The following is a 189704-nucleotide window of genomic DNA, read 5'->3' as shown; positions in this document are numbered from 1 at the left end:
TATGCCAGAATGCGCGGCCTCTCGAAGGCTCAAGAACAAAGTCTCCTCTGCGCAGCCTGCCAAAACATGAAGAAAATAGCGCTTATCCTAAGCGCTAGACGCATATTTTCTGATATTTTTAAAACTATTGCCTTCAAAGAGAGTTCCGTTCACTGTTTTGCTTCGAACTTGGGATTTGATCGACCAAATTTAAATTTTTCAAACTAAATCGAACAGAAATAGGGCGTAATAAAACCCCGCTTTTAAAAAAAACGGGGTTAGTCAGCAATCTGAAAACTCCTTCCTGTGCTTATAAAAACAGGAAGGAGTTTTAAAAATATTTTTTGCAGTGCTGTTACCAGCGTCTGGGAAGTGCGTGTCTGGCCCATTCGGTCAGCATGGGCTGCATTTCTTCACCAAGCAGATGCAGGGGAACTATTTTGCCTTCGATTATGATTCCCTGAGGGAATAAATTCAAGCCCTGATACTCCTTGGGTCCCTGAAAAGCAGTATTCTTGGCCAGCAGGACTGAAACATTCATTTCCTTGCAATAAGCAATCAGCCCCTCGGGGAAAAAGGCAGCGTCTTTTATGTTTCTACCAATGGTTTTAAACAGGGTTGTGCAGATGGAAACAAAATGCTCACGTCTTAAGGGCTGATGCATGGCCGAAACAGTTTCATTGGAGACAAAGGCTATTTCCTTGTCCATAAGATCTTCATAGGTCTTGCTCTCTCTGGCATCTCCCATAATAATTTCCCCAAGATCGAGAGTCTTAAAAAGCTTGTAAGTCTGAAGACCTACAATTTTATCGTACTCTATTCCGTAAAGGGAAATATCATCAAAACCGTTTCTATGAGCGTGTATATACTGGGAAATAAGCAGAATCCCGGTTCCGGTACCGATATCAAGACCGACATAACTATCAAGCTCTTTTAACTTCGGGGACATCTGCTGATTGATAATTGAGCGCAGTACATGGGCCGTTTTAGTGATGTCTCCCAGCATGCGTAATGAAAAGGACCACTGTCTCATATAATTCATCATCTCAATATCATCACCGGGTTCATTCAGGCTGCGGTGCCTGCTGAACATTTCACACAAACGGCTGACCTCGGCATGGGAGACCTTCTCATCAAAACCATCGTTATTTACATAACAATAAAAATATTTGAGCACGAAACTGAGAAGATCGGCATCACTTATGTTTGTTGCCGGGTCACAAAATTTAGCTAAATCGTGAAGAACTGAAGAATCATTATACAGTTCAGGCTGCAATACCTCTGTAGGGTAATGTTTGGGCAATGACGTTGAAACTGCTGTACTGTGCTCCCGCATCACAATATCTCCTTATATTTGTTCTTCTAAATTTATTTTATCTTAATATATGGCGGTCAATCTTTCCTGCATGGGATCAATGCACAGAACGTACCCAACAAATTTTCTGAGCCTAGAATTTTGACAAACAGTCGTGCTATTTCTTTGTAATAATTTAATAATTTTTATAAACATTTTTTAAAAACCCATAAAAAAAGCTGCTTCCAAGTTAATGAAAGCAGCCTGATAGGAATTTTTTGCTCTTGATGCTGAACGGACTTTAAAACCCGCCGTTATGTCTGGATAAAATTTTATCCACAACATCTCTATGCGCTTTATACGGATTTTCGGGAACAGCCCTCTGCTCAAGGGGGTCAAGCTCCCTGCAACATGGACCTTTTATGTGGAGGTTATAGGCTCTGACCATCAGATTTTCCAGATTAACACTATCCATCACGTTATAGGCTAGAAGCGTTTCCAGAGCCTTTTCATCAGCATACTTTTCATATTCGTTCCAGAGCAGGACAGCAAAAAAACCATCCAGCCCTTCCGCATCTCCACGGTTTATCCCGAAATGTTTTTCAATACCTTTCAACCCGCCGGTTATGCCCAGCGCTCTGAAAACAAATCGCAGATCAATATGGGCAGCATTAATCCTGATGCCGAAAAATTTCTCTATAAAAGGAATATCAAAACATTTACCATTAAAACTCACCAGCAAAGGAAATTCAGCAATGTCAGCAGCAAAGTCATCAAGATTGCGTCCGTTGATGTAAGTTTTAATTTCGCTGCCGGTCCACAAAGCGATTGTTGTAATTTCGCAATAGTCGAAATTTGTGCCGGTTGTTTCAATATCAATATAAGCAGCTTTATCCATAAAATAAGGAAACATGCGCCACTGAACCGCAGCAGGAAGATTTTTCCCGAACCATTCAACGTCACCATTTTCAAGATGTCTCAAAGAATCAGCACAGCCTTTCTGCATGGCCATAAGCTTTTTCACTGAAACAGGGGCTGAACGCCCTTCAATAATATCCGACCATTCAACAATGCCGGCTTTCCACAACTTCTCTTCAGTTGCTGCTCCCACTCCGGGAAGATGACAGAAAGTACTCTTCAACATTTTATATAAGCCTTTAAAAATGTACTTGATAAATCGATTAATAAATTATGTTCCCAATTAGTAACATTCTGTACGCCTGATTTAGTTATAGGTCCAGAGATGCTTTATTGACATCAGTCAGTGTCGGAAATAAAGAAAAAATGTTATCAGAGGTCATGATCGGGGAAGTTAATAAGCTTGACCAGAGCGCAGCCAAGGCGGTTATATTTTGGAAATGCCAGATATCCAGTCTGTGATCAGCAGAATAGATGAACATATTTTTATTCCTGCAAAAAAACTAATAGACCAGATGCCACCGGAGTATGTTCCCCTGATCATTGGAACCGCAACCGCTGTGGCATTTATTGTAACTCTGCTGGTAATTATTGTTTCCAGACCATCCAAGAAGAAATCTTCAAGCCCTTCAGTGCTGAAAAAACTTCATAAGGAAGGCGCCATAATAGATGTTGCTCTTCCCGGAAGTCCTACTGCTATCTGTGGCCGTGCGGTAATTACATCCATAAAAAAAGACCGTATAAAAATGGAGATGCTGGAAAATTCAGGAAGTGTAATTTTGAAACCTGAGCTGGAAGTCCTTTTCATGTTCAGACCGGAAAACACTTCTACTGATAAAATCAACAGCTTTACGGCAAGACTTCTTAAAACGGAAAAGAAGAACGGCCTCTGCACTTCCTTTTCGGCTGAAATGCCTGAAAAATTTTCCAATACTCCCAGAAGACAGCATCGCCGCAAGCGAGTTGTAGACCAGCAATTCATCAGGGTTAAAATCTGGGCCGGTGATATCAAAAACTCAAGGGATGATTTTTCGGATTCAGTGCCTGATCTTGCGGTTAACTCATACGACCCCCGTGCAGGCGGTCAGGAAGAAAACAGCATTATAAATATATCCAACGGGGGAATCGCCGTAAGCGCGATAAATGATCTTGTTGATGAGCGTTTTACAACTGACAGTGATGTGCTCTTGAATATTTTTATGTTCAATTTCCGCCAGAAAATATTCAAACCATACTGGTATGCCGGTAAAATCCGCTCCCTTGAAGAAAAGGGTCCGGACAAGACAAGATTAGGTATAGAATTTACCCATTCAGGAATAATTCAGGACGAAGATGAACAGCTGCTGCAATGGTATGAGCTGTAAGCGCAGAACTGTCTGACAAAAAAAGCGGATCAACTGCACAAAACTGTGAAGAATACCGCTTTTTTTGCGGCCAACGGACTTTTTTATAAGCCGGAAGATTATTTTAATCCTCCGGCTTTTATTTCGTCTCATGCCGCACGTCGTTGCCGGATATCCCCGGTCAACCTGTCTTATTTAAATATCGGTTCGCAAATTTTTTTCCACCGCGCAGAGAACCGCCATAAGCGGAAAAAACTTTGGTCTTTTTTTTAACACTTAAAATTTCAGTTTTAAGCTGAGAGTGCAGTTTACGGGCTTCCTCCGTAATCTGCTTCTGCAATTCCCTCAACCCGTCAACCCTCTCCAATTTCGCATCGAAATCTGTCCGGCCTTTATTCTGAAGAGCTTCGTTAGTCAGTCTATCTCTTTCAAAACACAGGACCTCGGCACTATCCACGTCACCAGTTTCAAGAGCCCTAAGTTCCTTGCGCCCGATTTCCAGAGCCTGATCAAGAAGTTTCAGAGTGTCAGCCATAAAAGCCTCTATTTTGAGCTTCTGATATCTTCACGAATATCGGAGACAACTTGTTTCCATTTGTTAACTGCTGGCAGAAATTCGAATTCAAGCAGGTCTGCAAGCAGAATCCAGTCTTCATTTTCAAGAACTTCACTCATTTCTGTGAAAAGGGAATTAAATTCTTCAACATTCTTTGTGAACTGAGGATGATCTTTAAGAGTGAAAGTATCTCTGAGTGATCCGATCATTCCAAGAAAATCACGGGTTACATCAAGAAGATCCTGATAAAGCTCCAGAGCTTCGGCATCATCAGCCTGACGGAAAAGTTCAGCGACCTGCTTACCGCCTCCGGCCATGATGTTTATAACCTTGTACATTTCAAGGGTGATATTTGAGGCCATTTCGGTGATACTGGCACTCTTTATTTCCAGACTTTCTATTTCACCGGTTTCGATATCTTCTGACTGATGCGGATAAATTTCACTGAAAGGTTCATTATTCAAAATAACATCAGTTACGATACGATCCTGCAGGTATCCTTCATTCATCACATTTTCAAAAACCTGCTCAAGATTTTCAAAATTACTGATATTCACATCACTTTTCTGTCCATCAATGACGACCATGTTAATTCTCCTCCTGGTATGCTACGAAATAATTTCCGATAAATAAGATTCAACTAGCATTATACAAAATTCATACCATTTTTCATAAACATCTTTTGAAAAAGGAAACCAGCGCAGAGTATTTTTTTAAAAGATTGACCAATCCTTCAAGGCCAAGCTGCTGCTGTGATTGAAAAATCCACAAAGAACCGAGTACGCTCAGCTCTGTTTTTTCAGACATTTTATCTTGTATTTTCTGTATATTAGCTAAGAATCCTGTTTTTAAAGATTCTGTGGGAGCTTTAGCCAGAAGTACGGCCTGCTTTATCATCAGAAACAGCAGGGCTGAAATTTCATCAAGGGTATTGCCAATTTCATTACAAAAAAGAACAGAGGGCTTCCGGTCCATTATAAAGGGTCTTTCGAAATCCTCCATGTCAAGAAATCGACGATACGCTTCACGCTGAATCCTGATCCACACTGCACGGTCAGATACCCCATGCCCTGAAAGAGATGCTAAATCCAGAAAACCTTTTTCATCCCGCACGGCAAGCCATGCTCTGGCTGCGCTGCGGTCAGTATCATCAAGCTGATTATTCTTCCATTTTCCGCAGTTAAGATAACTTTCAATATACCCGAAGACACTATCAGCTTTGATTTTATGACGACAGGCATGCTCCTGCTCACAGGGCACACCGAAAGAACACGGATGGCACACAATATCCGGCTCAAGAGAAAGAGAACCCTCCCTTGCCGGGCCAGTGTCAAAAGGCTGTGCGGTTGCCAGAAAAATAGAAACAAGAGGCACACCAAGCCCTGCTGCCAGATGCATGGTCCCGGTATCATTGGTAACCAGCAGTTTCATGCAGGATAGAGCCGCACCAAGGCCGGAAAGATCCGTTCGGCCCATAAGATTAACACAAGGAAAATCCTGCCCTGTCAATATTTGCTGCCCAACTTGCGACTCTGATTCAGTTCCGAAAAGAACCGGAACCAGATGCAATCTTTCCCACACCATTTTGCCTAGTTTACTGAAATAATCAGCAGGCCAGCGTCTGCGCTCCTCACTTGCTCCGGGTTGAAAACCTATGAATCCGGCAGCATTCAGCCCTGATTCATTTTTAAGCTTTTGAAGAGCTTTATTTTTTTCACCCTCCTCAACGTCGGACAATCTGAATGGGACAGCTTCATCAATCCCGGCAACTTTTCTGAACAGGTCGACAACATTAAAGGGACTGGCTCCCCTGTTTACCGAGGCAACCTGTAAAAACGCTGCCCAGGCTGAAGTATCCGCATTAAAACCGAATTCATCCAGAGCAAATCCTCTTACTTCGCGCCCTCTTCCAAGACGCATGGCCAGCAGCCTTGCCGGTATGGAAGGAGTTAAATTAACAACAATATCCGGCTTGAATTTTTTTTCAATTTCAAGACAGTAATTTTCAAAATGTCCAAGTGCTTCTTTCCAGTCACGCTCAGCAGCAGATAAAAAAGTGGCTCCGGGTAGAGGAAAAACAAAGTCCACATCACGCAGCAACGGGGCTGCACCGAAAAAATTTTTCAGACAAACGAGTGAAGTGGCGGCTTGCCGAGCAGCAAAGGAGCTTAGAACCGGCTGAGTCTGGAGAAGATCTCCGAATCTGGTCAGATTTATGACAAGTACATTCATTTTAGCGGACCCGGATTAAAAGTTTTTTTCAATTTTGCCAGTAAACACCGCCAGACCATGGCGTGCAAATCTTCATCCCATCTATTAACGGCTTCTGGTTCAGATAAACGGACGAATATGCCAGCTAAACGGAAACCACCTGAAAACAAGTAAAATCGTCCTGCCGTTCATCGAAAATCAGATGCACCGGCAGTCCTCCATAAGTATAAAGAAATTACCCGAACGATCAAACAGGAGTGATTGGCGGGCCTTAAATTTATTCAAGATCGGTACCATAAAAATCAGACACGGAGGATGCCTGTAATGAGTGACAGCAAAAAAATCAAAACTCTCTCAACGGAAAACCGCATATTCAACCCGCCTTCGGATGTGTCCTTTGCACATATCAAAAGCTTTGATGAATACAAAGCCGTTTATGACCGTTCCATAAACGATATGGAAGGTTTCTGGGCGGAACGTGCCGAAGAACTTCTGACATGGGAAAAAAAGTGGGATACAGTTCTTGAATATAATTTCGATACTCCGGAAATCAAATGGTTTGAGGGCGGAAAACTTAATGTTTCTGCCAACTGCCTTGACCGTCATCTCGAAAATGGACGCCGCAACAAAGCTGCACTCATCTGGCAGGGTGAGGAAGACGATGAAGTAAAAGTATATACTTATGACATGCTGCACCGTGAAGTATGCCGCTTTGCCAATGTTTTAAAAAAGATGGGCGTTAAAAAAGGTGACCGGGTTTCAATTTACCTTCCAATGATCCCGGAACTGGCAATAGCCATGCTGGCCTGTACCAGAATAGGAGCTCCGCACTCTATCATCTTTGCAGGATTCAGTTCCAACAGTCTGCGCGACCGCATCAAAGACTGCGGAGCCAAAATTCATATTACCGGAGACGGAGTTCTGCGTGGCGGAAGAACCATTCCACTCAAACCAAATTCCGATGAAGCTCTCAAGGACTGCCCCTGCGTTGAGCAGTGCGTAGTTGTTCCAAGAGCCAAAAACAAAATAGAAATGGTTGAAGGCCGGGATCACTTCTGGGGAGACCTCATGAGTGAGAGTGATATTTCAGACGATTGTCCCTATGAAATAATGGATGCAGAAGACCCGCTTTTCATCCTTTATACCTCAGGAAGCACCGGCGCTCCCAAGGGTGTTTACCATACCACCGGCGGATACCTGACCTATGCGGCTCACACCTGCCAGTGGGTATTTGACCTCGGTGAAGATGACATCCACTGGTGCACCGCTGACGTAGGCTGGGTAACAGGACATACTTATATAGTATATGGTCCGCTCGCTCTCGGCAGCACGAGCATTATGTTTGAATCTGTTCCGTCATATCCTGATCCTTCAAGATTCTGGCAGGTATGTGAAAAATTCAAGGTCAATACATTCTATACCGCACCTACGGCAATCCGCGCCCTGATGCGTGAAGGTGACAAGTGGACTGAAAAACACGACCTCTCTTCACTGCGGGTTCTCGGATCGGTTGGAGAACCGATAAACCCCGAAACATGGGTCTGGTTCCATGAAAAAATAGGTAAAGGAAAACTGCCTATCGTGGATACATGGTGGCAGACTGAAACAGGCGGACATATTCTTGCCCCGCTCCCCTATGCGACACCGCTCAAGCCCGGTTCAGCAACTTTGCCTTTGCCCGGAATTGACGCAGCAATTGTTGACAGACACGGCAAAGAAGTCGGTCCTGACGAAGGTGGATTTCTGGTTATAAGAAAACCATGGCCGGGTATGCTTCGCGGAGTATGGGGCAATCAGGAAAGATTCAAACAGCAGTATTTTGCAGGATTTCCCGGATGCTATGAATCCGGTGACGGAGCCAGAAAAGACAAAGACGGCTACTACTGGATAATGGGACGTGTTGATGACGTTATAAACGTATCAGGACACAGACTGGGAACAGCTGAAATTGAATCCGCACTGGTATCTCATCCGGCAGTAGCAGAAGCCGCCGTTGTTGGTAAGCCGCATGAAGTGAAAGGCCAGACTATTTATGCTTATGTAACCATCAAACCTGAGTTTGATGAAGACGATGAACTGGTAAAAGAACTCAGGATCCATGTCCGCAAGGAAATCGGGCCTCTGGCTACTCCGGAAATTATCCAGTTCACTCCGGGACTTCCTAAAACAAGAAGCGGAAAAATTATGAGAAGAATTCTCAGAAAAATTGTTGAAGAGGATACTTCCAACCTCGGAGACACTTCCACCCTTGCCGATCCTTCAATTGTTACCGATCTTATTGAAGGATACGAAGAAGTGGTAAACAGCTAAATCACTCATACGAAGTGCATCACTCCTCCCCCGTGAAGTCCCGGTCAGATCTGGCCGGGACTTCATTCATATAATGAAGTCAGACAGAAAAATTTTCTTTAACTATCCGTCAGCAATACTTTTTTTGAGATTTCCATTCATCAGGAAACCGTTTTGCGTTCGGTTGATTTTAAACCAGCCATCTTGACACATGCAATCGAGGTAACTAACTACATATAACCAAGAGAGCGTAGCAGCCCTGCTAAAATAAAACCGGAAAGGCTCGGCCTGTCCGGGATTTTTTTTCATGCTCGCAGAGTGTGATAAAAAAGCTGCATTAACAACGAAATAAAACAATGCGCTGATTTTGATCAGTGTTGAATTCAAGGAGTTTCTAATGGCTAAAGAAATAAAACTTTTCAAGCTCATCAACGGAGACATGGTTATCGGCAAGTGGGATGCAGAAAACAGCAAGATTGTTGATCCGGCTATTCTCCAGACCGTACCTTCACAGCAGGGTGTTCAAATGATGATCCTTCCCTTCGGTTATCCGTTCGACAACGATATTGACGGTGAAATCGATGGCAGACATATTATATATGAATACAAAAACTGCCCTGAAGAGATTGAAACCAAATACCTTGAAGCTTCCAGCAACCTGACCCTCTCAACCTCCGGCGGTCTCGGCGGAATGGGCGGCGGACTTGGTGGAGACATCTCCAACCTGATTAAATAAGATTCTTTACTGAAACTGATACAGGCGGTAAAAACAGGGAATAGGCGTTTCCTGTTTTTTCCGCCTCTTATTTCTTATATTACCAAATTTAGTTTTACGGATGACAATTTGAAAAGATTACTTCCTCTACTTCCACGTCCCACTCGCTATCTGGGTTCCGAATGGGGCACTGTCCACAAGGATATCAGCAAAGTCAGAGCGCATATTGCGCTTTGTTTTCCAGATCTCTATGAAGTGGGAATGTCCTATCTGGGACAAAAAATACTTTATGACATTGTAAACCGTCATCCGGATTTCTACGGTGAACGCGGATACGTTCCCTGTGAAGAAACTGCCGCAATTTTAAAAGAGCATGGTGAACTTCTTGCCACAATGGAAAGTGATACCCCGCTCAAAGATGTGGATGTCATCGGTGTAAGCATGACTCATGAGCTATGCTACACCAATGTGCTCTACATGCTCGAACTTTCCGGCATCCCCCTTAGATCGGCAGACCGTGGTGAAGAATTTCCGCTGGTCATAGCCGGCGGCGGGGCCTGCTTCAATGCGGAACCCATGGCAGATTTTCTTGATGCCATGATGCTTGGTGACGGTGAAGAATCAATTATAAGAGTGTTGGAGACAGTAGCCGACTGTAAAGAAAAAGGGCTGGACAGACAGGCTACACTTAAAGCTCTGTCAAAGCTTCCGGGACTTTATATTCCTGCTTTTTTTGATCCTGAGAATCCTGATGACACACTTATAGAAAAAGCAGTCGTGGATGATCTCAATCCAATTCCTTTTCCTCAGGGACAGGTTCTTTCATTCGGACAGGCTGTGCATGACCGTCTTACCCTCGAAATTGCTAGAGGCTGCACCAGAGGATGCCGCTTTTGTCAGGCTGGAATTATTTATCGCCCGGTCAGAGAGCGAACCCCTGAAAAGCTGCACAATATTCTCATGAACGGTTTAAAAGAAACCGGGTACGAAGAGACATCCTTTCTATCCCTTTCCACAGGAGACTACTCCGCTCTTGACGGACTGTTTGCCACAAGTTTTGACCACTGTGCGGCTGAACAGGTTTCTATTTCGCTGCCCTCCCTCAGAGTCGGTTCCATTTCCGACCATATAATGAAAAGAATTTCCTCCATCAGGCGAACCGGAGCAACGCTTGCTCCCGAGGCTGGAAGCCAGAGGATGAGGGATGTTATAAACAAGGGAATTACCGAACCTGAAATTCTCGACCATGTTCTAAAACTTTTCAATAATGGCTGGCAGTCGGTTAAGCTCTATTTTATGATAGGTCTGCCCACAGAAACTTTTGAAGATTTAGACGCAATTCTGGATCTCTGCCTCAAAGTAAGAGATGTTGCGGGCAAAAGCGTAAAACGTCTGAACATAACTGCCGCAGTATCACCGTTTGTACCAAAATCTCACACACCTTTTCAGTGGGACAGGCAGATTACAATTGATGAAATAAGTGAACGTCTTGATTATCTGAGAAGCATTTTCAAACCGAATAAAAGATTACAGCTGAAATTCCATCAGCCACAGATGAGTTTTCTTGAAGGTATATTTTCAAGAGGTGACCGCAGACTTGGTAATGTTCTTGAATCCGCCTATAAAAAAGGTGCCATTTTTTCCAGTTGGAAAGACCATCTTGATCTGAAACCTTACATACAGGCAATGGATGAATTCGGTCTTACAGCGGAAGAATTCCAAAGAGAAAGAAGTCATGATGAAAGGCTTCCCTGGGATCATCTCTCCTGCGGAGTCAGCAAAAAATTTCTGCTGACCGAACGCAGACGGAGCCTTGAGGAAAAAGTCACCCCCGACTGTCGCTATGACACATGCCGCAACTGTGGAATATGTCAGTTTAAAGGGCGCCACTCGCTGCTTGAAAAACAGGCTGAAGAAAAAGACATCCGCCCCAGAATGGTTTTCAAAACCAGAGATCAGGCAGATGAAAATGTGCCTGAATTTATCCCTGCTGAAAAACCGGAGCTTGGACTTAAAGGTTCCCATTTCAGATTATGGTTTGAAAAGATGGGGCCAACTGCCTACCTGAGTCAGCTTGATCTCCAGTCCGTGCTCGAAAGAGCTATGCGCAGAGCGGAGCTTCCACTTTCATTTTCTGAAGGTTTTCATCCCATGCCTAGAATCTCATTCGGCAAGGCTCTGCCTGTAGGCGTTGAAAGCAGCTGTGAATGGCTTAATATTATGCTGCGCACAGCAATAGACGCTGATGAACTCATAAAAAGACTCAACAGTCAGATGCCCATAGGCTTGAATATAGTCAAAGCGGATACTTTAACCCTTTCAAGGAAACATCCCCAACCTCAGGTTGAAGAATATACGATGACTTATTTCAACGACAATGAAACAGTCAGAAAGTGGATGGAAAACTGGCATGATTTTCTGGGGAAAGAGACTTTCCCGGTAGAGCGGAAAACGAAAAAAGGAACCAAAATCGTTGATATTAGAAAAACAGTCCGCTCAATCAGTTTCGATGGGGATCTCACGGTGAAAATTATGTTTGACTGGAGTGAACTTTATTTCAATCCCATAAAATTTATGGATGCGGTCTGCCCCGGTTCCAGTCTGCTTGATTTCAGGCTTGTAAAAACTCAGCAGAAATTTGAATAATACAAATATAATATAAATTAAATAAGGCCGGTGGTGACATTAACCCCCGGCCTTATTTAATAGAAAATTTAGTTAGCTGTGGAGATATGTTAAAGATATATGCTCCATTCACGAATACCGCTATCTGCAGCTCCAAGAGAATTTTTTCTGTAAACATCCTGACCGGTCTTGAACATACTCATAACTTTCTTCTTCCTCTCCTCCTCATCCTCTTCTTCCTTTTTCTTATCTTGCTTAGATGAGCGGAAGCCTTCTACGTCAAAAATATCTTCACCCTCTCCGGTATTGAAATTATCTTTATCAACTTCGCCATTGGCATAAACTTTATCGAGCTCATCACCGGTCTCAACCTTGGCAGAAATATCACCATAGGATTTAACTATATCTTCACCGTATGAGGTCACAACGTTTCCACTGCTCAACTTTCCGGCCTGAACTATATCGTCACCACGACCTGTGCTCATATACTTCCCGGAGTACTCTCCAAGAACCATGACATTATCTTCGTCAGCACCGGTAAAAAGCTCTCCATCAGTTATTTCATTGGACTGCACATAATCTTTTCCGGCACCTGTAAAAATTTCGCCACCAGTTATTTTATCAGCACGAAGTTCATCATCCCCACGCCCGGTCATGATGTATCCGGAATTAATCACTCCGGCTTTAATATAATCGTCTCCTGAACCAGTTTCTATAGTTTTGCCATTTTCAGGCTCACCAGTGCTGAGTAAACCTTCAACCAGAATTTTATCATTACCACGGCCGGTATCAAATTTTCCTGAAGCACTCCCTTTAACATTAATTTCATCCTCGCCGCCACCCATGACAAGGGAGCCATCAAATGACGAGGCTTCCACACTATCATTACCTTCTCCGGTATCGATATTACCACGAAGAGCGCTTGCTACAGATTTAATCTTGTCATTACCGTCACCAAGATCAGCCGAGAGAGTACTATCCTTGGATAAATTAATTTCATCATTTCCAATTCCGGCATCAATAAAAGAGGAACTGCTCATGGAACCTAAGGCATCAATCTTATCTTTGCCTCTTCCAGTGTTGACACGGCTGGTAATGTTATCACCTGCGAGAATAATATGATCGTCCCCGTCTCCTCCAGTGATATCATACAGCTCTTCTTTTTTGGGCATTCCATCAGCATCAAAACCGTGCCTTGTTGATTTAGGCAGACCGGAAACAGCATAAAGATCAACGATGGTGTCATCTCCGGCACCGCCGTCCACCTGATTTCCACTTACGGCAAGAATAATATCGTCCCCGGAGGTTTCACTGCCAAGGGTGTAATGTTCAATGCTGACTTCACCTTTATCATTCTGCTTGATAATCATATCATCTGCCAGCTCAGATTCAGACTGCAATTCCCCCTTGTTATCGTAAACAGACATTTTAAGTCCGCTTCCTTCGCCATTGTCGGCGATTTTCTCAATGACAATTTTACCGCCATCTTTGGTTTCCAAGGTGCTTATGACCTTTGATGAGGAGTTTTCGTCTTGAACGCCCTGCTGGGATTGGGAATTAGCTGCTTTCTCATTTTCGTACATAAGCATAGCAGCTTCAGAAATATCTATCTGGTCGGAACTCTTTGAGGAACGGCTGTAAGACCCGGAAGAATCAGCATTACTGCCGACCGGTCTATAATTATATGGGCTATGAATTTTATTATAGTATCCAGATACTTGCATAACTATAATTATTTCCTGTCACTGACTAATTAGGATATTTCTTATACTTCTGTCTCTTATGACATATTATATCGGATATAAATTATATTTCTTTAGGTTTATTTTTAAAAAAAATCCCGAATTTTAAAAAAAATTCGGGATTTTAATTTTATGCTTTTAATTCAAACTGTTATCAATACTTACCAGAGAATAAAAGGTTCACCGTCTTCGGTTATTTTAATCTGAGCTATTTTATAAGACTCTTTTATTTTTTCAAATGGACGTTTTATATTAATAGTTATGACATCATCTCCAATTTTAATTGCTTTAAATACAAAACGCCATCTTCCAAAATCACCTGACATGTTTGATTCCGGTTTTATGATGTGAAAATACTCCAGATTTAAAAGATCAGGATTAAAACTGGCTCCTGAAAACTCGTACCCACCTGAACCGGGGTTGCGCATATCAAGGATAAGTGACTCACCGGGTTTCATGGTCACATCAATCTGATATTTGTTGTCCAGATTATATTCCTTTTCGGAATCACCAAAGGGATTCATCCAGGCACAGCCGCTGAATGAACTGAGAATAAAAAACAGAATAAAAATATGGAAAAACTTTCTGAAGCCCGAGTACGTTGTCATCAAAACAATTAAACCCCTTATTTTTAAACAGCAGGTCATAATTACACACAATAAATCAAGTTGAACTGATAACCCTGCAGAAATACAAAGTATAAAAAATGAACACCACTATATATCAGACCGTGCATTTTGATATCCGGAGAACACTACCAAACAAATATTACGGATGTCACTTTAATACATTCAATAAAAATATTTATAAAAAGTGTTTATAATCAATATATTGCAACGATATTACCCATATCCAAGCATCATACCGGAGCAGTTATTATAAAAAAATATAATTATGGTCAAAATGCCAACCGACAGTTATAATTATGAATAAATTTTTAATAATACGAAAAGTGAAAAGTATAATATCCTAACACTTTTTTTTGGGGATAATTATTTCTCGTTAAGGAAAATATTAAATAGGAATTAATATAATTTTTTATATTATACTCCGAAATTCAGAATAACAGTTAAGTTCTCTTTTTTAGAAAACTGGCTCACGGTGTAAGGTTATGAATCACGTATTAGGAATATATTCTTATTGCGCCAAATCTCATACTGGTGTCGGAACCACTATGAAGCGGGGTGAAGCGCAGACGTATTATTATGTCACCCGAACAGATGTGGATGAATTTATACTGCAACCCCTTAATCAGTACGATATCCCCTCAGGAGTTATTATAAAACTCTCCAAAAAAGATTTTTTAACCAGCTACTCTCCTGAACCCGGATATTATGAAAAGAAATCATTCCCTGCCTTAAAATCCCTTGAGGCTAAAATATCAAAAGGCGAACAATTTTATGAAGACGGCTCCCTTGATGAGTCCGAAAAGGAATTTGCCAAAGCTCTTATAATGGACCCAGAAAATACAAGAGCCAATCTTGGTATGGGGTCAGTTCTCTCGGCAAAGGGAAATAGAAAAAAACTGGAAAATATTTTAGAAATACTCATAAACAAAGATGATACGTTTATGAATGAGCAGCGTCAGCAGTTTAATACCTTTGCAATTTCGCTAAGAAAACAGTCGTTATACGACCATGCACTACGATTTTATACCAAGGCAATCGAGTTGAACAGTGATGACGAAAACCTGTACTTTAACCTGTCCCGAGTTCATTATGATATGGGCAACAACGGGATGGCGTTGCAGCATATAGAAAAAGCACTGGAAATTCAGCCCGATATGGAATGGGCACAAAAATTCAAGTCATATATAGAAAAACGGATGCAAAATGCTTAGCCAGACATATAAATTAAAAATGGCCAGCACTCCGGGCCTCAAAGTTTCGATTGAACTTGCAGGACTAAATGATAAAGCTCCAACAGTTGTCCTTGGTGGTCTGCATGGCAAATACATAATGCTTCGCTATCCGGTGGTTCATCCAAATGACAAAAGCCTCTGGACTGAATATCTGTATTCCGGGAACACCGCCACTATCCGCTATATATTTGACGGCGTGGCTTCCGGATTTAAGACGGAGCTGGTAAAACTTATCAATTCCCCTGATAAAATTATTTTTCTGCGCTATCCGAAACGGGTTGAAACTTATAATCTCAGGCGGCATCAAAGAGTTAACTGTTATCTTGAAGCAACTATAGCGGTCAAAGATCAGACTTCAACGGCAATGATCGAAGATCTCAGTACCAGCGGATGCGCCCTCAGCTATCTTATTGAAGAAGGCAGCTTAATTCCTGAAATAGGTGACAAAGTGAAAGTTCACTGCCCTTATTTTACTGATAGTGAGGATGAGCTCATGCCCTGCAAAGTTCAAAGAACAACTAAAGACAGCCGCAGGGCCACACTGGGGCTTACTTTTCATAGACCTTCACCGGAAGTGCTTATGAAAATACAGGATTATGTATCCAACATAATTTCAATAGCCCATTGATTACAGACTATTCCACCACCAGAATCTCATTCTTTTAAAGCCGAATTCCTATTTTGGCAGTAATGCTTGATAACCTCTGCCACAATCAATACATTCTCAAAAAAACACTGATCAAGAGGATATCATGGGATATAAAAATACGGCGCAATGCCTCGAAGCTCTGCGGAAAAAAAATGAACTGCTTGAGATAGACACGGAAGTAGATGCAGCCATTGAAGCCGGAGCCATTCAAAGAAGGGTTTTCAATGCCGGAGGCCCTGCCCTGCTCTTTACCAACGTCAAGGGCTGTAAATTCCCGATGGCGGCTAATATTTACGGAACAAAAGAAAGACTTAATTATATTTTCAGAGATACAGTTAAAACTGTTGAACGCCTTATGAAGCTGAAACTCAGCCCCATGGAGGCTCTTAAAAAGCCTTGGCGCTACCTCGGCGCACCACGCACGGCATGGCACACTATCCCTAAGAGACTAAACGACGGCCCGGTTATCAAAAATGAATGCAAAATTTCTGACCTTCCGGGACTTGTTTCATGGCCGAATGACGGTGGAGCTTATGTCACTCTGCCGCAGGTTTACACTGAAAGCCCTGAAAATCCCGGTTATGGAAATTCAAACCTCGGTATGTACAGGGTTCAACTCAACGGAAATAATTTTGTCACTGATCAGGAAGTAGGACTCCACTATCAGATTCACCGCGGCATAGGTCACCACCATGCTCAGGCTCTGAAAAAAGGGGAACAGCTCAAAGTTAATATTTTTGTCGGCGGACCTCCTGCCATGACTATGGCCGCGGTTATGCCTCTGCCGGAAGGAATTGCAGAAATATTTTTCGCTGGAGCCATAGGCGGACACCGTATTCCTATGATCAAAAATCCCGGTGGACTACCACTGCTTTCCGAAGCTGACTTCTGCATCTGCGGAACAGTTTCAAGTGAGGAAAAGCCGGAGGGACCTTTCGGAGATCACCTTGGGTACTACAGCCTTGCACATGATTTTCCAGTTCTCAAAGTAGAAAAAGTATATCACCGGGAAAATGCGGTCTGGCCTTTTACAACTGTAGGCAGACCGCCGCAGGAAGATACTATGTTCGGAGAATTTATTCACGAACTGACCTCAGAGCTTGTTCCTTCTGTTTTCTCAGGTGTTCATGAAGTCCATGCTGTTGATGCAGCAGGAGTCCACCCTCTGCTTCTGGCTATAGGCAGTGAGCGTTATGTTCCTTATGCCAGCGAACGCCAGCCGCAGGAACTGCTTACAAACGCCCTTGCCCTGCTGGGCAATACCCAGACTTCACTTTCAAAATATGTATTCATCGCAGCTGAGGAAGACCTCCCGGAAGGGCTCTCATGCCATAATATACCTGACTTTTTCACCCATATGCTGGAACGGGTAGACCTGAACCGTGATCTGCATTTTATAACCCGCACAACAATTGATACCCTTGATTACTCCGGCATAAGCCTTAATCAGGGATCAAAATTGATCTGGGCCGCAGCAGGATCAAAAAAACGTACTCTCTCAAGCAGCATTCCAGAAGGATTCAAGCTTCCTGACGGATTCAGTAACCCTAAAGTCTTTGCACCGGGAATTATGGTGATTAACGGTTACAAGCATGATAAAAAACGGGATACTCAGGACCCCGGACTGGAAAAGCTTGGTAATTTCCTTAAGGAGATAAACGGCATCGAAGGTTTTCCGATGATCGTAGTTGCCGATGATGCGGAGTTTACCGCTAAAAACTGGGATAATTTCCTGTGGGTTACATTTACAAGGTCTGATCCTGCTACCGATATGTACGGTGTAGGTGCAGCAACTCACGCCAAGCACTGGGAAGCTGGAAAATCTGTAATAATTGATGGCAGATTAAAAACATATCACGCTCCGCCGCTTGAACCGGACCCGGAAATAGAGAAAAAAGTCGATGCTCTAGGAGCTCCCGGCGGACCTCTGCATGGAATTATCTAGCTGAATAATATCTATAAAATTAAAAAAGCTGTTTCGGAAAACCGGAACAGCTTTTTTAATTATTTCTATAAAAACTTACTTACACAAATCAGTTACGCTGCCTTGGGGTAAGTCCAAGATCTTCGAGCATCTGAATATCATCCTGTATTCCCTGACCATGAACCGTCAGAAAATCTCCGACCATAAGCCCGTTACATCCGGCGGGGAAAATAAAAGCCTGTAAATTTCTAAGCGAGGGTCTGCCTGCGGCCATTCGGACTTCCGCATGCGGATTGGTCAGTCTGAACATGGCAATTGCAAGCAAAATTTCAAGCGGCTTCATCGGCTGCATGTGCTCCAATGGAGTACCTGCAATGGGAATCAGAAAATTTAGCGGGATAGAATCAACATTGTGTTCGGCAAGCTCCATTGCAAGCTCGACACGCTGTGCTGGAGACTCGCCAAGTCCAAGTAAGCCACCACTACAGACTTCAAGCCCGGCTTTTTTGGCATCACGAATTGTCCTTATCCGCTCATCAAAGCTGTGTGTAGTGCAGACTTCCGGGAAATAACTGCGCGAAGTTTCAAGATTATGGTGATAGCGCACCATCCCCGATTCCTTGAGCCTGCAAAGATCTTCATAGCTTAAACACCCTAATGAAGCGCAGTGCGCCATTCCCGGATTCTTTGATTCTTCTTTTTCAAGCTCATGCACGGTTTCACAAAGCTTTGAAAGAGACTTCGGTCCCAAGGCCCGTCCACTGGTAACATAACTGAAAAACTCAATAGGAGCGGCTGATGCCTTGCGGGAACAGTCCTTCATCTCCTCATTACTCATGAGTGGATATATCTGGGCTGAAGCAACTTCGTAATAGCTGGACTGGGCGCAGAAGCGGCAATCCTCACTACAGTTTCCGCTGCGGACATTGGCAATTGAGCAGAGGCTGACCTCACGCCCGAAACTCCGCGAAGTCACGGTATGTGCCGCATGCAGAATTTCTGAAAGTTCACCATGCCCGGCTCCCAAAATTGAAACCGCTGTATGTTCATCAATCGCCGTGCCGGAGTGGACTGCTGCCCACATCTTATTCTTATCTTGTCTGTCCATTTTTACCGGTATGTAGTCTGGTTCTTACAGGCAACTATCCTGCAACCGCCAGTTTTATTAGAATTTATTTTTGAAGTTCAACAACTTTGCAGATAGCTGAAGTCAGTTTATCAAGATCGGCATCGGAAATTACGTAAGGAGGCATAATGTAAACAAGTCTGCCGAATGGGCGAACCCAGACACCATGCTCTACAAACTGACGCTGTATCTTTTCCATTTCTACTGCTTTCTTCAATTCAACAACGCCTATGGCCCCAAGAGTCCTTACGTCAGCCACATGTTCCATAGCCCTGCATGGAGCAAAGCCTTTGTCCATTCTTGCTGAAATTTCAGGAATGCGCTTTTCCCAGTCGCTTTCAAGAAGCAGCTTTAAAGAAGCATTGGCAACAGCACAGGCAAGCGGATTACCCATAAATGTCGGACCATGCATGAAAACTCCGCCGTCAGCAGAAATTCCACGGGCAACCTTTGAGCTGGCAAGGGTTGCTGCAAGGGTCATATAGCCACCTGTCAGCGATTTCCCAACGCACATAATATCAGGACTTATTCCGGCAATATTGCTGGCAAAAAGAGCACCGGTTCTTCCGAATCCGGTAGCAATTTCATCACAGATAAGCAGAACATTATTTTTATCACAGGCGGCACGGACCATCTTCAGGTACTGGGGAGAATAAAATCTCATCCCTCCGGCCCCCTGGACAATAGGCTCAAGAATTACGGCCGCAAGTTCATCGGCATGCCTTTCAATCTTATCAAGAAAATCTGTAAAACAATTTTCATCAAAGGGTTCATCGTAGCGACATGCGGGGATTTCAGCGAAAATATGCTTAGGAAGAACTGAAGTAAAAAGGGAATGCATGCCGTTTACCGGATCACAGACCGACATGGCTCCTAGAGTGTCACCGTGATACCCGCCCTTAATTGTCATCAGTCTGTTCTTTTCCGGCCTTCCGATAGCCTGCCAGTATTGAATCGCCATTTTTAAAGCGACTTCAACCGACACGGAACCAGAGTCGGCAAAAAAGACATGGTCAAGATTGGCGGGACTTATTTTTATCAGGGTTTCAGCTAGTTTTACAGCCGGTTCATGAGTCAGACCGCCGAACATCACATGAGCCATTTTAGAAGTCTGGTCCACAAGGGCCTTATTCAGAACAGGGTTGTTATACCCGTGAATAACACTCCACCAGGAGGCCATACCATCAATAAGTTCCCGTCCGTCACTTAAAAAAATTCTGACCCCTTCAGCATGGTCAACAGGATAGGCATTTAAAGGATGGGTCGCTGAGGTGTAGGGATGCCAGATATGCTCACGGTCGAATTCAAGAATAGATTTCGTCATTTTTTACTATACCGGTTCTTTTTTGCAGCAGATCCATATCAATAAGGTCAAAAATACGGTCAACTTCTTCCCACAGGCCGGGATTATCTATATTAAAATCAGGAATCCAGTTCAGCGAAGCCAGAACCGGAACATCACTGAATCGTTCTATGGTTTCAATATTATCCCGGTGCATTCCTGCCACATCTTCTTCTTTCACAGGCTCGGTTGTAATAATTCCGGCAATTGAAAGCCCTGCATGTTTAAGGACTTCCACAGTCATTAAAACATGGTTGATTGACCCCAGAATATTAGACCCGACAATTAAAACCGGATATCCAAGTTCCTTCATGAGATCGATCATGGTTTCCTTATCATTAAGAGGAACCATCGCTCCGCCGGCTCCTTCAACAAGCAGAAAGCCTTTTTCTTCAACCTCACGGACTTTCTCTGCAATTTCAGCGGCTTTTATTTCCAGACCCTCAAGGCTGGCGGCAAGATGCGGGGAACATGCTCCCCTGAACATGAAAGGGCATTGCAGAGCAGGGTCCCACGAACCTCCGGCTGTCTTGTAGACATGACCATCAGGAGAATCATATCCGCCTGCTTCATTTACAAAAGCACCGGACTGAACCGGCTTTACAGCCAGAGGTTCAAGACCGTTTCTCTGAAAGAAGCGGACCAGACCGGCCGTAACCAGAGTCTTTCCTACATCAGTTCCAGTCCCGGTAATAAAAAGCCCCTTAGTCATGCTACTTTGTCTCCTTACCGCCTTCTATTATTTCTAGCGGATCTATTTCAGAAGATTCAGCAAAGAAAAATTCTTTGTCATACGGTCCGAAATGTCCTTCATCTCCAACCAGCTCAAAAAATTTCAACCTTGAATAACGTTTCTGGCGTGAATCACTGACCCGGTATTTAAGGTAATAGTCAAACTTAGGCATTGAATGGGTTGAACGGGTCAGATCAATAACCCTGTCACCAAATTCACACCATGCGTGCGTTTTCCATATTCCGTCCTCAAAAATCCAGCCGTGAACAACTTCTGTTTCAATATTTTCACTGGCTGCCTCAAGACAAAACTCCCATGCGTTGGGCTTGCGGTCAAACATATTCTTACTCCGAATTTTACTACTTGGATTCTTTAAGAGCCATCATAACTGCTCCCAGAGCATTACCAACCTCGTGGTACTCCGGAAAAACGGCTTTTGTTTTGAGGCGTTCGGCAACATCAGGCAAAAGATATGAAGCTGGGGCGCCAATGCCGACAATGGGCAGATTTAGACTGGCCTCAAAGCTCACAAGCGGACTTGCCGACCTGCCGGCGATTATACCGGCCATATTTCCGCCGATCTCTTTGCGGACTATATGTTCCAGCATTGCATTTTCAATTTTTTCATAGACATTTTCAAGGACATTTTCGGCGAAGGTCTCAGCATCCTGACCGTAAACAGCACCAAGAACTGCTGCGCCTGAAACAGATTTGGAAGCATCCCCCAATTCTATTTTACCCTGAACATGCAGAGCATCTGTAGGGGTAAAACCTATTTCTTCCACAAGCTGTTCGCGAACCAGAAATTCAATCATTGAACCCAGACTGATATCCGGTATGCCGAGCTTTGTTATAAGCTCACCATAGGTCGCAGGGCCATCGGCAAAAAGAGTCTGCAAAATTTTATCATCACCGGGTTCATCAGCCGCAGGACCTTTACGGATCAGGCGGGAGTTATCTCCCTTGCCCATCCACTTGGAAGGATCAGGAATATCCCCTGCCATGCATAAAGGAATAACTCTTGCCGGACCGATATTCAGAATTCCGGAATCAGTTATCTTTACATAACTGTCCCCGCCAATACCAACGGTGAACATTTCAACAGCTTCAACATGGGTTTCCCATTTACCGATGATGCTCCCGTCTTCATTTATAGTCGGTCTGGAATTTTTAATCAGAGTAACATCAGTTGTCGTTCCGCCAACATCGACAATGAGGGAATTTTCTTCCGGGGTATAGAGACTGCCGTAATAAGCGGTTGAAGCAGGACCGCTTGCAAAAGTTTCAGCAGCACGGCTGACGGCATCTTCCATGCTCATGGGGGTTGCGTTACCTCTGATAACAACAACTGAGCCTCCGAGATGGCAACGGATAAGAGCGGAGCTTACTCCTTCCAGAAATTTTTTCATAACCGGCATAAGTCTGGCATTAAGGACCGCAGTGGCTGCGCGTTCAGCCTGTCCGGCTTTTGTGCTGATCTCATGGGAGCAGAAAACAGCTTTACCGGGATCAGCAAGACTTATGGCTTTGGCAGCAACAAGTTCATGGGCCGGATTCTTAAAACTCATGGCAGCACAAACAGCATAGGCGTCCACATATCCACGCATAGCGTTAATACCGTCAACCAGCTTTTCCACATCAAGAGGATCATCTTCGGCTCCGGAAAATTTATGTCCTCCGGTGATGTAGTTTACGGTAACAACAGGAAGTCTTACAGCTTTTACCGGGCCAATCATGAAAAGCCCTACTCTGGCACCTTTATCCTCAACAATGGCATTTGTAGCAAGAGTTGTGGAAACGGAAACAGTGCCGACCTCGGAAGGATCTATTCCGCTTTTTTCCATAACTGCTGTCAAAGACTTTTCAAGACCTACACTCAGCTTATAATGGGTCGTAGGAGACTTGGCGCTGGCTATAATCTCACCGCTTTCAGCATTTACAATAACAGAGTCAGTGTAAGTTCCCCCGGTATCAATTCCTATGGCGTACATATATCAGATCCTTTAAATTTATGACTATAAACGAAATGGCTCCACTTAAACGGAATGAAACGGACATATCCGCGTCTAAACCGATAAAAAGCGGTATTTTTATTTAATCGACTGGCTTGTAGATAATCCTCGAAAGGCATGTTGGCAACCTTGGCAAAGGCAGTAAAAATAAAACAAATTCCCCGAAATAGATCTCAGGGAATTTATTATGTCTTCACAACTGCTACCAAAGCAGCTTGAACAAAAACTTACCGAGGCACAATTTAAAACACAATCAAGATATAATTACCCCGGCATAAGCCACAACCTGACTGTTATCTCCGGTGACATTACCGGAGTTGGTATAGGAAATAAGTCTGCCGTTTAATGCTCCGGCACTGCGTGCGGCAAAGAGAGCCATTGTCATCGGCAGCACGCCGCACATGGAAATATCATTGGACTGGACAATGGAATAAAGCCCGGCAGGGTCAATCCTGACAATCTTTTCAAGAGCCATGCTGTCCTTCATTTTGGCTTCTTCGGCCGAAATATAATGACTCATATCTGAACTGACCAGTATAGTTACCGGCACCGAGCTGTTCGCAACAACTTCAGCCAGAGCATCCCCGGCAGTGTGCAGGTTTTCAATATTATTTTCAGAAACACACACAGGAACAATTTTAATATCCGGTTTCATGTGATGCAGAAAAGGAAGCACCACTTCAAGAGAATGTTCACGCAGATGGGCTGCTCGATCAAAGCTGAAACCACTTCCACTCTCAACAAGAGCCGAGGCGATGTCTTCATCAATTTCAAGGCTTCCACCGGGAAACAGCCATTTTTCATCAGCCGGCCACACGGAAAGCGGATCACCGGCCCCGGTATGGTTTGGTCCCAGCAGAATAACAGTCTGACCAAGACTGGATTGCGCAATAACCTGACCGCAGGCCCTTCCTGAGAAAACATATCCTGCGTGCGGAACCATTATGAGTTTATCGGCAGGACCTTTTTCCGCAGGCACCTTACCTATGAGAATTTCAAGGTCTGATTTCAACTTTTCAGGGCTGTCGGAATAAAACTGTCCTGCTACAATCGGCTGCCTGTCCACTTTCTACTCCTGTGTTATCCGGATACGAAATTAAATTGTTTTAATTTATGTATCCCATAAGCCGGATTAAAAAAAGAACTTCTCCACACCTAGGTGGCTATTTAAACTTTGAAGCCTCATTTTCGATTTTATGGCTTTCCAATGCGGAATTTGCAAGACGTCCATAAAGTCCATCGGGCCTTTTTTGGGCAACTTCCTCCATCAGTTTTTTCCACTCAGGGATAGCTCCGGCCTTTTCATAAAGCTGGGCCAGACGGAATCTTGACGAAGCCCATTCGGAATCGCTTTCCGGGATGTATTTATCATACTCGGCAGCCCATTTGAGAGCTTCACGGTAACGAGCTGAACTTTCCGCCGAATAGATGGTCATCAAAATACTGTCTTTAATCTTTTCGCGGTCGCCACCGGTCTCCAGCAACATGGACAAGGCTTCCTGTGAATAGACAAACAATTTCTTCAAATCTTTTTTCTTCATCGCCGACTTGGCCATATAATACATGGCGTATGCCCGTGAGGATGAAGGTAGAAGCAGATTGGAAGCCAGCCCGGCCCAGAGCGGGGTACTGCGCTCCGTCTCGCCGAGATTTTCATAAGCCATAGCTGTGGCATATTTCATCTGGGCCTGTTGTTTCTGCCCGACTTTCCAATTTTTATCGACCATATCAACAAGTGAGACAACGTCACTCCACGACTGGTCGTCAACGTAAATTCCCAGAGCCATATCCAGTGCCATTGTCGAATATTTGGGAACCTGCTTTTCCTGAAGGTATCTATCGACAAGTTTCAAAGCAACATCAGGCTGCCCTTTCTTCCAGTAACTGAGGGCTACACCCATTCTGGTATCATCATTAATTCCATCAGCCTTATCACCTTTGAGGCCGTAAGAATTCCAGAAACTGATAACCTTACTGTAGTTCTCATCTTTAACCAGCTCAGGAACAGCCCTGTCAAAGACCTTAAGTCCCAGCTCCTTGGCTTTTGGCAGCAATGAACTGCGCGGATATTTATCAATAAAATCTGAAACAGCTCCAAGGCATTCACCATACTTCTTATTCCAGTAGTACCACATTGCCAGCTTGAGCTGGGCAAGCGGAGCCAAGGGGCTGTCAGGATGATCTTCAACAATACTTGTATAAATTTTTTGCGGGCGCAGGTTATATGGCCTGTCAAAAACTTTATCCATCTGAGCCATACTGGGATCATCATAAATGCCCTCCTCAGCGAGGCGCATTTTTGAAATGAGTCCACCCTCTTTATCAGGATAGTTATCGACAGCTTTCTGGTAAATCTCTTTGGCTGCGCGTTTATCACCCTGCCGCAGATAAATATCACCGAGTCTGGCCAGAACAATATCATTTTCATCAGATTCAGGCAGCAGATTGTAATATGCCCAGTAATGATCTTTTGCGGCATCAAGCTTGCCCAAGGTATTTTCACTGTTGGCAGACATCAGCAGAAACTGGGGATACTCAATATAAAAACGGGGCCAGCGTTTATCTATATAGTCAAGAATCTGAGCGGCCTGTTCATTATATCCCAATTCATGCAATGCTTTTGAAAGACCTAATGCAGCCTCTCTTACCACTTTGCTGTCCGGGTATCTCTGTACGAGATACTGGAACTGGTCAGCGGCTTTGGTATAATCCTTTTTATCGAGATAATACTGTCCCCAATAATAACTGATATACGGTATATTAAGGTTATTGGGATACTGTGATTTGAGAAGATTGAAATATGCTTTGGCCTCGGGCATGTTCCCGACTTTCAGGTTGGCAAGGCCAAGGTTCAGTAATGCGTCCGGCACATCAGGCGAATTGGTATCGGCATTCATAGCCTCCATCCATGCACTGGTCACAGTATTAAAATTAGCCACCAGATCATCTTTATGGGTTTCCGTCACCGCTTCCGCTTTACCGTATAGTGCCCTCATTCTGATATCTTTAGGCATATCATGCATGGCGACAACTTCGGTAAAACCTGTGAGCGCAGCTTCAAGCTGTCCGGACTCAAGAGAACTTTCGGCGGCAAGCAGCAACCCTTTAGCAGTTGTTATCCGTTCTTCAAGTGTAGGGGGTGCTGCGGGCTGATCAGCATCGGCAGAACTTATCTGCTCTGCCGGATAAGCATCATTGTTATCCGACGGAGCTCCTGAATCAGTACCATTAATAAACGGCTCGGTTGTCTGACTTGCAGCAACGGTATTGTTGGCTTCAATGGATGCTGCCGGAAGCGGTTCTATTTGCTGAGTGGCACCTTCATCATTAAGGCCGGATATAGAACTGTCCGAGCTGGGACCGGAAATTTCACCACCGGCACTGGGACCGGAGATTTCCCCACCTGCGCTGGGACCGGAGATTGCCCCACCCGCGCTGGGACCGGAGATTGCTCCACCGGCGCTGGGACCGGAGATTTCACCACCGGCACTGGGACTGGGAATTGCCCCACCTGCGCTGGGACCGGAAATTTCACCACCGGCACTGGGACCAGAGATTTCACCACCGGCACTGGGACCGGGAATTTCACCACCGGCACTGGGACCGGAGATTTCATTACCGGCACTGGGACCGGAAATTGCTCCACCTGCACTGGGACCGGGAATTTCACCTCCGGCGCTGGGACCGGAAATTTCCCCACCTGCGCTGGGACCGGAGATTTCACCACCGGCACTGGGACCGGAGATTTCACCACCGGCACTGGGACCGGGAATTTCACCTCCGGCGCTGGGACCGGAGATTGCTCCGCCGGCGCTGGGACCGGAGATTTCACCACCGGCACTGGGACCGGAGATTTCACCACCGGCGCTGGGACCGGAAATTGCCCCACCTGCACTGGGACCGGAGATTTCACCACCTGCGCTGGGACCGGAGATTGCCCCACCTGCACTAGGACCAGAGATTTCACCACCGGCACTGGGACCGGAAATTTCGCCGCCTTCCTGAACAGATGGTTGGGCCGAATCACCCGAAGGAGGAGCTACGGAAGTACTGACAGCTTTAGCTTCACCGGGGCCAACCTTGGAAATTGGAGCCCTGTAGGCATAGGGTACAGAATAAAAAGGCCTGACATTTTTGCTTTGATTATTACCATCAGAGTTACCGCCAACGGGTGCCGCATTTTCATTGGCCTGCGGTGGTTCTGAAATATCTGCTTCATTGGCCACGGAACCGGAATTAACTCCGGGAACCGGAGCAACCTTAGCAGCCGGAGCGGTATCTTCCTTGGTGGGGACAGGTATCGAGCCTGCTGGAGCAGATTGAGGCGCCTGCTGCTTTTCCTGTGCTGGAACCGAGGAAGCCGGGATATTTTTAGGAGACGCTGGAATATTTTTTTTGGGTGGAACCCATCTTGCTCCAAATGGGTCCCTGAAAAACTGAATTTTAAGTTCTCCGTTACCAGCTGGAATCCTGATGTAGCCAAAAGCATTTGTTTTAGTATTGATAGTAATTGCCGAGCTTCCAACATCAATCGAATTTAAAATACGCATGGACGAAAGCGGCAAGGGTGTCGGTGCTTTTTCAGAATTTAAAGCTCCAGAGGGGAAAGAAAGTGTTATCTGCTGTTTTCCGGTTCTCCTGACTCTGGGATTCAATTTTTTGGAATCAAAAGTAAAACGCAAGGAATCCATGTCCGGCCCGGTATTTATAAAATATTCCATGGCCAGTACCGGCTGCGGGCAGACAAAACAGATCATAGCTGCCAAAATAAGAGTCCGGAACACTCCGGAATTGATAAACCGCATCACAATCCGGTATCTTTGCAAAATCCCTGCCTAAATTTAGACTTACATGTTGGAGGTCAGATATTTCAATCAGGATTCCAATTTTTTCTTTTTAATTTTTTCGATCAGGGTCGTCCGTTTCACTCCAAGCATCTCTGCTGCCTTGTTTTTGACTCCTGCTGATTTCTGAAGAGCTTCAAGAAGAAGTTTCGTCTCGATACGATCCAGAAATTCTTTAAGTTCTCCATCACCGTATTCACTCATATCATCAAGAGTAGGCCAGCTGAACCCCGCAGGACCCACAGCAATATCAACAGCCTTTTTCTTAGGCTCCAGACCCACACTTTTTAAGATCTTTTCAGGCAGATCATCTATGCCGACCTCGTCACCATCACAAAGGATGGAAAGCCGTTCCATAAAATTTTCCAATTCACGGACATTTCCCGGCCATGAATAAGACACAAGCATATCTCTGGTCTGATCGGCAAACTTCAAAACATCTCGGCTTTTATCCTGACAGAATCTTTTAAGAAAATGGCTTGCCAGCAAAAGGACATCTCCACCGCGCTCACGCAGTGGCGGGAGATGCAGAGGTATTACATTCAAACGGTAAAAAAGGTCTTCACGAAATCTGCCTGCGGCAACCTCGGCTTCGAGATCTCTGTTTGTGGCTGCTACAATCCTTACATCCACTTTCTTAATCTGCGTACCGCCGACTCTTTCGATTTCTTTTTCCTGCAAGACCCTTAAAATTTTAACCTGTAGACTGAAATCCATTTCTCCTATTTCATCAAGGAAAATGGTTCCACCATCAGCAAGTTCAAAACGTCCGGGTCTGGACCTTACCGCATGTGTAAAAGCACCCTTCTCATGTCCGAAAAGTTCGGACTCCAGCAATTCTTTTGGAATAGCTCCACAATTGACAGGCACAAAAGGCTGCGAACGCCTTTTACTGTTCCTGTGCAGGGCACGGACAAGCAGCTCCTTTCCTGTACCGGATTCCCCGGTGACAAGAACGGTGCTATCTGTCGGAGCAACTTTCTCAAGTATGGAAAACACATCCCTGAGAGTTGTGCTGTTTCCTATAATACCTTCAACATTGAGGCTCATTCATCCTCCAGAAATATAACGCTGCAGGGAGACACAGCAATCTTGCGGGATTAAAAATCATCAGGAATATCCCTTATAAAATGATAAGGCAGAACCAGGAAGAGTTGTAAACCATACACTTTCACTGTCAATGAAATGACACAAAGTCAACCACTCTATATATAAATATTGCAAAATATGAGTTAATTTTCAATTTTTTACCATTAAAAAAACAGCCCCACATAAAAAAAACGGGCATCGCCATAAGCAATGCCCGCAACCTGTTATAACATTCATCAGTTGTCAAAAACTATTTCAACAACAGTTACTGCTGGTAATCTTTTGAAATTATGAATTTCTTTCAGCTATTTTTTTAGCTGGAATAAGGCCTGTGGCTGAGGCGGAAACAATATTTCCGGCAACACCGGGACCATCACCGGCAACAAAAAGACCTTTTATCTGTGTTTCAAGCTGATTGTCAGTTTTTACCTGAGTAGCAAAAAACTTTATTTCAGGAGCATAAAGCAGGGTCTCTTCATTGGCTACACCGGGAACAACATCATTAAGTTTTTCCAGTCCCTCAATGAGATTGCGCACTATGCGTTCAGGCAGAGCCATGGCTATATCCCCGCAGGTCACATTTTTCATTGTCGGTTCCACAAAACTGTTATGAACCCTGTTCCATGTTGATCTACGTCCACGCTTAAGATCTCCGAACCTCTGAAGGATGGGTTTTCCTCCGCCGATAATGGTTGCAAGCCTTCCTATGGATTCACCATAAGCCTGATTATCGGTCACCGGTTCTTCCAGCACAACTTTGGAGAGGAAAGCAAAGTTGGTGTTGTCAGATTTCTTATCCATATAGGCATGTCCGTTGACGCATACAAAATCCTGATAATTTTCCAGAGCTACAAACCCGCCCTGATTGGTGCAGAATGTTCTGACCTGATCATCATAAGTATTCGTACGGATAAAAAACGTGGGATCGTAAACAACGCTGCACAGGTCGCGCATAATGTCACCATGCACTTCCACACGCACACCTACTTCTATACCACGCTGGGAAAGATCAAGGCCATGATTTCTGGCTACGGTTCCAACCCATTCCGCGCCGACACGTCCGGGAGCCAGAATCACGTTGTCAGCATAAAAATTGCCGTTATTTGTAGTGACACCTGTAACCCGGTCGTTATCAACAATAATATCCCCGACAGTTTCAGAGGTATGAATTGTAACACCCTTACCTTTCACATACTCGGCCATTGCCGCAATGTGTCCGGGAAGATTGTCGCTGCCGAGATGTTTCTGTCTGATAAGCAGGAGGTCTATACCGTTCTTCAATGCCTGCTTGCGAATTTCTCTTGCCGTATCCATATTGGTCGGAAAAACTTTTCCATCCATATTGAAACGGTTATATATTTCTTCGGTCTCATCAATCAGTTTTTTTGCCTTGGATGTCGGCATGAACTGCGTAAGATCTGTTTTACCTAATTTGTGAATGTAGTTAAGCTTGCCATCGGAAAAAAGGCCGGCTCCGCCAACACCTGAAAGGATATTGCAGGGCTTGCATTTAACGCATTCCTGATTCCCGGTTATCGGGCAGTGACGCTTGAGGGAGGGTTTCCCTTTTTCTATAAGAAGAACATCAAGATTTGTATGTTCGCCGAGGTAATAGGCTGAAAAAAGTCCGGCAGGGCCGCCGCCGACTATAATGACATCAAACTTTTTCTTCCCGTTTTCTTTCGGGCTCATAATTAAACTCCGGAATAGTAAAAATTAGCACGCATCATGTTGCGCACAAACATCCCAGTATCTCCTTGTATCAGCATTGAGTCTACTTTGCAACACCTGTATGCAAAACCGTATTCAGTGTATAATAGGTAAAAAAGAAATTCTCTTGACCCTGATACTTGAGTCCAATAATTGTTAAGGGAAAATGTTTCACAAGGATATAATATGAGATTAACTACCCGCAGCCGCTATGGAACCAGAATGGTTCTGGATATTGCTATGCATTGTTCGTCAGGCCCGGTCAGAATAGGTGATATTGCCAAGAGACAGGGGCTTTCAATAAAATATCTTGAAAAACTGATAAGAGAACTGAAAAAAGGCGGATTCATCACCAGCAAGAGAGGTCCCGGAGGCGGTCATACTCTTGCCATGGAGCCGGAAAAAATTTCAGTTGGAGCTGTGGTGCGTAGTCTGGAAGGCGAAGCCGGTCTTGTTGAATGTCTGGAAAACGATACTCAGTGCCAGCGTATTGAGCAATGCCCCACAAGGGAAGTCTGGGTCAAAGCAAGTCAGGCCATGTATGAAGCTCTTGATAAAATATCGATAGCCGATCTGCTCAAAGAAGGCTCATTCTGCACTAAGACAAATCCTCTTTTCAGTGAACAACTGCCGTAATAATTCTACGACCGCTATATACGCCACTGAACATTCATCACAACTGTAAATAGAGGATGAACTTCTGGACCTGCATTAAAAATATTATTCTATATGAAATAAAAAAGCCGTTATCGACATTATGAGAATGTGATAACGGCTGATTTAATCAGTATTTTAAACAAAATTTCAGGCTTAAATTAGTAACTTCAAGCTTTTTCAATACTTGCAAAAGCGCAATGGTTGTGAATGGATTCAAAACTTTCAACATCCACTTTATACCATTTAATTTTGGACATCTTCTCCAGGCCATCTGCGACATTGCGTACAACGTCTTCAACAAAAGTCGGTTTTGAAAAGGACTCCTCAGTCACATGTTTTTCATCTTCGCGTTTAAGCAGTGAATAAACAGGAGAAGATCCGGAAGCCTCGGCAATTTCAATAAGGTCTTCTATCCATACAAATCCTTTGAACATTGATTTTATATGAATAATAGCCCTCTGACTGTGCGCACCCTCGTCACTTATGGCTTTTGAGCATGGGCATACAGTCATTACAGGCACTTTCACTCCCAGAGTAAAACGCAGTTCTCCGTTTTCAAGCTCGCCCTCAACAGAGCATTCATAGCTCATTATCGAAGACCTTCCGCTCACCGGAGATGTTTTCCTGAGACAAAACGGGAATGACAGTTTTGCGTGCGCCCTGCGGGCCTCAAGCCTTACAATGATATCAGAAAGCAGATTTTTAAAGGCGTCGTAATCAAGTCCCTCGGACCAGTCACCGAGAGCTTCAATAAAACGGCTCATGTGGGTGCCTTTAAAATGGGCCGGCAGGTCAACCGAAAGTTCAACCCGCGCCATGGTATGTTGCGAACCTGCTTTACGGTCTCTGACAATCAGGGGAAGAGTCAGATCACGAACTCCGACTCTGTCGATGGGCATTGCCACTTTTGCGGCAGTATTTTGAATATCTTCCATTTCTCACCATTTCAGTTCCGGGCAATTTTCTAGAATATACACCGAAAACAGAAAAGATACAGGTGCCGATTAATAAGTCGACACCTGTAATAATTTAAAAAGCAGAATCAGGAGCTATACCAGCCCGTCACCGGTAGTGGTCAAACCCAGTTTACCGTGCTTGACTCCCTTTGTGGAAATCAATCTGTGAGCAAGTTCCTTGATATCTTTACCATTTCCTTTGAGGACCATAACTTCAAGACAGTTGTCGTGGTCCAGATGCACATGGAGTGTGGACATTATCAGGTGGTGAGCGTCGTGCTGCAGCTCCGTCAGGCGCTGGGACAGCCCGCTCTGGTGATGATCATAGACCAGAGAAAGTGTTCCGGCCATTTCACCATCTGATTCATCCCACTCTTTTTCAACCAGCATATTTCTGATCAGATCACGTATGGCCTCTGATCTTGTCTGGTAACTTTTTTCACCGCAAAGTTTATCGAACTTGTCCAGCAGTTCGGAGTCAAGGGATACTCCAAATCGAATCGTCTTTCCCATTTAAACCTCCGGGTCGAGTGTTTAATCCTTTGTCACTTCACGAATATTGACTGTCATCTCGGCACCGCAACAGGCAGCCTTGGCTGTCAGCGGCAGGGCTGTATTCCAGCCGAGAGATTCAAGCCTTCCCCAGACGGATGCCGAAACATCCCTTCTGGGCTCTGCCATCCAGATTTTACCACCGGGCTTTAAAGCATGGCGGAAAAGTCTTTCCAGCGGATCGAAAAATCTTTTTTCATATAATATATCCCCGCCCCATATAAAGTCTACGGATCCGGGTTTTAGCGCATGTTCACGCCAGTCCATCTGCATCCACAGCGGCTGGGGGACATTGTTTTTAAAAGCATTTCTTCTGGCAAAATGCAGCGGAGCAAATTCATAATCAAAAGCGACAACATCAGCTCCAAGCCCGGAAGCAATAACAGCCGTAAGCCCCAGTCCGCAGCCGAGGTCAAGGCATTTAGAGCCTTTCAGGTCTTCAGCCCGGGCAACAAGCCATTCTCCAAGCAGAACGCTTGCAGGCCATAATTCGGCCCAGTATGGAAGCCTCTCGTCTTCTCCAAAATCGTTCTCACCGATTTCATTCCATAAAGTTTCAAGATCGGAGGTACGCTCAAGTTTCCAGCTAACCCCGGCAACCTCAACAGCTAAAACTTCAATTGATCCTTGTAACGGGTCGAATGTCATCTCTTTTGCAGTCCCACACGGTCAAAATGGCTTCCAATTCAGTTTTCATACTAAATCACTTCCTAAAAATTAATCAATTGCGTATGCCTTTTTTCGCCAAAACACAACCCTGCGTAACACTCGCACAAAAGATCAAAAGGAGATAAAAAAATTTCATCATTTAAAATTTTCTGATAATCATAAAAAGTAATCAAAAAAGTGATGCTCTGAAGGCTTTTTTTTATTGTAAATGGATGCTATCAGGATGCAGCTTTTAAATACGATTTTTTACAAAAAAACAAAAAATTAATATCCTTTTTTGCACAGGAGGCGACATGATCCCTAAAGAACTTCTTTATGCGAAATCTCACGAATGGCTCAAACTGGACGGAGAAACCGCAACAATCGGCATCACACAGTTTGCTCAGGAACAGCTTGGCGACCTTACTTTTATCGAACTTCCTCAGGAAGGCGATACTTTTGAAGAAGGCGACGAATGCGGCTCTATCGAATCTGTTAAAGCTGCAAGTGAGCTTTACGCTCCGGTTGCAATGGAAGTTATCGAGGTTAACCCCGAGCTTGAAGATGCTCCTGAAAAAGTTAATGAAGATCCCTACAATGCAGGCTGGATGCTTAAAGTCAAAGTAACCGGAGATACCTCCGCTCTCCTTGACGCTGCAGCATACGAAAAGCTTGTTGAAGAGGAAGCTCACTAGAAGCTTTAATCAACAAATATAGTAAGATATAACCTTCCCCGCCCGCCTGATGGTAGACGGGGAAGTAGTGTTTCAGGGCTGCCACAATATTATAGAACAATATAAGCAGCATTTTTATCGAAGCAACTTTTACGGAGGACAAGAAATGCCTTACGTTCCTCATTCCCCGGAAGAAGTCCGGGAGATGCTTGAAGTAATCGGCGTGAGTACCGTGGAAGACCTCTTTGCTGAAATCCCGGCTGAATTCAGGCCAAAAAGTTTTGACCTGCCTGAAGGCAAAAGCGAAATGGAAGTCCTCGACAGACTTGAGCATCTCGCCGCAAAGAACACCACAAACATGACCAGCTTTCTCGGAGCAGGTTTTTACGATCACTTCATCCCTTCAGCCGTTGACGCTTTAAGCTCACGCGGTGAATTCTACACTGCCTACACACCATATCAGCCTGAAGCCGCTCAAGGTACTCTGCAGGCTATTTTCGAATATCAGACCGCCATGACCAGACTCATGGGCCTGCCTTATGCCAACGCTTCTGTTTATGATGGTGGAACAGCTCTCTATGAAGCAGCAATGATGGCTGTCAGAAAAACAAGACGCCGCAAAATCATTGTCAGTGAAGGACTCAACCCTATTTACAGGGTCATGCTTGATTCCTACACAACCAACCTGAATCTTGAGCTGGTTACAATTCCCCACAAAAACGGTGCAACCGACATTAAAGCCATCTCGGCAGCAATCGATAAAGAAACCGCCGCAGTTCTGGTGCAGAATCCGAACTTCTTCGGCAGTATCAACGATTTCACAGATCTTTTCAAAACTGTGCACGAGAACAAAGCAGTAGCTGTAATGTCGACCTACCCGGTTATGCAGTCAGTTCTTAAAACTCCCGGAGACATGGGTGCGGACATCGCTGTAGCCGATGGCCAGAGCCTTGGACAGCCCCTTTCATTCGGTGGACCTTACCTCGGAATAATGACCTGCAATAAAACTCTGGTCAGGCAGATGCCCGGACGTATGGCCGGACGCACAACCGATACCGAAGGACGCACAGGATATGTTCTGACACTTCAGGCCCGCGAACAGCATATCAGAAGGCATAAAGCCACTTCCAATATCTGCTCCAATCAGGCTCTCTGCGCTTTGCGTGCTCTCATCCATCTCTGCCTGCTGGGCGAAGAAGGACTGCGCCGCACCGCGGGTCTTTCCATTGAAAGAGCCCACTACGCAGCAGAACGACTGACAGCTATTGACGGAGTGGAGCTGTTCACCGAAGGACCTTTCGGAAACGAATTTGCAATTACACTTCCGGTAAATGCTTACGAAGTCATAGACGCCCTCACCGAGCGTTCAATAATTCCGGGCTTCCCCATAGGCCGCTATTACGAAGGTATGGAAAAAGGACTTCTGGTGGCCTGCACTGAAAAGACAACCGAAGAACAGATCGGAATCTTCGCTGAAATTCTGCGGGGTACACTCTCATGACAACAGTATTTAAAAAATCCGTTCCCGGCCGCGAAGGCGTCTGGCCTGCAAAGCCCAAAAAAGATGTATCTGAATTCATTCCTGCAGAACTTCTGAGAGACAGCGCAGGAATGCCTTCTCTTTCAGAACTGGATGTAGTCCGTCATTTCACCCGTCTTTCTCTCAAGAACTACGGTGTTGACGGCAATTTCTATCCTCTCGGTTCCTGCACAATGAAATACAATCCCAAGTTCACCGAAAAAGCTGCCGCACTGCCCGGTTTTGCAAGACTGCACCCGGTAATGCCACAGCTTAAAGGTGCCGGACGCCATTGTCAGGGTGCTCTTGAAGTTGTTTATGAAACCGAACAGCTTCTCAGCGAAATAACAGGTATGTCAGGATTCACACTCCAGCCTATGGCCGGTGCTCATGGAGAACTGACCGGAGCAATGCTTATTGCCGCTTATCATAAAGATAAAGGCAATAAAAAAACTAAAGTCATCTGCCCGGACTCCGCACATGGAACCAACCCGGCATCGGCAACAATTGCCGGTTTTGAAGTTATCAGCATTGAATCCAAAGACGGCATAATCTCACCTGAAGCTCTTGCAGAAGTCCTTGATGACGATGTTGCAGCTCTGATGATGACTTGCCCCAACACTCTCGGACTATTCGAGACCCATCTCCCCGAAATAGTAAAGATGCTTCATGAAAAGGACGCTCTGCTCTACTATGACGGCGCAAACCTCAATGCCATCATGGGTAAACTGAGAGTTGGAGATGCCGGATTTGATGTTGTTCACGTCAACCTGCATAAAACTTTTGCAACTCCGCACGGTGGAGGAGGTCCCGGTTCAGGTCCGGTTGGCGTAAGCGAAAAGCTGCTGCCCTATCTGCCTATCTCCCGGGTTAAAAAGCTGGAAGACGGTTCCTTCTATCTGGACTACAACTATCCAAAATCCATAGGATACATCGCTCCTTTCTACGGAAGCTTCGGTGTTTTCCTTAAAGCATACGCATACATTCTCCGTCTTGGACGTGAAGGCATTGTCAGAGCTTCTGAAAACGCGGTTCTTAACGCCAACTACATGCGCAAAAAACTCGAAGATTACTTTGAGATTCCTTACAACAAGCTCTGCATGCACGAGTTCGTCTCCTCTGCTGCAAAGCAGGCTGAAAACGGAGTTCGCGCTCTTGATATAGCCAAAGCTCTGCTCGACAAGGGCTACCATGCCCCGACCATCTACTTCCCGCTGATTGTCAAGGAATGCATGATGATCGAACCGACTGAGACAGAAAGCAAAGCCACCATGGATGCGTTCATTGACGATCTTATTGAGATTGCCCAGATAGCCGAGACTGATCCCGATGCATTGCATGCAGCCCCGATCTATCTTCCAGCTTCAAGACTCGATGAAACAGCAGCAGCCAGAAATATGGAGCTTACTGATGACATCGGCTGATTTCCCTACTGAAAACAGGAAATATCAGGTCGTTGTAATCGGTGCCGGCCCCGGTGGTTTTGATGCTGCTGTTGAAGCGGCTTCAAGCGGCCTTAAAGTTGCGCTTATCGAAAAAAATCTTCTTGGCGGAACCTGCCTCAATGCGGGATGTATTCCAACCAAGCTTTATATCGGTGCGACAGCTCCTGTTCATGATCTTGCAGCTCAGGCCAAGGTTAAAGTAGCTTCCGGTGAAATAAATGTGGATATGGGCAAACTGCTCACCCGCAAGGATAAATTCATCGGTGCCACACGCAAAGCCATGGCCCAGAAGCTGAAAGCTCTGGGTATTGATCTGTATCAGGGTACTGCTGAAATCATCGGCAATAACTCGGTTAAAATTGAATCACCCATTGATACGGCTGACCTTGAGTATGAAAACCTCATCATTGCCACCGGTACACACCCGACTTCATTTCCCGGCGTTGAGCCGGATGGTGAAGCCGTGCTGGACTCAACAGGTTTTCTGGAACTTGCCGAAATGCCTGAAAGCCTTCTGGTTATCGGTGCAGGATTCATCGGTCTTGAAATGGCTCAGATTGCCAGCCGCATGGGATCAAAAATAACAGTTGTTGATGCCATGGATCGGATTGCGGTTCAGGAAGACCCGGAAGTAGGCAAAACCCTGCATTCCATCTTCAAGCGCAGCAAATGGGATATCCGTACCGGAGTAAAAGTAGCTTCTGTTAAAACCGTTGACGGGCAGGCTGTGCTTGAAACCGCTGACGGTGAAACAATTACTGCCGGCAAAGCTCTGGTTGCTATCGGCAGAAGACCTAATTCCAAAGATATCGGCCTTGAGAAGGCAGGCATTGAAACAGCAGGACCGGGTTATATTAAGGTTGATGAAAACCTTGAAGCCGCTCCTTCAATTTATGCCATTGGCGATATAAACGGAATTACCCTCCTGGCTCATGCTGCCAGCCATCAGGCCGGTTATGTTGTCAGACGCATAACAGGAGAGGAAAAAGGCCCTTATGCCCCCGGACCGATGCCTTCCATCCTTTATGGAGCACCGGAAGCGATGCGCGTAGGATCAATGATCTCCGAACTTGAAGGCAAAGGTAAAGTGGAAGTCTCAAGCTCCCCTCTGGCAGCCAACCCGATAGCTCAGGCATACGCATCCACTCAGGGATTTGTAAAAGTTGTCTGGCTTGACGGAAAAGTTGCAGGGGTAACAGCTGTAGGGCATCACGTTTCCTCGCTGACAACCGCGGCAGCAATAATGGTTCAGGAAGAATGGAAGAAAGAAGATCTTAATAAGATAATCTTCCCCCATCCCACTCTCGATGAAGCGTTGCTCGCAGCCTTAAAAGCGGATCGCAAAGAAATATAATAAAGACTGCCTGAACCCGTTACAGGGTTCAGACAGTTTAGGAACCCAAACAGTTCCTTAAAATATAAAATCCCTTTTGGAATTTCTCCAGAAGGGATTTTATATTGCTGTGATATTTTTATGTGTTACAGCCGGAGCTATAATTAAAAGCCTGCCAATTGCTAATCGCAATCACCTGCGGCAAAACGCTCTATTTCATCCAGCCTGTTCAAATAATCCTGCTGATAAAGAGCTCCGTTGGCGGTAAAATTCAGCGCTGTTTTTCTATGCTCTTCACACCAGATGGTCAGTGCCGGATTACGATGGATTCTTCCATAAATTTTAATCATGTGCAGAGTATTATGACACACCGGGGTATATGCTCCGGTTTCAACTAAAAGATCTGTATAATCGGTATTTAAATCAATAAAAAATGCCCCTACAGCTCTGGCGCAAAGATAGTTTGCTCCGGAGCTCAGCATTTCGAGCATTCTGTTCCTTTCAGGAAATTCCGGTTTCCAAGGACTGGACCATTCTTCCGGTATTTGCTCAGCAGCTGTATAACTGATTTTTCCTGTTTTTTCGAAAGCCAATATTTTATCCGCCAGCACCGGCCACATGGAACCGATATGCTCAACATCCCTGCTGGCATGAAGGTCTGTAATGCGATCATTTTCCTCTTTAATTTCAAATTTTAAAAAGGGGCAATGTGATTCGATAATTTTTTCTGAGCCATTCCAGATTCCGGCAAATATTTTATCAAGCTCTATCACATGAAGATTCCTGAACTCAGCGCTCCACTCCGCAATGATTGCAGCAGCAGACTGCCAGAGACTGTCCCAGCCTTCGAGATATGAATACGGGGCAGGGCCAAAAGCGGGATAATGGGAAAGACGTTTGATCAGTATCAGCGGGACATCGTTGAAACGTTCCATGAATAATTTAAGCATATCGTGATAGCGTTTCAGATAGGTAGCAGGATTTACTCTGATCATTCCGAAACAACCCTTCATCCATGCTTCAATGTCAGGATATTTCTGCCAGATTTTAGGATCAGTAAAAAAGATATATTTATCTTTGTTGTGAATAAAAAGAGGACTGTTCTCATGAAAAAGGTTCATAACCACAAGTGAAGGATAGGCTTCAGAGTTACCAATCATTTCAAACTGGTTGCGAAAATTTCTGCCATAGCAGTAATCATCAAAAATGGAGTCTTTATCAACTTCAGCTAATTCATGGGGAATCGTACCGGGTGAACTGCAATAGGTAACAGGTGAGGCCAGAACCCGATAATCTCCACCGGCATCCCTATCAGCCATAGCACGATTGAGGAAATCCATTTGACAGTTGCCAAGAAAGTAACGCATTATTTTATCCGTGGTTAAGGCTTTAATATTTCATGATTTGAACCGATTGCAGGCATCTCGTCAAGCATCACCGCAATATGAATAAACTTACAGTTGAAACATTTATTTTAGGACCGCTGGATACAAACTCCTATCTGCTGACCTGCGGTGGTGAAAGTATTCTCATTGACTGTCCGCCCGCCCCGCAAAGACTTGCTGCGGCAGTTAAAGAAAGAGATATTAATCTGAAAGCCATTTACCTGACCCACTTGCACTTTGACCACATGGGAGGAGTCAAACAGCTATCAGAGCAGACCGGAGCCGACATCTATGCGAACATGGCCGACGCTTATCTGGCTGATGTTAAAGTTAAATTCGGTGGATCAAAGGAATTTAGGTCAGACACAGGATTTAAATATGAAAACATAGAACCGGGCAGGTATACTGTACTTGGTCTGCCCATGCTTGTTCTTGATACCCCCGGACATACTCCCGGCAGTGTTTCATATTTTTTCCCCGGCGCAGGGTGCGTTTTTACCGGGGATCTGATTTTTATGATTTCAGTAGGTCGCACGGACTTTCCCGGTGGGGATTCGCAAACTCTGCTTGATTCTATACAAAACAGGATATTTATTCTTCCTGATGAAACCAGAATTTATTCAGGCCATGGTCCTATGACAACCGTAGCTTTTGAAAAAGAAAACAATCCCATGTTTTTAAAGGATTAAACAGCTGACATTGAGGTTTTATTACCTTATAGTTATAAACTATCAAACGACATAACACCTCTTAAAATAATGTTAAAATATCTTAGCACTTTTCTTTTAATAATCATGACAGCTGTAACCTGCTTTGCCGGTAATATTAAAGTTACAGTATATTCAGATGAAGCTTATCCTCCATACTCTTATAAAGAAGATGGCAGGCCCGTTGGTATTTATACTGAGATCATGCAGAAAATATTCAGCGAAATGCATGGATATGACATAACAATAAAGCCTATGCCATGGAAGAGAGGACTTAAATATATTGAAAGTGGTAAAGGCTTTGCAATCTACCCACCATATAAATATCCGGACAAAAGACCTTATTTCGGTATTTATTCCGAACCAATACTCAATGAGCAAGTTGTCCTGATCTGCCGCAACCAGATACATACCAAAAAGCGGATAAGATGGCCTGAAGATTTTGAAGATGTGACCATCGGTATAAACAGAGGATTCGTAATGGGCGGCAAAAAATTTCTGGCCGCCAAAGCCAAAAACAGAATTAAAATAGACGAAGCTGACAGCAATAAAATGAATATTATAAAACTGTTGAGGGGCAGAATTGACTGTTATCTCAATGGCAATCTATCCGTGATATGGACAATGAATAAAATGATGGAATCAGGAGAACTTCCAGAGGATACCTCCAGCAGAATTCATTATTCGGATTATTCTACAACGGAGCATGGATATCTCGGAATAACAGGAAGAGATAACGGAGCTTATCCTTTTAAGGCTGATTTTATTAAACAGTTCAACAAAATCTTAAAAAGGCTCAAAGCAGACGGAACCATAAAAGAAATTGAAACGGAATTTATAATCAGAAAAGGGATACGTCCGATACTTCACATTCCGCACCACTCCAAAAATTTCAACATACAAAATTAGACGGATACAGCTCTAAACCAAATAAAAAAGGTCCGAGGTTTTCACCTTCGGACCTTTTCCTTTGCAAAACGAAAAAACTTACTAATCCAAGCCAAGTTCTTTTTTGATATAATCAAAATCCAGATGTGAAGCAACCAGTTCTGCTCCATGCTTAACTTTGGCAGAATCCCTGAGCTTATGCCGTGAAAGGATATCTTCCATCTTTTTGGCCACAGAAAAAGTATCGTCACGAACCATGATAATTGGAGTGCCGAGAACTTCAGAACGGGTTAAAATAATATCATTCGGATACAGGTTACCGGTCAGCACAAGACAAGGGCATTCACCTTCAAGCGCTACCAGTTGAACATCCGAACGGTCACCACCGACGATGACGGCAGAATTACGCTGTCTGCGGAAATGGGTCATAAAGTTTTCAACCTGCATTGTTCCGATAAGAAAACTTTCAACAGGGTGAGCGACTTTTCCATGTGCGGAGATAATTTTACCCCCGAGCCTGTCAGCAAGATCAGTCACTTTTATGGTTCCCATAAACGGATCTTTGGGAATTACCCCGAGGACTTTAACACCTTTGCTTTCCAGAAATGGTTTTATCAGGGTTGTGATCTCGTCCATAAAAGACGGCGGGATGTCGTTTAAAACCACACCGGCAAGATTATCACCCAGAGATTCTTTGAGGACAACAAGATAGTCATAATTAAGTTCTTTCTGAAACCTGTCGATAACAATGGACTTAACTCCGAGAGTTTTAACGAGATGAATTCCGTCAACTCCGCAGTATTTTCCTGAATACATCGAACCGGACCCGGCTATCAGCGTAAGATCCTTATTGGCACTGATATTTTCATAGCCTTCAACTATCGGTGCAACGTGGTCTTCAACTCTTCCGTTGAAAGCCTGAACCTTGAAATCATGGGTAACGACAACAGGAGTAACATCAGCCGGTTCTCCTGAAACTCCAAGAACCTGCTGCATGAAAAAAGCATCTTCATCACCAAGTTTTCCATTTAATTCAACGGGGATAGCGCCGACTGGCTTCATATATCCGAGTCTGAGACCTTCTTTCTGGAATCTCAGTCCAAGTCCCATGACGATCATATTTTTCCCGGAATACCCACTGGTAGACCCTATATAAAGACCGGGCATGATCATTCCTCCATTATGGTTGTAATTTATTTATCCTACAGTCATACGCATATTAGCGACAACTGCACCATCGGGACCCGCTATGACAGGATTAAATTCTGCTTCCTGAATTTCCGGAAGATCAGTCGCCATCTGGGATATCATCAGAAGAATATCTTCTATTGCTCCAAGATCGGCAGACTCACCGGAATCAACTCCCCGCAGGATGGGGTAGGCTTTGATTTCTCTGATCATTTCCTGAGCGTCATTTAAAGAGAGCGGTGCCAGCCTTGAGGATACATCACCAAGCATGTCAGCGTGAAGACCTGCGAGAGAAAATGTTATAACCGGACCGAATTGCGGGTCCCTGCGAAATTTAATTACAGCTTCCTGAGCATTTTCAGGCCCCATAGCCTGAACAAGACAACCATGAATATAGGCGTCCTTGCATCTTCTGGCTGCAAGTGAAGTTATATTTAAAAAAGCTTTACGCAACTCGGCAGGACTTTCAATACCAGTCATGATAAGCCCGAGTTCACCCTTGCGGCTTATCTGCGGAGAAGCGATTTTTAAAACAACCGGATAACCGATGCGTTTTGCGGCCTTAACAGCCTGATTGGAAGTTCTGGCTAGTATCGTCTCCGGAATAGGGAGTTCATAGGCGGAAGCCAGATTCTGGGCATCGAGTTCAACAAGTTCATTGAGTCCGATTCTTGTATAAGTTTCAACAACAGAGCGAGCTTTGGTTATATCACGCCTGAAGCAGACATCAATCGGGCATTCCCTGTTCTGCCAGCGATGGCACTGATACATGGCATCAAGACAGCGAACCGCTGTTTCAGGATATTCATAGCACGGAATTTTAGCTTCAAGAAGTTTTCTGCGGGCCTCAGCGACACTGTCGCGTCCCATAAGGCAGGCTATCACAGGCTTTCTCGTATTTCTGGAAGCCTTGATGATTTCATCGGCGATTCCATTTATCTGATCATGAATATTAGCGGCAGGAGTAAGGATAACGATAATAGCATTAAATCTGTCATCTTCAGCGACAACTTCCATTGTCCGTGCGTATGTCTCCGTTCCGGCTTCCCCGACCATATCCACCGGATTATAAAAAGATGCATACGAAGGCAGAAAGCTTCTCATCTTCTCTATGGATTCCGGTAAGGGGCGTGAAATGCTAAGATTTCCCTTTTCGCACATATCCGCCGCGATGATTCCCGGGCCTCCTGAATTGGTCACAATAGCTACACTCGGTCCCTCAGGCAGCGGCTGAAAAGAAAAGGCTCTGGCCATATTGAACATATCTTCAATATCCACAGCTTTTAATATCCCCGACTGTCTGAAGGCAGCGTCATAAGCCATTGCAGCTCCGGTAAGAGCCCCGGCATGAGCCGAAGCGGCCTGCGCGCCATCCGGAGTTTCACCGGCCCTGAGAAGAATAAACGGTTTTTTGGCCGTAGCATCCTGAGCGATTCTCACAAAATCCTGACCGTCTTCAAGATTTTCACAATATCCCAGAATAACTTTTGTTCCCGGATCAGAGGCCAGATAGCGAAGCATTCTTGATTCACTTAAAACAGCCTTATTGCCCAGACTCAAAAATTTCGAAAAACCTAAAAATTCAGAATTTGCCCAGTCCACAGCGGTACAGCATACTGCGCCTGAGTGAGCAAAAAAGGAAATATTTCCCTCACGGGCAAAACTTTCAAAAAGACTGGCGTTCATGGATAGCTCAGTATTCATCATCCCGTAGCAGTTCGGTCCAAGAACAGCCATATCACTGGCCTTGGCAATCCGGGCCAGCCTTCGTTCGAGCATATATCCTTCTTTACCGGTCTCGCCAAAGCCGGGAGAAGTAACTATAGCTGACCTGACAGGACGGTCTCCTAAAATTTCAAGAGCTTTGAGGGCCTCGGTTGGCGGAAGACAGATTATTGCCAGATCGGTGAATCTGGGTATATCACAGACCTCTTTGCAGGCCTTGAGCCCCAAAACTTCTTCACCTTTAGGATTGACGGGGAATATTTTACCTTTATATCCTGAAGCCAGAAGATTGGCTGTAACAGCATGTCCGGTCGTTCCCGGTTCGGGAGTTGCCCCGATAACGGCTATCGTATCAGGCTCAAAAAGAGCTTTAAGATGTAGATCAATTTGCATTTCTACCTAAAACCAAGTGGGTTTATTTCAATGGAAGACGAATATTTGCGCCTTCAGCAAGGTATTCACTATCGATTTTCTCAAGTCAAGCATTTAACCACGGCACTGACCCACAGTTCATGGGCCAACGAGCAGCAGAATACTGCTCAGGACAACGAACGCCTTGAATTTCTCGGCGACGCCGTTCTTGAATTATGCGTCACAGAAGAACTTTTCAAGCGTTTTCCTCAAGCGCATGAAGGTCAGTTAACCAAGATACGCTCTAATCTCGTTAAAGAAAAGAGTCTTGCCACCATAGCAAATGAACTGGGTCTTGACGAATTTCTTCTGCTCGGACGTGGAGAAGAGGCTCAGGGAGGACGTACAAGATCATCTCTTCTGGCGGATACCATGGAAGCAGTCCTCGGAGCAGTTTTTCTGGATAGCGACTATGCGACAGTAAAGGAATTAATTCTTAGACTTATGGAAGATAAATGGCCGGAACATGCCGATATAGAAAGTAGAAAAGACTATAAAAGCAATCTTCAGGAACAGACTCAGCTGCTGTTTAAAGAAAGACCGGTCTACCATCTCACAGGAACCGTAGGCCCTGAACACGGCAAAATTTTTCAGGTAAAAATAATACTTCCCGAAGGTGAAGAATTTGAAGCGGAAGGAACAAGCCTGAAAAAAGCAGAACAGAATGCGGCCAGAACAGCAATGGACTATCTTAAAGACCGCATGGATGAATTTAATGAAAACAAGGCCTGATTGCAGAACTCTCAGTTTTTTGCACTAAGAAAAGGACTGGGAGACGGTGATCAGCCGTCTCCGCAGTCCCTAATCATTAGCCTATATCCCATAGCGTTAACCGCTTATGAGCTGCATTGCCATCTTCGGCAGGGAGTTTGCCTGAGCAAGCATCGCTACTGAAGACTGTGTGAGAATCTGGTTTCTGACGAATTCTGTCATTTCAGTTGCTACGTCAACGTCAGAAATTCGTGATTCTGAGGCCTGAACGTTTTCAGCCTGAATAGAAAGGTTTGTGATTGTGTTTTCCAGCCTGTTCTGCATGGCACCGAGGTTAGCACGGATTTTATCCTTGGAGACAATCGCCGCCTGAATCTTATCAAGTGCCTGCTGTGCCAGTTCCTGGGTAGAGATGGCTGTCTGTACACCAAGAGCTGAAGCTGTGGATGTGCCGATTGAGATGTAGTAATAATCTTCAGCACTGTCGTTTCCGGTTCCGAAATGGACTTTCATAGGTCCTGTTGAATGGAGTCCGGAACCGTCATGGGTACCGGCTTCACCGGAAAGGTTACCATTAAGAAGATGAATTCCGTTGAAGTCAGTTGCGTTGGCTATTCGGGTAATTTCCGAGGCCATTGCCTGAAATTCTGAATCAATGATGAGACGCTGTGAAGAGTTGTAAGTACCGGTTGATGCCTGAGTTGCAAGCTCTTTCATTCTGATGAGCTTTTCGTCGACTACCTGCAGCGCACCGTCAGCTGTCTGGATCATTGAAATAGCATCATTAGCGTTTCTGATTCCCTGATGCAGAGATTTAACATCTGCACGCATGAGTTCGCGAATTGCGAGTCCTGCGGCGTCATCAGCAGCTGTTCCAACACGAAGACCTGATGAAAGTCTGCGGGTGGAAACTCCGAGTCTATCATAAGAACTCTGAAGGTTTCTGCTGGCATTCATTGCCATGAGGTTATGGTTAATGGCTAAGGACATAAAGTGAACCTCCTTGTTATTCACAAAAATCCGTTTTAATTAACGTTTCTTAAGCATTGGGCGTGCCAAACATAGTTTTATTAATTAAAACAAGTATTTATATATCTAAATATTTTCTAGACTTTTGAATATAACGCTTGAAAGTCATTTTTTTCCCGCTATTCCAGCCTCAGAGCGTCAAAATTTTCCTCATATAGCTTTTAATATCTTAATAACATTAAGTTTTATTAATAAAATCTACATTTCTAAACGCATTGATCCCCTATAAACAACCGCTATCCGGGGCATGTGGTCAAAAATTCCGCATCCCATTTTAAACGGCTTTCAGCCTGCAAAATGATCAGATTATCTCTGCATTCAAAACAGCAACCAGCTCCACTTTCAAAAGTTCAGACTCTGAAAAGTTATACAGTCAAAATTTCAACCAGATTAGTTTTCCGAAGTTCAGGCTTTAGAAAAATTTGCGACCAAAATTTAAGGCTGCTCGACTTTCTGGAGTTCAATTGCGGAAAATATTACGGGAGAACAAAGAGAAACCCCCTCTTTCGGATACGGCATTCCGAGAGAGGGGGTTCACCAATTACCGGAAGAGTCAGGTCCGGAAATTGAAAGTGATAACAAGGAGTTTCTGATCTATGGGTTCGCATCTTTATGATGCGTTAATCAGCTTATTTATATTTCCCGGACGGGTCAGGTCCGGGAAATATTCAAGACGTTATTTAATCAATTACCTCTTAAGCTGGATAAGGTCTCCAAGCATACTGTCAGTGGTAGTGATAACCTTGGAGTTTGCCTGGAATCCACGCTGAGTGGTAATCATATTAACAAATTCAACAGCCAGATCGACGTTTGACATTTCCAGCGAGTTGGAAGAGATGCTTCCCTTTCCACCAGTGTTTGGCAGCCCGGTAAGGGCATCGCCGGATTCTCTGGTTTCCGAGAAAAGGTTGCCTCCTTCTCTGCGCAGCCCCCACTGGTTATTGAAATCCGCAAGGGTCAGCACATAGAGTTCAAGAATCTGCCCGTTGGAATATCGACCAGTAAGAACCCCGTCTCTGCTCACAGAAACATTCTGCAGAAAACCTGCGGTATAACCGTCCTGAGACTGGAAAAGAGTTGTTGAACCTGTGCTGTAACTGGTTGTGGCCAGCGCACTTGTTTCTACTTCCCCAAAGTTCGGGATCCTGGTTATGTCGGTAATATCCGTTCCGATCATTCCGGCATTTGAAATACCCGAGGCTCCGATATCCCAGCCCTTTGTCACTCCACTTCCGGACAAATCCTTATTGGAAAGACCGAAATTCATTTCCATGCTCACGGCTTCCGTCTGGTTCGTGAAGTCCGCATTGGAAGTTGAAAGGAAGTTGGCTGTCAAAACCGGGAAACCATCCTGAGAAAAGTTTGCCAGACTCCAGTTGGAGAGATCCTTTACCCCTGTTGCGCTGGTTCCGCTCTTGAGTGTGAAGGCGGACATTCCGGTCATATCACCGGCAGCGTTGAAGGTCATAGTTCCAGTCATAAGAATACCGGCTGCGGAAGTACTGTTAAGGCGGGTACTGCCGTCACTGGCAATACGTCCGTCTTCTGAAGGATCTGAGGTTACCATGTATTCCCAGACCTTTTTTCCGCCGGCATTGCTCAATGTGACCTGATCAAAATAAACTGTCAGGTTATGAGCTGAACCGTTGGCGTCATAAGTTTTAATGGTGGACTGGTAACTGTAGGCATTATTCCCGAGAGGTGGCTCCTGATTACCATTCCATGCTTCAAAAAGTGAAAAATAGGGGTTGGTTGCACTTGTAGAACGGCTGGCTTCCTTGGAATCAAGGTTACTTATCATGTTAACCCTTGATGTCGCCATTGGAGGAGACTGGAAGTTTTCAAGCCTGATATCAGTGGGAACTCCAACGGTTCTGACCTGATTGGAAGTTGAAACACTGTCGCTGGTGGCAACCTGAGTACTTTCGTTCTGCACCTGCCATCCCTGAAGAACGTAGCCATGAGGGTCGGTAAGGTAACCGTCTTTATCAAAGCGGAAGTTACCGGCTCTGGTATAGTATGAGCTTTCCTCGTCCTTAGGTTTTACTATGAAAAAGCCGTCACCGCCGATGGCAAGGTCTGTTGATTCAGATGTGGTTTCAAAGGACCCCTGTGCAAAATCGGCGTAAATAGCACCGACCTGAACACCTCGTCCGACCTGTGCGATACCTGTTGCAGTGGACATATCCTGACTTATGGCATCTTCAAAGTGCATCTTGGCACTTTTGAATCCCACGGTATTGACGTTAGCGATGTTGTTACCAAGAACCGACATCTTGTCGCCGTGAGCCTGAAGCCCGGTTATTCCTGAGAACAATGATGCTGACAAACCCATAATTTTTCCTCCTTGTATTCTCTGATAAAATCCTGGCTATTCATCAGAGAGCGACCAATAAGCCTGTGCCGTCAGGCTTTTAACCCGGTGTTAATCCTAACTTTATGATTCATCGGTTGAAGAATCATCATCAGATGAATCATCAGAAGAATCATCATCTGAAGAATCGTCACCGGAGGTATCATCACCGGATGTATCATCACCGGTAGTACCGTCTCCGGTAGTATCGTTCGGATCGTCAACAACCGTTGGGTTTACGATCTCCTTAACATTCAGGAAGTTGATATAACGTCCGTCTTTAAGGTGCAGATACTGCCCGGTTTCATCCGAGACGACGCCTGAGACTTCACCACTGACTTCGGTTTTGATCATTACCGGGTTACCATCCGCATCTTCTGCGGCCATACCGATACTGTAAACTCCGTCAGGGCACTGCTTTCCTTCCCAGTTCTTTCCATCCCAGGCGTATTCAAATGTACCTTCTCCCTTGGAGCCGAGCTGTTCGGTCCGGACAAGGTTGTTATTTTTGTCGTAAATATTGATATAAGCATTGGCTACAGGCTCACCCAGTCCATAAAAGACCTTGCTGATCTTATCGCCGTCTATGCTTATGTTGTAACCTTCAGCCTGAACGCTCTTGCCGATAAAGTTAACCGCAGAAACCATCTGCTGCTGGTTGTTCTGTGCTGCCATGGATTCAAGGTTGTCGTTAACAGTAGTCAACTGTTCCAGACTGGAGAACTGAGCCATCTGAGCGATAAACTCTTTATCTTCCATCGGATTGACAGGATCCTGATTCTGCATCTGCGCCATAAGGAGCTTGAGAAAATCGTCCTTGTCGAGATCAGCTTTATGTTCAGGCTGGTTGCTTGCAGCCATTTCAGCTTCTGCCCGACCAAGTATGCTGTTGAATCCTACGTATGGCATCTTACACCTCTTAACTCTTATTTATCCGCACTTAAAAAAACTTAAGCGTTCTTAATGGAGAAAGTTCAAAAAAAATCAGCTTCTTTTCAGCAGTTCCTTTTGCCGGTCTCCGCGCTTAAAAAACTTAAGCCTTCTTAAGCGACAATATGCAGACCGCTCTGGGAAATTATTGCCTTTCCACTCATAGGTTGCATATCCTGGGCCAAAGAGCTTCCACCGGAGTTAACTGACCGCCAACGCTTAACAATTCCTAACATTGTATCATGATTTTGCTGGGCATTATTGTGCTGATCCGCACCCTGCCATGAAGACTGGGTCTGCCCGTCGGCAAGATTGGTCTGAACATCCAGTTTATCAACCTTCAGTCCCTGCTGCTCAAGGGCCGCACGGATTTTATCAACCTGATCTGAGATGAGTCTTGCCGAATCAGGATTATCTGCCCGAATAACAGCATTTACTTCTTTATTCTTAACCTGAAGCATGACGTTAACACTGCCAAGCTCCACAGGATTAAGCTTAAGAACCAGTTGTTTTGAACCGTTTCCTAAATTTCTGAAAATTCCGTTCTGTACCTGCTCAAGCACATTGGATCGGGCAGCTTTTTCCCACATAGGACTGGTTTTGGCACTATCAACCAATTTGGAAAGATTAGCGTTTGCATTATTAAGCCCGGCGCCCATCATTTTTTCGAGACCACCCATACCGGATTCAGAATCGGTACGGATTTTTCCGAAGAAATCGGACCATGCCTTTGAGTCTGATGAATCGTTTAAAAGATCATCCAGCCAGTGATTACCCTGACGGGAATCATCCTGATCCTGACCACCTGCGGCCTGCTGTCCGTTACTGTCCGGATTTTTCTGATTATTTTCCTGATTCTGCTGCTGCCCGTTGCCCTGAGCATCTTTGGCTAAGTCTTTAGCTGCTCCGAGGGAATCTTTTATAGTTGTGGCATCAGCCATTTTAACAATACTTGGAGACTGATCGCTCTCCCGGCTCATGGCATTATGAAGCTTTTCTCCCACAAGTTTGGAGAGATCGGCATCTTTGGATTTTTCCTGCTGAGCCAGCTTTTCGAGTTCGGTTTTCAAAGAGGAAAAAGCATTGCGCAGATCGGCCACATTTGTATCATTTTTAGTCAGAAGAGCTTTTATCTTTTTGGCATCTGAACCACTCAACTTGAAAAGTCTGGTAAGGGTATCAGCTTCTTCACTTGAAAAACTGATTTTCTCATCGCCAGAAAGCGATGACAGCTTCTGTGAAATAGCATTCATGAAGCTTTTATAGTTTCCATTGGTCAGGTCGGAAATAAGTTCTTTGCTTTCTTTCAGATTAAAACCAAGCTTGGAAAGCATGGAATCCACATTCTGTAAATCTGTCGGAGAAAGGTTAAGCCCCTTGACGCTTTGCAGCATTTCGGTAAGCCCCATAACGAGCTGTCCGTAAGTAAGACCTTCATCACTGTAGACCTTCTCTTCCAGTTCGTTGATATCTTTTTCCTTGAGGCCTCTCTTTTTCAGACCTTCCTTGATATCATTCCAATCTTCCCTGCTTACTTCCATATCCTGAGGAGGAGTATCAACATCACTTATGGAAACTTCACTGGCAGCCTCTTTTACATAATCAATAGATTCAACATTGATATTGCTTGAAAGACCTCCCATAACACTGCTGGTGTCATTCATGAGAGTGCTTGCAGCCCCGTCAAAGGAATGCATGAAATTATCGAACATTGCTGAACGATATGAACTTTCAAGATCCGGGCTGCTGTTAAGCAGTCCGCTATATTCCTGAATATCCTGATTGAGATGTGGAAGTATTTTCATATTATGGCTCCTCGCCTGTATTGTATTCACAAGGCGTGCCAAAAATAAAATACTTATATTTAAATATATTACATAAAAGACGAGCTTAAAAACAGGGCAAATTATTCCTTAATTTTTATCAAGAAGAAAAAATCAGCTACTTACTTGAACCAGCTTTTCAAGAATATTTAAGACCTCGGACCAACCCTTTTTAGAATAATCGCAGTTCTGGAGCAGAAGATGAACATAACCGGTAAAAGATCTTAAAATAAGAGGTGTTGAGTCCCAGAATTCATCAGCGAGAATCTGTCCTTTAAATAATCCTCGGCTGAATTGTTTACCAAGTAAGGGAAGGTGTTTTTTTAATTTTCCTGCGGGGAGTGGATATTTTTCCTGAAATTTGTTCCATGAAGCAGAAGCAGTCTCAACAGTAACAAGACCATGAATATACATAAAAAATGATGACCAGAATTCAGACAGGAAAAAATTGGCTGAAAATTTAGATTTGTTAAGACATGACAGACTATAAAGACCGTGGGAATTTCTGCCGGACCGATAAAGGTCCTGCCCGCAAAGATTCATTTTTTCAGCTGAGCTGTCTGTCCGGATGAGACTCCCGGCGATAAAAGCCACTTTTGCCGGGGTGAAAACGTCATGGCAGTAGAGCCTGTCTCTGGTACAGCTCCAGCAGCCTCTGGCACAGCTCATGTTTGAACGCAGGACATAATTTCCGGGTTGATAAGGACCTGTTTCATGAGGATTAACATTGCCCATGGAAAGATTGAGCACTTTAAGCCCTGTCCATGAAGCAAGATGCATGGGACCGGTATCAGGAGTTATGAGGATTTGCAGCGATTGTCCCACCGCAGCAAGTTCACCCAGATTAAGTCTGCCGGACATATCAAGCACAGGACCACCGAAAATGCGGGCAACTTCAGCTCCCATACCTTTCTCAAGCGGACCGCCGAAAAGCACTGGACGGAAACCCCTGTTCAAAAATTCTCTGCAAAGCCCGGCCCAGAATTCAACTGTAGGACGTTTGGAGATTTCACTTGCTCCAAGAAAAAGCCCCACCCTTTTCGAGCCCCTACTTAAAGTTCTGGGGACCGGCCATCCTGTTTTCTGCATCAACGAAAGAGGAATAATATCAAGGGCATTAAGATCAGCCCAGTGGAAAAGATTATGGCGGTTGTTCTGCACAATGGCCGCACGGTACAGCTGCCAGTTTCCCTTAATTCTCACTGAACCGTCGGCATCCATAAACGGCCCCAGCAGAGTTTCCGTATCAAGCGAATAAGCCAGTTGTGCGGCTTCATTGCGAATGCTCAGATTTATAACAGCCTCAAACTTTTCTTTCTTAACAACTGAGGCCCTGTTCCATGGGATATAAGTAGCTCGCGGGCTTATTGACATTAGGGGGCGGAAAAAATTTTCCTCGGCAACAACCCATACAGGATGCCCCGGAAAAATCCGTTCCAGCCACAAAAAAAGAGGAAATGAAAGTATCAGGTCTCCCATGCGCTGCATCTGGAGAATCAGAACAGGACGTTTACTCATACTGGCACTATATATAATTGTTCAGGGTAATTCCATCCATAATACATCATTATAAAAATTGCCCTTTTGCTCCTAAATTTCAAACAGCGGAGCTAGAAGGGCAATCTTGAATATCTGACTAAAAAAACAGTCTCTATCAGTTTTCTCTTATCTCTGATGGCTTTGAGGTATCTTCACCCTCTACACACCCTTCATCAGGATCTCTGTGCCCGAAAATTCTTCTGAATATGGAAATAAAATCTTCAAGAATCATATATAATGAAGGCACCAGTATAAGAGTGATTAAAGTAGCGAAGAGGATTCCGAATCCCAGTGAAATAGCCATTGGAATAAGAAAACGGGCCTGCCTTGAGGTTTCTGCTATCATTGGGGCCAGCCCGCCGAAAGTAGTTACAGTTGTAAGCATGATGGGCCTGAATCTTGATGCTCCGGCATTAAGCACCGCATCATGGGCGCAATGGCCCTTGCGTCTCAGGACGTTGGCCGTATCGATAAGAACCAGTGAATCGTTGACCACCACTCCACTCAGGGCAACAATTCCGAACATGGACATCAGGCTCAGACTATAGCCTAAAAGAGCATGCCCGATAACAGCTCCGACTATTCCAAAAGGAATACTGACCATAATAATCAGCGGCTGAAAATAGCTTTTAAATGGAATTGCCAGCAAAGCATATATAACCAGCATTGCCATAAACAGTCCTTGAATCAGACTGTTCACACTGTCTTTAAGGTCAGCCTGTTTGCCTTCAAAACTATAGGTCAACCCCGGATAGCGGGACACAAGCTCCGGCATTATATCTTTGGTGACGGAAGCCATAACCTGAGATGTTTCTTTTCTGGGAGTGACATCCCCGCTTACAGTAACAATCCTGCGCCCGTTACGCCTGTTTATTATGGTGTATGAACGGCCGTATTTAATTTTTACAACCTGCCGCAGCGGTACGAATCTGCCATCAGGAGTGCGGATCATCATTTCTTCAAGATTATACTCAAGAGCACGCTCTTTCTCAGGAAGGCGAACCATGACCTTGACCTCATTACGGCCACGCTGCTGGCGCAGAACTTCCGCACCGTAGTATGCGGCACGTACCTGTGACGCAACCATTTTAGGAGTAAGTCCCAGACTTAGTCCCTCAGGCAGAATTTCAAAATCAAGCTGCCTTTTTCCCGGTGTATATCCTGAATCAATATCCTTGACTTTTGGGTAGAAAGACAGGGCCGCAGCAAGTTCTTCCGCTGCTTCTTCTAAAGTTTTAACATCAGAATGGCTGAGTTCAATTTCCAATGAAGCGCCGTGTCCCGGACCGCCACGATCCGATTCAAAAAGCATGGTTTTAACGCCGGGTATATCACCAACCGCCCTGCGCCATTCACTGGTAAACTGATCCGTTGAAATGGGCCTTACATCAGATTTTGTAAGATAAACCTGAACACGCAGCACATGCGGTCCGCTGGTGCTGCCATCCGAACCCCCTATTCTGGTATATATTCCTGATACCAGCTTATCCCCGCCGTGTTTTTCAGCAACATCACGGGCGGCTTTGACTACGATATCATGTACTTTTTCAGTCTTTTCCACTGCTGTGCCGTAAGGCATGGTCAAAGTCAGATATGAGTAATCAGATTCTATTTTCGGAAAAAGGGTGAATCCCAGTCTTCCACTTGCTACATAAGCCCCTGAAAGAATAAGAATGGCAAGTCCGGCAGCAAAAGTTGTATATTTCCAGCTTACTGCACGATCAAGAAACGGCCTGTAAACTTTATTAATAAAAGTCAGCAGCCCGTTGGAAACATGATTCTGATATCTGATTATTCCGGACATGAGTCTGCCGGGTTTACGATTGCTGGTATGGCTCAGGTGTGCCGGAAGAATAAAAATACTCTCAATAAGGGAAACAGAAAAAACAGAAATAACAACTATGGGAATCATTTTAAAAATCTTACCCATAAATCCCGGAACAAAAAACAGCGGCATAAAAGCTACAATATTGGTGAGCACACTGAATACGACAGGCATACATATTTCTTTTGCACCGCGTATTGCAGCATCACTCCATGACATCCCCTTCTGCCGGTAGGTATAAACATTTTCTCCGACAACGATAGCATCATCAACCACGATACCAAGAGAAATAATAAAGGCGAACATTGTGATCATGTTGATGCTGGTATCAAAATAAGGAAGGATGACCATTGAACCCAGAAAAGAAATGGGAATACCCAGAGCAACCCAGAAAGCCAGCCGCGGATCAAGAAACAGAGCCAGAAAAATAAAAACAAGTCCCAGCCCCATATAGCCGTTTCTTAAAAGCAGATCGATGCGTTCCTTGAAAATATCGGATAAATCATTGCGGACATCCACATGCACGCCGGCAGGGAGCCTTTTATTAAATTCCAAAAGCTTTTTATGGGTAGCCTCAGATACCGTTATAGGAGTCTGGTCTCCAATTCTGTAGACATCAATTCTTACAGCCGGCTTCTTGTTAAACAGGGTTACCGAATCTTCATCCTGAAAATCCTCTTTTACATTGGCAATATCTTCCAGATAAAGCTCGGTTCCGTCATCACCGGTGATAACGGGGACCCTTGCAAAATCACGGGCGTAATCCTTGCGTTCCTTAATACGAACAAGAATTTCACCGGATGAAGATTTTACTCCGCCACCGGGCAGCTCCACTGCGGAATCAGCAAGCCTGTCCGCGACTTCATGGAGAGTAAGATTATACGCCCGCAGTTTTTCCTGAGGTATTTCAATAGAAATCTGAAGTCCGTTGGCGTCATGGAGTTCAACCTGAGTTATACCGGGATCGCTTATCAGCTCCTGACGCAATTCCTCAGCAACATTTCTCAGAACATGCAGATTTTCATTACCTGAAACAAGCAGCGACAAAACCTGACGTTTACGGGAAGAAACTTTGATTACCGGATCTTCCGAATCTTCAGGAAAAGAGGTTATCCGGTCAACTTCGTTCTGAATATCCTGTGAAAGCTGCTGAAGGTCAGCCCCTTCCACGGCTTCTACCATAACAGTACCGGAGCCTTCGTTGGCGGTTGAAGTAACTTCATCAACTCCGTCAAGACCCATGACAGCTTCTTCAACGGCAAGTACTATTCCCTGCTCCACTTCTTCCGGGCTTGAACCGGGATAAGCAACGGATATCGTGACTGTGTCAGTATCAAATTCAGGAAAAACCTCCTGCTTGATATTCAAAGCCATGATCAGTCCACCGACAAGAAAAACAATCATCAGCAGATTTGCGGCCACGGAATTACCGGCCATCCAGGCAATCGGCCCTCCGGAATATTTAGACTGATCAGCCATTATGGTTCCTCGCGGCAAGGCTTTCGGATTCCCGCAGTTTCATACCTTCGAGAGGTGCCGGAATATCGGTAAGGACAAGTCTTTCTCCGGGGGTGAGTCCTTTTTTGACATAGATATATTTGCTATCGCGCCATACGGAATCGACCCTGCGGACTTCCAGCGTGTTATCCGGTTTCATTATCCAGACAGTATTGTTATCCCTGAAAGCATCACGGGGGATGACATAGACATCCTCAAGTACACCGCTGTCAATTCTTACCCGGACATAGCTATCGAGCAAAAGTTTTGGAATATTCTTAACCCGGTCAAGATTAAAAGGGTCTGCAACAGAAATGATAACTCTGGACATCCGTCCCTTTTCTTCCAGCGAAGGCAGCAAACGCACAACCTCACCACGTTTGTCAGAAAATGTATTTTCACCATTTACCGCAATTTCGACATCCGAACCTTTCAGCCCGCTTTCATTATCGGGAAAGCTTATCCGGCGCAGACGGTCTACAGGAACAGTTGCCAGAATCCATGCTTCATCAGTTCCAACCAGATGGGCAAGGGTCTGCTGAGAGCTTACTATGGAGCCAAGATCAACCGAGCGGCTTACAACCTGAGCTGAAAATGGAGCTTTTATCCTTGTTCTGGAAAGATCAATGTTTGCAGCCCTTAACTTTGAGCGGGCTGATTCAAGATCAGCTCTGGCTTTTTCAAGATGGGGTTTTCTAAGAGCCAGATCAGAACTGCCGGAACCGGCCTTACCGGTACTTTCACCAAGAAGCTTCCATTCACGTCCGGCTACTTTCTGATGTCCGAGTTCTATTTTCAAATTATATTCAGCTTCTGTGACTACTGCCTGCTGCTGCTTTACCGCCAGCTCATAATCTATCGGATCGATACGCAGTATTTCCTGCCCTTTTTTGAATAAACCGCCCGGAATAAATGAACTGCTCACAGAAATAATCTTACCTGAAACCTGCGATCCAAGATTAATCTCGCGCGCCGGTTCTACAGTTCCCATGGCTTCCGTCCATATCCGGGAATTTTCCGGTTTTAGATAGGTAACTTCGACAACAGGGACCGGAACTTTCGGTGCCTTTTTATGAGCAACAGGCTTGGTCATTATCATGGTATAGGCCCCGACCGCGGCTATAGCCAGAATGACGAGCGGAATAACGGCCTTCAAACCTATATTGATAATTTCATTCATGCGGTGTTTAGCCATCACTTTTTATCCTTTGCTGATTCAGCCTTTTTCCCGGTTTCAGGAAGCGGATTTTTAAGACGTTCTGTCCAGCCTCCGCCAAGAGAGCGGTACAACTCAACCCGGTAAAGCAGAAGATCACCGCGATCTCCAGCCAGATTCAATTCAAGATCCTGAACACTGGAAAGACCGCTCAATACGGGCAGATAATCTTCAAGCCCCTGAAGGTAACGAGAACCGGCCTCATTGAAATTATTCCGGGCAGCTTTGAGCTGATCTTCTGTAGCTGTGATATATTTTTCCTGCCATGTTTCATTGATCATAGCGTTTTCAACTTCGTTCAAGGCCGTGTAAACAACGGACTTATAGTCTTCCAGACGTTCCTGAACCACCGCACGGGATTTATCCACTTCAGCCGAGCGGTATCCACCGTCAAAAATAGGTCCGGTAATAGAAGCCGCAAGACCTATAGCCCAGCCGTTGAAAAGCGTGGCCAGCTGTTCGCCGATAAAAGCGCTGTTGGCACTTATAGTGAAAGATGGCAGCCTGTTGGCGCGGGCTTCGGCAACGTCCCAATCCGATGAACGGACTCTGATCCCTGCGGCACGGACATCAGGCCGATATGCCAGCAGCTTTGAAGGGATTCCCGACTCCGGTTTCGGAGGAAGTTCCGGCAATTTTTCTTCCGCAACTTTAAGTGTTCCTGCCGGTCTGCCAAGAAGCAGGGCAAGCTCGTTGATTAAAGTTCTCTCCCGCGCTTCTATGGGAGGAATTTTAGCCTTTATCCGGGCGACCTGTTCACGCTGCTGAAAAACATCAAGAGCGGTGGCCAGAGAATTTCTGAAACGCAGCTCAAGCAGATCAAGATATGTTCTGTTTGTTTCAACCTGCTTAAGCAGAATTTTTATTTCTTCACGTCTGGTCTGTATCTCAATCCATCTGCTGACGACTTCAGCTGCAACTGTCATGGCCGCGGCGTTAACATCTTCCCGTGAAGCAAAAGCATTAAGTTCACCGGCTTTGGCCTGAGCCTCGACACGACCCCAGAAATCAAACTCATAAGCAGCGGTCAGCCCCAGCTCATGATTTTCTGTTTCAGTTATTTTTTTTGAGGCACTGTTTTCACTGCCCGTTTTACGGTAAGAATAATCAGCATTTCCATTAAGGCTCGGCAGTTTATCGGCTCCGGCCTGAACAGCGGCCGCATTAGCCTGCTTCAATCTTGCCCATGCTTTTCTGATATCGAAATTTTTTTCAAGAGCTTCTTTTACAAGTATATCAAGATCGGAACTGCCGAAGTTTTTCCACCACTCGTCCGAAGTTGTTCCGTTTTCTGAGTAAAGGCTGTATGTTTTCGGTAAATCAATCTTGGAAAGATCTCTGTTGTCCGGCCTGAAAGGTGAACAACCACAGATAAGCAGTGTCACCAGAGCTAGATAAAGAAATCTTTTTCCATTTTCCGGCATTGTTTGATTCTCCCTGACTTTTGTATATGTTATTTATACATGGAATGTTGCTCCATATTATTGAAGTGATGAAAAAAAATGTAAACAAATGTAAAATACGTTTAACCAATATTCCTCAGAATCGACTGACCTTATAATGGATAAATCATGGCAAACGATGAACGCGTACTGATTATTGATGACGACTCAAAACTAATTGAACTTATTACGGAATATCTTACAGGATACGGTTATAGCGTCAGCAGCCTCCCTAATGGTGACAACACTTTGGAAACCCTTAAGAATTCTGAACCGGATATCATTATTCTTGATGTTATGATGCCCGGAAAAGACGGGTTTGAAATTTTAAATGAAATTAGGCGTGAATTTCCCACGCCCATCATAATGCTGACCGCCAAGGGTGAAGAAACTGACAGGATTGTCGGCCTTGAAATGGGTGCTGACGATTATATCGCAAAACCGTTTAATCCAAGAGAACTGCTCGCAAGGATAAAAGCTGTTCTGCGGCGTTCAGGTGACAAAAATACCGGTGCGCAGAAAAAAATAAGCTCCGGCGGAATAACCCTCAATACAGGCAAACAGCTGCTGGAAATTGATGATGACCGCATAGAACTTTCCCACACAGAATTCAGACTTTTCAAAGCCCTGATGCAGAATGTAAATATAGCTCTGACCCGTGACGAGCTGATGACACTGGTCTGGGACAAAGATTTTACAGCTTTCGACCGCAGTATTGATGTGCACATAAGCAAGCTGCGCTCCCTGCTTAAACCTTATCCGGCCCATGAAAAGAGAATTAGAACAGTCTGGGGTACCGGCTACATGTTTGTGGAGGGAGAATGAAAGTCAGCCGTCTGTACATAAAAATTTTTATTGCTTTCGTAGCGGTGCTGATGGTTTCGGAATCCATTGTTATCTGGGTAGTTCACAGCGGTCTTACCGGTAATCCGCATGCCAACAGAATTGCAACCACACTGAACACGGTCAAGATTCTTTCAATTGATACCATGAAACCTTCCCCGGCAGAAATGCAGAGAATGTCCGACACGGAACTACCGAAAGTTCTGGATATAAATTCTTCAAAACTGGAGCATCTGCTCAGACTTCTGGCAACATCATTCAAGTCTGAAATATGGATTACCGACAGGGATGGCAAAGTTGTAGCCTCCTCTTTCAGAGGCAGCCCGCCGGAGACATCCAGACTGCTGCAAAAAGATCCATTGTGGGTAAAAGACAACATTCTGATTTATAAAGAACGCGAGGACGGAATGAAGTTTACCTACAGCATTCTTCCTCCGCTCCCGCTGGACAGAAATCAGTTCACCTACCACACCTTCAGCAAACGGTCACAGTTTGAAGATGAAGCATGGTTCCTGCGGGGACAGGTTTTGCTGACTCTGCTCGCAGCCCTGTTTCTTATCCCTGTATCAAGGCGTATAATACGGCCTATGAAAAAACTCACATCCATCGCTTCAAGATACGGTGAAGGTGATTTTTCCCAGAGAGTAAAAGTTAAAGGCAGGGATGAGGTTGCAGCCCTTGCCGCCTCATTCAACGATATGGCGGATAATCTCGAAAAACTTCTTAAAGGTGGTAAAGAACTTACTGCCCACATGTCACACGAAATCAGAAGTCCACTGACCAGAATGCGTATTTCCCTTGAAATGCTTAAAGAAAAATATAAAAGAGGGGATATTTTTTCATCGGATAAATATATCCATGATATGGAAGAGGAAATTGACAGGATGGATTTTCTGGTTGAAAAAATTCTCCAGTTTTCCAAAATGGATATGCGTACCAAGCCGCCCATGGAAGACCGTGTAAACATAGCAAATCTTATTCTGACAGCCATTGAAAGATACAAGACTACCGCCGAAAGATCCGGGCTGAAGATAAAACCTGAGCTGGATGAGATAATTCTGGAGAAATGCAATGTCTACGCAATAAGAACCCTTCTGGACAACCTTCTGGACAATGCATTCAAATACACTGAAAAAAATGGAACTATCAGTGTAAAATTGGCTGATCACCATGACAAAGCCTACATCGAAGTAACCAACACCCACCAACCGATACCGGAAAGTGAGCTTAGTAAACTGTTCAACCCTTTCCACAGACTAAAGGGAGAAGACACACCGGGTTCGGGACTGGGGCTTCCAACGGCTAAAAAAATAGTTGAAATACACGGTGGAAAATTATCAGCCCACAACACAAAAGAAGGCTTCACCATAAAAATGGAGCTTCCGCTTAAATAAAAAAGGCCCTCTGAATTTATCAGAGGGCCTTTACTTACTGAAAACTATTTCCAGATTTCCATAAATTCACGGCAGGATTTTCCTGCTTCAACGTGACGTATCAAAGCAGAACCGAAAACGGCTGCGTCAACCAGTCCATCCAGAGCGACAAGCTGCTCGGGGCGTTTGAGCCCGAATCCCAGAGCGACCGGAATATCAAACAGCTCCTGAGCCATTTCAAGACCTTTTTTTACATCTTCGGGCAGTGTGTCCCGATCTCCGGTAGTTCCAAGAACCGAGACAAAATATACAAATCCTGTAGCATCCTTGGCATAAAGTTTCATTCTCTCTCTGGAAGTATTAAGCCCGACCAGAGGAACGAGTGAAATATCATGCTCTGCCAGAATTTTCTTAATTTCAACGCCCTCTTCATAAGGCATATCAGCTATGATGAGTCCGTCAACTCCTGCCTCCTGAGCATCTTTTGCAAACTGCTCTATCCCGTATTGCAGGACAGGATTGAGATAGCCCATAAGCAGGACACCGGCATCTATTTTATCACGACACCCTTTAAGTCCGGAGATAATCCACTTGAGATTTACGCCGTTTTCAAGACTCTTCAGTGAAGCAGCTTCAACAACAGGACCATCTGCAACAGGATCAGAAAACGGCATACCGATTTCAATTACATCCGCTCCGTTCTTATCCAGTTCAATAATTTCATCCCAGAACTTATCAAGATCGGGATATCCTCCGGGAAGAAAGGGAACAAGAGCGGTGCGCCCTTTTGCATTAGACTCTTTTATTTTTTCTGTAAGTCTGGAAACTTTCATTTCAGCTCCATATATAGCTTTGTTTATCAATTAGTTGCCATATTCAGCGGTATATTTCTCAAAAATATCCATGTCCTTGTCGCCACGACCGGAAAGATTGACCAGCACATTGCTTCCGGCAGGGATGGAATCCTTGTTCTCAAGGGCCCATGCAACAGCATGAGAACTTTCAAGAGCAGGAAGAATTCCTTCTTTTCTGCACATGGTTTTAAAAGCATTTATGGCTTGACCATCATTAATAATGGCATACTCAACCCTTCCACTATCATGCAGATAGACATGCTCTGGTCCGACACCGGGGTAATCAAGACCGGCTGAAACTGAATGCGAAGGCAGAATCTGGCCTTCTTCAGTCTGTAGCAGCTTTGTATTCATTCCGTGCAGAACACCGGTTGTTCCAAGTGAAATAGGAGCTGAATTATAGCAGCCCGGTTCACCTGTTCCACCAGCCTCGACACCGATGATTTTAACAGACTCTTCGGGAACAAAATCATGAAACATTCCTATGGCATTGGAGCCGCCTCCGACACAGGCGACAACATAATCAGGAAGCTTTCCATTTTTTTCTACAAATTGAGCTTTTGCTTCACGCCCGATAATACTCTGCAGTTCACGCACCAGAAGTGGGAAAGGATGCGCTCCGGCGGCTGTTCCGAAACAATAATGAGTTGTTTCCTGATCTGCTATCCATTTACGCATAGCGGCATTGATCGCGTCCTTGAGGGTTTTGGTTCCGCTTTCAACGGGAACAACCTTGGCTCCGAATAATTCCATTCTTTTTACATTATGAGACTGACGCTCCACATCAACAGCACCCATGTAAATTTCGCAGTCCAGATCAAGCAGAGAAGCTGCGCAGGCGGTGGCAACGCCATGCTGTCCTGCGCCTGTTTCAGCAAGAAGTGTGGTTTTGCCCATCATTTGGGTCAGCAGGGCCTGACCGACAGTATTATTGATTTTATGGGCTCCGGTATGGGCCAGATCTTCACGTTTCAACCACAAGTTAAAACCAAGTTCACGGGACAGATTGCGGCAATGGGTCATTGCGGTCGGCCTGCCAATAAAATCCGTCAGCAGTCTTGTATATTCATCACAAAATTCTGCCGACTTCATGATGGTTTTCATAGCTTCTTCCAACTCCAGAAGAGGCGGCATCAACAACTCAGGCACAAACTGCCCGCCAAATTCACCGTAGTATCCTTTCTTCATTTTTTTATTCTCTCTTGAGTTTGTATTCCTGTTATTCAAATCAGTAAGCCCGAACGATAACCGAAATTTCCAACCGGGCCTTATGCGCATACCGGAATCAACAGCTTAAAACTTATCTCCGCAATCGAAGAGTTCCCGATAAGCGACTATCCGTTCAACAGCTCAAATACAGTTTGAAGTTTATTTTTATCTTTAATTCCGGGCTCAGCCTCAACCCCGGAATTAATATCAACCCCGTCAGGTTCAACAGCTTCAAGCACCTGACAGATATTATCAGGATTAATCCCGCCAGCTATAAACCATTCACAAGGAATATTTATTTTAGTAAAAATGTTAAGATCAAGTGAAGTTCCATGCCCCCCACCACTTTTTCCGGCATCGAAAAGCAGGTACCGGCAATGTGGTGCGAAACGGTCAATCTCAGTCTGCAACTGGATTACGGACTCATACTTCTGCGGCCAGAGAACTTTTATCACTCTGTCAGGGCCGATGGCCTTGCAGAATTCCACATTCTGTCCACCATGCAACTGGGCGTAATGAAGTCCGGCCATACTCATAATTTTCAAAACTTCACTGGCACTCTGCTTGACAAAAACACCTGTTTTCCGAGCAGTTGCAGTTTTTATGGATGCGGCAAAATCCACGCTGACATTGCGGGGACTGCCCGGATGAAAAATAAATCCGAGCAAAGACGCACCTAATGTCTCACACAAAGCAGCATCCTGCTCTCTGGTCATTCCGCAGACTTTGACTACAGGTTTCATTTGCTTCCTCCGCCAACCAGAGCCGCAAGCTTGGATTCCGGGTTAGGACTGGACATAATTGAAGTCCCGATCAAAACAGCATCATACCCGAGACCGGCCATCTTAGCGCAATCTTCGGGGGTATTAATTCCGCTGGCGCAGATCCAGATTTCATCTTTTTCTTTACGCCTGATGTATTCAATTGAACGGTTCATATCCATTGTCAGCGTATTCAAGTCGCGATTATTAACCTGAATAATTTTTGCGCCGACAGCTTTAGCCCGGTCCAGATCGCTTGAATCAAAAACTTCAACAACAGGGTCCAGACCCGCGGCGTAGGAATCAGCGATCATTTTTTTAAGCAGCGAGTCGCTTTCAAACATCCTGACTATTACCAGCAAAGCAGAAGCCGGAGTTGCAGCGGTTTCAACTACCTGCAGGGGATCAACTAGAAAATCCTTGCGCAGCATGGGAAGACCGCAGGATTTTATAATCTCCAGATAAGCTGTATCACCCTTGAAATAATCCCTTTCCGTCAACACTGAAATTGCTGAAGCCCCGCCAGAAGCATACATCCTGGCAACTTCATCGGCCTCAAGCCCGAGATTTATGTCACCTTTGGATGGGGATGCCCGCTTATACTCGGCAATAATTTTCATCCCCTTTTCATCAGCTTTAATGGCATCAGCAAAGGACGGCCTTTCACCGAGATAAGGCTCGGGAAGATTATCCTCTTTCTCAGCCAGCCGCAGAGCTTCAACTTCCGGAGCTTTCGCCCGGCGAAACTTTTCAAGCATACCTAAAACTCCCTGGAGGTGCCTTCGGCAACTTTAGCTTTAGCTTTCGCCATTCCTTCTGTCAGTGAAATGTCGTCAAGCAATGAAAGCGAAGCCCCGAGATTCATAGCAACCATATCCAGCATCGGGACAGGAGCCTTACCGGCAAGCACTTTTTTGAGAACTTCTACAGCCTCTTCACGGGTTTCAACAAAAACATCCTCCGGGTTGGCTGAGGCAAATCCGTATTCGGAAGGATCTATTTCAAGTTCAGTCAGTTTTCCGTTTTCAACAAGAACAGCCTGATTGATCCCGAAAGGAGTAAGCTCATCAAAATTACCGGCACCATGCACAACATAAGCTTTTTCCACATCTGTCAGTGCAAGGACTTCGGCAATAAGCTTCATTATTTCAGGTCTTCCCACACCAAGTACCTGATGTGTGGGGCGAGCAGGATTTAAAAGCGGTCCCATAAGGTTGAAAAGGGTTGGTATTCCGAGTTCTTTTCTAATTGGTGCAACTTTTCCGAATGCCGGGTGGTAATTCTGGGCGAAAAGGAACACAAAATGATCTTTGCGAAGAGCTTCGGCAACATCTTCAGGTTCTGTTCCCAGATTAACCCCAAGACCTTCAAGGACATCCGCACTTCCACTTGAAGAGGAAACAGCCCTGTTACCGTGTTTTACCACATCATACCCCATATCTGCCAGATAAAGGGCCACGGCTGTTGAACAGTTGAAGCTTTTTCTTCCGTCTCCGCCTGTTCCGCAAGTGTCTATGCGTTTGCCGGAAAGACCTGAAACCATTCTTGAATGTTCAAGTGCGGCCTTAACTCCTGAGGCAACCTCTTCAGCAGTTTCCCCCTTGGCCCGCAGCCCCATAAGCAAAGCTCCGGCCTGCGATCCGGCCAGATCACCATTAAATAACTTTCTGAAAACAGCATCTGCAACTTCAGATTCCAGATTTTTTCCGCAAGTAAGATCAGACAAAGCTTTTGCAACAATATCAGACATCATCATCTCCATGACTTGTTATATGCTTCCATCAAGGAAGTTTTTCAAAATTTTAGGACCTTCAGGAGTCAATATGGATTCGGGGTGAAACTGTACACCAACCCACGGACGATCCTTATATTTAAGCCCCATGACTTCGTCCTGATCCGTACGGGCTGTCTGCTCAAGCAGATCAGGAGCCTCATCAACATTAACCACAAGTGAATGGTAGCGGCAGACTTCAAACGGTTCAGGCAAGCCTTTAAAAAGGCCTTTGCCACCATGATGAACCATGGAAGTTTTACCGTGCATTATGCGACCTGCGCGGACAACAGAAGCTCCGGCAAAATGGCCTAAAGTCTGATGCCCCAGACAGACACCGAGAACTGGCACTTCTTTTGGCAGCAGCGATAAGAACTCAAGGCACAAACCGGCATTTTCAGGATTGCTAGGTCCGGGAGAGAGGCAGACTTTTGTAAGTTTACCGCTCTGGGCAAGCTCCAGAATCTCCTCGCGGTCGTTCCTGAGAACCAGAGGTTCAGCACCAAGCTGCTGAAAAGCCTGAACCAGATTAAAAGTAAAAGAGTCGAAATTATCCACGAGCAAAAACATCGCCGCCCTCCGATTGCAGAATTTCACGTAACACTCTGGCCTTATTATTACATTCCAGCCATTCTTTTTCGGGATCGGAATCGTAAACAAGTCCGGCCCCTGCCTGCCAGTGGCACTTTCCATCACGAATCCACATGGAGCGTATGGTTATTCCGGTATCGAGGTTGACACTGTCTTTATCCAGTCCAAGAAAACCTATACATCCGCCGTAAGGACCGCGCGGTATTGATTCCAGATCGGCAATGATTTCCATGGCCCTAATTTTAGGAGCACCGGAAAGAGTCCCTGCCGGGAAAGTTGACTGGAGAACATCAATATGATCGTGATCATCTCTAAGCTCTGCGGAAACGTAGGAAGTCAGGTGCATGACATGGCTGAACTGCTCAACCTGCATAAATTTCTGAACCTTGACAGTTCCGGCTTTGGCTATGCGTCCGAGATCATTTCTTCCCAGATCAACCAGCATGACATGTTCAGCCCTTTCCTTGGGATCAGAAAGAAGGTCCTCAGCCAATTTGATATCCTGAGCTTCATCCTTTCCGCGGGGACGCGTTCCGGCAATTGGTCTCACTTCAAGTTTACCCTGCTCACAGCGGGCCATGAGTTCCGGGGAAGAACCCAGCAGAATTTCTTCCCTGCTGAATTTCATGTAAAACATAAACGGTGAAGGATTGGCCTGACGAAGCCGGCGGTAGAGATCGAAGGAATTACCCGAAAAAGGAGCTGAGAATCTTGTGGAAAGAACAACCTGAATGCATTCACCTTCCGCAATCAATTCTTTTACTTTCTCAACATTTTTCTTGTATTCCTCACGTCCCGGAACAGCCACCGGCTCACCAACTTTTGTTGTGCCGCAACTGCCTTCGAATCCCTGGGGGGTAAACTCGACATCAGCATCTTTATCCAGCGACAGGAAACAGCAGCGATGTTTCAAATGATCAAAAAGCATCACCCTGCCCGGCAGAACCAGCCGAACTTCGGCATCTTCCGCAGGAATAAGATTTTTAAGCTTCGGTTCCAGCATTCCGGCAAGCCCGTATCCCATAGTGCCGTAAAGGCCGCGGGTCAGCGGAGGAAGATCGCCGACAGCTTTATCAGGGACTATATGCAGGGCTTTCATTACTGAACGCAGTCCTTCCAGAAAATCCATACCTGAAAATCTTGCAAGATCAGCCAGTCTGGAATCTGAACATTCCACTGAAAGTTTTCCTCTGACCGGGGTCAGTTCAAGGCGGAAATCCCAGGCAATGAGGCTGTATCTTCCAAGCCTGCCATCAACTTCAGCACTTTCGAGCATCAGCCCCGGAGCATCACCCACCAGTCCCAGATAAAGGCTGATAGGTGTCTGAACATCAGCCGGCAGCCATTTACCGTGCTGAGCTAATTCAATCTTCATTATGAACTCCTGTTAAAAAAGTAATTTTCGTAAATTTGTTTCACAGACCAAAAAAAAAGCCGCGTCCTCGGGAGGACGCGGCTCTGATTGCCAAATTTTAGATATACGTCTCCCTAGGTATTGTGTTCACGCCACCACCAGGAAGCACGTTCGGAAAGAAGATCCATATCGCCAGCAGCCGCAACACTAAGAAATGCGCGGAAAAGACGAATAGCTTCATGACTGTATTCATTGGCATCGGAAATAGTTACAAAAAGCTCACTATCCTGAGTCACCATCTTGCGTGCGGAATCAAGCCTGCGCCTGAATGAAGGCGTAACGAACTTCTCAATATTGGGAAGCTCGCGCGCACAGGCGAGGAACGCGATGGATGAACTGAAGTTTAGGCTTTGTATCATTGCCATTGCCCGGTCATGCTCTTCTTTTGTTGATTCAAAACCGCTGAATCCGACTCTTTCAAGGAGATCAGCGACTGCTTTAATTGCGGCACCGTCTTCCGGCCTTCCCGGAACAAGTGCCACTGTAGGATCAAAGTCTGATGGTATCACAGGCCCGAAAAGGGGATGAGTACCAACTATGGGGCCTTTCCATTTTCGTCTCATCTGACGAAGTGGACCGCCTTTTACAGATCCGACATCTGCCAATATTGTTTTTTCATTCATGTGCGGGATTATCAAATCCAGCACTTCTTCCATAACTGTAACTGGAACACAAAGCAAGACCATATCCACATTAAATAATCCGCGCTCAAGTTCTGCGGATTTAAGCGGCTGATCATATCTGGAAACCAGAATTCCCGCTTTTTCAAACTTAAGGGCCAGAAAATTACCCATCTGCCCTTTTGCGCCGATAACGGCAACACTGTGTATTCTGTTAAACGCTGGTTCCATTATATACATCCGTTGCCTTTAAGGACTTTTTTCCATTCGTCCCAGAACCCCGGGAAAGATTTAGCCACACATCCGGGATCTTCAGCCACGGCCTTTATTCCGGCCAGACCGTAAATAGCGGTACTCATAGCCAGTCTGTGATCATCATAAGTTGAAAAAACTATCTTTTCACCTTTTCTGAATTTACCGGGCATAACTTTTATAGAATCTTTATAAACTTCAGCTTTTCCACCGGCCCGGATAACTTCATTGGCACTGGCTTCAAGTCTGTCACATTCTTTTATACGCAAATGGGCCACATTTTTAATTACAGTAGGACCCTCGGCAAAAGCGGCAGTGGCGCATACTGTCGGCACCAGATCAGGGCACAAGCCCATATCGACTTCCACACCATGCAGCTTTGAAGGATGCACGGTTATACCGTGGTTGTCATACTCGATATAAGCACCCATTTTTTTCAGGATATCCAGAATAGCCCTGTCTCCCTGCATGGAATCAACAGAGACCCCTTTTATCATTACAGGCTTTCTTCCAACTGCTCCGGCAGCGGCGAAATACGAAGCGCTGCTCCAGTCGGCCTCAACCTTAAATTCCTCGCAATTATATTTTGAAGGCTGGACCCTGAAACGAATTTCTCCGGGCACGACTCTGGTTATTTTTTTCCAGTCAGCCTTTTCCCATTTTCCGTCTTTCAAAATTTCAACACTGAAAGGAACTCTGAAACCTTCCATGACTTCCAGAGTCAAAGCCACATAAGGCCATGAAACAGCTTTACGACCGATAACATTGATAACCATTTCTTCTCTTGCAAGAGGTGCTGCAAGCAGAAGTCCGGAAAGATACTGACTGCTGTCCTCCAGCGAAATATCAACTATACCGCCGGAAAAACCTCTGGTTTCAATAGTCATGGGCGGATACCCCTGCCTGCCGGCAAAAGTGACATTGATCCCCTGAGATCTGATGGCGGCGGTCAGAGCTGAAATAGGACGCTGATGCATGCGCGGAGTTCCCTGCACGCGGAAAAGACCTTTTCCGGCGGCAGCCACGGCCGTAATAAGACGGCATGTGGTTCCGGAATCACGCATTTCAAGAATTGCCGGTTCACTAAGTCCGCCTTTGGGACCAGAGGCAAATCCTTTTACCGTGGTGGCACTGCCGTTGATTTCTATTTCCGCCCCCATAGTGGTCAGGCAGTCCATGGTCCTGTTGATATCATTACTTTCCAGAGGCTCAAGAACCACAGTGGTATCCTGTGACATGGCCCCGGCTATCAAAGCTCTGTGTGAAAGTGATTTCGATGAAGGAACTTTTATCTGTATATGTTTATCGGAAGTCATCCGTTAGTCCTCTCAATATATATAGTACAAAATAGTGAAATTAAAAATTACTTCCCTGTGCGCCGGCTGGATAGCTTCCAAGAAAACGCATTGTCAGACACCTGTCTTTCAGGTCGTCTATCAATGACTTCTGCTTTTCCGCTCCCAGATCACCCTGCAGATCCACAAAAAACATATATTTCCATTTTTCACCAAGAAAAGGACGGGACTCCAGTTTGGTCATGTTTATATCTTTACCGGAAAGAACATTAAGAACACTGACCAGAGCACCGGGACGGTCCGGGGTAGTGAAAAGAAGCGAGGTTTTATCCCTTTTTCCTTCCTTGCCGGGCTTTGCCCCTATTATAAGGAAGCGTGTCCAGTTGTCGGGCATGTCTTCAATAGCTTCGGCCAGAATGTTAAGACCGAAAATATTAGCCAGCTTAACATTACCCACAGCAGCGCAATTATCCTCACCCTGAGAAACCATCTCGGCAGCTTTTGCTGTTGAATCAACAGAAATCTGTTCAGCCTTGGGCAGATTTGAGCGCAGCCACCCTGAGCACTGTTCCAGAGCTTTTGAGTGCGAATAAACATATTTTATTTTGGATAAATCAGCTGTCTGCCCCATGATACCATGACTGATGCGGCTATAAACCTCAGCCTGAATGAAAACAGGATAGCGCATAAAAAGGTCCACATTCTGGCCGACAGTACCTTTGAGTGAGTTTTCAAGGGGAACTATGCCCAGATCGGATTCACCTTTGGAAACAGATACAAAAATGTCTTCAAAATTATTACGGGGCTGAAGCTCAGCCTGTCTGCCAAGATATTCCAGTCCGGCGAAATATGAAAAAGTACCTTCGGGGCCTAAATATACGACCCTTTCAGGACGCTGAAGCCTGCGGGAAGAAGAAATAATTTCACGATATATTGCTTCCAGATGCTCGGCAGGGAGAGGTCCGCTGTTACGTTCGATAAGTCCTGTAAGAACTTCCTTCTCCCTGAACGGCTTAAATATCTGCTCTGATGATCCTGCTTTTATTTCACCAACGCAGATAGAGGCAGAGGCCCTCTGATTAAGCAGTTTTAAAATCTCGGTATCAAGTGAATCAATCTTTTCCCTGATTGAAGACATATCTTTCTGTTTATCACATTCCATTTTCTTAATCCTCTGTTATCTCTTCCTTAATGCGCATTCCGAAATGTCGTCCCGCGTCATCAAGACGGCAGAGAATTTCATCTCCGGGTTTAACATTCACAACACTGACAGGTTCTCCGGTGGAGCTTACAACTCTTATTGTCTCGGCGTTCTGAAGGAAAACCTTTCCTTCTACCGCTCCTTCGGCAGTTTCAACAACCGCGGTGATAAGAAGCATCGGTCTTACTTCGACTTTGGATCTTCCTACAACCGCAATAGAAGTTTCGCCATCGGCACCGACAATAAGCACTTCGCGCCCGGACGAAAGTTCTTCCAGATAACAGGTCTTATCTCCGGGCATTACAGCGTAAGCGTGAACAGCTCCGGCATTTATTCTGAAAGGCCGTGCGGCTACATATGGGTTGGATTCAGTTTCGGCATGAACCAGAAAGGTAAAGGCACTTGAATTACCAACAAGCATCCCCTGCCCTTTTTTAAGCAGTGAAATAGTGTCTACGCACACTCTGTGTCCCAGACCGACCGGATCAATTGATTTAACCACGGCTTTCTGCAATTCAATCTTTCCCTGACTTAATTTGAGTTCGGCCACAATCTGTTTAAGCTCTGCGGCTCCTTCGGGAACCACAACCAGAGTATCAGCTCCTCTTTCTAAAATTCCGGCAGCCAGTCTGGCCTTATCAAGCGACTCGACTTCCAGAGCTAAAACATCCACCTGAGCCAGAATGTTCTCAACCGGGATAATCTCCCAGCCTTTAGCTAAAATTGTTTCTTTTCCTGAAGCAGCGAATTTGACAGCCTCATCTTCATCGCTTTTTTCATTAATCGCCACTATCGGCATATCATCAGGGGTTACAACTTTCACCCTTCCCAGTGCTTCTACAGCTTTCTTGTTTTCCTGCTCGACAAGAACTGCATCAACCCCGGACTCCAGAGCCAGAGTCACAAGATTTTTTTCAAAGGGAATGGCTTTGAATACGATTTTTTTCATATCATTTTCCAATTTTGTTATTCACCGAGAATTTCAAGAGCGGAATCTACACTCTCGTCTTCATGAACGACCTTGCTGAGCACTTTTACAAGATTAACCCTGTTTTTGTGCTGGAAAACATTTCGACCTACTGAAAGCCCTGCGCCGCCGGCCTCAACTGAGTCTGAAACCATCTGGATGAAATCTCTTGTGGAATCAAGTTTGGGACCGCCTGCTATGACGACAGGAACACAGCAACTATCAACAACTCTTCTGAAACTTTCCTGATCTCCGGTGTATGGGACCTTGACAACATCAGCTCCAAGTTCTTCGCCGACCCTTGCGCAATGGGCCACAACTTCAGGTGCGAATTCATTTTCAACCTTTGGGCCGCGTCCGTAAACCATTGCCAGAACGGGCATACCCCATCCGGCCGCACATGATGCGACTTCACCCAGATCTTTAAGCATACGGGATTCTGTTTCATCGCCGAGATTGACATGCACGCTTACAGCATCGGCACCCATACGGATGGCGTCTTCAACTGTAGCGACTAAAACTTTTGCATTGGGGAAGGGGGAAAGGGAGGTACTTGCTGAGAGGTGAACTATAAGGCCTACATCGCCGCCTTCCATTCGGTGTCCGCAGCGCACAAGGCCTTTTTGCATAAGCACTGCATTGGCGCCGCCTTTGACCATATCTCCGACAGCTTCACGCATATCAACAAGGCCGTCTATCGGTCCTACACTTACACCATGATCCATTGGAACAATAACGGTTTTACCAGTGTTGCGATTGAAAATACGCTCAAGTCTGATACTTTTTCCCATCTGCATTTTGCTTCTCCTTTTTGTTTGCGAGCCGGAGAAAAGCTGCAGTCCCTTGTCCCGACGACCTAAAAAAAAAGGGCCGCCGGCGATCTATCGCCTGCGGCCCTTCTGTAGAGGCTCTGTATGCTTTACTTAGGCAAACCCCTACCCTGACCACAAGCGTGGTTGTACCAAAAGTAAAAAAAGTAAAAATAGGTACGGCTGATGCCAAGGGTAGAAATTTGTGTCATGGGAGATAAGTAAACGCCCGCAGAAACCATGTCAACTCTTTTTTATATTTTTTATACCTTCATATAAAGTGAAGTCTTTTAAAAAAGTTAAAAGAGATATAACATTATGCTGTAGACTAATTTTACCATTTTTGTAAAAACTACATTAAAAACGTTATCTGTTTTTGTAACTTTACACAAATTTGTAAAGACAAAAATAGCCCGTTTTTAAAAATATTCAATAATTACAGTATGTTATTTTTTTGGCACGCTAAATGCTTTAACACCAGCATATTCAACGTCACAATCCCACCAAGGAGGACCACATGACCTTTAAAATGACTTCTGTCCGCCGGAAAATACCGGCCCTGTTTACTCTTCTCATGCTGCTTGCCCCGACTGCGGCTTTTGCTGATGGGGAAGCTCTCAGCCAGACCCATGGTAACATTCTCTGGACACTGATAGCAGCTGTTCTCGTTATGTTCATGCAGGCCGGATTTGCTTGCGTCGAAGTCGGTTTCTGCCGCGCCAAAAACGCTGGTAACATCCTTATGAAGAACTTTCTTGATTTCGCTGTTGGCGCAATCATCTTCTTCCTTTTCGGTTTCGGACTCATGTTCGGACTTGATGCAGGCGGCTTTGTCGGAACTTCCGGCTTCGCTCTTGCTGGCAACACTTTTACTGATCCCGACTCACAGTGGACACTGTGTTTCTGGTTCTTCCAGTCCGTTTTTGCTGCCACTGCCGCAACAATCGTTTCCGGTGGTATCGCAGAACGTACCAAATTTAAAAGCTACATCCTTGTAACATTCCTCGTAACCGGACTCATCTATCCTATCTCCGGTCACTGGGCATGGGGCAGCCTCTGGCTCGGCGATTCCGGTGCCGGCTGGCTCGAAGGACTCGGCTTCATGGACTTTGCAGGCTCAACTGTTGTTCACTCCGTAGGCGGCTGGGTTGCCCTCGCAGGCGCTATGCTTCTCGGACCCCGTATCGGCAAATATACTGCTGACGGTAAAGCAAACGCAATCCCCGGTCACAACATTCCTCTTGCAGGACTCGGTGTATTCATCCTCTGGTTCGGCTGGTTCGGATTCAACCCCGGTTCCACAACAACTGCAGACGGTTCCATCGGCCTCATCGCTGTAACCACAAGCCTCGCTGCATGTGCAGGTACTCTCGGTGCAATGTTCACAGCATGGTCCAAGTTCGGTAAGCCCGACATTTCCATGACCTGTAACGGCTGCCTCGCAGGACTCGTAGGTATCACCGCAGGTTGTGCAACCGTATCTCCTATAGGCGCTATCTGCATCGGCCTCATCGCAGGTATCCTCGTAGTATTCGCAATCGAATTCATCGATAAGGTTCTCCGCATCGATGACCCGGTCGGCGCAGTATCCGTTCACGGTGTATGCGGTGCATGGGGAACAATAGCAACAGGTCTGTTCACAATTCCTGAACTGAACGACGGCGCAGCTGGCCTCCTCTACGGCGGCGGATTCAACCTCGTTATCCCTCAGGTAATCGGTGTAGTTGTAGTCTTCCTCTGGGCATTCGGTGCAGGTCTGGTAGCATTCAGCATCGCCAAGGCTCTCATGGGTATCAGAGCTTCCAGAGAAGAAGAACTTAAGGGTCTTGATATCGCTGAACACGGCAACGAAAGCTACAACGGATTCCAGATCTTCTCTAACGAATAAGTCAGGAATACAACAGAACTGAACCTAATTTAATAAGAGGTATAAAATGAAACTCATTACAGTATATATACGTCCCGAATGCCTGACAGCAGTCAAGCAGGCTCTTTACGCCAAGGGAATCTACACCATGTCAGTCACCAATATCCTGGGATCAGGACGCGGTGCAGGATTTACAGAAACATATCGCGGTGTACTCATGGAAGTTAACCTTCTTAAAAAACTCCGCATTGAAATAGGTATCGCTGAAGATAAAGTTGATACAGCAATTGAAGCCATCAAAACCGGAGCACAGACCGGTAAAGAAGGCGACGGAGTTATCTTCGTTTCAGATATCGCTAGATGTATGCGTATCAGAACAGGAGAAGAAACCCTTTAATAAAAAACTGCCTATACAGCCATCCATAGCCACTGGTCCGGGCAATCCACCGGCAGGATGCCCGGACCGGCCCTTTGCAGTTAAGGCCGGAAGGAGACCTCCACCTTCCGGCCTATTTTTTAACAAAATTTTATTATGAAGCCACAGAACGACCTGATCCACAAAATCATCGAAGAAGAAAGTCTCCTTACGATGTTCCAGCCTCTGATTTCCATGAAAAGAAAATCAGTTCTCGGTTACGAAGCATTAACAAGAGGACTGGACCCCGAGACCGGAGAAATAATCCCCCCTGATAAACTGTTCGGGCTTTGCCGGGACCGCGAGACTCTGCTTGATCTGGACAGGCTCTGCAGAAAAAAAGCTTTGGAAACTTTTGCTCCGATATCAAAGAAAAACAGGTCACTGCTGCTGTCTTTAAATATGGATGCTGCTGTTCTGAGCGATATCGTCGGTAAAATGGGTACCACACTGAAATTTGCAGAAAAAGCAGGTATGCCCCCCGGCAACATAATTATCGAAATTATTGAATCCAAAGCCGGTGATGAAAAGGTTCTGGAAACATTTGTTTCAACTTCACGCTGTCAGGGCTTTTTAATAGCTCTTGACGATGTCGGAACAGGACACTCGAATCTGGATAGAATACCACGGCTCAGACCGGACATCATAAAGATTGACCGTTCGCTGATAAGATCAATAGAAAACAGTTTTCACAATTATGAAATAACCGGTTCCCTGATAAGAATGGCTCAGAAAACCGGAACCCTGCCGCTGGCTGAAGGAGTTGAAACTATTGAAGAGGCTCTGACACTTATGCAGATGGATGTGGATGTTTTTCAGGGGTTTTACTTCGGCAAACCATGTCATAGAGACCGTATTTCAGCTTACGACTCTACTCCCATACTTTCTGCAGCTTCACGTTTCAAATCCCACATTGTTGAAAAGTATGCCGCTGAAAAATTAATGCGCACCCAGTATGAAGCTCTGGCCATGAAACTTCGCACCAGCCTTGAAAAATGCGCCTGTGACTGTGAAGCCTGCCAGAGCACCATAACTGAATTCATCGACAGCAATAAACACATAGAATGTGCCTATATTCTGGATGATCACGGAGTTCAGACAACGGATACAATCTGCAACCCCTACAGGCTGAAAGAACGCCGCAGATTAATTTACAACCCCGCACCCAAGGGAGCCGATCATTCTCTTAAGGATTATTACCTGTCACTTATTTCAGGAAGAAAATGGCACATAACCAGACCGTATATATCCCTTGCTTCAGGAAACCGCTGCCTCACAGTTTCAACGGTATTCCACAATCATGAACAGAGATTTGTGCTTTGTGTGGATATAGCTATAGATCATAAATAATCTTTGCAGGAAACATCACTTTAAAATATTGTCCGATCTTTGCTTCAGAGCTCTTGACACTTTTGCAAATCACGTTTTTTTCAAATCGGACATCTTAATGATCAACAGCAAATATCACGGTTTTCTCTATGCAGCCGGAGCCTTTCTGAGCTGGGGCCTGCTTACAATATACTGGAAACAGCTCAACAATGTTTCAGCTCTGGAACTTATCTGCCACCGCATAGTATGGTCATTTTTCTTTGTCGCGCTGGTCATTACTTTCAAAAAAAAATGGACGGAAGTAATGGCTGTGAAAGACGACAAAAAGACATCTCTACTTTTATGTCTGAGCAGCACTCTTGTTGGAACAAACTGGTTCATATTTATCTGGTCTGTTAATCACAATCATGTTGTCGAGGCCAGTCTGGGGTACTACATAAATCCGCTGGTAAATGCCCTGCTCGGTTTCATTTTTATGAAAGACAAGCTTAACAGACGCCAGATGTGGGCCATTGCTCTAGCCGCTATTGGAGTCTCATATTCCATAATTGATTATGGTAAATTCCCGTGGATAGCTCTGTCACTGGCTTTTTCATTCGGTTCCTACGGTCTGGTGCGCAAACTTATGAAAGTTGAATCTCTGCCGGGTCTACTAATTGAAACCACCATTTTAAGTCCACTTGCGGCAGCATATTTAATCTGGCTCTACATGCAGGGCACCCTGTCATTCGGGGCGATCGGAATGGATAAAAATATTCTTATCCTATTGGCCGGTGCAGCCACCTCAATCCCACTTATCTTTTTTGCCCACGCCGCGCGCAGACTTAAGCTGGCCACATTGGGAATATTTCAATACATCACCCCGACATGTCTGCTTCTGTTAGGTGTGTTTGTCTACGGTGAGCCTTTTCACCAATCAAGTCTGGTAACTTTCTCCTTCATCTGGGCCGGAATACTGCTTTATGCTTTTGACGGTTTGAGCGTGCAGAGAAAAATATATCGGCAGACATCAGGACAAGCGCAATAACTTCTATTTTACGCAAGTATTAAAGCCACGGCTGAGTCACTCAACCGTGGCTTTTTATTTTCAATAAGCCCCGGAAACAAAGCTTCGACCTTCTAATTACGGCATAATATTACCGCGCCTTTAATTATTTTAATTTTAACATGAATATATGTAAAAAATTAAATATATTGCCACACAAGTGTAAAAACTTTCTGGCTAAATGATACCACTACTGCTAATTGTTCAATAAATTATCTATTCGAATTTTACGGAGGGATTTATATGAAATGTCGTTTGGAACACGACTGCATTGGAGGCAGAGAAGTACCAGATGAGGCCATATACGGAGTACAGACTCTAAGGGCTTCAGAAAATTTCATGATTACCGGTATTCCCATTCACCATTATCCCCAGCTTATAAACTCTCTGGCATATATAAAAAAGGCGGCAGCTCTAACCAATAACGAACTCGGACACCTTGATGATGAAAAAACCGAGGCAATTGCCGCGGCCTGCGACCAGTTGCTGGAAGGCAAATTTCATGAAAACTTTATTGTGGACGTAATTCAGGGGGGAGCCGGAACTTCAACCAATATGAATGCCAATGAAGTTATTGCCAACCTTGGCCTAATGCACATGGGTGCAGAGAAAGGCGATTATGATAAACTCCATCCCAACATTCATGTAAATATGGCGCAGTCCACAAATGACGTATATCCAACAGCAATAAGACTGACCCTGCTCACAAAAATGGATCTGCTTATCGATGCTATGGAATATCTTAAAAATTCATTTGCCGAAAAAGGCAAAGAATTTTCATCCATAATCAAAATGGGCCGTACTCAGCTTCAGGACGCAGTTCCCATGACTCTGGGGCAGGAATTCACCTCTTATGCAGTTATGATCGGCGAAGATATTGAAAGAGTCCGTGAAGCAAAAGATCTGATCCGGGAAATTAATATGGGTGGAACAGCTATCGGCACAGGCCTGAACGCCCCGCCGGAATACGCTAGAATTGTAACCGAAAAGCTCTGCGATTTAAGCGGCTACCATCTTGAACTTGCTCCCGACCTTGTTGAAGCAACTCAGGATACAGGGGCTTATGTTCAACTTTCAGGAGTGCTCAAAAGAGTTGCCGTAAAAATATCTAAAATATGTAATGACCTGCGCCTGCTGTCATCAGGACCACGTTGCGGGATAAATGAAATTAATCTTCCTAAGATGGCTCCGGGTTCTTCGATTATGCCCGGAAAAGTCAATCCGATAATTCCTGAAGTTGTCAACCAGATAGCTTTCACCGTAATCGGCGGTGATATGACCGTAACCATGGCTGCAGAAGCCGGACAGCTGGAACTCAATGTAATGGAGCCCGCAATAGCTGCAAGTCTCTTCAATTCACTGGTAATAATGCGCCGTGGTTTTCGCACTCTGGCAGACAGGTGCATAAGCGGGATAACAGCAAATGAAGATCAGTGCAGACATTATGTGGAGAACAGCATTGGTCTGGTGACGGCTCTTAATCCATACATCGGTTATGAAAAATCAACAGAAGTTGCTAATCAGGCTCTTACTTCAGGACGTTCAGTTTACGAAATTGTTCTTAAAAAAGGATATATGTCCAAGCAGGACCTTGAAGAAGCCCTTTCTCCTGAAAAAATGACACATGTGCATCCGATAAGTCTTAGACCATAACAGCCTGTAGATAATTCAGAAGCAAAAAACAGCATTAAGCCTGTTCCCTGAACAGACTGATATACCTGAAAAGTATGCCCCCGGACTCAAAAATCCGGGGGCATGCTTAAAACTGAATAATTATCTATCTGAATTTTAAAATATATCACAAAAGAATTGGTTAGAAAGGGTTTTCAACTTTTTCAGCAACTTTCCATTTTCCATATTCCTTAACAAGGTAATACTTTGAATCTTCGGGAATCGTTGTCAGCTTCAAATCCAGTACAACATCGTAAAAGCCGGTAACCCTTAAATCAGCTTCACGCTTGCGCAGGCTCTCAATCTCAATTTTCAGATCACGGGTATCCACCAGAGCGTCCTGATAATACTTAAGGACACCACGATTTTTAAGCTGATATTTGAAACTGTCGAAAACTATGCTCTCCCGCATGTACTCTTTTTCAGCATACATGCGTGGATAGTCATCACTCATAGTTACAAAACTTGAATAAAGTTTATCAAAAAACTCAGCAAAAACTTTACGTGCTTCTTCCTTAGTCAGCAGTTTGTCAGCCGGATCACGTTTTTTGCCCCTTTTCAGCGCGGACGCACTGGACTTTGACCTGCCGGAAGATGATTTCTGTTTTTTCAGTTTCTCAGCTTTTTTTTCTGCCTGCTCTTCAAGTTTTTTCCGGACAGCTTCTTCAGCTGCTAAAATTGAGTTTCTCTCTTTTTCGTCCGGATGGTGATAGATGGCGTAGAATTCCGAAACAGCAGCCGTCTGATTGGATGTGCCTTGATAAACACTGTTCACCACAAGGCTGAGGCTTGTTGTGAGCGTGTGCAGAGGTTTCAAAGTCTGAACAGCTTCACTGTCGGCCAGAGTTGTATCAACCTGCCTGCGGTCAGAATATATGAAAGTGGCACTTTTAACCCTATTCAGATTTTTAAAAGCTTTTCCTGTGCCCTTACCGTTACGCACATAAATTGAATCAACAACAACTTCATCAGGGAAAAAAATTTCAATCCACTGTCCTTTGCCATTGCCATCTGAATTTTCTTCCCATGCGGTGTTGTAGTCACCATCATAAAGAGCATTACCATTAAACATCAGCTGATTGCTGTCGGTAAAAAATGATGACACGCGTATATGCATCGGTTGAATTTCAACCGTGGTGGCATTGACTGAGGCACCGGCGTAAACAGGAAACAACAGAATAAAGATTACAGCTGCCCAAAAAAATTTCATATAATACCTCTGCCGGATTATTTACCGATCCATATCATTACTTAAATATAAATTTAAAATTACAACAAATGAGCCTTCAATATGACAAATTGAAATTCCGCGAAAACATCTGCCTAAACCTTATCCGAAGGAAATGTACAGAAAAAACGGTATCAAGCATAATCGTATGGAAGTTATGAAGGCATGAAGTGACGTCAACTATACAATAAAATTAAGAGTTTAAAGTTATTCAGCAAAATAGCTATGCGCTATATGGGCAATTTCACCACTGTTTACAAGTTCTTTGAGCACCTTATTAATTTCATCCATTCTGTCAGCCAGATCTGATTTTCTGGAAACCCCAAGATAAAGATTCACTTTATCCTCTGGCTTGTAGGGCATTTTAACAATTCTTCCCTTAAAGCCCTTATGAACGATATCGTAGTCAACCTGACAGTCAGTCCCGATGATTAAATCAAGCCTTCTAGCATCAAGCATTTCAAGCAGCTGAATTTCCTTATCCTCAGCATACTTTTTTAGTCCCCGGTCATGATCAAACCGAAAAAAATAAGCTGAATCACGGGTATAACCGATGCTTTGCCCTTTGAGATCTTCATATTTTTTAACAACTTTACGGTGGTCGCATCTGGAATAAAAGGCAGGAGCACAACTGTAGTAAGGAATATCGCTAAATACCATGAACTTACTGCGTTCGTCCGTTTTGGCAACACCGGTCATCAAATCTTCTGCGCCGCGTTTCAGGTAATATAAACATCTTGCCCATGGGAGCCTGTCAATTTTGATATCGTCTCCCATTTTTTCAGCCAGCAATCTGAGCAGGTCAATATCAATACCGCGGACTGTTCCATTTGAACTTTTGATACGAAAAGGCGGCCAGTAATCAGTTGCAGCCTTTAAGGTCCGGCATTTAGCCGGAGCTGTGAAAACAAAGCATGCAGCCAATAAAACTATAAAAAATAATCCCTGTATAAACGTATGCTTATTCAAAAAAGTCAACCGCCATCAAAAGGTTATCAAATTACAAATATTTTTAAAAAGAGCACCGAAATTTAAATCCGTCAAGAAACAAAATTGTAACAGCACGACAACAATTCTTAAAAAGAACTAACCGTACAAGATGAACGTAGGGAAACGGTAGCAATGGCTACTCTATTTTAAAAAATATAAACTGATAACAAACCCATAAAATGCGAAGAGGGTGAAAGATAGTCATACTCGCGTACAACTTTCCTTCACCCTCGTTTATCAGCGGAGATATTACACTTGCCGAAGCGCTTATATCCCGCCTTTTAGCTGATTATGGAATGATGATTCCATAAAATTAATAGCGGTAGTGATCAGCCTTGAAAGGACCATCAACAGCAACACCTATGTAGTCTGCCTGTTCTTTGCTGAGAATATCAAGCTCTACTCCGAGACGCTCAAGGTGCAGACGGGCAACTTCCTCATCCAGCTTTTTGGGCAGAATCATAACAGACGGTTCATAATCATTCTGAGCAAGGTCAATCTGAGCAAGAGCCTGATTGGTGAAGCTGTTGCTCATTACAAAACTCGGGTGACCGGTTGCACAACCAAGGTTTACCAGGCGTCCCTCGGCAAGAATGATAATTGATTTACCTGAATCCATTACCCATTTATCAACCTGAGGTTTGATGCTGATTTTTTCAGCTTTGGGATTCTTTTCAAGGTAATCCATTTCTATTTCATTATCAAAGTGACCGATGTTGCAGACAATGGCTTCATTCTTCATCTGAGCCATATGCTCTCCTCTTACAACATGATAGTTGCCAGTACAAGTAACAAAAATATCACCTTCTGGTACGGCTTTATCCATTGTTGTAACTTCAAAGCCTTCCATAGCAGCCTGCAGGGCGCAGATAGGATCAATTTCGGTAACTATAACCCTGGCACCGAAACCACGCATGGACTGGGCGCAACCTTTACCAACATCACCATAACCGACAACAACTACAACTTTACCGGCGATCATGATATCGGTAGCGCGTTTGATGCCGTCAGCAAGTGATTCACGGCATCCGTAGAGGTTGTCAAATTTTGACTTGGTAACGGAATCATTAACATTGAATGCGGGGAAGAGAAGTTCTCCGGATTCCTGCATCTGATAAAGGCGATGAACACCTGTTGTGGTTTCTTCAGAAACACCACGAACTTTCTTTGAAATTTCAGTCCACTTGGAAGGATTTTCAGCAACTGAAGCTTTCAGACGGTCGATAACGCACTGAAATTCTTTATTGTCATATTCTTTTTCAAGAATTGAAGAATCCTTTTCAGCCTGAACACCTTTATGAATAAGCAGGGTTGCGTCGCCACCATCATCAACAATAAGATCCGGTCCTGAACCGTCAGGCCAAGTCAGAGCCTGCTCGGTGCACCACCAGTATTCTTCCAGTGATTCACCCTTCCATGCAAAAACTTTGGCTGTACCGTTTTTAACGATGGCAGCAGCAGCGTGATCCTGAGTAGAAAAAATATTGCATGAAGCCCAGCGAAGATCAGCACCAAGAGCATGCAGAGTCTCAATAAGCATGGCTGTCTGGATAGTCATGTGGAGGCTACCCATAACTTTGAGACCCTTAAGAGGTTTTTCTTTTCCGTATTTTTCGCGGATAGCCATAAGACCGGGCATTTCACGCTCGGAAAGCTGCATTTCTTTATTACCCCAGTCAGCCAGGCTCATATCAGCCACTTTGTACTCAAGAGAAGGATCTATCTTAAGCATTATTTCCTCCGTGTTTGGTTGCGCCATGCGCAGCTGTTAATTTTATTGAAACCCGGACACCGGGCTGCTCTACACTATTTAATCCCATGAACAAGAAGGACTGTCAGCCCTTTCTTCACAGGGAACTTACTTATTTCTACAGAATGGAAACCCGAATCATGCATCCACTGGAGCAGTTCCTTCTCGGTAAATCCGAGTCTTCGGTCTCCATACTCGGTGCGCATTGACTCGTTGGAATGCATTGCAAAATCGGCAATTATAAAATTTCCGCCCTTATCAAGGGTCCGGTAAGCTTCACTCACAGCCTGTTCAGGATGAGGCAGGTGATGCAGCACCATGGATATTACCGAAAAATCAGCTTCGCTGTCTTTTAAGGGCAGATGCGTAAGATCACCTATTCTCAGGCTGACACCGTCCCTGCCGCCGATACGCTTTTCAGCAAGTTCAAGCATACGCTTGGAGCTGTCCACGCCAATAACAGAAGAACATTTTTCCATCATCAATTGCAGCAGAGCACCATTTCCGCAGCCCAGATCAGCACAGAGGCCGCTCACAGGCGAATAGGACATAATCTGCTCATTCAAATCGAAATCACCAAAGACCTCACGTTGTAGATGTTCCCAGTCTTCAGCTATTTCATCAAAAAATTCACTGGTTTCACGACGACGCTCGGCCAGAACTTCCGAGACTTTAACACTATCACTTACAACGAGGGGATCTTTTTCAAAAATCCAGTCTATTGATTTTGCAAACCTTCTGCCTGAACCTTCAGAGGTTAATTTGTAAAAATTCCAAAGTCCTTCACGGCGTGATTCAAGCAGCCCGCTTTCATGCAGAATTTTAAGATGCCTTGAAATTCGGGGTTGAGACATACCTAAAATCTGTACGACCTCGCCCACATTCAATTCATTATCCCGCAACATAGCCAGCAGCCTGACTCTGATTTCATCTGAAAGAGCTTTGCTGTATTTAATAATATCCATAATTACCGCCGTTGAACTCATATAAAAACATCTTTATATAACCATATGAAATATGCTTTATATGGACCTGCTTCCGTAGTCAAGCTGAACAAAGCAGTATTTTTCATTTTTTTAAAAAAATGAAATTTAGGCCCTATAAAATTATTTAAAAAGAAAATTTTACCTGCTTTTTTGCTTATATCAAAATAGATGGTTCACTTGACCAACCATAAATTAAAACATTATTAATCATAGATGGCTCTAAAAAACAAATTCAACGGCCCGACAGGCCGAATATACCATCCCAGGCAACGCAGAATGCGAACTACTGGTGAGGCCATAGGTTCGGTAATCAGTGCTCTGGACGGTACCAATAATATGGCTATGCCCAAGCTCTGGAAAGCATGGCCTGAACTTATGGGACCGGACCTTTCCGAGATGGCAAAACCACTGGGACACCGCAAACGGACACTCATTCTTGCGGCCGATGATCCTGTGGTTGTTCAGGAGCTTTCATACTTTGCTCAGGAGATTGTTGAAAGAGTAAATTCATTTTTAGGTCAGGAAGTCTTTGACAAGATACTGTTTGAGCTGTTAAACGGCAGGGTTCCATTGGACGGGTACGAATTAAAGCGTCCTGAATTCAATGATCCCGAACTTAAAAAACCCCGCAAGTTAGGCGGGTTAAAAGATAAGTTCGATCCAGATCAGCCGGTTGGTCGGTGTTATCTTAAATACCTCCGGCTATTTGAAGAATCATAAATTTTCATTTTCGCGGCCGTACCCCGGCCCCAAGGAGAATAACATGAGCGAAGAAATCAGCTTCGACAGTCTCGGCCTTAAAAAGCCCCTGGACAAAATGACAACTAAGGAACTGCGCGAACTCTGCATCAACAAGCTGACCATGATTGTTGGTGTATCCGGAATGAGCAAAGAAGATATCGTTGCTAAAATCAAAGAAGTTTTCGGCTTCACTGAAGAAGGCGGAGTTTCTCCTTACAAAGATCAGATCTTTGCAATTAAAAAAGAAATCCGTGAACTGCGCGAAAAGAGAGCTGCTCTTGAATCACGTAATGATCGTGACATCATGCGCCGCAAAATCAACAAACTGAAAAAACGTACCCGCGCACTCGCAAGAGTTCAGTAGGTTTAAATTAAAAAAATTTTGAAAAGCTAAAAAAGATGTTGACAGTTTAGCTCTTTCAAAATAGTCATTTTTTCGCTGCTGGGACATCGTTCAATTGGCAGGACGACGGGTTCTGGCTCCGTTAATCAAGGTTCGAGTCCTTGTGTCCCAGCCAGCAAAAAATATAAGTCTCCATCGTCTAGCCCGGCCCAGGACATCGGCCTCTCACGCCGACGACAGGGGTTCAAATCCCCTTGGAGACGCCAAAAAAGTTTTTCAAAAGACTGAATTTTTCAATTCAGTCTTTTTTTTTGCCTGATTTTCATTAATGCCCCAGCCCCAAAAACGGCAAACCGGTTGATCATTCCTTCGAATCATCGTTTCCCGTACCTTTCACTCCCAGTCTATAAATTTTTACGGCTAAAAAATCGTATCCCAACACAAAAATAGTTTATATTGTAATAAGATATCAAATATACCTTTTGATTCTGATGGTATTAACTGTATTGACGACTTTTATCACAGCAGCCGGAGCTTTATGTAAATGCTATACGGCAAAACCATAATTATACATCCTTACACAACACATAAACTATAGAATTAACCAAGCTAGAGATGGACAATTAATAATATTATAATTAAAAAATAATCTGCGCATATAATGCCTCAACAATAAATAAAAGATTGGAACAGATGCTTAGCCCCAAAAATAAAATTTGCTTTATCGGCAATTGCCAAGCCCTTAATTTAAAAGAAATTGCGAATGAAGCCGGACTCGAAGCAAAATACTTTTTATCCATTCTTTCGGAACTTAATCATGTTGGGGGACTTCAAGAAGCAAAAAGCTACTTGAAACACTATTTACCAGAAGAAGAAATTTCAGGATTACTTTCTACGGGCAGTATAAAAATTAATCCCTCTGCGAAAGATTTTCATAAATTCAAGCCTGATACTATTGTATGTAACCTGTTTCATGAAAGTGAATTATGCTATCAGCACAAAAAATCGGGCTTCATTATTGAAGTAAACGAACAGTACTGGCCGGAAAATCTGGGGGTTGATTTTTGGAGCAGATTGCAGACTGATTTTGATCAGATTATTCCTGACAGCTCTTCATACCTCGCAAGATTCAAAAATTTTATATTCTCGCTCACCGAATCTTTTCCTGATGCCCAGATAATAATTATAGAAAGAATCAAAAATTTTTCTGATTCTGATAAATCAACTCTGAAAAACTGGAACATGATTCAGGCTGGAGCTGATCAATTTTATTCTGATATTGAAAAAATAAAAAATATCAAAGTTATAAAAATATCCCAGCCACTTGAAGATTATATTTATGAGTCCGGTTTCAAATACAGCTTCCCGGTACTCTTCGACAGCTTCCAGAAAAATGACCGCTATATTTTCACAAAACATTACGACCTTGAGCATCCCGGTAAACATTATTGGCAGCTGGTATTTAAAAAATTATATCCGAAATACTCTTTAGAATTCAGTCGAAGCCAGAATATTGATATTACAATAAACAATTTATTGAGTGACGCTATTGAAACCGGTGATAATAATCTTTTCGCAGAACTCCTTAGAAAGAATAAAAAAATTGAAATTCCGGTAGAGACACTTCATGCCGGAGCTTTTCTCTTTGATAATGACTTTTTTCATCACATCAGGGACTACCTTGAGCACAAAATGAGCCATGCTCATCCATTATACAGGGCAAAAGCTCTCAGACTTATGAGAATATGTTCTAATCAAAAAATATTTCAAAATATCCCTGAAAATAGCAAAATAGCCTTATGGGGAGCCGGAGGCAGATGTAGAACTTCTATAAAAATATTAAAAAACAAATTTAATATTCAATATATCTTTGACAGTGATCCTGAAAAACACGGTAAAAAAATTTCAGAAATACCAATCATTTTTTACAAAAATCTGCCTGAAAATTTAGAAATTGATGCCATAGTTATTACAACAGTCTTTTTCAGACAGGTCACAGATGCAATCCTGAAAAACGCAAAACTCAAACATCTAAAAATTTTAAACTCAAATGAATTGCTGGATAAAGCCTTATACCTGAACAATAGTTCAATTTTAAAAATTGTGGATGGTTAACAGCAAAACAGAATAACCAATCAAGATAATAATTAAAAAGCGGATTACCCTCTTATTAATTAAAGAGGATAACCCGCTTTCATGCATAGCTGTACTAATCATATTAAAATGACATGAATATTATTTCAGCTTCCTTTCTCTACAGGGTATTCATTATCGCCCTGCAACCATTGAAGTGGTCTTTCAAAACCATCAGTATTCCATCCGGCAAGCCCCCAGTCCAGACTGTAGGCTTCGTATCCCAACTGATTCAGAATAAGTGAGCCGATATTGGAATAATGCCCCATATAACAACCGACAATAATTTTTTTATCAAAGGGCAATTTAAGTAATTCAGGGCTTCCACTCAAAAATAATTCAACAGGAAGATTTGCAGCGCCATCAATATGACCAAAGGCGTAATCGGCTTCAGCCTGCATACTTATTGTAAAACTGTTCGACATGTTCAAAGCCTCTTCCGGGCTTATAATAGCTGGACGCCCCTGACTGGCGTAATCAACGGTACGTTTTAAAATCAATTCTTTGTCGCTTAATCCTGATGGAGCCGAATATGGAATGTCATTTACAGGCAAAGGAGTGGCAACATCTGAAACAGGCAGACCGACTCCTCCGCAATATGCTCCAGCGCCGGAATATTTTTTGTTCCACCCTTCCAGACCTACCAATAAATTTTTAGCATTAACGCCCATCTGACGAAGAAACGTAGTTATCCTGCAACTCAATTGCCCATTTGAATCTGTGACTACTATGGTCTTATCAGCAGGCAGACTCTTCAAGGCTTTTTCAGGGCGGGACAGATCTATTTGAAATCTGACAGCTCCGGGTATGTGTCCTTCATTAAATTCTTCTTCATTCTGAAGACTGATAATAAAAAAAGATGAATTCCCTTCCGTAAGCAGAGCTTCATAAAGACTGTCTGCAAAAAAAGTATGTGGAACTGAAAGGACTTCACGATTAATCCTCAAAAGTTGTTCCTGAGCCGTTTCTGAAGCCTGTGCGGCATTATTTTTAGTCATTGCTGAGTTTAAATCCTGATTTTAAGTTAATGAAAGGTAAAATCCGGTCTGTACGTCAGGAAACAATTTCCTGTTTCAATCTTTCCAATCTTTCACGCAGCCGCAATACAGCATATCTTTTACGAGATATGAGTGTACCTACAGGCACATCTGTCTCCTCAGAAATCTTTTTAAAAGATTCTCCATTGAGCTCAGTTCGTATAAAAATATCACGCTGCGCCTCTGGAAGGTCATTCATGGCAGATTCCAGCTCTTCCCAGAACAGTTTTCGCAGCATTTCATCTTCCGGGCGTTTATTATCCGGCAGCATTATCCCAAGAGTTTCATCATAAAGTTCATTCTGAAAATCTGATAATTCATCAGCAAAAGGGACAGGCTTCTTTTTACGCATAAGATCAATACTTTCATTTCGTACTACCCGGTAAAGCCAGGCCAGAATCCAGTCAGAAGAAAACACCAGCTGATCAGCCTTAACCAGCTTATATAATGCCGTCTGGATAACGTCTTCCACATCTTCCGGAGATAACTTCTTTCTAAGATAAGTCTGAAGCTGTTTGTATCTTTTCCAGAAAATATCTTTTTTAAATAAAGAAGGCGGCCCTCCCATATTTTAGTCCCTATGATCTGTTGCTGAAGAATCCGATCTGCGGGAGCGAACCCTCGCAAAACACTCAGCCCGCTGCTCCGGGGTCATGGAGTGCCAGCTTTCAAAGAGAGCTTCCCTTTCCCTGTGAGCAATAAAATGGCTCATTTCCCGTAATGAACTGAATCCTCCAAATAGAAGCCGGGACAAAATTAACAATCCCAAGGTCTGAAAATATGAAAGCTCCGGTAATCCAAAAATTTCCGGCATCAGCCAATTCCAAAAGACCATCGTTACCAGAGCAAAAAATCCAACAGCTATAAAAACTTTAAACAAGACCTTCATAAATCCTGCCCTCATTACCAACCTCCTGACTGATATTTATGTACAAAATGAAATGAACTTAAAAAGTCCTCTGACTATTTAACGTATGAGTTTCAAAAATATTGCAGTTTTTTTTAATTTTTTAACCAAGGTCGTAAAATAAATTAGCAACAGTTTAAAAAAACTTTGAAATATTAAAAAATCAAAATCACAACTCCGGGTAATTCAGGATAAAACACAACACAAAACGAAAAATATCTGCTATTCTCCAACAAGCGAGTTTTAAAAAATTCATTTTTTTTAAAACTCGATTTTGACAAAAATCAGACGGATAGACGATTTTTGGAGCATAGAATTTAAAATTTTACTGATTTTTATTGATTATTTTCGAGATAAATTTAAAAATTTAATTTTTTTATCTTAAAATCACTTTTTTCTGTTGACAGGAATCACGAATACACATAAACACTCTTCTCGTTGTTGGGACATCGTTCAATTGGCAGGACGGCGGATTCTGGTTCCGTTAATCAAGGTTCGAGTCCTTGTGTCCCAGCCAACAACAACTTTTTTAGAGATGCGTCCCCATCGTCTAGCCTGGCCCAGGACACCGGCCTTTCACGCCGGCGACAGGGGTTCAAATCCCCTTGGGGACGCCATTCTAAAAAAAAAGATGTTTTCAGGCCAGAAACATCTTGACACAACGCTCTGGAAACTTTAGACATTCCAGACTGTTTTTGACCAAATATCCTGCGTCCCCATCGTCTAGCCTGGCCCAGGACACCGGCCTTTCACGCCGGCGACAGGGGTTCAAATCCCCTTGGGGACGCCACCGAAATTACAAGGACTAAATCATCAGATTTAGTCCTTTTTTCGTTTCTATCTTCTGACAAGCTCCGGGCTTACATTCAGGACACATCCCCAAGCAAATTAGCAAAAAGAGGGGGTCTACACCAAACAAAGGGGCACAAGCCCGAATGATCAAATTTCCATGGGTCTACACCAAAGAAAGGGACGCAAGCCCGATTGATCAAATTTCCTGCCGTTGATTTTCTTCTCGACTACCCGCACAAAGCCCGTACACGCAGCCGATAATTTTCAAAATTTCTGAACCCGTATGCTCGCCTCTGGATGAGCTTCATCTTGCGATGAAATCCTTCGGTTGTTCCGTTGCTTTTACCGTAACGAAACATTCGGGCCACTTCCTCTTTCTTCTATTAGCACACCACCAAAACTATCATCCCATTTCAACTGATCGTAAATTATATGAACACACCACTGCTATTAACTGCCATTTATAGCAGAACGACAAAGTTCAGCCCTCAAAAGTAGACTATGCTATTTTTAAGGCCGCTATCCTGCAAATGAAAAGAAGACTCAATTATTCATAGCTGAAAGCTTTAGGGACCCCATAACGTTTTTTCTACATACAAAAAAAGGGAACCGTTAAAGCGGTTCCCTTACTTAATGATAAGATAGTTATGTGATGCTATTTTTTAGCCTTTCCCGGCCATCCTGTTATTATTGCAAATACGGATATCACAGCAAGTATTATACAATACCAGTTGTTTCCGGCAACTTCCACCGGAGAAATACCGGCAACGGACCCAGCGAGTAGCACCTGAGCGGCATAAGGAACGAGCCCCTGAATAATACATGAAAAAACATCAAGAAGGCTTGCGCTGCGTTTTGGGTCGACCCCGTTGTCAGTAGCTATTTCCTTAGCCAGTCTACCGCTCAAAATGATGGCAACGGTATTGTTGGCTGTGCAGGCATCGGCCAGAGAAACCAGTGAAGCAATTCCGAACTCTCCGGAAACACGTTTATTTCCTCTACCCACTCTGCGCGCAATGGAATTAACTTTTTCAAGCAGCCAGAGAAGCCCGCCATTAAAGCGTATAAGCTCACCCAGACCACCTATGAGCATTGAGAGAACCAAAATCTCATTCATACCGGCAAAACCGTTATAAATGCTCTGAGAAAAGCTGAGAAGAGTAAAATCGGGAATGGTGTACAGTCCTACAGCACCGGTCAAAACTATACCAGCAGAAAGAACCACAAATACGTTGATACCGGCTACGGCCAAGCCAAGAATCGCAAGATAAGGAATAACTTTTATAAATTCCCAACTTCCCGGAGTTGATGCCGCCCCGGATTCACCATTGAAGTACAGCAATGCGGCTGTCAAAACAGCTGCCGGCAATGCTATAAGCAAATTCATTTTGAATTTATCATTCATAGCGCAACCCTGAGTTCTGGTTGCGGCAATAGTGGTATCTGAAATCATCGAGAGGTTGTCACCGAACATGGCACCCCCGAGAACAGCTCCCATAAGAACGGCTGATGACATGCCTGTCTGGTCTGCAACACCTGCGGCAATTGGGGCTATTGCGGCAATAGTTCCCATGGATGTTCCCATTGCAGTGGATACAAATGAAGAGATAAGAAACAGCCCCGGCAGCACCAGTCTGGCAGGAATAAAAGCAAGCCCCATATTAACTGTTGCATCTACCCCGCCGATACTTTTTGCAACCGCAGCAAAACCACCGGCAAGCAGATATATCATGCACATGGTAACTATATTTATATCCCCTACACCGTATAGGAATATAGATATTTTCTTTTCAAGTTTTTCCCTGCCCATTATTAAGGCCAGTGCAATGGCCGGCAGAATAGCAACCGTCGCAGACAGCTGATAAAAAGCCATCTTTGTTCCATTGGCTGTTAGGGTTACGCCTGTTCCTATAAATAATAGCAGAAAAAGAACCAATGGAAGCAATGCTGTACCATGCGGCTCAATATTTGATGTTGAAGAATTTTTATTCTGATCCTGCAATGTAAAAACGCTCCGTTTAAGCTGTGCTTGTTCATATCTGGTTTCAGATTTTAAATATCCAAAACGGTCCTGCCGAAAAAAAAGTAATTTCATCCAATAAATTAGACGAAATTGGCAATATTTACATTCAATAAAGAAGAATAAGACGAATCATTGATTATCCATACAACGCAAAGCTGTCCAGCATTAAAAAAACGCCTTAATATTTATAAATCGATATTATTAAAAATTTATTGATTATTTTTATAGCTTAAACTATTAAAGATATCACTTTATACGGGGAATAAAAAGTGGGGTGGAAGTTTATGATAACCAATTATATTTATAAAAGTATTATCTGGTTTTTTGCTGTGCTCTTTTTAGCAACAATTGTAATTAACTTTAAAATCGCTATTTATAATACTTGGCCTACGCATTCCGAGCAGAAAGTAACTAATTCCCAAACTAAAACCGATGCAGAGGCTAAGACCGACACAAAGGTTACAAATGATGCTAAAGATAAAAACAGTAATATTGTTGAGATGTTCGTAAATCCTAATACAGCATTGGTAATGTCGATTTCATGTTATTTAATACAAATGCTAACAATGATAATGTTTTACTATAATTGCAGGTACCAATCAGGAAAATGTGATTATGAAAGCTTTATATCTCATTTATATATTTTTCATAAAGAAATTATTTCTTTATTATTCATTACCGTAATAGCTACTCTTATTTCACGCCCAATTGAAGAAATAAAAGGATTCGAATTATTTTTATTATTTTTATTGGTAGCATGTTCTTTCATTACTATTTCTAAAATTATTTCAAATAATAACATCAAGTTATCCGAGATTATAAAGTATAAAAATGATAAAAATATACTCTACCAACCATTAAAATTTATTAACAACAAAACTTTCATAATTTGTTTAATATTTTTAACTTGTTTTTTAGCAATAAAAGCATTTTCAAATTCAGATTTACCAATATTTAAAATAGATAAAACAGATGAAATAGATAAAATATATGAAATATTTTATAAATCTTTTATGTTCATAACAATTTCATCAATATTTATTTTTGCCCATCATACGGTTGCAAAATTAAAGAAACAATAGAAGGCTCAACGCCATTACAAACATTCCGGCAACCAGACCATATATACAAAGATGGTGTTCACCATAGGTTTCCGCGGCTGGTAACAACTCATCAAGTGAGATGAAAACCATGATCCCGGCAACAATCCCGAAAAGGACTCCAAATACCGCCTGGCTCATGAAAGGCATAAGGAGCAGAAAACCTATGCCGGCTCCAATCGGCTCGGCTAGCCCGGAAGACAGGGATAGCCAGAAAGCTTTGCTGCGGCTTCCTGTAGCATAAAAGACAGGAACGGAAACGGCTATACCTTCCGGAATATTATGTATGGCGATAGCTATAGCAATTGGAATTGCTAGCTCAGGGTCACTCATAGCAGCTGTAAAAGTTGCCAGTCCCTCAGGAAAATTGTGGATTGCGATTGCCAGAGCTGTAAAAACGCCCATGCGCATCAGATCATTTTTTTTGCGGGCCTCTGCTATAGCCTGAGAATCTTCCATATCTTCAACAAGCTGGACCTCATGAGGATTTTCCACATCCGGTACAAGCTTATCAATGATGGCTGAAATAGCTATTCCTGCAAAAAAAGCTGTAGTCGCCCCCCAGTTTCCTCCTGTTGTTCCCCATGCCGCAATAAGCGCTTCCCTCGCCTTAACAAAAATCTCTATGAATGAGACATAAAGCATGACTCCGGCTGAAAAGCCTAAAGCCAGTGCAAGAAATTTGGTATTCGTCCTGCTGGAGAAAAAAGCCAGCGCACTTCCTATTCCGGTTGACAATCCGGCAAAAAGTGTCAATGAAAACGCAAACAATAAATTATGATCCATATTAAATCCCTCTGCATTAGTGTTGATAACCAGGATTTAAGCCTCATAAATACATTGGTATTTTTTCTACAGTACAGTAACATATAAATGGTAAAAAACAATACATTTCAATTTAATACATTTGCTTTAATAAATACTGACTCCAGCCGCAGCAAAGCAGTAAGTCACCACGACAACAAATGTCTTTTGAGAACGATAAAGATCAATATTCCCTACAGACTTTCATTACCGTTTAAAAAAAACATAAAAAGCAGCACTCACGCCCGGCATATAGCATTTACAAAATAGATGTGGCGATAATGACCATACATGCATAAATTGCATTTTTTTAGCTGAAAATTTAAGAATTCAGTTTAATTTATAAATTAAATATGTTTATTATTATAAATAAAAATCATAGATTCAAACAGTTGGACATTCTTATAACACATCTAACAGTTTAGCAAAAAATTGATAGCATCATATTATTTTATATCAAATAATATGCATAAATAAATAAAATAGGAACCAAGACAAAATAAAAGGAGAGAGAGTCAAATGGTGATCGTCAACGCAATAATCAAACCTTCACAGGGGAATGAAAAAAAAGTCGAAAAAATTCTAAGATCCCTGATCCCCAAAGTGGAAAAAGAAGAACGGACACTTATCTACGATTTGTACCGCTCTAAATCTGAGCCATGCACTTTTTTCTTTTATGAATGCTACCCTGATCAACAGGCTCTTGATTCCCACTCTGCCCAGCCGTACCTTCAGGAGCTTGGAGGCAGACTTGAGGGACTGTTAAGGGAAGATAACTTTGTTGAAGTTTTTGAACTGCTGGATAGAATCCAGAAATAGAAAAACAGACAGAAATTAACTCATCCCCGAAGACATTTTAAAGCGGGACATTGTTCACAAAATTGAACAATGTCCCGCTATTTTTTTCCCGCAAGCCCCGCCAGTCAACGCTCTTTATAATTTTCCCTATAAAAAAATATTAAATATCAATATATTACACAAAAAAAGGTCCCAAAAGGACACAGTGATTCAATTTTGTTGCATTTTATCGCCTATTTTTTTTACCCCTCATTGACTTATTATGCCATGGTTGACATAAAAAATTTAAACAAGGCTTGAGACTAAATCTAATCAGCCTGTTTTTTACTGAAATTTAAGGATATTTTAAATTTAGTTTTCAAATATCCCTGAATATCAGAACGGAAGGTGAAAACATCTAAAAAAGGCTTTTTTGAGATGAAGAAATTCATACCTGTGGAAGAAGCGGTCGGCATGGTGCTCTGTCATGATATGACCAGAATAGTCCCCGGAGAATTCAAGGGAAGAGCATTTAAAAAGGGACATGTCATCACTAAGGAAGACGTTCCGCAACTCAAAGACATCGGCAAGGAACACATATACGTTTTAACTCTTGACGATGAACATGTGCATGAAAATGAAGCAGGAATAAGAATAGCCACAGCTGCTTCGGGAAAAGGCATCGAACTCTCCGAAGTCTGTGAGGGAAGGGTTAATTTTCATGCCAGTCATGACGGTCTTTTAAGAATCAATGTTGAGGCTCTGCACTCCATCAACAATATTGAAGACGTCGTTATTTCCACCCTGCATACCAACCAGTCCGTCAAAAAAGGACAGGCAGTAGCCGGAACAAGGATAATACCTCTTGCTACTGATGAAGGTAGAATAAAAAAAGTCGAAGAACTCTGTCTTCAGAGCTATCCCATTGTGGATGTGCTCCCATTCAAGCATTTCAATGTCGGAGTTGTTACTACGGGAACCGAAGTATACACCGGCAGAATCCAAGATAAATTTGGTCCAGTAATTCGCGAAAAATTTGAGGCCCTCGGCAGTACGGTCATACATCAGGAGTTTGTTTCCGACGATTCCGAAATGACAGTCGCCGCAATTCACAAACTTCTTGATTCCGGGGCGGACATGATTGTCTGTACCGGAGGGATGAGCGTTGATCCTGACGATCAGACTCCAGCTTCCATAAGAGCTGCCGGAGGAAAAGTTGTCACTTACGGATCCCCGACTTTCCCAGGTGCCATGTTCATGCTCGCATGGATTGGCAAAATACCGGTTCTCGGTCTTCCCGGCTGTGTAATGTACCACAGGGCGAGCATTTTCGACCTGGCGGTTCCGCGCATTCTGGCCGGATTAGAAGTCACGAGGGAAGATATCACATCCATGGGTCACGGCGGCTATTGCGCAACATGCAAGGTCTGTCGTTATCCGATCTGCCCGTTCGGAAAATAGGCCCGTGGACAAAGGAGTTGATTCTATCAACTCACCAACAACCAAAATCGGCTCAGGAGGATCTTAATGATCACCAAAAAACTCTACGTCAACGGTATTGAGCACAATGTTTTGACCGAAAACACTGAAACGCTCGCTAACGTTATTCGTAAAAATCTCGGGTTGACCGGAACAAAGGTCGGCTGTGGCGAAGGACAGTGCGGTGCTTGTAGTGTAATCATGAACGGCAAGCTCATCCGTTCCTGCGTTACCAAAATGAAACGTGTTCCCGATGGAGCTGCTATCTGCACAATTGAAGGTATCGGAACTCCTCTGAACCTTCATGCTATCCAGATGGCATGGATGCTCCACGGCGGCGCACAGTGCGGTTTCTGCACACCCGGATTCATCGTTTCCACAAAAGCTCTTCTGGAAGCAAACCCGGACCCCACCCGTGAAGAAATTCGCGACTGGTTCCAGAAATACCGCAACGTTTGCCGTTGTACCGGTTATCAGCACCTCGTAGACGCTGTTCGTGACGCAGCAGATGTTATCAACGGCAGAAAAGCCATTGAAGATCTTGCCTACCAGATGCCGAAAGACGGAAAAGTTTTCGGAACAAGACAGCCCCGCCCGAGCGCAGTCGCCAAGGTTACCGGAACCTGGGACTTCGGTGGTGATACCGGACTCAAAATGCCCGATGACACCCTGCAGTGCGCACTCGTACAGGCTGAAGTTTCTCACGCCAACGTTATTTCAGTTGACACAACCGAAGCTGAAAAAATGCCCGGCGTTTTCAAAGTTGTTACCGCTAAAGACGTTAAAGGTAAAAACCGCATCACCGGTCTGATCACCTTCCCCACCAACCTTGGTGATGGTTGGGAACGTCCTATCCTCGCTGATAAAAAGATATTCCAGTATGGTGACGCAATAGCTATCGTCTGCGCAGACACAGATGCACACGCTAAAGCAGCAGCCAAAGCTGTTAAAGTTGAACTTGAACAGCTTCCTGAATACATGAGCGCTCCTGCAGCTCTTGCTGAAGACGCCATTGAAATTCACCCCGGCACACCTAACGCATACTATCTGCCTAAGATCGCCAAAGGTGAAGACACCAAACCTATCTTTGAAAAAGCTGATGTAACAATCGAAGGCGAATACTACACCAGCCGCCAGCCTCACCTCCCCATCGAACCTGATGTAGGTTATGCCTACTTCGATGATAACGGTAAGCTCTTCATCCATTCAAAATCAGTTGGTATCCATCTCCATCTGCTTATGATTGCTCCCGGTCTCGGCCTTGAGCCTGATCAGCTTGCTCTGGTTCAGAACAACGCCGGTGGTACTTTCGGATACAAATTCAGCCCGACCATGGAAGCTCTCCTCGGAGCAGCAGCAATGGCAACCGGCAGACCTGTATTCCTGCAGTACAACTATGCACAGCAGCAGAACTACACCGGTAAACGTTCACCATTCTGGTCTACTGTAAAATATGCAGCAAACAAAGATGGTAAAATCCTTGCCATGGAAACCGACTGGACATGTGACCACGGTCCTTACTCAGAATTCGGTGACCTGCTTACTCTTCGTGGCGCACAGTACATCGGTGCCGGTTACGACATCCCCAATATTCGCGGTGAAGGCCGTTGCGTAGCAACCAACCACTGCTGGGGTGCAGCTTTCCGTGGTTACGGTGCTCCTGAATCCGAATTCCCCTCTGAAGTTCTCATGGACGAACTCGCAGAGAAACTCGGAATGGATCCCCTCGAACTGCGTTATGTAAACTGCTACCGTGAAGGATCCACCACTCCTACCGGACAGGTTCCTGAAGTTATCTGCCTTCCTGACATGATCGACGCTATACGTCCTTTATATAAAGAAGCTAAAGAAAAAGCAGCTGCTAACTCAACTGATACTATTAAACGCGGCGTAGGTGTTGCAATCGGTGTTTACGGTGCCGGACTTGACGGCCCTGATACCGCTGAAGCAAACATTGAACTCAACCCCGACGGAACTGTAACCCTGTACAACGCATGGGAAGATCACGGTCAGGGTGCTGATATGGGTTCACTCGCAACAGCACACCAGGCTCTGAGACCTCTCGGACTGCTGCCTGAACAGATTCATCTCGTAATGAACGACACCAGCAAATGCCCGAACTCCGGTCCTGCCGGTGGTAGCCGCAGCCAGGTTATGGTTGGTCAGGCTATCCGCGTAGCTTGTGAAATGCTGCTTGAAGGAATGCGTAAACCTTCCAGTGGTAGATTCCGCACTTACGATGAAATGATTGCCGAAAACATTCCTGTTTTCTACGAAGGCAGCTGGACTCAGCCTGCTAACGATTGTGACGAAAACTCACAGGGTAATCCTTTCGCCAACTACATGTACGGACTGTTCCTCGCCGAAGTTGCCGTTGATATCACCACCGGTAAAACAAAGGTTGAAGGAATGGCATGTGCCGCTGACGTAGGTGAACTCGCCAACGAACTGATTGTTGACGGTCAGATCTACGGTGGTCTTGCTCAGGGTATCGGCCTCGCACTTACCGAGGATTACGAAGACCTTAAGAAGCATGCATCCATGAAGGGCGCAGGTATCCCCTACATTAAGGATGTTCCTGACAACATGAAGATCATATACTGCACGCACCCCCGTCCTGACGGACCGTTCGGTGCTTCCGGTGTAGGTGAAATGCCTCTTACCGCTCCTCATGCAGCTATCATCAATGCGATAGCTCAGGGTTGTGGAGCTCGTGTAAGGCATCTGCCTGCAAGACCTGAAAAAGTTCTTGCAGCTCTCAAAGGCTAAGCCTGCCGCATAAGCTTGATTATAAAGGGCAGGTGCTATGCGCCTGCCCTTTTTTGCTAAGAATCTAAAAATTTATAAAATTTCTGCCGAATAATATTTTATAGCTTTCCACAATTTAAAATCGGTTAAAGTAAAATATAAACTAAACCTCGACCATGATCTAAAAATAATTTAATCATTTTGAATGTAAGAGAGTCAAAATACATTTATTTTATATGCTTAAATGTACATCTTACAAATTAAGGCATAAAGCGCATCAATAGTCTTTTAAAGCTTCATTAAAAAATGTTGGGAAAATTATGGAACAAAGTGAATTAAGAGAGCTTGAAGCAACTTGTATTCAGGAAGAACGGGCGCAGTGTATTGCCGCATGTCCCATTCATGTTGATGTAAAATCCATGATGGCCTGTATCGCCAAAGGTGATATCAAAGGTGCCCGAAAAATTTTGGACAGGACAATGCCCTTTCCCGAAATCCTCGGCAGGACCTGTGACCAGCCATGCCTTGAATCATGTGTGAGAAGCAATGCCGGCGGAAGTCTATGCATCGGTTCAATTGAAAGATTCTGTATAGAAAATTCAACAGAAGCCATTAAACCACCCAAGCTGCCTGCAAAAGACGGTAAAATTGCTATCATCGGCTGTGGCCTGAGTTCCATGACAGCTGCTCTTGATCTTGCCAGAAAAGGAAGAAATTCTACAATTTTCACTGGTGACAGTTTTCCGGGCGGCCCTCTTAACAATCTGCCGGAATCCATACTGCCGGCAGAGACTCTGACCAAGGCTGTCGGACTGCTTGAATCACTCGGAGTAGTTCTGGACAGGGATAAAAATATTGATGCCAATGAATTTAAATCTATAGTTAATGATTTTGACGCTGTAATTATTGAGCTTGATTTTCGGGGTATTGAAGATTTCAGTATTGATATTGATAAAATTGACGAAGTCACACTCCAGATAGAAGATAAAATATTCGCAACCGGCCAGAAATTAAGCGATAGATTTTCTCCAATGAAGCAAGCTGCCAGTGGACGCAGGGCCTGTTCTTCAGTGGACAGATTCCTGCAAAACGCTTCACTGACGTCACTTAGAGAAAAAGAAGGACCATACAAAACAAGACTCTACACCTCTACAGAAGGCGTTGAAGATATTATTCCTGTGCTGCCTTCGGCCTCAATATACACTGAAGAGGAAGCTAAAAAAGAAGCTTCACGCTGTCTGCTTTGTGAGTGTATGGAGTGTGTCAAACACTGCGAATTTTTGCAGTATTACAAAGAATATCCTAAAAGATATGTCCGCAAGATATATAACAATCAGGCAATAGTCACCGGAACAAGACAATCAAATAAAATGATAAATTCATGCTCCCTCTGCGGTCAGTGTGAAGTTGTCTGTCCCAATGATTTTTCCATGGCCAATGTCTGCCTTGACGCTAGAAGATACATGATAGGCAAAGGTCACATGCCGCCTTCTGCTCATGAATTCGCTTTACTTGATATGGAATTCAGCCGTGGTGAACATTTCTCCATGCTCAAGCATGAGCAGGGAAAAGACAGCTCTGAATATCTGTTTTTCCCCGGTTGCCAGTTATCCGGTTCAGACCCAGCTGTTGTGGAAAAGCTTTACAGCCATCTCTGCTCTACTCTGAGCGGCGGGGTCGGACTTATGCTGGATTGCTGCGGCATACCAGCCCATTGGGCCGGACGGCAGAGCGATTATGATGCAATCAAAGCTGAACTTATGGAAAAAATATCCGGCATGGGTTCTCCTGTCATTATCACAGCCTGCGCCACTTGCTATGATTCTTTCAGCAGAGAATTTCCTGAACTTAAGACTGTTTCAATATGGGAAATACTTGATGCCGAAGGATTGCCGGAGACTAAGTCCGACATGCCTGCACAGACGTTCAGCATAAGTGATCCTTGTACGGCTCGCCACCATCGCGGAGTTCAGGATGCAGTAAGAAATGTGGCTGCAAAACTCGGCTTCAAACTTGAAGAACCGTCAAATACCAGAGAAATGACAGACTGTTGCGGATTCGGCGGCCTGATGTTCAATGCCAATCCTGATCTGGCTGACAAAACAGCAAAGAGAAAAGCCGACCGTACTGAAAACGATATTCTGGCCTACTGTGCTATGTGTCGTGACAATCTGGTAGCCTCAGGCAAAAAAACAGCCCATCTTCTGGAATATATTTTTCCTGATGAAAATCAGAAAATTGATCCGCTTGAAAGACCTAATCCCGGTTTTTCCATGCGTCAGGAAAACAGATCACGCTTGAAAAACAACCTTCTGGAAAAAATCTGGAAGGAAGAGCCTATTACAATGCCCGAGTACTCATCTGTGAAATTAGTTATAAGTGACGAAGTAAGAGACCTGCTTGAGAAAAGACGTATACTCGATCAGGACATCCAAAAAACAATTCTGGCATGCGAAAACAGCGGTAGAAAACTCAGCAACCCCAATGACGAATACTTTCTGGCCTCACATCGGCCTGTCAGGGTTACATACTGGGTTGAATACAAACCTGTCGATGGCGGGTACGAAATAAGAAACGCATACAGCCATAGAATGATCCTCCCGGAGGACTATAATGACTAACCTATCATTTGCCGAAGATACAGATTGGCGCTGCTGCAAATGCGACAAGGAACTAAAACCCATAAGTACAGAGGTAAAATATCTCAACTCTGTATTTAAAGTTGACCTTATGCGCTGCCCCGAATGCGGATTCACTCTTATACCGGAAGAACTGGCCACAGGTAAGATGTTTGATGTGGAACAGCTTCTGGAAGATAAATAAGCCTCACGCTGAAAAAACAGCATGACTGATGCTTTATATGAACGCCGTGAAATGCTTGATATCACCGGTGGAACCCTGCGTCCCGGAGGGACGGAGCTGACTCGCCGGGCTCTTGAAATCTGCCGGTTTAAGAAAGGTGAAACCATTCTTGATCTTGGCTGCGGGCCCGGAGCCACTTCCAGCCTGATGCGTGAGGAATTCGGTCTTGTGCCGCTGGCCCTCGACTACTCTGCGGACATGCTCAAACAGGCCGGAGAGACAACTCGCGGCCTTAAAAAAGTACAGGCTTCCGGAACATCGCTGCCCTTTCGCACTGAATCTCTGAAAGGAACAATCAGCGAATGCGTGCTTTCACTGACAGAGGATATAGACACTACTCTATCGGAAATATCCCGCGTCACAGAGCATGGTGGAGAACTTATCCTAAGTGATATTTATTCAAGAAATGCAAGCGCACCGGAAACAAAGCTTGAGGTGACCTGTTGCTTCAATGGGGCCAAGGCTCTTGGCGAAATAGAAAAAAGCGTTACTTCCAACGGCTTTAAAATAATTCTTATGGAAGATCATACCCAGCGTCTCAAACAGCTGGCAGGTCAGATTATTTTCAGCATGGGCAGCCTTGAAAAATTCTGGGCTCTGTTCATGGGAAAGGACAAAGCTGCCGGGGCGTGCAGCGCCGTAAAAAAAATGATGCCGGGATACTATCTCATCATAGCTGAAAAGGAATAGATATGGATGATACCAGCTTAAAAATTATGCAGCTCAGCGCACAGGGATTCTGTTGCAGTCAAATGATGATCATGATGGCTCTTGAAGATCAGGGTGAAGAAAATCCTGCACTGGTCAGATCAATGTCCGCTCTGTGTCAGGGAATCGGACAGAGCGGAGGAATATGCGGAGCTGTCAGCGGTGGAGCGTGCGTCCTTGGACTATATGCGGCAAAAGGCAGTCCTGATGAAGAGGAACATGAAAAATACAAACTCATGGTCTCAGAATTAATGGATTGGTTTGAAAACATGACTTCCGACGAATACGGCGGAGCAACATGTGACGCAATAACAGGCGGAGCAAATGTTCCTGAAATGGGAATATGCGGAACTATTGTGGAAAGAACCCGCAATAAAGTTCTCGAACTTCTAGCTGAAAACGATATCGATCCAACAGTCCCTAAAGGTAGTGAGAATGCGTTCTGATTCAGAAAAAGTTGATTCTGTAACAGAAAGTCTATGTCCGCACTGTTTAAAAGTGCTCAAAGCTGAAAGAATATCTGAAAATGGAAATATCTATCAGTTGAAGACCTGCCCGGAGCATGGGACATTTAAAACAGTTATCTGGCGCGGCGAACCTGAATTTTCAAAATGGAAAAGACCTAAAAAACCATCGGCACCACTTAAAGTTTTAACTGCGAGCGACAAAGGATGCCCCTTTGACTGTGGCCCCTGTGCAAGACATGGCCAGCACACCTGCACTGCTCTCATAGAAATAACCTCGCGCTGTAATATGTCCTGCCCCATCTGTTTTGCCGATGCCGGACAGGATGCTGCAACCGACCCTTCACTTGAAAAACTGAATTCTGTTTTTGACACAATTTCCGAAGTCGGTGGCAAGTGCAACATCCAGCTTTCAGGTGGAGAGCCGACAGTCCGAAGTGATCTGCCGGAAATAATAAAAGCTGCCCGTGATAAAGGTTTTGATTTTGTTCAACTGAATACAAACGGAATCAAACTTTCTGAAACTCCGGAATACGCATTGAAATTAAAAAAGGCCGGACTTTCATCTGTCTTCTTACAGTTTGATGGCACGGATGACAGAATTTATCGCCGGATAAGAGGCCGCGACCTAGTTGAAATAAAATATCAGGCAATCAAAAACTGCGCTGCTGCTGGTCTTGGAATAGTTCTCGTTCCAGTTCTTATCCCCGGCATAAATGTTGATGATATCGGAAACATAATCAAAGCCGGAATAGAGTATGCTCCTGCTGTCCGCGGGGTACACTTTCAACCCGTGAGTTATTTCGGCAGATATCCTGAACCGCCTTCAGATTCTGATAGAATCACATTGTCAGAAGTTATCTCGCAGTTGGAAGCACAGACCAATGGGATGGTTTCAAAAGATAATTTTCAACCACCCGCCTGTGAGCATTCCCTATGCTCTTTTCACGGAAATTTCATGATCAGATATGATAATACTCTGAAACATCTTGGCGGCTCGAAAAACCGTCAATGCTGCAGCACCGGAGAGCCCGGAAAAAATATTCCCACAGCAAAGGAAGGACACGATAAAAGTGTCGCCTTCACGGCCCGGCAGTGGTCTGCACCGGTTATCGGCAGATTCGATAAAGCAGAGGCTGTTGATGATTTCGACCGCTTTCTGGAACGGGCCAAAACACATACATTCTCCATCTCGGCGATGGCTTTTCAGGATGTCTGGAATATAGATCTTGAAAGGGTTCGCGGATGCTGCATCCATGTTGCGACAATGGATGGCAGAATGATTCCATTCTGTGCCTATAACCTTACTTCCGCTTCCGGCAAGCCGCTGCACAGGAAATAGAATGATTGCCAGAACTCCGCTTGATGCAATGACCGCAGCAACAATCCCCGGTCTTACAACAGATATTCCGACCGGAACGGACATTGAGCAGGAACAGCTACGCCTTTTGCGGAACCTTATCGATTATACCCAAAAAAACAGCCCCTACTACCGGGATAAATTGAAGGATATTGAGCCTGAATTTATAAAAAACAGGCAGGATATACAAAAACTCCCTTTTACAACTAAAGGCGACATAAGAATGCACAACAGTGAAATGCTGTGTGTTTCAAATGACGATATTGCCAGAATTGTAACCATAAAAAGTTCCGGGACCACAGGAAAACCAAAAAGGCTGTATTTTACGGAAGAGGATATCCGACTCACATTCAACTTTTTCAGCGGTGGAATGATGACCATGGTTGATCCGGGAGATAAAGTTGTTATCCTGCTTCCGGGAGATACCCCCGACAGTACCGGAGACATTCTCAAAAAAGCGTTGGAAGCAAAAAATGTCAGTGCCAAAACTTTTGGTCTGGCTCCTGATCCCTACGCTACAATTAAAATTTTGGAAGAAGAAAAACCCCAATGTATCGTCGGCTTCCCTGTTCAACTCTTTGCAGCCTCAAGGGTCGATACTGAAAAAAAAATCCCGGCAGAAAATATAAAATCACTGTTGTTGTGCTCCGACTATATTCCGGACGTTATTGTTAATGAACTTGAATCCGCATGGAATTGCGAAAATTTTATCCATTACGGAACTGTTGAGACAGGGCTTGGTGGAGGTGTGGAATGCTCAGCCCACTGCGGCACACACCTGCGGGAAACCGACCTGCTTTTTGAAATTGTTAATCCGCTGACTGGTGAACCCCTTCCCTACGGTACGGAAGGTGAAATAGCCGTGACCACCCTGACGAGAAAAGGTATGCCCCTGATCAGGTACAGAACCGGAGATATCGCAGCCATGTATAATGAGACCTGCCCCTGCGGAAGCAGCCTGCGCCGGCTTAGTAAGGTCAGCGGCCGTTTTGAAAACAAATTGAAACTTGAGTCAGGTTCCCAACTTTCATTAAGCATGCTTGACGAAAGCATATTTAAAATTCCCGGTGTTGTTGATTTTGATATTGAAATTTCTGACACTGACGGCAGTGAATCAATAAAAATAGAAGCAAGCACTGTTCGAGGATTTGAAAACAGCTGTGCTCCCAAAATTCACGAAAACCTTGCCGACTTAAATATTTTCGGATCAACAGAAATTAAAATAAATTGCAAACCAGCTGGCTGTGTCAATCCGGCCAAAAGAATCATAAAAGATAATAGACAAGGATCAAAAAAATGAAAGAACTGTCTGAAAAAATTTGTGAATTTCTGGAAGAAGGCGAAGATCTGGCTCTGGCCACAATTTGCGAACAATCCGGCTCGACTCCAAGGTCTGCCGGAGCAAGAATGCTCATTAAAGCTGACGGCAGTTTTTTCGGAACTATAGGCGGCGGACTTGTTGAAGCACTTGTTCAAAAAGAAGCTGCAAACGTTTTTAAAAGCTGTCAGTCAATCAAAAAAGCTTTTGATCTCAGCAACAAAGACGCAGCCGTCTCTGATATGATCTGCGGTGGTAACCTTGAAGTAATCATAGAATACATTCCTGCCTGCCCCAAAAATCTGGAAGCTTTCAGGCTCATACGCGATTCCCTCATTGAGGGACGCAGAGTGATGCTGTTTTCAGGAACATCCAGCGGAAACAACTTTCACTTTGCCGTTGCCGGTGCAGAGGTCCGCGGAGAAGTCCCCGGCAGTGATCCTGCTCCGTACATGGATATTAAAAACATTCCAGTCGGGATTCCCAGAGTTATAGAAAAAGATGGAACGCAATTTATGGTTGAGGCTTTTGCTCCTTCCGGATGTCTGTTTCTTCTAGGCGCAGGGCATGTTTCACGCTGTACTTCACAGGCGGCCTCCAAGGTTGGATTCCACCTGACAGTTATTGATGACCGCGAAGAATTTGCAAACCGGGAAAGATTTGAAGAAGCGGACCGCATCATAGTTCCTGACAACTTTGAAAACTGCCTTAAAGATTACGTTATTGACAGGGACAGCTACCTTGTTATCGTAACCAGAGGACATGTCCACGACAGAGATGTGTTAAAACAGGCTCTTGAAACAGATGCCGGTTATATCGGTATGATAGGCAGTCACAAAAAGCGTGATGCCATCTACAAAAATCTTCTTGAAAACGGCACACCGCAATCAGCAATTGATCGGGTCCACAGTCCCATCGGAATTGAGATAGGAGCCGAAACACCTGAAGAAATAGCTGTAAGCATTGTTGCCGAACTAATAGCCCACAGGGCAGAATCGAGGAAAAATGCTTCCTGACATTTCCGCAATTATATTGTCGGCCGGATACTCTTCCCGCATGGGAAAAGCAAAGGCCCTGCTGCAACTTGGTGATCAAAGTGTTCTCGAAAGAGTTGCCGAAAATTTTAAAATTAACGGCATTGAAGCGGTAACAGTTGTTACCGGGCATCACCGGGAAGGCGTGGAAGAAGAATCTTCCAAACACGGATTAAAAACTGTCTTCAACCCTGATTACGATCAGGGCATGTTTTCCTCGGTCAAAACCGGAGTAGCCGCCCTGCCTGAAAAATGTTCTGCATTTTTCATAACTCCTGTCGACCACGCTCTATTCCGCAGAGGGACAGTAAAACTCGTTCTCAAAGCTTTTGAAAATAATGAATATGATATAATTTTTCCATGCTTCAAAGGTAAACCGGGACATCCGCCACTAATATCAAGTGCAATAATCCCTAGAATTCTGGCACATGACGGCAATGGTGGATTACGGAAAGTTCTTGAAGATTATGCCGCTGAATTCCCGGATAAAATTCTCAACCTTGAAGTACCGGACAAGCATATTCTTTTTGATATGGATACCCCTGATCTTTATGCAGAAGCCCTCCGGGTACTGCCTAAAATCGATATTCCTGATAAAGACGAGTGCGAGATTATACTTAACGATGTCTGCAAGGTGCCTGAAAAAGGTCTGGCCCATGCCAGACAGGTTGGCAAAGTGGCCATGCGCATCGGCCATGAGCTAAAATGGCACCGGGATCACGGGCCTGATCTTTCAATGATTTATGCCGGAGCCATACTACACGATCTTGCCAAAGGCAGCCCGAAGCACGAGCAGGAAGGCGGAAGAATCCTGAGTGAACTGGGATTTGACAGAATAGCAGATATAGTTGCCGCACATAGAGATGTTTATCTGAAAGACGGCAGAAGCGTAGCTGAAAAAGAAATAGTCTATATTGCTGATAAGCTTGTGCGGGGAAGCCAGTTTGTCAGTGTGGTCTACCGTTTTGAAGATAAAATGAAAATTTTCAAAGACGATGCTGAAGCTGTTTCCGCAATAAAACGCAGACTCGGCAATGCCCTGAGAGTTAAAGAATCTATTGAACACGAAACAGGAAAAATTCTGGAAGACCTGAGCCTTGAAGACGGGATATAAGATGAATGAAAACAAAAGTCTGATACTACTGATGCGCCATGGTCAGATACCACAGTTTTCACCGCGCCGTTACATAGGAAAACAGGACTTTCCGCTTGATGAAACGGGTCTGGATCAGGCCCGTAAGACCGGGCGTTATCTTGCTGAATTAAATATAGACCGGGTTTTCTGTTCAAATTTATTGCGCACCCGCCAGACCGCGGAACTGGCCAGACCGGACTTCAAAAATAAAATCACCCAGATTGATGGGCTACAGGAAATTGATCTAGGTCTCTGGGAAGGTCTGACCAAACAGCAGGTCATGGCCGACTATCCGTCAGAATATGAAGAAAGGGGTCTAAATATGAGAAGCTACAGAACCCCTGAAGGTGAAAGCTTTGCTGACGTGCAGCAACGCGCTTTTAATGCCTTCCATAAAATTGCGGAAATAGGTGGAACATCTCTGGTTGTAGCTCATGGAGGCGTCAACCGCACAATTCTGTGCCATCTGCTTGGCATGGATTTAAATAACCTTTTCAAAATAGACCAGCAATACTGCGGTATAAATCTGATTTCAAAGACATCTAAAGGTTATACAGTCCACTCAGTTAACTGGCGCGCTCCGGAACTGGCTTTTACTTCTGATTAAATTCTATAAATCTGAGATAATCTAAACTAATACCCGATATTTTTTATTACATTCACCCGCGTTGAATATTAATAACTATATTTATAACGCCAAAAATATCTTCATAGATTTTATTACTATCAAAAACCATGACACCAGCCTCTATTTTATAAGAAAAAATAGACTCTCCAGAATGCATATTTTTCTAAATACGATCTAAACCTGCCTGCCCTTACATTTATGCAGTTCTACAAATTTTATTTACTACTTATTTTATTTCCCCTACATTTTTAATAAAAGTCTCCATATAGTTACATCAGGGGCTGAAAAGTCAGCAATTAACCTGATTGTAACAAAAGTGTTTCACTTCTGGAAACTCATACTGCTAGAAACCTTGATTCGCTATATTTTAAACGCGAACAGGGTGTTGTTTCAAACACTCTACCCCAGCAGGAGGACACCATGAGCAGGGAAGCCAAAATAGAGAAATACGTTAAACCGGAAGAAGTACCCGTTTTTTTACGCAGCCTTGCTGACGCCATTGAAAATGGAGCCGAAGGAGAAAACGCATACCTCTCAGTAATTGAAGGGTTTCAGCGTCTTAAGATGAGCATAAAAAATGAATTTGGTCAGACCAGCATAAGAGTCAAAGCAAAGCCTCCCAAGCTAAAAGAACAACCTGATGAGCTACCAGCTGAAACTGATGAAAATAGTGTCCTTGAAGGAAAACCTGCATATAAGAAACTTAAAAAAAGAATGAAGTCGGCCTTCAAACTTATTTTTAAAACAATACATGAAGGCAATCTTCCCCCGGACGAAGCTGTGAAGCAGTTTATTGAAGATTCGCGCCTCATGGTCACTTATGAAGGCTACGGTGATGAGTACTACGAAGAATATTCCAATGCTGTGGATAACTTTGAAAAAATATATCAATCGGAAGACCTTGAAAAAATGCATGAAGCCTGCGACGCTCTGAACAATATCAAAGCTCATTGCCATGCAAAATATGACTGAAATTTTAAGCCGGTAACCGTAGAAAATAACCCGCTTGAAATTTGTCCCGCCATAAAAACCTTTTCAGACCGCTTTCAAAAAAGGTATTCTGAAAGGCAGACAGATAAATCAGACCGGTTTTATTCAAGGGCTTCCTACTCTGCCGGCCATTCAAGAAGCCGCAAAATAATAAAAATGGACTTTAGAAAAGCTATGAACAGTAATCAGGAAATTATTTGCGCCAATCAGGATGATCTCACCATAGATCCTGAAATATCAGATAGTGAAAAGCAGATTTTCATGGATGTAACCTCGACGGAACTTGCAGACTGGCAGGTTGAACAGGTTATTGTGCCTGGAAAAACCTATCCCAGACACGAAAGAATCCTTGCAACTCACTGGCATCCGGAATTCGTTCCCATGGACCTTATCGGTAAAAGGGTTGATGCCATGTTTCCCAATAAACAGGATGAGCTGCTTATACCTACCCAGCATAATGAAATCCTCAGCTGGGGACCATATTCAGGAGTGGAAGTTGACTGCTATGCCAGCGGATTCAATCAGAAAGTCCAGTTGCTGCTCCATTTTGAAAATGCCAGAGTGGAAAATGCCCATGTTCTGAAATCCATGTTATCGCACACTTTTAAGTATCGCTCCTCGCAGCTTTTCGAATTCATTAATGCCATAATTTCTCCTAACGATACCATAATCGGTCAAGCGGCAAGACAATCCGGTGCTGACGAGGTTCTTGTTGATTTCGTGAGAGCCTATGTCACTAAAATTCAATCCATGCTTGATGAATCATGGAATACGATTAATCGCTCTGCAATCAAAAACAAATTATTGAAAAATTATTTTGATGCCTTGCGCCCTGTTTACGGGGATACACTGATAAACCGTGCTCAAGCTTACCTGAAGGCGGTAAAAAAACTTGTTAAAGTTAATTTTTCTCTCAAATATTTTTACCGTGCAACCGAAGTAATCGAAGAAACAAGGGCTCTTGGCGGATGCGTGATAATACCTCATCCTGAAGAATTCTGGCCTATTCTTCTTGCCGGTTATGACGTTGACGGCATTGAAGTCTGGAACCCGCAATCCCAGAGATATACTGAATTTTTAATTTCTGTTGTGGATCAGCAGAACGCAAACCGTAATCCCAAAGACCGGAAACTTCTCATAATGATGGGCGACGACTGCCACATGAGTGAAAAGACAAAGCCTTTAGCAACACAGGATAAAGTTAAAGCTGCAAGGGAAATAGGTCTTCAGCCTGCGTGGGATGATTTAAGCATCCGTAAAAAACTGGTGCTGGCAGGCATAGATCGTCAGGGAGTTATGGATGAATACCGGGAGCGTCTGGCTGGATAACATCTTAAATTCACAAAATTAGGATAGTGATTAAACGCCCGCACCGTTTTTTCATGCAAACTTAATATGTTTGATACATTTCATATTTTAAATACGGCTATGTTTTTTGAAATGGTCAATCCTGAAAAGCAAGAGATTCAAATTTTCAGGCAAGCAGAGGAGCTCACCAAGAATGGCAACAGAAGAAAAATTTAATTTTGACTCTCTACAGGATTCTCAATCCATAGGTAGATTTCTGGAGTCACTGATTGAAGGTTTTCACAAGGGGAAAATAAGCCTGTCCACGGATGGAGAGGAAATAGACCTCATTCCATGCGGACTGCTGAATTTCACAGTCAAGGCTAAAAAGAAAGATGATTCCAGCAAATTATCTATAAAAATAAGCTGGAAAGAAACAAATCAGAACGGGAAAAGTACTGATCAAACCATAAGCATAAGTTAGGCGAAATGATTACATTTGAGGGATTGGACGAGAATTTTAAATTTATCATTCTTGAGGTCAGCAACCAGCTTTCGGCAACTAGAAACTTTGTTCAGTCGCCGTCACGCTCATTGTTCCGCAAAATAACATCTCGGGATGACTACATAGACAACCTGAAAACAATCATTGAAAACAAATGTTATTCAAGAATCAACTCCGATCCTAATCTTGAAGGACATTATCTCAATAAGATTAGAGCCATACAGGTGATGTGCGTCAACCTTGAGCGCATCGCGGATTACTGTGTAAACATAGTAAACCAGATGGCTTATCTTGATGATAAAAATTTTATTAAACGTTTTGAGTGTCCTGAAGCCTTTGACATCATAGAAGAATCCATCTCACAGATTGAAACCGGATTCAAAAGTCAGGACATGGCGACAGCCCTTGCCATCTGTAAATCTGAAAACCGTCTGGACTCCCTGTACAAAGACAACTTCAACCGGATGATGGCTGAGATGGGCAGTGGTAAAAATATACCCAACCTCATAACAGCACTTTTTATATTCCGGTATCTGGAACGTATAGGAGACTCACTGCTCAACGTGGGTGAAGCCATCATCTTTTCCATTCTCGGAGAACGCATTAAAATTGAGCAGTTTGACTCATTGCAGCAGACTCTGACCAAATCAGGATTTGACGGTTCTTTTTCCGATATAGACTTTCAGGGTATTTGGGGCTCCCGCTCCGGCTGCCGCATCGGCAGGGTTGAAGCAAAAGACAAAGAGTCAACCCCTCCGGTTGCTCAGGGAAGTATCTATAAAGAAGGCAATCTCGATAAGATTCGCAAGGAAAAAGAAAATCTTGAACACTGGGACAAAATGTTTCCCGGTATCGTGCCGGAAGTATTCGGTTTTCACGAAGATAAAAAAGAGCACAAAGGTGCTATGCTGGTTGAATTTCTGCCCGGCTGCACCATAGATACAATGATCCTCACTTCTGATGACAGGGATCTGGAAAACGCTATCTTTATTCTGGAACAGAATCTGCGCCATATATGGACCGAGACTTTAAAATCAGGCCCGTTCCAGACCAACTACATGCAGCAGCTCAAATCAAGGCTTCAGGGAGTTTTTCAGGTTCATCCTGAATTCGACCGCAAGAATAGACGGCTTGGAGATGAAGATATCCAGTCCACAGAAGATCTTATTAACGAGTGTATGGCTGCTGAGAGCTCAGTCCCTGCGCCTTTCACTGTTTTTATTCACGGCGACTTCAACTGCAACAATGTAGTCTACAGCCATGATAATGAACGCATAAGATTCATTGATCTGCATCGCTCAAGAGATTTCGACTATATACAGGATGCTTCTGTTTTTCTTGTTTCAGGGTTCCGCATGCCTGTATTTGAAAAAAACATCCGCGAAAAAATTAACAACACCATTGCAAGGTTCTTCAATTTTATCGGAGAATTCGCAAAAGAAACCAATGACAGAACGTGGAAAGCGAGAATGGCCTTTGCCCTCGCCCGCTCTTTCTATACCTCTGCCCGTTTTGAAATGAACTACGGATTTGCCAAAGAAATGGTTAACCGTTCTATTTTCATTATGGAGATGATCAACAGGTACAGTGGCAACTGGGAAGATTTTAAATTTCAGGAAGACATACTGTATTACTAGGAAGAATTATGAAAATAGGTGTAATCGGAATTAAAGGAGCATGGTCTTCGGAAACTCTTGCCGAAACCGTGGCCCAAAAAACTGGCTCGGAAAAAATGCTTTTCGAGATGGAAAACGTGCGGCTCGATCTGCCATCCGGCAGAGCTTATGCTGACGGAGTCGACCTTTCTTCTCTCGATGGCCTCATCATCAAAAAAATCGGTAAAAAATATTCTCCTGATCTTCTGGACCGGCTTGAAATGTTACGCATGGTGGAAGGACGGGGAACTAAGATTTTCTCATCCCCGCTAAGCATACTCAGGGTTCTGGATAGACTGACCTGTACCATAACTCTGCAACTTGGCGATATTCCCATGCCGCCGACAACAATCACTGAGGACGTTGATCACGCTCTAAAAGCAGTTGAGGAATATGGTGAGGCTGTTTTCAAGCCGCTCTATACCTCTAAAGCACGAGGAATGTTTGTTCTTAAATATGGTCCGGATGCCAGAAAAGCCATTGAAGAATATAAAGAAAAATACCGCATAATGTACATTCAGAAAACTATAGATCTGAAAGACAGTGATCTGGGCATAGCTTTTCTGGGCGGGGAATATGTAACCACTTATGCCAGATGCAAAACCAATGGTGCATGGAATACTACAACTGTTAACGGCGGCAAATATGCCCCGTTCGATCCACCGGAAGAAATAATTGAAATGGCCCGCAAGGCGCAATCACTTTTCAATCTGGATTTCACCTGCGTGGATGTGGCTCTTACAGATGAAGGACCATTCGTATTCGAAGTCTCGGCTTTCGGAGGATTTCGTGGTCTTCGCGATGCTCGCGGTATAGATGCCGCTGCTAAATATGTTGACTACGCAATGCAAAGGATCAAGGCATAAAAATGAAAAGAAAAGATATTATAAATAATTACCGTGAAAAATATCCAGCTCACTTCGGATTAAATATTGATTTTGACGGCTGCGTAATTGAAGTACAGGTAAATACCAGAGAATTGCAGGAAGAGCTGGCTGATTATTTCAAAGAATTCATTACAGTCAAAAAAGCTGACATTCTTATCACGGCCCATGAATGTCCACCGCAGGACCTCGGCATTGAATATACCGTCAAACAGCCTGATCCGGGAAAAACAAAAATAAAAGAAGAATTTTTTGACCTTGAAGACGGCCGAATTGTCTACAAAAGACTGACAGGAATGATTTTTGTTTTCGGTAATGGTGAAAACGCAGCCATAGGTCCATGTCTGGAAAATTCCAATCAGGTTATCAACTTCATTAACAACCGCTTTATTGAATACATGCTTAATAAAGGATGTTTTCTAGGCCATGCCGCCGGAGTTGAACTTGACGGCAGAGGAATTGCCCTTGCCGGTTTTTCAGGAATGGGAAAATCAACACTGGCTCTGCACCTCATGAGCCTTGGAACAAATTTCATCAGCAATGACAGAGTGATGGTTGATAAAGCTGATAAAGGGCTGACATTTTACGGAGTGGCCAAGCAGCCGCGCATAAATCCGGGAACAGCTCTCAACAACCCTGATCTGCATTGTGTGCTGAAAGACAGTGAAAGGGAAAAATTTCTGACTCTGCCCCCTGATGAACTCTGGAATCTGGAACATAAATATGACGCACTTATTGACCAGTGTTACGGTGAAAATAAATTTCACCTGAGTGCTCCCATGAACGGTCTTGTCATTCTGAACTGGAACAGAGAGGAAAAAACAACCGTAATAAACATAGTGAATCCAGCTGACCGTCAGGATCTGTTACCGGCATTTATGAAATCGACAGGACTTTTTTATCTTCCTGACAGTGACGAAAAACAAAATGACCCGGATATTGCGGCTTATACTGAGCTTCTTTCTGAAACAACCATTATTGAAATATGTGGCGGTGTTGATTTTGAACTGGCTGCAAATGCCTGCCTTGATTTTTTAAAAACCGGAGATCTCAACGGATAAAAATTCCGAGCAGTTGAAAATTTAGATTTAATCAGGATTCGGCAGCAATTTAAAAGGCGTAGTTATGAAAATCAAAATTGAAAAACAGGCAACAGTGCCGGACCCGATAAAACTGGAAAGATACCGCCGAACTCCTGATCTGGGACCGGGAATACTCTTTTTCAGCGGAGGAACAGCATTAAGAGATGTATCTGAAGAGCTTACCCAATATACCTACAATTCAATCCATATAATAACCCCGTTTGACTCTGGCGGAAGTTCGGCCACAATCCGTAAACAGTTCAGCATGCTTGCAGTTGGCGACATTCGTAACAGACTGATGGCTCTTGCCGATAAAAGTATTCTTGGTAATCCTGAAATATTCGAACTCTTCGCCTATCGTCTTCCCAAAGACATGAATAAAGAAGAACTGCGGGCCGAGCTGGAACTTCTAGCCTCAGGAAGGCACAGACTGACCTGTACCATAACGGCTCCCATGCGCAAAATTATCCGCAATCATTTTCTCGAATTCATATCCATAATGGGAGATTTTGATCTGCGCGGAGCAAGCATTGGCAATATAATACTGACGGCAGGCTACCTCACAAACAGAAGGCATCTGGACCCGGTTATATATATTTTTTCAAAACTGGTCGAAGTGCGGGGAATAGTTCGCCCGACGATTAATAAGGATATGCATCTTGCCGCAGAGCTTGAAGACGGCAATATTATTGTCGGCCAGCACCTGCTGACAGGTAAAGAAACCGGCCCCATTAAATCGCCTATTAAAAAAATGTGGCTGGCAAAAACCCTTAGTGATCCGAAACCATGCATGGTTGAAATACGCAATAAACTTAAAGAACTTATAAAAAGTGCTGAAATAATCTGCTACCCTCTTGGCAGTTTCTATTCCAGTGTCATAGCAAACCTGCTGCCCAAAGGCGTAGGAACAGCGGTCAGCCAGAATGGATGCCCCAAAATTTATATCCCCAACACCGGCAATGATCCGGAACTGAAAGGACTGTCGCTGAAAAATCAGATAACAAGACTTTTGTATTACCTGAAAAAAGATAATCCTGAAAAAATAAGAGCCAAAGATGTTCTTAACTTCGTTCTTCTGGATTCTGAGAATGGAATTTATCCCGGAGGGGTGAACAAAGAGGAAATTGAAATTGACGGAATCAGAGTAATAGACTGTAGGTTGATCACTAAGGACAGCTCTCCTTATATTGATTCAACACTGCTGGCTCACGCTCTGCTTTCCCTGACCTGATATAACCGGTAAAAGTCTCATGCAAGGAGTTAAAATGAGCAAAGGAAACAAACTGGAATTCAAGCAGACTCTTGAATTTAAAGAAGCGGTTTCATATCTGGAAGCTCTTCTTGAAAGCTTCAAATCTGGTACAATTGTTGTTCAGAAAGGCGCTGAGGCTATAACCCTTACCCCTTCTGAAACTATCGAAATTGAGATAAAAGCCCGCGATAAAAAAGACAAAGGCAAATTCTCAATGGAAATTTCCTGGAAAGAGCCGGAAGTTCAAAGCGATCAGCTGATTATAAGTTCTACTGAAAATATGGATTGTAAAGACCATTTTCAGGAAGAAAACAACGCTTCTGACGATTAGAAGATATCCTGGCTACAACTTTCAATCCCAACTCAAAATCATGGAAACCCGTTACCCGGATTTCCATGATTTTATTATTTAATTTCTTTTGTTAAGCCCGAAAAAAGGAGCTGTACCGGTGATCCTGAAGAGCGGCTTCACTATAAATGAGCTGATATAATAATTTTCATTCCATGCGGTATCATGTCAGATAGAATTGAAAATAATAACAAATTGCGAGGATTAACCTGATCTTCTGCAATTTTCTATAAAAACAAACCGCAATTATACTTTCAGTGCCGTCACTATCTCCAGAATAATCTTTTACCGGGCTTGCACAGCTTCAGGAAAAAGCTAACATGATGGAAATAATTAAAAACAGCACGGAAACCATAAAAAAGGAACATAATTAAATCCATGATCCCAGTTAAAATTGATTCAGAGCTGTGCAGGCATGACAACCTGTGCGTAAATGAATGTCCGCTCAACGTATTAGAAATAAAAGATGAAAATGGAGTTCCATCCGTTTCAGGCCCTAAAGGCCGCTTCTGTATTAACTGCGGACATTGTGTCGCCATCTGTCCGGCCAATGCGATATCACTGACAGCATTTGATGACAGCAAGGGTATACCTTTCAAAAGAAAAGAGCTGATTTCAGCCGCTGAAGCTGAACTATTTCTCAAGACCAGAAGATCAGTGCGCAAATTCAAACAGGAAGCCATTGATCAGGATAAAATTTCAGAACTTATAAACATATGTTCTTACGCTCCCTCAGGTCATAATGCCCGCCCTGTTTCATGGTCGGTATTAAATTCCAAAGCAGAAATGGAAAAGCTGACAGCAATGGTTATCGACTGGATGGAAGAGACTCTGGAGTCGGATAAAGCTCTGGCCCGTAAACTTTTTCTCAAAGGTATCGTTCGCTCATGCAAAGCAGGTAATGACATTATCTGTCGCAATGCTCCGGCGATAGCTGTAGCCTGGTCACCACTGGCCGGCATTACGCCTGCAAGTGATGCAATAATATCAGCCAGTCATCTGGAACTTGCGGCCCATGCCGAAAACATCGGGGCATGCTGGGCCGGATATGTAACTTTTGCCGCACAGCACAGTCAGCCGATTTGTGACTTCCTTGGGGTTGAAGCAGACAACATGGTCCATGCATCACTGCTTATGGGAAAACCTGCCGTCAAATACTTCAACATTCCTCCAAGACCTGTCCTTGAACCAGAACAGAAAGGTTCAGCTTTAGTTTTCAAAATATAATAACAGCCTTAAAAATTCAGCTGCGAATCAAATCTAAAAATTATTCACAGCTTTTGTGTGCAAAATCCCCCCGCTCTGTATTCAGGCCGGGGGGATTTTTACCATAATTCGTCAGGCTTTTTACCGGGAAGGAAAGCTTTGGCCAGAAATTCAAAGCGAAAAATAATCCACGGCCTTTGCAGCACGGCATCAGGCAATAAATGATACCAGCGATACCCGAGCTTATAATAAAATTCACTGGCTTTGAGCTTGTGTCCGGTCTGTTTTGCAGCCAGCATTGCAGCGTCTCGCTGACATCTTGATGCGGCAACAGTATTAAAAACCCTGTGGTGAAATCCGCGTTGTCGCAAAATTTTTCTTATTCTTCTGTATTCTCGATATCTGGCAATGATATCTGCCACCGAAAAACATGCTCCACACAATAGTCCCAAAAGTACCGCCCCTGTAAAAGTCAGAGTTATATGACGCTCTGCAAGGTATAATTCAATTGAATACAGCAACATGCAGAAAGCGCAAACGAGGCAGAACACTAGCACAATATGCGGCAGGGGGGACGATCTGAAGCAGTCCGAATAAAAAGTGACGATTCCTTTAATCATAGAGAGTCTTCTAACTATTTGAATTGACAAACAACAATTAATATATCAACAAAAATAAAATATATTTTAACTTACTAAATCGAATCTAATAATATACTATTATAATCAAAATGAATATAATTATACCACTTTATAAACTTCGCTAAACCAGAAGCAGAAGGATCTCAGGCAGACATATCCATGTCATTAAGAAAAAAAACTTTTATAATTCTTGCCGTTTCTTTTTTACTGTTCGTTGCAATGGTAACGCTGTCATCTCATTACGTCTTCATTAATAAATTTAAAACCATAGAAAAAAAAGTAGCGTTAAAAAACATTATCCGGGCAAGAGCTGTACTTGATTCAAAGCTGGACTCATTCTCCCAAAAAATTCTTGATCTTGCGGCATGGGACGATACCTATGCTTTTGTTTTAGATGACAATCCTGATTATATAAAATCAAATCTTGGAATTGAAACTTTCAAAAATCAAAATATTTCATGCATTATAATTGCCGATAAAAACGGCAAGGTTATCTGGTCCGGACAATATGACGGCAAATCCGCAAAGCTTGTTCATGCCGACAGCGAAATACTTAAAAACTTACAGTACTACCTGCTCCAGATTAATAAAAATAAAGGGCTAACCGGAACGGAATTAAGCTGGGCTTCCGGTCAGCTATACGTAATAAATTACCATCGAATCACTGACAGTCAGCGCATGAAAGATTCCAGAGGAATCTTTGTCATGGCCAGAGCGATAGATGACCAGTTTACTGAACAACTGCTGTTTGATCCCGATATAAGCCTTGATCTCATTAAAATACCTCAGATAATCAGAGCAAACCCTGAAAAGAAAAAAATTATTCAAGATCTCATCCAAAAACCTGATTTCCCCCGCTCTGCCCTGTTGAAAATCAACTCAGACGAAATAGCAGGATATTCTTTTCTTCCAGATGCCACCCGGAAAGGTGGAGTACTCCTACGCACCAGAAACAAACTCAATATCCTTCATAACGGCAAGAAAGCCATAGAACTTAACGAGATATTATTAATATTTTTCGGCATGGCAGCAGTTCTAGCCGTCATGTTTGTTTTCGAAAAATTATTTTTGCGCAGGATTTCTGTTCTCACGCGACTTATAAGCCAACTGGGAAAATCAAGGAACGAAGATAAAAGTATCATCAAAAAAATTAAAATGGATCAGCATGATGAAATATCTGCTCTTTCATCCTCGATTATAACAGCTGCCAGCGCTCTTCATGAGAACAGAGCCTTTTTGAACACAGTAATTAACTCTATCGAATCAGGTATAATGCTGATTGATCCTGAAGAGCGTAACATACTGCTTTTAAACAATAAAGCTATTGAGATTACAGGATACCAAATAGGGGACAGCCTTGATGCCACTTGCGGCTCAGAAATTGATTTAACTGAAAAAGTCTCCCAGCTCTGCTCGTTCAAAGGAGTAAATGACGAATCGATAGCAACAATGAACAGTCTTTCAAAGGTGACTCAGGATGGGAAGGAACTTATTCTGGTAACCATAACAGATATTTCAGACCTTCTTGAAACCCAGAAATCACTGAAACTGTCTGAAAGGACTTATAAAACGATATTCAGAAATACAGGCACAGCCTGTTTAATGATTGATGAAAACGAACTAATTATTCTGGCCAACCGTGAATTTGCGACAATGTCCGGTTTAAGCCGGAAAAAAATTGAAGGCAAAATGAAATGGTCCAGATTTTTCCACCCCGAAGATGTCGAAAGAATGAAAGTCTACCATCATCTTCGCCGCAAGGAAGAATCACTCGCTCCCAGAAGCTATGAAGCCAGACTCATAGATGGTGAACAACGCATCAGATATATTCAGATGACTGTGGGGATGATGCCTGACGGAACTAACAGCATTGCATCACTACTCGATATAACAACTCAGAAGGAAGCTTCACGCAAACTTAGTTATCAGACTTTTCACGATAGTCTGACCAGCCTCCCCAACCGCTTCCTGCTTATGGACAGAATGGAACAATCCATCAAAGCCGCCCAGCGCGAAAAGAAAATGATCGGAGTTTTTATGATAGACCTCGATCACTTTAAAAATATCAATGACAGCATGGGCCATACCCATGGAGATATTATCCTGAGGCAGGTCAGCCAGAGACTTTCCACAACCTTGAGAAAAAGGGATACACTGGCCCGTTTCGGCGGGGATGAATTTATAATTCTGATTGAAGATGCCAGCCATGAATCCGCCTTTGCCAACGTAGCTTCCAAGCTTCTTGAAACGCTGGCCATACCTTTTACCATTGAAAAAAAAGAAATTTATGTTCAGGCAAGCATTGGTATTTCCATTTTTCCGACCGATGGAACTGATCCGGAAACGCTGATCAAAAATGCCGATCTGGCAATGTACAGATCAAAAGAATCCGGCAGGAACAAGTACAGTCTTTATACTAAAGAGCTGGATATAATTACCAGACAGAAAGTAAAAATAGAACAGGAACTCAGGGCGGCTATTTCAAATCAGGATATCGATGTTTATTATCAGCCGATAATAGACATGAGCACCGGGAAGATAACTAAACTTGAAGCCCTTGCCAGATGGCGTGATTCAAGTGGTAAAATGCGTTCTCCAAATGACTTTATACCGGTCGCCGAAGAAAGCAATCTCATCATCCAGCTTGACCGCATTGTCGCAGTGAAATCGTGCCTTGCAGTAAAACAGCTCAATACTGAAATTGATGAGCCCATAAGTCTTTCAATCAATCTTTCAACTAAACATTTTGAAAACAGCAAACTTCCTGACATGCTGATCAGCATACTTGAAGACATTGAGTTCGATCAGGAACTTCTGACCGTAGAAATAACTGAAACCTGCATAATGGAAAATATTCATACCGCCGCACCTATGCTTGGCAAGATTCAACAGGCCGGTATTAATATTTCACTTGATGATTTCGGTACCGGATATTCTTCTCTGCAATATCTGCAAAAACTGCCTATCAATTACTTAAAAATAGACAGAAGTTTCATAGATGAAATTTCTGAAGAAAACCTCACCAGTAAAAAACTTGTAAAATCTATAATCTCACTGGCTGAGGGAATGTCGCTCAAAGTCATTGCTGAAGGAGTGGAAACAAAAGATCAGCTCCATTTTCTGGCGGAAAATAACTGTGACTTCGCGCAGGGATTTTATATAAGCAGGCCGGTGCCGGAAAAAGAAATCAGAAGTTTACTGAGTGTTAATTTTCTTGATTCCTGATGCAGGTTTTTCTGATGATATCTATCAGGTCTGCGGCGTCCACAGGTTTTGTTAAAGCTCCGTTCATTCCCGCATCATGGCAGCTCTGCAAGGTACTTTCCTGAGCATCACCAGTGAGGGCGATAATTTTTATATCACCATCCTGATGCCGAATCTCGCCGGCAGCAGTAATTCCATCCAGATTCGGCATCTGAACATCCATAAAAATCAAATTAAATTCATTTTTAAGATATGAATTGATCGCTTCACGACCATCCTCGGCAAACTGGATATCTTTAATTCCTAATCTGGATAAAATCTTTTTGAGAACAATCCTGTTCATTTTACAGTCATCAGCAATTAAAACTCTAAGACTTTTGAGTTCATCTTCCAGAACCATGGAGTCCTCATTATGCTGCACGGCTTCAAGCGCTTCCTGCTTTGATCTGTAGACTGAAAACGGAAGTTCCACATGAAAAGTAGCCCCGCCGAGACTGTTGTTCGAAGCTGAAATATGCCCTTTCATCAATTCCACAAGTTTGCTGCATATAGCTAGACCGAGCCCTGTACCGCCGAAATCTTTATAAATCTCGCCTGAACCCTGCACAAAAGGATCGAATAGTTTTTTAATCATTTCATCCGGCAATCCGATACCGTCGTCAATAATCTCAAAATCCAGTTCAACTTTTTCATTGGAATTTTTAACTTCACTTGAAACAACTTTAAAAACAACGCTTCCGCCGGATGAAAATTTTACCGCATTACTCAAGAGATTAATCATTATCTGGCGGAGCCTGATACCATCTGCAATGATATATTCCGGTAGATTCTCGGTCTGAAGATTCAGTGAAACATTTTCTTTTGCCGCCGGGATAGAGATCAGGTCAACAATTTCATTTAAAAATAATTTGAGATCAAGAGGTTCGGTCTGGAGGCTCAAAAAGCCGGAGTCCACTTTGGAAAGATCAAGGATGTCATTAACAAGCTCCAGCAGACTTCCTGCTGAACTTTTTATGAGTCTGAGATTATCACGATGCCCTTCTTCAATGTCTCCCGAAAGCATTAATTGAGATAAACCGATAATAGCATTCATCGGGGTTCTGAATTCGTGACTCATATTTGCCAGAAAACGCCCCTTTATCTCATTGGCCTGCTGAGCCTCATCCCGCGCCTGCTGCAATTCATTTTCAAACTTTTTAGATTCAGTAACATCTTCAACAAAAGATAAAATTTTAAAAATCTTTTCTTCATTTTCAAAAACAAAAGAACATTGAACCTCAAAAGTTTTAATTATTCCTGATTTGGAGTCGTAGAGAACCTCACCTTTAAAAAACTTCTCTCCGGCAACAACAGCTAGAAGAAATCTCTTAAAAAAATCAAGTGTCAGTCTATCAACAAATCTTTTAATACCGTTTTCACAAAATTCAGCTTTTGTCTGTGAAAGAAATACATCAACCGTGGTCTGATTAACATCAAGTACGCGCAGTTCGGCAATAAGCTCTGAAACAACTTCAGGCTGTTCATCGAAAAAAGATTCCAGAGCAGCTCCATGTTCAAGCTTTAACCGCTCCAGCATAATTTTTAATGCGGACCCTTCAAGCTCCCACAGTGAGACCGGGGCATTATGAAATAAGGAGCGGAATCTTCTTTCGCTGTCAGCAAGCTTGAGCTCATAAATTTTATGCAGATGAATATCGTTTACAAAGCCTTCAATATACACCGAAGATTCTGAATTTATTGCTGCAAGCCGTAAATCGCATTTTATCCATTTAAACGACCCGTCATAATTTTTAACCCGCAGTTCTATTCCTTTGAGCCTTCTGCGGGCTCTGAGCATGGCAACTATGCCCTCCCACTCCACTCTGTCTTCAAAAAGCTGCTCGGCGATGTCATCCACGGCTTCAATAATATGCGTTGAATCACGATACCCGAATATTTCAGCCAGAGCATTGTTGGCTGAAACATACTTTCCGTTTGAATCAATCTGAAAAATTCCAACAGAGGCATTATCAAAGAGGTCTCTATAACGAATTTCAGCCCTGACTCTCATGCTTTCCGCAAGCTCTCTATCCAGAACTTCACGTTCCAGTTCTTTGCGCTGCTTTTCAAGATCAGCTTCACGCCTGCGGCCAGCCTCCATTTTAATTTTAAGCAGTCTCCCCGAATAAACATTTTTAAGAAGATAAAAACTGCTCAAGAGAATTGCACCAAGCATCACCAGAGAATAATAAAATGAATTTACGGAATTAAGGCCCTCCAGCAAAATCTTGGCGGGTATAATACTGATAAATTTCATAGGAGTATTCTGGACAGGGATAGAACAGGCCGTATACAACTCTGCATCCGCACCATTATTCAGATATAACTTTTGCAACCCGTTAACATTTTTCAGACTGCCGGCATATTTTTTAAGATCACCATCTGAGGCTGTAAAATTTTTGGATAAAGGTATGATTTCATCTTCCAGCAGCAGAAAATCAATTCCACTCACATCATTATCAACTATCCTCTTTATACTGCCTGAAAAAGCACTGGAAGATATCCACCCTGAAACAGTCCCTAAGTAACCGTTTTCACCGATAACAGGAACACTTAAAACTAGTGAAGCGGCCCCGTTAATCCTCTCGATACTAAAATTATTTTTGGGCAGGAACTTACTACTTTTTTCCAGACCATCACCAGCAATCTGCCCATCATAAATATCAGTAACCGGCTTACCGTTTCTATCACTGACAATAATTCTATGAAAACCAGTGTCCCTGTTGATGAGAAGCTTTATACTTTTGCGAATTCTACTGTCAGGAGGAATATCTCCTGCTTCTATTTTAATTTCACGGGTTGCCAAAAATTCGCGCAGGCTCGTACCGGCGGCAATTCTTTCTAAATCAGCTTCCAGTTCGGAAAAACATGATCCGGCCGCCAAAGCCCTTCTGGCGACCTCCTCTTTGTATAGCCTCCGGACAGACTCCCTTGCAGCTTCATGAGAACTGTAGCCACTCCAGACAATATAGACCAGAAAGCAGCCCACAATCAGCAGGAAAGCTGAAAGAAAGGTCATTCTCCACATATTGCCATCAGGCTCTATATCTGTGTGCATTTTAGTTCCCCGACAAAAGACAGATGTACGGCTTTATATTGCTTGTTCCTTGGCTCAAATTAAAAAACTATCAGAGTTAATAATCAATAATTATGTACCATAAACTCATTATTTTTTCATAAGTTAAAAATTAATTCTTTTTTTAAAAACTAATTCTTGACATTGAATATCATTCTCAAGTAGCTTCCATTTCAAGCTGAACAAAAAGTATTCAGAAAATCAGTAACCCAAGGAGGACAAAATGTGCGCGGCTCTTATTGGTGGAATGGACAGGTTGAAGAGGGATTATATAAATTCGGCAAAAGAACATGGTGTAAAACTCAAAGTTTTCACAGGGAAGGAAAACAAAATTTCAAACCAGCTGGGAAGTGCGGACCATGTTATAATTTTCACAAACCAGCTTTCCCATGCAGCAAGACGGGATGTGATCAAATACACAAAATCCAAAAATATTCCCCTGCACATGCATCATTCATGTGGTGTTTCCACTTTAAAGGACGTTCTTGGAAATCTGTAAAATCTACCTTCGTAAGATTCTGATTGCCGGAACACCTTTGATTCCGGCAATCAGAAAATATTTAGCTTTGGCCGGATAATTTCTTCAAAAGAGCAAGGTTGCGTAAGTCATCTTCAAGTCCGTTTCCGCTCTTACCTTTAGGAGTTTCCAGTATTTTAGGCACACCAGAAAATCTTTCATCTCTCATTATCAGTCTGAAAGCGTTTTCACCAATTTCTCCGGAACCGATATGTGTATGCCTGTCTTTATGGGAACCTAGAGGATTTAATGAATCATTGAGATGAAAAAACTTAATTCTTTCAAGACCTATCAAAGAATCAATGTGTTCAAACAGTTTCCGATAAGTTTCCTCTGTCCGAAAATCATAACCAGCTGCAAAAACATGACAAGTGTCAAAGCAGATTCCAAGACGTTCAGGACAGGATGATTTTTCTATGATCGCAGCAAGCTCTTCAAAGCTGCTGCCAAGGTTGGTCCCCTGCCCCGCAGTTGTTTCCAGAAGCACGGTAACATCTGAGAATTCAGATTCTCTTATAGCCTGATCAAGAGTTTCAACATAGGTTTTAATCCCTTCTTCGCTGCCACGACCAAGATGTGATCCGGGATGGGTAACAAGATACTCAATTCCCAAAGCACCTGTTCTACTAATTTCAGCAGAAAAAGATTTTGCCGATTTCAATCGCTTCTCATCATCAGGGGAAGCCATGTTGATTAAATAAGAATCGTGGACAGCAACAGGGTAACCACCCCACTTTTTCCGAGCATCTCTGAAGGTACAAATTTCTTTTTCTTCAAGCGGCTTGATTTTCCATTGCCGCTGATTTCTTGAAAAAATCTGTAAAGCCGTACCGTCAATCTTTTCTATACTTTCAACAGCCTTTTCAAGACCGCCGGCAATAGACATATGAGCACCTAAAAACATTAAACACCTTTTATTAAAATTTAATCAGGAAGTCCGTTCCGGGTAAAATCAAGAAGAATCTCAGCAAGAAGAACAGGATCAACCAGCTCTGAACATTCAGATTCAACCAGCCGTTTATCAATAATTTTTATCCCTCTGGCTTCAATTTTTTCAAGCTCCAGACCATTTTCATAGCAACCGTTTTCCGTATCAACCAGAACAGCATCCAGCACCGAATCTACACTTATCCCTGACGGATTGTCAGCTCTGAGGACTTCAAGAAGACGCTCAACCTGCAAAGCAACGCTATGCCCTTTGAGCTCCGGATCATATCCCATATTAGGAATAAAAATTTTGGGAGCCGGGTTTGAAGAGATACTGTGCCCGATATCCTTGGGAAGCAATGAAGCCAGAAGGCTGGAATAAAAACTGCCCATGGGATAAACAATCAGGTCCGCTTCCATTATCAGCATCATGGCGATTGAAGAAGCATAGACAACCTTTGGCCAGGGATCATTTACTTCCGCACAGATCCACATACCGTCAATGGGACTTTTTACAGGAATATTTTCTTTACCGGAAAAGAGATGCTGACCGGCAATAACTTCTCCATTCTTAAGCCTGACAGCAAGATGACCGTATTCAAAAGAGCAGGCTCTGACCATTCCGCGTGAACAGGAATAGCGTGCAAACTGGGCAATGGATGGAGCAAGAATTCTTTTATGCACCAGGTAACCGGATGCCAGCGCGAGATTACCAAGGCATGCTCCCCGCAGATCAAAACTATCCGGCATCAGATTTAGGAAGTAGAGAAACTGTCTGGCAACAACTCTCCGAACACCCTGATTGATATCAAGCATTAACGGATGTTGTTCACTGGCAAGGCTCTCAAGCTCAATTTTAAGTTCTTCCTGTGATCCATTGTGAGCAAGTCTGTATTTGAAGAGCCTGATGACAGCATCACATTTATCTGAAGAATTGTCGGACAGGGACAGCAGTCTGTTTCGGATATCTCCCACAGCAGGCATTTTAAAGGCAGTTCTCAATTTAGCGGAACTGCCCCCGGAATCAAACGTAGTAATGATATGCATTGAATTGGACGTATAGCGTACAAGCTCTGAAGCAAGACCGGCAAGCGCCGTTCCCCCGCTGAAAAAAAGCACTCCCGGACCATCGGCACGTTCAACCCTTAAATTCTCCAATCATGATCTCCTTTTAAAAAAGATAATCAAGAATTATGCCCTGTTTAGAAGAATTCGTCCATAAATATAAAAACACCATCAGAATCTTTTGGTCATCCTTTCCAGAAATGACTGCAATTGAGTCAACTCATCAGGGTTGAAAGCTGAAGTAATCTCGCGGGTAAGATCTAAATGCAGCCGGTCATGCTCCCTGTATAGATCAATTCCATCTTCCGTAAGCTTAACGATAACCGAACGGCGATCATTTTCATCAGCTTCTCTGCAGACAAGTCCTTTTTTTACCAGCTTATCAACCACCACAGTCAAAGTTCCGGTGGTAACTCCAACTTTTTCACTTAGTTCCTTCATGCGCAAGGCTTCGTGGGCTCCTAGCAGCTCAAGAATATGAATCTGCGAAAGAGAGACTCCTTTGCCCCGGACAACCGCATGCTCCCATGACGAAAGTTTTTCGTAAAATTCAACTATCAGTCTGGTAAGTTCTTCATAATCGTTCATTCATCATACCCCCAGATCTGCATAAAGCGAATACAGCCCGAAGACAACTGTCAAAACACCGATAACCCTCATTACAGCCTTTTCTATCCAGCCCTGAGACAGACTCCTTGCAAGTGATGAAGCCTTGTAGATGGCAAATATAACCGCACTGACAGCAATTGCGGTGGTTACAGCATAACCACTGAAAACAAGGCAACTGGCAACAGGACTTTCCGAATCAAGGGCGTATGAATACATGGCCGCAAGGGTCGGGCATGGAACAATCATATTTACGAATCCAATAATAAACAAAGCAAGTACTCTGGATCTCCCCTGAACAAGGGCTGAGAGTCTGGCGGCAAGACCGGTGACATGGTGATGATCGTGATCATGTACGTGGTCATGCCCGTGTGCATGGTCGTGGTCGTTGTCATGTCCGTGATCGTGCTCATGCTCATGGTCATGGTAGTGATCGTGCCCGTGCTCATGGTCGTGGCTGTGGTCGTGCCCGTGCTCATGGCTGTGTTCGTGCCCGTGCTCATGGTCGTGGCTGTGTTCATGGTCATGATTGTGGATCAGTTCCGGCTTAACAATCAGCAAAGTGCCAAGAATTATTACCAAACCGTTTACCACCATATCCATATAGTAGCGCACTGAACCGCTGAAAACTGTAGATATTGCTCCAAGGCTTAATCCAATAAGAATACAGGCCAGTGTTGTTCCCAGCAAAAAAGCAAAAGTCATTGCAGCAACCCTTTTGCCTTTGGTTGTGCCAGAGACAAACGGAGCCAGAACCAGCCACGAATGACCGCAAGGGTTTACTCCATGCACCAAGCCTAGTAAAAGTGCACTTTGAAAAGCAACAGGAAGCATTGATTCACCGGTCATATATATTCTCCTTTTTTGTTTTGATATTCAAACTTTTTTAGATTGCTAATAGTTTGAATGTCAAGATAAAATAGAATATTAAAAATGACTTCCCAGATACAAACAAAACAACACAAATAATAACAGGTAATTATAATGGTAACTTTTTTAAATGTTCACGGTTTCGGCTCCACCGGAGATAACACTAAAGCGGCTGCCCTGCGTAATCATTTCCCGGATAATGAGCTGATTTCACCTGATTTTCCCATGGACCCGTTCGGCTGTATGGAACTGCTGGAAAAAACAATCAACAAATATGCTGACCGGGAGCTGGTGTTGCTGGGGTCTTCAATGGGAGGGTTTTATTCACTGCTGGCCCATATTCGTTTCGGGGTGAAAGTTCTGATGATCAATCCAGCCTTGAATCCATCCGTGCTGCTTCTTGATCATATTGGCGAGGTTGAGAACTATAAGACAGGTGAAAAAGGTGTTGTAACCCACGACCATGTGCAGGTTTTCGAAAAGCTGGAAGATGAAATAATGCAGGGTAAAACCGATCCGTCAAAACTGATGGCTTTGCTTGGCGAAGAGGATGAAGTTCTGGATCAGAAGGTAATGAAAAAAATACTTGATGCAAAAGGTGTCAACTATCTGTGCTTCCATGACAATCATCATTTTGATGCTTACGATATCCTGCTGGAAGAAGATAAAAGAATAAGGTCATTTCTTATGAACGAATAAGCTCATATTACAGGAAGCAGATCATTCATATCTTTGATATAACCATTTTCCAGCTGATTTACTTCCTGAATATATGTTTTGAAAGTAAGATCCATAGATGGATTTATAAACCGGTGCAGGCTGTATGTGGGAGTGGAAAGGAAACCGCGTCTTGCTTTGTGCTCCCCGCCCATGCCCGGATCAAAATACTTTATTCCATGCCTGATAGCCCATTCAAAGGCGGAATAATAACACAATTCAAAATGCAGAAAGCGGACCTCTTCAAAACATCCCCAATAGCGTCCCCATAATTTATCAGCAGAATAGGTGAACATGGCCATAGCCAGCGGATCTTCACTGTCTCCGCGAAAAGCGGTCATAAAAAGCACACTATCGCCAGCTATTTCCGGTAAGCGCTCAAAAAAATCACGAGTAAGAAATTTACAGCTCCACTCACCGAAACGATCATTAGTGCGTTCATAAAGGCGATACATAAAATCAAAATATTTCGGAGGTATATTTTCCCCGTATATCGGCTCGACCCTTATATTTTCCCTTTGAAGCTCCCGGCGTTCTCTACGGATTGTTTTTCGACGGTTGCGGTTGACTGTTCCCAGCCAGTCCTCAAAAGAATTAAATCCCGTATTCTCCCAGCTGTAGCCCTGATGCTGCCATGAGCTGTAGCCAAACTTCTCCATTTCCAAGGCCCAGCGGGCATCAACAAAATGAAAAGCGCAACTCCCAAGACCATTTATACGGGAAAATCTATCAAGGACTTTGCACATGAGCGAGGTCATCTCTTCCCTGTCCTCTTTGGGATCAATAAGAAATCTGTACCCGGTGGCAGGTGTAAAAGGACTCATGCCGACCAGTTTGGGATAATACCTTATATCCCCTTTCTCGGCGACTTCACTCCAGACCCTGTCAAAAATAAATTCCCCATCACTATGGGTTTTCATATACAGGGCTGCTGCAGCAACCAGAATTCCATCCTTATGAATCAACAGATGAATCGGAATCCATCCGGTCTCAATGCAGGCACTGCCTGAACTTTCAACAAGATTAAGCCACTGCCAGCGCAAAAAGGGAAAATTAAGTTCTGCCGCAAGACGGTTCCACTGGTCCTTATCCACTTCGGATATGGATCTTGCCCACGATATTGAGCATCCTTTCAAAATTTCAGACATTTTATATCCCGCTCGTCAGCTGTGTTTGGCCGATGCAAAAACCGATTCCAGTTCATAAAAAGCTGCAACTTCTTCCAGAAAAAGACTTACAACTGCTGTAGGTTCTCCCTTTTTCCAGACCATGTAAATATCCATTGTCGGAAAATTATCCGCAAGCGGACGGGTCACGATTCCTTTGCGCTGAATTCTGGTATTTTCAGGAACAAATGAAACCCCCATGCCTGCTGCGATTAGAGCTGTTACACCGGAAATTCCGGCAACCTCCTGTGCCGGACCGGGGAAAATATTTTTCTCATGGAAGGCTGCAAAAATGCTGTCATAAAGATCAGGATGCCCGACTCTGGGGAAAATAATCAGCCTTTCCCCTGCAACATCTTCAAGAGTAACTGAATCCTTTGCGACCAAAGCATGATCTTCCGGCATTGCCAGCAGATGCTGCTTGCTAAACAGCAGCTTGTAATCAAGATCATGAAGACCATATTTGTAGGCACTGCAAAATCCCACTTCCAATTGCCCTGTGCGGAGCTTTTGCATCTGTGACGAAGCTCCAAGCTGGGACACTTTGACCCGAACATCAGGATAATCAGATTTAAAACTGCGTATTATTTCCGGAAGGTGGCTATCCATAGCAATCTCCATAAATCCCACAGAGATACGCCCTGTTTCACCCTTTGCCATCCTGAAAACAGTATCCGCCGCATTATTTATTTTATCAAATATCTCAAGGGCTTCTTTTCTCAAATACTTTCCCTCTTCAGTCAGCTGCACATTCCTGCTGTTACGAAGAAACAGTTTGGCCCCGAGCTCCTCTTCAAGGGCCTTTATCTGCTGGGAAAGTGGAGGTTGAGCTATATGAACTTTTTCTGCTGCACGACCAAAATGAAGTTCTTCAGCTACCGCCAGAAAATATTTTAACTGCCTGAGTTCCATACCCTCTCCAATTAAACTGTATTCCCTATAGTGTCATAAACCATACTTATCCAGTTGGTTTTTCTCAATCTTGTACTTTTACCGCTAAAAGAGATAAAGTCTTAAACATAAAAGATGTATCGGATAATTACCTTATATCTTTCCCCATTAAAACATTAAAACTCATATATTGGAGTCCCGAAAATGGATCAGCTCGATAATGTTCTCGATGATATTCAGCAGACTTGTGAGGATGTCGCAGTGGATATGTTTGGTGAATCCAACAAACAAAGATGGGAAAATCCCCGTTTTGCGGGCGAAATTGAAAACCCGGATGGAGTTGGAGAGATCACCGGTGAATGCCGCGACATGATCAGAATCTATCTCACTATTGAAAATGAGATCATAACAAAAGCACTTTTCTACACCACAGGTTGCGGGTCAAGCATCGTCAGTGCAGACATGTGCTGCGAACTGGCAACAGGAAAGAATGTTGATGAAGCTTCAGAAATAAGTGGTGAAGACATCATCAAAGCTCTTGGAAGAATTCCATCAGACAAAACCCACTGTGCCCATCTTGCTTCATCATCTCTTCAGGAAGCCCTTGGAAACTGGATGGAAAAGAAGAAGAAAAAACAGGAACTGCATTAAAATTTAAAGATATCCGGCTATAACCCTGATGAGTGAAACCTTATTCACAGGTTTGGCCAGATATTCGGTAAACCCGGACTCCAGACACCTGATTCGCTCACTTTCCTCAGTGTTTGCGGTAAGAGCTATCAGAGGGGTCCGGGGGTATCCGTTTTCCACCTCAAAAGATCTTATCTGCTTTGCCGCATCATACCCGTTCAAATCAGGCATAATTATATCCATCAGTACAAGATCATACTTCTGCTGGGAATATTTTAAAACAGCTTCTTTCCCATCTTCCGCAAAATGCAGTTTAAAAGGTGTATCCTTCAAAAACAACTCAATTAACAGCCTGATACTTTCCGAATCATCTGCAACAAGTATCCGCGCCGAACGCAGGGCTGGTTTCAAATCTTCAACAGATTCATGGTCTGACCTTGATTTAAAAATTCCGGCTATCCTGAAAAGCTCAGCCCTTGATAGCGGCCATCTTGAAACGCCCACAAGACCGAAGACTTCATACATAAGCGGTTGAGAGGCTAACAGACTGTTATGGCTGGTTAAAACGCACATTTCCAAGTCTGCTCTATTAAGAAAAGATCTGACTTTTTCAGCTACTGCCAGTCCTGATGAAGAATTCAGACTCTCGGAAATCAGCAGCCCGTCAAATTCAGGAACACTCTGCATTTCCTTCAGCTCGGAAAGATCGGAAACGGTAACACAGTCAAGTCCCCAATATTTGAAACACTGCCTTATATAATCGCGCTCAAGTTGATTATTATTGAGCACAAGTATTTTTAAATTTTTAAAACCCTGCTGCGAGGCAGAATTCAATTCAGATTCCACTTCAACAGCTTCAAGCATTATGGAAAAACTAAATTCAGAGCCTTCTCCGACCCTGCTGGCAACAGCAATATCCCCACCCATCATCTGAATCAGATTTCTTGTGATAGACAGCCCCAACCCGGTTCCGCCATACTTTCGAGTCGTGGACGAATCCACCTGAATGAAATTTCCGAAAATATTATTTATTGCTTCTTCCGGAATTCCGATACCTGTATCCCGGACTGTTATATTCAGCCTTATTTCCGAACTACCCAACAATTCCAAATTAAAATAGCAGTTGATACTTCCGGTATCGGTAAACTTAACGGCATTACTTATTAAATTAACAAGAATCTGCTTGATTCTAGTGGGGTCTCCCGAAAGTTCCGAGGGCACTTCAGGAGATATAAGACATGAAAATTCAAGATTCTTTTTAATTATATCAGCAGACATTATCCCGGAAACTTCATCAACGAGCACATCCAGACTGAAAGGGATATTTTCCAGATTCAATCGGCCTGATTCTATTTTGGAAAGATCCAGAATATCGTTAAGCAGATTTAAAAGAACCCTTCCCGAATCACGAAAAATTTTAACATATCTATTCTGTTCTAGACTAAGACCGGTCTCTTCAAGCATGTCAGCCATTCCGAGAATGGAATTCATCGGAGTTCTGATTTCATGGCTCATCTGAGCCAGAAATTTACTTTTAGTTCTATTTGCTTCTTCAGAACGATGTATAGCTTCTTCCAGCTGTTCCAGAGTTTCAGCCATTCTTGCGGCGTTCTTTTCTTCCTCTTCTCTGGCTTTCAAAAGTTCTACAGTGTAACGCTTAAGCTCATCTTCCTTTTTCTTACGGTCAGTAATATCCCGCACCACACAAAGAAAAACCTGATCCCCAAGATAATTTATAATCCTTGGTCTGACTGAGGATAAAATGGTTTTGCCGCTTTTAGTCAGCAATGGAATTTCAAAGCTCTTCCCATTATACAATTCTCTGGGATTCCCGGTTATAGGTGCTAAATCAGGATGAAATTCTTCGGGGACAAGATTCTGAATAGCAAAAGACAAAAATTCTTCAGGAAGATAACCAAGTATCTCGGCAACCCTTACATTTGCTTCAATCAACTTTCCTTCACGGTCGTTAATCCAGACTATATCGCTCACGCTATCAAAAAAAAGCCTATATCGTTGCAGTTCTTCCGCCTTGCGCAACCCTGAAAGCATGGCAGACAAAGAATTCTCCAATATGGAAATCTCACGAATCCTGTGATGACTTTTACTTATGCTTAAGTCCTGCCCGTTAGCTATGCGGTCAGCGGTGTCACATATTTTTTTAAGCGGCGAAACAAGTCTTCTGCTCAAAAAAAGCGACCCGATAATACAAATTGTCAGAATTACAAAAATAAAAGGCATAGCAGCCATGACAATGCTGTCCAGCATTCTGTTAAGGCTGTCATAAGAAACCCAGTATCCGGCCTCAGGAAGAATTGAACTACGATAGATAACCCCGTTTATTCCGTTCATTGTAGCACCGCTCAATGATTCGGATATATTGCTATTCCCTAAGAACACAGATGAGCCATCACCTATACGAAAAAATCTGGCCCCCTCCATAATTAGAAAAGAACCGCTGGCGGAAGAAAAAAGAATATGGCTGGCCACTGCTTTTTTTATATTTAAAACACATACTGCAGAACCGATCACATCATTTCTGTTCTTCACTGGGACAGAAAAAATTGAAAAAAAGCGACCGTCTGAACTTCTAAAAAACCTTTGCTCAAAGTGGTTCTTTTTTGCAGCATTCAGGATTACTTCAGAATCAATTTCAGTGGGATGGGATGAAAAAATACGATCGTATTCATCTGGAACAACATAAAAAGTGACAGCTCCGTCAGGCCGGTCGTAATCACTAAGACGCTCCTGAAGCTGATAATCAAGGTGGAGTTTAAGGCTTACCCTTAAAGTATTATCCCTGCTTAATTCATCAAGCCTTGCTTTAGAATTAAGAATGAGACTTTTTACTTCAACTGCGGCCCTTTCACCCTCTGCCCTGACCCTGTCTCTGAACTCAGAAAGAAGACTGCTTTTTGATTTCTGGTAGATAACGCTTCCAACGGCAGCAACAGCTAGAAGAATAAGTCCACATGCAGCGAAAGTTATCAGCGTTGCCAGCCGGAAAGAACGCTCCCGGGTTCCGATATTTACTTTTCCTTCACCCATTATTCATAAACCTCATCAGCAGCCATAAGAATATCATCAGGGATGACAATACCCAATTCCCTAGCCCTTTTGAGATTTATAACCAGAGCATATCTGCGGGCATCTTCTATCGGGATGTCTTTTGGTGAAGCTCCTTTCAATATTCTCGCTGCAATATCCCCGGCCTGTCTACCCATGGAAATAAAGTCAACTCCGCATCCTCCCATAAGTCCCAGTCTGGCCCACGAATAATTCAAGGGAATACCTGGTTTCATACAATTTTTAACAGTCCAGTGAATAATCTTTTCGCTGCCGTAGGAGTTACCCTTAGAATCTTTTAAAAGTGCGGCAACAGGATAGATACCGCCGACAGCAGGATCATTGCATATGGATTTTATTATTTCCTTGTATTGTTCCCATGAGCCGGCAACTTTCAACTCAAGTTCAACACCCGGGTCACCTTCAGCAAGTTCAGCTTTAACCTGCTCAAACACAGCCAGACCAGTCGGTGAGGTTTCATAAACCATCACTACTTTTTGAAGTCCCGGAATTAGCCGCTTTTCAACTACCAGCGCATCAACAATATGAAGTTTTTCATACACCCCTGTAATGTTATGCCCCGGACGAATTCTTGAATCCATCCACGGTTTGATTTTGTTATAATTTTCAGGCTGCACATTCATTCCGGAAAAAACAACCGGCATATCAGAATCAAGGTAGTGAAGAGCCACAGTTCTGAAAGCGTTATCATCAAGCACTATCAAAATGTCCGGGGAGAATTTGTCAATTTTAGAAATAGCCAGTCTGGCCTGTTCTTCTATCAGCTCGGGAGTATTATTTTTTAATTTAGTATCCATAGCCAGAATACTTAGATTAATATTTTTTCCCGGAATAAAATTATTCTTTTTCAAAGATTCCAAGACCCCGAGCTGCTGCGGCAGACCGCATATATTTTCAAGGGAATAGCTGTGTACAATAAAAACTTTGTAGGGAGATTTTCCGGCAGCATATATCCGGGATGGAAACATAATAAAAAAAATCAGTAATCCCGATAAGCAAAGTAAAAATTTCATTACTCCCCCATGCTTAAGTTAGATTGTGACCATAACTTATATATACCTGAAACCTGATTTTTTTAAATATTAAAAATCAATATTCAAAAGTCATAAAAAGGAATCTATAATCAAAATTTTTATTTAAATTATTTTTTAATCTGCTTTATAAGTTTAACAGTAACTTTTTAATTTAAAAAAAATTCAAATTTAGTATTACAATATATAATATTATTTTAATAAGTTGGTAATAAACAAAAATGTATTTATTTAAATACAGATTATCCTACCTTGATAATATATTTTGAGTATCTTTTCCAAAATATATATTATTTTTTCATCATAAAAAACTTAATTCAACTCAACAGAATATTATTTTATACGAATCTTCAGCATTGAATTTATATGCATACTATAGGTATAAAATTTACCTTACTAAAGACTCATATAAATAATTTTAATATTTTAACACATAATATATTATCAATATTTTTAATAAATTTAATTTTTTATTTTTTCTAAAATAATACGTCACAATAAAAATCGTTAGAATTGCAATAAATACTTACTGATGTTAGTTTAAAGTTGTGTGCCCTAAACATATAACCTGAGAGAATAATGAATTTCATAAATAAAATTCTGATTATATCTATTGCTTCTTATATGCTTATTGGTCCGATCAGCATGGCTCATGCTGAAGGAAACAATATTTTAATGTTGTTCGGATACAGGTATCCACCATTTTATTCAGTAGGTAAAACAAACAATTCCGGATCACTTCATGGTGAGTTTATAACTTTTTTAACTGAATTCAAAAAGACTTATCCACAGTATAACATTAGATATAAATGTATCCCTAGAGGAAGAGTAAAAATTCTTTTATCAAGTGGAAGAGCTGATGCATCAGCACTGACAAGTCCGGCTTTTGAGTCAGACAAGCTAAATAAAAAAGTTATTTATTCAAGTGCATTATGGGAAGTAAGTGACAATCTGGTTGTAGTGAAAGACTCTAAATTAAAATTCAATGATATAAGTGATCTGAAAGGGAAAAGCATCGCCGTTATACATGGAAACGGTTATGGTCCGCTCGATAAATACTTTGAAAACGGGACGATACAAAAGGTATCTGTGTATAAAACAAAACAACAACTTGATATGCTTATTAAAGGCAGGGTTGATGCTGCAATCTGCAATTATCTGGCTTTTCCATGCCATCTTAAACGCTGTAGTTTTAAGGAGAAAAGGTTCAGGCTGATTGAAAAGCCCCTTTACACTTTCCCGCTAAAGATTCTGGCTTTCAAAAAACATGTGCAATTTATAAATGATATTAATAAATTCATCACTTCTTACAACTTCCCGTCAGTAAAGGATATGCTTGCTAAAGTGGTTACTGAGAAATGTGATCAAAATTCCACTGCACACTCTGCAACAAATAATTAAAATCAGTTGCCTATATTTTGCGCTATTCCTGATCCTTGGGAAAATATAGCGGACAATTTTTGCCTTCCACTCTCACAAGCTCTACAGGAGCATAGGATCTGTCACGATCTGGAAAAGCAGCCCTGTAAATTGAAGCTCCTGCGGAATAAACAAGGGCAACACTCAATGCCACAATAAAAATTAATGAAAAAATTCTCATCCTATGCTGACTCCAAGGTAAAAATTATACAGCATAGATGCAATCTATATACCTGTTTTTTGTATTAAAACGCGCCACAAGTATACGCAGCCAACAACCACGCGAAATGGTGAATTAAACCTGCATAAACATATTTTAAGAATAATTATTTTACCCATTATTCTTAGAAATTATACCTTGGATAGGGTAATTTATTACTTGTCTTAACTTATCAGTATCCGGGCATCAGGAAAAAGGTGCCGGATTTATCCTGCACTAAGCCGGCATATAAATTGGCATGTGGATTTATAGATAATAAAATGATGCAGTGGAGAATTAGATATTTTTTCCGGGGACTTCTTTACAGAATGTGGCAATAAGAATTGCCCCCCGGGATGGTTGGGAGGATCCGGGGGGCATTTGCCGGGAAGAGGCTGGTACATCTTTTCCGCAGGAGGGGCGAATTGAAATGTCCAAAACTTTTTTAGCTTCAACCTTAAAAGTCAACCTTACGGACAGGTGACAGTTTCAACCATTTTATATTACAAGGTTAAACAATGTCTGGCGCAAACAGTCACAGTCAGTAATATTTGAACTCTCTTATTGATAACTGTAAATACAGTTAAAAATTTAAAAACAACGGATAACGCTATGTATATTTTGAAAGAAGGCGAAGAAAACAGTTTTCATGACCTTGTCCCCCTTGGTGAAACAGACTGGCCTGAAGAAGTTAAAAAAGAAATATCTGATTTTTTCAGTCAGGCAGGAGTTTCAGACCCTTTGACGCAAAAGCTTGTTGAACCGACCTTGAAAGGATTCAAGTCCAAAAATAAAAATAGCATAGATTGGGACGATGTTATTGCTTATTTTAAATATGAAGCACTCAGTGTTCTCATTATGCACGACCCCAAATTCAAAGATAGAGCCGAACAGTTGTACCGTGACTTTTTTGAAGGGCAAAAATTTAAAGTGTGGAACAAAGAATAATAAAATAGCGATGCTCTTTAAAATTAAAGAGCATCGCTTTCTTTTTTATAAAACGCCCAAACAGGCTGATAAGGATATAGGTTCACATCCTCTGCGGAGACTTGTTTTTTTAATTACTTTTCTGGCAGGGCGAATATTATTCCCAGCCCTTCCCCTACTATCTTCATTATTTTTTCAGAACCGGTCCATCCAGCCGCACATTCAGGGCTCAGGCTGATTGTAAGAACTTTAATTGTCTCTTTGGATATCTGGGCAGCTAAAGCTTTTGCAAAATCAAAAATATATTCATCTGTAAAAATCTGTTCCATCTCACCTGATGAATTTCTGGAACAAAAATAGTCCAGATCAAGATTGAAAATCCATTCACCATTCAGCCGGTCTAAAGTGCCGGGAAAATCCCAAGGGTAGCATCTGGCAAAATTTCCACTCGGCTCACTTCCCCTCTCATGAGTTGCGGTGATCAAGGTGGCAATTTTATCGCGATACCTTTCAATAAACAGCCCCAGATAATTATCCCACCTGAAAACAGGAGTTACGGCAAAAAATTCATTATCGTACCCACAGGATAAGTAGTCATGGATATCCATCTTTTCCAAACCATCGAGAGGAACGTGGGCATAATCTTTTTCAGAAAAAAGGGCATCGTAATGCCTGTCGACATGAAAAAGGCCGAATTGTTCTGATTCTTTCACAAAATTCATCCAGCACCACATGGCGGCACGATGATTATCCATTATAAATATCGGCCCGTCATTCCACAAAAAATTCAATTTAATGGAAGTAGAATGATTACGCCCATCAAATGGAACCAGCCATTCAGCCATAATTAAATCTCCTCAATAATATTTTATTTTTTAATACAATCTTTTTCAAAAATTGTTAAGTTGCACTAAAATGAAAATGCCGCCCAGTGGGCGGCATTTTCATAAGGATGAGGAATATGATGGTGTTTTCCTACGGAACTCAGGGAGGGGGGAGAATGAGTTCCGTGAAAATATGAAATATCAAAAAAGCAAAATTTATATTTTAATATATAAAAGATTATTATCATCCTACTGAGAAACTGCATAAACAAATACAGTAACTATTAATTCGTACTATTTAAGGCGTATCTCAATTATTAATAATATAAATTTAAATCATAATGCAATTTCCATTAAGATATATTTTATTTTAGCAAAGACTATCTATATTAATTTTCCTTCCACAGTGCGGACATGTTCTTATTGTCTTACCAAAATTGTGTCCCATCTGCCAGTAACGAACCATCCAGTTATCACTTTTTCTATTACTGTATTGAACAATTATCCGTTTACCGCATTTACAATATCTTTCCTGCATGACGCTCTCCCTGCTGTGTGTTAGACACTGAAACGAATCAATCAACCGGCCTCTATCGCATGTGACGGTTAAAAACTAAACACATGGCAAACATTTGTCAATCAAAAATAAACACTACGTATACAAAAAAGCCCTCAAAATAATACATCCTATTGAAAATATTATTTTAAGGGCTGAAATTATCTATATTCTCTGGAAACCCAGATAACGCGCCCAAGAACTCTTACATTATCCAGTTCATCACCACGGAGATAAATCGGTGAATAATCATTATTATCGCTATGTAACACAACCTGACCGGGACGCTTCTCAACTCTTTTTACCATGACGGTATCTTCAACACCGACAGCATATATTCCACCTGCGAGAATATCAGTGCGGGACTGATCAAGCAAGACAACATCTCCTTCACGAAGTTCCGGTTCCATGCTGTTGCCGTAAACTTCCATAAGGACCATATCAGAAGGATTTCCTTTCCGCTCAACCCACTCGGAACGAAAGGCAAAATAACCCTCGACTCCCGATTCGGTTTCAAAGGACCCTCCGCCGGCACTTAAGCGAGCTGCGACTTTTGGAATCCTGCGAAATTCTTCAAAAAATATTTCTGAAGCTTCTTCAGGACGAGCAGCTCCTTCTCCTGTTTCAAGCCATGAAGAGTCCAGCCCGAATTTCATGGAAAGATCAAGAATCCATCTTGGTGGAACAGCACCTTTTTTCTTAACCAAAGAGACCGCGGCCCTTCCGACACCCAGTTCTCTGGCGAGATCGGATTGGCTTGCAATTTTAGTTTCCTGCCTCAGTCTTTCAAAAAATGAATCAAAATCTCTGCCGGACATTTAATCTCCGTATTTATCAAGTCATACAAATTACAACAAATAAGTTAAACTATACTTAACATCAGTTCAATCTTTTTTTTAAATCACAGGGTTTTCAAGTAATAAATAGTATAGTAATTAGTGACAGAGAATTAATTCTAACAATTAACAGATGAAGATTATGGCGGATAATAAAGACATTAAAAACTATGCCGGGCAGATTTTTGAACATTTCGATTTTGATTTCGGCGACTCGGGGATGGAAATAGTCATTTCATCAGCTGCTCCGCCTGAAATACTCGATATGGTCATCAAGGTATGCGGATCAACAGATCAGGAATGTCTGGTCCAGATATATGAGGCCTTAGGCACACTGATTGAAAGTGATGATGTTGAGTGCAGCGAAATTGATGAAAAAGTCTGTGAAATAGGAATTTACTGTAATCTGCTCGACTGGCTTAAAAAAAATTAAAGCCGCCCCCGTTTATGGAGGCGGCCTGATTATTTCAAACTGCGACTAAACATATTTTTTAAAGTCTTCGCCACCTTCTACAATAGAAAGCCCTGCTTCAAGAAGTTCAAGACTTACAGACTCAAGCCGAACTTTAACGGTCTGCCCTAATCTGAAAGCCCGACCGCTTCTTTCACCGATAATCATCTGATGGTCTTTCCAGAAAGCGTAATAGTCATCATTAAGCGAAGCCAGCCGAACCATTCCTTCAGCCATGACTTCCTTAAGCTCTATCCAGAATCCGAATTCAGCCAAAGCTGAAACAACTCCGGTAAACTCTTCCCCAACTCTGCCCTTGAGGAAAAGCATGGTGATACGCTTGATAATTTCACGTTCGGCTTCCATGGCCACACGTTCCCTAGCGCTTAGGTGTCCCCCGATGTGAACCAGCTGTTTCTGCCCCGGAATAGCTTGATGGGTGTCGCCAAGAGCTACTTTAAGACAACGGTGAACAACCAGATCGGCGTACCTGCGGATTGGAGAAGTAAAATGGCAGTAACACTCGGAGGCCAGTCCGAAATGCCCTTCATTCTCAGGCTGATATTTAGCCTGCTTCATAGATCTGAGCAGCAGACGGCTGACGATGTATTCCTGACCGCTGCCTTCAACTTTTTCAATCAGATTCTGAAGAGTTTGAGGAGTTATTTCTTTTGGCTGCTCCTGACTAAGCCCCACCCTTTTTAAAATTTTAAACAGGTTGGTGAGCTTTTCCTCGTCCGGTCCGGGATGGACACGGTACATACAGGGCATATCACGGTCTGTCAGGAACTCTGCAACAGCTTCATTAGCAGCAATCATAAATTCTTCTACAATCTGATGTGCAAAATTTCTACTCAGCGGTTTTATATCTTCTGTTACACCGGCTTCATTAAAAATAATTTTAGGCTCAGGGAGATCAAACTCAATGCTGCCACGCTTTTTCCTGCGTGAATTTATTTTCCGGGCCAGTTCTTCAGCAAGATCGAGCATTGGAACAAGGTCTGAAATCTTTTCACGCTCACTATTGTCTTTTTCGATAATAGCTGCGTTCACCTGCGTATATGTGAGTCTGCCATGGCTGAGAATAACTGCCGGAAAACAGGCTGTTTTACCGGGTTGTCCTGTTGAATCAAATTCAATAGTAACAGCCATTGCCAGCCTTGGAACGTCCGGATTCAAACTGCACAGACCGTTACTTAAAGCCTTGGGAAACATTGGTTCCACAGAGCGTGGGAAATAATAAGAATTACCACGTTCAAAAGCTTCACGATCAAGAGGACTGTTCATGGGGACATAGTGGCTGACATCAGCAATAGCGACCCAGAGTTTGTAGCCCTGCCCGAACTTTTCTACATAAACGGCGTCATCAAAGTCCCTTGCGGTTTCGCCATCAATGGTGACGAATGAAATATTCCTTAAATCTTCACGCCCGGCAAAATCATCCTCTCCCGGAACATCAGGCAGCTCTTCCGCCTGCTGAATGGCCTTATCCGGAAAATCTATGGAAATAGAATGTGATGATTTAACTATGGATTCCTGAACATCCGCATCAGATTCAGGTCCAAGATAATCAAGAATCTTGCCCTGCCATAAATTCGGATTGATCCTCTCACCCGGACCTACCAGAAAAATATCACCTTTACCTGCTGATGCAGTCTCTTCAAAATCTCCGGGTTCAACCACAATACCAAAATCCAGCCGCGGATCAGTGGGATTACATAGAAGTCCGGTCGCCCCCATAGGTCGCACGACTCTTACCGGGAAGACCTGTTTTCCCCGTTCAAGGACACGCAGCACACGTCCTTCGGCATTACGGGTTCCGCGCTTCTCATTTGTTATAGCAACTGAAACCCTGTCACCGTGCCATGCTTCGCCCTGATTTTTCTGATGTATAAATATATCGCCACGCCGTTTGTCATCCGGCAGCACAAATGCTGCACCGGAACGCTGCACCTGCAACTTTCCAGTAACAGTACTCATTTTACCTGCAAGCCCGTAGGCACTTCTTGTTTTTACAAGCTTACCCTGTTTGACCAGATCGGTAAGAAGATTTTTGACTAATTTGCGATGTCTTTTGGTCAGTCCAAGTTTTTTTTGAATTTCACCACCGGACATGGGCCTGTCCTCAGTACGAAGAAGGCGCAGAATATCTTTGTAATCAGCAACGTTACCACTGCTTTTATTTTTTTTCTTATTTCCCATCTTTATGCACCTTCACGTTTTCTACTTCCGGTTTTCACGATTGATCCGGTTAAGACTCCACCAGCTGTCAAAAGTTTCAGGCTCACTTCCGTCAAAAAAGATCGAACGGCTGAACTCGATATCAAGGTCAAAAGTCCAGAAGTCATCAGCCCCAAGCCCTTTCAGCTTTACGGCATCCTTTGGAGTACAGATAATTTCACGGACTCCACAATGTGATGCTGTTCTGCGGATAGCCGCGATATCATCGCGGGTATAGGAATGATGATCTTTAAAAATAACATGCTCCTCAGCAGACCTGCCCATAAATAAATTAGCCGTAACTTCGAGTTGTTCAGGATTTCCTACTCCTGACACCAGAATATATGATTCATTCAGTCCGGGTCTGGTTTCCCGCCCGCCAAGTCGGCGCAAAGCTCTGGGCTTCAGAGAAAATTGAAACACAGGTTTTTTAAATTTTTGTAATCTGTTTTTAATTTCTTCACGCATTTCATCAAAAAGAAAAGGCCGGCATTTGATCAGAAAAATATCAGCCCTATTAAGAGCCTTTACTCCCTCACGCCATGTTCCCCGTGGAATAACCCTGTTCCACCCGCTTTCGATATCTTCCGGGGTCAGCAGGACCATATCGAAATCACGCCTGACGGCCAGATGCTGAAATCCGTCATCAAGAATAAAAATTCCCGGTCCGTAATGTCTGGTAACCCATGATGCGGACCTGATCCGGACAGGATCAACAACAATTTTAGCTCCGGGATGCTCAATAGCCAGCATTAACGGCTCATCCCCGGCTTCCTGAACCGGACTTTCCGGTTTCACCAGATACGGCAGTTTAGGTGGAGCGGCTCTATAACCTCTGGAGAGTAAAGCCGGGGCAAGCCCCTGAGACAAAGCCCAGTCCAGAAGCCAGCCTGAGAGCGGAGTCTTTCCACTTCCGCCTGAACCGATATTCCCCACCGATACACAGGGACACTCAGGATCAAATCTTGAAAAAGTCCCTTTTGCGTACATTTTTGAACGCATGCCCATAACGGAACCATAAATTTTACCAGCAGGGCAAAGTACCGGAGCAAGTAGTTTTTGTGTTTTTTTTATCAAAAGATTTTCACTCGTTAAAATTCATTCGTCCTCATTCCATAACATCAGAACCAAGTAAGAGTAAGCATAAAACAAGGCCGTGAAAAGTTAAAAGGCAGAACCGCAGCATACCCGGAAGTATGAATGGTTCTGCCTTTTTAAAGTCATTAAAGTTACATTTCAACAGCACCTGAAAATTAAGTTTAAAGGCACCGTCTAAAAATCAACTTTTTCACTGATAATTAGTCGCGGGTTACACCCATGAATCTGATCAGGAAAAGGAACAGGTTGATAAAGTCGAGATAAAGGGAAAGAGCTCCGAGTATTGTTCCTCTGCGTATGGCCACCTGATCATCCATAGGAGCATTTTCGCCCATAGCCTGTAGCTTCTGAGAATCATAAGCTGTAAGACCTGCAAAAATAACTACACCGATAATGGAAATTACAAACTCCATAGCCGAGCTGTGCATGAAGAAGTTCACGATGCTGGCAATGATAATTCCAAAAAGCCCCATCATCAGGAATGAACCCATTCCGGTCAGATCACGCTTGGTGGTCAGGCCGTAAAAACTAAGGGCTGCAAACATTCCGGCAGTGACAATAAAGGTATTAAAGATTGATGAAGCTGTGTAAGCCATCAGTATCAGAGACAGAGTTGCTCCATTCAGGGCACTATAAATGATGAATGTAGTTGTTGCTGTCTGGGCGGACATGTGCTGGATGCGGGCACTGAGATAGATAACAAGTCCGAACTCGGCAATAATGGCACCCCAGAAAAAGATGGAGGGACCAACCATACCGGTAGCCGGATTGACTGAAAAGAATATGGATTGAAAAGCAGGAAGGGTATAAATCATATACGCTACTGCTGCCGTTACCAAAAGTCCAATGCTCATCCAGTTGTAAACCCCGCGCATAAAGGCATTGACTACTTCCGCGCGGGTACGGGGAGTCTGCACGGTTCCAAGTCTGCTCATTTCATTTCCTCCTGTGGAATTGATAGCTTTATGCGGCAATTGACCGCCATTGTTTTTAATCTATAAGGGACAAGATAGTCATCTTGACACGATCTGGCAAGAAAAACCGAACGAAAGAAGCTGACTGCGGCTTAAAAAAGACAATAAAAAACCAATACATATATATAGGTCGGCAGCCACAAATTCCTGAATCATTTCAGGATGGAACCATTTCTCTTTTTTAGTGCATAAGGTCCTGCGCCCAGCGCAGCATGCTGATTAAAACCAGTATGGCCCCTTCGCCCCTTGAAACACGCCATCCGGTTCTTATAAAGACCAGAACCAGTCCCACCATCCCGACCAGAACGGCAAGCCCCGGCAGAGCTTCGGGATTTACATGCAGGGGACGCATTATACATGTCAGCCCCAGCACTCCGGCAAAATTAAAAAAGTCACTACCGATAAGGTTACCGATAAGCATTTCATTTCGGCCTTTGATAGATGCGGCAAGACAGGTGACCAGTTCCGGCAGCGATGTTCCGGCGGCGACAATAGTCATACCTATAACCCACTGCGAAACGCCAAAATGTCTGGCTATGGTAGAAGCGGACTCAACCATAAGTTCACCGCCAAGAGCTATGCCGATAAAACCGGCTATCAGCATGGCCCAGTCTTTCCAGGACAGGCTGACATGCTCTCCAGCAGCCTTTTCCATATCGGTAACAATCGGCGAGGCCGCGGAATTCATCCTTCTGGTGTGCACCATGAGGTAGCCGATATAACAAATTAAAACCGAAGCCAGAATTATTCCGGTAGTCCGCCCGAGGGAATCGAAAAAAGACATAACCAGAATAAAAGCTGTGGTCAGCAGAAGCAGCGGTGTATCACGGTATGCTATGGCCCGGTTTGTGGGTAAAGGTTTTATGAGGGCCATAAGTCCGAGAATAAATCCCAGATTAAAAATATTTGATCCCACTACATTGGATAAAGAAATGTCGGAAAGACCTTTGAAAGCGGCCGTAATAGTTACAAGGAACTCGGGAGCCGAAGTTCCGAAAGCAACTATGGTCAGCCCGATAACCAGCTCTGAAACATTGAATCTGCGTGCTATTTTTGAGGCAGACTCTACTATCCAGTCAGCACCGAACCAGAGCAGAAAGATGCTGGCAACAAACGACAATGCAGTTAAAAACATCAGTATATTCCTAAAGTGGATATCTACAGGATTATTTTTTTATTTTATATTAGGTGGTTTAAAAAAGATCAATCCCCTCCGGCAGGGTCTTTTCTACCTGTTGCAATCTTCCACTCTTTGAGGTCATCAAGATTGCCCTCCGCAAATGAAACTGTATCTCTTTCCGGCAGAACTTCAACAATAGAATCACCTTCGGGGCCTGTTACATTGACTCTGACAGGACCATTGGAAGCCACGGCCTTGCCTGAATACGAAGCAACAAAGGCTGCGGCCTCGCTGATGGCTTCATCACTCCAGCTATCCCCTTTTATATTGCGGCCGAGGCTGTAAGGACCCGGATAATCGATAAGTTCAAATCCGTAATCTCCATCACGCCGGTACTTTTCAACATTCTGATTATCACTGTTATTTCTGCCGATCACAAGCCAGTTAAGCCCAGACCAGTAATGTCTGCCGTGATTTGCAAGCTTAAATGAATTCAAGTCAGGTCCATCAAGATACCTGAACAAGGGGAAATAGCGGGCAGAATTTTCAACTTCAGTCAACCGGCATCCACCGGCGGGAGAAGGAATCTCTGTAAAACCGTATTCTCTGGCCATGCGTAACTGCTGCTTGCGGCCACGCCCGAAAATATGCGGAAGTCTGTCACGGTCAACCAGTCCTGATTTTTCCATAGGAGTGGGAGCGAAGCTTGCGGCACACAAAGGTCGCAGCAGAACATCGGAGACCTCAGCGTCACGCCTGATGGAGTTTAGAGCATCCTTGCGCTGGGACATCGGACGTTGACCGATAACTTCCCCTGAAATCAGAAAAGAGGCTCCATATCTTTCAAGCTGCGTTTTGGCATGATTAAGCATAAAAATTTTGCAGTCCACACACGGGTTGAGCAGCTTGCCCATTCCATATGAAAGGTCGCCGAACATCATCTCTATATATTCACGGCTGATATCAACAGCAACAATATCAACACCGTAAATTTTGCTCCAGTGATCTATTTTATCGGGCTTGCCGAAAAAAGGACTCACATAATGCAGGCCGAGAACTTTGAGCCCCTGATCCTGAATAACCCTGCTGGCCAGAATACTGTCGAGCCCACCTGAAAAGAGGGCCAATGCGTCATATCTTGTTTCCATACGCGCGGCTCTACCTTCATTTATATCAAATCGCAACAGCATAATGCGTCAGAAAACCGGAACACACACAATTTCAGACTATTTTAGAATGTTTTATTAAAAAACATCAGTACGATACTTTCAATGTATAAATATTACTTCAAAGCTCCCATTTCTGACAGTTGCGGTTTAATCACCTATCTGATATCTGATGCTGTTGCCTTAGCGGAATAAATATTTACAATTTTATCCGTAAGGCCCGGACCTTGCGGCGCATCTGCCTGCAAAGCCTCTGACGCATGTGACAATCGTCTGAGTTTTTATTTTTAATGTGTTGCAACGTCCAACCCGATTTCGGAGGATTTATGAGTAGTAAAAAAGTAGCCCCTGACGAACTTCGCCGTGAGGCTCTCAAAACCGCCCTTACCACTATTGAGCGTAAATTCGGAAAAGGTTCAATCATGCGCCTTGATTCCGATGCAACTCAGGCTATTCCCGCAGTTCCTACGGGATGTATAAGTCTGGATCTTGCTCTTGGCATCGGTGGAATCCCCAAAGGAAGAATCACTGAAGTATACGGTCCCGAGTCATCCGGTAAAACAACTCTGGCCCTGCACATCATTGCGGAATGCCAGAAAATGGGCGGAAATGCCGCCTTTGTTGATGCCGAGCATGCTCTGGACATTCAATATGCTAAACGTCTCGGCGTAAAAACCGATGAACTGCTTATATCACAGCCGGACTACGGCGAACAGGCTCTTGAAATAACTGACCTGCTGGTCCGTTCAGGTGGAATCGACATTGTCGTAATTGACTCCGTTGCCGCACTGATCCCGCAGGCTGAGCTTGAAGGAAATATGGGAGAAACTCAGGTCGGCGGACAGGCAAGACTTATGTCTCATGCCCTGCGCAAACTGACCGGAACTATCCACAAATCCAATGCCGTGGTCATTTTCATCAACCAGATCCGCATGAAGATCGGTATGACCGGTTACGGCAGCCCGGAAACCACTTCCGGTGGTAATGCTCTGAAGTTCTATGCATCTGTACGGCTTGATATCCGTAAAATTCAGACCCTTAAAGATAAGGAAGAAGTTTACGGTTCACGCACAAGAATAAAAATAGTTAAAAACAAAGTGGCCCCGCCGTTCAGGGAGGCTCTTGTAGACATACTTTACGGAACAGGAATGTCCAGAGAAGGCGAGATTCTGGATCTCGGAGTCGACAACGGAATTGTTGACAAAAGCGGGGCATGGTATGCCTTCGGTTCCGAGAGACTGGGACAGGGAAAAGAAAATGTCCGCCAGATGCTGCTTGAAAATCCTGACCTGCGTCAACAGATTGAAGATAAGCTTCTGGTTCATCTGGGCATGAAGGAAGCTGACGAAAACACAGCTGATAAGGCGGTTGACTCAGCTAAATCCGAAGAGTAAAGCCTTTCAACCCGGCCGGAGGATTACCCGGCCTGCGTATCTGCCCGCCATAAATTGTATTTATGGCCGTGGCAGGACATATTATTGAGGTTCTTACTGATAAATAACCATCAGGCGGAACCCCACCGTAACAGAACGGACCACACAAAGAGCTATGGAGACTTTGATGAAGGCCAGTGAAATCAGAGAAAAATTTCTGAATTTTTTCAAAAAGAACGGACACACAGTTGTTGACAGTTCCTCACTTATTCCAAGAGATGACCCGTCTCTGCTTTTTACAAATGCAGGTATGGTTCAGTTTAAAAAGACCTTTCTCGGTCAGGAAAAAAGGGACTACATAAGAGCGACAACTTCTCAGAAGTGCCTCAGGGTCGGCGGTAAACATAACGACCTTGAAAATGTTGGCAGAACCGCAAGGCACCACACCTTCTTTGAAATGCTTGGCAACTTTTCCTTTGGTGACTACTTTAAGGAAGATGCCATTAAATTCTGCTGGACCTTTCTGACTGAAGAGCTTGGTCTCCCTAAAGAAAAACTCTATATTACTATATATAAAGACGATGATGAAGCCGGCGAACTATGGCAGAAAGTAGCCAATGTTCCAGCTGACAGAATCTATCGCCTCGGTGAAAAGGACAACTTCTGGTCCATGGGCGACACAGGACCGTGCGGCCCCTGCTCGGAAGTGCATATAGATCAGGGCGAAGAAATGTCCTGCGGACCGAACTGCGGCATTGGAAAATGCGACTGTGACAGATTTCTTGAAATCTGGAACCTCGTTTTCATGCAGTACGATCAGGATGAATCCGGCAACAGAGTTCCCCTGCCGCGCCCGTCTATCGACACCGGAATGGGACTTGAAAGAATTGCTGCGGTCTGTCAGGGCGTGCAGTCCAACTTTGAGACAGATCTTTTTCAGCCGCTGATTCAGGCGGTAGCTAAAGAGGCCGGTGTAAAATACAAAGATGACAAAGAGACCGACACGGCTCTTCAGGTTATCGCCGACCATTCCAGATCCATAGCATTTCTTATCACCGACCAGATTCTTCCTTCAAATGAAGGACGCGGATACGTTCTGCGCCGTCTTATCAGGCGCGCTTTCAGATTCGGACGTCTCATCGGTCTCACCGATCCTTTCCTCTACAGATCAGTTGAACGCGTAGTGGAACAGATGGGCGGACAGTATCCCGAGCTGGAAGCAAACAAAGATTTCATGCTTCGTATGGTTAGAGAGGAAGAAGAACGGTTCAGCCAGACCCTCGACAAGGGACTCCTTATTCTTGAAGAAGAAATGGAAGATCTCGGCAAGAAGGGATCTGCGACTATTACCGGAGAAATAGCTTTCAAACTTTACGACACATACGGCTTTCCCCTTGATATCGTTAATGACGTAGCCGAGAAGAAAGGCTTCAGTGTAGACGAAGACGGATTCAAGGCAGCAATGCTGGAGCAGAAATCCAGAGCTAAAAAAGCCTGGAAAGGCTCCGGGGAAAAAGACGTAGCATCAATTTTTCACCATCTCCTTGAAGCGAGCCTTAAAAACCGCTTCACAGGTTATGAAACCCTTACCGGGGAATCCAGGATACTTAGCATCCTTTCCGAAGAAGGCGAACACCTTGAACGTCTGACTCAGGGACAGGGCGGATACATTGTTACCGCGGCAACTCCTTTTTACGGAGAATCCGGCGGTCAGCAGGGAGATACAGGATCGATCGAGACCATGACCGGCTCAGCCGATGTTCTCGAATCAGTAAAACCTTCTCCCGAACTTATCGGCCAGAAAGTCTTTGTCAACGAAGGTGAACTGCTCCCGGAACAGGAAGCAACTCTCGCAGTTGATGAGAACAGGAGAATCGCCACCGCGCGAAACCACACCGTTACACACCTTCTCCACTCAGCTCTGCGTAAAGTACTTGGCGACCACGTCAAACAGGCCGGCTCTCTGGTCGGTCCGGACAGGTTGCGCTTTGACTTCACCCATATTGCCGCGATGACTCCGGAAGAGATCAAGGCAGTAGAAGATGATGTAAACAAAGCGATACTCGCCGATATCACCGTAAAGAAAAGCGTAATGTCCAATGAAGAAGCTCACAAACTGGGAGCTACAGCGCTTTTCGGTGAAAAATACGGCGACGAGGTAAGAGTGGTGGAAATCCCGGGGCAGAGTATGGAACTCTGTGGCGGGACTCACCTTAGAGCAACCGGGGAAGCCGGCACCTTCGTGATTCTTTCCGAATCAGGAGTTGCAGCCGGAATACGCCGTATCGAAGCTGCGACCGGATGGAATTCCCTTCGCTTCCTGCAGGAGCAGCGTAATGAGCTTGACAACTCGCTAGCCATGCTCAAAGCAACTCCCGGACATCTTGCGGATAGAATATCCGGCTTGATGGCTCAGGTGAAAGAACTGACAAAAGATAATGACAGACTGCAAGCCAAGCTGGCATCCGGCGCTGGTTCAGACCTTATGCAATCCGTAGAGGAAATCTCCGGAGTCAAGGTTCTGGCCGCCAAGTTGGAAGTCACCAACGTCAAAGCACTGAGAGATCAGACCGATGCACTGAAATCCAAAATGGAATCAGGAATCATCTGCCTCGCGGCTGTGACAGGAGAAGGCAAGGTCTCACTTATCGTTGCTGTCACCAAGGATCTGCATGACAGATTCAAGGCCGGAAACCTGATTAAAGAGGTCGCGGCCGAAGTTGGCGGCGGTGGTGGTGGAAGGCCTGATATGGCTCAGGCAGGAGGAACAAATCCTGCCGGGATTGAAAATGCCTTCTCAAAACTGAAAAAGATCGTCAGTGAAGGCTGATAAAAAAAATTACGAACTGGAAATCAGCTCTTGACAGGACAAGATAAGACAGCTTATAAGTCCCATTCCAGTTTTTACGTAAGGAGCATTTTAGATGAAAACATATACTCCCAAAACAGAGGACATCGTACACGATTGGTATGTTGTTGATGCCTCTGATATGGTACTCGGACGTCTGGCAACCAGGATTGCCAACAAACTGCGCGGAAAAGACAAACCTATTTTCGCACCCCATGTTGATACCGGAGATTTCGTTATCGTACTGAACGCTGACAAAATCAAAGTTACCGGCAACAAAATGGACCAGAAAAACTACTACAAGCACACCAACTATCCCGGTGGACTCAAGACTAGAAATCTGGCTGAAATGCTTGAAAGGAAGCCTGAACTCGTTATCGAAACCGCTGTTCGCGGCATGCTTCCCAAAAATCGTCTCGGTCGTCAGATGATCAAAAAACTGAAAGTTTATGCAGGCACTGATCATCCTCACACTGCACAGCAGCCCAAGCCACTTGAGTTTTAAATTCCGGAGCAGATATAATGAGCCAAGATTTTAATTACGGTACAGGTAAAAGAAAAACTGCCATTGCTCGTACCCGCATCTACAAAGGTAGCGGAGAAATCACCATCAACGGTAAATCTTTCGAGGAATTCTTTCCCCGTAAGACCCTGAGAATGATTGTACAGCAGCCCCTCAAACTGACCAGAACACTCGGCAAGCTCGACATTAAAGTCAACACTTGCGGTGGTGGTGTAGCCGGTCAGGCTCAGGCTGTAAGACATGGCATCTCTCGCGCACTGATCGAAATGGACCCAGAAATGCGTTCAGTTCTCAAACGCGCTGGCCTTCTTACCCGCGATGCTCGTAAGAAAGAACGTAAAAAGTACGGTCAGCCCGGCGCTCGCGCAAAGTACCAGTACTCAAAACGTTAATCGAATTTTTCGTATCCTTACGAATATTTCTGGAGGCGAAGTTGCTTATGCAACTTCGCCTTTAGGTGTTTGTATAAGTCTTTTTTATGGGACCTAATAACCGTAACAATGGGCTTTTACTTGTTTTTAGCTATATCTTTTTAATATTATTCACCGTATAGCCTAGCTTTAGTCTCCAAAAAAAGTTAATGTTATATGAAATTAGGATGGAATATAATATGGCTCGAAACACCACAGCTCTATATGACAAAATTTTTTTTGCCAGACAGCCCATATTGAAAGAGGACAGCTCTATATGGGGTTACGAGTTGTTGTTCAGAAACAGCAGTGCAGCAACTAAAGCTGATATCACAGATGATTACAAGGCAACTCTCAATGTAGCTGCCAACTCCTGCGCTATCCCCGGTCAGCCAGTTCAACCCGGAGTCAAGCTGGTTATAAATTTTTCTCATAAATCCATCCTCGAAAAAATTCCCTACGCCCTTCCATCACAAAATACAGTAGTCCAGATCTCGGAAACAATTCCCCCGACCCCGAATCTTCTTGCAGCTCTGCAGGAACTTTCAAATGATGGTTATTACATAGCTATTAATGACTATGAGGTACGCCCTCAGGGAGAAATACTCATTGACTATGCCGATGCGGTATTTGTCGATGTTCTGACAGCGAATACGGAGTCATTAAAAAGAGCGCACAAAAGTTGCGAAGGTAAAAAAGTTCAGCTCATTGCCAAAAGAGTTGAAGATTCAGAAAAATATGAATTAGCCAAAAGAGTCGGCTTTAAACTTTTTCAGGGCTACTTCTTCAAAAAACCGGAAAATATCGGCAACAGACGGCTCAATTCAAATGAAATAGCCAGACTGAAACTATATAGACTGATTGAAAATGACATGCCGGATTTTGACGATCTGGCTGAAGCTATCCAAGCTGATGTTTCACTTACATATCGGCTGCTGACATTACTGAACTCACCTATTTTCGGGTTTTCTCAAAAAATAAAATCAGTAAAGCAGGCCATAGTTCTTGCCGGTTGGAAGCTGCTCAAAAACTGGCTCAGGGTAATTATATTAACGGACCTGACCCCGCCCCAGAAATCTTCCGAACTTCCGTTAAACTCAGCCCAACGCGCAAAATTTCTGGAACTTACGGCAAGGGCCTACAACAACCGGAATATAGACCCTGAAACAATGTTTCTGCTGGGACTGTTTTCACTTCTTGAACCAATGTTCGACCTCCCCATGGCCAGTGTCATCAAATATCTCCCGTTGGATCAAGAAATACAGTCAGCACTCTGCGGAGAACGTAATATTTATACGGACTGGCTGGACATGGCCATTCTGTTTGAAACAGCGCAATGGGATGTGCTTGAACGGCATCTTGGGGAACTCGGGTTCGATCCGCTCATTGTTTCAAGATGCTATTACCTGTCCATGCGCTGGGCCAATGCCTTTTTCCATAACCCTGCCGAGGCGTCCTGAACACATCCAGAAAAGAACTTCCAGAGGTATTTATGAAGATCCTGATTGTTGGTGAGGATAAACGCATTGACGGCCTGAACTCTTTTTTAGAGGGGCAGGGACATACAGTCCTTTCTACACCGGACCGGGATAAACTGCTTTTTGTTTTCGCGCGCAACATACCTGACCTTCTCATCATGCCGGGGACCTCTGAATATGTGGAATCCCTTGATATGATCCGGGAAATCAATCAGGGAACAGAATGTATTCTGATAACGGATACTTCGAATAAAGATGAAATAGACCTTATATTCAATGTCAAAGAAGCTAATTTCATCTCATGGCCTATTGATTTAGAACTTCTGGCAACCAAGATAAGTTACTGCTCCGACCGTCTCAAAGTTAAAGCCGAGCAGGAAAACAAGCAGCTTCTCAGTGATCTCATCCTTCATGGCCTTCCATTCCCCGCTATGCTTATTTCAGATTGTGGTGAAAAACTTGTCTTAGCTAATAGAAGTGCCCGTGAACTTAATCCTGATGACTATGGAATAAGTCAAATCCCATTTTTCCATGTAATTGATAAAGATCTTGTTGCAACTCTTTTCAGTCATGAAGCATCTTATAACCAGCAGACTCTTGCCGGAGTGAAAGCTTATGGCAGATATTGGAATATTTCAGTTGAACAGGTGCTTCCGGGGATATTTCTTTTTACAGCGCAGGACATAACCCAGCAGCGCAACCAGCTGCAGTTGCGTGAAGAAATCGAAAGAATAGCACGGCATGATCTGCGTTCACCAACGGCAACTATAATAGGTTTTGGAAATGTTCTTGAATCAGAGTCCGAGTTAAGCGAAGAAAACAAAATGATTGCCTCCACTATCAGAAAGACGGCGGAACGCATGATCAGAATTATTGATACTTCACTGACTCTTATAAGACTTGAAAACGGATCTTTTACTCCGGATATGCATCCTTTCAACCTTATGAACGCTTTGACAGCCGCAGAAACCGATGTTTCACAAATTGTTATGGAGAAGTCCTTGAACATTGAGTGGTTTATGGGTAACTCTCCTCTTCCCCACGGAGTTCCACTGGTCACTTATGGCGAAGCATCAATGGTTGTGACTATGTTTTCAAATCTCATTAAAAATGCGGTCGAAGCAGCTCCGATGGGAACAACAGTAACAATCAGGATACGTGACCTGGGCAGCATAATTTCTACAGAAATCCACAACTCAGGCGAAGTTCCCAAAGAAATTAAAAATAACTTTTTTGATCGCTATGCAACAAGTGGCAAAAAATACGGCACCGGACTCGGTACGCACAGCGCCAGACTCATAGCCAGAATAATGGGTGGAGATATCAGCTTTACATCTTCAGAAGATGAAGGAACAACTCTCAAGGTAATGCTTCCCAAACCACCCCAGAAGGATCAGTAAAATAATGGCAGCCAATACTAAACCGCGCCCTTGTCTGGTTTTTGCCGATGACAAGGGTGAGATATATGATGAACCGGATCTTTTAATGCTCTGCCGCCGTGGTGACGAGCTTGCTTTACCCAGACCTGACGAATATGTACCACTCCCTCCTGAAAGCGATTTCTTCATGCTTCCCGGAAGATATGCAATAGGCCTTGACCCGGAAACAGGCGAAGTGGAAGAAGTGGAAGGAACCGCTATGGCTGCTTTCGCATGCCCCGGATATACTTTGACCGGCCATGCTGCATACGAAAACGGAGAAGATGCCCCTACCCTACCGCTGTTTGCATACGGAGCAGTAGGTTATGCCAACGGTAAATTCTGGATTACAGCAAAAAAAGTAGACGAAGACAAAAGACAGGTTTTTTCTAAAATTTCCTGTGAAAAAATAGATCAGGGCGCCAATAAGCTGATGAAAGATTTCCCGGAAAATCGGCTCATCAGACATCTTGCAGGATGCGCTCTCACTTACGGCTGCCCTGCCGCAAAAAATCTGGCTCTTGGAAGATTTGAAGCTCCCCTGCCGACATCCAGATCATGCAACGCCCGCTGCATCGGCTGCATTTCAGAACAGCCTGATGAATCTGATTTTCCTTCCACGCAGAACCGCATTCAGTTCACTCCGACAGTTAAAGAAATAACCGAAGTGATGCATGTACATGCCAAACATGAAAAAAAGCCCATATTTTCTTTCGGGCAGGGTTGTGAGGGAGAGCCGCTGACAGAAGCTGCCCTGCTGCACGATTCAATAGCCAAATATCGCAGTGATGGAGGAAAAGGGACTATCAACATCAATACTAATGGTTCAATAACAGAATCAATGAAACCGTTGGCAAAAGCCGGTCTTAGCTCCATAAGAGTGAGTTTGAATTCTCTGCGTAAAGAGGTCTACAACTCATATTACAGACCAAAAGGCTATAGCTTTGATGATGTCAGTGCCACAATTGAGCTGGCCAAAAGCCTTGGGGTACATGTTTCACTAAACTATCTTTTCTTCCCCGGAATAAGTGACACGGAATACGAGCTCGAAGCTCTGCTGGAAATTGCTAAAAAAACAAAGCTGGACTTCATCCAGCTGAGAAACCTGAATCTGGACCCTGACCTTTATATGGAGGTTATGGAGCCACATGAGTTCGGCCCGGTGATGGGATTCAACAACTTCCGCAAACGGATTAAAAAAGAATGCCCGTGGCTTAAATTTGGATATTTTAATCCATATCTCGGATAATTTTTTTAGAATTAAACTTGTTAAAGCCGACTGTACAAAATGTATGGTCGGCTTTTTATATTAACCACTGGCCCGTCAGCCTTTCAATATATATAGTGAGGCATCATGCGGTTTTTTAAAATATTTTTCATTGCAGCAATTCTGTTCCTATGGCTGCCACAGGGCTATGCGGCTTCTCCAGCAGTAGTCCAGGAGTCTCTTTTGAGCTCAAGGATAACTTCGGATGTTAAACTTCCCGAGGTTGGAATCTCAGGTCGGCTTACTTCGCAATTGAAGCAGACCGCACTAAGAGAATTTGAATTTTCCAGTACCTTTGATCCAAAACTTTTTCCAATAAAATGCCGCCGGATAACTGCAAACGGAAAAAGCTTGATCAAAAACAAAAAAATTATCATTTCCGATTTAAAAGTAAATGTTGCCGCAGCCAAATTAGCTGAAGGAATTCCAGAACTTGAAAATTCCGAAATAAAAATTGCCGGAAGCATGATCTACTATCCTGAATCAGGACGAATATCCTCACCGGAATTGAAGATAAAAATAGGTTCCCTGCCTAGATTCTCAGCCAGTTTGAATTATGATCCTTCCGGACAAGGAAGCGTCTTCTTAAAAATTCTGACACCTGAAAAAATTCTGGAAACGGCTATAGCCCTGACGGGCAAAACTGAAATCATGGACTGGTCCCATGATGGAAATCTGTCACTTTCATTTGCGATCAAAAATCTTGCCAGACCGGAGCCGCAGCTACTCATCAATACAGATAATTTTTCTATCTCTTCTCCTGACTCAAATTTTATGGCTGACGGAATTAAACTCGAGTTCAATGGAATTTTTGATCCGATCAGCAGGGTAATTATGAGTTCTCTTAAAATAGAAAAAGGAGAAGCTCTGTATAAAACACTCTACTTTGATTTAAATACACATCCTGTTGAAACTAAATCTGAATTTATAATTCCTGAACACCATGCAATGGCATTGAAGACACAGCTCTCATGGAAAAATGTTCTTAAATTATCGGCTTCCATCGAACCTGAAATCAATAAAAACAGATTTAAGGCCAGAGTTGAAATTCCTGAATCAAATATTTCCAACCTATTTGCAATTTTTGCAGTTGAACCGCTAAGTCTCGAAAATATGGACGCATCGGGAACCATGAGTTGCGATTTTGACATAACAGGTTCTCAGAATGCCACCGCAGTTGATGGTAATTTGAATATTTCAAATTGCAATTTTAACTCCGCAGATCTTTCTGCACACGGAATCAGCCTTAAGCTTCCCTTAAACATCATTCTTGATAAAAATTTTCACCCGATAGCCGACAGCAGTGTAAGCGATCCTGAGTCAGGCATATTCACCATGGAAAGACTTAAAGCCGGAACTGCATCTGTCAGTGATCTCAAAATCCCGCTTAAAGTTTCCTCCCGAAGAATAACCTTTGAAAATCCACCGCCAATAAATTTCAGCAATGGAACTCTCAGTATAGACAGTTTTCTAATCAATAATCCTTTTTCTGCGAAATTCAGCGCGATTGCAGATCTCAGAGCATCCGGAATCAGGCTGGCCCCGCTATCACCGGCGGGACTGCCATTATCAGGAGAAATAAATGGAAAACTTAAATGCTGGCTGCTCAAAGATTCTCTATCCACAACAGGCCGGTTGACCGGCAAAATTTATGACGGAGAGGTAAACATCTCAGAGATTTTTGCTAATGATCCATTCTCTGAAAGCTTACAGTACGGAGCAGATATATCTATTAAAAAAATGGATCTTGCACCGCTAAGTACAGCGTTAGATATCGGTCTCATTACCGGTAAAGTTGATGCTTCTTTAAAAAATCTAGTGGTTGCATACGGCCAGCCGGCAACTTTTGATCTCATGATAAAAAGCTCTACTGGTAAATACAAAAAGGAGATCAGTCTGAAAGCTATCAATTCTCTTTCAGTCATTGGTACAGGTTCCGGGCTTACCGGGCTTGGGGTCGGATTTTTTTCAAGTTTTTTCCAAAAATTTTCATATAAATCGTTAGGAATGAAATGTGACCTTGATAATGACCTGTTCAAAATCAGAGGCTTGATTAAAGACAACGGGGTTGAGTATATCATTAAAAGACCGATTTTTTTCGGGGTTAATGTTGTTAACAGCAACCCCGATAACCTGATCAGTTTTTCTGACATGCTTGCAAGAATCAAACGTGTCTCGGAGAGTGAAAATAAATTTTAACCTGAGGAGAATATTAATGCCTGCAAAACTTTTTAGAATAACAATTGGCATGCTGCTGCTTTCAATGGCTGCCTGCGTTACCGTGAATATCTATTTCCCGGCTGCTAAAGTGGAAAAAACAGCCCAGTCTATTGTTGATGACGTCTATGGTACACAAAAAAATAGCACCGACAAGCCACAACAAACAGAACAGGACCAGAGTTCATCCCTTGATAGATTTCTGGCCTTAATTACAGTTAGAACCGCTCAAGCAGCAGAACTTTCTGATCAGGAGTTGAAAAGTCTTAAACAGTCTAATTCAGCTATCCGTGGTTTGAAACACAGCATCATTCAAAACCATAAGCAGCTTGAGCCATACTATAGCTCAGGCAACATCGGAATATCGAATAAAGGATATCTTGTTCTCTACAGCAAAAAAGGGCTTAATATCAAAGAAATGGCAAAACTACGCAGAATAATAAAAGAAGATAATGCAAACCGCAGAAAGCTTTACGAAGAAGTAGCCGCCTCAATGAACATTCCCGGCAGCGAAATCGCCAAAGTTAAAGATATATTTACCAGAGTCTGGCAAAAAAGAGCACCAGCAGGATGGATTATCCAGGATCAGGCAGGAAACTGGCACAAAAAGTAAACCTAAAAAAATCCCCCGCAAACTTTTAAGTCTGCGGGGGATTTTTAAATTATTTCAATAAACAGATGAACTAAAAATTAATCTGAACCTGTTCATCTTCTTCATTTTCGCGACGGACCATTTCACCTATCTGCCATGCATCGATATTCATACCGGAAAGGCGGTCCATAACATCCTGAGCCTGATCCTGTTTTACAACCAGAATATAACCTATTCCGCAGTTGAAAATCTGAAGCATTTCAGGCCAGCTTAAATTGCCCTGCTCTTTAAGCCAGTTAAAGACAGGAGGCATATCCCATGAGCCAAAATTAAACTTGGCTACGAGCTGATGCGGGAGAATACGGGGGACATTATCGTAAAAGCCTCCGCCGGTGACATGAACCATTCCATTGATCTCAATCTCACGCATAATGACGCGGACGACATCAGCATAAATTTTAGTTGGTTCAAGCAGAGCTTCACCTATTTTTTTATCCGTTCCGGGAAGGATATCATCTGAAGAGAATCCTGATTCATCATATATTTTGCGGACAAGTGAATAACCGTTCGAGTGGATTCCTGATGAAGCGAGTCCAATAATACTATCTCCGATTGTGATAGAAGAACCGTCAACAATCTTCATGTTGTCGACAATACCTACACAAAAACCGGACAGGTCATATTCACCATCAGCATAGAATCCCGGCATTTCTGCGGTTTCACCGCCAAGCAAGGCACATCCGCTCTGCTTGCAGCCTTCCACAATACCGGCAAGAACCTGCTCAGCAACACCGCTTTCAAGCTTACCTGTAGCAAAGTAATCAAGAAAGAACAGTGGCTTGGCACCCTGAACAAGAATATCATTAACACTCATGGCAACCAGATCGATGCCGATGGTATTATGCTTGTTCTCAGCAAAAGCCAGTTTCAATTTAGTTCCAACACCATCAGTACCAGATACAAGGACAGGTTCTTCCATCTGGGTCAGGTCCAGTTTGAACAATCCTCCGAAACCGCCGATGTCTGTAACAACACCTTTGGTAAAGGTGGATGACACCATATTTTTAATGCGTCCAATGAAGTCATTAGCCGCTTCAATATCAACTCCGGCGGCCTTATAAGCATCGGATCGACTTGCCATAAATTTCCTCCTAACAGTCACTAAAAAGGCAGTATAAGTTTTTATGAACTTTAGTTCAAGAAAGATTCTGACTCCTGAAACTTATATCTGAAAGTTCAGGCCCGCAGCTTGCATGTTATTTTTGATATGTCTATATTTAAAAATCGGAGGACAGCCATGAACAAAGCAATTCTAAGCATATTACTTTTATTTGCCTTAAGTGTCACAGCCTCTCCGGCCGGCGCTGGAAGCAAATTTGCCAACAAGGACACCGCTAAAAATCGAAAAGACATAATTTTCGGCACAAACAGTGGACACACCGATATCTCAATTGAATCAGACAGTAAATCAAATAGAATCACTATACGCTCTAAAAAGAAGAATGAAAGCGAAAACAACCTGATGGGACCAATATTTGTTGCCCCTGAGATCAAACCATCTGTAGATTAAAAAATATGACATACAAGGCAAGACTCTGGAAAAAGCTTGATAGTGGAAAAGTGGGATGCAGACTGTGCAGCCACTTCTGCACAATGACAGTTGGTGAGCGCGGCAAATGCGGTGTGCGGCAGAATATTGACGGAGAACTGGTTACTCTCGTCTACGACAAAGTCGCGGCCATTAACATTGATCCTGTTGAAAAAAAGCCCCTTTACCATTTTCTGCCCGGGACCCGGACCTTTTCAATTGGAACTCAGGGTTGTAATTTAGGATGTGATTTCTGCCAGAATTCATCACTTTCACAGCCTCCGAGGGCGGGGAAAGCAATTTCAGGACAACCGGCAACGCCTGAAGCTATTGTAGCCAATGCTCTGGAATATGAAGCAAAGTCCATATCGTACACCTATTCAGAGCCTACAGTATTCTTTGAGCTTATGCAGGATACCGCAGAGCTTGCTCACAAGCACGGCTTAAAAAATATTCTAGTCTCAAACGGATTCCAGAGCAGTGAATGCCTGAATGAGCTGGATGGACTGATTGACGCTGCAAATATTGACATTAAGGCTTTCAACAATATTTTTTACCGCGAAATATGCAAAGCGAGGCTGGAACCAGTTCTTGAAAATGTAAAACAAATCCACAAAATGGGCTGGTGGCTCGAAATAACAACCCTCATCATACCTGATAAAAATGACGATATTGCTGAACTTGGAAAACTTGCCGGCTTCATTGCAGAAATTTCAGGCGAGGAAACTCCATGGCATATCTCAAGATTCCATCCCGATTATAATATGCAGGACACACAGCCGACTCCCATGGAAACGCTCAAAGCCGCAAGGTCCGCCGGTTATGAGGCCGGATTGAAATATATCTACATAGGAAACATTTCAAATAATGAGTATTCCGCAACATTCTGCCCGGGATGCGGGGCTGAAGTTATAAGCAGAAACGGCTTCAGCATAAGAAATAAAGGACTGAGTCATGGCAAATGTAAGGAATGCGGAATGCTGCTGGCCGGGGTATATGACTGATACAGCAATGAATTTTAGTTTTTTTTAATTTTATCCTTGCCAAGCATATCTTTTTTGAGTATTCAATCTCTCCTTGGCAACGAATCGGGGCATGGCGCAGTTTGGTAGCGCGCTTGCTTTGGGAGCAAGATGCCGGGAGTTCAAATCTCTCTGCCCCGACCACGAAATTTCAAAGGGCCTTACGTTTTTAAAACGTAAGGCCCTTTTTTGTTGTTGGATACAAAAACCTTAATCGCCTGAGCATGCTCTGGTCCAAGTTCTCCTGCATAGCCAACAAGCTCATCTTGAACAAATCTTGCAACCATCGTCTACACTCCACTATTCTCTTTCAAGTCCGGTGGGTGGTTTGATGTACTGCTCATACAGGTTCAGCGAAACCGCTACTGGAACCTTGAATGGGTCTACACCAAACAAATTTGCTGGTTGAATTTGTGGTGCTGGGTGTGGGTTACTGTGGAGATAAGTTAAGATTTTGTGTAGACAAAAGTTCGTTACGCAAATCATCTAAAAATTTATTTCTAACACAATAACTATTTGTTTTAATATTTAAATATTCATTGAAATCCATCTCTCGATGTTCTTTGTTACTGTTCTTCTCTTCCAAAAAAGAAAACAAATCACTCCCATACTCACCAACAAGATATTCAAATTCATCCACAGATATAACTTGAAATTCAAAATTATCTGGTATCACCCCTACTTCTTCTTCAAATAGATCTTTTAGATAATCTTTTATAAATGAATTTAAAAAATACCCACGATCGTAAGTAACTATCAGCCTTTGCACCTTGCATCCTTTAAACTTACCAAGTTTAGAATCACTACAGCAATTTATAGCTGTTTCAAATTGATAAAACTGTTTTACCGCCTTACCTATTGTATTCCTAAGATCTTTCTTTACTTTTTTATCATCTCCAAATTGTTTTGCACCCAAATAGAGCATTGGGTACTTCACCTCAATAACAAGCAGCTTATCCCCATCTAAGATCAGCCAGTCAGGTGAATCTTTTGTCTTATGATACCTGAATTCTGGAAGAAGTTGGCCTTCAGTACCGCATCTCTTCAACAATTCACCAATGTAATCCTGAAAAACATACCCAAATGAAGACCTAAAAGGATTGACTTTACCTTTATCTCTATACAAATCAGCTAAATCAAAAAATAGACCGTGAGTAACTCGATATAATAGTAACCCCGGGACTGGAACTAAATAAGGTTTGCTGTTAAGCTCATATGGTCTTTTTTCAGGTATAATTAAAGGATACTTCAGGAGAGGGTTAAATGAATATTTTTCATATCCAGAACGTATAGATTTGCATTCACCCCTAAACTTTGCATAATCACAAGAGACATAGTTTAAAAACAAATCCTGATTCTTATCATTAAACATAGTGCATTTTGAATCTCTATACTTAAGAACATGTCCGTTCTTTGATTTTGAATAGAACGCACAGGCCATATAAAATAAACATTCTAGATTGAAGCCAGTTAAATTTTGAATATCATCTTTGACATCTATAGTTGTCTTGTCACATTCGTCCCACAATCTTGAGTACAATAAGTATGTTCGAGGGATGAGATACTCGGATGGACGAACAAAATCCCAAGAAATCGATCCATGTCGCAATAAATAGGCAACACCATCGCCATCATCATGCAAAGGGTCTTTAAGATTCATATACATCTTTGCAGCAAACAAGAGACCTTGTTCATCAAGCTCATATCCGCGGAAATCATTGCTATGGCGTATCAAGACCATAGAAAGATAGGCTAAGATATGATCTATGCTAGCTTTTAGTGAATTTGATGATTCATAAGATTTCTTACCTATCCAGTTCAATGACTCAAAAACATTGTACTTTCTAAGATGATTCACCAAGTCTTGATATATATATTCTTCGTCATTTTCATTTGCGAGGATTAAGATTTCCTTTCCTGCAATACTAATACTCTGACTGGTATCGCCCATTGAAAACTCCTACACACCAACTTAATTTGACAATCATATTTAAAGATCAGCCAACCTCAACACCAGCTTACCCAATGTTGTCGCATGATAGTTTTTATTCGACAATTTAATGAGTTTTAGTCTTTCAAGATGTTCCTTATAACTATCTTGAAGCGCAGCAGCATCATAAACTTCGTTAGGTTGACCTAACTCACGAGAAATTGGTTTCAAAAGATCGTAATGTGTCTCATAGTAATCTTCATACTCATCTGTCCCCACATAAAGAGATAGATAACAGAGCCATATGACCTCAATGTCATTAATATCATTCAAAAGAGCTAATAAATACCTAGCTTCAAGCGCATTAATTTGCTTACAGGTCATGCCATTGATAACTATAGATGAAATATATTTAATTCTTTCTTCTGATGTACTACGTGCAACTTGAAAGGCTCCATCTTCAAATAAAGCTATATATTCTGGGTTAACTTTCCTTTCATGAAATCTTTTAGCTTCTTTCTCTTCAAGAAGTTCAATCCGATCATCAAGTCTTTTTATAAATGTCTCTATTCTATCTATCCGTTGGTTTGGAATAAAGGTCGTAACTAGCTCAGCAAAAAAACCGCCAGCGGGAACAACACTTGATGCTGCTTTAATTGCCGAGACACCTTTATCTAAAGATGTACCACCTAAACGATCTCTGTCGGACATATTATCTCCATTTCATAACATTTCCACCCATAAATATTGACACAATAACTCTAGCACTTACTTTGTCAACCAGAACACGAGAGTCAGTCCATAGACAGGCATCCAAACCTACTATCACAAAAAGAACTTCATACACCTATCAAAGAGTGGGGAGAATTTATGAACTCGTCTCGTAAAGCTATGACGAGTTGCATCAGTTTGTTAGACACTAAATCAGAACAAGCCTCTACTCTCCAAACTTTGAGACTCCTTGTATCCGACCTTATATTTATCCAAACAAAGGAGAAAACATGCACATTTCACTAACTCCTGAATTGGAAGAATAGGTAAGAATCAAAGTTCAGTCAGGACATTACAATAATGCCAACGAAGTTATCCGCGAAGCTTTAAGGTTTATGATAACCAATGAAGAGCTTGTAAACATGATGAAATTTGAATTATTTCAATTATTACAAAGAAAACCCCATGCTCTAAAACAAGACACCGAGAGTCCTAATCTCTCTGCCCAGACCACAAAATTTCAAAGGCCTTACGTTTTTAAAAACGTAAGGCCTTTTTTATTATTAATAACCTTTTAAAAGTTCAGCTCTTAGGGGGTGGTGCTATATGAGTCATGCGGGCATCACTGCACTAAAATAATACTCCAATTGCCCTAATTCCCAATAGTTGATTACTAGTCCCAGATCCCTTCACAAAACCAGCAGATTTTAACAAAAGTTTCAAAATTTATACCGCCTTATCAATTTCTCAGAATGAACTTCATCTTGTAGCTAATACTTTGATCATTTCTGCATCCATCGCAGAAAGTTTTAACAAAATATTAGACATTATTGTTTCCAATTTCTTTTCATGATAATTTTAATAATCTAGGCTTGAAATGCGGAGGTAAAAATGGGTCTAAGAATAAAGTTTTTAATAGCATTTACGCTTATGGCGCTGGTGGTCTTATCTATGTTTATAAGCACCTTCTTTATTACCAATGATCAAAAGACTGATGGTCTGGTAGTCAACCTTGCTGGAAGGCAAAGAATGCTCTCCCAAAAAATGTCAAAAGAAACTCTTGCATTTATGCTTGAATTTCAAAAAACAAAAAAAATCAACCCAACAGCAAGGCAACAAGTTGAGTCTACACGAAATCTTTTTGATAACACTCTGAAAGCGTTAATTCTGGGAGGGCCAGCTCCTATAACTTTTAAACCGGATGGAAAAACCCGTAACCTTCCCCCCTCTTCAAGTCCTGCAAAAGACCAGCTGGAAAAAGTAAATTCAATGTGGGAAAAATTTAAAAAATCCCTAAATAATGTTCTACAGCATGAAGATGTGCAATCTCTTTCATACATTATGAGCAATAATGTGCCATTGCTAAAAGAGATGAACAAAGCAGTGCTCATGCTCCAGAAGCAAAGTGAGGCAAAAACATCTCTTATCGTGTACATTCAGGCGGCAGGGATAATATTATTCATACCTATTTCGATTATGCTCTATCTGGTTATAAGCCTGCAGGTATTGATCCCATTAAACCAGATAAGTAGATATGCATCCAGAATCAAAGCCGGAGAGCTCGATGCTGAGACCTATGACAATTGCGTAGGGGAGCTTCTGACTCTTAATAATTCTGTTGTTAGTATGGTTAGTTCTTTACGTGAAAGCCTTACCACTGCGAACAAAAAAGAACAGGAAGCTATGCTTGCAGTTCAAGAAGCCCGTGAATCTCTCAAAGCTATGAAAGAAGCTGAAGCCAATGAGCAGGAGATCAAGGACATGCTCGAAAAAATAAACAATATGGTCCATAAGGCGACCAGTGTTTCGCATAACGTGAGTAAAGAAACTGAACAGTTGGCTACATTGGTAATGCAGGTAAACGATGGAGCAAGAGTACAGCTCAGCAGAATAGAAAGAACATCAGCAGCAATGGGGGAAATGAATTCTACAGTGGTAGCTGTTTCGCAAAATGCAGGTGATGCCTCCTCATGTTCCGGTAGTGCGCGTAAAAAGGCCATTGAAGGAGAATCCGTACTTGAAAAATCTATTGAATCAATTTCTTCGCTTAATCGTCTGAGCAGCAGATTAAATACTGATATGAATAATCTGGGAACAAAAGCAGAATCAATTAACCAGATCATCAGCGTCATCAACGACATTGCAGACCAGACTAATCTGCTTGCATTAAATGCGGCAATTGAGGCCGCGAGAGCTGGTGAAGCCGGTAGAGGATTTGCTGTCGTAGCAGACGAAGTCCGTAAGCTGGCAGAAAAAACCATGACCGCTACCCATGAGGTGGAACAAAGCATTGAAGAAATTCAAAACTCTGTTCAGGATAACATGGCAAACATGAATAAAGCTTCAGAAGAAGCTCAGGATGCCAGCAGACTTGCTGAAGAATCCGGTGGAGTTCTAAACCAGATTGTAGAACTTGTTAATCAAAGCTCAACGCAGATTGAGGAGATCACCAAAGCATCAGAAGAACAGTCACGCACTTTTGAGGAAATTAATCTTGCCATTGTTGAGATAAATGAAATTGCTGAAAAAAACGTACGAAGTATGGATGAAGCCAACAACTTTATTCAAAACCTGTCACAGGAAGCCGTTGCTCTGGATGAACTGATCAGTAAGATAAAATAAACAGCTGAATGCAGAGGCACTATGACCATGTAGTATATCAATCAATACTCGTCAGCAGCTACATCTATTATTGATTCGGGAACTATAGATTTTACCAGTTTAACTAGAATTGAACGATCGATGCGGTCTAATTCGTTTCCTGAATCTTTTATTAGAATCAAGCTCTTGCGTATATCTGACTGTAGCCTTGTTATCCGGGACGAGTATTCTTTATCCAGGCTAAATGATATATTATCACCCTGAACAGTGGGAATGTATTTGCGGCGAACCTTGAGGCTACGCAGTTTTAATTTATACATCAGAGTATTAATCTGAAAAAGGCCGGCGTATTGCTTATGGGATTTCTGGCGGAGACTTTTGGATTTAATATATTTTGCATTATCTTCAGCACTAAAGTCATCATGTAGGCCCCAGTCAAAGCAATTGACGTAGAGCCGCTTTCTACCCATCAAGTCAATCCGCTTAGAATAATCACCATCCTCCGCACCGTAAGAACCATAATCCTCGTTCCAGAATCCAACATTTTTAAAAGACGAACAGTCCATAAAAAAGATGCCACCGGGATGGCTTCCTTTGAAATCGCAACGGTCCAGCAGTTCTTGGCCATACGTTTCAGCTACTATTTTATAGTACTCTGAATTGTAAAATATAGGATATGAAAGCGCACTGACATCCTTATACTTTTCACTAAGGTCACACATTTTTTTAAGCCAACCTTCCAGTGAGAAAAATATATCATTGTCGAGCCGAAGGTAAAAAGGAGCCGTAAACCGGGACCAGACAAAATTTGTGGCTACAGCAGGTCCCATATTTTTCGTAAAACGATATGCAAAATGAACCAGCCCCTGTTCCCGAAGTCCGCAAAGAGTCTCCCAGGTATCATCGGTACTGGAATTATCTACAACGCAGAGGGTAAAATCGCATCCAGCGTATTTCCATATTGATTCAATCGTGCGCTTAGTATGAGCACTCCGATTGTAAGCAGTAATGACTATGCAGACATCACCTGAAGGCAGGGTTTGTGACATTAAAGCAGCTCCAAAAATTTAATTGTAGAATCCAGTATAGCAATATTTTTTTCTTATATTTTATTATAGTAACCAGTTAAAATAGACAACTTTACTATATAAAAAGGCCCACACTAAAAGTGTGAGCCAGTAAGAAACATAAATAGAATTTATTTAATACAGCCAAGCTCTAAAACCATGGTATTGTTGCTGTAGCACTTAATCCATACTTCGAAAAAACACCCTCAGCAGGCTTCTCCAACAGTTCAGAATGTTTGATGAATAGCTTAAAGCGTGCCCCTCTGCTGCAACTTTTCATTTCGATGTACGGAAGTTTCACTCGCTTAGCGGTATTATCAGGAATAAGCTTCATAGCTTCTTCCTGAGTTATATTTTTCCTTTTTATCAGCCTTCTACGCTCTTTTTCCGGGTTACTTTTTACCTGATATCTGGAAACAGTACGATAACTGACAGATTCCGGGACCGGGTTGACCTCTCCAATGACAGTATAGTCCCTGATACCACGCATCCAATTATTCTTGGCAAGCATATCAAGAGAATCTGAATTTGAATGTAGCCTCAAACAATCTCCGAGCCTGTTGTTTTCCTCAGAAAAATTCGGAAAGCTGACTCCAACGTTTTTATCCCCGAGATTAACCAGAGCAAAATGTAACTTACCAAAAAGGATATTCAGGAGAGTCTGCGAATTAAATTCACTGTCTGGAACAACCTTTAGATCGAGATAGTAATTCATTTGTCACCCTTACTATTTACTGAAGACTCCACCACGAATTAAAATAGCTATTAAGAATTTAAGATCATCTTTCCTATCAATCTCTATATCATCTGATAAGAAGCGCTCCAATAGTTTGAAAAAATTATTCCCCTTAGAGCGATATGCAGTTGCCATAGAAGTCACTGAACCATAAGGCTCTATAGCTATAGGTTTTGAAGCATTTCCACCTTCATACCACGTGTCAATAGTACGCAATGCATTAGATATTTTTTGGCTATGAAATCCTGCTACGCCATCAATAGAATACAACGTCTTACTTTTTTTACCAGCAACATTACCACTCTCTTTCCCTTGGATGAACTCTTCTGATGGGTAAATTTCTTGCCCTGATCCAATACGAGCAAAAGCAACAATATTCAAAATAGCAAGATCTCCTGCGAAACCTTTTGCAATAACACAAGCGAGTTCATTGATAGCTGCTTCAGCTTTATCAGGAATACTAAAGTCATTAAGTGAAAAATCAAATCCATCAAAAACCCACTCCTTAGTTACCTGACCTTTACTAAGTAGTTGAACTTTAACTTCTAAATCATCAGCTCCGAACCTATTTCTCCATAAAAAACGTCCATTGGCCAAATTCAAAGCATAGCGAGTAGATATATCTTTAACTACATCATCATCTATATATTTAGAAATTTTTTCACTTAATTTTTTTTGATATTCAGGCTCACTGCATGCAGAAGGTAAACCTATATTTCCAAGTATCTTACATGAAAACTGTAAGCTAAAACTGTCTGAACTAGCTCCAATTGAAGCAACATCAACTCTCTGTGGATTTGCATTTTTTATAGAATCTTCTAATTTTTTATTTGTTACTGACCGGGAAGAAATTGTACCTCTTACAGCTTTTTCACGCACCAAGACTGGTTCCCAGTTTTGAAAATTCTGACGATCAGACCACTCACCGGACTTGAAAAGACCGTCTGAAACATCAATCTTTCTTTCAAAGGCAAGAACTGAAGGCAAACTTATTTTAGAATTTTTTGCAGCCATGATCGTCTCCTAATTATTAATAAATTTTGGATAATTATTTACCAGCAGATATAAATCTTCATCTTCACGGTAATCATAAAACCATAAAAGATTATTCACTTCCGATACTCTGTGAGGGCTTAACCACTCACCAAGGGAATAAACACATTCCACAAACTGGGCATTGACGCTCATATCACGGCAGTTAGCCACTTCGCCGGGCGCATACAGTTTGGAAATCCCGACATACCCTACCGGAATAGGAACAATCCATCCTGATTTTCCATCTGTGCGCCATTCATATGAGAAATCATCCTCACCATCCTGACCAGAATCAAGCTTCACACATCTGCTCGTCAGCCTGGAATAATCCAGCAGAGCATCAATACCTGTAGCCTCAGAGTTTTCATCATGCTTCTGTTTAAAAGTATCTCTCAAAACATCAGTTCGGCTTACCAGAGTAAATCCGGGCATAAGCTTTGAACGGATACTTCTAAACTGATTTTCTCGTTTTTCCTTATTGGAAGAGACAGGTATAAGCTCACAAAAGGTTTTATTTCCCTCAACCGGTAGAATGCTTCCCCCGGCTATACGCATTGTTTGAACAAAAGCATAAATCTGTTCTTTAAATTCTTCCTCTTCTTCTTCATCTAAATCATCAAAGTCACCGTAGATTCCAATTATGATGCTTACGTCTATGTGGCAGCGGCCTTCCTCCTGAAGAGAAGCGGAAACAAATTTTGCACCTTTCTTTTCCAGCGGATTTCTAGTCTGCTTAAAAGTTGTTTCGAAAGATCCATCAGCCTTGTTTACCTGTGGATCAAAAGCATGGCAGACTACACCAACTCCGCAAAGCTGGACTTCATATTCCGTTGAATCCTGAACTCTTATATTCAAGGCTTCAGTGAATCCGGCAAAAGCAGAGATGGCTGGAAAACCCCATGTGAGTGGGCTGGAAATAGTGTTGCAATTGATAAGGCGTAGATGATTCAAAACTAAAACAGCATCGGGAGTTTTAAATTTCAGGCTCATAATCCGCCCTCCCAGTTGAACTTTTTCATTTCCGTTTTCAAAGCTGTCTTCCAGATATTATATGTAGAGTTATCTACTTCTATTTTATAAAATTTCTTGAGCCGTGCATTTAAAGTCAAAGCAAAATTATGGCAGACCAGTTCCAGCCATTCATCATCCTGCACACCGGAATCTGAAGGATATCCAACATCAAGCCATTTTTTTTCATAGTCAGGCAGTTTATACTCAGGGGAAGCACTCCAGGCTGAGGGCAGAGAACGTAACTCCATTGCATAGTTCAAAACATCATCAACAATCGCGGCAAGAATCTTGTCCCGGCCATGTCTGGTATTCATATTATCAACTGTAAGTTTTTTAAGATATTCGCCAAGAGCTTTTACCCAGTATCTGACGTTTCTACGGTAATACAGTGATGAGCTAAAAATACTTCTGCGGGGAATTGAAATTTCAGCTGATTTCCACATAGGCGGTAGTGAAGGCAAAAGATAACTTTTACCATGACGCATGCTGTTCAACTGGCTGATATTCTGCGGTTTGCTGCCGCCAAAAGACTGTACGGCCAGATCAGGATAGCTGTGGATTGGCTGTTCACAAAAATCATTACCTTTGCGTGCTTTTCTGGCAGCCTTAACTTCTTCACTGAAAAAATCCGAACTGAGTTGTTCATGTATATTGCTGACCAGAACCGAAGGATACAGAGGCAGTAAGAGATGATATCCGTCACTAACGGGGAAATATACCTGCTTGGTCAGGCTGTGGGCTGAAGGTTCCCGTTCTTTGATGAACTCTTTAAAACCGTCAAATATCTGCTTTGCTGTTTCTGAATTATCAGCAAGGGCCATTTGAAAATTTTTGTCATCCTCAAGCAGCATACTAAGCAGAGAACGTCCTTTATATTCAGTCTGTAAAAACTTATTTACATCAAGAGCTGCGGCATTTCCCACAGCATCATTCACATCTGATTTAGCTCCTATGGAAAATGAACTTACAAATTCATCAGGTATTGATTTTGATGCCGTGCTGCAAAAAAGACCGGACGCACCCTTTGCACACGAATTCATATTTTTAGGTGTATGGCTTACAAGCTGAATCCATCCGGCTCTTTTGGCCGCATCAAGCAGCCAAGTTTCTGTCTCATACTTGGAGCGGACTTTTTCAATATTTAATTCTTCTTCCGCTATCCCTTTTTCTGCTTTTTCAATATCAGCAGGCAGGGCTTCGTCTGAGGCTATACTTTCTTTATATTTTGCAATTTTTTTAAAAAAAGATTCACTTTTAGAATCTGCAATACTTTTCAAATAGTCATCAATGACTTTGCGTATAGCATCTACTTCATCCTGATTTACTTCGCTCATAGCGCCTCTCAAGATTGCTTGGTATTAGATTAAACCACCTGATAAACTTAAATTTCAGGAATAAAATCCAAGGTTGGGATGATATTTCCATCCTTTTTCTTCACCGCTGGCCCTCAAAGCAAACTGCCCGAAAATTCTGGAACACTTTTCAATATCCATATCCAGATCATCCGCCAGCTTTAAAGCGACCTCTTTAAAGTCGGAGCCATCCCAGAAAGAGATTGACTCGCTATCAGGCTCAAAATCTTCTTTTCTAAACAGATAGTCACAATCAATTTCCTCCCCGACATCATTAAATCCAATAAATTTTATTTCTTCATACTCATCTTCCAGCACACATGAGTAGCGGTTATTCTTCTCCCCGGACCTGAATCCGGTTGTTTTTTGAAGATATCCAGAAAGACTGGCCCGAGTATTCCACCACCTGTCAGCGCCTTCTGTTTCATCATCGTCAGCAACCTTTCTGCTGGTCATGGTATTCCTGATCTGAAAATGTTCCAGATCAACAAGGTTGCCTGTCTCATCAAAATTACTGCGCTCTTTTATCCTCGGCAGAGAATTGATTTCCCGATACTGATCTTCAGTCAGAACATAATGCAGATCATGGCTTGAAAGCTTGTGCCATTTGCTTTCAAATCCGGGCTTTTCAAAAACTACTTCTTTCCCTTTGAGGGCTTTTATATTTTTCTCTAAAATATAAATATTTGGATAATTGCAGACTTTATCCTTCCGGTGCCGCCAGACCCTTCCGGCAAGCTGCACAATTGAACGCATGGAAGACGGCTCAATTATAGCCCAGTCGTAATCATGGTCTCTGCCGACTTCCGCAACAGGCGTTGCAAGAACAATAAAAATATGGCTATCCAAATCTGACTTTTTCAAAGTTTCGATTACATATTCATTTTCAAAAATACTTTGATCATTTTCACGTTTGAGAATTGCATCGAGCCGCTTTTCAATGGCGGACCGAACCATCAACGGATATTGGGAATGATAGCAGCAGATATGGACCCGCACTCCTTCCGGAGCACGGCGGCAGGATAACTCTTTGGCAACATTCACTGCGGAATTAATATTGGCCATTCGGACAAGACCGAAGCTGACTTTTACGGATGAATCAGACGGGCTGCAAAAATGTCTGCTGTGAAGTTCTGAGCTGTATTTTAAAATGGTGGCAGCCACATCAGCTTCCGTACTTTCACATTCAGTATCCACTGCTACTATTTTACCGCGTTTTCTCTGCTCTGTTGCGGATATTTTTTCACATCGCTTCTCAACAAAGCTGTTATGCTCTTCAATAAAATTTTTGCCTGAATCCATATCATGCGCAACCGCATTGAATTCATCAAACCATGCACAACACACCGGAAGTGTTTTCACTGAACTACCGCAATTTTTCATAAAAACCTTACGCCCGGCGGCATAAGCATCAAACAGTCCTTCAATAAATGCCGGAGGCATGGTTGCAGAAGACAGTAAAACTCTGCTCCCCAGCATTCCGGCCCAGTTTACGAGTCTGCTCAATCCGTGCAGGTCCGCCAGCGAAAAATCATCAGGTTCATCAAGAATCAAATCAGAAGTGAGCAGCCTGAGCATTGGCGGAATATGGTGCCCGCCCCTGAGCGATTCCGTGCCCGGCATAAGATGGTCAATTGTGCATACGGTTATGGGCGAGGTAATTAATTTTTTGGCTTGGAGATTGTTATCAAACCAGCCGGACAAAACAGATGAATCCACATTTCCTTCATAGAAAACATGACTGTTTTCATCCAGAAAAAAATCATTTTGTTGCTGTGGCGCAGCGCTTTCACAGCCGTTTTGAGCAGGACGTTCACGGAGCTCATGCAGCCTGCGCACAGCTCCACCGCCGACAAGCACCGCAAGTTCATCATCGCCCAGTGAGAGCATTTTTCTGTATGCGCTTCCTGTCTGAAGAGTCAGAGTTCGCAAACCGAGCGCATAGGTAAAACGCACTCCATGTGGAGAATCTCCAATGCCGTACATTATCCGCCCGTTGGCAAAAGTTTTTCCGCATCCGGTTGAGGCCATATTAATCCCGAAAAAACCATTTTCAACGGATCTCTGCGCTATGGATGCCGCCAGATCATAACATTTATTCTGCCATTGAAACTGTTTGATCGCGGCCCTGCGGGTGAAACCTTTGTGCCGACCAATGCCCGGCAGATGATCTCTCAACCTCGGCAGAGCATGTAAAAAAAGGCTGCTCTTTGCAGCCACTCCAACAAGGTGTTCAGCAAGGCCCTGATTCAAACAGGAATGGCCGTCCGCCCCTCTTGCAGTATTTGCAAACAGTCCCCGGTCCTGCGCCACAATTCTCTGACTGCGATCAGTAAGGCTGGAATAAAAATGGTCCGCCATGATCAGGGCCATGCGGGAAATATGAATGGCAAAACTGTCATCAAGCCACTTATTATCAAATATATCCTGCCGGGCTACGATGCGTGCGGCGGCTTTGATGGCCTGTTTTTCCCAAAGGGGATTGTCGAACGGATTTAAGGTAAATTCCCAGTTTTTAGTTAGGGGAATATCATCGGCATCTTTGAGTGATCCGGCCCAGTCGGCTGATATTTTAGAAGGCAGCTTTTTCAATTGAGGAATCTTAAGTTCCCCGGAATCTGATGCCGGAGCAGGCATACGATGATGGCTGACCATAAGCCAACCTACAAAAGAAGCAATCCGGTCCATTTTTTTAAAAGGGCTTTTTGCTTTTTTAGAAATACCGTCCATAATCAGCGAATCATCAAACTGCCACAAACTCCCGAAACGGCCCTCTGCAAGATCGCTCAGCCACTCAATATCTTCTCTCCCGGCTACAAAATTCTGAAAAATCCTGAGTGAAACCCACTCGTGACGGTATGGATCAGCTATTCGGGCTGATTTCTTTAATTTTTCCTGAAAATGAATGCTGGCTTTGCCTGAATCATGAAGGAGAGCGGCAAGAACTGTGAGCAGCCGTATAGATTCTAAAGAATTCCAAGTATTCTCGTCATCTTTTCGCAGAACATTGCTATAGGTAATATTGGTGGGAACAGCTCCCTGCTCATTAAAAGATGGGGAAATATCCTTCATATTCGGCATATAATCCCATTAAATTTATTAATCAATATTTATACGATATTTATATATTCTTTTTCATAAAATGTTCTTTCTGGTGACCCTTTTTCACAGCACAAAATATAAATGTTTAAATTCAATATCTTACGTTTTTAGAATTTAAAAGGGTATTTATTGTATTTTTAAGATGTACCTATTGATTTTAAACAAATATTCTCTAATACTGCCCTAGTTCACTGCCGGATAGGCAGCTTAGAAAAGAGTGATAATCTGGACAGCATTGAGGTTTCGTGTTCACTGCCGGATAGGCAGCTTAGAAACGCTTTTCCTGCTGTGCTATAAGCTTTGTATAGTTCACTGCCGGATAGGCAGCTTAGAAATGCCGCCTGCCAAGTATTTGTTATATTTACAAGTTCACTGCCGGATAGGCAGCTTAGAAAGTAGAAAGACTCGACAGATATAACCACTTCTGGTTCACTGCCGGATAGGCAGCTTAGAAATCTTCATCAGGATCTGCTACAAATTGCGGATCGTTCACTGCCGGATAGGCAGCTTAGAAGCCCCTTACATTTTCAGGCGAGACAGCCCACTATTAAGAAGGCGATGTTGGCGACAAGCGATATTATCAGGGCCTGCACCCAGCTGAGTCGGCTTAGGAACTTATATACTGCGCCTTCCGCGGCCACGGTTGCCAGCTCAAGTGTTGCCAGCATGCCGGATGTAACTATGGAGTAGTGATTTATGAGGTATCCCAGCACTGGGAGTGTCACAGCCTGAGCCAGAAGGACTGAGAAAGCACTGCGAAAAATTCCCGGACCACCGAGGCGGAAGACTAGACGGGTAAACACAAAAAAGATCAGTAATTCCAGAACAAATGATACAATAAAACCAATCAGCAGCAGGTTTACAGGAGGATAATTAGGCACTTCCCGAAACTCTTTCTCGCCTTTTTTTGTTAAGGAGAAGACTCCGTTACGGATAGAGATGGTGTAATAAACTTCTTTCCCACACACTGAAGAAGGTCCGGGAATAAGTTTACGGCCGGATTCTAGTGCCGCCCCGCCCGCTCTGAGGATGGCTGAATCTGAAATGAGATCAAGACCATCAAGGCTTCCGGCTGAATCGTAGAGACTTTTCGGAACAGCCAGAATTTCCAGCTTATTTGCGCGGCTATCCTTCACAACCCCACCCTTGGGCCGGATTATTTTTCTGATTTTTATCCGACCGTTCAGAGTTTCGAGATGTACAAATACATAATCTGAAAAAGACTCCATATTTACAAATCTTGCGGAGACATAAACAGGATGAAGCTGTCTTGAGCTTTCAGCAGCATGTGCATAGCCTGCCGATAATATAAAAATGAGAAGTAGAATTAAATTTTTCATATAATTATTTAATACACGATAGTTACAAATGACCCGATATCAGGTCGCATGAATTTTGATACAAGTCTGTATTCAATAATCACACTCTGCTCACCTTCCCCTCGCGCTCCGGTCTGGTAGACCGGAAAATAGAAACAAAGCCCGCTTCTGGTAAAAGCAAAATATCTATAGTTGTTGAAATAAGGCGCAAGCCCCTGCTTCTCCAGCGGAGTCAGGGCATATCCTCGCCGCTCTTCCAGAATATTGATGACATACTTGGAAATTATACCCAGATTCCTTTTGTTGCCATAAAGCAGATTCTCAATTGTAATGAGTTTACCGGTTCTCATATCCAGAAAAAATGTCTGCATGGTCACTTCAGGATGTGCTCCGCCCATGTACTCTTCCACTGAAAATTTTAAATTAAGATATGGTCCGAACTCTTTATGCCCTGCCAGCGATATCTCCAGTGTATTTTCAGTTGCAGCCATTCCCGCGGCAGCACCATCAGCAATAAAATCTGCTTTAACTTTCTCAATCCACTCCGCAACATAAGAACCGGCTTTGCTGTTACGCAATACCGGACTATCAATAGTCATTTTATACGGAGCTGCGGATTTAATTTTTTCAACAGAAATTACATACGGGGAAACAGGTCCTGCACCTGATCTGGCTGACGGCCCTTTCCAGATTAACATACAAAACAATAGAAAAAAGACGAGGAGTACCGTATTGCTTTTCATCTAATATATATTATATTACAAATCACTAAACTGGAAGCATAAATAAACCTTCTGGAGGACTGATGGCGGGTAGAATTACTTTTTTATGGCTGAGTATATTTATATTTATGTGCTCTCAGGCTTTTGCTGTCAGATCACCTGAATATTATGAAAAACTTGCGGAAGAAGCTCAAATAAAAGCCATCGCCACAATTGAGCAGGTTCAAATATTAAAGCATGGCAGGCATTACACATCAAAAAAACTAATTTTTAAAACTGAATATGCACTGACAGATGATACCCCGGAGAGATTCACTGCAACCTGTAAATCAATTGATACCGCAAAGCAGGAAGCCAATGTACGGATAGACGGAACCAAATACTTCTATCCGCAACAGGGAGAACGTGTTTTAGTAAAAGTCAAGAATGATGGCTCGGAGCTTATATTCATGGACACGGTCACTCCTGAACAGGAAGAGGCCATAAAGAAAGCCCCCGAGAATTATCGTTGAAAATTAAGCTCTATATATTAAATAGTGACTAATCCGTGCGGACTACTCGAAAGCCGTAGTCTTCCATGCGGCTGCGCTCACCGGTTGCAGACCAGTGACGGGTTGCGCAACGCAGATATTCAGAAGAGGATAGAAAACTCCCGCCACGCAGCACACGGTATCGGTCGGATTTATGATTCTCCCGTTTTTTAAAATACGCAAACTTATCATAACCATCACTGCACCATTCCCAGACATTACCAAGCATATCATACAGACCGAAGGCATTGGGCTTTAATTTTCCCACAGGATGACTCACTCCATGCCCGCCAAGCAATTTAAAGCCCGTAACGCTGTTTTTAGCATACCAGGCATAATCTTCAAGCATATCAGGATCATCACCAAAAAAATATTCTGAACTTGAGTCGGCACGGCAGGCATATTCCCACTGAATTTCAGAAGGCAGACTGAATTGCCCCTGACCTTTTGCAGAAAGCCATTTTGTGAAATCAACGGCATCCTCCCATGATACAAAGACCACGGGATTTTCATCCGCATTCAGAGAACCGCCATCATTTTTTTTGCTGTCGTGATCCGGTTTATATTTACGATACTGTGCGTTAGTAACTTCATATTTTCCCATCCAGAAGCCTTCAAGTTCTTGCTTATGCGCAGGCGCCTCATCAGGACGGCCATCATCCGCACCCATTATGAAAGAACCTCCCGGTATCCAGATGAACTCCATACCTGTAGACGTATCAATCCAGATTTCTCCGGCTTTGTGTTTTTTGGCTGGCACTTTCTTAAGCACAAAACTAAGATTCAGCTTTCGTCCGGGCTTAACATCAATCCACTTTGTTATATCTTTATAACCCGGTTTTGAAACAGCTATATGATACCTGCCCGGCTTAAGAAGCATACCTCTGGAATAACTGATGTTGCCGCTTAAAAAGCTGATCCGGGCATCCTCAGGCGTTGGCGAGATATAAATTTCAGCACCTTTGATTGCGCTATTTTTTTTAACAACATGATCAAAGGTTTCAAAATCCTGATAAATATAATCGTCAGGATTGACTGCATAAGCAAGAACTGCCCAAGCAACCATCATGCAGGTCATTAATGCAATTTTTTTTATCATGTACTTAAGCGGTGTTAATTTGTTGCAGCGGTTTATTGAATCCAGAATTCAACATCCTCAGACCACCATGAATTATCCGGTATGGAAGAAAGATTATCCATAAATTCCGGTAGATTTTCAGCATTCAGCCAGTAATAGCCATCCCGCAGTTCCAAAGAGCCTGTCAGGTCCATTTTCAGGGAATCATCCACACCTATGACTTTAAAAACCATCCGGCCCAGCGGTTCTTCCACATCATAGGAAGTTACCCCGCCTGAAACAAACTCCGGAAACTGGTAAGTCCGCCCGGCATGAAACGAAGCAGGATCGAGTCCGGGAATCGGGTAGAGCAATATTGCTTCACCCCGGTCAGCTGCGGGATCATAATTTAAAATATACAGTTTTGAATTTATCGGAGGAATGACGGAAAAACCCATTTTAGCACCAACGTCAAAAACAGAAATTTCATTTTTTTTGAAAGCAACTTTTTTAGCACCCTGAACTTTATAAATTTTTAGATGCGAAGACTTTTCCTGCGGATTATCATCCGTGCGTTTACTACCGTCATCAGTTAATATTGCGGTTATATCCTCTACAGTTTCCGCAAAATCAGTGCGGGGTTTTCTGGTCCTCGACAACTGCTCAATTTCTTTGTTCACCGGCTGAATTATGGATGCCGAGGCCACCGTGCTGCCATTTGATGGATTAACAACCCTGACTGTGATTGCAATATCCTTCCCGGTTATAGAGTAGCTGCCCATCAGCAGCAGATCGGCCTGCAATCTTTTACCCATCCAATCGCCAAAGTTGAAGACATCATCCTTATGCTCTTCCATTTCGTTTCTGATAATGGCTATCTCCATCCGCTCCACAATATCCCAGTTGCAATCCTTAATACCAACCATAGCAGAGGAAACATATTCGGCTATCCGTTTGCCCAGCATGGACTCATACGCTGCTCCGTGGGATTTAAATTCAAGGACGGCGATTCTTTTATTTTCAAGAGAATCTGAAGAGCTTAACTCATCTGCAAGCTCTTCTCCTGATTCCTTAAGATTTTCAGGTGGACCGAAAAAACCGGCATGTGCGGTTGCACTAAAAGTGCATAGAAAAAAAAGACAGAAACATATCCCCGTTAATAATCTGATAAAGTGCATATTATTTAATTCTACTGATTTTAAGCGGTTCTTTTGAAGTCATCTCAGGTGACTGCTCAAGGTCCAATGCGGAAAGCTTTGATTTCGCATAGTTAAAGGCTTCCACACTATCTACCCAGCCATCGTTATTCAGATCCCCCTGCCCCATAAGAGCTTTCAGGAAAAAATAACTGAAAGCTCCCTGCCGTCCGGGAGCATATTCTTCCGCAGGACGGTCCGCAGCAGAAGCGGTGATGAACTGTTTGCTCTTGGAAACGAGATTTTTTTTGACTCTTGGTTTTATGAGCTTCATACCGGAAGCGCTTTTACCGGACCCGGAAAAACAGGCATCAATAATTGTAATCATCTGGTTATTTTTAATTTTTGAAAATCTGGAATCAAGCTCGGCCATGGAAATAGCAGTACGATCACTTAGGCCGTCAAGATTTGCCTCATAAGGGATAAGTAAACCATCCCTGATTGTGGTTTTATCTTCCCCCAGAACAGGGGAGCCATGGCCTGAAAAATAAAAAACTATTTTAGCGTCAGGATTCAAACGGGCTTTGCGTTCAAGCCATGCAATATTGTTAAGAATATTTCCAAGAGTCGCATCACGGTTAATCAGTAACTTTATGTGCGCTGAATCATTTTTAAAGCCACCCATGCGGGTGAGCAGGCGCTGAACCTGTCGGGCATCATTGTCGGCAAAGCGTGGTCCGTTAATAGTCTGATACTTGCGGATACCGATCAGGACAGCATAAGCCTTATCAGTCGCCGGAGCTGTCTGCTTATGGCTGCCAATAGCTAGAACTTCGCTTGAACCGGATGAAATATCATTACCTGAGGCAGGAACAACCAGAACATTATCCGGTAAAGGTTTAGGCAGCGGGATATCCACAGAGTCATCCCACATGGCCAGAATCATTTTTTCTTTGGCTTCAGCAATTATCCCGGATTGGGGATAGGTTCTGCTCATGTCTATCAGCGACTTGGTCGCCCCTTCCCGGTCACCACTTCTGAAAACCTGCCATTTTTTATCAACCAGATATCCAGCGGCCTTATCTACATTTGCAGAACCTAAAAGCGTTGCTTTGGAAGAAGCATACTTCAGAGCTTTTTCATACCGCCCTTTACGAAATAGAACCTCCATAGTGAGAATTGCGGAACTTTTAGTCTTTCCCGATTTTCCGGCCCATGTAAGAGCTTCGTCATCTTTACCCAATTTATAAGCAAGCCAGCCGAGATTATTTATGAGTTTACTATTATGCGGGCTGTGTTGATAAAGCTCAGACCAGACTTCATAAGCCTTATCAGGACGTTTATATTTGTAATATCCCAACCCAAGATTATAGCTTATTTTTTCATTTGAAGGACACCAGTTATGCGCCTGTAGTAAACCGGCAAGAGCTTTTTTAGGATCTTCTTTAAATTGCAGAGCTGCTTTTGCGGAAAATTCTTTGGCAACAGGACACATATCACCAGCGGCAAAAACATATTTTACTGAAGCGGTAAAAATAAGACAGGTGCAAACCCAGAAAACACAAATAGATCTATACATCCCCCCTCCGTGATAAACATAGAGATATCTTCTTTATCTTAAACTTAAAATAATTCTAAATCAAGAAATGTTGCCAAACCGACTGCTGACTATAGCCTGCGCCCTCAATAAATGTGGCAATAAGGGAATGTGTGAAGCGCACTCCTGACGTGGAACCCATATTGCATCTTAAGAATACTAAGGAAAAGTTTTCCCGGAGGACGCAAATGATAGAGCAACTTCACTCAGGATATAAAACTCAGGCCTTAACCTATACAAATCAAGGCAAAAGAGCTCAAAACAGTATCAGACAATCAGCATCAGGGGACTCGGTGAGCCTCTCTGACGGTGGTAAACTGCTATCGGATTTTTTTTCCGGGCTCGGAATAAATAACTCTTCCGGAGGAGCAGTTTCCCTCTCTGAGCTTGAATCAGGGCTTCAGGAAAAACAGCAGAATCTCAATGACAGAATAAATACTCTCTTTTCGAAAAATGGAATCAGCACAGACCCGGAAGTAAGCCTGACCTCGGACAGCGAAGGGCACATAAAAGTAGCAGGGAACCACCCCGATAAAGACAAAATAGAATCTTTATTAAACAGTTCTCCAGAAATTTTAAAAGATTTTCAAGCGGTATCCGGCCTGTCTACTCTTACAGATGCCGGTCAGGAATATTCCGATTTCGCCGCCATGTATAAAACCGATCCTTATGGTGCAGTCAGCAAATATTCGTATTTATTCGAGGGTGGAAGTGCAGAAAATTTCTCAATGAAAATCACTGACTCTGCTCCGGCAACATCTGCTGAAGAAACTGAGACTAATGATCAGGAAAAACCAGATTTCAGCAGCCTGACCCGCAGTGACCTTATGGACTGGGTGAATGATGAAATAAAAAGCGGTAGAATGACTGTGAAAGACAGCACTCCATTTGTAAGTCTTTCCCTCGGTTCAGCCGATGAAAATGGTAAACCGATTAATATTGCGGATGATACCAATAAATATGATTTCATAAAACTGGCACAAAATGGAATTGAAGGCGCCCTTTATTTTGGAGAAACAGACCTTGCCGAATCACTTCAATATGCGCTGGGTATAATGACCGGGTAAAAGACAGGCCATGGGCGGAGTTAGATTTACATTTTAATTTTTTGCTGAAGAAAACGGCACAGAGGTATAATTTCTCTGTGCCGTTTTTATTATGAACAGCTATAATTATTTTATAATCATCACTTCATCCAATGGTGCTTATCTCCTTCAACATTGCCAAGATGGCAGACATTACAATTATTATCAGCTCCTATTGCACGCTGATTCTTCTGATATTGCATCGGAGCAATATTATCTCTGTCAACTCCGTATTTATTTACGGTCGGATAGTTGGCATGCGGACTGTTATGGCAGGCAATGCACATAACCTTGCCACTATTATCAAGGCTTAACCTGTACAGCTCCGATCCATTTTTTGTCCATACATTGAAAGAATTGGACTTGATATTGTCGGGAATCCTGCCCTTAACAACATGACAGGTGCGACAATCAGGTTCCTGAATCCATGGGATCCTAGCATTAACATCAGCAGTGCTCTCCACTGTACGCGGTTTTAAATTACGCATAAGCTTTTCAGCTCCGGGTTTACCGCTGTCTTTTTCCTTTTTAAGCAGTGAGAGGGCATGATCTTCCAGATATCCATGGCAGCGAACACAACTGACACCCTTTTGACTATGAACTCCACGCAGGCATTTAGTCGGCCCGTCAGGACGGTTTGGATGGCAGTATGCACAGGCCTCCGCTCCACGTCCGGTCAGGAAATTCGCGTGAAAACCATGAATTGCAGCGGGAAGATTTAAAAGCCCCGGCTTTCCCTTTGCCCCAAGAACCGGATCAGGATGACAACTCTGGCACAGCTTCGGGTTACCGGCAGCAGCCTCTGAAACTAAATCAGTATTGCTCAGCCGGTCATGCGAGCTTATTACATCACGCCCGGTCTGCTGGGAGATACCTGCTATCCCCTTCATTTTCCAAGGACCGCCATGGCAGTTTTTACAACCCATTTCAGTAGAAGTAGGAGTTACTGCCGCTGTGGTTGCAAGCAGCTTGCCTGTCTTGGAATCATAAGCTTCGACAGTAAATATCGGATAAGGATTATATTTTCCGTCTTCCGTGTACGGTTCAACTGGAATAAGTGAGGCTTCAAAGCTTTTAAGATCCTCTTTAAGATGCATTTTGCCCCTAAGACCATTGCCGGAAAGCCCTATATGCGGCTCCAGATTAGCCCCGAAATGTGAATGTTCGTAATCCCAGAACTCTGAACGGTCAGCCGGATTTTCAAAGCCCGGCTCGACATGATACTTTAAGGTAACGCCTGAAGTTACAACTTCCGGCTTTTCACCTCTGCGGATCAGCTGAGCCCATAAATCATTTGCCGGGGGTAGCAGAACCCATTCTGAATAACTATCTGAAATACAATGCATTCCAAGGTTATTCCATGCCAGTAAGACATATTCATCATTTTCTTTGTCAAATGGTGGAACTTCTACCTTCAGGTCTTCACCTACAAAAGAATTTTCAGCAGCCTTTGATCCATGAAGATCATCAACTATATACGTTGCCAGAGCCAGACGTTCAGTTCTGGTTCCGATGAAAGGCGGCATAATGGAATTTATTTTACCCATACCATTCAACTTTGAATCCATTCCAATAACAGGATATTTTTCCGTTAGCGGCATAATATCGTTCATGGGACCGCCTATGGAATGGCAGCACGAACATTCAATCTGAAAAACAGATTGTCCCGCTTTAGCAAGGTCATTTAGATCAGCCCTGACCCACTTTGATGAAGCAAGGATACCCGCTCTGTTTAGCTTGGAAACTTCATCAGTACGGATCTGACTCGAATACATATAATTATAAACAAGATATGGCTTTCTGGCCGACTCTCTTAAAAATTCAAATGAACCGAGAAAGCCTATTCCAAGAATGCATAATATAGTTGTCAGGGCGACTCTGGCCTCTTTAGGCAGGCGGACCATCATTGCGGCTCCTAAAATGAATATAGAGGCACCACAAATAAGTATAAGCCTGTAGAATGTTGAGATTCTTGCAGCTTTTAGTGTGAGGCGCTGCAAGGTTTCAGGTGGAAGGACGGAAAAATACCACCAGCCGCAAAAAAGTGCCAGAACGACAGAAACAATAGCCCACCGTGAGCAGCATCTGTAAACTTTATTGCGAACCTCTTTATTAGGAATTCTTCCGGCGGTGATAAAACCGAATAGGCCGGCAATCATGAAACTGATAAAAGTCCTGAAAAATAAAGAAGGCCAGAATGAAGGATTAAATAGTGCTCCCCAGAAACCGCCATCTTTAAGCCAAACCCCCGGCGTGAGCATAAAGCCGATAATACCGTTGATTACAAAAAGAGACATCCACGCAAAAATAAAATAAAGCCAGCCTATCTTTAAATGATCTCTGCGATCCATTTTATCAAAGCGATAATAAAAGATCAGCAGAGCTACAATTTCCAGTAAAAAGAAAACCCATTCAATTGCCCAGCCAAAAACAAATGTTCTAATTAAAAGTGATGTGGCTCTTGGTGCAAGAACAGAAATAGAATACCAGATACCTACTCCGCTCATACCACCGAAGACCATGGTCAGTATAAGGAAAAATTTTGTATGTGTTCTGACATAATCAAGCATCAAGGGAGAATTTTCCTTAACTGCTTTGCTCTCAAATAAAGGCAGGAAAAGACCTCCTCCCACTGCAAAATGAGCTATGTAAACATGAAAAATAGAGATGAAAGCAATGAAAAAGCCACCGCCGAATGTACTAAGCTCCCAGATTGGATATTCCATTTTTTAGACCTCCCTTTCCTGCTTGAATCCCAGCTTCAGCATATACCAGAGTACAGCCAGACCCAGCAGCAGCAAAACAAGAAACACAATCAATGGAGAAATTTCACCGAGCACTTTTACTTCGGCAGTATTATACTCGTTTAAGGTTAACGATCTCACAACTGCTCTCAAAGCAGTCATAGCCAGCACAGTCAATCCTACCCATACCGCTGCTGATTTCACTTTACCGGTAAAACCTGCTGCAAGAGCCGGCAGGGTCAAAAGAACTGCAAAAGCTAAGATCATTGTCGCAGATTTCTTACCGCCCATAAGGGCCAGCATCACATTCTGCTTTAAAGAAATTATCCACCATAACCCGGTAGCCATCTGGATCATGGTTGCTCCGGCAAAAATTTTCATTGCCGTCATCTTTATGCTTTCAATTTTATCGGGTGCTAATTTTTTACTGCACCTTATTGTAAGAGCAATAAAAAGACCGCCTATGGCTATGGATGAAAAAATGAAATGCAGGTATCGCGGAACAGTTGTCGAAGAAAATAGATTCAGTATTGTGCCGGAAGCATTATGAAAATACATTTCCCATTGTTCCGGATTTTCCATGTTAGTCAGCACAGATGTAAGGATTAATGAAATTGCAACGATAGTTGTAATGCCCGCAAGCAGACAGGCTGGAGTTTTAATCGGAGTATGGAACTGACGATGCTGATGAAGATAAAAAGCAGAATATCCTGCTATAAATAAGAACACTGACAGCATCCACCAGATAGCGGATATAACTGCGCTTGTGTAAAAATAATTTCCATGCACAACCTGAAGAAAAAGCAGTGGAGGGATTCCTAAATTGACAGACAAAGCAAACAGGGTCGGTAATTTCGGACTTACAGTCTTATATATATAACTGTCGCGCTCTTTAAAAAAGAAATAAGCAGCTATAAGCCCTGAGCCTAATAGAATATTGACCACGATAAAATGCAAAGAAAGGGTTAAAACGCCCAGCCCCTCAAACCATAATGCGGAAACAGGAATACTGCCTTGATTGGGAATAAGAAGATTTATATCCATGATCTGCTACCTCCGTATAGCAAGATAGCCTATCACAATTATTATGACAATAATTTAATACTTTTTCTCTAGCACCCATGCTGTTTTTTTAAACAAAGCTAAAAACAACATCGTAGTAATAAAAGAGCACCCGGACCAGAAGGCTTACGGGTGCTCTCAAATTTTTAAATTCAACTTAAGATTATGACTGCTGGAATTATTTATACATCAGGAGTTTTCAATTCTGTTATCAGATCACGAAGTTTACCTGACAGATCAGCCATATTTTCCATGGCACTCAGTGACTTGCTCATAGCATCAGCCGTATCGACTGCAATGGCATTGATCTCTTCGGAACTGCGGTTGATCTGCTCTGTTGTAGCGGACTGTTCTTCAGCAGCTGTGGCAATAATCTGAACCTGATCTGCGGTTTCATCCACAAATTCCTGAATCTTGGAAAGTGAGGCTCCGGCTTTTCTGCTTATATCTGTGCTTTCAGTTACCATCTTTGAAGCTTTTTCCATTGACTGGATGCTCTTTCCGGTGCTGCCCTGAATTGTAGAGATAGCAGTTCCTACCTCCTGAGTGGCTGTCATGGTTTTTTCTGCCAGCTTACGAACTTCATCCGCAACAACAGCAAAACCTCTGCCGGCATCTCCGGCTCTGGCTGCTTCAATTGCCGCATTCAGGGCCAGCAGGTTGGTCTGATCGGCGATATCGCTGATAACAGCCATGATATGTCCAATGGCATCGGCCTGACCACCAAGCTCTCCCATTTCTTTTTGCAGATGCAGCGTTTCTTCATTTAAACGGTCAATAGATTCAATAACACTTGAAACAAGCTGACCACCGTCAACTGCCTGTCCTCTGGCACTGTTGGCATTCTGGGCCGCTTTTGCAGAGTTTGCCGCAACTTCGGAAACAGCAGTGTTCATCTGTTCCATAGCGGTAGCAGTCTCAGTCGTTCTGTTACGCTGAATCTCCGAACCTTCCATTGACTCCTGAATGAGCCTGTTAAGCTCAGACGAGGCTACAGATATCTGGCTGACAATTCCTTCAAGTTCTTCGGCAGCATGATACATTCCCTGCTGTTTTGCGGATTCAGCCTGACGTCTTGCCTCATCAGCTTCAAGCTTCGCTTTCTCGGCTGCTTCAGCCTTCTCTTCAGCTTCACGACCTTTAATTTCTATTACTTCCATATTGTTTTGCAAAGTCTCTTTCATCTCATCAAGCGACTCGGCTAAAACTCCGACTTCATCTTTTCTATACATTCCCATTTTATTCGGGAAATGGCCGCTGGAAAGATTCCTTGCAAAATCAACAAGAACTTTCATAGGGGAAATTATGTTGTTTGAAACAATAATAGTACTTACGGATCCGATGACAACACTGAAAACTGTTATGCCGATCAGCATCAGCCAAAGGCTGGAGTAAGATTGCTGAGCCTCTTTATGCGCCAGTTCAGCCTGATTTCTAAGATTTTCTGTCAAGGCATCCAGATGGTCGCGCATGGCGTCAAATTTCTTTACCCCGTCACTCATAGCCAGCTTAGTCAGTTCAGCTACACTTTCTCCTGCTTTCTTCTTATCCAACAGACCGAGAGAAAAATCACTCCAGACTTTACGGTCACGCATATAATTCTGAACAAGAGAATGCTGGCTATCTAAGATAGTAATTTTATCAAATTTATTAAC

Annotated in this window: 158 protein-coding genes, 6 tRNA genes, 1 pseudogene and 1 CRISPR repeat array (1 of these 166 only partly in view); of the genes and pseudogenes, 76 read left to right on the top strand and 89 right to left on the bottom strand. The window is 43.3% G+C overall.

Annotation, left to right across the window (positions count from 1 at the left end; translation table 11 throughout):
* Positions 1–207, top strand: a 207-nt coding sequence (locus G496_RS21385) for a hypothetical protein (protein ID WP_245577837.1), incomplete at its 5' end; no start/stop codon positions are given.
* 127 nt (positions 208–334) lie between these two features.
* On the opposite strand, the gene G496_RS0101075 is transcribed toward G496_RS21385, so the two are convergent.
* Complete coding sequence (locus tag G496_RS0101075; RefSeq protein WP_027177641.1) at positions 335–1315, bottom strand: hypothetical protein; 981 nt, start codon at positions 1313–1315, stop codon at positions 335–337.
* Between the two features lie 259 nt (positions 1316–1574).
* Positions 1575–2417, bottom strand: coding sequence for a ribonuclease H-like domain-containing protein (locus G496_RS0101070; RefSeq protein WP_027177640.1), 843 nt, complete (start codon positions 2415–2417; stop codon positions 1575–1577).
* Positions 2418–2631: 214 nt separating this feature from the next.
* Here G496_RS0101070 and G496_RS0101065 point away from each other — a divergent pair, with 214 nt between their 5' ends.
* Positions 2632–3555 (top strand): PilZ domain-containing protein, encoded by a 924-nt coding sequence (locus tag G496_RS0101065; RefSeq protein WP_425411659.1) that lies wholly within the window; start codon positions 2632–2634, stop codon positions 3553–3555.
* A gap of 160 nt (positions 3556–3715) precedes the next feature.
* Here G496_RS0101065 and G496_RS0101060 read toward each other — a convergent pair whose 3' ends face one another.
* From G496_RS0101060 to G496_RS0101050, 3 genes are all read right to left on the bottom strand, one after another.
* Positions 3716–4069, bottom strand: a complete 354-nt coding sequence (locus G496_RS0101060) for a hypothetical protein (protein ID WP_027177638.1) — start codon at positions 4067–4069, stop codon at positions 3716–3718.
* Positions 4070–4077: 8 nt separating this feature from the next.
* The gene (locus tag G496_RS0101055) at positions 4078–4677 is read right to left on the bottom strand and encodes a DUF8043 domain-containing protein (RefSeq protein ID WP_027177637.1); all 600 of its coding nucleotides are present in this window, start codon (positions 4675–4677) and stop codon (positions 4078–4080) included.
* A gap of 82 nt (positions 4678–4759) precedes the next feature.
* Positions 4760–6322, bottom strand: a complete 1563-nt coding sequence (locus G496_RS0101050; RefSeq protein ID WP_027177636.1) for a glycosyltransferase family 9 protein — start codon at positions 6320–6322, stop codon at positions 4760–4762.
* Between the two features lie 303 nt (positions 6323–6625).
* On the opposite strand from G496_RS0101050, the gene acs reads away from it, so the two are divergent.
* The 3 genes from acs to G496_RS0101025 all read left to right on the top strand — a co-directional run bounded on the left by acs (position 6626) and on the right by G496_RS0101025 (position 11951).
* Positions 6626–8611 (top strand): acetate--CoA ligase, encoded by a 1986-nt coding sequence (gene acs, locus G496_RS0101040; protein WP_027177635.1) that lies wholly within the window; start codon positions 6626–6628, stop codon positions 8609–8611.
* Positions 8612–8987: 376 nt separating this feature from the next.
* Positions 8988–9326 (top strand): hypothetical protein, encoded by a 339-nt coding sequence (locus G496_RS0101030; protein ID WP_027177633.1) that lies wholly within the window; start codon positions 8988–8990, stop codon positions 9324–9326.
* A 108-nt stretch (positions 9327–9434) separates the two neighbouring features.
* Complete coding sequence (locus tag G496_RS0101025) at positions 9435–11951, top strand: TIGR03960 family B12-binding radical SAM protein (RefSeq protein WP_027177632.1); 2517 nt, start codon at positions 9435–9437, stop codon at positions 11949–11951.
* A gap of 89 nt (positions 11952–12040) precedes the next feature.
* Here the strand turns inward: G496_RS0101025 and G496_RS0101020 are convergent, their stop codons facing one another.
* Complete coding sequence (locus G496_RS0101020) at positions 12041–13654, bottom strand: hypothetical protein (protein ID WP_027177631.1); 1614 nt, start codon at positions 13652–13654, stop codon at positions 12041–12043.
* Between the two features lie 179 nt (positions 13655–13833).
* Positions 13834–14196, bottom strand: a complete 363-nt coding sequence (locus G496_RS0101015) for a protease inhibitor I42 family protein (RefSeq protein ID WP_156900564.1) — start codon at positions 14194–14196, stop codon at positions 13834–13836.
* A gap of 587 nt (positions 14197–14783) precedes the next feature.
* Here G496_RS0101015 and G496_RS0101010 point away from each other — a divergent pair.
* The 3 genes from G496_RS0101010 (at position 14784) to G496_RS0101000 (ending at position 18127) form a co-directional block, all read left to right on the top strand.
* Entirely contained in the window at positions 14784–15512 is a 729-nt protein-coding gene (locus tag G496_RS0101010; RefSeq protein ID WP_027177629.1) for a tetratricopeptide repeat protein, read from the top strand.
* Positions 15505–16161 (top strand): PilZ domain-containing protein, encoded by a 657-nt coding sequence (locus G496_RS0101005; protein ID WP_027177628.1) that lies wholly within the window; start codon positions 15505–15507, stop codon positions 16159–16161. Before G496_RS0101010 ends, G496_RS0101005 begins: the two co-directional genes overlap by 8 nt.
* A gap of 124 nt (positions 16162–16285) precedes the next feature.
* Complete coding sequence (locus tag G496_RS0101000) at positions 16286–18127, top strand: UbiD family decarboxylase (protein ID WP_027177627.1); 1842 nt, start codon at positions 16286–16288, stop codon at positions 18125–18127.
* An 88-nt stretch (positions 18128–18215) separates the two neighbouring features.
* Here the strand turns inward: G496_RS0101000 and bioB are convergent, their stop codons facing one another.
* The 9 genes from bioB to G496_RS0100955 all read right to left on the bottom strand — a co-directional run bounded on the left by bioB (position 18216) and on the right by G496_RS0100955 (position 30944).
* A complete protein-coding gene (gene bioB, locus G496_RS0100995) occupies positions 18216–19214 on the bottom strand; it encodes a biotin synthase BioB (protein WP_027177626.1) in 999 nt (332 codons plus the stop codon).
* Between the two features lie 64 nt (positions 19215–19278).
* Positions 19279–20556, bottom strand: a complete 1278-nt coding sequence (gene bioA, locus G496_RS0100990) for an adenosylmethionine--8-amino-7-oxononanoate transaminase (protein ID WP_027177625.1) — start codon at positions 20554–20556, stop codon at positions 19279–19281.
* Positions 20537–21286 carry a dethiobiotin synthase gene (gene bioD, locus G496_RS18430; protein ID WP_084407454.1) on the bottom strand — a complete coding sequence of 250 codons (750 nt, stop codon included), beginning with the start codon at positions 21284–21286 and terminating at the stop codon, positions 20537–20539. The genes bioA and bioD overlap by 20 nt, the downstream gene beginning before the upstream one ends.
* 1 nt (position 21287) lies before the next feature.
* Positions 21288–21647: a hypothetical protein gene (locus G496_RS0100980; protein ID WP_027177624.1), complete on the bottom strand. Its 360-nt coding sequence runs from the start codon at positions 21645–21647 to the stop codon at positions 21288–21290.
* Positions 21648–21666: 19 nt separating this feature from the next.
* Positions 21667–23298 (bottom strand): hydantoinase/oxoprolinase N-terminal domain-containing protein, encoded by a 1632-nt coding sequence (locus tag G496_RS0100975; RefSeq protein ID WP_027177623.1) that lies wholly within the window; start codon positions 23296–23298, stop codon positions 21667–21669.
* Between the two features lie 274 nt (positions 23299–23572).
* Positions 23573–24385 carry an AmmeMemoRadiSam system protein B gene (amrB, locus tag G496_RS0100970; RefSeq protein WP_027177622.1) on the bottom strand — a complete coding sequence of 271 codons (813 nt, stop codon included), beginning with the start codon at positions 24383–24385 and terminating at the stop codon, positions 23573–23575.
* 97 nt (positions 24386–24482) lie between these two features.
* Positions 24483–28076, bottom strand: coding sequence for a tetratricopeptide repeat protein (locus tag G496_RS18425; protein WP_245577840.1), 3594 nt, complete (start codon positions 28074–28076; stop codon positions 24483–24485).
* Between the two features lie 117 nt (positions 28077–28193).
* Positions 28194–29213 (bottom strand): sigma-54 interaction domain-containing protein, encoded by a 1020-nt coding sequence (locus tag G496_RS0100960; RefSeq protein WP_027177621.1) that lies wholly within the window; start codon positions 29211–29213, stop codon positions 28194–28196.
* A gap of 327 nt (positions 29214–29540) precedes the next feature.
* Entirely contained in the window at positions 29541–30944 is a 1404-nt protein-coding gene (locus tag G496_RS0100955; protein ID WP_027177620.1) for an NAD(P)/FAD-dependent oxidoreductase, read from the bottom strand.
* A 204-nt stretch (positions 30945–31148) separates the two neighbouring features.
* Between G496_RS0100955 and G496_RS0100950 the strand changes: the two genes are divergently transcribed.
* Positions 31149–31598, top strand: coding sequence for an RrF2 family transcriptional regulator (locus G496_RS0100950; protein WP_027177619.1), 450 nt, complete (start codon positions 31149–31151; stop codon positions 31596–31598).
* 188 nt (positions 31599–31786) lie between these two features.
* On the opposite strand, the gene folE2 is transcribed toward G496_RS0100950, so the two are convergent.
* From folE2 to G496_RS0100935, 3 genes are all read right to left on the bottom strand, one after another.
* On the bottom strand, positions 31787–32554 hold the full coding sequence (folE2, locus tag G496_RS0100945; RefSeq protein WP_027177618.1) for a GTP cyclohydrolase FolE2: 768 nt from the start codon (positions 32552–32554) through the stop codon (positions 31787–31789).
* A 114-nt stretch (positions 32555–32668) separates the two neighbouring features.
* Positions 32669–33088 (bottom strand): nickel-responsive transcriptional regulator NikR, encoded by a 420-nt coding sequence (nikR, locus tag G496_RS0100940; protein ID WP_027177617.1) that lies wholly within the window; start codon positions 33086–33088, stop codon positions 32669–32671.
* 21 nt (positions 33089–33109) lie between these two features.
* Positions 33110–33775, bottom strand: coding sequence for a class I SAM-dependent methyltransferase (locus tag G496_RS0100935; protein WP_027177616.1), 666 nt, complete (start codon positions 33773–33775; stop codon positions 33110–33112).
* A 314-nt stretch (positions 33776–34089) separates the two neighbouring features.
* On the opposite strand from G496_RS0100935, the gene gcvH reads away from it, so the two are divergent.
* The 4 genes from gcvH to G496_RS0100915 all read left to right on the top strand — a co-directional run bounded on the left by gcvH (position 34090) and on the right by G496_RS0100915 (position 38767).
* Positions 34090–34470 (top strand): glycine cleavage system protein GcvH, encoded by a 381-nt coding sequence (gcvH, locus tag G496_RS0100930; protein ID WP_027177615.1) that lies wholly within the window; start codon positions 34090–34092, stop codon positions 34468–34470.
* 145 nt (positions 34471–34615) lie between these two features.
* On the top strand, positions 34616–35950 hold the full coding sequence (gcvPA, locus tag G496_RS0100925; RefSeq protein WP_027177614.1) for an aminomethyl-transferring glycine dehydrogenase subunit GcvPA: 1335 nt from the start codon (positions 34616–34618) through the stop codon (positions 35948–35950).
* On the top strand, positions 35947–37392 hold the full coding sequence (gene gcvPB, locus G496_RS0100920; RefSeq protein ID WP_027177613.1) for an aminomethyl-transferring glycine dehydrogenase subunit GcvPB: 1446 nt from the start codon (positions 35947–35949) through the stop codon (positions 37390–37392). The genes gcvPA and gcvPB overlap by 4 nt, the downstream gene beginning before the upstream one ends.
* The gene (locus G496_RS0100915) at positions 37379–38767 is read left to right on the top strand and encodes a dihydrolipoyl dehydrogenase family protein (protein WP_051294743.1); all 1389 of its coding nucleotides are present in this window, start codon (positions 37379–37381) and stop codon (positions 38765–38767) included. Before gcvPB ends, G496_RS0100915 begins: the two co-directional genes overlap by 14 nt.
* A gap of 161 nt (positions 38768–38928) precedes the next feature.
* Here the strand turns inward: G496_RS0100915 and G496_RS0100910 are convergent, their stop codons facing one another.
* Entirely contained in the window at positions 38929–40113 is a 1185-nt protein-coding gene (locus G496_RS0100910) for a hypothetical protein (RefSeq protein ID WP_027177611.1), read from the bottom strand.
* A gap of 77 nt (positions 40114–40190) precedes the next feature.
* Here G496_RS0100910 and G496_RS0100905 point away from each other — a divergent pair, with 77 nt between their 5' ends.
* Together G496_RS0100905 and G496_RS18415 are read left to right on the top strand one after the other, a co-directional pair.
* Positions 40191–40820 (top strand): MBL fold metallo-hydrolase, encoded by a 630-nt coding sequence (locus tag G496_RS0100905; RefSeq protein WP_027177610.1) that lies wholly within the window; start codon positions 40191–40193, stop codon positions 40818–40820.
* 69 nt (positions 40821–40889) lie between these two features.
* Positions 40890–41747: a substrate-binding periplasmic protein gene (locus tag G496_RS18415; RefSeq protein WP_084407453.1), complete on the top strand. Its 858-nt coding sequence runs from the start codon at positions 40890–40892 to the stop codon at positions 41745–41747.
* An 81-nt stretch (positions 41748–41828) separates the two neighbouring features.
* On the opposite strand, the gene G496_RS0100895 is transcribed toward G496_RS18415, so the two are convergent.
* Together G496_RS0100895 and G496_RS0100890 are read right to left on the bottom strand one after the other, a co-directional pair.
* Positions 41829–42893 carry a phosphotransacetylase family protein gene (locus G496_RS0100895; RefSeq protein WP_027177609.1) on the bottom strand — a complete coding sequence of 355 codons (1065 nt, stop codon included), beginning with the start codon at positions 42891–42893 and terminating at the stop codon, positions 41829–41831.
* Positions 42894–42923: 30 nt separating this feature from the next.
* Positions 42924–45032 carry an acetate--CoA ligase family protein gene (locus tag G496_RS0100890; protein WP_027177608.1) on the bottom strand — a complete coding sequence of 703 codons (2109 nt, stop codon included), beginning with the start codon at positions 45030–45032 and terminating at the stop codon, positions 42924–42926.
* A 30-nt stretch (positions 45033–45062) separates the two neighbouring features.
* Between G496_RS0100890 and rnc the strand changes: the two genes are divergently transcribed.
* Positions 45063–45782 (top strand): ribonuclease III, encoded by a 720-nt coding sequence (gene rnc, locus G496_RS0100885; protein WP_027177607.1) that lies wholly within the window; start codon positions 45063–45065, stop codon positions 45780–45782.
* A gap of 96 nt (positions 45783–45878) precedes the next feature.
* Here the strand turns inward: rnc and G496_RS0100880 are convergent, their stop codons facing one another.
* The 8 genes from G496_RS0100880 to G496_RS18405 form a co-directional block, all read right to left on the bottom strand.
* Positions 45879–46751 (bottom strand): flagellin N-terminal helical domain-containing protein, encoded by an 873-nt coding sequence (locus G496_RS0100880; protein ID WP_027177606.1) that lies wholly within the window; start codon positions 46749–46751, stop codon positions 45879–45881.
* Positions 46752–47478: 727 nt separating this feature from the next.
* Positions 47479–49125: a flagellar hook protein FlgE gene (locus G496_RS0100870; protein ID WP_027177604.1), complete on the bottom strand. Its 1647-nt coding sequence runs from the start codon at positions 49123–49125 to the stop codon at positions 47479–47481.
* Between the two features lie 102 nt (positions 49126–49227).
* A complete protein-coding gene (locus G496_RS0100865; protein WP_027177603.1) occupies positions 49228–50052 on the bottom strand; it encodes a flagellar hook assembly protein FlgD in 825 nt (274 codons plus the stop codon).
* 134 nt (positions 50053–50186) lie between these two features.
* On the bottom strand, positions 50187–51878 hold the full coding sequence (locus G496_RS0100855) for a flagellar hook-length control protein FliK (RefSeq protein WP_027177602.1): 1692 nt from the start codon (positions 51876–51878) through the stop codon (positions 50187–50189).
* A 132-nt stretch (positions 51879–52010) separates the two neighbouring features.
* The gene (locus G496_RS0100850; RefSeq protein WP_027177601.1) at positions 52011–53414 is read right to left on the bottom strand and encodes a glycosyltransferase family 9 protein; all 1404 of its coding nucleotides are present in this window, start codon (positions 53412–53414) and stop codon (positions 52011–52013) included.
* A gap of 136 nt (positions 53415–53550) precedes the next feature.
* Positions 53551–56739 (bottom strand): efflux RND transporter permease subunit, encoded by a 3189-nt coding sequence (locus G496_RS18410; RefSeq protein ID WP_084407452.1) that lies wholly within the window; start codon positions 56737–56739, stop codon positions 53551–53553.
* Positions 56732–57952, bottom strand: a complete 1221-nt coding sequence (locus G496_RS0100840; protein ID WP_027177600.1) for an efflux RND transporter periplasmic adaptor subunit — start codon at positions 57950–57952, stop codon at positions 56732–56734. The genes G496_RS18410 and G496_RS0100840 overlap by 8 nt, the downstream gene beginning before the upstream one ends.
* A complete protein-coding gene (locus tag G496_RS18405) occupies positions 57952–59397 on the bottom strand; it encodes an efflux transporter outer membrane subunit (RefSeq protein ID WP_051294741.1) in 1446 nt (481 codons plus the stop codon). Before G496_RS18405 ends, G496_RS0100840 begins: the two co-directional genes overlap by 1 nt.
* Positions 59398–59544: 147 nt before the next feature.
* On the opposite strand from G496_RS18405, the gene G496_RS0100830 reads away from it, so the two are divergent.
* Positions 59545–60240, top strand: coding sequence for a response regulator (locus G496_RS0100830; protein WP_027177599.1), 696 nt, complete (start codon positions 59545–59547; stop codon positions 60238–60240).
* Positions 60237–61652 (top strand): HAMP domain-containing sensor histidine kinase, encoded by a 1416-nt coding sequence (locus G496_RS0100825; protein WP_027177598.1) that lies wholly within the window; start codon positions 60237–60239, stop codon positions 61650–61652. The genes G496_RS0100830 and G496_RS0100825 overlap by 4 nt, the downstream gene beginning before the upstream one ends.
* Positions 61653–61696: 44 nt before the next feature.
* Here G496_RS0100825 and trpA read toward each other — a convergent pair whose 3' ends face one another.
* The 12 genes from trpA to G496_RS0100765 all read right to left on the bottom strand — a co-directional run bounded on the left by trpA (position 61697) and on the right by G496_RS0100765 (position 73363).
* Positions 61697–62464 carry a tryptophan synthase subunit alpha gene (trpA, locus tag G496_RS0100820; RefSeq protein ID WP_027177597.1) on the bottom strand — a complete coding sequence of 256 codons (768 nt, stop codon included), beginning with the start codon at positions 62462–62464 and terminating at the stop codon, positions 61697–61699.
* A 30-nt stretch (positions 62465–62494) separates the two neighbouring features.
* On the bottom strand, positions 62495–63673 hold the full coding sequence (trpB, locus tag G496_RS0100815; protein WP_027177596.1) for a tryptophan synthase subunit beta: 1179 nt from the start codon (positions 63671–63673) through the stop codon (positions 62495–62497).
* A 146-nt stretch (positions 63674–63819) separates the two neighbouring features.
* Complete coding sequence (locus tag G496_RS0100810) at positions 63820–64437, bottom strand: phosphoribosylanthranilate isomerase (protein ID WP_027177595.1); 618 nt, start codon at positions 64435–64437, stop codon at positions 63820–63822.
* Positions 64434–65213, bottom strand: a complete 780-nt coding sequence (locus G496_RS0100805; RefSeq protein ID WP_027177594.1) for an indole-3-glycerol phosphate synthase TrpC — start codon at positions 65211–65213, stop codon at positions 64434–64436. The genes G496_RS0100810 and G496_RS0100805 overlap by 4 nt, the downstream gene beginning before the upstream one ends.
* 2 nt (positions 65214–65215) lie before the next feature.
* A complete protein-coding gene (gene trpD / locus G496_RS0100800) occupies positions 65216–66205 on the bottom strand; it encodes an anthranilate phosphoribosyltransferase (RefSeq protein WP_027177593.1) in 990 nt (329 codons plus the stop codon).
* Positions 66206–66223: 18 nt separating this feature from the next.
* Entirely contained in the window at positions 66224–66796 is a 573-nt protein-coding gene (locus G496_RS0100795) for an anthranilate synthase component II (protein WP_027177592.1), read from the bottom strand.
* The gene (locus G496_RS0100790) at positions 66777–68195 is read right to left on the bottom strand and encodes an anthranilate synthase component I family protein (protein ID WP_027177591.1); all 1419 of its coding nucleotides are present in this window, start codon (positions 68193–68195) and stop codon (positions 66777–66779) included. The genes G496_RS0100795 and G496_RS0100790 overlap by 20 nt, the downstream gene beginning before the upstream one ends.
* Before the next feature lie 110 nt (positions 68196–68305).
* Positions 68306–69082, bottom strand: a complete 777-nt coding sequence (locus tag G496_RS0100785) for a prephenate dehydrogenase (RefSeq protein WP_027177590.1) — start codon at positions 69080–69082, stop codon at positions 68306–68308.
* On the bottom strand, positions 69082–70419 hold the full coding sequence (aroA, locus tag G496_RS0100780) for a 3-phosphoshikimate 1-carboxyvinyltransferase (RefSeq protein ID WP_027177589.1): 1338 nt from the start codon (positions 70417–70419) through the stop codon (positions 69082–69084). The genes G496_RS0100785 and aroA overlap by 1 nt, the downstream gene beginning before the upstream one ends.
* Positions 70420–70459: 40 nt before the next feature.
* On the bottom strand, positions 70460–71560 hold the full coding sequence (pheA, locus tag G496_RS0100775) for a prephenate dehydratase (RefSeq protein WP_027177588.1): 1101 nt from the start codon (positions 71558–71560) through the stop codon (positions 70460–70462).
* Positions 71561–71564: 4 nt separating this feature from the next.
* The gene (locus G496_RS0100770) at positions 71565–72548 is read right to left on the bottom strand and encodes a 3-dehydroquinate synthase II family protein (protein WP_027177587.1); all 984 of its coding nucleotides are present in this window, start codon (positions 72546–72548) and stop codon (positions 71565–71567) included.
* Positions 72549–72565: 17 nt separating this feature from the next.
* Positions 72566–73363: a 2-amino-3,7-dideoxy-D-threo-hept-6-ulosonate synthase gene (locus G496_RS0100765; RefSeq protein WP_027177586.1), complete on the bottom strand. Its 798-nt coding sequence runs from the start codon at positions 73361–73363 to the stop codon at positions 72566–72568.
* Between the two features lie 529 nt (positions 73364–73892).
* Here G496_RS0100765 and G496_RS0100760 point away from each other — a divergent pair.
* From G496_RS0100760 to aspA, 5 genes are all read left to right on the top strand, one after another.
* Positions 73893–75263, top strand: coding sequence for an ammonium transporter (locus G496_RS0100760; protein WP_027177585.1), 1371 nt, complete (start codon positions 73893–73895; stop codon positions 75261–75263).
* A 46-nt stretch (positions 75264–75309) separates the two neighbouring features.
* Positions 75310–75639: a P-II family nitrogen regulator gene (locus G496_RS0100755; RefSeq protein ID WP_027177584.1), complete on the top strand. Its 330-nt coding sequence runs from the start codon at positions 75310–75312 to the stop codon at positions 75637–75639.
* A gap of 135 nt (positions 75640–75774) precedes the next feature.
* Positions 75775–77007, top strand: a complete 1233-nt coding sequence (locus G496_RS0100750; protein ID WP_034631888.1) for an EAL domain-containing protein — start codon at positions 75775–75777, stop codon at positions 77005–77007.
* A gap of 97 nt (positions 77008–77104) precedes the next feature.
* The gene (gene rarD / locus G496_RS0100745) at positions 77105–78013 is read left to right on the top strand and encodes an EamA family transporter RarD (RefSeq protein ID WP_027177582.1); all 909 of its coding nucleotides are present in this window, start codon (positions 77105–77107) and stop codon (positions 78011–78013) included.
* A 261-nt stretch (positions 78014–78274) separates the two neighbouring features.
* Entirely contained in the window at positions 78275–79684 is a 1410-nt protein-coding gene (gene aspA, locus G496_RS0100740; protein WP_027177581.1) for an aspartate ammonia-lyase, read from the top strand.
* 160 nt (positions 79685–79844) lie between these two features.
* Here aspA and G496_RS18400 read toward each other — a convergent pair whose 3' ends face one another.
* From G496_RS18400 to G496_RS0100720, 4 genes are all read right to left on the bottom strand, one after another.
* Positions 79845–80912, bottom strand: a complete 1068-nt coding sequence (locus tag G496_RS18400) for a discoidin domain-containing protein (RefSeq protein ID WP_051294740.1) — start codon at positions 80910–80912, stop codon at positions 79845–79847.
* 225 nt (positions 80913–81137) lie between these two features.
* Positions 81138–81899, bottom strand: coding sequence for a substrate-binding periplasmic protein (locus tag G496_RS0100730; protein ID WP_051294739.1), 762 nt, complete (start codon positions 81897–81899; stop codon positions 81138–81140).
* A gap of 334 nt (positions 81900–82233) precedes the next feature.
* Positions 82234–83652, bottom strand: a complete 1419-nt coding sequence (gene ahcY / locus G496_RS0100725) for an adenosylhomocysteinase (RefSeq protein ID WP_027177579.1) — start codon at positions 83650–83652, stop codon at positions 82234–82236.
* A 74-nt stretch (positions 83653–83726) separates the two neighbouring features.
* Positions 83727–84635: an ArsR/SmtB family transcription factor gene (locus G496_RS0100720; protein ID WP_027177578.1), complete on the bottom strand. Its 909-nt coding sequence runs from the start codon at positions 84633–84635 to the stop codon at positions 83727–83729.
* A gap of 297 nt (positions 84636–84932) precedes the next feature.
* On the opposite strand from G496_RS0100720, the gene G496_RS0100715 reads away from it, so the two are divergent.
* The 5 genes from G496_RS0100715 to G496_RS0100695 all read left to right on the top strand — a co-directional run bounded on the left by G496_RS0100715 (position 84933) and on the right by G496_RS0100695 (position 87855).
* On the top strand, positions 84933–85376 hold the full coding sequence (locus G496_RS0100715; protein ID WP_245577836.1) for a DciA family protein: 444 nt from the start codon (positions 84933–84935) through the stop codon (positions 85374–85376).
* A 43-nt stretch (positions 85377–85419) separates the two neighbouring features.
* Positions 85420–85761 (top strand): hypothetical protein, encoded by a 342-nt coding sequence (locus G496_RS0100710; protein ID WP_027177576.1) that lies wholly within the window; start codon positions 85420–85422, stop codon positions 85759–85761.
* A gap of 79 nt (positions 85762–85840) precedes the next feature.
* Positions 85841–85915, top strand: a tRNA-Gln gene (locus G496_RS0100705).
* Positions 85916–85928: 13 nt separating this feature from the next.
* Positions 85929–86006 (top strand) — tRNA-Glu (locus G496_RS0100700).
* Positions 86007–86433: 427 nt separating this feature from the next.
* The gene (locus G496_RS0100695) at positions 86434–87855 is read left to right on the top strand and encodes a Rossmann-fold NAD(P)-binding domain-containing protein (RefSeq protein ID WP_027177575.1); all 1422 of its coding nucleotides are present in this window, start codon (positions 86434–86436) and stop codon (positions 87853–87855) included.
* A 125-nt stretch (positions 87856–87980) separates the two neighbouring features.
* Here G496_RS0100695 and G496_RS0100690 read toward each other — a convergent pair whose 3' ends face one another.
* From G496_RS0100690 to G496_RS0100680, 3 genes are read right to left on the bottom strand one after another with little or no spacing between them, the layout of a single operon-like run.
* Positions 87981–88871, bottom strand: a complete 891-nt coding sequence (locus G496_RS0100690) for a rhodanese-like domain-containing protein (RefSeq protein WP_027177574.1) — start codon at positions 88869–88871, stop codon at positions 87981–87983.
* Between the two features lie 55 nt (positions 88872–88926).
* Positions 88927–89478 (bottom strand): RNA polymerase sigma factor, encoded by a 552-nt coding sequence (locus G496_RS0100685; RefSeq protein ID WP_027177573.1) that lies wholly within the window; start codon positions 89476–89478, stop codon positions 88927–88929.
* Positions 89479–89481: 3 nt separating this feature from the next.
* Entirely contained in the window at positions 89482–89814 is a 333-nt protein-coding gene (locus G496_RS0100680) for a hypothetical protein (protein ID WP_051294738.1), read from the bottom strand.
* Between the two features lie 445 nt (positions 89815–90259).
* Between G496_RS0100680 and G496_RS0100675 the strand changes: the two genes are divergently transcribed.
* The 3 genes from G496_RS0100675 (at position 90260) to G496_RS0100665 (ending at position 90607) form a co-directional block, all read left to right on the top strand.
* Positions 90260–90334, top strand: a tRNA-Gln gene (locus G496_RS0100675).
* A gap of 22 nt (positions 90335–90356) precedes the next feature.
* A tRNA-Glu gene (locus G496_RS0100670) sits at positions 90357–90434 on the top strand.
* A gap of 95 nt (positions 90435–90529) precedes the next feature.
* Positions 90530–90607: transfer RNA gene (locus tag G496_RS0100665), tRNA-Glu, on the top strand.
* Between the two features lie 229 nt (positions 90608–90836).
* Here G496_RS0100665 and G496_RS20790 read toward each other — a convergent pair.
* Both G496_RS20790 and G496_RS0100660 read right to left on the bottom strand, forming a co-directional pair.
* Positions 90837–90986: pseudogene (locus G496_RS20790) on the bottom strand (transposase); the annotation flags it as partial.
* Between the two features lie 278 nt (positions 90987–91264).
* On the bottom strand, positions 91265–92611 hold the full coding sequence (locus tag G496_RS0100660; RefSeq protein WP_245577835.1) for a Na+/H+ antiporter NhaC family protein: 1347 nt from the start codon (positions 92609–92611) through the stop codon (positions 91265–91267).
* A gap of 305 nt (positions 92612–92916) precedes the next feature.
* Here G496_RS0100660 and G496_RS0100655 point away from each other — a divergent pair, with 305 nt between their 5' ends.
* Positions 92917–93714: a hypothetical protein gene (locus tag G496_RS0100655; RefSeq protein WP_156900563.1), complete on the top strand. Its 798-nt coding sequence runs from the start codon at positions 92917–92919 to the stop codon at positions 93712–93714.
* On the opposite strand, the gene zupT is transcribed toward G496_RS0100655, so the two are convergent.
* Positions 93700–94518, bottom strand: coding sequence for a zinc transporter ZupT (gene zupT / locus G496_RS0100650; RefSeq protein ID WP_027177569.1), 819 nt, complete (start codon positions 94516–94518; stop codon positions 93700–93702). The genes G496_RS0100655 and zupT overlap by 15 nt on opposite strands.
* A gap of 537 nt (positions 94519–95055) precedes the next feature.
* On the opposite strand from zupT, the gene G496_RS0100645 reads away from it, so the two are divergent.
* From G496_RS0100645 to G496_RS0100545, 21 genes are all read left to right on the top strand, one after another.
* Positions 95056–95355, top strand: coding sequence for a putative quinol monooxygenase (locus G496_RS0100645; protein ID WP_027177568.1), 300 nt, complete (start codon positions 95056–95058; stop codon positions 95353–95355).
* Between the two features lie 396 nt (positions 95356–95751).
* The gene (locus G496_RS0100640) at positions 95752–96774 is read left to right on the top strand and encodes a molybdopterin-binding protein (protein ID WP_027177567.1); all 1023 of its coding nucleotides are present in this window, start codon (positions 95752–95754) and stop codon (positions 96772–96774) included.
* A gap of 66 nt (positions 96775–96840) precedes the next feature.
* Positions 96841–99561 carry a molybdopterin-dependent aldehyde oxidoreductase gene (locus G496_RS0100635; protein ID WP_027177566.1) on the top strand — a complete coding sequence of 907 codons (2721 nt, stop codon included), beginning with the start codon at positions 96841–96843 and terminating at the stop codon, positions 99559–99561.
* A 296-nt stretch (positions 99562–99857) separates the two neighbouring features.
* Complete coding sequence (locus tag G496_RS0100630) at positions 99858–102161, top strand: pyridine nucleotide-disulfide oxidoreductase/dicluster-binding protein (protein ID WP_342665364.1); 2304 nt, start codon at positions 99858–99860, stop codon at positions 102159–102161.
* Entirely contained in the window at positions 102154–102363 is a 210-nt protein-coding gene (locus G496_RS0100625; RefSeq protein WP_027177564.1) for a DVU_1557 family redox protein, read from the top strand. The genes G496_RS0100630 and G496_RS0100625 overlap by 8 nt, the downstream gene beginning before the upstream one ends.
* 21 nt (positions 102364–102384) lie before the next feature.
* Positions 102385–103092: a DVU_1556 family methyltransferase gene (trsM, locus tag G496_RS18395; RefSeq protein WP_051294737.1), complete on the top strand. Its 708-nt coding sequence runs from the start codon at positions 102385–102387 to the stop codon at positions 103090–103092.
* A gap of 2 nt (positions 103093–103094) precedes the next feature.
* A complete protein-coding gene (locus G496_RS0100615) occupies positions 103095–103556 on the top strand; it encodes a DVU_1555 family C-GCAxxG-C-C protein (protein ID WP_027177563.1) in 462 nt (153 codons plus the stop codon).
* Positions 103546–104916: a radical SAM (seleno)protein TrsS gene (trsS, locus tag G496_RS0100610; RefSeq protein ID WP_027177562.1), complete on the top strand. Its 1371-nt coding sequence runs from the start codon at positions 103546–103548 to the stop codon at positions 104914–104916. The genes G496_RS0100615 and trsS overlap by 11 nt, the downstream gene beginning before the upstream one ends.
* 1 nt (position 104917) lies before the next feature.
* Positions 104918–106234, top strand: a complete 1317-nt coding sequence (locus tag G496_RS0100605) for a DVU_1553 family AMP-dependent CoA ligase (protein ID WP_051294736.1) — start codon at positions 104918–104920, stop codon at positions 106232–106234.
* On the top strand, positions 106231–107268 hold the full coding sequence (locus G496_RS0100600) for an XdhC family aldehyde oxidoreductase maturation factor (RefSeq protein WP_027177560.1): 1038 nt from the start codon (positions 106231–106233) through the stop codon (positions 107266–107268). Before G496_RS0100605 ends, G496_RS0100600 begins: the two co-directional genes overlap by 4 nt.
* A complete protein-coding gene (locus tag G496_RS18390; RefSeq protein ID WP_034631883.1) occupies positions 107258–108400 on the top strand; it encodes a DVU_1551 family NTP transferase in 1143 nt (380 codons plus the stop codon). Before G496_RS0100600 ends, G496_RS18390 begins: the two co-directional genes overlap by 11 nt.
* Before the next feature lies 1 nt (position 108401).
* Positions 108402–109028, top strand: a complete 627-nt coding sequence (locus G496_RS0100590) for a histidine phosphatase family protein (protein ID WP_027177559.1) — start codon at positions 108402–108404, stop codon at positions 109026–109028.
* 441 nt (positions 109029–109469) lie between these two features.
* Positions 109470–110021 (top strand): GAK system XXXCH domain-containing protein, encoded by a 552-nt coding sequence (locus G496_RS0100585; protein ID WP_027177558.1) that lies wholly within the window; start codon positions 109470–109472, stop codon positions 110019–110021.
* A gap of 192 nt (positions 110022–110213) precedes the next feature.
* Entirely contained in the window at positions 110214–111368 is a 1155-nt protein-coding gene (locus G496_RS0100580; RefSeq protein WP_051294747.1) for a hypothetical protein, read from the top strand.
* Positions 111369–111540: 172 nt separating this feature from the next.
* Entirely contained in the window at positions 111541–111810 is a 270-nt protein-coding gene (locus tag G496_RS0100575; RefSeq protein ID WP_027177556.1) for an amphi-Trp domain-containing protein, read from the top strand.
* 5 nt (positions 111811–111815) lie between these two features.
* Entirely contained in the window at positions 111816–113468 is a 1653-nt protein-coding gene (locus tag G496_RS0100570) for a PhoU domain-containing protein (RefSeq protein ID WP_027177555.1), read from the top strand.
* Positions 113469–113476: 8 nt separating this feature from the next.
* The gene (locus tag G496_RS0100565) at positions 113477–114352 is read left to right on the top strand and encodes a GAK system ATP-grasp enzyme (RefSeq protein WP_027177554.1); all 876 of its coding nucleotides are present in this window, start codon (positions 113477–113479) and stop codon (positions 114350–114352) included.
* Between the two features lie 2 nt (positions 114353–114354).
* Entirely contained in the window at positions 114355–115431 is a 1077-nt protein-coding gene (locus tag G496_RS0100560) for an HprK-related kinase B (protein WP_027177553.1), read from the top strand.
* 64 nt (positions 115432–115495) lie between these two features.
* A complete protein-coding gene (locus tag G496_RS0100555; protein WP_027177552.1) occupies positions 115496–116683 on the top strand; it encodes a GAK system CofD-like protein in 1188 nt (395 codons plus the stop codon).
* A gap of 34 nt (positions 116684–116717) precedes the next feature.
* Positions 116718–117035 carry an amphi-Trp domain-containing protein gene (locus tag G496_RS18385; RefSeq protein WP_051294735.1) on the top strand — a complete coding sequence of 106 codons (318 nt, stop codon included), beginning with the start codon at positions 116718–116720 and terminating at the stop codon, positions 117033–117035.
* A 396-nt stretch (positions 117036–117431) separates the two neighbouring features.
* Positions 117432–118280, top strand: coding sequence for a nitroreductase family protein (locus tag G496_RS0100545; protein ID WP_027177551.1), 849 nt, complete (start codon positions 117432–117434; stop codon positions 118278–118280).
* 98 nt (positions 118281–118378) lie between these two features.
* Here the strand turns inward: G496_RS0100545 and G496_RS21025 are convergent, their stop codons facing one another.
* Positions 118379–118879, bottom strand: a complete 501-nt coding sequence (locus tag G496_RS21025; RefSeq protein ID WP_027177550.1) for a hypothetical protein — start codon at positions 118877–118879, stop codon at positions 118379–118381.
* Between the two features lie 180 nt (positions 118880–119059).
* Here G496_RS21025 and G496_RS20295 point away from each other — a divergent pair, with 180 nt between their 5' ends.
* Positions 119060–122125, top strand: coding sequence for an EAL domain-containing protein (locus G496_RS20295; protein WP_051294733.1), 3066 nt, complete (start codon positions 119060–119062; stop codon positions 122123–122125).
* On the opposite strand, the gene G496_RS0100530 is transcribed toward G496_RS20295, so the two are convergent.
* Positions 122106–125201 carry a response regulator gene (locus G496_RS0100530; protein ID WP_027177549.1) on the bottom strand — a complete coding sequence of 1032 codons (3096 nt, stop codon included), beginning with the start codon at positions 125199–125201 and terminating at the stop codon, positions 122106–122108. The genes G496_RS20295 and G496_RS0100530 overlap by 20 nt on opposite strands.
* 241 nt (positions 125202–125442) lie before the next feature.
* Here G496_RS0100530 and G496_RS0100525 point away from each other — a divergent pair, with 241 nt between their 5' ends.
* Positions 125443–125718, top strand: a complete 276-nt coding sequence (locus tag G496_RS0100525; RefSeq protein WP_027177548.1) for a DUF2325 domain-containing protein — start codon at positions 125443–125445, stop codon at positions 125716–125718.
* A gap of 61 nt (positions 125719–125779) precedes the next feature.
* On the opposite strand, the gene G496_RS0100520 is transcribed toward G496_RS0100525, so the two are convergent.
* From G496_RS0100520 to G496_RS0100505, 4 genes are all read right to left on the bottom strand, one after another.
* Positions 125780–126640: a deoxyribonuclease IV gene (locus tag G496_RS0100520; RefSeq protein ID WP_027177547.1), complete on the bottom strand. Its 861-nt coding sequence runs from the start codon at positions 126638–126640 to the stop codon at positions 125780–125782.
* Positions 126641–126660: 20 nt separating this feature from the next.
* A complete protein-coding gene (locus G496_RS18375; protein ID WP_034631878.1) occupies positions 126661–127821 on the bottom strand; it encodes a GAK system CofD-like protein in 1161 nt (386 codons plus the stop codon).
* A 78-nt stretch (positions 127822–127899) separates the two neighbouring features.
* Positions 127900–128316: a MarR family winged helix-turn-helix transcriptional regulator gene (locus G496_RS0100510; protein WP_027177546.1), complete on the bottom strand. Its 417-nt coding sequence runs from the start codon at positions 128314–128316 to the stop codon at positions 127900–127902.
* A 3-nt stretch (positions 128317–128319) separates the two neighbouring features.
* The gene (locus G496_RS0100505) at positions 128320–129183 is read right to left on the bottom strand and encodes an urease accessory protein UreH domain-containing protein (RefSeq protein ID WP_027177545.1); all 864 of its coding nucleotides are present in this window, start codon (positions 129181–129183) and stop codon (positions 128320–128322) included.
* Between the two features lie 135 nt (positions 129184–129318).
* Between G496_RS0100505 and G496_RS0100500 the strand changes: the two genes are divergently transcribed.
* A complete protein-coding gene (locus tag G496_RS0100500) occupies positions 129319–129903 on the top strand; it encodes a YqiA/YcfP family alpha/beta fold hydrolase (RefSeq protein ID WP_034631874.1) in 585 nt (194 codons plus the stop codon).
* A gap of 2 nt (positions 129904–129905) precedes the next feature.
* On the opposite strand, the gene G496_RS0100495 is transcribed toward G496_RS0100500, so the two are convergent.
* Complete coding sequence (locus G496_RS0100495) at positions 129906–131069, bottom strand: GNAT family N-acetyltransferase (protein WP_027177543.1); 1164 nt, start codon at positions 131067–131069, stop codon at positions 129906–129908.
* Positions 131070–131084: 15 nt separating this feature from the next.
* A complete protein-coding gene (locus G496_RS0100490; RefSeq protein WP_027177542.1) occupies positions 131085–131999 on the bottom strand; it encodes a LysR substrate-binding domain-containing protein in 915 nt (304 codons plus the stop codon).
* Between the two features lie 183 nt (positions 132000–132182).
* Here G496_RS0100490 and G496_RS0100485 point away from each other — a divergent pair, with 183 nt between their 5' ends.
* On the top strand, positions 132183–132629 hold the full coding sequence (locus tag G496_RS0100485) for an iron-sulfur cluster assembly scaffold protein (protein ID WP_051294732.1): 447 nt from the start codon (positions 132183–132185) through the stop codon (positions 132627–132629).
* A gap of 3 nt (positions 132630–132632) precedes the next feature.
* On the opposite strand, the gene G496_RS0100480 is transcribed toward G496_RS0100485, so the two are convergent.
* Positions 132633–135656 carry a response regulator gene (locus G496_RS0100480; protein WP_051294731.1) on the bottom strand — a complete coding sequence of 1008 codons (3024 nt, stop codon included), beginning with the start codon at positions 135654–135656 and terminating at the stop codon, positions 132633–132635.
* A complete protein-coding gene (locus G496_RS0100475; RefSeq protein WP_027177539.1) occupies positions 135656–136708 on the bottom strand; it encodes an ABC transporter substrate-binding protein in 1053 nt (350 codons plus the stop codon). The genes G496_RS0100480 and G496_RS0100475 overlap by 1 nt, the downstream gene beginning before the upstream one ends.
* 597 nt (positions 136709–137305) lie before the next feature.
* On the opposite strand from G496_RS0100475, the gene G496_RS0100470 reads away from it, so the two are divergent.
* The gene (locus G496_RS0100470) at positions 137306–138127 is read left to right on the top strand and encodes a substrate-binding periplasmic protein (protein WP_027177538.1); all 822 of its coding nucleotides are present in this window, start codon (positions 137306–137308) and stop codon (positions 138125–138127) included.
* A 22-nt stretch (positions 138128–138149) separates the two neighbouring features.
* Here the strand turns inward: G496_RS0100470 and G496_RS21020 are convergent, their stop codons facing one another.
* Positions 138150–138326 carry a hypothetical protein gene (locus tag G496_RS21020; RefSeq protein WP_156900562.1) on the bottom strand — a complete coding sequence of 59 codons (177 nt, stop codon included), beginning with the start codon at positions 138324–138326 and terminating at the stop codon, positions 138150–138152.
* Positions 138327–138956: 630 nt separating this feature from the next.
* Here G496_RS21020 and G496_RS0100460 point away from each other — a divergent pair.
* Positions 138957–139292, top strand: a complete 336-nt coding sequence (locus G496_RS0100460; protein WP_027177537.1) for a hypothetical protein — start codon at positions 138957–138959, stop codon at positions 139290–139292.
* Between the two features lie 113 nt (positions 139293–139405).
* On the opposite strand, the gene G496_RS0100455 is transcribed toward G496_RS0100460, so the two are convergent.
* The 3 genes from G496_RS0100455 to G496_RS0100450 all read right to left on the bottom strand — a co-directional run bounded on the left by G496_RS0100455 (position 139406) and on the right by G496_RS0100450 (position 141469).
* Positions 139406–140116 (bottom strand): peptide arginase family protein, encoded by a 711-nt coding sequence (locus tag G496_RS0100455; RefSeq protein WP_027177536.1) that lies wholly within the window; start codon positions 140114–140116, stop codon positions 139406–139408.
* A 349-nt stretch (positions 140117–140465) separates the two neighbouring features.
* On the bottom strand, positions 140466–140633 hold the full coding sequence (locus G496_RS21240) for a hypothetical protein (protein WP_169725718.1): 168 nt from the start codon (positions 140631–140633) through the stop codon (positions 140466–140468).
* Positions 140634–140812: 179 nt separating this feature from the next.
* Positions 140813–141469 carry a LexA family transcriptional regulator gene (locus G496_RS0100450; protein ID WP_027177535.1) on the bottom strand — a complete coding sequence of 219 codons (657 nt, stop codon included), beginning with the start codon at positions 141467–141469 and terminating at the stop codon, positions 140813–140815.
* Between the two features lie 160 nt (positions 141470–141629).
* Here G496_RS0100450 and G496_RS0100445 point away from each other — a divergent pair, with 160 nt between their 5' ends.
* On the top strand, positions 141630–141920 hold the full coding sequence (locus G496_RS0100445) for a hypothetical protein (RefSeq protein ID WP_027177534.1): 291 nt from the start codon (positions 141630–141632) through the stop codon (positions 141918–141920).
* Positions 141921–141965: 45 nt separating this feature from the next.
* Here G496_RS0100445 and rnr read toward each other — a convergent pair whose 3' ends face one another.
* From rnr to G496_RS18370, 5 genes are all read right to left on the bottom strand, one after another.
* Positions 141966–144140 carry a ribonuclease R gene (rnr, locus tag G496_RS0100440; RefSeq protein ID WP_027177533.1) on the bottom strand — a complete coding sequence of 725 codons (2175 nt, stop codon included), beginning with the start codon at positions 144138–144140 and terminating at the stop codon, positions 141966–141968.
* A gap of 21 nt (positions 144141–144161) precedes the next feature.
* Positions 144162–145235: a tetraacyldisaccharide 4'-kinase gene (gene lpxK / locus G496_RS0100435; protein ID WP_027177532.1), complete on the bottom strand. Its 1074-nt coding sequence runs from the start codon at positions 145233–145235 to the stop codon at positions 144162–144164.
* Between the two features lie 221 nt (positions 145236–145456).
* Positions 145457–146191 carry a Bax inhibitor-1/YccA family protein gene (locus G496_RS0100430; protein WP_027177531.1) on the bottom strand — a complete coding sequence of 245 codons (735 nt, stop codon included), beginning with the start codon at positions 146189–146191 and terminating at the stop codon, positions 145457–145459.
* 220 nt (positions 146192–146411) lie between these two features.
* A complete protein-coding gene (locus tag G496_RS0100425) occupies positions 146412–147365 on the bottom strand; it encodes a calcium/sodium antiporter (protein ID WP_027177530.1) in 954 nt (317 codons plus the stop codon).
* A 68-nt stretch (positions 147366–147433) separates the two neighbouring features.
* Positions 147434–148540 (bottom strand): tRNA(5-methylaminomethyl-2-thiouridylate) methyltransferase, encoded by a 1107-nt coding sequence (locus tag G496_RS18370; RefSeq protein WP_245577833.1) that lies wholly within the window; start codon positions 148538–148540, stop codon positions 147434–147436.
* Between the two features lie 302 nt (positions 148541–148842).
* On the opposite strand from G496_RS18370, the gene recA reads away from it, so the two are divergent.
* From recA to G496_RS0100375, 9 genes are all read left to right on the top strand, one after another.
* On the top strand, positions 148843–149910 hold the full coding sequence (gene recA / locus G496_RS0100415; protein ID WP_027177529.1) for a recombinase RecA: 1068 nt from the start codon (positions 148843–148845) through the stop codon (positions 149908–149910).
* 163 nt (positions 149911–150073) lie between these two features.
* A complete protein-coding gene (gene alaS, locus G496_RS0100410) occupies positions 150074–152719 on the top strand; it encodes an alanine--tRNA ligase (protein WP_027177528.1) in 2646 nt (881 codons plus the stop codon).
* A gap of 94 nt (positions 152720–152813) precedes the next feature.
* Positions 152814–153242, top strand: coding sequence for a 50S ribosomal protein L13 (gene rplM, locus G496_RS0100405; protein ID WP_027177527.1), 429 nt, complete (start codon positions 152814–152816; stop codon positions 153240–153242).
* A gap of 17 nt (positions 153243–153259) precedes the next feature.
* Positions 153260–153652 (top strand): 30S ribosomal protein S9, encoded by a 393-nt coding sequence (rpsI, locus tag G496_RS0100400; RefSeq protein WP_027177526.1) that lies wholly within the window; start codon positions 153260–153262, stop codon positions 153650–153652.
* Between the two features lie 218 nt (positions 153653–153870).
* Entirely contained in the window at positions 153871–155130 is a 1260-nt protein-coding gene (locus tag G496_RS0100395) for an EAL and HDOD domain-containing protein (protein ID WP_027177525.1), read from the top strand.
* A 32-nt stretch (positions 155131–155162) separates the two neighbouring features.
* Complete coding sequence (locus G496_RS0100390; protein WP_034631868.1) at positions 155163–156548, top strand: hybrid sensor histidine kinase/response regulator; 1386 nt, start codon at positions 155163–155165, stop codon at positions 156546–156548.
* Between the two features lie 4 nt (positions 156549–156552).
* A complete protein-coding gene (locus G496_RS0100385) occupies positions 156553–157815 on the top strand; it encodes a radical SAM family protein (protein ID WP_027177523.1) in 1263 nt (420 codons plus the stop codon).
* A 105-nt stretch (positions 157816–157920) separates the two neighbouring features.
* Positions 157921–160032 (top strand): AsmA family protein, encoded by a 2112-nt coding sequence (locus G496_RS0100380; RefSeq protein ID WP_156900561.1) that lies wholly within the window; start codon positions 157921–157923, stop codon positions 160030–160032.
* 16 nt (positions 160033–160048) lie between these two features.
* Positions 160049–160663, top strand: coding sequence for a DUF1318 domain-containing protein (locus G496_RS0100375; protein WP_027177521.1), 615 nt, complete (start codon positions 160049–160051; stop codon positions 160661–160663).
* A gap of 70 nt (positions 160664–160733) precedes the next feature.
* Here G496_RS0100375 and purM read toward each other — a convergent pair whose 3' ends face one another.
* Positions 160734–161783, bottom strand: coding sequence for a phosphoribosylformylglycinamidine cyclo-ligase (gene purM / locus G496_RS0100370; RefSeq protein ID WP_027177520.1), 1050 nt, complete (start codon positions 161781–161783; stop codon positions 160734–160736).
* Between the two features lie 156 nt (positions 161784–161939).
* On the opposite strand from purM, the gene G496_RS0100365 reads away from it, so the two are divergent.
* From G496_RS0100365 to G496_RS0100355, 3 genes are all read left to right on the top strand, one after another.
* The gene (locus tag G496_RS0100365; protein ID WP_027177519.1) at positions 161940–162212 is read left to right on the top strand and encodes a hypothetical protein; all 273 of its coding nucleotides are present in this window, start codon (positions 161940–161942) and stop codon (positions 162210–162212) included.
* A gap of 5 nt (positions 162213–162217) precedes the next feature.
* Positions 162218–163234, top strand: coding sequence for an AmmeMemoRadiSam system radical SAM enzyme (gene amrS / locus G496_RS0100360; RefSeq protein ID WP_027177518.1), 1017 nt, complete (start codon positions 162218–162220; stop codon positions 163232–163234).
* An 85-nt stretch (positions 163235–163319) separates the two neighbouring features.
* A tRNA-Pro gene (locus tag G496_RS0100355) sits at positions 163320–163396 on the top strand.
* 17 nt (positions 163397–163413) lie between these two features.
* Here the strand turns inward: G496_RS0100355 and G496_RS21545 are convergent.
* The 3 genes from G496_RS21545 to G496_RS18365 form a co-directional block, all read right to left on the bottom strand.
* Positions 163414–163539, bottom strand: a complete 126-nt coding sequence (locus tag G496_RS21545; RefSeq protein WP_281171236.1) for a hypothetical protein — start codon at positions 163537–163539, stop codon at positions 163414–163416.
* A gap of 143 nt (positions 163540–163682) precedes the next feature.
* Complete coding sequence (locus tag G496_RS0100345) at positions 163683–165203, bottom strand: hypothetical protein (RefSeq protein ID WP_027177517.1); 1521 nt, start codon at positions 165201–165203, stop codon at positions 163683–163685.
* Positions 165204–165242: 39 nt separating this feature from the next.
* The gene (locus tag G496_RS18365) at positions 165243–165893 is read right to left on the bottom strand and encodes a hypothetical protein (protein ID WP_051294729.1); all 651 of its coding nucleotides are present in this window, start codon (positions 165891–165893) and stop codon (positions 165243–165245) included.
* Between the two features lie 332 nt (positions 165894–166225).
* Between G496_RS18365 and G496_RS21015 the strand changes: the two genes are divergently transcribed.
* Together G496_RS21015 and G496_RS18360 are read left to right on the top strand one after the other, a co-directional pair.
* Positions 166226–166471, top strand: a complete 246-nt coding sequence (locus G496_RS21015) for a type II toxin-antitoxin system ParD family antitoxin (protein WP_281171241.1) — start codon at positions 166226–166228, stop codon at positions 166469–166471.
* 313 nt (positions 166472–166784) lie between these two features.
* The gene (locus tag G496_RS18360) at positions 166785–168515 is read left to right on the top strand and encodes a methyl-accepting chemotaxis protein (protein WP_051294728.1); all 1731 of its coding nucleotides are present in this window, start codon (positions 166785–166787) and stop codon (positions 168513–168515) included.
* A gap of 41 nt (positions 168516–168556) precedes the next feature.
* Here the strand turns inward: G496_RS18360 and G496_RS0100330 are convergent, their stop codons facing one another.
* The 8 genes from G496_RS0100330 to G496_RS0100295 all read right to left on the bottom strand — a co-directional run bounded on the left by G496_RS0100330 (position 168557) and on the right by G496_RS0100295 (position 178715).
* Positions 168557–169543, bottom strand: coding sequence for a glycosyltransferase (locus G496_RS0100330; protein WP_027177516.1), 987 nt, complete (start codon positions 169541–169543; stop codon positions 168557–168559).
* Between the two features lie 169 nt (positions 169544–169712).
* The gene (cas6f, locus tag G496_RS0100325; RefSeq protein WP_027177515.1) at positions 169713–170276 is read right to left on the bottom strand and encodes a type I-F CRISPR-associated endoribonuclease Cas6/Csy4; all 564 of its coding nucleotides are present in this window, start codon (positions 170274–170276) and stop codon (positions 169713–169715) included.
* A gap of 12 nt (positions 170277–170288) precedes the next feature.
* Positions 170289–171311 carry a type I-F CRISPR-associated protein Csy3 gene (csy3, locus tag G496_RS0100320; RefSeq protein ID WP_027177514.1) on the bottom strand — a complete coding sequence of 341 codons (1023 nt, stop codon included), beginning with the start codon at positions 171309–171311 and terminating at the stop codon, positions 170289–170291.
* Between the two features lie 9 nt (positions 171312–171320).
* On the bottom strand, positions 171321–172322 hold the full coding sequence (gene csy2, locus G496_RS0100315) for a type I-F CRISPR-associated protein Csy2 (protein WP_034631866.1): 1002 nt from the start codon (positions 172320–172322) through the stop codon (positions 171321–171323).
* Complete coding sequence (csy1, locus tag G496_RS18355; protein ID WP_051294727.1) at positions 172319–173677, bottom strand: type I-F CRISPR-associated protein Csy1; 1359 nt, start codon at positions 173675–173677, stop codon at positions 172319–172321. Before csy1 ends, csy2 begins: the two co-directional genes overlap by 4 nt.
* 54 nt (positions 173678–173731) lie before the next feature.
* Positions 173732–176776, bottom strand: a complete 3045-nt coding sequence (gene cas3f / locus G496_RS18350; protein WP_051294726.1) for a type I-F CRISPR-associated helicase Cas3f — start codon at positions 176774–176776, stop codon at positions 173732–173734.
* Between the two features lie 207 nt (positions 176777–176983).
* A CRISPR array of direct repeats spans positions 176984–177312; the repeat unit is 28 nt; unit sequence GTTCACTGCCGGATAGGCAGCTTAGAAA.
* A 12-nt stretch (positions 177313–177324) separates the two neighbouring features.
* Entirely contained in the window at positions 177325–178137 is an 813-nt protein-coding gene (locus tag G496_RS0100300) for a hypothetical protein (RefSeq protein ID WP_027177512.1), read from the bottom strand.
* A gap of 8 nt (positions 178138–178145) precedes the next feature.
* The gene (locus tag G496_RS0100295) at positions 178146–178715 is read right to left on the bottom strand and encodes a DUF3298 domain-containing protein (RefSeq protein ID WP_156900560.1); all 570 of its coding nucleotides are present in this window, start codon (positions 178713–178715) and stop codon (positions 178146–178148) included.
* Between the two features lie 206 nt (positions 178716–178921).
* Here G496_RS0100295 and G496_RS0100290 point away from each other — a divergent pair, with 206 nt between their 5' ends.
* Positions 178922–179350, top strand: coding sequence for a hypothetical protein (locus G496_RS0100290; RefSeq protein WP_027177510.1), 429 nt, complete (start codon positions 178922–178924; stop codon positions 179348–179350).
* 28 nt (positions 179351–179378) lie between these two features.
* Here G496_RS0100290 and G496_RS20290 read toward each other — a convergent pair whose 3' ends face one another.
* From G496_RS20290 to G496_RS0100275, 3 genes are read right to left on the bottom strand one after another with little or no spacing between them, the layout of a single operon-like run.
* The gene (locus G496_RS20290; protein ID WP_051294725.1) at positions 179379–180467 is read right to left on the bottom strand and encodes an SUMF1/EgtB/PvdO family nonheme iron enzyme; all 1089 of its coding nucleotides are present in this window, start codon (positions 180465–180467) and stop codon (positions 179379–179381) included.
* 32 nt (positions 180468–180499) lie between these two features.
* Positions 180500–181603, bottom strand: a complete 1104-nt coding sequence (locus tag G496_RS0100280; protein ID WP_027177509.1) for a FlgO family outer membrane protein — start codon at positions 181601–181603, stop codon at positions 180500–180502.
* Between the two features lies 1 nt (position 181604).
* Entirely contained in the window at positions 181605–183140 is a 1536-nt protein-coding gene (locus G496_RS0100275; RefSeq protein WP_027177508.1) for a caspase family protein, read from the bottom strand.
* A 206-nt stretch (positions 183141–183346) separates the two neighbouring features.
* On the opposite strand from G496_RS0100275, the gene G496_RS0100270 reads away from it, so the two are divergent.
* On the top strand, positions 183347–184225 hold the full coding sequence (locus tag G496_RS0100270) for a hypothetical protein (RefSeq protein WP_027177507.1): 879 nt from the start codon (positions 183347–183349) through the stop codon (positions 184223–184225).
* 119 nt (positions 184226–184344) lie between these two features.
* Here G496_RS0100270 and G496_RS0100265 read toward each other — a convergent pair whose 3' ends face one another.
* From G496_RS0100265 to G496_RS18340, 3 genes are all read right to left on the bottom strand, one after another.
* Entirely contained in the window at positions 184345–186969 is a 2625-nt protein-coding gene (locus tag G496_RS0100265; protein ID WP_027177506.1) for a cytochrome ubiquinol oxidase subunit I, read from the bottom strand.
* Between the two features lie 3 nt (positions 186970–186972).
* Positions 186973–188031, bottom strand: coding sequence for a hypothetical protein (locus G496_RS0100260; protein ID WP_027177505.1), 1059 nt, complete (start codon positions 188029–188031; stop codon positions 186973–186975).
* Between the two features lie 200 nt (positions 188032–188231).
* Positions 188232–189704: the 3' portion of a methyl-accepting chemotaxis protein gene (locus G496_RS18340; protein WP_051294724.1), read on the bottom strand. It continues 294 nt past the right edge of the window; the window shows 1473 of its 1767 coding nt (coding positions 295–1767); its start codon lies off the right edge, out of view; the stop codon is at positions 188232–188234.

The organism is Maridesulfovibrio bastinii DSM 16055 (assembly GCF_000429985.1).
Lineage (GTDB): Bacteria > Desulfobacterota > Desulfovibrionia > Desulfovibrionales > Desulfovibrionaceae > Maridesulfovibrio > Maridesulfovibrio bastinii.
This window is presented reverse-complemented; position numbering and strand designations above follow the sequence as displayed.

Excerpts from the sequence above, each read along its gene's own strand:
- G496_RS0101075 (WP_027177641.1), bottom strand. The coding sequence starts at position 1,315 with ATGCGGGAGCACAGTACAGCAGTTTCAACGTCATTGCCCAAACATTAC.
- G496_RS0101070 (WP_027177640.1), bottom strand. The coding sequence starts at position 2,417 with ATGTTGAAGAGTACTTTCTGTCATCTTCCCGGAGTGGGAGCAGCAACT.
- G496_RS0101065 (WP_425411659.1), top strand. The coding sequence starts at position 2,632 with ATGCCAGATATCCAGTCTGTGATCAGCAGAATAGATGAACATATTTTT.
- G496_RS0101060 (WP_027177638.1), bottom strand. The coding sequence starts at position 4,069 with ATGGCTGACACTCTGAAACTTCTTGATCAGGCTCTGGAAATCGGGCGC.
- G496_RS0101055 (WP_027177637.1), bottom strand. The coding sequence starts at position 4,677 with ATGGTCGTCATTGATGGACAGAAAAGTGATGTGAATATCAGTAATTTT.
- G496_RS0101050 (WP_027177636.1), bottom strand. The coding sequence starts at position 6,322 with ATGAATGTACTTGTCATAAATCTGACCAGATTCGGAGATCTTCTCCAG.
- acs (WP_027177635.1), top strand. The coding sequence starts at position 6,626 with ATGAGTGACAGCAAAAAAATCAAAACTCTCTCAACGGAAAACCGCATA.
- G496_RS0101030 (WP_027177633.1), top strand. The coding sequence starts at position 8,988 with ATGGCTAAAGAAATAAAACTTTTCAAGCTCATCAACGGAGACATGGTT.
- G496_RS0101020 (WP_027177631.1), bottom strand. The coding sequence starts at position 13,654 with ATGCAAGTATCTGGATACTATAATAAAATTCATAGCCCATATAATTAT.
- G496_RS0101015 (WP_156900564.1), bottom strand. The coding sequence starts at position 14,196 with ATGAATCCCTTTGGTGATTCCGAAAAGGAATATAATCTGGACAACAAA.
- G496_RS0101010 (WP_027177629.1), top strand. The coding sequence starts at position 14,784 with ATGAATCACGTATTAGGAATATATTCTTATTGCGCCAAATCTCATACT.
- G496_RS0101005 (WP_027177628.1), top strand. The coding sequence starts at position 15,505 with ATGCTTAGCCAGACATATAAATTAAAAATGGCCAGCACTCCGGGCCTC.
- G496_RS0101000 (WP_027177627.1), top strand. The coding sequence starts at position 16,286 with ATGGGATATAAAAATACGGCGCAATGCCTCGAAGCTCTGCGGAAAAAA.
- bioB (WP_027177626.1), bottom strand. The coding sequence starts at position 19,214 with ATGGACAGACAAGATAAGAATAAGATGTGGGCAGCAGTCCACTCCGGC.
- bioA (WP_027177625.1), bottom strand. The coding sequence starts at position 20,556 with ATGACGAAATCTATTCTTGAATTCGACCGTGAGCATATCTGGCATCCC.
- bioD (WP_084407454.1), bottom strand. The coding sequence starts at position 21,286 with ATGACTAAGGGGCTTTTTATTACCGGGACTGGAACTGATGTAGGAAAG.
- G496_RS0100980 (WP_027177624.1), bottom strand. The coding sequence starts at position 21,647 with ATGTTTGACCGCAAGCCCAACGCATGGGAGTTTTGTCTTGAGGCAGCC.
- G496_RS0100975 (WP_027177623.1), bottom strand. The coding sequence starts at position 23,298 with ATGTACGCCATAGGAATTGATACCGGGGGAACTTACACTGACTCTGTT.
- G496_RS18425 (WP_245577840.1), bottom strand. The coding sequence starts at position 28,076 with ATGATCTGTTTTGTCTGCCCGCAGCCGGTACTGGCCATGGAATATTTT.
- G496_RS0100960 (WP_027177621.1), bottom strand. The coding sequence starts at position 29,213 with ATGAGCCTCAATGTTGAAGGTATTATAGGAAACAGCACAACTCTCAGG.
- G496_RS0100955 (WP_027177620.1), bottom strand. The coding sequence starts at position 30,944 with ATGAGCCCGAAAGAAAACGGGAAGAAAAAGTTTGATGTCATTATAGTC.
- G496_RS0100950 (WP_027177619.1), top strand. The coding sequence starts at position 31,149 with ATGAGATTAACTACCCGCAGCCGCTATGGAACCAGAATGGTTCTGGAT.
- folE2 (WP_027177618.1), bottom strand. The coding sequence starts at position 32,554 with ATGGAAGATATTCAAAATACTGCCGCAAAAGTGGCAATGCCCATCGAC.
- nikR (WP_027177617.1), bottom strand. The coding sequence starts at position 33,088 with ATGGGAAAGACGATTCGATTTGGAGTATCCCTTGACTCCGAACTGCTG.
- G496_RS0100935 (WP_027177616.1), bottom strand. The coding sequence starts at position 33,775 with ATGACATTCGACCCGTTACAAGGATCAATTGAAGTTTTAGCTGTTGAG.
- gcvH (WP_027177615.1), top strand. The coding sequence starts at position 34,090 with ATGATCCCTAAAGAACTTCTTTATGCGAAATCTCACGAATGGCTCAAA.
- gcvPA (WP_027177614.1), top strand. The coding sequence starts at position 34,616 with ATGCCTTACGTTCCTCATTCCCCGGAAGAAGTCCGGGAGATGCTTGAA.
- gcvPB (WP_027177613.1), top strand. The coding sequence starts at position 35,947 with ATGACAACAGTATTTAAAAAATCCGTTCCCGGCCGCGAAGGCGTCTGG.
- G496_RS0100915 (WP_051294743.1), top strand. The coding sequence starts at position 37,379 with ATGACATCGGCTGATTTCCCTACTGAAAACAGGAAATATCAGGTCGTT.
- G496_RS0100910 (WP_027177611.1), bottom strand. The coding sequence starts at position 40,113 with ATGCGTTACTTTCTTGGCAACTGTCAAATGGATTTCCTCAATCGTGCT.
- G496_RS0100905 (WP_027177610.1), top strand. The coding sequence starts at position 40,191 with ATGAATAAACTTACAGTTGAAACATTTATTTTAGGACCGCTGGATACA.
- G496_RS18415 (WP_084407453.1), top strand. The coding sequence starts at position 40,890 with ATGTTAAAATATCTTAGCACTTTTCTTTTAATAATCATGACAGCTGTA.
- G496_RS0100895 (WP_027177609.1), bottom strand. The coding sequence starts at position 42,893 with ATGCCCGGTCTTTATATAGGGTCTACCAGTGGGTATTCCGGGAAAAAT.
- G496_RS0100890 (WP_027177608.1), bottom strand. The coding sequence starts at position 45,032 with ATGCAAATTGATCTACATCTTAAAGCTCTTTTTGAGCCTGATACGATA.
- rnc (WP_027177607.1), top strand. The coding sequence starts at position 45,063 with ATGGAAGACGAATATTTGCGCCTTCAGCAAGGTATTCACTATCGATTT.
- G496_RS0100880 (WP_027177606.1), bottom strand. The coding sequence starts at position 46,751 with ATGTCCTTAGCCATTAACCATAACCTCATGGCAATGAATGCCAGCAGA.
- G496_RS0100870 (WP_027177604.1), bottom strand. The coding sequence starts at position 49,125 with ATGGGTTTGTCAGCATCATTGTTCTCAGGAATAACCGGGCTTCAGGCT.
- G496_RS0100865 (WP_027177603.1), bottom strand. The coding sequence starts at position 50,052 with ATGCCATACGTAGGATTCAACAGCATACTTGGTCGGGCAGAAGCTGAA.
- G496_RS0100855 (WP_027177602.1), bottom strand. The coding sequence starts at position 51,878 with ATGAAAATACTTCCACATCTCAATCAGGATATTCAGGAATATAGCGGA.
- G496_RS0100850 (WP_027177601.1), bottom strand. The coding sequence starts at position 53,414 with ATGAGTAAACGTCCTGTTCTGATTCTCCAGATGCAGCGCATGGGAGAC.
- G496_RS18410 (WP_084407452.1), bottom strand. The coding sequence starts at position 56,739 with ATGGCTGATCAGTCTAAATATTCCGGAGGGCCGATTGCCTGGATGGCC.
- G496_RS0100840 (WP_027177600.1), bottom strand. The coding sequence starts at position 57,952 with ATGGCTAAACACCGCATGAATGAAATTATCAATATAGGTTTGAAGGCC.
- G496_RS18405 (WP_051294741.1), bottom strand. The coding sequence starts at position 59,397 with ATGCCGGAAAATGGAAAAAGATTTCTTTATCTAGCTCTGGTGACACTG.
- G496_RS0100830 (WP_027177599.1), top strand. The coding sequence starts at position 59,545 with ATGGCAAACGATGAACGCGTACTGATTATTGATGACGACTCAAAACTA.
- G496_RS0100825 (WP_027177598.1), top strand. The coding sequence starts at position 60,237 with ATGAAAGTCAGCCGTCTGTACATAAAAATTTTTATTGCTTTCGTAGCG.
- trpA (WP_027177597.1), bottom strand. The coding sequence starts at position 62,464 with ATGAAAGTTTCCAGACTTACAGAAAAAATAAAAGAGTCTAATGCAAAA.
- trpB (WP_027177596.1), bottom strand. The coding sequence starts at position 63,673 with ATGAAGAAAGGATACTACGGTGAATTTGGCGGGCAGTTTGTGCCTGAG.
- G496_RS0100810 (WP_027177595.1), bottom strand. The coding sequence starts at position 64,437 with ATGAAACCTGTAGTCAAAGTCTGCGGAATGACCAGAGAGCAGGATGCT.
- G496_RS0100805 (WP_027177594.1), bottom strand. The coding sequence starts at position 65,213 with ATGCTTGAAAAGTTTCGCCGGGCGAAAGCTCCGGAAGTTGAAGCTCTG.
- trpD (WP_027177593.1), bottom strand. The coding sequence starts at position 66,205 with ATGTCTGATATTGTTGCAAAAGCTTTGTCTGATCTTACTTGCGGAAAA.
- G496_RS0100795 (WP_027177592.1), bottom strand. The coding sequence starts at position 66,796 with ATGTTTTTGCTCGTGGATAATTTCGACTCTTTTACTTTTAATCTGGTT.
- G496_RS0100785 (WP_027177590.1), bottom strand. The coding sequence starts at position 69,082 with ATGGAACCAGCGTTTAACAGAATACACAGTGTTGCCGTTATCGGCGCA.
- aroA (WP_027177589.1), bottom strand. The coding sequence starts at position 70,419 with ATGACTTCCGATAAACATATACAGATAAAAGTTCCTTCATCGAAATCA.
- pheA (WP_027177588.1), bottom strand. The coding sequence starts at position 71,560 with ATGGAATGTGATAAACAGAAAGATATGTCTTCAATCAGGGAAAAGATT.
- G496_RS0100770 (WP_027177587.1), bottom strand. The coding sequence starts at position 72,548 with ATGAAAAAAATCGTATTCAAAGCCATTCCCTTTGAAAAAAATCTTGTG.
- G496_RS0100765 (WP_027177586.1), bottom strand. The coding sequence starts at position 73,363 with ATGCAGATGGGAAAAAGTATCAGACTTGAGCGTATTTTCAATCGCAAC.
- G496_RS0100760 (WP_027177585.1), top strand. The coding sequence starts at position 73,893 with ATGACCTTTAAAATGACTTCTGTCCGCCGGAAAATACCGGCCCTGTTT.
- G496_RS0100755 (WP_027177584.1), top strand. The coding sequence starts at position 75,310 with ATGAAACTCATTACAGTATATATACGTCCCGAATGCCTGACAGCAGTC.
- G496_RS0100750 (WP_034631888.1), top strand. The coding sequence starts at position 75,775 with ATGAAGCCACAGAACGACCTGATCCACAAAATCATCGAAGAAGAAAGT.
- rarD (WP_027177582.1), top strand. The coding sequence starts at position 77,105 with ATGATCAACAGCAAATATCACGGTTTTCTCTATGCAGCCGGAGCCTTT.
- aspA (WP_027177581.1), top strand. The coding sequence starts at position 78,275 with ATGAAATGTCGTTTGGAACACGACTGCATTGGAGGCAGAGAAGTACCA.
- G496_RS18400 (WP_051294740.1), bottom strand. The coding sequence starts at position 80,912 with ATGAAATTTTTTTGGGCAGCTGTAATCTTTATTCTGTTGTTTCCTGTT.
- ahcY (WP_027177579.1), bottom strand. The coding sequence starts at position 83,652 with ATGCTTAAGATAGATCCTTCTCTTGAGTACAAAGTGGCTGATATGAGC.
- G496_RS0100720 (WP_027177578.1), bottom strand. The coding sequence starts at position 84,635 with ATGGATATTATTAAATACAGCAAAGCTCTTTCAGATGAAATCAGAGTC.
- G496_RS0100715 (WP_245577836.1), top strand. The coding sequence starts at position 84,933 with ATGCGAACTACTGGTGAGGCCATAGGTTCGGTAATCAGTGCTCTGGAC.
- G496_RS0100710 (WP_027177576.1), top strand. The coding sequence starts at position 85,420 with ATGAGCGAAGAAATCAGCTTCGACAGTCTCGGCCTTAAAAAGCCCCTG.
- G496_RS0100695 (WP_027177575.1), top strand. The coding sequence starts at position 86,434 with ATGCTTAGCCCCAAAAATAAAATTTGCTTTATCGGCAATTGCCAAGCC.
- G496_RS0100690 (WP_027177574.1), bottom strand. The coding sequence starts at position 88,871 with ATGACTAAAAATAATGCCGCACAGGCTTCAGAAACGGCTCAGGAACAA.
- G496_RS0100685 (WP_027177573.1), bottom strand. The coding sequence starts at position 89,478 with ATGGGAGGGCCGCCTTCTTTATTTAAAAAAGATATTTTCTGGAAAAGA.
- G496_RS0100680 (WP_051294738.1), bottom strand. The coding sequence starts at position 89,814 with ATGAGGGCAGGATTTATGAAGGTCTTGTTTAAAGTTTTTATAGCTGTT.
- G496_RS0100655 (WP_156900563.1), top strand. The coding sequence starts at position 92,917 with ATGATAACCAATTATATTTATAAAAGTATTATCTGGTTTTTTGCTGTG.
- zupT (WP_027177569.1), bottom strand. The coding sequence starts at position 94,518 with ATGGATCATAATTTATTGTTTGCGTTTTCATTGACACTTTTTGCCGGA.
- G496_RS0100645 (WP_027177568.1), top strand. The coding sequence starts at position 95,056 with ATGGTGATCGTCAACGCAATAATCAAACCTTCACAGGGGAATGAAAAA.
- G496_RS0100640 (WP_027177567.1), top strand. The coding sequence starts at position 95,752 with ATGAAGAAATTCATACCTGTGGAAGAAGCGGTCGGCATGGTGCTCTGT.
- G496_RS0100635 (WP_027177566.1), top strand. The coding sequence starts at position 96,841 with ATGATCACCAAAAAACTCTACGTCAACGGTATTGAGCACAATGTTTTG.
- G496_RS0100625 (WP_027177564.1), top strand. The coding sequence starts at position 102,154 with ATGACTAACCTATCATTTGCCGAAGATACAGATTGGCGCTGCTGCAAA.
- trsM (WP_051294737.1), top strand. The coding sequence starts at position 102,385 with ATGACTGATGCTTTATATGAACGCCGTGAAATGCTTGATATCACCGGT.
- G496_RS0100615 (WP_027177563.1), top strand. The coding sequence starts at position 103,095 with ATGGATGATACCAGCTTAAAAATTATGCAGCTCAGCGCACAGGGATTC.
- trsS (WP_027177562.1), top strand. The coding sequence starts at position 103,546 with ATGCGTTCTGATTCAGAAAAAGTTGATTCTGTAACAGAAAGTCTATGT.
- G496_RS0100605 (WP_051294736.1), top strand. The coding sequence starts at position 104,918 with ATGATTGCCAGAACTCCGCTTGATGCAATGACCGCAGCAACAATCCCC.
- G496_RS0100600 (WP_027177560.1), top strand. The coding sequence starts at position 106,231 with ATGAAAGAACTGTCTGAAAAAATTTGTGAATTTCTGGAAGAAGGCGAA.
- G496_RS18390 (WP_034631883.1), top strand. The coding sequence starts at position 107,258 with ATGCTTCCTGACATTTCCGCAATTATATTGTCGGCCGGATACTCTTCC.
- G496_RS0100590 (WP_027177559.1), top strand. The coding sequence starts at position 108,402 with ATGAATGAAAACAAAAGTCTGATACTACTGATGCGCCATGGTCAGATA.
- G496_RS0100585 (WP_027177558.1), top strand. The coding sequence starts at position 109,470 with ATGAGCAGGGAAGCCAAAATAGAGAAATACGTTAAACCGGAAGAAGTA.
- G496_RS0100580 (WP_051294747.1), top strand. The coding sequence starts at position 110,214 with ATGAACAGTAATCAGGAAATTATTTGCGCCAATCAGGATGATCTCACC.
- G496_RS0100575 (WP_027177556.1), top strand. The coding sequence starts at position 111,541 with ATGGCAACAGAAGAAAAATTTAATTTTGACTCTCTACAGGATTCTCAA.
- G496_RS0100570 (WP_027177555.1), top strand. The coding sequence starts at position 111,816 with ATGATTACATTTGAGGGATTGGACGAGAATTTTAAATTTATCATTCTT.
- G496_RS0100565 (WP_027177554.1), top strand. The coding sequence starts at position 113,477 with ATGAAAATAGGTGTAATCGGAATTAAAGGAGCATGGTCTTCGGAAACT.
- G496_RS0100560 (WP_027177553.1), top strand. The coding sequence starts at position 114,355 with ATGAAAAGAAAAGATATTATAAATAATTACCGTGAAAAATATCCAGCT.
- G496_RS0100555 (WP_027177552.1), top strand. The coding sequence starts at position 115,496 with ATGAAAATCAAAATTGAAAAACAGGCAACAGTGCCGGACCCGATAAAA.
- G496_RS18385 (WP_051294735.1), top strand. The coding sequence starts at position 116,718 with ATGAGCAAAGGAAACAAACTGGAATTCAAGCAGACTCTTGAATTTAAA.
- G496_RS0100545 (WP_027177551.1), top strand. The coding sequence starts at position 117,432 with ATGATCCCAGTTAAAATTGATTCAGAGCTGTGCAGGCATGACAACCTG.
- G496_RS21025 (WP_027177550.1), bottom strand. The coding sequence starts at position 118,879 with ATGATTAAAGGAATCGTCACTTTTTATTCGGACTGCTTCAGATCGTCC.
- G496_RS20295 (WP_051294733.1), top strand. The coding sequence starts at position 119,060 with ATGTCATTAAGAAAAAAAACTTTTATAATTCTTGCCGTTTCTTTTTTA.
- G496_RS0100530 (WP_027177549.1), bottom strand. The coding sequence starts at position 125,201 with ATGCACACAGATATAGAGCCTGATGGCAATATGTGGAGAATGACCTTT.
- G496_RS0100525 (WP_027177548.1), top strand. The coding sequence starts at position 125,443 with ATGTGCGCGGCTCTTATTGGTGGAATGGACAGGTTGAAGAGGGATTAT.
- G496_RS0100520 (WP_027177547.1), bottom strand. The coding sequence starts at position 126,640 with ATGTTTTTAGGTGCTCATATGTCTATTGCCGGCGGTCTTGAAAAGGCT.
- G496_RS0100510 (WP_027177546.1), bottom strand. The coding sequence starts at position 128,316 with ATGAACGATTATGAAGAACTTACCAGACTGATAGTTGAATTTTACGAA.
- G496_RS0100505 (WP_027177545.1), bottom strand. The coding sequence starts at position 129,183 with ATGACCGGTGAATCAATGCTTCCTGTTGCTTTTCAAAGTGCACTTTTA.
- G496_RS0100500 (WP_034631874.1), top strand. The coding sequence starts at position 129,319 with ATGGTAACTTTTTTAAATGTTCACGGTTTCGGCTCCACCGGAGATAAC.
- G496_RS0100495 (WP_027177543.1), bottom strand. The coding sequence starts at position 131,069 with ATGTCTGAAATTTTGAAAGGATGCTCAATATCGTGGGCAAGATCCATA.
- G496_RS0100490 (WP_027177542.1), bottom strand. The coding sequence starts at position 131,999 with ATGGAACTCAGGCAGTTAAAATATTTTCTGGCGGTAGCTGAAGAACTT.
- G496_RS0100485 (WP_051294732.1), top strand. The coding sequence starts at position 132,183 with ATGGATCAGCTCGATAATGTTCTCGATGATATTCAGCAGACTTGTGAG.
- G496_RS0100480 (WP_051294731.1), bottom strand. The coding sequence starts at position 135,656 with ATGGGTGAAGGAAAAGTAAATATCGGAACCCGGGAGCGTTCTTTCCGG.
- G496_RS0100475 (WP_027177539.1), bottom strand. The coding sequence starts at position 136,708 with ATGAAATTTTTACTTTGCTTATCGGGATTACTGATTTTTTTTATTATG.
- G496_RS0100470 (WP_027177538.1), top strand. The coding sequence starts at position 137,306 with ATGAATTTCATAAATAAAATTCTGATTATATCTATTGCTTCTTATATG.
- G496_RS21020 (WP_156900562.1), bottom strand. The coding sequence starts at position 138,326 with ATGAGAATTTTTTCATTAATTTTTATTGTGGCATTGAGTGTTGCCCTT.
- G496_RS0100460 (WP_027177537.1), top strand. The coding sequence starts at position 138,957 with ATGTATATTTTGAAAGAAGGCGAAGAAAACAGTTTTCATGACCTTGTC.
- G496_RS0100455 (WP_027177536.1), bottom strand. The coding sequence starts at position 140,116 with ATGGCTGAATGGCTGGTTCCATTTGATGGGCGTAATCATTCTACTTCC.
- G496_RS21240 (WP_169725718.1), bottom strand. The coding sequence starts at position 140,633 with ATGCAGGAAAGATATTGTAAATGCGGTAAACGGATAATTGTTCAATAC.
- G496_RS0100450 (WP_027177535.1), bottom strand. The coding sequence starts at position 141,469 with ATGTCCGGCAGAGATTTTGATTCATTTTTTGAAAGACTGAGGCAGGAA.
- G496_RS0100445 (WP_027177534.1), top strand. The coding sequence starts at position 141,630 with ATGGCGGATAATAAAGACATTAAAAACTATGCCGGGCAGATTTTTGAA.
- rnr (WP_027177533.1), bottom strand. The coding sequence starts at position 144,140 with ATGGGAAATAAGAAAAAAAATAAAAGCAGTGGTAACGTTGCTGATTAC.
- G496_RS0100430 (WP_027177531.1), bottom strand. The coding sequence starts at position 146,191 with ATGAGCAGACTTGGAACCGTGCAGACTCCCCGTACCCGCGCGGAAGTA.
- G496_RS0100425 (WP_027177530.1), bottom strand. The coding sequence starts at position 147,365 with ATGTTTTTAACTGCATTGTCGTTTGTTGCCAGCATCTTTCTGCTCTGG.
- G496_RS18370 (WP_245577833.1), bottom strand. The coding sequence starts at position 148,540 with ATGCTGTTGCGATTTGATATAAATGAAGGTAGAGCCGCGCGTATGGAA.
- recA (WP_027177529.1), top strand. The coding sequence starts at position 148,843 with ATGAGTAGTAAAAAAGTAGCCCCTGACGAACTTCGCCGTGAGGCTCTC.
- rplM (WP_027177527.1), top strand. The coding sequence starts at position 152,814 with ATGAAAACATATACTCCCAAAACAGAGGACATCGTACACGATTGGTAT.
- rpsI (WP_027177526.1), top strand. The coding sequence starts at position 153,260 with ATGAGCCAAGATTTTAATTACGGTACAGGTAAAAGAAAAACTGCCATT.
- G496_RS0100395 (WP_027177525.1), top strand. The coding sequence starts at position 153,871 with ATGGCTCGAAACACCACAGCTCTATATGACAAAATTTTTTTTGCCAGA.
- G496_RS0100390 (WP_034631868.1), top strand. The coding sequence starts at position 155,163 with ATGAAGATCCTGATTGTTGGTGAGGATAAACGCATTGACGGCCTGAAC.
- G496_RS0100385 (WP_027177523.1), top strand. The coding sequence starts at position 156,553 with ATGGCAGCCAATACTAAACCGCGCCCTTGTCTGGTTTTTGCCGATGAC.
- G496_RS0100380 (WP_156900561.1), top strand. The coding sequence starts at position 157,921 with ATGCGGTTTTTTAAAATATTTTTCATTGCAGCAATTCTGTTCCTATGG.
- G496_RS0100375 (WP_027177521.1), top strand. The coding sequence starts at position 160,049 with ATGCCTGCAAAACTTTTTAGAATAACAATTGGCATGCTGCTGCTTTCA.
- purM (WP_027177520.1), bottom strand. The coding sequence starts at position 161,783 with ATGGCAAGTCGATCCGATGCTTATAAGGCCGCCGGAGTTGATATTGAA.
- G496_RS0100365 (WP_027177519.1), top strand. The coding sequence starts at position 161,940 with ATGAACAAAGCAATTCTAAGCATATTACTTTTATTTGCCTTAAGTGTC.
- amrS (WP_027177518.1), top strand. The coding sequence starts at position 162,218 with ATGACATACAAGGCAAGACTCTGGAAAAAGCTTGATAGTGGAAAAGTG.
- G496_RS21545 (WP_281171236.1), bottom strand. The coding sequence starts at position 163,539 with ATGGTTGCAAGATTTGTTCAAGATGAGCTTGTTGGCTATGCAGGAGAA.
- G496_RS0100345 (WP_027177517.1), bottom strand. The coding sequence starts at position 165,203 with ATGGGCGATACCAGTCAGAGTATTAGTATTGCAGGAAAGGAAATCTTA.
- G496_RS18365 (WP_051294729.1), bottom strand. The coding sequence starts at position 165,893 with ATGTCCGACAGAGATCGTTTAGGTGGTACATCTTTAGATAAAGGTGTC.
- G496_RS18360 (WP_051294728.1), top strand. The coding sequence starts at position 166,785 with ATGGGTCTAAGAATAAAGTTTTTAATAGCATTTACGCTTATGGCGCTG.
- G496_RS0100330 (WP_027177516.1), bottom strand. The coding sequence starts at position 169,543 with ATGTCACAAACCCTGCCTTCAGGTGATGTCTGCATAGTCATTACTGCT.
- cas6f (WP_027177515.1), bottom strand. The coding sequence starts at position 170,276 with ATGAATTACTATCTCGATCTAAAGGTTGTTCCAGACAGTGAATTTAAT.
- csy3 (WP_027177514.1), bottom strand. The coding sequence starts at position 171,311 with ATGGCTGCAAAAAATTCTAAAATAAGTTTGCCTTCAGTTCTTGCCTTT.
- csy2 (WP_034631866.1), bottom strand. The coding sequence starts at position 172,322 with ATGAGCCTGAAATTTAAAACTCCCGATGCTGTTTTAGTTTTGAATCAT.
- csy1 (WP_051294727.1), bottom strand. The coding sequence starts at position 173,677 with ATGAGCGAAGTAAATCAGGATGAAGTAGATGCTATACGCAAAGTCATT.
- cas3f (WP_051294726.1), bottom strand. The coding sequence starts at position 176,776 with ATGCCGAATATGAAGGATATTTCCCCATCTTTTAATGAGCAGGGAGCT.
- G496_RS0100300 (WP_027177512.1), bottom strand. The coding sequence starts at position 178,137 with ATGAAAAATTTAATTCTACTTCTCATTTTTATATTATCGGCAGGCTAT.
- G496_RS0100295 (WP_156900560.1), bottom strand. The coding sequence starts at position 178,715 with ATGACTATTGATAGTCCGGTATTGCGTAACAGCAAAGCCGGTTCTTAT.
- G496_RS0100290 (WP_027177510.1), top strand. The coding sequence starts at position 178,922 with ATGGCGGGTAGAATTACTTTTTTATGGCTGAGTATATTTATATTTATG.
- G496_RS20290 (WP_051294725.1), bottom strand. The coding sequence starts at position 180,467 with ATGATAAAAAAAATTGCATTAATGACCTGCATGATGGTTGCTTGGGCA.
- G496_RS0100280 (WP_027177509.1), bottom strand. The coding sequence starts at position 181,603 with ATGCACTTTATCAGATTATTAACGGGGATATGTTTCTGTCTTTTTTTT.
- G496_RS0100275 (WP_027177508.1), bottom strand. The coding sequence starts at position 183,140 with ATGTATAGATCTATTTGTGTTTTCTGGGTTTGCACCTGTCTTATTTTT.
- G496_RS0100270 (WP_027177507.1), top strand. The coding sequence starts at position 183,347 with ATGATAGAGCAACTTCACTCAGGATATAAAACTCAGGCCTTAACCTAT.
- G496_RS0100265 (WP_027177506.1), bottom strand. The coding sequence starts at position 186,969 with ATGGAATATCCAATCTGGGAGCTTAGTACATTCGGCGGTGGCTTTTTC.
- G496_RS0100260 (WP_027177505.1), bottom strand. The coding sequence starts at position 188,031 with ATGGATATAAATCTTCTTATTCCCAATCAAGGCAGTATTCCTGTTTCC.